We start from the raw sequence: 166,901 nt of genomic DNA on the forward strand, positions 1-166,901 counted from the left end.
GTAGCGGCCTAGCACGCCGCCCTCTCAAGGCGGTAGCGCCGGTTCGAATCCGGTCGGGGGTACTGATCCATCCTGCGGAACACCTGGGTAGCTCCCGGTGCGTCCGCGGTGACATCACCCGGCTCATGCCGGGTGGGATCGCTAGGGCCCCCGTTGTGTAGCGGCCTAGCACGCCGCCCTCTCAAGGCGGTAGCGCCGGTTCGAATCCGGTCGGGGGTACGGTGCAACCACCATGGCCTATGGTGTAATTGGCAGCACGACGGTTTCTGGTTCCGTTAGTCTTGGTTCGAGTCCAGGTAGGCCAGCTCGCAGAGCTCATCTGCAACCGCGGATCTGATCCGCAAGGCCCCCGTTGTGTAGCGGCCTAGCACGCCGCCCTCTCAAGGCGGTAGCGCCGGTTCGAATCCGGTCGGGGGTACGAACGAGGAAGCCCTTCCCTTCGGGGGAGGGCTTCCTCGCTGTTCCGCGCCGTCTGCGGACGCAACTCCGGCCCACCGCTGCGGCGTTGAAGCGGTGGGCCGGGGACGGACGGAGGGACGAGGGGATCAGCCGTTGCGGCGGAGCGCCTCGGAGAGACGGGCGGCGGCGTCGATGACCGCCTGGGCGTGCATACGGCCCGGGTGGCGCGTCAGACGCTCGATCGGGCCCGAGACCGACACGGCGGCCACGACGCGGTTCGAGGGGCCGCGTACGGGCGCGGAGACGGACGCGACGCCCGGCTCCCGCTCGCCGATCGACTGGGCCCAGCCGCGGCGCCGTACGCCCGACAGGGCCGTCGCCGTGAAGCGGGCACCCTGGAGGCCGCGGTGCAGCCGCTCGGGCTCCTCCCAGGCCATCAGGATCTGCGCCGAGGAGCCGGCCTTCATGGTCAGCGTCGAGCCGACCGGGACGGTGTCCCGCAGGCCCGAGAGTCGCTCGGCCGCCGCCACGCAGATGCGCATGTCGCCCTGGCGCCGGTAGAGCTGGGCGCTCTCGCCGGTGACGTCGCGCAGATGCGTCAGCACGGGGCCGGCGGTCGCGAGCAGGCGGTCCTCGCCGGCCGCGGCCGCGAGCTCCGAGAGGCGCGGTCCGAGGATGAACCGGCCCTGCATGTCACGCGCCACCATCCGGTGGTGTTCCAGTGCCACGGCCAGTCGGTGTGCCGTGGGTCGTGCGAGTCCCGTCGCCGCGACCAGTCCTGCGAGGGTGGCCGGACCGGACTCCAGGGCGCTCAGGACAAGGGCTGCCTTGTCGAGAACGCCTACGCCGCTAGAGTTGTCCATGCAACGATATTCGCGTCTCACTCTGTGAAACGCAAGTTCAATTTTCCGAGGACCTTGGCACTCTGGTGATGCGGCCGCACAACGGCCCGCGAAACGGGTCTCTAGTTGTGCCGGCGTAGACGTCGGCCGGAGGGAAAGCGATGGGTAGGACACTCGCGGAGAAGGTCTGGGACGACCATGTCGTCCGGCGCGCCGAGGGCGAGCCCGACCTCCTCTTCATCGATCTGCACCTGCTGCACGAGGTGACCAGCCCCCAGGCCTTCGACGGCCTGCGCCAGAACGGCCGGCAGGTGCGGCGCCTCGACCTCACCATCGCCACCGAGGACCACAACACCCCGACCCTCGACATCGACAAGCCCATCGCGGACCCCGTCTCCCGTGCCCAGCTGGAGACGCTGCGGAAGAACTGCGCCGAGTTCGGCGTCCGGCTGCACCCGCTGGGCGACGTCGAGCAGGGCGTCGTCCACGTCGTGGGACCGCAGCTGGGCCTGACCCAGCCGGGCACGACCGTGGTCTGCGGCGACTCGCACACCTCCACGCACGGCGCCTTCGGCGCGCTGGCGTTCGGCATCGGCACCAGCCAGGTCGAGCACGTGCTCGCCACCCAGACGCTGCCGCTGGCCCGCCCGAAGACCATGGCCATCACGGTCGACGGCGAGCTGCCCGAGGACGTCACCGCCAAGGACCTGATCCTCGCGATCATCGCGAAGATCGGTACCGGCGGCGGCCAGGGCTACATCCTGGAGTACCGCGGCTCCGCCATCGAGAAGCTCTCGATGGAGGCCCGGATGACCATCTGCAACATGTCGATCGAGGCCGGCGCCCGCGCGGGCATGATCGCCCCCGACGAGACCACCTTCGCCTACCTGGAGGGCCGCGCCCACGCCCCCGAGGGCGAGGACTGGGACGCCGCCGTCGCGTACTGGAAGACGCTGAAGTCCGACGAGGACGCCGTCTTCGACGCCGAGGTCGTCATCGACGCCGCCTCCCTGGCGCCGTTCGTCACCTGGGGCACCAACCCCGGCCAGGGTGCGCCGCTTTCGTCGAACGTCCCCGACCCGACTTCGTACGAAGACGCTTCGGAGCGCCTCGCCGCCGAAAAGGCCCTGGAATACATGGGGTTGACCGCCGGACAGCCGCTGCGCGACATCAAGGTCGACACCGTCTTCGTAGGCTCCTGCACCAACGGCCGCATCGAGGACCTGCGCAACGCCGCGGACCTCCTCAAGGGCCGCCAGGTCGCCGACGGCGTCCGCATGCTGGTCGTCCCCGGCTCCGTCCGGGTCGCCCTGCAGGCCCTGGAGGAGGGCCTGGACAAGGTCTTCAAGGAGGCCGGCGCCGAATGGCGGCACGCGGGCTGCTCGATGTGTCTGGGCATGAACCCCGACCAACTGGCGCCCGGTGAGCGCTCCGCGTCCACCTCCAACCGCAACTTCGAGGGCCGGCAGGGCAAGGGCGGCCGCACCCACCTGGTCTCCCCCCAGGTCGCCGCCGCCACCGCCGTCCTGGGCCACCTGGCCTCCCCGGCCGATCTGTCCGACGCCACCACCACCGCGGGGGTCTGAGGAACCATGGAAGCTTTCACCACGCACACCGGCCGGGCCGTCCCGCTGCGCCGCAGCAACGTCGACACGGACCAGATCATCCCGGCGCACTGGCTGAAGAAGGTCACCCGCGACGGCTTCGAGGACGGGCTCTTCGAGGCCTGGCGCAAGGACTCCGAGTTCGTCCTCAACCGCCCGGAGCGGCAGGGCGCCTCGGTCCTGGTCGCCGGCCCCGACTTCGGCACCGGCTCCTCCCGTGAGCACGCCGTCTGGGCGCTCCAGAACTACGGCTTCCAGGCGGTCATCTCCGCCCGCTTCGCCGACATCTTCCGCGGCAACTCGCTGAAGAACGGCCTGCTCACCGTCGTCCTGCCGCAGGAGACGGTCGACGCGCTCTGGGAGCTGACCGAGGCCGACCCGACCGCCGAGATCACGGTCGACCTGGAGCAGCGCAAGGTCCTGGCCGCCGGGATCGACGCGGACTTCGAGCTCGACGAGAACGCCCGCTGGCGTCTGCTGAACGGACTCGACGACATCAGCCTCACCCTTCAGAACGAAGCCGACATCGCGGCCTACGAGGCGGCACGACCGTCCTTCAAGCCCCGTACAATTACGGTCTGAGCAGCGCTTTTCCAAGACTGCGCCCCCCACCGCCAGGTGGGGGGCGCAGTCGCTTGTTGGGGCCCTGTCGGGCGACAACTCGCCCTAGATGGCACAATCGGTGCATGGAACGCGACAGCCAACTCGAGCTCTACGAGGCAGTCGCCGCCCGATTGAAGGAAGCGCACACAAGAGTGCGCTCACTGCAAGTCCCGGAGGGCGTAAGGATGGCGCTGTCCCGGAAGCTGCTGGTCGTGACGGCCGCGGCGAAGCACGATCTCAAGGACGCGGCAACGCGTCTGGACCGGTTGATGAAGGACCTCGACGAGGGCCGATTCCCAGAGGACGACTGACACCAGGAACTCCGCAGCGGGTCTTTTGCGTTGCGGCACTAGGGTGATTAGCCCGTTTCGTGTTTGATTTGCGGTATATACATGCCTAACGTGCGAAAAAGCTTGAACACTTTCGTTCTGGCAATGTCTCCGAAGGGGAAGACGTGAACAAGGCGCAGCTCGTAGAAGCGATTGCCGACAAGATGGGCGGTCGCCAGCAGGCCGCCGAAGCCGTCGACCACGTGCTCGACGCCATCGTGCGTGCCGTGGTCGCGGGCGACCGGGTCTCGGTCACGGGCTTCGGCTCGTTCGAGAAGGTCGACCGTCCGGCCCGCTACGCCCGCAACCCGCAGACGGGCGAGCGCGTCCGGGTCAAGAAGACCTCGGTTCCGCGCTTCCGCGCTGGTCAGGGCTTCAAGGACCTGGTCAGCGGCTCGAAGAAGCTCCCCAAGGGTGGCGAGGTCTCCGTCAAGAAGGCCCCCAAGGGCAGCCTCACCGGTGGTGCCTCCGCGACCGTGAAGAAGGCCGCGGCCAAGAAGGCCACCACCGCCAAGAAGGCCGCCGCGAAGAAGGCGACCCCGGCGAAGAAGGTCACGGCGGCCGCCGCGAAGAAGGCGACCCCGGCCAAGAAGACCACCACCACCACCGCCGCGGCGAAGAAGACCACTGCGGCGAAGAAGGCCTCGACGGCGGCCAAGAAGACCACGACCGCCGCCGCGAAGAAGACCACCACGGCCGCGGCGAAGAAGGCCGTCAAGACCACGGCCAAGAAGACCGCGCCGGCCGCGAAGAAGGCCACGGCGACGAAGGCGCCCGCGAAGAAGACCACGGCGCGCAAGACGACCGCCAAGAAGGCCGCCGCCAAGAAGTAGGACGAGCGGTACCACCCGCCGGGCCGGGCTCCCCACCAAGGAGAGCCCGGCCCGCGGCGCGTTCACGGAAGCCCTGAAGATCTACGGAAGCCCGGAAGCCCGGAAGCCCGGAAGCCGGAAGCCGGAAGCTCAGAAGCTCAGAACGTCTGGAGCGTCACCAGGGTGATCCGCAGTCCGGCCCCGGACGTCCCCGGCTCCGCCTCGATCCGCACCCGCTGCCCCGGTCGGAGCAGCCGAAGCCCGCCCGCGTCGAAGGCCTCCGCCCCGAAATCCACCGGGGTGCCGTCGTCGAGCAGCACACTTCCGCTGCGGGTCTCGGAGTCGTACGTGAACGCGGTCGCCTGCATGGACCGCAGCCTATCCGGCCGCCGGCAGCCACCGGGCGGCCGTCCGCGGGCCGAGCCCCAGCGCCCGGGCCTCCGCCAGATCCTCGCCGGTGTCCACGTCCCGGCGCACGGAATCCACCCCGGTCAGTCTGATTTCCACCGCGCCCGACGACAAATGGCGCAGTCTCGACGCGCCTCCGAATGCCGGTTCCAATTCCACGCCCGGACCCGCCGAGAGGAATGTCGTACCTATTTCGGCGGCATCCGCGAGAAATGCCCTCGGAAATGTCCGGGCGGTGTCCAGGACGCGGGCCAGCTCGGCGGTCCGCAGCGCCGGCAGATCGGCGTTGAGCGCGGCCACGCGCGCGTGCCGCCGCCGCTCCCGTATCGCACGGACCCCGTGCTCCAGCGCCGCGTTGAGCCCGGCCGCCGGGAGGTCCGGCACGATCCGCGCCCCCAGGGCCGCGAGGGCCGCCCCGGCCGCCGGATCGTCCGTGACGACCACCACATCCCGTACGCGCGCGCAGTTCAGCGCCGCCCCCACCGTGTCCTCGGCGAACGCCAGGGCGAGCCGGGGACGCAGCAGGGCGCCGGTCGCCGGGGCCAGTCTGCTCTTCGCCAGGGCAAGGGGTTTCAGCGGTAACACGAGGTGCCAGCCGTCGTTCGCGTCACTGTTCATCGTGGCCCATTCTGTCCCGCCCGCGCGGTCCGCCGGAGGCCCCGGGGCGTACCGTGTCCTCGACAGAGCAGGAGCATGGGGCGACACTTGACCCCCTGCCAGCCAGTCCCGGAGAAAGGTGTCCGAGTGCCCCGCCGCAGAATCGGCTTCTGGTACCGCCTCGCGGCGGTCATCGCCAAACCCCCCCTGGTGGTTCTGTTCAAGCGGGACTGGCGCGGTATGGAGCACATTCCGGCCGACGGCGGATTCATCACCGTGGTCAACCACAACTCCTACCTGGACCCGCTGTCCTACGCGCACTACCAGTACAACACCGGTCGCGTCCCGCGCCTTCTGGCCAAGGCGGGCCTCTTCAAGAGCCCCTTCGTCGGCATGATGCTGCGCAACACCGGCCAGATCCCCGTCTACCGCGAGACCACCAACGCGCTGGACGCCTTCCGGGCCGCCGTCGACGCCATCGAGAGCGGCGAGTGCGTCGCCTTCTATCCCGAGGGCACCCTGACCAGGGACCCCGACATGTGGCCCATGGCCGGCAAGACCGGCGCCGCCCGCGTCGCGCTGCTCACCAAGGTCCCGGTCATCCCGGTGGCCCAGTGGGGTGCCAACCTCGCGATGCCGCCGTACGCCCGGGGGAAGAAGCTCAGCCTCTTCCCCCGCAAGACGCTGACCGTCCAGGCCGGTCCGCCGGTCGACCTCTCCCGCTTCGACGGCCTGGAGCCGACACCCGAAGTGCTCCGCGAGGCCACCGAGGTCATCATGGCCGCCGTCACCGCGCTCCTGGAGGAGATCCGCGGCGAGAAGGCGCCCGCCGAACCGTACGACCACCGCAAGGCCCGCCTCGAACAGCGGCGCAAGGCCGCCGAGGGAGGCACCAAGTGACCAAGGCAGCAGTCTTCGGCAACGGATCCTGGGGCACGGCCTTCGCCATGGTGCTCGCCGACGCGGGCTGCGAGGTGAGCCTCTGGGGCCGCCGCGCGGAGCTCGCGAAGGAGATCAACGCCACTCGGGTCAACCCCGACTACCTCCCGGGCATCGAGCTCCCGCGGTCGATCACGGCCACCGCCGACCCGGCGGAGGCCGCCCACGACGCCGACTTCACGGTCCTCGTCGTCCCCTCGCAGACGCTGCGCGGCAACCTCGCCGCCTGGAAGCCGCTGCTCGCCCCCGACACCGTCCTCGTCTCCCTCATGAAGGGCGTCGAACTCGGCACGGCCGAGCGGATGAGCGAGGTCGTCATGGAGGTCGCGGACGTGCCCGCCGAGCGCGTGGCCGTTCTCACCGGGCCCAACCTGGCCAAGGAGATCGCCTCCCGGCAGCCCGCCGGAGCCGTGGTCGCCTGCGCCGACGAGTCGGTCGCGCAGCGGCTCCAGACAGCCTGTATGACCCCGTACTTCCGCCCGTACACGAGCACCGACGTCGTCGGCTGCGAGCTCGGCGGCGCGGTCAAGAACGTCATCGGACTCGCCGTCGGCATCGCCAACGGCATGGGACTCGGCGACAACTCGAAGGCCACGCTCATCACCCGGGGCCTCGCCGAGACCACCCGCCTCGGCCTCGCCATGGGCGCCGACCCGCTCACCTTCTCCGGCCTCGCCGGCCTCGGCGACCTGGTGGCCACCTGCTCCTCGCCGCTCTCCCGGAACAACACCTTCGGCACCAACCTGGGCCGCGGGATGACCCTCCAGGAGACCATCGCGGCCACCAAGCAGACCGCCGAAGGCGTCAAGTCCTGCGAGTCCGTGCTCGACCTGGCCCGCCGCCACGGCGTCGACATGCCGATCACCGAGACCGTCGTCTCGATCGTGCACGAGGGCAAGCCGCCGGTCGTCGCCCTCAAGGAGCTCATGTCGCGCAGCGCGAAGTCCGAGCGCCGCTGACACGGACGCGGAACGGCACGGCGGCGACACCCGCTGCGCCGTACGCGCGCGGCGGCAGCGGGGCGCTCAGGAGTTCGGGAACCGCAAGGTACGCTCATCGCGATATGAGCGAGAACACCCAGAGCCCCCGCAAGCCGCGCGTGGCCGTCGTCTTCGGCGGTCGCAGCTCCGAGCACGCCATCTCCGTCGTCACGGCGGGCGCCGTCCTGAGCGCCATCGACCGGGACAAGTACGACGTGCTGCCCATCGGCATCACGACGGACGGGCGCTGGGCGCTCACCGCCGACGCCCCCGAGCGCATGGCCATCGCCGACCGCGCCCTGCCGAACGTCGCCGATCTGGCCGAGTCCGAGGAGGGCGGTGTCGTCCTCTCCGTCGACCCCGCCAACCGCGAGGTCGTCCTCAGCGAGCCCGGCTCCGTCCCGCGCGCCCTCGGCGAGGTCGACGTGGTCTTCCCGATGCTGCACGGCCCGTACGGCGAGGACGGCACCCTCCAGGGCCTCCTGGAGCTCTCCGGCGTCCCCTACGTCGGCGCGGGCGTCCTCGCCTCCGCCGTCGGCCAGGACAAGGAGTACATGAAGCGGGTCTTCGTCTCCTTCGGACTGCCGGTCGGCCCGTACGAGGTCATCCGGCCGCGCGAGTGGGAGCAGAACCCGGCCGCCGCCCGCAAGAAGATCGTCGAGTTCGCCGCCGAGCACGGCTGGCCGCTCTTCGTGAAGCCGGCCCGCGGCGGTTCGTCCATGGGCATCACCAAGGTCGACGACCTCTCGGGCCTGGACGAGGCCATCGAGGAGGCCCGCCGCCACGACCCCAAGATCCTCGTCGAGTCGCTGCTCCGCGGCCGCGAGATCGAGTGCGGCGTCCTGGAGTTCGAGGACGGCCCGCGCGCCAGCGTGCCGGCCGAGATCCCGCCGGTCACCGACCACGACTTCTACGACTTCGAGGCCAAGTACATCGACTCGGCCTCCGGCATCGTGCCCGCGCCGATCGGCGACGAGGCCACCGCCGAGATCCAGCGCCTGGCCGTCGCGGCCTACGAGGCGATCTCCTGCGAGGGCCTGGTCCGCGCCGACTTCTTCCTCACCGAGGACGGCGACTTCGTCATCAACGAGGTCAACACGATGCCCGGCTTCACCCCCATCTCCATGTACCCGCGCATGTGGCAGGAGAGCGGCGTGAGCTACCCCGAGCTCGTCGACCGGCTGATCCAGGCCGCGCTGACCCGCTCCACGGGCCTGCGCTAGCCCCCTCGGGCAGCGGTCGGGAACACGCGATCCGGAGTGCGCCTAGAAGCACTCCGGATCGATCCCGCAGGGGATGGTCTTCGCCACGGAGGCGGCGAGATCCGCGAGCGGGGTGGCGTCGTGCCGGTACCGCTCGTCCATGGCCACCTCGACGTACGTCTTCCGGTACACCGACGTGAAACGGGTCCCGCCGCCCTCCGGACGCTCCAGCATCCAGTTCACGCCGTTCGCCTCGACGGCCTGGGAGTTCGGATCGCTCATCTTTTCGGGCCGGGGGACCCCGCAGCGCAGTACGATCGCACCGTCACCCCAGCCGGCGGTCAGCTCGGAGCCCGGCTCAGGATCGCTCCGCTCCAGCCCCGCCACGGTGTCGGGCAGCTCCTTCTCCAGCGCCTGGCAGAGGGCCGCCTCCGGCGCCGGGGGGCGGGGAACCGCCACGGACGCCCCGGCGTCCGTCCAGGAGCAACCGGTGGCGGCCAGCAGCAGGACGGCCGCCGTGGCGGCGGCGGGCAGGCCGAAGGGCCGGTGGGATGACATCACCGGCCAAGCGTAGACGGGGGCTACAGATGAACGACCGGGCAGGTGAGGGTGCGCGTGATGCCGTCCACTTGCTGGACCTTGGCGACCACCATGCGGCCCAGCTCGTCCACGGTGTCCGCCTGCGCGCGCACGATCACGTCGTAAGGACCGGTCACGTCTTCGGCCTGAAGCACCCCCGGGATCTTGGAGATGGTGTCGGCGACGGTCGACGCCTTGCCCACCTCGGTCTGGATGAGGATGTACGCCTGTACCACGGAACCTCCAGGGCGACCACGAGGATCTTGTGGGAGAAAGGGACGCCACGGTACCGCGTCGCCGCGGGCCACGGGGAGACCCGCGCGTCCCGGGGCACTCGCGTTGTGGCGTACGCACGACTGAAGTTGACGGTCTACTTGACGGTACCCAGCACGGTGACGGCCCGCGACCCGCGGCGCGCCCACGCGCGCCCCCGCCCGCCGGCCGGCACGAAGACACGAGGTGAGACGCGGTGAAGGGCACAGTCGGAGAGCTGGGCGAGTTCGGGCTCATCAGAGAGCTCACGTCCCGGCTCACCTCCACCCCGGCGGTACGGATCGGGCCCGGCGACGACGCCGCGGTCGTCTCCGCACCCGACCGGCGCGTGGTGGCCAGCACGGACATCCTCCTCGAAGGACGTCACTTCCGCCGCGACTGGTCGACGGCGTACGACGTCGGCCGAAAGGCCGCCGCGCAGAACCTCGCGGACATCGCCGCCATGGGCGCGGTCCCCACCGCGCTCCTCCTCGGCCTCGTCGTCCCCGCCGAACTCCCCGCCACCTGGCCCGTCGAACTCATGGACGGACTGCGCGACGAATGTCAGGTCGCGGGCGCGGCCGTCGTCGGCGGCGACGTCGTCCGGGGCGACACCATCACCATCGCCATCACCGCCCTCGGCGACCTCCGCAACCACGACCCGGTGACCCGGGGCGGGGCCCAGCCCGGCGACGTCGTCGCGTACACCGGCTGGCTCGGCTGGTCCGCCGCCGGATACGCCGTCCTCTCCCGCGGCTTCCGCTCGCCCCGCGCCTTCGTCGAGGCCCACCGCAGGCCCGAGCCGCCCTACCACGCCGGCCCCGCCGCCGCGGGACTCGGCGCCACCGCCATGTGCGACGTCAGCGACGGCCTGATCGCCGACCTCGGGCACATCGCCGAGGCCAGCAAGGTCCGCATCGACCTGCGCTCCGGGCTCATCGACATCCCCACCCAGATGAACGACATCGGCCAGGCCGTCGGCGTCGACCCCATGCAGTGGGTGCTCACCGGGGGAGAGGACCACGCCATCGTGGCCACCTTCCCGCCGGACGTGAAGCTTCCCGCCCGCTGGAAGGTCATCGGCGAGGTCCTCCACCCCTCGGCGCTGCCGCAGGTCACCGTGGACGGCGCCCCCTGGCACAGCGCGGGCGGCTGGGACCACTTCGGGGAGACGGAGTGACGGCTCGGCCCCCGGCGGCGTCCGCCGCGGTGCCCCCGCTCGTGCTCACCGTCGCCGGATCCGACTCCGGCGGCGGCGCCGGCATCCAGGCCGACCTGAAGACGATGCTCGCGCTCGGCGTCCACGGCATGAGCGTGCTCACCGCCGTCACCGCCCAGAACTCGCGGGGCGTCCAGGGCGCCTGGGAGCTGCCCGAGGAGGCCGTACGCGCCCAGTACAGGGCCGTCGTCGACGACATCGGCGTCCAGGCCGTGAAGACGGGCATGCTGGCCTCCGCCGCGCTCGTCGAGACGGTGGCGGAGCTGCTGGCCGGGACGCCCGCCCCGGTGGTCGTGGACCCCGTCGGCGTCTCCAAGCACGGGGACTCGCTGCTCGCCGCCTCGGCCCTCGAATCGGTCCGGACGAAGCTGCTTCCGGTCGCGACCGTCGCCACGCCCAACCTGGACGAGGTGGCGCAGCTCACAGGCGTCCACGTCGTGTACGAGAGCGACATGCGGGTCGCCGCCGAGGCGATCCTGGCGTACGGGGCGCGCTGGGCCCTGATCAAGGGCGGGCACCTGCCCACCGGCCAGGAGGCCGTGGACCTGCTGACGGACGGCACCGAGGAGCACTGGCTGCGCGCGCCACGGCACGACAACCGCCACACGCACGGGACGGGCTGCACGCTGGCCTCGGCCGTGGCCTCGGGGCTCGCCAAGGGCCTGGCGGTGCCGGAGGCGGTGCGGGAGGCCAAGGAGTACGTGACCGGGGCCATCGCCGCCGGATTCGCGCTGGGCTCGGGCATCGGCCCGGTCGACCACGGCTGGCGGTTCAGGGCCTAGCGGCCCCGTCGTGAAGGGATTCCGGGATTCCGGGATTACGGGGGCTTCAGGGTCTCAGGAATCCGGACGCCTGAGTCTCCGGACTCCGGACCTCCGGGCTTCCGGACTCCGGACGTCCGAAAAAAGAATCCGGGTACGGCAAGAGGCCGGTTCACCTAGGTGAACCGGCCTCTCAAGGCAACCGCAGGGGCTGCGCTACGACGGAACGTCGCGATTAGCGCGAGACCTTGCCGGCCTTGATGCACGAGGTGCAGACGTTGAGCCGCTTCGGCGTCCGACCGACCACGGCACGCACGCGCTGGATGTTCGGGTTCCAGCGACGGGACGTACGGCGGTGCGAGTGCGAAATGTTGTTGCCGAAGCCCGGCCCCTTGCCGCAGACGTCGCAGTTGGCAGCCACGGGTCACTCCAAAGACTTCAGAATTACAGTGAAATCCGGCGCACCGGAATCAGGAGTCTGAAGTGGCTTGCCGGGGGATGGCCCGGCTTGAACCGGGCAACCGAAGCAGCATACAACGCCTGCTTCGGTGGAACGAAACTACCATGGTCTCCGCGGACCTCGCCCCCGGCCCAGGTCACTGGGGGTCCCCCATGCCCGAGCGAAGCCGAGAGCTTGGGGGGAGGCCACCCCGGGTCTACCCTGCGGTGAGCTCATCGCCGAAGGAGGCCCCCTGTTGTCGCGAGCCCTTCAGCCTTTCGAGGAGCTCGTCGAGCTCGACGCCGCAGCACTCCGGACCTGGTCCGCGCGGGCGCTGGACGCCCTCGGGCGGGAGCGCGAGGAGATCGACGCGATCAACGTCTACCCGGTCGCGGACGGGGACACCGGCACCAATCTGTACCTGACGGCGGAAGCCGCGCATCAGGCCGTCGAATCCGTCTTCGCCGCCGCCGAACCCGGCGCCGCCGAGACCGTACGGGCCATGGCCCACGGAGCCCTGCTCGGCGCCCGGGGCAACTCCGGCACCATCCTCGCCCAGCTGCTGCGCGGCATGGCCGCCGTCCTCGCCGAAGGACGTGACGGTGATCACCTCGCCCGCGCCCTCGCGGAGGCCGCCGACGCGGCCCGCCGGGCCGTCGCCCGCCCCGTCGAGGGCACGATCCTCACGGTGGCCTCCGCCGCCGCGCGGGCCTGCGCCGGGGGCGGCGGACTCGCGGAGGTGGCGGGAAGCGCCTACGAGGGGGCCAGGACCGCCCTGGCGAGCACCCGGGGCCAACTGGACGTCCTCACCCGCGCCGGGGTCGTGGACGCCGGAGGGCAGGGCCTGGTGACCGTCCTCGGGGCGCTCGTGGAGACCGTGACCGGCCGGGCGCCCGACCGCCCGGAACCGGAGCCGCACGGCCTGCTCGTGCCGCTCGGGCCCGCCGCGCCCGAGCGCTGCGGCACCGAGGAAGGCCCCGCGTACGAGGTGATCTACCTCCTGGAGGCCGGGGACTCGGCCGTGGACCTGCTGCGGTCCCGCCTCGACGCGCTGGGGGACTCCCTGGTCGTCGTCGGCGGCGACGGACTGTGGAACGTCCACGTGCACGTCGACGACGCCGGAGCCGCCGTCGAGGCCGGCGTCGAGGCGGGGCGCCCCCACCGGATCCGCATCACCCACTTCGCGAGCGCCGCGGCCGAGGCGGAGACGGACGCTCTCGGGGCCAGGGCCCAGCGCGCCGTCGTCGCGGTCGTCCCCGGCGAGGGCCTGGCCGGACTGTGCGCCGAGGCGGGCGCCACCACCGTCCAGACACGCCCCGGGGAACAGCCCGCGGGCGACGAACTCGTCGACGCGATCCGCCGGGCGCACGCCCGCGAGGTCGTCCTCCTGCCCAACGACACCGAGCTCCGCCAGACGGCCGCCGCCGCGGCCGAACGGGCCAGGGCGGAGGGCATCCGCGTCGCCCTCATCCCGACCCGGGCCGCCGTCCAGGGCATCGCCGCCCTCGCCGTCCACGAACCGGACCGCCGCTTCGACGAGGACGTCGTCGCCATGACCGCCGCCGCCGGAGCCACCCGCTACGCCGAACTCGCCGTCGCCGAGCGCCAGTCCTTCACCTCGGCCGGCGTCTGCCAGGCCGGCGACGTCCTCGGCCTGATCGAGGGCGACGTCGCCGTCATCGGCCAGGACCTCACCGAGACCGCCCGCACCGTCCTCGACCGGATGCTCTCGGCGGGCGGCGAACTCGTCACCCTGATCGTCGCCGACGGCACCCCGCCCGACCTCGCCGCCGCACTCGAACGACACGTCCGCCGCGGCTACCTGGCCGTCGACACGACCACGTACCACGCGGGCGAAGGAGCCCCGCCGCTGCTCATCGGAGTGGAATGACCCGAGGGGGACCGCCCGGTTGTCGGTCCCGTGGTGTGCAATGGAACGCGTGCCCGCGCTCGACGAACCACTCAAGAAGTCCCTCGGCCCCGCCACCGCCAAGGTCATGGCCGAGGCGCTCGACCTGCACACGGTCGGTGACCTGCTCCACCACTACCCCCGCCGGTACGCCGAGCGGGGGGAACTGACCACACTCTCCGACCTGCCGCTCGACGAGCACGTCACGGTCGTCGCGCAGGTCGCCGACGCCCGTGTGCTCACCTTCAACGGCTCCAAGGGACGCGGCCAGCGCCTCGAAGTGACCATCACGGACGGCAGTGGCCGGCTCCAACTGGTCTTCTTCGGCAAGGGCGTGCACAAGCCGCACAAGGACCTGCTGCCCGGCACCCGCGCGATGTTCTCCGGCAAGGTCTCGCTCTTCAACCGCCGTCTCCAGCTCGCCCATCCCGCGTACGAACTCCTCCGCGGCGACGGCGACGAGGCCGCCGACAGCGTCGGCAGCTGGGCCGGGGCCCTCATCCCGATCTACCCGGCCACCACCAAGCTGGAGTCCTGGAAGATCGCCAAGGCCGTCGACGCCGTCCTGCCGCACGCCGAGGACGCCGTCGACCCCCTGCCGCCCGCCCTGCGCGAGGGCCGCGGCCTCGCCGAGCTGCCCGAGGCCCTGCGGAAGGTCCACCGCCCCCGCACCAAGGCGGACATCGCCGACGCCCGCGACCGGCTCAAGTGGGACGAGGCCTTCGTCCTCCAGGTCGCCCTCGCCCGCCGGCGGCACGCCGACACCCAACTCCCCGCCGTCGCCCGCCGCCCCGTCCCCGGCGCCGTCCTCGACGCCTTCGACGCCAAGCTGCCCTTCACCCTCACCGACGGCCAGCAGAAGGTCTCCCGCGAGATCTTCGACGACCTCGCCACCGAACACCCCATGCACCGCCTCCTCCAGGGCGAGGTCGGCAGCGGAAAGACCATGGTCGCGCTCCGGGCCATGCTCGCCGTCGTCGACGCCGGGGGACAGGCCGCGATGCTCGCCCCCACCGAGGTCCTCGCCCAGCAGCACCACCGCTCGGTGACCGAGATGATGGGCGAGCTCGCCGAGGGCGGCATGCTGGGCGGCGCCGAGCGGGCCACCAAGGTCGTCCTGCTCACCGGCTCCATGGGCACGGCCGCCCGCCGGCAGGCCCTCCTCGACCTCGTCACCGGCGAGGCCGGGATCGTCATCGGCACCCACGCGCTGATCGAGGACAAGGTCAAGTTCCACGACCTCGGCCTGGTCGTCGTCGACGAGCAGCACCGCTTCGGCGTCGAACAGCGCGACGCCCTCCGGGGCAAGGGCAAGCAGCCGCCCCACCTCCTCGTGATGACCGCCACGCCCATCCCGCGCACGGTCGCCATGACCGTCTTCGGCGACCTGGAGACCTCCGTCCTCGACCAGCTGCCCGCCGGCCGTTCCCCGATCGCCACCCACGTCGTCCCCGCCGCCGACAAGCCGCACTTCCTCGCGCGCGCCTGGGAGCGGGTCCGCGAGGAGGTGGAGAACGGCCACCAGGCGTACGTCGTCTGTCCCCGGATCGGCGACGAGGAGGACCAGAAGAAGAAGGCCAAGGCGTCCGCCGAGGACGAGGCCGAGAAGCGCCCGCCGCTCGCCGTCCTGGAGGTCGCCGAGAAGCTCCGTACGGGCCCCCTCGCCGGCCTGCGGATCGCCGTCCTGCACGGCCGGATGCACCCCGACGACAAGGACGACGTCATGCGGCGCTTCGCCGCCGGCGAGCTCGACGTCCTCGTCGCCACCACCGTCATCGAGGTCGGGGTCAACGTCCCCAACGCCACCGCCATGGTGATCATGGACGGCGACCGCTTCGGCGTCTCCCAGCTCCACCAGCTCCGCGGCCGCGTCGGCCGCGGATCCGCCCCCGGCCTCTGCCTCCTCGTCACCGAGATGCCCGAGGCCAGCCCCGCCCGGCAGCGCCTCGGCGCCGTCGCCGCCACCCTCGACGGCTTCGAGCTCTCCCGCATCGACCTCGAACAGCGCCGCGAGGGCGACGTCCTCGGCCAGGCCCAGTCCGGCGTCCGCTCCTCCCTGAAGGTGCTCACCGTCATCGACGACGAGGAGGTCATCGCCGCCGCCCGCGAGGAGGCCACCTCCCTCGTCCTCGCCGACCCGGACCTCACCGCCCACCCCGGCCTGCGCACCGCCCTCGAAGCCCTGCTGGACAAGGACCGGGAGGAGTACCTGGAGAAGGGCTGACCCCGGGCCGCCGGCAGTCGCCATAAGCTATTGCCAGCGCAATGACTTATGGAGAACGAGGAAACCGATGACCCGCGTGATCGCCGGCACCGCCGGTGGGCGCCGCCTGGCCGTGCCCCCCGGCACCGGCACCCGTCCCACGTCCGACCGGGCGCGTGAGGGCCTCTTCTCCACCTGGGAGGCGTTCCACGGCCTGTCAGGCGCCCGGGTCGCCGACCTGTACGCGGGCTCCGGCGCCGTCGGACTCGAAGCGCTCTCCCGGGGTGCGGTCCACGCCCTCCTCGTCGAGGCCGATCCGCGCGCCGCGAAGACGATCCGGGACAACATCCGGACACTCGGCCTGCCCGGCGCCGAGCTCCGGACCGGCAAGGCGGAGCAGATCGTGACGGGACCGGCCCCGGCCGATCCGTACGACCTGGTCTTCCTCGACCCTCCGTACGCCGTCGCGGACGACGATCTTCGCGAGATCCTCCTCACACTCCGCTCGGAAGGCTGGCTCACGGACGACGCTCTCGTCACCGTGGAGCGCAGCACCCGAGGCGGCGAGTTCGGCTGGCCGGCCGGATTCGAGCCACTGCGGGCCCGTCGTTACGGCGAGGGAACGTTTTGGTACGGTCGCGCCGCCTCTACGTGCGAAGACGCACGATGACCGGACCGGAGAGCGAGGGACCCACGTTGCGCCGCGCCGTCTGTCCGGGGTCATTCGACCCCATCACCAACGGACATCTCGACATCATCGCCCGCGCCTCCAAGCTGTACGACGTCGTACACGTCGCGGTGATGATCAACCAGTCCAAGAAGGGACTGTTCACGGTCGAGGAGCGGATCGAGCTGATCCGCGAAGTCACCGCCGACTTCGGCAACGTCGAGGTGGAGTCCTTCCACGGACTGCTCGTCGACTTCTGCAAGCAGCGGGACATCCCCGCCATCGTCAAGGGCCTGCGCGCCGTCAGCGACTTCGACTACGAGCTGCAGATGGCCCAGATGAACATCGGCCTCACGGGCGTGGAGACCCTCTTCGTCCCCACCAACCCCACGTACAGCTTCCTCTCCTCCTCGCTGGTCAAGGAGGTGGCGGCCTGGGGCGGCGACGTCTCGCACCTGGTCCCGCCGCAGGTCCTCGGCAGGCTGACCGAGCGCCTCGCGCAGAAGTGACGCGCGGCCACCGCCGCTGACGCTCCGTCATCTGGTGTCGGACGGGAGCCGACTGCCCTTACAGTCGTCCCGTCCGTCTCCATCCAGCTGTAGAGAGTGGCGAGCACCCGGTGGACGTGCAGAAGAAGCTCGACGAGATCGTCGCGACCGTGCAGGGCGCCCGCTCCATGCCGATGTCGGCATCCTGTGTGATCAACCGGGCCGAGCTGCTCGCCCTGCTCGACGAGGTACGGGACGCCCTGCCGGGCTCCCTCGCCCAGGCCCAGGAGCTCATCGGCGGCCGCGAGCAGATGGTCGAGCGGGCCCGCCAGGAGGCGGAGCGGATCATCGAGGCGGCCCACGCGGAGCGCGGCTCGATCGTCTCCGACACCCAGGTCGCCCGGGAGTCGCAGGGCGAGGCCGACCGGATCCTCGCCGAGGCCCGCCGTGAGGCGGAGGAGGTCCGCGCCGAGGCCGACGACTACGTCGACTCCAAGCTCGCGAACTTCGAGGTCGTCCTCAACAAGACCATCGGCTCCGTCGACCGGGGCCGCGAGAAGCTCCTCGGCCGGGGCCCGGGCCTCGACCAGGACGGTTACGCGGACGAGGACGCCCCCGAGTACAGCGCGGACCCGCAGACGCTGATCAGCCGGGCCGACGAGTACGTGGACGCCAAGCTCGGCGCCTTCGAGGCGGTGCTCAGCAAGACCCTGGAGGCCGTCGGGCGGGGCCGGCAGAAGCTGCACGGCCGGATCGCCACCGACGACCTCGGCGAGCACATGGCCGCGCAGGACGGCCTCGGCGGCACGGTGCACACGAGCGACGCCGACTACCTCGCCGGGCTCGCGGAGCTCGCCGACCCCCAGCCGGTCCCTGTCCCCGCACAGGCCCCCGCGCAGATCCCGGCCCAGCAGCAGCCCGACCCGTACGGCTACCAGCAGCAGCCGCAGCAGGAGCCCGCGTACGGCTACCAGCTGGGGGTACCTCCCGGGCCGCACGGCCCAGGGGGACAGCCGGACCCGTACGGCTATCCGCAGCAGCAGCCCGACCCGTACGCCTACCAGGGCCAGTACGGCTACGAGCAGCAGCACCAGCAGCACGAGTACCAGCCCCAGGCCCCGCAGCAGCAGCCGGCCGCCGCGCTCGACGAGACCAGTTTCTTCGACACGAGCATGATCGACCTGGAGCAGCTGCGCCGGTACGAACAGGGGCAGTAAGGGACGCGGGGCCCGGATTGGGCCCTGAGCGAAGCGTCCAGTATCCTGGCTCTTCGGTCGCGCCTGTTCCGCGATCCTTGCTGCCCACTTCTGGCGGCCCCCTCACGATTCGAAAGCAGGAAGAGCCCTGAGCACGCGCCTCGACCACCGCAACCCCCTCGTGTTCGACACGCACGAGCTGGGGCGGCGTCCTGGTGCCCTCCAGCGGCTCTCGCGTTCCGTAGAGGCCCCCGCGGCCCTCGGCGTCGAAGGGGTCATCGGGGTGCCCGAGGGCGCTCCGGTGGAAATCGATCTCCGTCTCGAGTCGGTCATGGAAGGGGTGCTTGTCACAGGCACCGCCCGTGCATCGGCCGAGGGGGAGTGCGTAAGGTGTCTGGAGCCCGTCGAGCTGGAGCTCGACGTGGACTTCCAGGAGATGTTCTCGTACCCCGACTCCGACGACCGGGGCCGCTCCAAGGCGGCCGCGGACGACGAAGCCGAGGAAGACGAGGACATGATCCCCCTCGAGGACGGCATGTTCGACCTCGAACCTCTGCTGCGTGATGCGGTGGTGCTCGCACTGCCGATGCAGCCGGTGTGCCGGGACGACTGTGCGGGTCTGTGCTCCGAGTGTGGAGCCAACCTGAACGAGGACCCGGACCACCACCATGATGCCGTCGACGCCCGTTGGGCGGCATTGCAGGGACTCGCCGGTTCGCTGGGAACCGATGAGAAGGACAACATGAGCGGCAAAGCCTCTGACGGGGACGTCCGAAGCGCCGCCGAGAAGCAGGAGAAGTAGCCGTGGCTGTTCCGAAGCGGAAGATGTCGCGCAGCAACACGCGCCACCGCCGGTCGCAGTGGAAGGCTGCGGTCCCCACCCTGGTTTCGTGTGAGCGTTGCCAGGAGCCGAAGCTGCAGCACATCGCGTGCCCGAGCTGCGGCACCTACAACAAGCGCCAGGTCCTCTCGGTCTGATTGGGCTGGTGAGAGGCGCAATGTCTGAGTCCCGCAAGACGGACGACAAGACGGACCATGCCTCGTCCCACACGCTTCTGGAAGGGCGGCTCGGCTATCGGCTCGAGTCCGCCCTTCTGGTGCGTGCACTGACCCACCGTTCGTTCGCGTACGAGAACGGCGGCCTGCCCACCAACGAGCGTCTCGAGTTCCTCGGGGACTCCGTGCTCGGCCTGGTGGTCACGGACACGCTGTACCGCACCCACCCCGACCTGCCCGAAGGCCAGCTGGCCAAGCTGCGGGCCGCGGTGGTCAACTCACGCGCACTTGCGGAGGTCGGTCGCGGCCTCGAACTCGGCTCCTTCATCCGGCTCGGCCGGGGCGAAGAGGGCACGGGTGGCCGGGACAAGGCGTCCATCCTCGCCGACACCCTTGAAGCGGTGATCGGCGCGGTCTATCTCGACCAGGGCCTCGACGCGGCGTCCGAGCTGGTTCACCGGCTCTTCGACCCGCTGATCGAGAAGTCCTCAAGCCTCGGTGCCGGCCTGGACTGGAAGACCAGTCTCCAGGAGCTCACCGCGGCCGAGGGCCTGGGTGTGCCGGAATACCTCGTCTCCGAAGAGGGACCGGACCACGAGAAGGTCTTCACTGCTGCCGCCCGCGTCGGTGGTGTCTCGTACGGCACCGGCACCGGCCGCAGCAAGAAGGAAGCGGAACAGCAGGCGGCGGAGTCCGCGTGGCGCGCGATTCGCGCGGCTGCGGACGAGCGCGTGGCGGCGGCCAAGGCCGCTGCCGAAGCCGGTACGGGAGAGGTCGCCGACCCCTCTCCGACCACGGACGGGGCGACGGCCTGACGGCCTTCCCCTCCACCGCTTCCCGAGAACCCCGCCCCAGGGCGGGGTTCTCGTCATTTCCCGAGGGTTTTCCCCGGCATGTACGCCGGTAGGGTTGAGGCGCAGTCGATCGACGTCGTCCGGAGGAGTCCCGTGCCCGAGCTGCCCGAAGTCGAGGTCGTACGGCGCGGACTGGAGCGCTGGGTCGCCGGACGGACCGTGACCGAGGTAGAGGTGCTGCACCCGAGGGCCGTGCGACGTCATCCCGCCGGCGGCGCGGACTTCGCGTCGCGGCTGAAGGGGCAGCGCTTCGAGGTGGCGCGGCGCCGGGGCAAGTACCTCTGGCTGCCGCTGGCCGACACCGGCACCTCCGTGCTCGGGCACCTGGGCATGAGCGGTCAGCTGCTCGTCCAGCCGGAGGACGCCGCCGACGAGAAGCACCTCCGCATCCGGATCCGCTTCGACGACGCGACGGGCACCGAGCTCCGCTTCGTCGACCAGCGCACCTTCGGCGGGCTCTCGCTCCACGACCAGACGCCCGACGGGCTGCCGGACGTCATCGCCCACATCGCCCGGGACCCACTGGACCCCGAGTTCGACGAGGCCGCCTTCCACCGCGCGCTGCGGCTGCGGCGTACGACCGTCAAGAGGGCCCTGCTCGACCAGTCGCTGATCAGCGGCGTCGGCAACATCTACGCGGACGAGGCGCTCTGGCGCTCCCGGCTGCACTACGACCGGCCCACCGCCACGCTCACCAGGCCGCGCTCGGCGGAACTCCTCGGGCACGCCCGGGACGTCATGAACGAAGCCCTCGCGGTCGGCGGCACCAGCTTCGACAGCCTGTACGTGAACGTCAACGGCGAGTCCGGCTACTTCGACCGCTCGCTCGACGCCTACGGGCGCGAGGACGAACCGTGCCGCCGCTGCGGTACGCCGATGCGCAGGCGGCCCTGGATGAACCGGTCCAGCTACTTCTGCCCGCGCTGCCAGCGCCCGCCACGCCCGAGCGCATGACGACCACGAGCGCGTGACGACCACGAGCGTGTGACGACCTCCGGGCGTGTGACGACCCCGGGCGTGTGACGACTCCGGGCGTGTGACGACTCCGAGCGCATGACGACCACGAGCGCGTGACGACCCCGGGCGTGTGACGACCACGAGCGCGTGACGACCCCGGGCGGGTGGCGACCTCCGGGCGTGTGACGACCCCGGGCGTGTGACGACCCCGGACGTGATGGTCCGGGGCGCGTGATGACCTCGGGCGGGTGACGGTCCGGGCGGTCAGCCCGTGACCGGAGCCGTGCGCCCCGCGTCGTAACTCTCGCGTGCCGCCTCGACCTGCGGCATGCGGCCCTCCACCAGCTCGATCAGGCCGATGAGCCGCTCCGCGATCTCACGGCCGAGCGGTGTGAGCCGGTAGTCGACCCGCGGCGGGTTCGTGGGCTGCGCGTCCCGGTGGACGAGACCGTCGCGCTCCAGCGCGTGGAGCGTCTGCGACAGCATCTTCTCGCTCACGCCGTCGACCCGGCGCCGCAGCTCGTTGAAGCGGAACGTCCCGTCGTACAGGGCGCCCAGGGTCAGGCTGCCCCAGCGGCCCGTCACGTGCTCCAGCGTGCCGCGCGAAGGGCAGGCCCGCGCGAAGACGTCGTAGGCGAGGTCGTCAGTCATGCCCTCTACCGTACTCGCGCACAGCGCTTACCGACAGTGCGGCGCTATCCAATTGCTTGCGCTTTCCAAAAGTTAGTGCTCTACTTCTGGTCATACCCCGCAGACCTTTCGAGGAGCTCCTTGTGACCACCCCCGTCGTCTCCATCGCCTACCACTCCGGCTACGGCCACACCGCGGTCCTGGCCGAGGCCGTCCGCGCCGGCGCCGTCGACGCGGGTGCCACCGTCCACCTGATCAACGTGGACGGGATCACCGACGCCGAGTGGGAGCTGCTCGACTCCTCCGACGCGATCGTCTTCGGCTCCCCGACCTACATGGGCACCGCGTCGGGCGCCTTCCACCAGTTCGCCGAGGCCACCTCGAAGCGCTGGTTCGCCGATGCCTGGCTGGACAAGCTCGCCGCCGGATTCACCAACTCCGGCTCCAAGAGCGGCGACAAGCTGCACACCCTGCAGTTCTTCCAGACCCTCGCCGGCCAGCACGGCATGACCTGGGTCAACCTCGGCCTGAAGCCCGGCTGGAGCAGCAGCGAGGCCTCCGAGAACGACCTCAACCGCCTCGGCTTCTTCTCCGGCGCCGGCGCCCAGACCCACACCGACCTGGGCCCCGACGGCGTCCACAAGGCGGACGTCGCCACCGCCGAGCACCTCGGCCACCGCGTCGCCGTGACCGCGCGCACCTTCGCGGCCGGCAAGGTCGCCGCCTGACCGCCGGCCCCGCGCAACGGAAAGGGCCCCGTCACCACAGTGGTGACGGGGCCCTTTCGCGTACGGGAACGGACTCAGCGGCCGAAGTCCTGGGTCCACCAGGGGCCGCCGTCACCGAAGTGCACGCCGACGCCCAGCGTCGTGAAGTCGCAGTTCAGGATGTTGGCGCGGTGGCCGTCGCTGTTCATCCAGGACTCCATCACGGCCGCCGCGTCCGCCTGGCCGCGCGCGATGTTCTCGCCGGCCAGGCCCGTGACGCCCGCCTGCTCGGCGCGCGCCCACGGGGTGTCCCCGTCCGGGTCCGTGTGGTCGAAGAAGCCGCGCTCCGCCATGTCCGCGCTGAACGCTCCGGCCAGCGCCGCGAGCTGCGCGTCCGCGCGGACCGGCGTGCAGCCCACCTTGCCGCGCTCCGCGTTGACCAGCCGGAAGACCTCCGCCTCGGCCGCCGCGCCCCGGTCGGCCGTGGAGGGAGCGGCCGTGGTCTCGACCGGCGCCTCGGTGGTCGGGGCCGGCGTCGGCCGCGGCGGGGCCGGCTTCGTCGTGGGCGCGACCGGGGCCTTCGGGGCCACGGGCTTGGAGGTGGTCGCCGCCTTGGACGGGGTGGCCTTCGGCGGGGTCGCCTTCGGGCTCGGCTTCGCGGAGGTGGAGGGGGCGGCCGAGGGGGAGGCGGACTTGCTGGCGCTCGCGCTCGGGCGGGCACTCGGGCTCTTGCCCGAACCGGAGCCGGCGGTGGTGGCCGCGCCGCTGCCCGTGCCGGCCGACCCGCCGCCGGCCGGCGTCTGGGTCGCCCCGCCCTGCGTCGTCAGCTCCGGGGCCTGCCTGGACTGGACCTGACGCTCGTCCGAGGCGGTGTTCCCGACGGTGAAGGTGTCCCCGCCGGGGAGTAGACCCGAGGCGACGGCCACGGCTCCCACCGCGACCGCCGCGGAGGCGCCGAGGAGTCCGGTGCGCACGGCCCGCCGCTTGCGGCGGTCACCCCGGTGTCGGCGGTCCGAACCGGCCGCGTAGTCTTCTGCCGCGGGCGCGGAGCCGGAGCGACGGTGGCGTCCCATGTGCTGCCTGCCTTCCTCTGCGGAGCTCCGCCGTTCCCTGCGGACCCTTGCTGGTGTGTGCCGGACTTTGCTGTTCTTTGCTGATCTTTGCTGTCGGCTTGATTCGGGCCGACGACCGAATGGCGCGCGCCCGAACGAGTGAGCCGCATTCCGACGGGACTGTACGCGATGAGAAGCCGGGGCGACGTGCTCATCGGGCAATCCGCCGGTTAGCGTGCAGCCATGAGTGACGACGTACGGATGACCGCCTGGGTGCGCGGCCGGGTACAGGGAGTGGGCTTTCGCTGGTTCACCAGGGCAAACGCACTGGAGATCGGCGGCCTCGTGGGCTTCGCCCTGAACCTCGACGACGGCCGTGTGCAGGTGGTGGCCGAGGGGCCGAGTGAGAATTGCCACCGTCTTCTCGACTGGCTCCGCACGGGCGACACGCCCGGCCGCGTGGACGGAGTCACGGAGATATGGGGCACCCCGCGCGGCGGCTACGAGAGCTTCGCGATCCGCTGACGTTCGTGCCGGTGACCCCTCCTCGGTGACCGGGAGGGGCGTCGGTGGAACACGCCGTGACGAGGGAGGGAGCGGAGAACTGCCTGGTGGTTGCCAAGAAGTGCGCGCCGTGGAAGGCTGCCCGTAAAGGATGATCGCCACGCCCCGAGGCACCGGGTCGAGAGGCACGGCTGCCAGTCGCGCGGCCGCCGACTCCCCGGGCGCCCCTTCGAACGGGGCGTGATCGTGTTGACCGTCAAACTTTTTGGTGAGACGCTGGAATCCCCGCGCACCTTAGCTGTTTGGCAGTAAGAACCGGCACGATGCACTGCCGAGCACCGCGGGTGCGAATCCCTCACGACCCACACCGCAATCGGTCGGTCACTCAGTGTGGAGGACCATCCATCATGGCAAAGGCGCTTCTCGGTTACGTCGGCGGCTCCGACCCGCGACTCCTCGCCGAGATGCGACGGCTTCAGCAGCGCGTCCAGGACCTGGAATCCGAGCTGGTACGGATCCAGTCCGAGAACGACACGCTCGCGGCTGCCGCCGCTCAGCACCAGGGAGAGTCGCTGCTCGACAGCATCGATCTCGACGTACCCCAGGCGGAGCCTGCGCTCACCTGACAACCCAGCCCCCAGGGGCCAGGTGGGAAACACTCCGTCCGGCATCGCCGACCGGGAACCCGCGTCGGCGTAGCAGGACAAGGCACAGCTGGATATGCAAGGGGCGCTTCGGCGTCCCTTCTTTCTTTCACCCGCCGTTTCCCCCACGGCCCACCCCGCGATCACCCCTCCTCACCCGGTGATCTGCCCTACACCTTCGCGAGTGAAACGCGCGAGCCCCGGTAGAGTCCCCGGGGTGCACCTCAAGGCCCTGACCCTCCGCGGATTCAAGTCGTTCGCCTCGGCCACGACCCTGCGGTTCGAACCCGGCATCACCTGTGTCGTGGGCCCCAACGGATCGGGCAAGTCCAACGTCGTGGACGCCTTGTCCTGGGTCATGGGAGAGCAGGGCGCCAAGTCGCTGCGCGGCGGCAAGATGGAGGACGTCATCTTCGCCGGCACGACCGGGCGCCCCCCGCTCGGCCGCGCCGAGGTCTCGCTGACCATCGACAACTCCGACGGCGCGCTGCCCATCGACTACGCCGAGGTCACCATCACCCGGATCATGTTCCGGGGCGGCAGCAGCGAGTACCAGATCAACGGCGACACCTGCCGGCTGCTCGACATCCAGGACCTGCTCTCCGACTCCGGCATCGGACGCGAGATGCACGTCATCGTCGGCCAGGGCCAGCTCGACTCCGTCCTGCACGCCGACCCGATGGGACGCCGCGCCTTCATCGAGGAGGCCTCCGGCGTCCTCAAGCACCGCAAGCGCAAAGAGAAGGCGCTGCGGAAGCTCGACGCGATGCAGGCCAACCTCGCGCGCGTGCAGGACCTCGCCGACGAACTCCGGCGCCAGCTCAAGCCCCTCGGCCGGCAGGCCGCCGTCGCCCGCCGGGCCGTCGTCATCCAGGCCGACCTGCGCGACGCCCGCCTCCGGCTCCTCGCCGACGACCTGGACCGGCTCCAGCGGGCGCTCACCGCCGAAGTCGCCGACGAGGCGGCCCTCCTCGCCCGCAAGGAGGCCACCGGGACCGAGCTGCGCGACGCGCTCGCCCGCGAGGCGGCACTCGAAGCCGAGGTCCAGGCCCTCGCCCCCCGCCTCGAACGCGCCCAGCAGAGCTGGTACGCCCTCTCCCAGCTCGCCGAACGCGTCCGCGGCACGATCTCCCTCGCCGACGCGCGCGTGAAGAGCGCCGCCGACGCGCCCGCCGAGGAGCGGCGCGGCCGCGACCCCGAGGACCTGGAGCGGGAGGCCGCCCGCGTCCGCGAGCAGGAGGCCGAACTCGAAGCCGCCCTGGAGGCGGCCGAGCGCGCCCTGGAGGACACCGTCGCCCACCGCGCCGAGCTCGAACGCGCGCTGACCGCGGAGGAGCGCCGTCTCAAGGACGCGGCCCGGGCCATCGCCGACCGGCGCGAGGGCCTCGCGCGCCTCCACGGCCAGGTGAACGCGGCCCGCTCGCGCGCCGCCGCCGCCCAGGCCGAGATCGACCGGCTGGCCGCCGCCCGCGACGAGGCGGCGGACCGGGCGGTCGCCGCCCAGGAGGAGTACGAGCAGCTCACGGCGGAGGTCCAGGGTCTCGACGCCGCGAACGGCGAGCACGGCGAGCGGTACGAGGCGGCCCGGCGTGCACTCGCCGAGGCGGACAGCGCGCTGAGCGCCGCCCGCGAAGCCCTCGGCTCGGCCGAGCGGAGCCGGGCCGCGACCCGCGCCCGGCACGACACCCTCGCCCTCGGTCTGCGCCGCAAGGACGGCACGGGCGCCCTGCTCTCCGCCGGCGTCACCGGACTCCTCGGCCCGGCCGCCGAACTCCTCTCCGTCTCCCCGGGATACGAGATCCCCGTGGCCGCAGCCCTCGGCGCCGCCGCCGACGCGGTCGCCGCCACCGGGCCGGCCGCCGCGGCCGAGGCCCTGCGCCTCCTCCGCAAGCAGGACGCGGGCCGTGCCTCCCTCCTCCTGACCGACGCACCGGAGCCGCCCCCCGGCGTCGACCTCGGTGCCGAGGGCTGCCCGAGCGCCGCCGACCTGGTCCACGGACCAGCCGAACTCCTCCCCTCAGTACGTCGGTTGCTGGCCGGAGTGGTCGTCGTCGACGGCCTCGACGAGGCCGAGCGGCTGGTCCGGTCCCACCCGGGGCTCACCGCCGTCACCACCGAAGGGGACCTGCTCGGCGGGCACTTCGCGCACGGCGGCTCCGCCGGCGCGCCCAGCCTCCTCGAAGTCCAGGCCTCGGTGGCCGAGGCCGCCGCCGAGCTCGACGAACTGGCCGTCCGGTGCGAGGAGTCGGCCACCGCGCAGCGCGAGGCCGAGGAGCGCCGCCGGAGCGCGGGAGCGCTCGTCGAGCAGCTGGACGCGAGCCGCCGGGCCGCCGAGCGGGAGAAGTCGGCGGTCGCCACGGAGCTGGGACGGCTCGCCGGGCAGGCCAGGGGAGCGGCGGGGGAGGCCGAGCGGACCGCGGCTGCCGTCGCGCGCGCCCAGGAGGCCCTGGAGAAGGCCGTCGCCGACGCGGAGGAGCTGGCCGAGCGGCTCCTCGTCGCCCAGGAGCCCACCGCCTTCGGGGACGGTGACGACGAGCCCGACACCTCCGTCCGCGACCGGCTCTCGATCGACGGCTCCAACGCCCGCCAGACCGAGATGGAGGCGCGGCTCCAGGTCCGTACCCACGAGGAGCGGGTCAAGGGGCTCGCCGGGCGCGCCGACTCCCTCGACCGGGCCGCCCGCGCCGAACGCGAGGCACGCGCGCGTGCGGAACAGCGCCGGACCAGGCTCCGGCACGAGCGCCGGGTCGCGGGCGCGGTCGCCGCCGGGGCCCGCGGCCTCCTCGCCCATGTGGAGGTCTCGCTCGTCCGCGCGGAGCGGGAGCGAGTGGCGGCCCAGGCGGCGAGGGCCGATCGTGAACAGGGACTCACGGTGGCCCGGGCCCGCGCCCGGGACCTCAAGGCCGAGCTGGACAAGCTGACCGACTCGGTCCACCGCGGCGAAGTGCTCGGCGCGGAGAAGCGGATGCGGATCGAGCAGCTGGAGGCGAAGGCTCTGGAGGAGTTCGGGGTGGAGGCGGCCGCGCTGGTCGCCGAGTACGGCCCCGACCAGCCCGTACCCCCGTCGCCCTCCGTGGACGGCGAAGAGCACCCGGAAGAGGCGGAGACCGCCCGGTCGTTCGTCCGTTCGGAGCAGGAGAAGCGGCTCAAGGCCGCCGAACGGGCGTACCACCAGCTCGGGAAGGTCAACCCGCTGGCTTTGGAAGAGTTCGCGGCCCTGGAGGAGCGGCACCGCTTCCTCTCCGAGCAGCTGGAGGACCTGAAGAAGACCCGGAGCGACCTCCTTCAGGTCGTGAAGGAGGTCGACGTACGGGTCGAGCAGGTCTTCACGGAGGCCTACCGGGACACGGCCCGGGAGTTCGAGGGCGTCTTCTCGCGGCTCTTCCCCGGCGGCGAGGGCCGGCTGATCCTCACCGACCCGGACAACATGCTCACCACCGGCGTCGACGTGGAGGCCCGGCCGCCGGGCAAGAAGGTCAAGAGGCTCTCGCTGCTCTCCGGCGGCGAGCGGTCGCTCACCGCCGTGGCGCTGCTGGTCTCGATCTTCAAGGCCAGGCCCAGCCCGTTCTACGTGATGGACGAGGTCGAGGCGGCGCTCGACGACACCAACCTCCAGCGGCTCATCCGGATCATGGAGGAGCTCCAGGAGTCCTCGCAGCTGATCGTGATCACGCACCAGAAGCGGACGATGGAGGTCGCGGACGCGCTGTACGGCGTGTCCATGCAGGGCGACGGCGTCTCGAAGGTGATCAGCCAGCGACTGCGCTGAGGCTCCATCTCTTCAAGTCTTGAATCTGATGTGGCCTGTCACGTTCTTAAAGTCATACGACATCGGCTATTGACTTCGAAACTTGAAGGCATAGTCTCTGCAACGTTGCTTTTACCTTCACGTGGTGAGCGGCGTGAAGTTGTGCGCCACTGGAAGGGCTTGCCCCCCACCCAGGAGTCCATGTGACCAGTACCGCGCAGGCGCCCACGCCGCCGCCGTCCGAAGGCCGAGCGGCCCATCCTGACCACCTCGGCCACGTCATCTTCATCACGGCCTCCGCCGCGATGGGCGGGTTCCTCTTCGGCTACGACAGCTCCGTCATCAACGGCGCCGTCGAGGCGATCCGGGACCGGTACGACATCGGCTCCGGCACCCTCGCCCAGGTCATCGCCATCGCCCTGATCGGCTGCGCCATCGGCGCCGCGACCGCCGGCCGGATCGCCGACCGCATCGGCCGCATCCGCTGCATGCAGATCTCCGCGGTCCTCTTCGCCGTCAGCGCCGTGGGCTCCGCGCTCCCCTTCGCCCTCTGGGACCTGGCCCTGTGGCGGGTCATCGGCGGCTTCGCCATCGGCATGGCCTCCGTCATCGGCCCCGCGTACATCGCCGAGGTCGCCCCCGCCGCCTACCGCGGCCGCCTCGGCTCCTTCCAGCAGGCCGCGATCGTCATCGGCATCGCCATCTCCCAGCTGGTCAACTACGGCATCCTCCAGCTCGCCGACGGGGACCAGCGCGGTGAGATCGGCGGCCTCGAGGCCTGGCAGTGGATGCTCGGCGTGATGGTCGTCCCCGCTCTCCTCTACGGCATGCTGTCCTTCGCCATCCCCGAGTCCCCGCGCTTCCTCATCTCCGTCGGGAAGACCGACCGGGCCAAGGAGGTCCTCGCCGAGGTCGAGGGCCACGGCGTCGACCTCGACGCGCGCGTCGCCGAGATCGACCGGGCCATGCGCAGCGAGCACAAGTCCACCTTCAAGGACCTGCTCGTCGCCGGCAGCAGGTTCAAGCTGCTGCCCATCGTCTGGGTCGGCATCGGACTCTCGATCTTCCAGCAGCTCGTCGGCATCAACGTCGCCTTCTACTACTCCGCGACGCTCTGGCAGTCGGTCGGCATCGACCCGTCCAGCTCGTTCTTCTACTCGTTCACGACGTCGATCATCAACATCATCGGCACCGTGATCGCCATGGTCCTGGTCGACCGCGTCGGCCGGAAGCCGCTCGCCCTCGTCGGCTCCGTCGGCATGGCGATCGCCCTCGCCTTCGAGGCCTGGGCCTTCTCCGCCGACCTCGTCGACGGCAAGCTCCCCGAGACCCAGGGCGTCGTGGCGCTCGTCGCCGCCCACGTCTTCGTCCTCTTCTTCGCCCTCTCCTGGGGCGTCGTGGTCTGGGTCTTCCTCGGCGAGATGTTCCCCAACCGGATCCGCGCCGCCGCCCTCGGCGTCGCCGCCTCCGCGCAGTGGATCGCCAACTGGGCCATCACCGCGAGCTTCCCGTCCCTCGCGGACTGGAACCTCTCCGGCACCTACATCATCTACACGGTCTTCGCCGTGCTCTCGATCCCCTTCGTGCTCAGGTACGTCAAGGAGACCAAGGGCAAGGCGTTGGAGGAGATGGGCTAAACCCCGCTGCCCCGCTCCTCTTCCACGGAACTGCCCCGGCCCGAGGCCCTACGCCCCGAGCCGGGGCAGTACGCCGTCGCAGAACAGCCGCAGGCTCCGCCACCCCTCCTCGACCGGCATCCCGCCGCACAGCGGATGCAGCACCAGGCTCTCCAGGCCGAGCGCCACGCACTCGTCCGGCGTCACCACCCGGTAGACCCCCTCCGCGCGCAGCTCCTCCACCGTCGTCGCCGTCGACCGCACCGCCGAGCGGATGTCCTTCGACTGCCAGGAGGCGTACGTCCGCGCCTCGTGCAGGAAGTGCTCCCCGTACTCCGCCCAGGTCCGGTCCGGATCCTCCGACAGGTGCAGCAGCGGCGTCTCCTCGGCCGGCATCATCGTCCAGCCCTCCGTGCCGTACTCGGCGCACCGCTCCTGGTAGTACGCCTCGAGCTCCGGCAGGTGCGCGCTCGGGAAGAAGGGCAGCCCGAGCCGGGCCGCCCGCCGCGCCGCCGCCCGCGACGAGCCGCCGACCAGGAGCATCGGGTGCGGCTGGGTGAGCGGTCGAGGGGTGACTCGTACCGTACGGCCCTGATAGGTGAACGGCTCCCCGGTCCACGCCGTCAGCAGGGTCTCCAGGAGCAGGTCCTGGAGCTTCCCGCGCCGGCCCCATTCGACCCCGCGCTCCCCGTACTCCTCCGGCCGGTAGCCGATCCCCGCCACCGTCACGAGGCGGCCTCCGCTCAGCAGGTCCAGGACCGCGATGTCCTCGGCCAGCCGCAGCGGGTCGTGCAGCGGCCCGATGATCGCCGAGACGGTGACCGCGATCCTCTTCGTCGCCCCGAAGACCGCGCCCGCGAAGGTGAAGGGGGAAGGCAGCCAGTTGTTCGCGACGCCGTGGTGCTCCTCGGTCTGGACCGTGTCGACCCCGTGCGCGTCGGCGTGGGCGGCCATCTCGACGGCCGCCCGGTAGCGGGCCGCGAGGGAGACGGGGGTCGCCCGCGGGTCGACGAGGTTGAACCGTACGACTGTGAAGGGCATGGGAAGTCCCCCTCCGCTCGTGGGATCCGGCGAAGGGGGACGTTATCTGACGTGGCGTCAGATGGAAACGGTCTCGCGCACCTCGGCGGGCGCCACCGGAGCCTTCTCGGGCGTCCGCGGCAGCACGGCGTACAGCACGCCCGCCACCACGATCGTCGCCGCCCAGCCCAGGCCGTTCTCACCGATCCACGAGGAGGCGAGCGGACCCGCGAACCAGTCGACCTTGGTGAACAGCAGGCCCACGAGCAGCGCCACGGCCCACGCCGCCATCGCCTGCCAGGCGAAACCGCCCCGGTACCAGTACGCGCTGGTCCGGGTGGTGTCCATCAACGCCTCCGCGTCGTACGACCGGCGGCGCAGCATGTCCACGCCGAAGACGCCGATCCACGCCGAGAACGCCACGGCGAGCAGGGTGAGGAACGAGATGAACGAACCGATGAAGCTGGTCGCCACCACCATCAGCAGGAAGCCGAAGACCAGGCTGATCACGGCGTTCACGCTGACCGCCGCCGCGCGCGACACCTTGATGCCCAGGGTCTGCGCCGTGAAGCCGGCCGAGTACATCGACATCGAGTTGATCAGCAGCATCCCGAGCAGCGCGATCACCAGGTACGGCACGGAGATCCACATCGGGAGCAGCTCGCCGATGAAGGAGACCGGGTCCTGCGCCGAAGCGAGGTCCGGCGTCGACACGGCCATGACCGCGCCCATCAGCACCATCGGCAGGACCACGATCCCGGCGCCGCCGATCGTCGAGCCGACCATCGCCTTCGAGGAGGCCGTCCGGGGCAGGTAGCGGGTGAAGTCCGGACCCGACGGGACCCAGCTGATGCCTCCCGCGGCGATGGTGCCGATGCCCGCGACCATCATCGCGGTCGAACCGGCCGGCTTGTCGAAGACCGCGGACCAGTCGGTGTTCGCCACCAGGTAGACCAGGACGAGGACCGAGAAGGCGCCGAAGAGGTACGTGGACCACTTGCTGCACACCCGCAGCGCGTTGATCCCGAGACCCGAGACCAGGAAGGTGCAGGTGACGAAGAGCAGCAGCGTCACCACGATGAGGAGCGTGTTCGACTTCACGCCGAAGAGCAGGTCGAGCACGGTCAGCACCGCGTAGGCGCCGGTCACCGCGTTGATGGTCTCCCAGCCCCAGCGGGCGACCCAGATCAGCGCGCCGGGAAAAAGGTTTCCGCGCTGGCCGAACACGGCCCGCGACAGCGCCATGCCCGGCGCGCCGCCGCGCTTCCCCGCGATCGAGATCAGGCCGACGATCCCGTACGAGAGCACGGGCGCGGCGATCGCCACGGTCAGGACCTGCCAGAAGTTCAGGCCGTTGAAGACGATCAGGCCGGCGCCCATCGTGAGCAGCAACACACTGATGTTGGCCGCGACCCACGTCGGGAAGAGCTCGCGGACCCGACCGGTCCGCTCGGCGTCGGGGACGGGTTCGAGACCGCGGGTCTCCATCGCGCCGTCGTGCGTCGCGCCTACGGCTTCGGAGGCGTCGTGGGGCATGGGGGTACTCCGTGAAGAAGGTGGGGGAGCCATCCAGGGTACGTGCTCCGACTTTGTGCCCCTCGTGGCCGATACTGGACGGGTTATGGAACTCATCCTTGCTGTAGTCATCGCTCTGGTCGTCGCGGTCGCCGTGACGAGCGGGCTCGTGATCAGCGGCCGCAAGAAGAAGCAGCTGCCGCCCGCCGAGCCGCCGTCCACCACGCCGACCATCACCGCTCCGCCCGCCGAACCGCACGTCGGCGAGGAGGCGGAGACGCCGCGGGAGGAACCACGCCGCACGGTCGAGGAGGTCGAGCTCCCGACGGCCGAGGAGGCCGTCGAGACGCCGGCCGCGGTCGAGGACCCCGTCGTCGCCGCGCCCGAGGCCCCGGAGATCGAGGTCCCGGAGCCGACCGCCGGCCGTCTCGTACGGCTCCGTGCCCGGCTCGCCCGCTCCCAGAACTCGCTCGGCAAGGGGCTCCTGACGCTCCTTTCCCGCGAGCACCTCGACGAGGACACCTGGGAGGAGATCGAGGAGACCCTCCTCACGGCGGACGTCGGCGTCGCCCCCACGCAGGAGCTCGTCGAGCGGCTGCGCGAGCGGGTCCGGGTGCTCGGCACCCGCACCCCCGACGAGCTGCGCGGCCTGCTCCGCGAGGAGCTCGTCGCCCTCCTCGGCCCGGACCTCGACCGCACGGTGAAGACCGAGAGCCCGGCCGACGTGCCGGGTGTGGTCATGGTCGTCGGCGTCAACGGCACCGGCAAGACCACCACCACCGGCAAGCTGGCCCGCGTCCTGGTCGCCGACGGCAAGTCCGTCGTCCTCGGCGCCGCCGACACCTTCCGGGCCGCCGCCGCCGACCAGCTCCAGACCTGGGGCGAGCGCGTCGGTGCCCGCACCGTGCGCGGACCCGAGGGCGGCGACCCGGCGTCGATCGCCTTCGACGCGGTCAAGGAGGGCATCGCCGAGGGTGCGGACGTCGTCCTCATCGACACCGCCGGCCGCCTCCACACCAAGACCGGCCTCATGGACGAGCTCGGCAAGGTCAAGCGCGTCGTCGAGAAACACGGCCCGCTCGACGAGATCCTCCTCGTCCTCGACGCCACCACCGGGCAGAACGGCCTCATCCAGGCGCGTGTCTTCGCCGAGGTCGTCGACATCACCGGCATCGTCCTGACCAAGCTCGACGGCACCGCCAAGGGCGGCATCGTCGTGGCCGTCCAGCGCGAGCTGGGCGTCCCGGTCAAGCTGGTCGGCCTGGGCGAGGGCCCGGACGACCTGGCGCCGTTCGAGCCGGGCGCCTTCGTCGACGCCCTGATCGGCGACTGACCGGCTCCCGCACGAGCCCCGGACGCGTGAGGGCCCCCGCCGTACTCCGGCGGGGGCCCTCACGCATGTCGGAACCTCAGAAGTGCGTCCGGTGACAGATGTACGCCAGCGTCCCGAGCAGCAACCGCGCCTCCGGCGGAGCACCCGCCGTGTCCAGCGTCGGCGGCCGCAGCCAGCGCACCGGACCGAGCCCGCCCAGGTCCGACGGGGGAGCGGTGATGTGGGCTCCGGGCCCCAGACAGTGCAGGTCCAGATCGGCGTCGTCCCAGCCCATCCGGTACAGCAGCCGCGGCAGCTCGGCCGCCGCGCCCGGCGCCACGAAGAACCGCGCCCGGCCGGTCGGGGTCGCGCACACCGGGCCCAGCGGGAGCCCCATGCGCTCCAGCCGGACCAGCGCCCGCCGGCCCGCCGGCTCCGCGACCTCGATCACGTCGAAGGCCCGGCCCACCGGAAGCATCAGCGCCGCGCCCGGGTACTGGGCCCAGGCCTTCGTCGCGTCGTCGAGACCGGCGCCCGCCGGCACCGGTTCGGCGAACGAGAGGGGGTGCGCGCCCGGAGCCGTACACGCCGGATCCCCGCAGGAGCACCGGCCGGACACGGCCCGCGCTCCGGGGACCACGTCCCAGCCCCACAGCCCTGTGTACTCGGCCACCGCTGTGCACTCCGTGGTGCGTACGCGGCGGCGCGAGCCGGACCGCATCTCACGAATTCCGCCGATCGTGAAGCCCATGCCCCCTCCAACGGGTCGAACGCGCCGGTGGTTACGACCCGGAGCGCCGTCGTCACCTTTGGTCACGGTCCGTCGCCGTTTGTGGCGTGCGGTCGTGGGAGGGGTGGTGCGGTCCGTGGCGCGCGCCTCTCCGCGCCTCCGTCCGCCGTACTCCGGTTCGTCGCATGTCAAGTGAATCGCGTCCGGCGCGTGGCGAGTTCATTCGAAGGGGTGGCGAATGGTGGCGTTTCTTGAATCGCCCTCACCGGAGGGGTGATCGTAGGATTACTTTCGGTACTCGAACCCCGGGGCTGCTCGCGCGCACGGGTATGCCGGAGGCAACCCGGTTTCCAGTTCGAAGGAGTGAGAACCCCGGACGAACGGCCCCGCGAAGCGGCATTCTGATAGGGGTTCGCATGACAGGCAATCAGGTGGATGGGGGCGTTCCAGTGGGCGGCAACGGCGCAGACGGTACGACTGCCGGCAAGCGCCCGAACGAGCAGCTGGGCTCGTGGTTCGTGCGCAGCGGCTGGTCCAAGGGCGAACTGGCACGGCAGGTGAACCGCAGGGCGCGCCAGATGGGCGCGCACCACATCTCCACGGACACCTCGCGGGTGCGCCGCTGGCTCGACGGCGAGCAGCCCCGCGAGCCCATCCCGAGGATCCTCTCCGAGCTGTTCTCCGAGCGCTTCGGCTCCGTCGTCGCCGTCGAGGACCTCGGCCTGCGCACCGCCCACCAGTCCCCGTCCGTCTCCGGCGTGGACCTGCCCTGGGCCGGACCGCAGACCGTCGCCCTGCTCAGCGAGTTCTCCCGTAGCGACCTCATGCTCGCCCGGCGCGGCTTCCTCGGCTCCTCGCTCTCGCTCGCCGCCGGTCCCGCCCTCATCGAACCGATGCAGCGCTGGCTCGTCCCCACCCCGGTCACCGACATCGAGCGCCCCGAGTCCCCGGCCGAGAACCGCCGCTCCAACCGGCTCTCCGACATCGAGCTCGACCTCCTCGAATCCACCACCGCCATGTTCCGCAAGTGGGACGCCCAGTGCGGCGGCGGACTGCGTCGCAAGGCCGTCGTCGGACAGCTCCACGAGGTCACCGACCTCCTCCAGGAGCCCCAGCCCGCCGCCACCGCCAAGCGCCTCTTCACCTGCGCCGCCGAACTGGCCGAACTGGCTGGCTGGATGAGCTACGACGTGGGCCTCCAGCCCACCGCCCAGAAGTACTTCGTGCTCGCGCTGCACGCCGCCAAGGAGGCCGGTGACAAGCCCCTCGGCTCGTACATCCTGTCCTCGATGAGCCGCCAGATGATCCACCTCGGCCGGCCCGACGACGCCCTCGAACTCATCCACCTCGCCCAGTACGGCAGTCGGGACTGCGCCACTCCCCGCACCCAGGCCATGCTGTATGCGATGGAGGCCCGCGCCTACGCCAACATGGGCCAGCCCTCCAAGTGCAAGCGGGCCGTCCGGATGGCCGAGGACACCTTCTCCGACGTCGGCCTCGACGGCGAGCCCGAGCCCGACTGGATCGGCTTCTTCTCCGAGGCCGAACTCAACGGCGAGAACTCCCACTCCTACCGCGACCTCGCCTATGTCGCCGGCCGCTCCCCGACCTACGCCTCCCTCGCCGAACCCGTCATGGAGCGGGCCGTCGAGCTCTTCGAGAAGGACCCCGACCACCAGCGGTCGTACGCGCTCAACCTCATCGGGATGGCCACCGTCCACCTCCTCAAGCGCGAGCCCGAGCAGTCCGTCGTCCTCGCCGAGAAGGCCCTCGGCGTCGCCCGGAGCATCCGCTCCGAGCGCGTCAACACCCGGCTCCGCAAGACCGTCGACCACGCCGCACGCAACTACAGCGACGTCGCCGAGGTCGTCCAGCTCACCGACCGGCTCACCCAGCTCCTGCCGGAGGCCGCCGAAGCGGTCTGACCCCGCCCAGGACGCTCTCCCAGGACCCCCCTGACCCCGGCCGCGCCGGACGTCCCGTACTGCCCGACTCGGCTCCCCCGCCGCAAGGTCACACGGACGCCCGACGCGGCCGGTTCTCGTGTTCCCACGGGCGGACGCCGGGCCGGTACCGGGCCGGTACCGGGCCGACCCCGTGCGCGTCCCGGGCAGGTCCCGCGTGGGTACGCCCTTGATCCGGCCGTTCACGGCGGCGTAACACGCCCCACCCCTTCGTCACCGTCGCGAAACATCGTGCGGCATCGACCGAAACCGCGCTGCGCGAATCTCTGGGCCATAACCGGCCACGCCCCTCGCGGCCGGCCGCTCTCTCCGGCCCCGCCCCGCACAGGCCGTACCGACGACGAGGAGACGCCGATGGCACCAGCCATCACGACCCTGGCAGCAGACGCCCCCGAGCTGTCCGCCGCCAACACCGGGTTCATGCTCATCTGCTCCGCCCTGGTCATGCTGATGACCCCGGCTCTCGCCTTCTTCTACGGAGGCATGGTCCGCGTCAAGTCCACCCTCAACATGCTGATGATGAGCTTCATCAGCCTCGGGATCGTCACGATCCTCTGGGTGCTCTACGGCTTCAGCCTCGCCTTCGGCACCGACTCCGGCTCGATCATCGGCTGGTCCTCCGAGTACGTCGGTCTCAGCGGCATCGGCGTCACCGAACTGTGGGACGGCTACACCATCCCGGTGTACGTCTTCGCCGTCTTCCAGCTGATGTTCGCCGTCCTCACGCCCGCCCTGATCAGCGGCGCCCTGGCCGACCGCGTCAAGTTCACCGCCTGGGCCCTCTTCATCACCCTTTGGGTCACCGTCGTCTACTTCCCCGTCGCCCACTGGGTCTGGGGCTCCGGCGGCTGGCTCTTCGAGATGGGCGTCATCGACTTCGCCGGCGGCACCGCCGTCCACATCAACGCCGGTGCCGCGGCCCTCGGCGTGATCCTCGTCATCGGCAAGCGCGTCGGCTTCAAGAAGGACCCGATGCGCCCGCACAGCCTCCCGCTGGTCATGTTGGGCGCCGGTCTCCTCTGGTTCGGCTGGTTCGGCTTCAACGCCGGCTCGTGGCTCGGCAACGACGACGGCGTCGGCGCCGTGATGTTCGTCAACACCCAGGTCGCCACCGCCGCCGCGATGCTCGCCTGGCTCGCGTACGAGAAGATCCGCCACGGCTCCTTCACCACCCTCGGCGCCGCCTCCGGCGCGGTCGCCGGCCTCGTCGCCATCACCCCGGCGGGCGGCGCCGTCAGCCCGCTCGGCGCGATCGCCGTCGGCGCCATCGCCGGCCTCCTCTGCGCCATGGCCGTCGGCCTCAAGTACAAGTTCGGCTACGACGACTCCCTCGACGTCATCGGCGTCCACCTCGTCGGCGGTGTCATCGGCTCCCTCCTCGTCGGCTTCTTCGCCACCGGCGGCGTCCAGTCCGAGGCCAAGGGCCTCTTCTACGGCGGCGGCCTCGACCAGCTCGGCAAGCAGGCCGTCGGAGTCTTCGCCGTCCTCGCCTACTCTCTGATCGCCTCCGCGATCCTCGCCCTGATCATCGACAAGACGATGGGGATGCGGGTCAGCGAGGACGACGAGGTCTCCGGCATCGACCAGGTCGAGCACGCCGAGACCGCGTACGACTTCAGCGGAGCCGGCGGCGGAGCGTCCTCGCGCTCCACCGCCGCCCCCGCCCCGGCCGTCACGGAGAACAAGAAGGTGGACGCATGAAGCTCATCACCGCGGTCGTCAAGCCGCACCGGCTCGACGAGATCAAGGAGGCCCTCCAGGCCTTCGGCGTCCACGGCCTCACGGTCACCGAGGCCAGCGGATACGGACGCCAGCGCGGCCACACCGAGGTCTACCGGGGCGCCGAGTACACCGTCGACCTCGTCCCCAAGATCCGTATCGAGGTCCTCGTCGAGGACGAGGACGCCGAACAGCTCATCGACGTCGTCGTGAAGGCCGCCCGAACCGGCAAGATCGGAGACGGCAAGGTGTGGAGCGTGCCGGTCGAGACCGCCGTACGGGTCCGCACCGGCGAGCGCGGTCCGGACGCACTGTAAGCACGGCCTGTCAGCACGAAGGGGAACCGCCGGGTGACGAGCATCGAAGCGAGTACACAGACCGAAGACTCGGGACCCGGCGGTTACGCGGCGGCCCGGCTGCTCCTCCTCCACGAGAAGGAGCGGTCCGGGCCGCCGCGCCGTGGCGCCCTCGCCCGGCTCACCGACGACTGGCTGGCCGGCCTCTTCGCCGCCGCCGCACCACCCCGCGGGACCGCCCTCGTCGCCGTCGGCGGCTACGGACGGGCCGAGCTCTCCCCGCGCAGCGACCTCGACCTCCTCCTGCTCCACGACGGCAGCGCCGACAAGGCCGCCGTCGCCGCCCTCGCCGACCGGATCTGGTACCCCGTCTGGGACCTCGGGCTCGCCCTCGACCACTCCGTCCGGACCCCCGCCGAGGCCCGCACCACCGCCGGCGAGGACCTCAAGGTCCAGCTCGGCCTCCTCGACGCCCGGCACGTCGCCGGAGACGCCGCCCTCGTCGCCGCCCTGCGCACCACGGTCCTCGCCGACTGGCGCAACCAGGCACCCCGGCGCCTCCCCGAGCTCGACGAACTCTGCCGCGAGCGCGCCGACCGCATGGGGGAGCTCCAGTTCCTCCTCGAACCCGACCTCAAGGAGGCGAGGGGCGGCCTGCGCGACGCCCAGGTGCTCCGCGCGGTCGCCGCCTCCTGGCTCGCCGACGCCCCCCGCGAGGGCCTCGACGCCGCCCGCCGCCGCCTCCTCGACGCCCGCGACGCCCTGCACCTCGCGACCGGCCGGGCCACCGACCGGCTCGCCCTCCAGGAGCAGGACGCGGTCGCCCAGGAGCTCGGCCTGCTCGACGCCGACACCCTGCTCCGCGAGGTGTACGAGGCCGCGCGGATCATCTCGTACGCCACCGACGTCACCTGGCGCGAGGTCAACCGCGTCCTCAAGGCCCGCTCGGCCCGGCCCCGGCTGCGGGCCCTCCTCGGCGGCCGGATGGGCGGCGGCCGGGCCGGTGGCGTGAAACCGCCGGTCGAGCGCACCCCCCTCACCGAAGGCGTCGTCGAGATGGACGGCGAGGTCGTCCTCGCGCTCACCGCCAAACCCGATCGCGACCCCGTCCTCCCCCTGCGGGCCGCCGCGGCCGCCGCCCAGTCCGGCCTGCCCATCTCCCTGCACGCCGTACGCCGCCTCGCGGCCGCCGCCAAACCCCTGCCCGTGCCCTGGCCCGCCGAGGCACGCGAGGAGCTCGTCACCCTCCTCGGCGCGGGGGAGTCGACCGTGCCGGTCTGGGAGGCGCTGGAGGCCGAAGGGATCATCACCCGCCTGCTCCCCGACTGGGAGCGCGTGCGGTGCCGCCCCCAGCGCAACCCGGTCCACACCTGGACCGTCGACCGCCACCTCGTCGAGACCGCCGTACGCGCCGCCTCCCTGACCCGCCGCGTAGGCCGCCCCGACCTCCTCCTCGTCGCCGCCCTCCTCCACGACATCGGCAAGGGCTGGCCGGGCGACCACTCCGTCGCCGGCGAGACCATCGCCCGCGACCTCGCCGCCCGCATCGGCTTCGACCGCACCGACACCGGCATCATCGCCACCGCCGTCCGCCACCACCTGCTCCTCGTCGAGACCGCCACCCGGCGCGACCTCGACGATCCCGCCACCGTCCAGTCCGTCGCCGAGGCCGTCGGCACCCTCGGCACCCTGGAGCTGCTCCACGCCCTCACCGAGGCCGACGCCCTCGCCACCGGCCCCGCCGCCTGGTCGTCCTGGCGGGCCTCCCTCGTCGCCGACCTGGTCAAACGGGTAGCCGGCGTCCTCGCGGGGGAGCACCTCCCCGATCCCGAGGCCGCGGCCCCCAGCGCCGAACAGGAACGCCTCGCCATCGAGGCCCTGCGCACCGGCGAACCCGTCCTCACCCTGCGTACCGAACCGGTCGGCGCGCAGCCGGAGGAACCCGAGCCCGTCGGCGTCGAGCTCCTCATCGCCCTCCCCGACCGGCCCGGCGTCCTTCCCGCCGTCGCCGGCGTCCTCGCGCTCCACCGGCTCACCGTCCGCGCCGCCGAGCTCCGCGCCGTCGACCTCCCCACCGCGATCGGCGCGGGCTCCGGCGCCGGAGGCGTGCTCGTACTGGACTGGCGAGTCGCCGCCGAGTACGGCTCCCTGCCCGAGGCCGCCCGCCTCCGCGCCGACCTCGTCCGGGCCCTCGAAGGCTCCCTCGACATCCCCGCACGCCTCGCCGAGCGCGAGGCGGCCTACCCGCGCCGGCGGGGCCTCACCGCCCCACCGCCCCGCGTCACCGTCGCCGCCGCCGACTCCCGCCTCGCCACCGTCATCGAGGTCCGCGCCCAGGACGCCCCCGGCCTGCTGCACCGCATCGGCCGCGCGCTGGAGGGCGCGGCGGTACGGGTCCGCAGCGCCCACGTCTCCACGCTCGGGGCCAACGCCGTCGACACCCTCTACGTGACCCGTCCGGACGGGTCCCTGCTCCCGGACGAGGAGGCCATCGACCTCGCCCGCACCCTGGAGGAGGCACTGCGCTGACCCCGTGACCGAGCCGTTCCCGCCCACCGGATCCGGTGGGCGGGGGCACATCCTCCGAGCGGCCCGATACCCTGGAGGGCAATCCGACCGCCCCCGACACCTGAGGATCCGCGACCGCCGTGTTCGATACCCTCTCCGACCGCCTTGCAGCGACCTTCAAGAACCTCCGCGGCAAGGGCCGTCTGTCCGAGGCGGACATCGACGCCACCGCGCGCGAGATCCGTATCGCGCTGCTCGAAGCGGATGTCGCCCTGCCGGTCGTCCGGTCCTTCATCAAGCAGGTCAAGGAGCGCGCCCTCGGACTCGAGGTCTCGCAGGCCCTGAACCCGGCCCAGCAGGTCATCAAGATCGTCAACGAGGAGCTCATCGCCATCCTCGGCGGCGAGACCCGGCGCCTGCGGTTCGCCAAGACCGCGCCGACCGTGATCATGCTCGCCGGCCTCCAGGGTGCCGGTAAGACCACCCTCGCCGGAAAGCTCGGCGTCTGGCTCAAGAGCCAGGGCCACTCCCCGCTGCTCGTCGCCTGCGACCTCCAGCGCCCCAACGCCGTCAACCAGCTCTCGGTCGTCGCCGACCGCGCGGGCGTGGCCTTCTACGGCCCGCAGCCGGGCAACGGCGTCGGCGACCCGGTCCAGGTCGCCAAGGACTCGATCGAGCACGCCCGCACCAAGCTCTACGACGTCGTGATCGTCGACACCGCCGGCCGCCTCGGCATCGACCAGGAGCTGATGCAGCAGGCCGCGGACATCCGCGACGCCGTCAGCCCCGACGAGGTCCTCTTCGTCGTCGACGCCATGATCGGTCAGGACGCGGTCAACACCGCGGAGGCCTTCCGCGACGGCGTCGGCTTCGACGGCGTCGTGCTCTCCAAGCTCGACGGCGACGCCCGCGGTGGTGCCGCGCTCTCCATCGCGCACGTCACCGGCAAGCAGATCATGTTCGCCTCCAACGGCGAGAAGCTCGACGACTTCGACGCGTTCCACCCGGACCGCATGGCGTCGCGCATCCTCGGCATGGGCGACATGCTCTCCCTCATCGAGAAGGCCCAGCAGACCTTCGACGAGGAAGAGGCCGCCAAGATGGCCTCGAAGCTCGCGTCGAAGAAGGGTCAGGACTTCACGCTCGACGACTTCCTGGCGCAGATGGAGCAGGTCCGCAAGATGGGCTCCATCTCCAAGCTGCTCGGCATGCTGCCCGGCATGGGCCAGATGAAGGAGCAGATCGCCAACATCGACGAGCGGGACGTCGACCGCACGGCCGCCATCATCAAGTCGATGACCCCGGGCGAGCGCCAGGACCCGACCATCATCAACGGCTCCCGCCGCGCCCGTATCGCCAAGGGCTCGGGCGTCGAGGTCAGCGCCGTGAAGGGCCTGGTCGAGCGGTTCTTCGAGGCCCGCAAGATGATGTCCCGCATGGCCCAGGGCGGCGGCATGCCGGGGATGCCCGGCATGCCCGGCATGGGTGGCGGCCCCGGCCGGCAGAAGAAGCAGGTCAAGCAGGCCAAGGGCAAGCGCAAGAGCGGCAACCCGATGAAGCGGAAGGCCGAGGAGCAGGCGGAGGCCGAGCGTCGCGAGCAGGCACAGCAGGGCGGCGCCTTCGGCCTCCCGGCCGCGGGCCAGAGCCCGAAGGACTTCGAGCTCCCGGAGGAGTTCAAGAAGTTCATGGGCTGAGGCCTGAGGCCTGAGGCCTGAGGCCTGAGGCCTGACGGCTGACAGCTGAGGCCTGAGCGCCGAGGCCGGGCCTGAAGGCCGGGCCTGAAACGCAGTCCGACGAGGGGCCCGGAGCGGTGGCAAACCGCTCCGGGCCCCTTTTCACTCTCGTTTTCACCCCTCCGGGCCGCCCGCGATGCCCGGTTCCTCCCGCTCTTCGATACTGGGGCCACTGCCGCCCCGAGGAGAGTCACGTGGCCAACCCCGTACCCCCGCGCGACCGGACCGATCAGCCCTGGCGCTCGGAAGGGGCCCCGCCGCCTCCCTCGCCGAAGCGGAAGATGCCGGGCGGCTGGGGCGGCCTCATCCTCACCGCGCTCGTCGTGTACCTGATCGCCAACATCGTGCTGTCGTTCTTCAACGAGGGCGACGGCCCGACGATCTCGTACACCGAGTTCGACAAGCAGGTCGCCGCCGGCAACGTCACCAAGATCTACTCCAAGGGCGACGCGATCCAGGGGCAGCTGAAGAACAAGCAGCCCGTCCCCGACGGCGAGGGCGACTACACCAAGTTCACCACCCAGCGTCCCGCCTTCGCCGACGACGACCTATGGGCGCAGCTCACCAAGCAGAACGTCACCGTCACCGCCGAACCGGTCGTCCAGGAGCGCAGCTTCCTCGCCAACCTCCTCATCTCGCTCGCGCCGATGCTGCTGCTCGTCGTCCTGTGGGTGGTCATCGCCCGCCGGATGCGCTCGGGCTTGGGCGGCGCGGGCGGCATGCTCGGCCGCAAGACCCCGCCCAGACCCGTCGAACTGGAGGCCGGCGCCAAGCGCACCACCTTCGCCGACGTCGCCGGCATCGACGAGGTCGAGGGCGAGCTCAACGACGTCGTCGACTTCCTCAAGAACCCGCAGGCCTACCGCGACATGGGCGCCAAGATGCCTCGCGGCGTGCTCCTCGCCGGGCCTCCGGGCACCGGCAAGACCCTGCTCGCCCGCGCCGTCGCCGGCGAGGCCGGAGTGCCGTTCTTCTCCGCCTCCGCCTCCGAGTTCATCGAGATGATCGTCGGCGTGGGCGCCTCCCGGGTACGGGAACTCTTCGCCGAGGCCCGCAAGGTCGCCCCGGCGATCATCTTCATCGACGAGATCGACACCATCGGGCGCGCCCGAGGCGGCGGCTCTGGCATGGGCGGTCACGACGAACGCGAGCAGACCCTCAACCAGATCCTCACCGAGATGGACGGCTTCACCGGCTCCGAGGGCGTCATCGTCCTCGCCGCCACGAACCGCGCCGACGTCCTCGACCCCGCCCTCACCCGGCCCGGCCGCTTCGACCGGATCGTCCACGTCAACCCGCCCGACCGGGGTGGACGCGAGGCCATCCTGAGGATCCACACCCGGGAGATCCCGCTCGCCAAGGACGTCGACCTGGAGCACGTGGCCCGGACGACCCCCGGCATGACGGGCGCCGAACTCGCCAACCTCGCCAACGAGGCCGCCCTCCTCGCGGTCAAGCGCGACCAGAAGGCCGTCACCCGGTCCGACCTCTCCGACGCCCTGGAGAAGGTCCAGCTCGGCGCCGAACGGCCCCTGGTGATGCCGGAGGAGGAGCGGCGCCGCACCGCGTACCACGAGAGCGGGCACGCCCTGCTCGGCATGCTCCAGCCGGGCGCCGACCCGGTCCGCAAGATCACCATCGTGCCGCGCGGCCGCGCCCTCGGCGTCACCCTCTCGACGCCCGACTCCGACAAGTACGCCTACACCGAGGACTACCTGCGCGGCCGGATCATCGGTGCCCTCGGCGGCATGGCGGCCGAGCAGGTCGTCTTCGGGGTCGTCACGACCGGCGCGGAGAGCGACCTGGAGCAGGTCACCAACATCGCTCGGGGCATGGCGGGACGCTGGGGCATGAGCGAGCGCGTCGGCCGCCTCACCGCCATCCCGAGCGACGCCCAGCAGGCGTACGGCCTCTCCGCCGCCCCCGCGACCCTCGACACCGTCGACGAGGAGATGCGCCGGATCGTCGACGAGTGCTACGAGAGCGCGGTACGGCAGCTGCGCGAGCACCGACCCCAGCTGGACGCCCTGGCCGCCGCCCTCCTCGCGAACGAGACCCTGGAGGAGGACGCGGCCTACCGCGCGGCCGGCATCACCCGCGACGCGGAGGAGAGCTAGGGGGTGTCCGGAAAGTCCCGGCTGGCTCGCGGCGGACACCCCCTAGGGGCTACGGCTACCGCACTCGCGCGAGCACGTACCGGAAGACGTTCGGCATCCACACCGTCCCGTCCGCCCGGACGTAGGGGGCGAGCGCCTCCTCGATCTCCTTCTCCACCTGAGAGAGCTCGGTCGCCCGCACGGCCTCGTCGAACGCGCCCGTCGACAGCAGGCCCCGCACGGCGCTCGCCCCGTCCGCGTACCCGAAGGGGCATGCCACCCGGCCAGAACCGGCCGGCCGGAGCCCCGCCCCGGCCAGCAGGCCGTCCAGGTCGGCCCGTACCGACGGCGCCCGGTCCGCGAGCCCGTCCGCGACCCGCAGCACCGGCTCCGTGGCGCAGCGCTCCGGCGGCCCCCAGCCCGCGAGGACGACGACCGCGCCCGATTGCGCCGTTCGGGTGAGCGCCGCCAGCTCGGGGAGCAGTCCGTCCGTCGCGTGGAAGGCCGTGATCACGTCGTACGGGAGGTCGCCCGCCGGCACGTCCGCCGCGTCCTCCGCGACCGGTACGTCCTCCGGGAGGCGCTCCCTGGCCAGCTCCACGCGCGCGTGGTCCCGGTCCACGCCGGCCACCCGCGCGCCCCGCGCCGCCGCCATCAGCAGGGCCAAGCCGGTGCCCGAGCCGAGGCCGAGCAGCCGGGACCGGGCACCCACGCCGACGCGGTCGTACACCGCCTCGTAGAGCGGGACGAGCATGCGTTCCTGGATCTCGGCCCAGTCACGCGCGGGGTGGTGCGGGACGAGCGTAGGTGTCATGGAAAGAGCCCCAATCCGTGCCTGGACGACAGCCCCCCGTAGTCAGGGAACTGCGCAACCCCCGCCGCGTCCAGTGCTCGCGCCGCACGGATTCACCCGGGGGAGGGCCAGTGCGCGCCCGCGTGCGCCGACCCGGTAATGTCCCTGCAACGATTCCCGCGCCTGTCCCGGGGCGTCCCGGGAGCCCCTCTGGGGGGCGTGCGCACCACAGCTACGCGCCGGGGCGTATGCGTCACTACGCACCGGCTTGACGCCCCCTGCGCGACTTCTCCGCAGATCGGCGCACTGGCCCTCGTCAGGACGCATCAACGGCAACTGACGGGTAAGTGCAAAATATTTGGGATGCCCCGGAATGGAACCCGGGGGCACATCGGCTCGTTGTACACGACGTGAGCACGACACCACCTGTTCTCGCCGCAGAGCTGGCACAGGCGTGGGCCGACATTCAGCGGCACCACCCCGAGCTGCCCGATCTTGCCGCGCCCGAGTCCCTGATCGGAGAGTCCTCGTCCGCCTGCGGCGCCGAGCTCTCCTTCGAGCGACTGCTCCACGAGGCAGTCCACGGCATCGCCGCCGCCCGAGGGGTCCGTGACACCTCCCGCGCCGGTCGCTACCACAACCGCAGATTCCTCGCGATCGCCGAGGAGATGGGGCTCGACCACCCCGAGGAGCCACACGCCAGCAGCGGCTTCTCCCTGGTCACGCTCAACCCGGAGGCGCGGCGGCGGTACCGACCCACCATCGAGCGTCTCCAGCGGGCCCTCAAGGCCCACACCGTCGCGACCGCGGCCGACACGAAGCGCTCCTTCCGGGGACCGGCCGCCCGGCACGGCTCCTCCGGCGGCGGCGTTCGCGTCAAGGCCGTCTGCGACTGCGGGCGCAACGTCCGCGTGGTGCCGTCCGTGCTGGCCCAGGCCCCGATCGTCTGCGGCGGCTGCGGCAAACCCTTCCGCATCCCGGAGACGGTGGGCGCCGCCGGCTGACCCGGCGGCGTGTGGCACAATGGACAGCTGTACTCGACAGTCGCATAGGACCCCTCTCTCCTCCGGCTGACGCGTCCATCGGGCATCCGAGTACCGCAACCCCACGTGGCATCTCAAAGTGCCCAACCACGTCAAGACCAGGAGACACCACTCCAGTGGCAGTCAAGATCAAGCTCAAGCGCCTCGGTAAGATCCGCCAGCCGCACTACCGCATCGTCGTCGCCGACTCGCGCACCCGCCGCGATGGTCGCGCGATCGAGGAGATCGGCCTCTACCACCCGACGTACAACCCGTCGCGTATCGAGGTCGACTCCGAGCGTGCGCAGTACTGGCTGTCCGTCGGCGCCCAGCCGACCGAGCCCGTCCTCGCCATCCTGAAGCTCACGGGCGACTGGCAGAAGCACAAGGGCCTTCCGGCCCCCGAGAAGGCGCTGCTCGTCCCCGCCACCAAGGAGGCCAAGCGCGCGTCGTTCGACGAGTTCGCGAAGGCCCTCGAGGGCGGCGACGACAAGGGTGAGGCCATCACCCCCAAGGCCAAGAAGGCCGACAAGAAGGCTGACGAGGCCGAGGCCGCGTCGACCGAGTCGACCGAGGCCTGAGCATGCTCGAGGAGGCTCTCGAGCACCTCGTGAAGGGCATCGTCGACAACCCCGACGATGTGCAGGTCGCCTCGCGCAACCTGCGCCGTGGCCGCGTGCTGGAGGTCCGGGTACACCCCGACGACCTCGGCAAGGTGATCGGCCGCAACGGCCGCACCGCGCGTGCGCTGCGTACCGTCGTGGGCGCCATCGGCGGCCGTGGGATCCGGGTCGACCTCGTCGACGTGGACCAGGTCCGCTGAACAAGTCGGCCGCATCGGTTGATTGATGTGCCGGCACGGGCCGGGGAGGGCTTCAGAGCCCACCCCGGCCCGTTGTCGTTTTCGTCGTACGAGCTGTGTGACAGGAGAGTGTGGAGCAGTGCAGTTGGTAGTCGCGCGGATCGGCCGCGCCCACGGCATCAAGGGCGAGGTCACCGTCGAGGTGCGGACCGACGAGCCCGAGCTCAGGCTCGGCCCCGGCGCCGTCCTGCTCACCGACCCGGCCTCCGCCGGTCCGCTGACCATCGAGTCCGGCAAGGTCCACAGCGGCAAGCTGTTGCTGCGCTTCGAGGGCGTCCGCGACCGCAACGCCGCCGAGGCCCTGCGCAACACCCTCCTCATCGCCGAGATCGACCCCGAGGAGCTGCCGGAGGAGGAGGACGAGTACTACGACCACCAGCTCATGGACCTCGACGTCGTCCTCGCCGACGGCACCGAGATCGGCCGGATCACCGAGATCTCCCACCTGCCGTCCCAGGACCTCTTCATCGTCGAGCGGCCCGACGGCACCGAGCTGATGATCCCCTTCGTCTCGGAGATCGTCACCGAGATCGACCTGGAGGAGCAGCGGGCCGTCATCGACCCGCCGCCCGGCCTCATCGACGACCGCGCCGAGATCGTCTCGTCCCGCGACGCCGAGGACGCCGAATCGGGTGAGGACGCATGAGGCTCGACGTCGTCACGATCTTCCCCGAGTACCTCGAACCCCTGAACGTCTCCCTCGTGGGCAAGGCGCGCGCCCGGGGGCAGCTCGACGTCCACGTCCACCACCTGCGTGACTGGACCTACGACCGGCACAACACGGTCGACGACACCCCGTACGGCGGCGGCCCCGGCATGGTCATGAAGACCGAGCCCTGGGGCGACGCGCTCGACGAGACGCTCGCCGACGGCTACGAGGCCGGCGCCCACGGCCCGGTCCTCGTCGTCCCGACGCCCAGCGGCCGGCCCTTCACCCAGGAACTGGCCGTCGAGCTCTCCGAGCGGCCCTGGCTGATCTTCACGCCCGCCCGGTACGAGGGCATCGACCGCCGCGTCATGGACGAGTACGCCACCCGGATGCCGGTCTACGAGGTCTCCATCGGCGACTACGTCCTCGCCGGCGGGGAAGCCGCCGTCCTCGTCGTCACCGAGGCCGTCGCCCGCCTCCTGCCCGGAGTCCTCGGCAACGCCGAGTCCCACCGCGACGACTCCTTCGCCCCCGGCGCCATGGCCAACCTCCTGGAGGGGCCCGTCTACACGAAGCCCCCCGAGTGGCGCGGCCGGGGCATCCCCGACGTCCTGCTCAGCGGCCACCACGGCAAGATCGCCCGCTGGCGCCGGGACGAGGCCTTCCGGCGTACCGTCGCCAACCGGCCCGACCTCATCGAGCGCTGCGATCCGGCCGCCTTCGACAAGAAGGACCGCGAGGTCCTCTCCATGATGGGGTGGGCGCCCGAGCCCGGTGGCCGATTTTGGCGCAGGCTCCCCGACGTGGAAGAATAGGCCGCTGCCGTCCGTCCGGCGCGCGCCCCTGCCACAGGGGGAACGACGCCCGCCAGGCACGAACGGCACTCCAGACATCCGAACGTACCGCTGATGACCTGTGGCATCAGCGAGGAAAGAGACCTCCATGGCCTCCCTGCTCGACCAGGTCAACGCGGCTTCCATCCGCTCCGACCTCCCCGCCTTCCGCGCCGGTGACACCGTGAACGTCCACGTGCGCGTCATCGAAGGCAACCGCTCCCGTATCCAGCAGTTCAAGGGCGTCGTCATCCGCCGCCAGGGCGCTGGCGTCAGCGAGTCCTTCACGGTCCGCAAGGTCTCGTTCTCCGTCGGCGTCGAGCGCACCTTCCCGGTGAACAGCCCGATCTTCGAGAAGATCGAGCTCGTCACCCGCGGTGACGTCCGTCGCGCCAAGCTCTACTACCTGCGTGAGCTGCGCGGCAAGGCTGCCAAGATCAAGGAGAAGCGCGACCGCTGAGCCCCGGCTCTTCGCTCACGCGACGCTTGAGGTCCTCGCACAGACGGGCCGGATAGGCTCTGTCCCCGATGGACACCGAAGCACAGCACACGGAGCGCGACCCCTCCACCGACACGGAGGACGGGTCGCGCTCCGTGCGCGTTTCCTGGCGGCGTACGGGACTGCTCGGCGCGGCCTGTGTGACGTTCCTCCTGCTGCTGAGCCACTTCGTGATCCAGCCGTTCCTGATCCCCAGCAGTTCGATGGAGCCGACGCTCCAGGTCGGCGACCGGATCCTCGTGAACAAGCTGGCGTACCGTTTCGGCAGCGAGCCGCGCCGGGGCGACGTCGTGGTCTTCGACGGCACCGGCTCCTTCGTGCGCGAGGACGTCGGCGGCAATCCGCTCACCGGACTCCTGCACGACGCCGCGGCCGCCCTCGGCTTCGCCGAACCGGACGAGACCGACTTCGTGAAGCGGGTCGTCGGTGTCGGCGGCGACCGGGTGGTCTGCTGCGACAAGGACGGACGGCTCACCGTCAACGGCGTCCCCGTCGAGGAGCGGTACGTGATGCTCGGCGACCGTCCGTCCGGCGTCCCCTTCGACATCGTCGTCCCCCAGGGCACGCTCTGGGTGATGGGCGACCACCGCAGTCAGTCCAGCGACTCCCGCGACCACCTCGGCAGCCCCGGCGGCGGCATGGTCCCCGTCGACAAGGTCGTCGGACGCGCCGACTGGATCGCCTGGCCCTTGGACCGCTGGTCGACGGTGCCCGCGACGGGCGCCTTCGACGCCGTGCCGGCCCCGCCGGCCGGCGGGCACGCCACGGGCCCCCGTGGGTAGCCGCGGCCGCCCGCCCGGCGGGTCCGCCCAGGGCCCCGGCCCCACACCGCTGCCGGGACGCGCCGAGCGGCGCAGGCTCGCCCGCAAGGTCAAGCGCCGCCGTCAGCGCTCAGCGATCCGCGAGATCCCGATCCTCGTCACCGTCGCCGTGCTTATCGCGCTCGTCCTCAAGACCTTCCTGGTCCAGGCGTTCGTCATCCCCTCCGGGTCCATGGAGCAGACGATCCGCATCGACGACCGGGTGCTCGTCGACAAGCTCACCCCCTGGTTCGGCTCCCGGCCCCAGCGCGGTGACGTCGTCGTCTTCAAGGACCCCGGCAACTGGCTCCAGAAGGAGGCCGCGCCGGCCGCCGAGGACCCCGTCGGCGTCAAGCAGGTCAAGCAGGCCCTGACCTTCATCGGGCTGCTGCCCTCCGCCGACGACCGCGACCTCATCAAGCGGGTCGTCGCCGTCGGCGGGGACACCGTCCGCTGCTGCGGCAAGGACGGTCGGCTCACCGTCAACGGCGTACCCCTGGACGAGCCGTACCTGCACCCCGGGAACGAGCCGTCCACGATCCCCTTCGAGGTGAAGGTCCCGGAGGGCCGGATCTTCGTCCTCGGCGACCACCGGTCGAACTCGGCCGACTCCCGCTTCCACCTCGACGAGAAGGACCACGGCACCGTCTCCGAGGAGCAGGTCGTGGGGCGTGCCGTCGTGATCGCCTGGCCCGTCGGCAACTGGCGCCGCCTGGAAGAACGGCAGACCTTCGCCGCCGTACCGGACGGGCGTGCGAGTTCCGAGCCCGCGCTCGGTCTGTCGCATAGTGTTGCCCCGCGCGATCTGAACGGATTGCCCGGGCTCCCGACCCCTGCGGAACTTCTGCTCGTTATGGGAGTGGTGGGCCTGTCCCTGTTCCGGGGCAGGCGATCGCACGGAGTGAGGAGTTGATGTGGGGGATTTGGCCGTCGGCGCACGATCCGGACACGATGAGCCCGAGAAGAGGGCCGACGAGGCCATCGGCGATGACGTGACGGGTGACGATGTGACGGATGACGAGCGGGCGCACGACGACGGCGACGGGGATGGCGAGGCGGCGGGCAGGTCGGGCGGCAGCCCGAAGAAGCCGCGTTCCTTCTGGAAGGAACTGCCGCTCCTCATCGGCATCGCCCTGGTGCTCGCGCTCCTGATCAAGACCTTCCTGGTGCAGGCGTTCTCGATTCCCTCGGAATCGATGATGAACACCCTCCAGCGCGGTGACCGGGTGCTCGTCGACAAGCTCACCCCGTGGTTCGGCTCCGAGCCGGAGCGCGGCGAGGTCGTCGTCTTCCACGACCCGGGCGGCTGGCTGGAAGGCCAGGAGACCCCCGACCCGAACGTCGTCCAGAAGTTCCTCAGCTTCATCGGCCTCATGCCCTCCGCCGAGGAGAAGGACCTCATCAAGCGGGTCATCGCGGTCGGCGGCGACACGGTCTCCTGCAAGGAGGGCGGCAAGGTCGTCCTCAACGGCGTGGCCCTGGACGAGAGCGCGTACCTCTACCCCGGCTCCGTGCCCTGCCAGGACTCCTTCGGCCCGATCAAGGTCCCCGAGGGCCGCATCTGGGTCATGGGCGACAACCGGCAGAACTCGCTGGACTCCCGTTTCCACCAGCAGCTCCCCGGCGGCGGCACCGTCGCCAACGACCAGGTCGTGGGCCGCGCCGTGGTGATCGCCTGGCCCGTCACCCGCTGGGCCACCCTCCCGGTGCCCGCAGTCTTCGACCAGCCCGCCCTCAACCAGGCCGTGGCCGCCGCACCGCTGGGAGCGGCCGGTCTGGCCGGCGCGCTTCCGCTGGTCCTGTGGCGTCGGAAGAAGCGCACGGCTGGGCATACCGCCGAGTAGTGACCCGCGGGTAGATTGCCGTCCCGGACCGTCGACAGACCTCTGGGGTGCGCATGAGCGGAAACAGAAGTGCAGCGGGCGGCCACGGCCGCCTCGGCAGCGTGCTGTCGGGGCTGGCCGTGGCCGTCGGCTGTGTGCTCTTCCTCGGGGGCTTCGTCTGGGGAGCGCTGGTCTACCAGCCGTACACCGTCCCCTCCGACTCCATGACCCCCACCATCGCCGTCGGCTCCCGGGTCCTCGCCGAACGCATCGACGGCGACGAGGTGCGGCGCGGTGACGTCGTCGTCTTCACGGACGCCCTGTGGGGCTCCTCCCCGATGGTCAAGCGGGTCGTCGCGGTCGGCGGCGACACCGTCGCCTGCTGCGGCCGGGACGGCAGGCTCACGGTCAACGGCACGGCCGTCGACGAGCCCTATCTGCGCCCCGGACCCGGCGGCGGCATTGTCGCCTCCGGGCAGGAGTTCTCCGTGACCGTGCCCGAGGGGAACCTCTTCCTGCTCGGCGACGACCGCCACACCTCGCTCGACTCCCGTTCGCACATGGAGGAGGCAGGGCAGGGATCCGTACCCCGCTCCGCGGTCGTCGGCAGGGTCGACGCCGTCGCCTGGCCCTTCGAGGGCCTCCTGCAGCCCGCGAAGGGCTTCGCCGCCCTGCCGGGCGGGGCCTCCCGACCGGGGCCCTTCACGGCTCTCCTCACGGCGATCGCGGCCGGGACCGCGCTGATCCTCGCCGGGGCCGCCTACGGACCCGTGGCGCGCCTGCTGACACGGCGCCCGGGCGGGACGGGGTCCGGGAAGCGGTCCGGGCCGGGGGCTTCCGCGGGGTCGCCCGCGGGGGAGAAGGTGGGGACATGACGGATCACGCCTCCGCCGTTCCGGCGGAACCCGCCGTGCAGGTGCAACCCGCCGTGCAGGCGGACCCCGCCGTGCGCCAGGTGGCCAGGGTCGTCCTCCTCGACCCCGACGACCGCATCCTGCTCATGCACGGATACGAACCGGACGACCCCGCCGACACCTGGTGGTTCACCCCCGGCGGCGGTCTGGAGGGCGACGAGACCCGGGCGGAGGCCGCGCTGCGCGAACTCGCCGAGGAGACCGGCATCACCGACGCCGAGCTCGGGCCCGTCCTGTGGCAGCGGTACTGCTCCTTCCCCTTCGACGGACGCCGCTGGGACCAGGACGAGTGGTACTACCTGGCCCGCATCCGCCGGACCGCGACCGAGCCCCGCCCCCAGGCCCTCACGGAGCTGGAGACCCGCAGCCTCGCGGGCCTCAGATGGTGGACCTCCGCCGAACTGTCAGCGGCCCGTGAGACGGTGTACCCGACCAGACTCGCCGAGCTGCTGCGCACGCTGCTCGACGAGGGACCTCCGAGTGCACCGGTGGTTCTCGCCCCGGAAATCGTTTAGGGGTGCGGCCGACTGGCGCACAATAGGTGGACGCACGGCTGAAGGGGAACATGCCATGAGCGCCGAGGACCTCGAGAAGTACGAGACCGAGATGGAGCTGAAGCTCTACCGGGAGTACCGCGACGTCGTCGGGTTGTTCAAATACGTGATCGAGACCGAGCGGCGCTTCTACCTCACCAACGACTACGAGATGCAGGTGCACTCGGTCCAGGGCGAGGTCTTCTTCGAGGTCAGCATGGCCGATGCCTGGGTCTGGGACATGTATCGGCCGGCCAGGTTCGTCAAGCAGGTCCGCGTGCTCACCTTCAAGGACGTGAACATCGAGGAGCTCAACAAGAGCGACCTCGAACTTCCCGGCAGCTGACTCACCCCCAGGGGTGAGCGAGTTCTCCACAGCGCCCAGGCCCTCCACAGGGCCGCACACGGTCCGGCGCACTCCGTCACAGTCGGTGACGGAGGTGGTACCGCATGAACAGGACCCAAGCCCTCGGACGGTACGGGGAAGAGCTGGCGACCCGTCGGCTCACCGCGACCGGCATGCACATCCTCGCCCGCAACTGGCGCTGCGGCCGGTCGGGAGAGATCGACATCGTCGCCCGTGACGGCGACACCCTCGTCATCTGCGAGGTCAAGACCCGACGCCACGGCGCCTATGAACATCCGATGGCCGCCGTCACCCCGACCAAGGCCGAGCGGCTCCGCCGTCTCGCCGCCTGCTGGCTCGACCGCAGCGGCACCCCCGCCCCCGCGGGCGGCGTCCGCATCGACCTCGTCGGCATCGTCCTGCCCCGCAAGGGCGCCCCCGTCCTCACCCACGCCCAGGGGGTGGCCTGATGGGATTCGCCCGTACCTGCTCCGTCGCCCTCGTCGGCGTCGAAGGCGTCGTCGTCGAGGTCCAGGCCGACCTCGAACCGGGCGTCGCCGCCTTCACCCTCGTCGGCCTCCCCGACAAGAGCCTCAGCGAGAGCCGCGACCGCGTCCGGGCCGCCGTCGTCAACTCCGGCGCCGAATGGCCCCAGAAGAAGCTCACCGTCGGCCTCAGCCCCGCGTCCGTCCCCAAGAGCGGCAGCGGCTTCGACCTGGCCGTCGCCGCCGCCGTCCTCGGCGCCGCCGAGCGGATCGACCCCCGCACCATCGCCGACCTCGTCCTCATCGGCGAACTCGGACTCGACGGCCGCGTCCGGCCCGTCCGAGGCGTCCTGCCGGCCGTCCTCGCCGCAGCCGAGGCCGGATACCGCCAGGTCGTCGTCCCCGAACAGACCGCGGGCGAGGCCGCACTCGTCCCCGGCGTCTCCGTCCTCGGCGTCCGCACCCTCCGCCAGCTGATCGCCGTCCTCACCGACGAACCCGTCCCCGACGAGGAACCCACCGAGGAGGGACGGCCCGACGCCATGCTCGCCGGACTCCTCGTCCCCGGCGCCGGCATCGGCACCGGACTCGCCGCCGACCCCGGCGCAGACCCGACCGGGGGCCCTGACCTCGCCGATGTCGCCGGGCAGCACCGCGCCCGCCACGCCCTGGAGATCGCCGCGGCCGGCAGCCACCACCTGATGCTGTCCGGCCCTCCGGGCGCCGGGAAGACCATGCTCGCCGAGCGGCTCCCCGGCATCCTCCCGCCCCTCACCCGGCAGGAGTCCCTCGAAGTCACCGCCGTCCACTCGGTCGCCGGCATCCTCCCGCCGGGCGAACCCCTCGTGCGCCGCGCCCCCTACTGCGCGCCGCACCATTCCGCCACGATGCAGTCCCTCGTCGGCGGCGGAAACGGCCTTCCCAGGCCCGGTGCCGTCTCCCTGGCACATCGCGGCATCCTTTTTCTGGACGAAGCCCCAGAGTTCTCCGGCAAGGTCCTGGACGCGCTCCGCCAGCCCCTCGAATCCGGACACGTCGTGATCGCCCGAGCCGCGGGCGTCGTCCGTCTCCCCGCCCGTTTCCTCCTCGTCCTCGCCGCCAACCCCTGCCCCTGCGGACGGCACACCCTCCAGGGCGCCGGCTGCGAATGTCCTTCCTCCCTCGTCCGCCGCTACCAGGCCCGCCTCTCCGGCCCCCTCCTCGACCGCGTCGACCTGCGCGTCGAGGCCGAACCCGTCACCCGCGCCGACCTCCTCGGACTGGGCGGCCGGGGCGAGGCAACCGCCACCGTCGCCGCCCGCGTCCACGAGGCCAGAGCCCGCGCCGCCGCCCGCCTCGCCGACACCCCCTGGAGCGTCAACAGCGAGATCCCCGGTCACGAACTCCGTACGCGTTATCTCGCCGCACCCGGTGCCCTCGCCGCCGCCGAACGCGACATCGAACGGGGACTCCTCACCGCCCGCGGCCTCGACCGCGTCCTGCGCGTCGCCTGGACCGTCGCCGACCTCGCCGGACACGACCGGCCCGACAGCGGGGACATCGCCCTCGCGCTCGAAATGCGCACCGGCATCGCCCGCGGGGTGCCCGTGGGAGCGGGGGAGCGCGCATGACCGCCACCACGGACGAGCGAATCGCCCGCGCGACCCTCACCCGGGCCGTCGAACCCGGTGACGAGCACGCCGGCCGGTGGCTCCGGCACCACGGCGCGACCGGCTTCCTCGACCGGCTCCTCCACCCCGGCGACGACCCCTTCCCCGGCACCGGAGCGAAACGCGTCGACGGCTGGCGGCGACGTGCCACCGCCGCCGAACCCGCCCGCGACCTCGACACCGTCCACCGGCTCGGCGGACGCTTCCTCATCCCCGGCGACATCGAATGGCCCCGTCAACTCGACGACCTCGGCCACGCCCGCCCGCTCGGCCTCTGGCTCCGAGGCCCCGCCGACCTGCGGACCTGGGCCCTGCGCTCCGTCGCCCTCGTCGGAGCCCGCGCCTGCACCCCCTACGGCGCCCACATCGCGGCCGAGCTCGCCACCGGCCTCGCCCGAGAGGGCTGGGTCGTCGTCTCCGGCGCCGCCTACGGCATCGACGGCGCGGCCCACCGCGGCGCCCTGGCCGCCGGCGGAGCCACCGTCGCCGTCCTCGCCTGCGGGGTCGACACCCCCTATCCCCGAGGCCACGGTGGGCTCATCGGCCGCATCGCGGAACAAGGACTCGTCGTCGGGGAACTGCCGCCGGAAAGCCACCCCACCCCCAGCCGGTTCATTCTCCGCAACCGCGTGATCGCCGCCCTCACCCGCGGCACCGTCGTCGTCGAGGCCCAGCACCGCAGCGGCTCCCTCGTCACCGCCCGCGCCGCCGCCCGCCTCGGCCGCCACACCATGGGCGTCCCCGGCCCCGTCACCAGCGCGCTCTCCGCCGGCGTCCACGAGCTGCTCCGCGGCGACGCCACCCTCGTCACCGACGCACAGGAGATCGTCGAACTCGTCGGCGACATGGGCGAACTCGCCCCTGCCCGACGCGGACCCGTCCTCCCCCGCGACCTGCTCGCGCCCGCCACCGCGCACATCCTCGAAGCCGTCCCCGCCCGCGGTCCCACGCCCACGACCGTCATCGCCCGACGAGCCGGAACCACCCCCGATGACACCCTCGTGAAGCTGTACGAACTGCACTCCCTCGGCTTCGTCGAACGGTACGAAGCGGGCTGGCAGTTGACGAACACCGCCACACAGCCGTCGAACGCGCGGCGAGGCGATACTTGACCTGGCGCATTCGGGTGACAGGGTGAATCCGATGAGCAACCGAGTTCTCTCGGCCGAATCCGAGGGGTCGACACGCGCCACGGCCCGGGTTCGAAGATGTGGCCGACGGCGTCCACCCGGACCGGCGCGATCCACCGATGTTCGCGCACCGCGACGGCGCACTCACGCTACGCTCACCAGGATTCCCTCAAGGACACCCCACAGGACACCTCCACCGACACACCCGACAGCAGAACGGCTCAAGGCAACGCATGCCCCAGCACACCTCCGGGTCTGACCGCGCTGCGGTGCCCCCAGCAGCCCGGGGCGCCGTGCGACCACCCGCACCGACCTCGCTCGACGAGCTGTGGCGCTCGTACAAGGACACCGGCGACGAGCGGCTGCGGGAGCAGCTGATCCTGCACTACTCGCCGCTGGTCAAGTACGTCGCCGGACGCGTCAGCGTGGGGCTGCCGTCCAACGTGGAACAGGCCGACTTCGTCTCCTCCGGGGTCTTCGGCCTCATCGACGCCATCGAGAAGTTCGACGTCGAGCGCGCCATCAAGTTCGAGACGTACGCGATCACCCGCATCCGCGGCGCCATGATCGACGAACTCCGCGCCCTCGACTGGATCCCGCGCTCCGTCCGCCAGAAGGCGCGCAACGTCGAACGCGCCTACGCGACCCTCGAAGCCCAGCTCCGGCGCACGCCCTCCGAGAGCGAGGTCGCCGCGGAGATGGACGTCACGCTGGAGGAACTGCACGCGGTTTTCAGCCAGTTGTCCCTGGCGAACGTGGTGGCCCTGGAGGAGCTGCTGCACGTCGGCGGAGAGGGCGGCGACCGCCTCTCACTGATGGACACCCTGGAGGACACGGCGGCGGACAACCCGGTCGAGGTCGCGGAGGGCCGCGAGCTGCGCAGGCTGCTCGCCCGGGCGATCAACACGCTCCCCGAGCGGGAGAAGACCGTCGTCACGCTCTACTACTACGAGGGCCTCACGCTGGCCGAGATCGGCCACGTCCTCGGCGTCACCGAGAGCCGCGTCAGCCAGATCCACACCAAGTCGGTCCTCCAGCTCCGCGCCAAGCTGGCCGACGTCGGACGCTGAGCCGCCCCGAGCCGGTCGTACAGTGGAGCCGTGCCCAGGATTCGAGCGGCCTCCGTGGCCGAGCACCGGACGATGCAGCGAGGCGCCCTGCTGGACGCCGCGCGTTCCCTGCTGTCCGAGGGCGGTACGGAGGCGTTGACCTTCCCCGCACTCGCCGAGCGCACGGGCTTGGCCCGGTCCTCGGTGTACGAGTACTTCCGCTCGCGCGCGGCCGTCGTCGAAGAGCTGTGCGCGGTGGACTTCCCCGTCTGGGCCGCCGAGGTCGAGACCGCCATGGCGGGCGCCGAGACGCCCGAGGGCAAGGTCGAGGCGTATGTCCGCACCCAGCTGGCCCTGGTCGGGGACCGGCGCCACCGGGCCGTCGTCGCGATCTCGGCGAGCGAGCTGGACGACGGGGCCCGCGAGAAGATCCGCGCGGCCCACGGTGGCCTCGTCGCCATGATCGTCGAAGCCCTCGCCGCCCTCGGTCAGCCCGAGCCCCGCCTGGGCGCCATGCTCCTCCAGGGCGTCGTCGACGCGGCCGTCCGCCGCATCGAGCTCGGCGCCGCGGAAGACCCGACGCAGATCGCCGAGGCGGCGGTCGCGATGGCCCTCCACGGCGTCAACGGCTCCCCGGCCTGACCGTCGCCCCTAGGGCCTGTCCGACCCTGATCCGCCGCCGACCGGCAGGAGCCGGGACGGCGCCCTTCCGACCAGGAGCAGCGGGTTCAGATACGTCCTGCCGCGGAGCAGGCCCCAGTGGAGGCAGGTCTCCGGGCAGTGCGTGCCCGGTGCGACCCGGGCGACGGGCGTACCGGCGGCGACCCGGGTGCCGGCCCTCACCAGCGGGGTCACCGGGGAGAAGGTCGTACGCAGCGGGGGAGCGCCCGTGCCCGGGAAGGTCAGGGTGAGGACCCCCCGGCCGCCCACCGGGCCCGCGAAGGAGACCGTGCCCGCCGCCGGGGCGCGCACCGGACTGCCGGCGGGCGCCGCCAGGTCGACGCCGCGGTGGCCGGGGCCGTACGGGCCCGCCGGGGGCTGCCAGCCGCGGAGGATCTCGGGCGGGGGAGGGCCCACCGGCCACAGCAGGCCGAGGGTCAGGAGCAAGGTCACGAGGTGCATGGGGAAAGGCTCCCCGGGGTGACCGGTTCACAGGGGTCGGAGACGGTTTCTGTGGACTACCCGCCGGTTGTGGACAGCGCCGTCACCCGCCGCTCCCGGGGTCCCGTACACTTCCTATGGCGACTCGGGTCACCGGGTCGACTTCGCACGCCCCGCCATAACCCTCACCGGCTGTGGCAGCGCCTTTCGGTCCCTTGTGGGCATGGCGCGTCGGGGCGTCAGGAATACAACCGAGAAACCCAAGGAGATACGGCCATGGCCGTCGTCACGATGCGGGAGCTGCTGGAGAGCGGCGTCCACTTCGGTCACCAGACCCGTCGTTGGAACCCGAAGATGCGTCGCTTCATCTTCACGGAGCGCAACGGCATCTACATCATCGACCTGCTCCAGTCGCTGTCGTACATCGACCGCGCCTACGAGTTCGTCAAGGAGACCGTCGCGCACGGCGGCTCCATCATGTTCGTCGGTACGAAGAAGCAGGCCCAGGAGGCCATCGCCGAGCAGGCGACGCGTGTCGGCATGCCGTACGTCAACCAGCGTTGGCTCGGTGGCATGCTCACCAACTTCTCCACCGTCTACAAGCGTCTGCAGCGCCTCAAGGAGCTCGAGCAGATCGACTTCGAGGACGTCGCCGCCTCGGGTCTCACCAAGAAGGAGCTCCTGGTCCTCTCGCGTGAGAAGGCCAAGCTGGAGAAGACCCTCGGTGGTATCCGCGAGATGTCCAAGGTGCCCAGCGCCGTCTGGATCGTGGACACCAAGAAGGAGCACATCGCCGTCGGCGAGGCTCGCAAGCTCAAGATCCCGGTCGTCGCGATCCTCGACACCAACTGCGACCCCGACGAGGTCGACTACAAGATCCCGGGCAACGACGACGCGATCCGCTCCGTCACCCTGCTCACCCGCGTGATCGCCGACGCCGTCGCCGAGGGCCTCATCGCCCGTTCCGGTGCCGCGACCGGTGACTCGAAGCCGGGCGAGAAGGCCGCCGGCGAGCCCCTCGCCGAGTGGGAGCGCGACCTGCTCGAGGGCGAGAAGAAGGCCGACGACGCCGAGGCCCCCGCCGCCGAGGCCCCCGCCGCCGAGGCGCCCGCTGCCGAGGCCGCTCCGGCCGAGGCCGCTGCCGAGGCCACCGAGGCTCCGGCCGCGGACGCCGAGCAGGCCTGACCCTTCAGGACCTTCGGGTGACGACGGCGGGGGCTCACGAAGCCCCCGCCGTCCACCCGTGGACCCGCCCGATCTTTCAGACTTCGAGAGAGAAACAGACTCATGGCGAACTACACCGCCGCTGACGTCAAGAAGCTCCGCGAGCTCACCGGCGCCGGCATGATGGACTGCAAGAAGGCCCTGGACGAGGCCGACGGCAACGTCGACAAGGCCGTCGAGGCGCTGCGCATCAAGGGTCAGAAGGGCGTCGCCAAGCGCGAGGGCCGCTCTGCCGAGAACGGCGCCGTGGTCTCCCTCATCGCCGACGACAACACCTCCGGTGTCCTCGTCGAGCTGAAGTGCGAGACGGACTTCGTCGCCAAGGGTGACAAGTTCCAGGCCGTCGCCAACCAGCTGGCCGCGCACGTCGCCGCCACCGCCCCGGCCGACATCGAGGCGCTGCTCGCCTCCGAGATCGAGGCCGGCAAGACCGTGCAGGCGTTCGTCGACGAGGCCAACGCCAACCTCGGCGAGAAGATCGTCCTGGACCGCTTCGCGCAGTACGCCGACGGCTTCGTCTTCGCGTACATGCACCGCACGATGCCGGACCTCCCGCCGCAGATCGGTGTCCTCGTCGAGTTCGACAAGGCCGACGCCGCCGTCGCCAAGGGCATCGCCCAGCACATCGCCGCCTTCGCGCCGAAGTACCTCACCCGTGAGGACGTTCCGGCCGAGGTCGTCGAGACCGAGCGTCGCGTCGCCGAGGAGACCACCCGCGCCGAGGGCAAGCCCGAGGCCGCGCTCCCGAAGATCGTCGAGGGTCGCGTCAACGGCTTCTTCAAGGACGCCACGCTGCTCGGCCAGCCGTACGCCCTGGACAACAAGAAGTCCGTCCAGCAGGTCCTGGACGAGGCCGGTGTCACCCTGAAGCGCTTCACGCGCATCAAGGTCGGCATCTGAGTCCGTCCGCGAACGCGACGGACACCGGACCCCGGTAGGGTCTGAGGCAGTCGTCCGCCACCGCGCAGGACGACCGCAGATCTGACGAGGAGGCCATTGCCGTACGGGATACCCGCGAGGACCCAAGGCAATGGCCTCCTTCGTATGTGCACGAGGAGATCTCCATGAACCAGGGCGCCGTACAGGGCGACGACAACAACGGCAAAAAGGCCGGCCGCTACATGCTGAAGCTGTCCGGAGAAGCCTTCTCCGGCGGTACCGGCCTGGGCGTCGACCCCAACGTCGTGCACGCCATCGCGCGTGAGATCGCGGCGGTCGTCCGCGACGGCGCGGAGATCGCGGTGGTGATCGGCGGCGGCAACTTCTTCCGTGGCGCCGAGCTCCAGCAGCGCGGCATGGACCGGGCCCGCTCCGACTACATGGGCATGCTCGGCACCGTGATGAACTGCCTCGCCCTCCAGGACTTCCTGGAGAAGGAGGGCATCGACTCGCGCGTCCAGACCGCCATCACCATGGGCCAGGTCGCCGAGCCGTACATCCCGCTGCGCGCCGTGCGCCACCTGGAGAAGGGCCGCGTGGTCATCTTCGGCGCGGGCATGGGCATGCCGTACTTCTCCACCGACACCACCGCTGCCCAGCGAGCCCTGGAGATCGACGCCGAGGCCCTGCTCATGGGCAAGAACGGTGTGGACGGCGTCTACGACTCCGACCCGAAGGCCAACCCCGGCGCGGTGAAGTTCGACGCGCTGGAGTACGGCGAGGTGCTCTCCCGCGACCTCAAGGTCGCCGACGCCACCGCCATCACCCTGTGCCGGGACAACAAGCTCCCGATCCTCGTCTTCGAACTGCTCACCGAGGGCAATATCGCTCGCGCGGTGAAGGGTGAGAAGATCGGCACGCTCGTGAGCGACCAGGGCACCCGGGCCTGACAGCCGAACCGGGAACCGCCCCGCAAGGGGATGGACAGAGCCCTGCCGGTCGTACCCACCGTGCAGGACACAAAGCGACGACACGCAGGAGCATGTGGTGATCGAAGAAATCCTCCTCGAGGCCGAGGAGAAGATGGAGAAGGCCGTCGTGGTGGCCAAGGAGGACTTCGCCGCGATCCGCACCGGCCGTGCGCACCCGGCGATGTTCAACAAGATCGTGGCGGACTACTACGGCGCCCTCACCCCCATCAACCAGCTCGCGTCGTTCTCCGTGCCGGAGCCGCGCATGGCGGTGGTGACCCCGTTCGACAAGACCGCTCTGCGCAACATCGAGCAGGCCATCCGCGACTCGGACCTGGGTGTGAACCCCAGCAACGACGGCAGCATCATCCGGGTGAACTTCCCCGAGCTGACGGAGGAGCGGCGCCGCGAGTACATCAAGGTCGCCCGCGGCAAGGCCGAGGACTCGAAGGTCTCCATCCGCGCCGTGCGCCGCAAGGCCAAGGACGCCCTCGACAAGCTGGTCAAGGACAAGGAGTCCGGCGAGGACGACGTGCGTCGCGCCGAGAAGGAGCTCGACGACTCCACCGCGAAGTACGTCGCGCAGGTGGACGAGCTGCTCAAGCACAAGGAAGCCGAGCTGCTCGAGGTCTGATGAACGACTCTTCCTGGGGGGCCCCGGGCGGCACCGACCGCCGGGGACCCGACCAGGGGCCTGCCCCGGCGGGTCCCGCATACGATCGGCATCAGGCGGCGCAGACTCGGCCCATGCCCATCGTGCCCGACGTTCCCGCCGGCGGATTCCAGGACGGTCACGGCCGGGGGGCCGCTCACCAGAGCGGTCCCCTGTTCCGTGACGAGACGCCGCACGAGCACCCGCAGGAGCCCATGTCCAGCCCCACCCCGCCTCCGCCGCCCGCGCCGACGGCGCCACGGCAGAAGAAGAGCGCGGGGCGGGACCTGGGCGCGGCCATAGGGGTCGGAGTCGGCCTCGGTGCCGTCATCATCGCCTCGCTGTTCATCTGGAAGCCGGCCTTCGTCGGAGTGATCGCGGTCGCCGTGGTCGTCGGTCTGTGGGAGCTCACCTCCCGCCTTCAGGAGCGCAAGGCCATCAAGGCTCCACTGGTGCCGCTCGCGGTCGGCGGCGCGGCGATGGTCGTCGCCGGCTACGTCAGGGGCCCCGAGGGCGCCTGGGTGGCCATGGCGCTCACGGCGCTCGCGGTACTCGTCTGGCGGATGACGGAGCCCCCCGAGGGTTACCTGAAGGACGTCACGGCGGGCGTCTTCGCCGCGTTCTACGTGCCCTTCCTGGCGACGTTCGTGGCGATGCTGCTCACTGCGGACGACGGTCCGCAGCGGGTGCTGACCTTCCTGATCCTGACGGTGGTCAGCGACACCGGGGCGTACGCGGTCGGCTGGCGCTTCGGCAAGCACAAGCTGGCTCCGAGGATCAGCCCCGGCAAGACCCGCGAGGGTCTCGTCGGCGCGCTGGCCTTCGCGATGGCGGCGGGCGCGCTGTGCATGGAGTTCATGATCGACGACGGGACCTGGTGGCAGGGCCTGATCCTCGGTCTCGCCGTGGCGGCGAGCGCGACGCTCGGCGACCTCGGCGAGTCGATGATCAAGCGCGATCTCGGCATCAAGGACATGGGCACGCTGCTCCCGGGCCATGGCGGGATCATGGACCGGCTCGACTCGTTGCTGCCGACTGCGCCGGTGGTGTGGCTGCTGCTGGCCTTGTTCGTCGGCACCGGCTGAGCACGGACCGGCTCGGCTCCCTGCTGCCGGCGGCGCCGGTGGTGTGACGGCCGCCGGCCCTCTTCGTCGGAAAGGGTTGACGGACAGCGGGTACTCTGGAAGGGCTCGTGGCGCGCGCGCCGCGGGCCCTTCCGTCGTCCTCGCCACCGCGAGGGCGCTCCAGTGAGGTCTCCTGGCTTCGGCATCGTCATGCCGCGCTTCCCGCCGACGCGGGGCTGTCCGGACCTCGTGCCGTCTGAGGAGACACCCGATCGTGGCCCGTCCCGTGCCCGGAGAACTCACTTTCATCGCCCCCAAGGGAGCCAAGAAGCCGCCGCGGCACCTGGCCGACCTGTCGCCCGCCGAGCGCAAGGAAGCCGTCGCCGCGATCGGCGAGAAGCCCTTCCGGGCCAAGCAGCTGTCGCAGCACTACTTCGCGCGGTACGCGCACGACCCCGCCCAGTGGACCGACATCCCGGCCGCCTCGCGGGAGAAGCTGGCCGGCGAGCTGCTCCCCGACCTGATGTCCGTCGTCCGGCACATCTCGTGCGACGACGACACCACCCGTAAGACCCTGTGGCGGCTGCACGACGGCACGCTCGTCGAGTCGGTGCTCATGCGCTACCCGGACCGGGTGACCATGTGCATCTCCTCGCAGGCGGGCTGCGGGATGAACTGCCCGTTCTGCGCGACCGGGCAGGCCGGGCTCGACCGGAACCTGTCGACCGCCGAGATCGTGCACCAGATCGTGGACGGCATGCGCTCCCTGCGGGACGGGGAGGTGCCCGGGGGACCGGCGCGCCTCTCGAACATCGTCTTCATGGGCATGGGCGAGCCGCTCGCCAACTACAAGCGGGTCGTCGGCGCGATCCGCCGCCTCACCGACCCCGAGCCCGACGGCCTGGGCCTCTCGCAGCGCGGGATCACCGTGTCCACGGTCGGTCTCGTGCCGGCCATGCAGCGGTTCGCCGACGAGGGCTTCAAGTGCCGCCTCGCGGTCTCGCTGCACGCCCCGGACGACGAGCTGCGCGACACCCTCGTGCCGGTGAACACCCGCTGGAAGGTGCGCGAGGTCCTCGACGCCGCCTGGGAGTACGCGGAGAAGTCGGGCCGCCGGGTCTCCATCGAGTACGCGCTCATCCGCGACATCAACGACCAGGCGTGGCGCGGCGACCTCCTCGGCCGGCTGCTCAAGAACAAGCGGGTGCACGTCAACCTCATCCCGCTGAACCCGACCCCCGGTTCGAAGTGGACGGCGTCCCGTCCGGAGGACGAGAAGGCCTTCGTCGACGCCATCGCCCGCCACGGCGTGCCGGTGACCGTCCGGGACACCCGGGGCCAGGAGATCGACGGTGCCTGTGGACAGCTGGCGGCCTCCGAGCGCTGACCTTGTACTCTGAGGTCGAACACATCTCCATATTCCGACAGGGGAGCGCCACAGCGCTGAGAGTGCGGTCACCGTAGGACCGCAGACCCTCTGAACCTTGCCCAGGTCATTCTGGGTAGGAAGTTCGGTCGTTAACTCAAGCTGTTGCGCCCTGCCCGCGGCCGGTTTCCGCCGGACGCGGGCAGGGCCGCGTCTCTTCCTGGTCACACCCAGGAGGAATCTCAGTGAGCACCACCATCTCGTCCGGCACGAAGAGAATGGCCGCCGCCGCGCTCGTCGCGGCGCTCGGCGTCACCACCCTCGCCGCCTGCGGCACGGAGGAGGTCCGCGACGCCGCGGGCAAGACCGGCGCACCCGCGCCGAAGACCGTGACCCTCGTGAGCCACGACTCGTTCAACGCCTCCAAGGAGGTGCTGGCCGAGTTCACGAAGGAGACCGGCTTCAAGGTCAAGGTCCTGAAGGCCGGCGACGCGGGCGAGGCCGTCAACAAGGAGATCCTGACCAAGGGCTCCCCGCAGGGCGACGTCTTCTTCGGCGTCGACAACACCCTGCTGTCCCGCGCCCTCGACAACGGGATCTTCGTCCCGTACGAGGCGAAGGGCGTCGACCGGATCCCGGCCACGTACCGCCTCGACAAGGAGAACCGGGTCACGCCGATCGACACCGGTGACATCTGCGTCAACTACGACAAGAAGTGGTTCGCGGACAAGAAGCTGGCGCCGCCGGTGACCTTCGACGACCTGGCGAAGCCCGCCTACAAGGACCTGCTCGTCGTCGAGAACCCCGAGCGGTCCTCCCCGGGCCTCGGCTTCCTCCTCGGTACGGCCGCGAAGTACGGCGATCGTGGGGGTGCCTCCCAGGGCGAAGCCTCTGGGGGAGGCTGGCAGGACTACTGGACGAAGCTCAAGGCCAACGGCGTGAAGACCGTCGACAGCTGGGAGCTCGCCTACAACCAGGAGTTCTCCGGCTCGGCCGGCGGCAAGCAGGCCAAGGGCGACCGGCCGCTCGTCGTCTCGTACGCCTCCAGCCCGCCGGTCGAGGTGCTCTACGGCGAGCCGCAGCCGAAGGTGGCCCCCACCGGGGTCTCCACCGGCACCTGCTTCCGGCAGATCGAGTTCGCGGGCCTGCTGAACGGGGCGAAGAACCCCGAGGGCGGCAAGGCGCTGATCGACTTCCTGATCTCGAAGAAGTTCCAGGAGGACATGCCGCTCCAGATGTTCGTCAACCCGGTGGCGAAGGACGCGGCCCTGCCGGAGCTCTTCACCAAGCACGGGGTGGTCGTCGAGCAGCCCGAGACCATGGCGCCCGAGAAGATCGCCGAGAAGCGTGACCCGTGGATCCAGCAGTGGTCGTCGCTCGTTCTGAAGTAGTCCCCGACCGCCGGGGAAGCGCGGCGCGGCTCGGCCTGATGGTCGTGCCCGTCGCCTTCTTCGCGCTCTTCTTCGCCTGGCCCGTCGTCTCGATCGTCGAGCGCGGGCTGCGGGTCGACGGGGTGTGGCAGTTCGGGCGGTTCGGCGAGGCGCTGAGCCGGCCGGAGATCCTCGACGTCCTGTGGTTCACGCTGTGGCAGGCCCTCGCCTCCACCGGTCTCACCCTGCTGATCGCCCTGCCCGGCGCGTACGTCTTCGCGCGTTTCGACTTCCGCGGCAAGGGGCTGCTGCGCGCCGTCGTGACCGTGCCCTTCGTGATGCCGACCGTCATGGTCGGTACGGCCTTCCTGGCGCTCGTCGGTCGCGGCGGGCTCCTCGACGAGCTGTGGGGCGTGCGGCTCGACACCACGGTCTGGGCGATCCTGATCGCCCATGTGTTCTTCAACTACGCCGTCGTCGTACGGACCGTCGGCGGCCTGTGGGCGCAGCTCGACCCGCGCCAGGAGGAGGCCGCGCGGGTCCTGGGCGCCGCCCGCTGGCGGGCCTGGCGGACCGTGACGCTGCCGGCGCTGGCCCCGTCCGTCGCCGCGGCCGCGCTGATGGTCTTCCTCTTCACCGCGAGCTCCTTCGCCGTCGTCCAGATCCTCGGCGGATCCACGTACTCGACCCTTGAGACGGAGATCTACCGGCAGACCGTCGTCCGCTTCGATCTGACGACGGCGGCCGTCCTCACCATGGTGCAGTTCGTCGCCGTCGGCGCCGTCCTCGCCGTGCACGCCAGGACCGTCCGCCGGCGGGAGAGCGCGCTGAGGATGGTGGCGCCCGAGGAGACGGCGCGCCGGCCCCGGGGCATCGGGCAGTGGGCGCTGTTCGCCGCCGTCCTGCTCTCCGTCGCCCTGCTGATCGTGCTGCCGCTCGGTGTGCTCGTCGAGCGGTCCTTCGCCACCTCCCAGGGATACGGGCTCGACTACTACCGGGCCCTGCAGACCACGGACCCGTCCGGCACCTTCCTCGTGCCCCTGCTCGACACGATCGGGAACTCGCTGCGGTACGCCGTCGTCGCCACCCTGATCGCCCTCGTCGTCGGCGGGCTCGCCGCCGCCGCGCTGACCAGGCGCGCCGGGCGGCTCGTACGCGGCTTCGACGGGCTGCTCATGCTGCCGCTCGGGGTGTCGGCCGTCACCGTCGGCTTCGGCTTCCTCATCACGCTCGACGAGCCGCCCTTCGACCTGCGGGCCAGCTGGATCCTCGTACCGCTCGCGCAGGCCCTGGTCGGCGTGCCCTTCGTCGTCCGGACGATGCTGCCGGTGCTGCGGGCCGTGGACGAGCGGCTGCGGGAGGCGGCGGCCGTGCTCGGCGCCTCGCCGTGGCGGGCCTGGCGGGAGGTGGACCTGCCGCTGGTGCGGCGGGCGCTGCTAGTCGCCGCCGGGTTCGCCTTCGCCGTGTCGCTCGGCGAGTTCGGCGCGACCGTTTTCATCGCGCGGCCGGACAGCCCGACGCTGACGGTGGCGGTGGCGCGGCTCCTCGGGCGGCCGGGGGAGCTCAACTACGGCCAGGCGATGGCCCTCTCGACGATTCTGATGGTGGTGTGCGCGGTGTCCCTGCTCCTGCTCGAACGGCTGCGCACCGACCGGACCTCCGGGGAGTTCTGATGCTTTCGATCGAGGACGCGACCGTACGGTTCGGGGAGCGGGCCGCGCTCGACGCCGTGGACCTGGAGGTCGCCGAGCACGAGATCGTGTGTGTGCTCGGGCCCAGCGGCAGCGGCAAGTCCACGCTGCTCCGGGCCGTCGCGGGGCTCCAGGCGCTGGACGGCGGCCGGGTGCTGCTGGCCGGCGCCGACCAGGCGGGGGTGCCGGTGCACCGGCGGGGTGTCGGCCTGATGTTCCAGGATCACCAGCTGTTCCCGCAGCGGGACGTCGGCGGGAACATCGCCTTCGGGCCGCGGATGCGAGGGGCGGGCAAGGCCGAGCAGGCGGAGCGGGTACGGGACCTGCTCGAACTCGTCGGGCTTCCCGGGGCCGAGCGGCGCTCCGTCTCGGCGCTCTCCGGCGGCGAGCAGCAGCGGGTGGCGCTGGCGCGGGCCCTGGCGCCGCGGCCCCGGCTCCTCATGCTGGACGAGCCGCTCGGGCAGCTCGACCGGGGCCTGCGGGAGCGGCTCGTCGTCGAGCTGCGGCAGCTCTTCGGGCGGCTCGGGACGACGGTCCTCGCCGTCACCCACGACCAGGGCGAGGCCTTCGCGCTCGCCGACCGGGTCGTCGTGATGCGGGACGGGCGGATCGCCCAGTCGGGTGCACCCGTCGAGGTGTGGTCACGGCCGGCCTCGGAGTTCGTGGCCCGCTTCCTGGGCTTCGACAACGTGGTGGCGGCGCGGGTGAGCGGGAGCGTCGCGGAGACCGCGTGGGGCCGGATCCCGGTGCCGGAGGGCTCGCAGCAGGGCGAGCGGCGGCTGCTCGTCCGGCCCGGCGGGGTGCGGCTCGCGGGGGAGGGGCCCCGGGACTGGACGGTCGAGTCCCGGACCTTCCGGGGCGACCGCGTCGCCGTACGGCTCCGGCCGGCGGACGGGCCCGCGCTGGAGGCTGAGTTCCCGCTGAGCCTGGCGCCGGCCGAGGGCGCCGGGGTCGCGGTGGAGTTCCGGGTGGAGGACGTGGTGGTGCTGGCGGGCGCCGGGGACACCAGCGCCGCTCCCTGATCCGGCCCGATCGGCAGGACACCCCTCAGCACGCGTGACGGCGGTGGGCGAGGGCGGCGCAGGCCCAGAGGATCGCGCCGAGGACGGCGACGGTCTGGTTGACCAGGGCCGCCCAGTCGACCGGCGGCTGGTTGCGGGACAGGAAGAACAGCAGGTGGAGGGGGCTGAGGAGGGCGGCGAAGCCCGAGGTCAGACAGAGCGCGACGACGGCCCAGGCGGCTGTCGAGAGCCATCGGACGCCCGGCCGGCGGAGCAGCGCGTACGCGAGGACGGCCGCGGTCCCGTAGAGCGCTGCCGAGGCCGTCTCGGGTCCCGTGCCGGTGCCCTTGCCGAGGAGCGCGTATCCGAACGCGGGGCCCGTGACGGCGGCCAGCGCGCCCCTGCGGCGTACAGCAGCGACCACACGAGAGCGGCGCGGCCCGCCCAGGAAGGCCACGTGGCCGTCAGTGTCTTCGGTGTCATGGCCCGGGCCTTCCGGCCCGGGACCGAGGACGCGTCCGCCCGTGGGCGGGTCCCCCTCCGCCGCGCGGCGGAGCCGGGAACATCCCGAGGGTGGCCGGGCAGGCCACGGGCGGTGCCTGTCGTGCGCCGCTCCGGTGCCGCCGGTCCCGGCCGGGCGGCTCCGGCCCGTCGGGGGTCAGCCCGTCAGGGGGAGGGCCGCCAGTTCCGCCACGATCCAGGTGAGCGGCAGGAAGACGGCGAGGAGCGCGCCCGCCCGCATCAGGGCGGCCGTCCGCAGGACCGTGGGCGGGGCGCCGAGGCGCAGGAGCGCCTCGGTGGTGTGCGCGCGGCACTGCTTGGACTCCAGTGCCGCCGTGAGGAGCGTCGCCGTCGTGCAGGCCATGACCAGGGCGGCGCCGAGCCCGGTGAGCGGTCCGAAGGCGGCCGGACCCGAGTCGGAGGCGTACAGCGCGGCCGCCGCGAGTGTCCCGGAGAGGACGGCGGAGACGACCCCGAGCGGGCGGCCGATACGGCGGGACTCGTCCATCAGGACGCGGCCCGCGAGCAGCCGGGTGGCGCCCGGCCGGACGGCCTGGAGGAGCCGGCCGCAGCCGTACGTGAGTCCCGGGCCCGCGAGGGCGAGGCCGAAGGCGGTGAGGACCCAGCCGGCGAGGACGCCCGCGGGGTTGCCGTCGAAGCGACCGGGCAGCGGGAGGCCGTCCCCCGGACCGCTGCGGCCGGCGTACGTCTCGATGGCCAGGCCGACGGCGACCAGGGCGACACCCCAGGGCAGACCGGACGGCACCGGCTTCTCGACGCCCTCCGGCTCGGCGGGAGCGGAGCGCGGGCGCAGCGCGAGGCCCGCCGCCGTGGCGGCGACGACCGGCAGGATCGCCAGCAGGGTGAGGGCGGCGGCCAGTGGCAGCGGCTGGTCGGCGGCGAGCAGCTCGGCCGCGGCCCCGTCGAAGGGCAGGCCCGTGATGTCGCCGCGCAGGTGCAGGTAGAACAGGAGCGCGACCATCGAGCCGAGCGTGCAGGCGACCGCCGTCGACGCCGCCGCGACGGCGGTGAGCCGGACCGGGCCGAGGCCGACCGCCGAGAGTCCGGGGCGCGGCCGGGTGCTGGGGTCGGTGCGGGCCACGGCCACGGCGAACTGGACCGTGGCGGCGAGCGGCAGGACGCACCACAGCAGGCGCAGGACCGAGGCCGAGGACTGGGCAGGGTGCCCGACGGCGTATCCGAGGGTGCAGAGCAGCAGGAAACCCACCCCCGCGGCCGCGGCGGCGACGAGGAGCCGCCGCGTCAGGACGAGGGGGTGGGTCCCGCGGGCTAGACGGAGAGCGAGCACGCGGTGACGCCCTCCGCCCCTGAAGCCGGGGGGACGGTGCCGACCCGGCGTCCGTCGAGGAGGGCGACCGTGCGGTCGGCGAGCGCCGCCACCTCGCCGTCGAGGGTGGCGAGGAGCACCGTGATGCCGTGCGAGCGGGCCGCGGCGGTCAGGGTGCGCAGCACCTGCGCCCCGTCGGCCCGGTGCAGCGTGGCGGTGGGCTCGTCGGCGAAGAGCACCGACGGGGTGGTGACGAGGGCGCGGGCGATCGCGATCCGCTGGCGCTGGGAGTGGGTGAGCGCGTGCGGGCGCTTGCGGGCGCAGACGCCGATGTCGAGGCGCTCCAGCCATTCGGCGGCGGCGGTCTTCGCGGCCCGGTGGGAGGCGCCGCGGAGCAGCAGGGGCAGGGCGACGTTCTCCCAGCCGGTGAGTTCGGGGACGAGGCCCGGCTCGGGGGCGATCCAGCCGAAGCGGTCACGGAGGAGCCGTTCGCGCTGGGCCTGGCCGAGGGTGTGGACGGGGCTGCTGTTGAACCAGACCTCGCCCTGCTGGGCGACGAGCTGCCCGGACAGGCAGCGCATGAGGGTGGTCTTGCCGCTGCCGCGCGGGCCGACGAGGGCGAGGATCTCGCCCTCGCGGACGCCGAGGGAGACGCCGCTGAGGGCGTCCGAACCGCCCAGGGCGCAGTGCAGGGAACGCGCCCAGAGCACGTCGTTGTCCGGTGGGGCCATCGCGTACACCTCGATGTCGGATCTGATGTGTATTCCCCCGTGTCCCCCGTACGGGGGAACGAGGAGACGGGCCTGTGGGTCACTCGGCACCGTAAGGATTCAGATCCGCTTGTACGGACAGCACGCGGCCCGGGCCGCCGCCATCCACTCGGATGGCGGCATGCCCGGGCCGTTGTCACGCCGTGAGGGCGGCGTGATGCCTGGGGGACCTGTGCTGCTCGGTCCAGGCCGCTGCTACAGCTTGGTCCACGCCTCGGTCAGCACCGACCGCAGGATGCCCTCGATCTCGTCGAAGGTGCCCTGGTCGGCGATGAGCGGCGGGGCCAGCTGGATGACCGGGTCGCCACGGTCGTCGGCCCGGCAGTACAGGCCGTTCTCGAAGAGCGCCTTGGAGAGGAAGCCGTACAGGACGCGCTCGGTCTCCTCGTCGGTGAAGGACTCCTTGGTGACCTTGTCCTTGACGAGCTCGATGCCGTAGAAGAAGCCGTTGCCGCGGACGTCGCCGACGATCGGGAGGTCGTGCAGCTTCTTCAGGGTGTCGAAGAAGTTGCCCTCCTGGTCCAGCACGTGCTGGTTCAGGCCTTCCTTGTCGAAGATGTCGAGGTTGGCGATCGCGACCGCCGACGACACCGGGTGGCCACCGAAGGTGTAGCCGTGGAGGAAGGTGTTGTCGCCCTTGTAGAACGGCTCCGCGATGCGGTCCGAGACGATGCAGGCGCCGATCGGGGAGTAGCCCGAGGTCATGCCCTTGGCGCAGGTGATCATGTCCGGCACGTAGCCGAACTTGTCACAGGCGAACATCGTGCCGAGGCGGCCGAAGGCGCAGATCGTCTCGTCGGAGACGAGGAGCACGTCGTACTGGTCGCAGATCTCGCGGACGCGCTGGAAGTAGCCGGGCGGCGGCGGGAAGCAGCCGCCGGCGTTCTGCACCGGCTCCAGGAAGACGGCCGCGACGGTCTCGGGGCCCTCGAAGAGGATCTGCTGCTCGATCTGGTCGGCGGCCCAGCGACCGAAGGCCTCCGGGTCGTCGCCGTGGATCGGGGCGCGGTAGATGTTGGTGTTCGGCACCTTGTGCGCGCCGGGGACCAGCGGCTCGAAGGGGGCCTTCAGGGCGGGGAGACCCGTGATGGACAGGGCGCCCTGGGGGGTGCCGTGATAGGCGACCGCACGCGAGATGACCTTGTACTTGGTGTGCTTGCCCTGCAGCTTGAAGTACTGCTTGGCGAGCTTCCACGCGGTCTCGACGGCCTCGCCGCCACCGGTGGTGAAGAAGACCTTGTTCAGGTCGCCCGGGGCGTAGTCGGCCAGACGCTCGGCGAGCTCCACGGCCTTGGGGTGCGCGTACGACCACACGGGGAAGAACGCGAGCTCCTGGGCCTGCTTGTACGCGACCTCGGCGAGTTCGTGGCGGCCGTGTCCGGCGTTGACGACGAACAGACCCGCGAGACCGTCGAGGTAGCGCTTGCCCTTGTCGTCGAAGATGTAGGTGCCCTCACCACGCACGATGGTGGGAACGGGCGAGTTCTCGTACGACGACATGCGGGTGAAGTGCATCCACAGGTGGTCGTAGGCGGTCTTGGAGAGGTCCTTGCTCACGGCTATCGGGTTCCCCACATATAGGTCTGCTTCTTGAGCTTGAGGTAGACGAAGCTCTCGGTGGAGCGCACGCCGGGGAGGGTGCGGATGCGCTTGTTGATCACATCCAGCAGGTGGTCGTCGTCCTCGCAGACGATTTCCACCATCAGGTCGAAGGAGCCCGCGGTCATCACCACGTACTCGCATTCGGCCATGGCCGTCAGCGCCTCCGCAACCGGATCGAGGTCACCCTCGACGTTGATACCGACCATCGCCTGGCGCCGGAATCCCACGGTGAGCGGGTCGGTGACGGCGACGATCTGCATGACGCCCTGGTCGAGCAGCTTCTGCACGCGTTGGCGCACCGCGGCTTCGGAGAGGCCGACGGCCTTGCCTATCGCCGCGTAAGGACGGCGGCCGTCCTGCTGGAGCTGTTCGATGATTGCCAGGGAGACGGCATCGATCGTCGGGGACGAACCGGTTCCGGTTCTGGAGTCTGTGCTTCGACTGGCCACGACTTCACTGTGCACCGAGATGGTCAGTCATGCAAGCCCGGAGTGATGAAATCCGTTGTGAGCGGCTCTGAATCTCACCGAATCCGAAGTTGGGGAGGGTCGGGGCTGTTGAAAGCGTCTGTCGAGCGACTAGGCTGAGGTGTCTCGCCCATCGGGACACCGCACAAGGACGTGCGAAGACAGAACGTGACAGGAGGGGTGGCAAGTGACCACCGAGCTGCGCCGGCTGCGTAACTACATCAACGGGGAGTTCCGCGACGCGGCCGACGGCCGCACCATCGAGGTGGTCAACCCGGCCACCGGCGAGGTGTACGCCACCTCCCCGCTCTCGGGCCAGGCCGACGTCGACGCCGCCATGGAGGCCGCCGCGGCCGCCTTCCCCGCCTGGCGCGACAGCACCCCGGCCGAGCGCCAGAAGGTACTCCTCAAGATCGCCGACGCCTTCGAGGAGCGCGCCGAGGACCTCATCGCCGCCGAGGTGCTGAACACCGGCAAGCCGACCGCCCTCGTCGGGAGCGAGGAGGTTCCGCCGATGGTGGACCAGATCCGCTTCTTCGCCGGCGCCGCCCGCATGCTGGAGGGCCGCTCGGCCGGCGAGTACATGGAGGGCATGACCTCCATCATCCGCCGCGAGCCCGTGGGCGTCTGTGCCCAGGTCGCGCCGTGGAACTACCCGATGATGATGGCCGTGTGGAAGTTCGCCCCGGCCCTCGCCGCGGGCAACACCGTCGTCCTCAAGCCCTCGGACACGACCCCCGCGTCGACCGTCCTGATGGCCGAGATCATCGGGCAGATCGTCCCCAAGGGCGTCTTCAACGTCATCTGCGGTGACCGCGAGACGGGCAAGGCCATGGTCGAGCACCCGACCCCGGCGATGGCCTCCATCACCGGCTCGGTCCGCGCCGGCATGCAGGTCGCCGAGTCGGCGGCCAAGGACGTCAAGCGCGTCCACCTGGAGCTGGGCGGCAAGGCCCCGGTCGTCGTCTTCGAGGACACCGACATCGAGGCGGCCGTCGGCGACATCTCCGTCGCGGGCTTCTTCAACGCCGGCCAGGACTGCACCGCCGCCACCCGCGTCCTCGTCCACGAGGCCATCCACGACGAGTTCGTCGCCGCCCTCGCCAAGGCCGCCGCCGAGACGAAGACCGGCCAGCCGGACGACGAGGACGTGCTCTACGGCCCGCTCAACAACGCCAACCAGCTGAAGCAGGTCACCGGCTTCATCGAGCGCCTCCCCGCGCACGCCAAGGTCGAGGCCGGCGGTCACCGTGTCGGCGACAAGGGCTACTTCTACGCCCCGACCGTCGTCTCCGGCCTCAGGCAGGACGACGAGATCGTCCAGAACGAGGTCTTCGGCCCGGTCATCACCGTCCAGTCCTTCACGGACGAGGCCCAGGCCCTGGAGTTCGCCAACGGCGTCGAGTACGCCCTCGCCTCCTCCGTCTGGACCAAGGACCACGCGCGCGCGATGCGCATGTCCAAGGCCCTCGACTTCGGCTGCGTGTGGATCAACACCCACATCCCGCTCGTCGCCGAGATGCCCCACGGCGGCTACAAGAAGTCCGGCTACGGCAAGGACCTCTCCGCCTACGGCTTCGAGGACTACACGCGCATCAAGCACGTGATGACCTCCCTGGGCTGATGCCCCCGGGGGCCCACCCGGAGACCCTCCGGGTCCCTCCGGGCGGATCCCCACCGGCGCCACGCACGCGGCCCCGGCATCCTGGTCGACAGGGTGTCGGGGCCGCGTGCCGTCGCTCGACGGAGCGTCCATTGCCGCAGGTGGCCAGGGGTCGGGATGCTGTCCCGGTGAGAGCGATAGCCAGGAACACCTTGTCCCGCCGGTCCCTGCTGCGCGGCATCGGCGGTGTCGGAGCGGCCGCGGCGCTCGCCGGGTGTGGCGTCCCCGCCGCCTTCGTCGACGAGCGGGACCGGGCCGGCCGCGACCTGTCCGCGCGCGACCGGACGCTCGACTTCGCCAACTGGCCGCTCTACATCGACACCGACGACGACGACACGTCCAAGCGGCCGACGCTGAACGCCTTCCGCGAGCGCACCGGGATCTCCGTCCGCTACACGGAGGAGATCAACGACAACGACGAGTTCTTCGGCAAGATCGGCCCGTCCCTGATGAACCACCAGGAGACCGGCCGCGACCTGATCGTCGTCAGCGACTGGATGGCCGCCCGCTTCGTCCGCCTCGGCTGGGTCCAGGAGATGGACCGCGCCGGCCAGCCGAACGTCGCGAAGCACCTCAACCCGCAGCTGCTCTCCCCCGCCTTCGACGCGGGCCGGCTGCACAGCGTGCCCTGGCAGTCCGGGATCACCGGCATCGCGTACAACCGCAGGAAGCTCGGCCGCGAACTGCGCTCCACGAAGGAGCTGTGGGCCGACGACCTGCGCGGCAAGGTCACCCTGCTGTCCGGGCTCGACGAGTCCATGTCCCTGCTCCTCCAGGGCAACGGCGTCGACGTGACCCGGTGGACGGCCGACGACTTCCACGCCCTGTGCGAGCAGGTCGAGGGCCTCGTCCGGAAGAAGCACATCCGCCGCTTCACCGGCAACGACTACATCAAGGACCTGTCCACCGGAGACGTGCTCGCCTGTCAGGCGTACTCCGGCGACGTCATCCAGCTCCAGGCCGACAACCCGGACATCGAGTTCGTCGTCCCCGAGGAGGGCGGCGAGCTCTGGGCCGAGTCCCTCATGATCCCCAACAAGGCCCGGCACAAGACCAACGCCGAGAAGCTGATCGACTACTACTACGAGCCCGAGGTCGCCGCCGAACTGGCCGCCTGGGTCAACTACGTCTGCCCGGTGCCGGCCGCGCAGGCCGTCCTGGCGGACTCCGGCGACGAGGAGCTGGTCGCCCTCGCCGAGGACCCGCTGATCTTCCCGGACGCCGACATGCGCGGCCGGCTCGCCATCGCCCGCGACATCCGTGCCGACGAGCGCCAGGGGTTCGCGAAGAGGTGGAACGCGATCGTCGGGCTGTGAGGGCGGAGACCCGGCGTGCGGGTCCGCGAGGGTGGCCTGCTCGCGTCGTGCGGGTCCGCGAGGGTGGCCTGCTCGCGTCGTGCGGCCCGCGCGGGGAACCTGCCCCCGTCGTGCGGTCCGTGAGGAGAACCGACCCCCGTTTTTGAACACGTTCATGATGGGCGTACGCTGCCGTCATGAGCGACTCGAACGGGCCGAGAGCCCTTCTCACGCGCATCCGCCGCTGGCTGGTCCTCTTCGTGGTCTGCCTGGTCCTGAGCGGAGTCACCGCCTTCCCGCTCGTCACCGAACTCCGCCTGCTGGACGAGGCCCTGGCATCCTGGGCGGCCCCCGTGGCCGAACTGTTCCCCGGGCTCGCCGAGTGGATCACCCGGGTGCGGGGCGGTCTTGAGGCCACCGACGCGCAGGCGCCGTACGTGCTCTACGGAACCGACTGGCTGGCCTTCGCGCACCTCGTCATCGCGGTCGCCTTCTACGGCGTCCACCGCGATCCCGTCCGCAACATCTGGGTCGTCGAGTTCGGGATGATCGCCTGCGTCGGCATCATCCCGCTCGCCCTGATCTGCGGGCCGATCCGCGGCATCCCCTTCTGGTGGTCGGTCATCGACATGTCCTTCGGCGTCTTCGGGATCCTGCCGCTGCTCGTCGTACGCCGGCTGATCAAGCGCCTGGAGGCCGCGACGGCCCCCGCCCGCGCGGTGGTGCCGTCCCTCCCGTGATCAGTCGGGGAGGCCGTACGCGGCCACCATGACCTTCAGCGCCGTCCTGTTCGTGTCCTGGCCCTTGGCATCGGTGGAGTTGACGCTGTAGACGAGGGTGCGCTCGCCGTGGCGGGTCGAGGCGATGGCCGCGTTGTAGCCCCAGCGGCCCCCCGTCTTGCCCCACACCTCGCGCCCGCCGAGCCGCTTCATCGCCAGGCCGGAGGAGAAGGCCGCCGGGGCGCCCGACTTCGCGTCCGGGACCTGGGGCAGCGTGAACATCTCCTCCAGGAGCGGCCCGCGCACCACCCGGCCCGCGAACAGGGCCCGGGTGAAACGCTCCAGGTCGGCGGTGGTCGACACGAGGTCGCCGGCCGCCCAGCCGTCCGTCACCCCCCACACGGTGACGTCCCGCAGCCCGGTCGTCCCGTCGTCGAGCCGCATCGTCTGGTAGCCGTGGTTGTGCGGACCGGCGATCCCGGGGTCCGTCCCGGGGAAGTAGCTGTCACGAAGGCGGAGCGGCCGCAGGATCCGCCGCTCGACCTGCCGCTCGTACGTGTCGCCCGTGACCCGCTCCACGATCAGACCGGCGATCGTGTAGCCGATGTTGAGGTAGTGCTGCTTCTCGCCCGGCCGGAACTCGCGCGGCTTCGCCGTCGCCGAGCGGACCATCTCCTCGGGGTCGTGGATCCGGAAGCGGTTCTCGTACCACTCCTCGACGGTCTCGCCCTGGAAGTCCGGGGCGGGGATGCCGTGCGTGTGGTTCAGGAGCTGGCGGACGGTCACCTTGCCGTACGAGCGCGGTATCAGCTTCGGGAGGTACGAGCGGGCCGACCGGTCCAGGTCGATCCGGCCCTCGGCGGCGAGCTGGAGGACGGTCGCGGCCGTGAAGACCTTCGTCACCGAACCGGCCCGGAAGCGGGCCGCCGGGTCGGCCGGCGAGCCGCTCTCCAGGTCGCGGACGCCCGAACTCCCCTGCCAGGAGCCCTCGGTGCCGCCGACCCGGACCAGCGCGGCCGTCGCGTCGGCGCGGGGGAGGCCGGCGATCGCGGCCGACATCGCCGCCTCCAGGGTCGGGTCCGAGGCCTGCTGCGCGACGGCGGGCGGGGTCCCGGCCGCCGCCGGGACGATCGCCGGTCCTGCCGCCACTCCCAGGACCAGGGCGGCGGCGAGCAGCGTGCGGGTGGTGTTCTTCATGGTCAACTCCCGTGGTGTGAGCCGTTGTTCTTGATGGCTCCATCCTGCTGACCAGGGAGGATTCGCGGATCGCCCGTACCGGCGGTCTCCTGGGGGAGGGTTTCTCGCCGACGTGGGGGAGGGCGGGGCTACCCGCCTCCCCCGGGCGGGGGAGCCGTGCCCGCCGCGACCAGGCCCGTCTCGTAGGCGCAGATCACCGCCTGGATCCGGTCGCGCAGCCCCAGCTTGGCCAGCACGTTCCCCACATGGGTCTTCACCGTGTGGTCGCTGACCACCAGCTCCGCCGCGATCTCCGCGTTCGACAGCCCGCGCGCGAGCAGCAGCAGCGTCTCCCGCTCCCGGCCGGTCAGCACGTCGAGCCGGGGGTCCGGGGCAGTCCTGCGGGGGCCGCCCGCCGTGTACTGCTCCACGAGGCGCCGGGCCACGGACGGGGCGAGCAGCGACTCGCCCGCCGCCACGACCCGGACCGCGTGCACCAGGTCGTCCCTGCGCACGTCCTTGAGGAGGAAACCGCTCGCCCCCGCGTGCAGCGCCTCGTACACGTACGCGTCGGTGTCGAAGGTCGTCAGGATCACCGTCCGGCAGCGGGACTCCGCACTGATCGTCCGGCAGGCCTCGATGCCGTCCGTCCGGGGCATCCGGATGTCGAGCAGCGCCACGTCCGGCGCGAGGCGGCGCACCGCCTCGACGGCCTCCGCCCCGTCCCCGGCCTCCGCGACCACCTCGATGTCCGGCTGCGCGTCCAGGATCATCGCGAAACCGCTGCGGACCAGCTCCTGGTCGTCGGCGACCACCACGCGGATCGTCATCTCCCCACCTCCGCCGCGGAGGGTGCGGAGCCGGCGGGCACGGGCAGCAGGACCCGCACCTCGAAGCCCCGGCCGCCGGGACCCGGGCCCATCGCCGCCGTGCCGCCGTGCGCGGCCGCCCGCTCCCGGATGCCGACGAGGCCGTGGCCGCTCGGCCCTGCCTGCGGGCCGCGCCCGTCGTCCGTGACGGTCACGCGCAACACCCCTTCCTCATGGTTCAACCGGACGTCGACCGTGCGGGCCCGCGCGTGCTTGACCACGTTGGTCAGGGCCTCCTGGACGATCCGGTAGGCGCTCGCACCGGTCGCAGGGGGAAGCGCCCGCACCCCGCCCTCGGTCGTGTAGGTGACGGCCAGGCCGCCGCTGACCCGGACCCGCTCGACCAGCCCGGGAATGCCCGCGAGGTCGGGCTGCGGCTCGCGCGGCGCGGCCGCGCTCTCGGAGCCCTCGCGCAACACCCCCAGCATCTCCCGCAGTTGGGTCATCGCGTCGCGGCCCGTCGCCGAGATCGCGTCGAAGGCCGCCTCGGCGCGCTCCGGGGCCGTCCGCACCGCCACCGGTCCCGCCTCCGCCTGCACGACCATCAGGCTGACCGCGTGCGACAGGATGTCGTGCATCTCCCGGGCGATCCTGGCCCGTTCGCGGGACGCGGCCCGCTCCGCCTCGATCCGGTGCTCCCGCTGCCGGGCGTCCTGGAGCCTGCCGAAGACATAGGCGGCGCCGAACACGAAGAGGGAGAAGGTCAGTTCCCGTACGGAGCGGGTGTTGAGCCCGACCGAGGCGGGCACCGCGACCATGAGCAGGGCCGTCGTCGTCAGCCGCTTCCAGGGCGGCGACAGCACGGCGATCGTGTAGACGCTGACGAGCCCGGTGTACGGCAGCGGCTGCCCCGGCCCGTCGAGGGCCAGCTTGTACAGCGCGCTCGCCGCCAGGATCGCGAGCAGGACGGCGAGCGGCGCGTGCCGCCGCCAGACCAGCGGCAGCACGGTCAGCGTCGTCAGTCCGTACGCGGGCCAGGTCGCCGGCTCCAGCTCGGGCCCGCGCGGCACGACGAACGGCATCGTCATCGCCGCCTGCACGAGCAGCGCGAGCCCGATGTCCACCGCCCACGGGTTCGCCGCGCCCCAGCTCCGCGCCCGCTCCCAGCCGCTCCGCACGGCCCTGGGTATGTCGCCGCGCAGGTCGCCCCGCGCGTCCCCCTGCGTGTCCCCCCGCCCGTCCATTACGGCTTGCGGCCCACCGCGCCGAACTGCGCGACCACGGAGGCCTCTTCGGAACGCCAGCGCGCGCAGGACACGATTCCCGGCTCCAGCAGGTCGAGCCCGTCGAGGAAGGAGGTGACATCGGCCCGGCTGCGGGCCGTGATCGGCGGGGTCGCGTTCTCGTTCCAGAACGCCATCGCGGCCTTGTTGCCCTCGCCGCCGAGCTCCGGCTCCAGCGTCGGATGGGTCAGGACCAGATAGCTGCCCGAGGGAAGGGCGTCCATCAGGGTCTTCACGATCGCCCGGGCCTCGCCGGTGTCCAGGACGAAATTGAGGATGCCCAGCATCAGCACCGCCACCGGACGGGAGAGGTCGAGCGTCGCGCCGGCGGCCGCCAGGATCGTCTCCGGGTCCCGCGCGTCCGCGTCCACGTACTCGGTGACCCCCTCCGGCGCGCTCGTCAGGAGTGCGCGGGCGTGGGTGAGGACGATCGGGTCGTTGTCGACGTAGACGATCCGGGAGTCGGCGGCGACCCGCTGCGCCACCTCGTGGGTGTTGTCGGCGGTCGGCAGGCCCGTACCGATGTCGAGGAACTGGCGCACCCCCGCGTCGGCGGCCAGATGGGTCACCACCCGGCCGAGGAACGCCCGGTCCGCGCGGGCCACTTCGCCGATGCTCGGGTAGAAGGCGGTGACCTGGTCGCCGACCGCGCGGTCCACCGGGTAGTTGTCCTTGCCGCCCAGCCAGTAGTTCCACACCCGGGCGTTGTGGGCGATGTCGGTGCGGATCCGGTCGTTCATGCGCGAGCCTTTCGCAGGGCGGCGGCGAGTGCGTCGACCCGGTTCGTGGTGACCGCGTCGACCCCGTTGACGATCAGCTTACGCATGGTGCGGGTGGTGTCCGCGGTCCAGGCCGACACGAGCAGCCCGTCCCGGTGCACCCGCTCGGTCAGCTCCCGACTCACCAGTCCGAAGCGGTAGTTGAGCCACCTCGGCCTTACCACGTCGAGCAGGACGGGCCGGGCCGGGGCGAGCGTCGTCCACGTCAGGGCGATCTCGGCGGACGGGTCGGCGGCCCGCACCTGGAGCATGGCGACGGCCCCGGCGCAGTAGTAGACGCGCTCCCCGGCGCCGCACTCCCGGACCGTGCCGACGATCTTCCGGACCGAGGCCTCGTTCCCGCCGGGCAGGTCCAGCATCAGCCGGTGCTCCCCCGCGGTGAGGAGCGCCTCGCGCAGGGTCGGCACACCGCCGTACGTCAGCTCGCGCACCTGCTCGTACGAGAGGCCGGACAGGGGCCGGTCGTGGCCCCAGAGCCGCTTGAGGGTGTCGTCGTGGAGGAGGACGGGCACGCCGTCCTTCGTGAGCCGGACGTCGACCTCGACCGCGTCCGCCCCCCGCTCGATCGCCGAGGCGATCGAGGGGAGCGTGTTCTCTCGGACGCGGTACGGGTCTCCGCGGTGACCAACGGCAGTGACAGGGCGCATGGCCCCATTCTCGCCGTCGTCAGCGAGCCGGCCAGCCGTCCGTGTACGTGTCGATCTCGGCGGCGATCGCGGCCTTGCCGGCCGGGTCGAGGAAGGAGGCCTCCACCGCGTTCTTCGCGAGGTCGGCGATCCCGCGCTTGTCGAGGCCGAGGAGCCGGGCGGCGACCGCGTACTCGTTGTTGAGGTCCGTGCCGAACATCGGAGGGTCGTCGCTGTTGATCGTGACGAGGACGCCGGCCTCCACCATCTGCCGGATCGGGTGCTCGTCGAGCGTGGCGACAGCCCGCGTGGCGATGTTGGAGGTCGGGCAGACCTCCAGGGCGATGCGGTGCTCGGCCAGGTACGCGAGGAGCGCCGGGTCCTGGACCGAACTGGTGCCGTGGCCGATGCGCTCGGCGCCCAGGTCGTTGATCGCGTCCCAGACCGTCTCCGGGCCGGTCGTCTCGCCCGCGTGCGGGACGGAGTGCAGACCGGCGGCGCGCGCCAGGTCGAAGTACGGCTTGAACTGCGGGCGCGGGACCCCGATCTCGGGGCCGCCGAGGCCGAAGGAGACCAGGCCCTCGGGGCGGATCCCGTCGGTCGTGGCGAGCCGCGCGGTCTCCTCGGCGGAGACGAGTCCGGCCTCGCCGGGGATGTCGAAGCACCAGCGCAGGATCGTGCCGAACTCGGCCTCGGCCGCCTTGCGGGCGTCCTCGATCGCCGCCATGAAGGCGCGCTCCTCGATGCCGCGGCGGGTGGAGGAGTACGGGGTGATGGTGAGCTCGGCGTAGCGGATGTTCTGCCGGGCCATGTCCCGGGCGACCTCGAAGGTCAGCAGCCGGACGTCCTCCGGGGTGCGGACCAGGTCGACGACCGACAGGTAGACGTCGATGAAGTGCGCGAAGTCCGTGAACGTGAAGTAGTCGGCGAGGGCCTCGGGGTCCGTGGGGACCTTGGAGTCAGGGTGCCGGGCGGCGAGCTCGGCGACGATCCGGGGCGAGGCGGACCCGACGTGGTGGACGTGCAGCTCGGCCTTCGGGAGGCCGGCGATGAAGGCATGGAGGTCGGTCATCGGATCATCGTAGGCCGGGCGGTTCCCTCCCAGGGGTGAGGTCGTAGCATGGCGTGACCACGATGGGGGAGGCCCATGTCTGACAACCGAGACCAGCCGCGGGGCGGGTACGACCCGGCGGACCCGTGGGCTCCGCCGAACCGCGACGGCGTGGAGCTGAGCAAGCCCGTGTCGCCGTCGACCCCGCCGGTGCACGACCAGATGACGGTCACGTCCATGCCGGCCGTGAACGACGTCCCGCCGCCGCCGGTCGCCCCGGGCGGCCCGGCGGCCACGCCCGGCTACGGCTACCCGGCGGCCACCCCGCCGGCCGGTGCCTACGGGTACCCGTCCGCCGCGAGCACCCCGGCCGCCACTCCGGTCCCGCCGGCCACGGCGGGGTACGCCGCGTACCCCTCCTACGGCGCGGGTTACGGCAGCCAGCCGCCCGGCTGGCAGCAGCCGGCCAACGGCATGGGCATCGCCTCGATGGTGCTCGGCATCATCGCGGTGGCCGGCTTCTGCATGTACGGCCTCGGTGTCGTCCTCGGCATCCTGGCGCTGATCTTCGGCATCATCGGCATGAAGAAGGCCGGCCGGGGAGAGGCGACCAACCGGGGCATGGCGCTCGCGGGCGTCATCCTCGGCTCGATCGGCATCGTGGTGAGCGGTGTCTTCCTGGGCTTCGTCATCTGGGCGATCGCCGAGGGCGGCGCCGCCTCCTCGGACGGGGACCCGTACAACAGCCTGGTGGTCGAGAGCACGCGCTAGGGCCTGTCCGGCGGATCATGGCCGGGGCCACGGCGTCTGGCACGGCACGTCGCCGCGTTGCCGAAACGCCCGAATAGCTCCGCTATGAGGGCGCTCCGGCGCCTTGCGACGCACCGCACCAGACGCCGTGGCCTATCCGACCCTGATCCGCCGGACAGGCCCTGGCGGGCCTGTCCGGACACGCCCTGGCGTCACCGGCACACGCGACAGGGCCCCGCACCTCACGAGGTGCGGGGCCCCCTTCACGTCCGGCCTCATCCGCCCCGCAGCCGCTCCCGGGCCTCCATCAGGGCGAAGCCCAGGAGGTTCAGGCCGCGCCAGCGGGCCGGGTCGTGGGCGCCGGGGTCGTCGGCCGCCAGGCCGATGCCCCAGACCCGGTCCACCGGGCTCGCCTCCACGAGGACGCGGGTGCCCGTGCCGAGCAGGTACGCCCGCAGGGCCTCGTGTGAGGAGAACTTGTGGACGCTGCCCTCGACGACGATGCCGAAGCGCTCCCGCTCCCACACCGTCTCGTCGAAGCCCCGGACCAGCCGGCCGGCCTTCTTCGCCTCCGCCGGGGTGCCGGCGGCAAGCGCCGCGCGCTCGGCCTCGGCGTCGCCGAAGAGGCGCGCCTTGGCCGCCATCATCCAGTGCTCGGCGGTCGCGTACCGCACGCCGTCGACCACGAAGGGCGCGGGCCACCACTGGCTCAGGCAGCTCGCCGAGAGCCGCCCGTCGGGGTGCGGGCGATGGCCCCAGAAATGCAGCCATTTGACGCGCTCACCGTCGTTGACCTGCTGCGTCAGCTCGTCGATCTTGTTCATGCACGCGAGTCTGGCATTCGCCACGGACACTCCGTACGGAGATTTTCCGGCCACCTCGACACATGGTCGACCGATTCCGTTGCGTAACCAAAAGGCAACAACGGAATCACTTGTTGGGGTGGCGGTCGCATGTCAGGATCGGCACTCAATTCGAGCTGGGACAACGGAGAGCGTCATGGGCAACCGCTTCCAGGTGACGGACCGCTTCGCGGACGGCGCACAGTACATCGGCGGACGGCTCCGGGCCGGAACCTCCGACCGGGAACACACGATCATCAACCCCGCGACCGGGGAGGGCGTCTACACCTACCGCCTCGCCTCCGTCGCCGACGTCGACGAGGCCGTCGCCGCCGCCAAGGCCGCCTTCCCCGGCTGGTCGGGCGCCACCCCGGGCGAGCGCTCCGACGCCCTCCACCGCTTCGCCGGCGTCCTCGCCGACTGGGCCGAGGACATCGCACGGGTCGAGTCGCTCCAGGCGGGCAAGCCGCTCCGGCTCACCACCGAGTTCGACGTACCGGGCACCATCGACAACACCGCCTTCTTCGCCGGCGCGGCCCGCCACCTCCAGGGCCAGGCCGCCGCCGAGTACAGCGGCGACCACACCTCGTACATCCGCCGCGAGGCGATCGGCGTCATCGGCTCCATCGCCCCCTGGAACTACCCGCTCCAGATGGCCGCCTGGAAGATCCTCCCGGCGATCGCCGCCGGCAACACGATCGTCCTGAAGCCCGCCGAGATCACCCCGCTGACCTCGCTGATGTTCGCGCAGGCCGCGACCGAGGCCGGCATCCCCGACGGCGTCATCAACATCGTCAGCGGCTCCGGGCGGGTCGTCGGCGAGCACCTCGTCGGCCACCCCGACGTCGTCATGACCTCCTTCACCGGCTCCACCCCGGTCGGCAAGCGCGTCGCCGAGGTCGCCACCGCGACCGTGAAGCGGCTCCACCTCGAACTCGGCGGCAAGGCCCCCTTCGTCGTCTTCGACGACGCCGACCTGGAGGCCGCCGCCAACGGCGCCGTCGCCGCCTCCCTCATCAACACCGGCCAGGACTGCACCGCCGCCACGCGCGCCTACGTCCAGCGCCCCCTCTTCGACGCCTTCGTCGCCCGCGTCGCCGAGCTCATGGAGTCCGTCCGCGTCGGCGACCCCTTCGACTCCGCCACCGACCTCGGCCCGCTGGTCAGCCACGCCCAGCGCGACAGCGTCGCCGGCTTCGTCGAGCGCGCCCGCGGCTACGCCACCGTCGTCGCCGGCGGCGAAGCGCCGGGGGGTGACCTGAAGGACGGCGCGTACTATCGTCCGACCCTGATCACCGGCGCCGCGCAGGACAGCGAGGTCGTGCAGTCGGAGATCTTCGGACCGGTCCTGGTGGCCCTGCCCTTCGACAGCGACGACGAGGGCATCCGGCTCGCCAACGACACCCCGTACGGCCTCGCCGCCTCCGCCTGGAGCCGTGACGTCTTCCGGGCGAACCGCGCCACGCGGGAGCTCCGGGCGGGCTGCGTCTGGGTCAACGACCACATCCCGATCATCAGCGAGATGCCGCACGGCGGCACCAAGGCGTCGGGATACGGAAAGGACATGTCGGTGTACTCCTTCGAGGAGTACACGCAGGTCAAGCACGTGATGTTCGACAACACCGCGGTCGCCGCGAAGGACTGGCACCGCACGATCTTCGGGGACCGATAGCCAGATTGCCGCCCGACCAGCGGCCCACCCCTCCCGAAAGGGCACAGCGCATGGAGCAGTACGAGCCCGAAAGCCTGTCCGCCGCGCAGCTGGCGGCTATGCGGCGCAGCATGACGAGCGGCCGGGGCGCCCTCAGCCGCCGTTCGATGCTGCGCGCGGGCGGCGTCGGCGCGCTCACGGTCGGCGGTCTCGCCGGCCTGAGCGCCTGTGGCATCCCGCCGGCCAAGCGGGAGGGACAAGGTCCCGCCTCCACCGACGTCTCGGCCAAGGAGAAGAGCCTCGCCTTCTCCAACTGGACCGAGTACATGGACATCAGCGAGGACGAGAAGACGCGTCCCACGCTGGAGGCGTTCACGAAACGCACCGGGATCAAGGTCAAGTACACCGAGGACATCAACGACAACGTCGAGTTCTTCGGCAAGATCAAGCCGCAGCTCGCGGCCGGCCAGGACACCGGCCGCGACCTGATCTGCGTCACCGACTGGCTGGCCGCCCGGATGATCCGCCTCGGCTGGGCGCAGAAGCTCGACCCCTCGAACCTGCCCAACGCCTACGCGAACCTCTCCGCCCAGTTCCGGCGCCCCGACTGGGACCCGGGCCGCGCCTACTCGTACCCGTGGACGGGCATCTCGACCGTCATCGCGTACAACTCCAAGGCGACCGGCGGCAAGAAGGTCGACTCGGTCACCCAGCTGCTCGACGACCCGTCCCTCAAGGGCCGGGTCGGCTTCCTCACCGAGATGCGCGACACCGTCGGCATGACCCTGCTCGACATGGGCAAGGACCCGGGGAAGTTCACCGACGCCGAGTACGACGAGGCGATAGGCCGGCTCCAGAAGGGCGTCGACAAGAAGCAGATACGCCGCTTCACCGGCAACGACTACACCTCCGACCTGGACAAGGGCGACCTCGCGGCCTGCCTGGCCTGGGCCGGTGACATCATCCAGCTCCAGGCGGACAACCCGGACATCAAGTTCGCCATCCCGTCCGCCGGATACATCACCTCCAGCGACAACCTGCTCGTCCCCGCCCAGGCGAAGCACAAGACCAACGCCGAGAAGCTCATCGACCACTACTACGAGCTGCCCGTCGCCGCGCAGCTCGCCGCGTACATCAACTACGTCTGCCCCGTCGACGGGGTGAAGGACGAGCTCGCCAAGATCGACCCCGAGCTCGCGAACAACACGCTGATCCTCCCGGACAAGGCCATGGCCAAGAAGTCGCGCGCCTTCCGCTCGCTCACCAGCGCGGAGGAGACGGCGTACGAGGAGAAGTTCGCCAAGCTCATCGGCGCCTGAGCCCGACGTTGTCCACCTCTCTCACTCCCCTGGGACAGCAACCCATGACTGACAAGACTGCTCACACTGGAAAGAACACGGGCGGCGGCGACGTCCGTCTCACCGGGATCAGCAAGGCGTACGGCTCCTTCAACGCCGTCCACCCGCTCGACCTGACCGTCCCGCAGGGCTCCTTCTTCGCCCTGCTCGGCGCCTCCGGCTGCGGAAAGACCACCACGCTGCGCATGATCGCCGGCCTGGAGGACCCCACCACCGGCACCATCCACCTCGGCGACACGGACGTCACGGACCTCCCGCCCTACAAGCGGCCGGTCAACACCGTCTTCCAGTCCTACGCGCTCTTCCCGCACATGGACATCTCCGAGAACATCGCCTTCGGTCTGCGCCGGCGCGGCATCAAGTCCGTGAAGAAGCAGGTCGACGACATGCTGGAGCTCGTCCAGCTCGGCGACAAGGCCCGCCACAAGCCGCACCAGCTCTCCGGCGGCCAGCAGCAGCGCGTCGCCGTGGCCCGCGCGCTCATCAACCACCCGCAGGTCCTCCTCCTCGACGAGCCGCTCGGTGCGCTCGACCTCAAGCTGCGCCGCCAGATGCAGCTGGAGCTCAAGCGGATCCAGACCGAGGTCGGCATCACCTTCGTCCACGTCACCCACGACCAGGAGGAGGCCATGACCATGGCCGACCAGGTCGCGGTGATGAACGGCGGCCGCGTCGAGCAGCTCGGCGCCCCCGCCGACCTGTACGAGAACCCGCAGACGACCTTCGTCGCCAACTTCCTCGGCACCTCGAACCTCATCGAGGCCGAGGTCCTGGAGACCGGCGGCTCCGACGTGCTCGTCACGGCCGGCGGCGGCAAGCTCCGGGTGCCCGGCGACCGCTGTACCTCCGCCGTCCGCCAGGGCGGCAAGGTGCTCGTCGGCGTCCGGCCCGAGAAGATCTCGCTCGCGCACGCCGACGACGCGGGCTCGATAGCCGACGGCCGCAACCGCGTCACCGGCCGGATCGCCGACTCCTCCTTCATCGGCGTCTCCACGCAGTACGTGGTGAACAGCCCGGCGGGCGCGGAGCTCCAGGTCTACGAGCAGAACATCGAACGCGACACGCGGCTGGTCCCCGGTGCCGAGGTGGTCCTGCACTGGAACCCGGCGCACACCTTCGGGCTCGACGCCGCCCAGGACATCGACGCGGGCGTGGAGACGGTGGAGGACGCCGGATGAGCACCACCACCCTGACGAAGAAGGAGGGTGCCGCGCCGGTCGAGGAACCGGTGCTGCGCAAGCCCTCCGCCCGCAAGCGGCTCGTCCCGTACTGGCTGCTGCTGCCCGGCATCATCTGGCTGCTCGTCTTCTTCGCGCTGCCGCTGGTCTACCAGGCGTCGACCTCGGTCCAGACCGGCTCCCTGGAGCAGGGCTTCCAGGTCACCTGGCACTTCCAGACCTACTGGGACGCCTTCACCGAGTACTGGCCGCAGTTCGTCCGCTCCCTGCTGTACGCCGGGACCGCGACCCTGCTCTGCCTGCTGCTCGGCTACCCGCTGGCGTACCTGATCGCCTTCAAGGCGGGCCGCTGGCGCAACCTGCTCCTGGTCCTCGTCATCGCCCCGTTCTTCACCAGCTTCCTCATCCGGACGCTCGCGTGGAAGACGATCCTGGCGGACGACAGCCTGGTCGTCGACGTGCTGAACGCGCTGCACGTCCTCGACGTGACGAGCTGGCTCGGGTGGACCGAGGGCGAGCGCGTGCTCGCCACGCCGATGGCGGTGGTGTGCGGTCTCACGTACAACTTCCTGCCGTTCATGATCCTGCCCCTCTACACCTCCCTGGAGCGGATCGACGGCCGGCTGCACGAGGCCGCGCAGGACCTCTACGCCTCCCCGGCGACGACCTTCCGCAAGGTGACCTTCCCGCTGTCGATGCCCGGCGTCGTCTCCGGCACCCTGCTCACCTTCATCCCGGCGAGCGGCGACTACGTCAACGCCGAACTGCTCGGCTCGACCGACACCAAGATGGTCGGCAACGTCATCCAGTCGCAGTTCCTGCGGGTCCTCGACTACCCGACGGCCGCCGCGCTCTCCTTCATCCTCATGGCGATCGTGCTGGTCATGGTCACCGTCTACATCCGCCGAGCGGGCACGGAGGACCTGGTCTGATGCGTTGGCTCCGGAAGAACCTCGTCGTCATCGCGGGCCTGCTCACGCTCGCGTACATGATCCTGCCGAACATCGTCGTGATGGTGTTCTCGTTCAACAAGCCGAACGGCCGCTTCAACTACTCCTGGCAGCGCTTCTCGCTGGACGCCTGGAAGGACCCCTGCGGCGTCGCCGACATGTGCGAGTCGCTCTCCCTCTCGCTCCAGCTCGCCGCCTGGTCCACCGTCGGCGCGCTCGTCCTCGGCACGATGATCGCCTTCGCGCTGGTCCGCTACCGCTTCCGGGCGCGCGGCGCGATCAACTCGCTCATCTTCCTGCCGATGGCGATGCCCGAGGTCGTCATGGCCGCCTCGCTGCTCACGCTCTTCCTCAACATGGGGATCGAGCTGGGCTTCTGGACGGTCCTGATCGCCCACATCATGTTCTGCCTGTCGTTCGTCGTGACGGCGGTCAAGGCCCGGGTCATGTCCATGGACCCGCGCCTGGAGGAGGCCGCGCGCGACCTCTACGCGGGCCCCGTGCAGACCTTCCTGCGCGTGACCCTGCCGATCGCCGCGCCCGGCATCGCCGCCGGCGCGCTGCTGGCCTTCGCGCTGTCGTTCGACGACTTCATCATCACCAACTTCAACGCGGGCTCCACCGTCACCTTCCCCATGTTCGTCTGGGGCTCGGCGCAGCGTGGAACCCCCGTTCAGATCAACGTCATCGGCACCGCGATGTTCGTCCTCGCGGTACTGATGGTGGTAGCCGGGCAAATCATTACGAACCGGCGCAAGAAAACAGCAACGGCCTGAGCCGAAAGGCAGCTCAGGCACCGAAGGAGTTGGAAACCATGGCCCCAGTTGCCATGCGTCTCGCTGCACAATCTCTCTCCGACGCCCAGCCCGTCCCCTTCTGGCTGGAAGACCCCGGCAAGCCCGGAGCCCTGCCCGCCCTCACCGGCACCGAGAAGTGCGACCTCCTCGTCGTCGGCGGCGGCTACAGCGGACTGTGGACCGCGCTCCTCGCCAAGGAGCGCGAGCCCTCCAGGGATGTCGTACTGATCGAAGGCCGCGAGGTGGGCTGGGCCGCCTCGGGCCGCAACGGAGGCTTCTGCGCCGCCTCCCTCACCCACGGCTTCGGCAACGGACTCGCCCGCTGGCCGGGCGAGCTGCCCAGGCTGGAGGAGCTCGGCGAGCGGAACCTCGACGGGATCGAGGAGGCGGTCGCCCGCTACTCCCTGGACTGCGACTTCGAGCGCACCGGCGAGATCGACGTGGCCACCGAGCCGTACCAGGTCGAGGAACTCCACGAGATGTACGAGGAGATCGACCGGCTCGGCCTCGCCGACGGCCTCGAACTCCTCGACCGGGACGCCGTCCGGGCCGAGGTCGACTCGCCGACCTTCCTCGCCGGCCTCTGGGACCGCCGCGGCGTCGCCATGCTCAACCCGGCCAAGCTGGCCTGGGGCCTGAAGCGGGCCTGCCTCGACCTGGGCGTCCGGATCTTCGAGAACACCCCCGGTCTGGAGCTGGTCTCCGTGGGCGCCGGCATGGGCGTGCGCACGCCGTACGGCCGGGTCCTCGCCCGCCGGGTCGCGCTCGGCACCAACGTCTTCCCGTCGCTGGTCAAGCGGGTCCGGCACTACACCGTCCCGGTGTACGACTACGCCCTCATGACCGAGCCGCTCAGCCCCGAGCAGCTCGCCTCCGTCGGCTGGAAGAACCGGCAGGGCCTCGGCGACTCCGCCAACCAGTTCCACTACTTCCGGATCACGGCCGACAACCGCATCCTGTGGGGCGGCTACGACGCGATCTACCCCTTCGGCGGGAAGCTCGACGCCGAGAGGGACCAGCGCCCGGAGACCTACCTGAAGCTGGCCGAGCACTTCTTCCGCTGCTTCCCGCAACTGGAGGGCCTGCGCTTCAGCCACGCCTGGGGCGGCGCGATCGACACCTGCTCGCGCTTCTCGGCCTTCTTCGGTACGGCGTACAAGGGCAAGGTCGCGTACGCGGCTGGCTTCACCGGCCTCGGTGTCGGCGCGACCCGCTTCGGCGGGGACGTCATGCTCGACCTGCTCGCGGGCGAGCGCACCGAGCGCACCGAGCTGGACATGGTCCGTTCGAAGCCGCTGCCCTTCCCGCCGGAGCCGATCGCCTGGGCCGGCATCGGCATCACCAAGTGGGCGATGGCCCGCGCCGACGAGAACGGCGGCCGGCGCAACCTGTGGCTGAAGACGATGGACCGGATGGGTCTGGGCTTCGACAGCTAGAACCTGCCTGTACGGGGCGGGGTCACGGCGTCCGCCGTGGCCCCGCCGCGCCGTTCCCGCCCGCCTGCGCCAGCTCGCCCTCGCCCTCGGTGTCGATGTGCGGCAGGATCCGGTCCAGCCAGCGCGGGGTCCACCAGGCCCACTTCCCGAGCAGGGTCATCACCGCGGGCACGAGCAGCAGTCGCGCGACCGTCGCGTCGATGAGCACGCTCGCGGCCAGACCGAGCCCCATCATCTTGATCACGATGCTGTCGTTGAGGACGAAGGCCGCGAAGACGCTGACCATGATGAGCGCCGCGCAGGTGATCACCCGCGCGGTGATCTCCAGGGCGTGCGCCACGCTCCCCTTCGCGTCGCCGGTGTGCAGCCACGCCTCGTGGACCCGGGACAGCAGGAAGATCTCGTAGTCCATGCTCAGGCCGAAGACGATGGCGAACATCATCATCGGCACGTAGCTCTCGATGGGCACGTCGCCGTTGACCCCGAGCGCCGGTCCGCCCCAGCCCCACTGGAAGACGGCGACGACGACGCCGTACGAGGCGGCGATGGACAGCAGGTTGAGCACCGCCGCCTTGAGCGCCACGAGCGGGCCGCGGAAGACGATCAGGATGACGAGGAACGCGAGCGTGACGACCACGGCGATGATGAGCAGCAGCCGCCCGGAGACGATCTCCAGGAAGTCGACCTGCGCGGCGGTGGTGCCCGTGACGTAGGTGGCCGCGGTGGTGCCCTCGACCGCCTGCGGGAGGACGTCGTCGCCCAGGTGCTCCGTCAGCGACGTCGTGGACTGGTCCTGCGGGGCGGCGACCGAGTAGGCCGTGGCGATCAGGACGTCGCCGTCCGAGGTCGGGGTGAGCGGGGTGATCAGGGCGGCGTCGGGGACGCCGGTGAGCGCCTTCTGCGCCTGGCTCGCCAGGGCGGAGCGGTCGGCCGCGGGGACCGAGGTCTGGTCGATCACCAGCGTCAGCGGCCCGTTGGAGCCGGGGCCGAAGGCCGAGGACATCAGGTCGAAGGCGCGCCGGTCCGTGAAGGACTCCGGGTCCGCGCCGTCGCCGATGTGGCCGAGCTGGATGGAGAACAGAGGGATGGCGAGGACGGCCAGGATGGCGACGCCCGCGCTCAGGAACCACCAGGGACGGCGCTCCACGCGGAGCGCGTAACGGTGCCAGGTGCCGTGCACCTCACCGGTCTGCGCCGCGCCGGGCGCGCCGGGCGCGTCGGCGGGCGTCGGGTCCGTCTCGGCGACGGGGGTGCCGATGTGCAGCCGGTCGATGCGGCGGCCGATGAGGCCGAGCATCGCCGGGACGAGCGTGAGGGCTCCGGCGACGGCCGTGACCACGGTGGACGTCGCCGCCAGACCGAGCAGGCCGATGAAGCTCAGCCCGGAGACCCACAGCCCGGAGAGGGCGATGATGACGGTGCAGCCCGAGACGAGGACGGCCCGGCCGCTGGTCGCGGTGGCGAGGCCGGCCGCCGTGACCGGGTCATGGCCGTTCATCAGCAGCTGCCGGTGCCGGGTGATCAGGAAGAGCGCGTAGTCGATGCCGACGCCGATGCCGATCATCGTGGCCAGGGTCGGCGAGACGGTCGCGAAGGTCCAGACGGAGGCGAGGAGACCGAGCACCGAGAGGCCGCAGAGGGCCGCCACCAGGGCGGTGACCAGGGGCAGTACGGCGGCGATCAGGCTGCCGAAGCCGATGATCAGGACGATGATCGCGACCCCGAAGCCGATCGCCTCGCTGACCCGGTCGTCCGCCTCGGGCCGGGCCAGCTCGCCCAGCGAACCGCCGTACTCGACCTCGACCCCGGCGGCGCGCAGGGGCTCCACCGCGCTGTCCACCCCGGTCAGGTAGTCGTCGCCGAGGGTGCCGGGCTGGACGTCGAAGCGGACGGTGATGTACGCGGTCTTGCCGTCCGTGGACAGCGGGCCGACGTTCGGGGTGCCCGGGGGAGGGGAGGGCGGCGTGCTGCCGGGCGCCGGGAGCGGGTCCGTGGCGTTCAGGACGTGCGGAAGCTTCTTCAGCGAGGCGACCGCGGACGAGATCTGGTCACTGACGTCCGTCAGAGGCTTGGCGCCGTCGTAGAGCACCACCTGGGCGCTGTAGCCGCCGGCGGCTGGCTCGTGCGCGCGCAGCACGTTCAGTCCGTCCTGGGACTGGGTGCCGGGCAGTGCGTAGTTGTCCGAGTACTCGCCGCCGTACGCGTGGTTCAGCCCGATCAGGGCACCCAGAGCCAGCACCCAGGCGACCAGCACGATGACGAAGTGCCGCGCCGACCACTCGCCCATCCGCCGCAGCAGCCCCTTGCCGGAGCGCCGGTCACCCGGCGCGGTACCACCCGGTGCGGCACCACCCGGCTGGGTGCCACCCGACGACTGCGGAAACGGCATGGCTACTCCCGTGGCGAGGGCGGTGCGACTGGGCAGGACGGAGGCCCATCCGAACACGCAGGGGCGGGCGACCGGGGGAGTCGGCCCATCCGGCCCGCCGCTGTCCACCCGATCGGACGCCCGCGGCGCGCCACGTGATCCGGATCACTCTCAATCGGTTGCCCGAAGTCGCGTAAGAGAAGGCGCCGACCCCGCTCTCTCCTGGTGGACACCGTGTCCACGCGGAAGGAGACCGTTGTGACGACTGGTACGGGGGCCACTGGCGCCAGGAGTGCGGTGGAGTGGCTGGCATCGGTGGCGCCGGATCCCGACGCCTGCCGGTGGGAGTGGGAGCGCAACCCCCACGGGGTCGCGCTGCTGCCCGCCGGCCGGCGCTGGGACGTCCTGATCCTGCCGGGGGAGCTCGGCTATCCCACCCTCGACGTGCTGAGCCGTCTGGTGGGCCGGCCGGGACCGGTCCTCGCCGACTTCGGCGACGCCCGGATCGGCTTCTTCGTCCCGCCGGGCACCGCCGCCCGCTGGCTCGGCACCGGCGTGCGCAGCGCGGGCGCCGGCACCTGGATCGTCGTCCCGTACCCGGGGCGGGCGACCGGAGGCGTCCGCTGGCTCGTGGCGCCGGACGGGGCGGGCACCCTCAACGACACCTCGCTCCTGGAGCTGGCGATGCACGAGGCGGCGGGTCAACTGGCCAGGGGCGAAGGGGGATCGCCGGGGGTCTGACGCGAGGCGGGGCGGGGGTCCGGCGCGAGTCGGACCGGGGTCTCACGCGAGGCGGGGCCGGGGTCCGGCGCGATCCGGGACCGAGGGAAGACGCAAGCCGGGATCGGAGGCCGACGCGAGGCGGGGCCGGGGTCCGGGGCTGAGGGAAGACGCAAGCCGGGATCGGGGTCCGGCGCGAGGCGGGACCGGTGTCGGCGCGAGTTCCGTACGAGACAGAGGTCTTGACCACTTGATTGGTCTGGACCATGCTGTGGCGCGCTCGCTGCACCTCGATTCCCCCACTCCCGGAGGCAGTTGTGGACCGCACCAGACCCCTCACCCTGCTGTTGGCGGGCGCACTCGCCGCCGGCGGGCTCCTGGCACTCACCCCCGCGGCGGCCGTGGCCGCCGACGCCGAACTCGCCCGCAACGGCGGCTTCGAGGCCGGCCTCGACGGCTGGACCTGCACGGCGGGCAGCGGCGCCGCCGTCTCGTCGCCCGTCCACGGCGGGACGAAGGCGCTCCAGGCCACCCCGGCCGGCAGCGACAACGCCAAGTGCTCCCAGACCGTCACCGTCAAGCCCAACTCCTCGTACGAACTGAGCGGCTGGGTCCGCGGCAGCTACGTCTACCTCGGCGCCGCAGGCACCGGCACCACCGACGTCTCCACCTGGACCGGCTCCGCCCCCGACTGGCAGCGGCTCTCGACCAGGTTCACGACGGGCGCCTCGACCACCTCGGTGACGATCTACACCCACGGCTGGTACGGCACCCCCGCCTACCAGGCCGACGACCTCTCCCTCTTCGGCCCCGGCGGTGACCCGGTCCAGCTCCCGGCCACCCCCGCCGGTCTCGCGGCAGGCTCCCCGACCTCCACCTCCGTGCCGCTGACCTGGTCCGCGGTCTCCGGTGCCACCTCGTACCACGTCTACCGGGGCGCGACGAAGGTCCAGACGGTCACCGGCACCTCGGTCACCGTCACCGGGCTCACGCCCTCCACCGCGTACACCTTCCAGGTCAGCGCGGTGAACAGCGCGGGCGAGTCCGCGAAGTCGACGGCCGTGAGCGCGACGACGACCAGCGGCGGGGGCGGCAACCCGGGCCTGCCCGCGCACGCCCTCGTCGGCTACCTCCACGCCAGCTTCGCCAACGGCTCCGGCTACACCCGCATGGCCGACGTCCCCGACTCCTGGGACGTCATCAACCTCGCCTTCGGCGAACCGACCTCCGTGACCTCCGGCGACATCCGCTTCGGCCTCTGCCCCGCCACCGAATGCCCGAACGTCGAGTCCGTCGCGGACTTCAAGGCGGCGATCAAGGCCAAGCAGGCCGCGGGCAAGAAGGTCCTCATCTCCATCGGCGGCCAGAACGGCCAGGTCCAGCTCTCCACCACCGCCGCCCGCGACACGTTCGTCTCCTCCGTCTCGAAGATCATCGACGAGTACGGCCTCGACGGCCTCGACATCGACTTCGAGGGCCACTCCCTCTCGCTCCAGACCGGCGACACCGACTTCCGGAACCCGACCAGCCCGGTCATCGTCAACCTGATCCAGGCGGTCAAGACCCTCAAGGCCAAGTACGGCGCCGGCTTCGTCCTGACGATGGCCCCGGAGACCTTCTTCGTCCAGCTCGGCTACCAGTACTACGGCTCCGGCCCCTGGGGCGGCCAGGACCCCCGCGCGGGCGCCTACCTCCCGGTCATCCACGCCCTGCGCGACGACCTCACCCTGCTCCACGTCCAGGACTACAACTCGGGCTCCATCATGGGCCTCGACAACCAGTACCACTCGATGGGCGGCGCCGACTTCCACATCGCCATGACCGACATGCTGCTCACCGGCTTCCCGGTCGCGGGCAACAGCGAGCGCTTCTTCCCGGCCCTCCGCCCCGAGCAGGTCGCCATCGGCCTCCCGGCCTCCACCCAGGCGGGCAACGGCCACACCAGCCCGGCCGAGGTGAACAAGGCCCTGGACTGCCTGACGAAGAAGACCAACTGCGGCTCGTACCAGACCCACGGCACCTGGCCCGCCCTGCGCGGCCTGATGACCTGGTCGATCAACTGGGACCGGTACAACCAGTGGCAGTTCTCGCAGAACTTCGACGCGTACAACTGGAGCTGACGGTCGGCCAGGCACCGCATGGAACGGCCGGGCCGGGACCCGCGAGGCCCCGACCCGGCCGTTTCGGCGAGCACGGCCCGCATCCCCTCAGGCAGGACCACCCCGCCGCGCGGCGTACACCGGCCAGCGCAGCAGCGGGAGACAGAGGGCGACGCTCGCCAGCACGTCCAGGGGCCAGTGGAAGCCGCGCAGGACCAGGCCGGTGCCCGTGATCGCCGTCAGCAGGGCCGCGACGGGGATCAGCCGGTTCGAGACGAGGAAGGCGGTGCCGAAGTACGCGACCATCGCGGTCGCCGTGTGACCCGAGGGGTAGTAGCCGGCGGCCCAGGGCTCCAGGGGGCCGGGGCGGGCCGTCCACTCCTTCAACGGAATCACCAGGAGCGGTACGAGAGCCATGGCCGATCCCGCGAACAGGGCGGCGGGCCATCGGCCGCGCCACACCGCGTACGCCATCGCGCAGGCGAGGACCGGCAGGGCGACCGTCATGTTGCCGAGGTCGGAGGCGAGTTCGCTCAGCGAGCGGGGGACCGCGTCCACCAGCGAGCGGGACACCCGCTCGTCGAGCCTGGCCAAGGGGCCGTGGACGAGCACCTGCCAGGTCACGACGACGAGGGCGACGAGCGCCGAGAAGAGAGCCGGCCGCCCTGGAACAGGGGGGGTGGTTCCAGGGCGGCCGAGGGGATCGGGCTGCCGCGCGCCCCGGGGGGTTTGGGGCGGGCGGCCATCCGATCGGTGAGGAGTCCCGGAGCACGAAGCTCCAGCGGTGTGCGCCGAGGCGCGGTGTGGGCGGGGCTGGGGAGGCTCCGCCCGGGGTGTTTCTCTCATCTGCAGAAACCGTACGTCAGAGAAGAGGGGGCCGACAGCAGGAACGGCATCCCGCCATCGGCCCCCCACAGAGTCTTCACACCGTGTGTGAGAACCGGGCCCGCCGGACCCGCGGCACCGGCTCCGGGCCCAGATCCGGGCTCAGATCCGGGCTCAGATCTGGGCGAACGCGCTCTCGATGACGTCGAGGCCCTCGTTCAGGAGGTCCTCGCCGATGACCAGCGGCGGCAGGAAACGCAGGACGTTGCCGTAGGTGCCACAGGTCAGGACCAGCACGCCCTCGGCGTGGCAGGCCTTCGCCAGCGCGCCCGCGGCCTCCGCGAACGGCTCCTTGGTCGCCGGGTCCTTGACGAGCTCAATGGCGATCATGGCGCCGCGGCCACGGATGTCGCCGATGATCGGGAACTTCTCCTGCATGGCGGTGAGGCGGCCCTTCATGACCTCCTCGATGCGCTTCGCCTTGCCGTTGAGGTCGAGCTCCTTCATCGTCTCGATGGAGCCGAGCGCACCGGCGCAGGCGACCGGGTTGCCACCGTAGGTGCCGCCCAGACCGCCGCCGTGGACGGAGTCCATGATCTCGGCGCGGCCGGTGACGGCGGCGAGCGGCAGACCGCCCGCGATGCCCTTGGCGGTGGTGATGAGGTCCGGGACGATGCCCTCGTCCTCACACGCGAACCACTGGCCCGTGCGGCAGAAGCCGGCCTGGATCTCGTCGGCGACGAAGACGATGCCGTTGTCGTTGGCGAACTTCACGATCGCCGGCAGGAAGCCCTTGGCCGGTTCGATGAAGCCACCCTCGCCGAGGACCGGCTCGATGACGATCGCGGCGACGTTCTCGGCGCCGATCTGCTTGGTGATGTTGTCGATCGCCTGGGCGGCGGCCTCGGGGCCGCAGTTCTCGGCACCGGTCGGCCAGCGGTAGCCGTAGGCCACCGGCACGCGGTAGAGCTCGGGGGCGAACGGACCGAAGCCCTGCTTGTACGGCATGTTCTTCGCCGTCATGCCCATGGTGAGGTTCGTACGGCCGTGGTAGCCGTGGTCGAAGACGACGACGGCCTGGCGCTTGGTGTACGAGCGGGCGATCTTCACCGCGTTCTCGACGGCCTCGGCGCCCGAGTTGAACAGCGCGGACTTCTTGGCGTGGTCGCCCGGGGTCAGCTCGGCGAGCGCCTCGCAGACCTCCACGTAACCCTCGTACGGCGTCACCATGAAGCAGGTGTGCGTGAAGTCCTGGAGCTGCGCGGAGGCGCGGCGGACGACGGCCTCGGCGGAGGCGCCGACGGAGGTCACGGCGATGCCGGAGCCGAAGTCGATCAGGCGGTTGCCGTCGACGTCCTCGATGATGCCGCCGCCGGCCCGCTTGGTGAAGACGGGCAGAGTCGAGCCGACGCCACCGGCGACCGTGTCGAGCCGACGGGCCTGAAGCTCCAGCGACTTCGGACCGGGGATGGCGGTGACGACGCGCCGCTCCTGCGGGACAGCGTTCATGCGGGGCTCCTGGGGGTGTTCTGGACGCACTTGCGGGTTTCCTCCGCAGGCTAGGCGCGGGGGAGGGGGTGGGGCATGCGCCGATCGGGAGTGGTCGCGGGTGTGTCGTTGTCCGGGATGGACATGGCGACTCCGCTTCCACCCCCAAGGGTGCGGGCTGACGCCGCCCGGCGGCGATCGGCCGTACGGGTGGGCGAAACCCCTCCGGGGCGCTTCCGGCCCACTAGATTGACGAGGGCACAGAGGCGGCGACCTGGCTGGTCAGGGGGCAGGGGTACATGGAGACCGACGGCACGTACGAGTCACGCGACACCAGGGGAGGCGCGGTACCCCGCCCGGCGGGCCCACCTCCCGACTCCGCACCTGCCGCGGCTTCGGCGCACCCACGGGTCCCTCCGACGCCCCCGACGCCCCCGGCCTACGAGGTCCGGCCCGCCACCCCCGGCAGCGTTCCGCCTCCGCCTCCGCCGAACGTCCCGCCCCCGCCGGCCCGGGCTCCCGAGGTGACCGGAGCGGCCGGCTTCCCGCCCGTCGTCGCCTGGCTGGACGCCCCGCGCCCCAAGGCCGGCCTCGGCATCTGGCGGCTCCGGCACGTCCCGCCGGCCGAGGCGCCCACGCGGCTCGCGCCGGTCACCTTCGTCGGGATGCTGATCCCCGCGGCCGTCGGCCTGGTCATCTGGTCGGCCTGGCGGAGCAACACCCTTCCGTACGCGGACCTCCTCCTGCGGACCCTCACCCCGAACGACTGGTGGTACGCCCTCACCACCTCGCCGAAGGACTGGGAAGGTGTCGCGGCGCATAGCGTCTTCGACGGCGCTCTCTTCCTCGCTCTCGTGTGGGGCGTCGGCGCCCTCGGCTCCTGGGGCAAGGTCACGCGCCACTACCTGGACCGGTGCCGCCCGCCCGTGCGCGCGGCGCTCGCCGGGGCGGGAGCTCTGATCGTCCTGGCGTTCGTGTTCTCCGAGACCCTCGGCCTCGGATGGCCCCCGCTGCCCGTCGTCGACCCGGTGGCCTGCCTCGCCGCCCTCGTGACGGGCGGCTGGGACGTCCCCAGTTCGCCGATCTTCGTCTACCCCATGCGCCTGCTCGTCACGGCTGCGGTCGTCTGGCCGTTCGCCCGGGTCGGCGAATGGCCGGGCCTCTTCCGGCAGTGGCGCGCCCGCTCAGCCTCCGGTGCCGCTCCGGCCCCCGCCGCCTCGACAGGTCCCGAGATCCCCCCCTCCCAGTGGCCCGAGCTCAGGGGCGCCGGCGAGCACGCCGCCGCCGACCTGCTCGCCGGGGAGCTGGCCGCCGGCCGGATGAACGACGTCGACTGCGCACGCGTGCGCCGCGGCTGGCGGAGGAGCGACCGGGACGCCGAACGCCGCACCGCCCTCGTCGAGGCGCTCCTCCGCAAGGGCGCCGCAGCGGGCGCACACCCCTCGGGCGATCGCGACCTGCCGAGCCGTGCGGCCGACCACGACCTGCTCCTGAGCCAGGTCCGCCTCGGGCGCTGGGCGGCCGCCGAGCGCACCCCGCGCGCCTACCACGGCGCAGGCCTCGCGCTCGACCCCGGCCTCCTGGGCACCTCCCTCCTCGCCGTCGGCCCCTCCGGAGCGGGCAAGACCCGCGCGCTCGTCGCACCCGTCGTCGAGTCGCTCACGCTCCAGGCGCTCACCGGAGCGGTCGCCGTCGTCGCCGTCGGCACGGCCGGGGCCCCGCTCGGACCCGACGGGGCGTACGACGTCGTCATCCGTCTCGGAGACCCCTCTTCCCGCTACGACCTCGACCTGTACGCGGGCGCCACCGACCCGGACGAGGCCGCAGGCTTCCTCGCCGAAGGTCTCGTCGGCGACATGGAGGGTGTGGAGACCCGACGCGCGGCCACGGTGCTCGCCCAGCTCATCGGTCCGTACAGGGCCGCGTACGGGCGCTTCCCGACCGTCCCGGTCCTGCGGGAGCTGCTCGAAGCCCGCCCCGAGGTCCTGGAGGCGCTTCTCGACCTGCTCCCGGCCGACGGAGCGCAGACGATGCGCCGGGAGCTGGAGTCCCGGATCCGTCAGGTCGGTACCGCGACCGACGTGGGGCCCGTGCTCGCCGACCGGCTCACCGCTCTCGACCGCCCCGCCTTCGCCGAGTTCTTCGGCGGCGGCCGCGACGTGCGGCCCTTCTCCCTCCGGTCCGTCGCCCAGCACCCGATGCGGGTCCGGATCAGCCTTCCGGACGGAGGGCACGAGGAAGCGGGCCGCCTGCTCAACCGGCTGCTGCTCGCGCAGTTCCAGCAGGTGACCCGGGACCGCGCCGGGAGCGGGCACTTCGCCTGCCTGGTGCTCGACGACGCGGCGGGCGCGCTCACACCGGGGACCGTGCGGGCCTTGCAGCGACTGCGCCCGCAGAACGCGGGTGTCGTGCTGGCCCTCCGTACCCTCGCGGAGGTCCCCGAGGCGCTGCACGGTCCGCTCCTCGCCGGCGTCGGCTGCCGGATGGCCTTTGCCGGGCTCCCCACCTGGGACGGCCGGGCCTTCGCCGAGGCCTGGGGCACCGAACGGGTGGAGACGACCGAGGTGGCCCACCACACCGTCTTCGCCGACCAGCCGATGACCCGGGCGTTCCACGCCCTGCGCAAGCTGGTGACCGGCAAGGCCGTGACGACGGAAGCCGTCACCGTCCGGGAAGTGGAGCGGCAACGGTGGTCCGCGTCCGATCTCGCGCATGCCGTCCCGCCCGGCCACGCCGTCCTCTCCCTCACCCATGTGCGCGGCGAGCACACCCCGCCGCTCCTCGTCGAGCTCCGCGGCTGAGCGGGGGACTTTCGGCCCTGGCACAATCGGGGGCGCCGCTCGGCTGAGCGGCGCCCCCCTCGCCCAAAGGTCCGACGGTCCCCAATGCCGCCCACCCTCGCCTCGCTCGTGCAGCACTCCGCCCTCAAGCTGATCGTCCGCGCGGGTGAGGACCGCCTCGACACCCCCGTCCGCTGGGCCCACGTCAGCGAGCTGGCCGACCCCGTCCCCTACATGGAGGGCGGCGAGCTCCTCCTCACCACCGCGCTCACGCTGGACGCCGAGGACCTGGAGGCGATGCGGCGCTATGTGCGGCGGCTGCTCGGGGCGGGGGTCGTCGGGCTCGGCTTCGCCGTCGGCGTGAACTACGAGGAGATCCCGCCGGCCCTGCTCGAAGCGGCCCGCGAGGAGCACCTGCCGCTCCTGGAGGTGCCGCGCAGGACCCCGTTCCTCGCGATCAGCAAGGCGGTCTCGGCGGCCATCTCCGCCGACCAGTACCGCGCCGTCACCGCCGGCTTCGAGGCCCAGCGCGAACTGACCCGCGCCGCGCTCGCCGAGGGCCCCGAGGCCGTCGTCACCCGGCTCGCCGCACACGTCGACGGCTGGGCCGCGCTGTACGACACCTCCGGCACGGTCGTCGCCGTCTCACCCGAGTGGGCCACCCGCCGGGCCGCCCGGCTCACCCCCGACGTGGAGCGGCTCCGCGACCGCCCGGCGCCCGCGAGCGCCGTCGTCGGCGGTACGGACGACCGCGTCGAGCTCCAGTCCCTCGGGAGCGGACGGCGCGTGCGCGGCGCGCTCGCCGTCGGCACCGGCGCGCCCCTCGGGACGGCCGAGCGGTACGCGGTGCACTCGGCCATCGCCCTGCTCACCCTCACCACGGAGCGGTCCCGCTCGCTCCAGGCGGCCGAACAGCGGCTCGGCGCCGCGGTGCTGAAGCTGATGCTCGCCGGCCAGCCGGACCACGCGCGCGCGGTGGCCGGCGAGGTGTACGGCGGGCTGCTCGACGCCCCCTTCCGGCTGCTCGTCGCCGAGCCCGCCGGGGGCGAGCAGGCGGCCGAGGCCCCGCTGCCGGCCCTCGCCGAGACCCTGGAGACGGCCGCCGCCCGGGCGGGCGAGGCGGTGCTCACGGTCCCGGAGAGAGAGGGGCGGCTCGTCGTCCTCGCCGGGGACGGGGGCGCCGTCGTCACGGCCTGCCACGCGTACGCGGAGCGGGAGGCGGAGGAGACCGGCCTCGTCGTGGGCCTCTCCGCCCCGGCCGGCCCGGTCGCCGCGGCGACCGCCTACAAGCAGGCCGAACAGGCCCTCGCGGTGGCCCGGCGCCGGGGCCGCGCGCTCGTCGAGCACGAGGAGCTGGCCGCCGGTTCGGTCCTGCCGCTCCTCGCCGACGACGCCGTCCGCGCCTTCGCCGACGGCATGCTCCGCGCGCTGCGGGAGCACGACGCGACCGGGCGCGGCGACCTCGTGGCCTCGCTGCGCGCCTGGCTCTCCCGGCACGGCCAGTGGGACGCGGCAGCCGCCGACCTGGGCGTCCACCGGCACACCCTGCGCTACCGGATGAGGCGCGTCGAGGAGATCCTGGGCCGCTCGCTGGACGACGCGGACGTACGGATGGAGCTGTGGCTGGCCCTGAAGGCGACGGGCGAGGACACGGCCTGAGCCCGGCGGCCGACGCGCGCGCTCGCGGTCGGTGAGCCGCACGCGTCAGCTCGGCGGTGCTCCGCACGCATCGGCTGGGCGGTGCCCCGGCGCACGCACGCTGTGCGGGTGCGCGGTGGCCGCCGCACACGCCGCGAACGCGGGCCGACGCGCGCCCTCACGGGCGGTGCCCCGCACGCACTTCGCGCGCCGGGGCTGCCGCGCACGCCGAGGGCGGTGACCGACACGCCCCTCGCGGGCGGTGACCAGGCGACTATTCGCCCGTGCTGCCCCCGCAGCCCCCCACGCCCCCGTCGCCCTGCTGCGTACGGCCCCGCCGGTGGCTTGCGCGCGCCAGTTCGCCGCCCAGCAGGGTCACCTTCGCCACCGCGCGGACCCAGGGCGGGCCGCCCCGTGACGCCCACACGACACAGACGCACCCTCCGACGGCGAGCACCAGCACGCCGATCAGGACCATCAGGATCATGTCGTCCTCCCCCATTCGCTGACGTCGGAGTCATCCTCCCACCCCCACGCGGAGGCCCCTTCACCACTTCACCCGCCCATATTTCGGGATCCCTGCCCGAATCCGGGCAGTTTTCTTGGTCAACCCCCCTCGAGCTGCCTACTCTCCTGCTCATGACAAGCCCCGCCGTCGATCCGGCCCCCGAGACGCAGCAGGCCACCACCTCCGGGGCCACCACCCCCGGCAAGGCCGGCACCCGCACCGCCGCCCCCGCCGCCCGCCGGATCACCGGCGCCGTGTGGGCCGCGCTCGGCATCGTGTACGTCGTGTGGGGCTCCACCTACCTCGGCATCCGGATCGTCGTCGAGACGATGCCGCCGTTCCTCTCCGCCGGCGTCCGCTTCGTCACCGCCGGACTGCTCCTCGCCGGGATCATCGCCTGGCGCCAGGGCCCCGCCGCCTTCAAGGTCACCCGCCGGCAGCTCGGCTCCGCCGTCCTCATCGGTCTGCTCCTGATACTCGGCGGCAACGGCCTCGTCGTCCTCGCCGAGACCTCCATCCCCTCCGGCCTGACCGCCCTGCTCATCTCCGTCGTCCCGGCCTGGGTCGTGCTCCTCAAGGCCGCCACCGGTCAGAGGCCGACGGTCGGCGGACTCGCCGGAGTCGCCCTCGGCCTCGTCGGGCTCGCCGTGCTCACGCTGCCCGGGCTCAGCGGTGAGGTGAAGGTCGGCGGGGTGGTCCTCGTCGTCGTCGCGACACTCCTGTGGTCCGTGGGCTCGTTCTCGTCCGCCCGTCTCCCCATGCCCGCCAACCCCTTCACGGCCAGCGCGTACGAGATGATCGCGGGCGGTCTCGGCGGCCTCTCCGTCGCCTTCGTCCGGGGCGAGCAGCACGGCCTCGACGTGACCGCGGTCTCGGGCCGCTCCTGGGCCGCCCTCGCGTACCTGATCGTCTTCGGCTCCCTGATCGCCTTCACCGCGTACGCGTGGCTGCTCCAGGCCGCACCGCTCTCGCTGGTCGCCACCTACGCGTACGTGAACCCGGTCGTCGCCGTCGCCCTCGGCGCCCTCGTCCTCGGCGAGGCCCTGTCCTGGCCCATCGTCCTCGGCGGCGCGATCGTCGTCGGCGGCGTCTGTCTCATCGTCTCGACCGAGCGGCGCACCTGACGCCGGCGGGGCCGGGCGCAGGTCCAAGCGCATGGCCGGGCGCAAGGCCAAGCGCATGGCCGGGCGGCGGGTCGCCGACGGGACGAGGGCGGGCCTGCCACAGGCCGCAGGGCCCGTTCGGCCAAAGCGGACAGAGGTTCACGCCCACCACTCCACACCGGACAAACGCCCCTCCGCCCTCCCGGCCCTACCGTGTCATGAGAGCGATCGCTCGCACCCCCGATACGGAAAGGGCCGGGACGCAATGACGACCACCCACGCCTTCTGGCTCGCCGGCCGCGAGGCCACCGGCGAGGCCACCTTCGACGTCACGAACTCCTTCGACGGACGTCTGGTCGGCAAGGTCAGCGTGCCCACCGAGGCCCAGGTCGAGGAGGCCGTCGCCGCCGCGCACGCCGTCGTCGACGAGTTCGCCGCGACCCCGGCGCACGTCCGCGCCGCCGCCCTCGACCACGTGTCGAAGCGGCTCGCCGAGCGCACCGAGGAGATCGCCCTCCTGATCTCCGCCGAGAACGGCAAGCCCATCAAGTGGGCCCGCGGCGAGGTCGGCCGTGCCGTCTCCGTCTTCCGTTTCGCCGCCGAGGAGGCCCGCCGCTGGAACGCCGGCGAGGCCCAGCGCCTGGACACCGAGGCCGGCGGCGCGGGCCGCCTCGCCCTGACCCGCCGTATCCCCAAGGGCGTCGTCCTCGGCATCGCGCCGTTCAACTTCCCGCTGAACCTCAGCGCCCACAAGGTCGCCCCGGCCATCGCTGTCGGCGCCCCCATCATCCTCAAGCCGGCTCCGTCGACCCCGATCTCCTCCCTGATCCTGGGCGAGATCCTGGCCGAGACCGAGCTGCCGGCCGGCTCCTGGTCGATCCTGACCGTGCCGAACGACCGCATGCCCGCCCTGGTCAAGGACGAGCGCCTCCCGGTCATCTCCTTCACCGGCTCGGACAAGGTGGGCTACGCGATCCAGGAGTCGGTGCCGCACAAGCACTGCACCCTGGAGCTCGGCGGCAACGCCGCGGCCGTCGTCCTCCCCGACTGGTCCTCCGAGGCCGACCTGGACTGGGCGGCGAGCCGTATCGCCACCTTCTCCAACTACCAGGGCGGCCAGTCCTGCATCTCCGTGCAGCGCGTCATCGCCGACGCCTCGGTCTACGACCGCCTGGTGCCGAAGATCGTCGCCGCCGTCGAGGCCCAGGTCACCGGTGACCCGTCCGACGCCGCCACCGACGTCGGCCCGCTGGTCGACGAGGCCGCCGCGCAGCGCGTCGAGTCCTGGGTCGACGAGGCCGTCGCGGCCGGCGCCAAGCTCCTCACCGGCGGCAAGCGCGAGGGCGCCACCTACGCCCCGACCGTCCTCGCCGAGCTCCCGGCCGGCGTCACCCTGGCCCGCGCCGAGGTCTTCGGCCCGGTCCTCACGATCGCCAAGGTCGACGGCGAGGCCGAGGCCTTCGCCGCGGTCAACGACTCCGACTTCGGCCTCCAGGCGGGCGTCTTCACGCGCGACCTGCAGACCGCCTTCCGCGCCCACCGCGCGCTGGAGGTCGGCGGCGTGATCGTCGGCGACGTCCCGTCCTACCGCGCCGACCAGATGCCGTACGGCGGCGCCAAGCGCTCCGGCGTCGGCCGCGAGGGCGTCAAGTTCGCGATGGACGACTACACGTACGAGCGCGTCCTGGTCCTGACGGGCCTCGCGCTCTAGTTCACATACGACCGTCTTCGTACGACCGTCTTCGTACGGACGTCTTCGTACGGACGTCTTCGTACGGACGTCTTCGTACGACCGCGAGACCAGGCGGCCCGAACCCACTGTGCGGGGGTTTGGGCCGCCTCTCGCCTTTCCGGACCCGGGAAAATCGGGTACGACGGACAGGGAAGCCCCGAGCAGGAGGTGTCCATGTCCGCACCCGCCAAGCAGCCGCCCAAGGTCACCGAGCGCGAGGCCCGGCAGACCGCCGAGGCCGCGCGCGAGCAGGACTGGCACAAGCCGAGCTTCGCCAAGGAGCTCTTCCTCGGCCGCTTCCGACTCGACCTCGTCCACCCCCATCCGCTCCCCGCCGACGAGGACGTCCGGCGCGGGGAGGCCTTCCTCGCGATCCTCAGGACCTTCTGCGAGACCCGGATCGACAGCGCCCGCATCGAGCGCGAGGCCCGGATCCCCGACGAGACGATCACGGGCCTCAAGGAGATCGGCGCGCTCGGGATGAAGATCGACCCGAAGTACGGCGGGCTCGGCCTCACCCAGCTGTACTACAACCGCGCCCTCGCCCTTGTCGGCTCCGCGAGCCCCGCCGTCGGCGCCCTGCTGTCCGCGCATCAGTCGATCGGCGTACCGCAGCCGCTGAAACTCTTCGGCACCCAGGAGCAGAAGGACGCCTTCCTGCCCCGCCTCGCCCGTACGGACCTCTCCGCCTTCCTCCTCACCGAGCCCGACGTCGGCTCCGACCCGGCCCGCCTCGCCACCACGGCCGTGCCCGAGGGCGACGACTACGTCCTCGACGGCGTGAAGCTCTGGACCACGAACGGCGTCGTCGCCGACCTCCTCGTCGTCATGGCCCGGGTGCCGGCCTCCGAGGGCCACAAGGGCGGCATCACCGCCTTCGTCGTCGAGGCCGACTCGCCCGGCATCACCGTCGAGCACCGCAACTCCTTCATGGGGCTGCGCGGCCTGGAGAACGGCCTCACCCGCTTCCACGGCGTCCGCGTCCCGGCCGGACACCGCATCGGCCCCGAGGGCAGCGGTCTCAAGATCGCCCTCACCACCCTCAACACCGGCCGTCTCTCACTGCCCGCCTCCTGCGCGGGTGCCGGCAAGTGGTGCCTGAAGATCGCCCGCGAGTGGTCGGGCGTCCGAGAGCAGTGGGGCAGGCCCGTCGCGCGCCACGAGGCCGTCGCGACCAAGATCTCCTTCATCGCGGCCACCACCTTCGCCCTGGAGGCCGTCGTCGACCTCGCCTCGCAGATGGCCGACGAGGACCGCAACGACATCCGGATCGAGGCGGCCCTCGCCAAGCTGTACGGCTCCGAGATGGCCTGGCTGATCGCCGACGAACTGGTCCAGATCCGCGGCGGCCGCGGCTACGAGACCGCCGACTCCCTCGCCGCCCGCGGAGAGCGCGCGGTCCCCGCCGAGCAGGTCCTGCGCGACCTGCGGATCAACCGGATCTTCGAGGGCTCGACCGAGATCATGCACCTGCTGATCGCCCGCGAGGCCGTCGACGCCCACCTCTCCGTCGCCGGGGACCTCATCGACCCCGACACCTCCCTCGCCGACAAGGCGAGGGCCGGGGCGCGGGCCGGCGGCTTCTACGCCCGCTGGCTGCCCGGACTCGTCGCCGGGCCGGGACAGCTGCCCGGGGCGTACGGGGAGTTCGGCGACCTCGCCGGCCACCTCCGGTACGTCGAGCGGACCTCCCGCAAGCTCGCCCGCTCGACCTTCTACGCGATGTCCCGCTGGCAGGGCCGCATGGAGCTCAAGCAGGCCTTCCTGGGGCGGATCGTCGACATCGGCGCGGAGCTGTTCGCGATGAGCGCCGCCTGTGTACGGGCCGAACTCCTCCGCACCACCACGGACCACGGCCGCGAGGCCCACCAGCTGGCGGACGCCTTCTGCCGGCAGGCCCGCCTGCGGATCGAGGAGCTCTTCGGCCGTCTCTGGTCCAACACGGACGACCTCGACCGCAAGGTCGTCGACGGCGTCCTCTCCGGCGCGTACGCGTGGCTGGAGGCCGGCATCGTCGACCCGAGCGGCGAGGGCCCCTGGATCGCGGACGCCACCCCCGGCCCCTCCACCGAGCCCGACCTCCACCGGCGACTCCCGTAACCGCCGAAGCCCACAGCGCGACCGCCACACGACCACAGCGCGACCGCCACACGACCACAGCGGGTCCGCCACGGTCCGCCTTGCGTCCGCCACGGTCCGCCTTGCGTCCGCCGCGCGTCCGCAGCCGGTCCGCCTTGCGTCCGCCGCGCGACCATTGCGCGTCCGCCGCGCGACCACTGCGCGTCCGCCCCCGTCCATCGCGCGACCCCCACGCGCGTCCACGTGCCGGACCGTGGCACGACGGCGCCGCAGGTCACGGCAGGATGGTCGCCGTGACCGTCATCGACATCCCCGGCTCCAAGTCCGTCACGGCCCGCGCGCTCTTCCTCGCCGCAGCCGCCGAGGGCACCACGACCCTCCTCAGGCCGCTCGTCTCCGACGACACCGAGGGCTTCGCGGAGGGCCTCACCGCCCTCGGCTACGCCGTCCGCCGCGAGCCCGGCGCCTGGCACATCGAGGGCCGCCCCGAAGGCCCCGGCGCGGACACCGCCGAGGTCTACTGCCGCGACGGCGCCACCACCGCCCGCTTCCTGCCCACCCTCGTCGCCGCAGGCCGCGGCACGTACCGCTTCGACGCCTCGGCCCAGATGCGCCGCCGCCCCCTCGGCCCCCTCAGCACCGCGCTGCGCGAGCTCGGCGTCGACCTCCGGCACGACGGGAAGGAGGGTCACCACCCCCTCGCCGTCCACGCCTCCGGCGTGAAGGGCGGCGCGCTCACCCTCGACGCCGGCCAGTCGTCCCAGTACCTGACGGCCCTGCTCATGCTGGGCCCGCTCACCGCCGATGGCCTCGACATCACGGTCACCGACCTGGTCTCGGAGCCGTACGTCGAGATCACCCTCGCGATGATGCGCGCCTTCGGCGCCGACGTGCGCCAGGAAGGCCGTACCTACCGGGTCGCCCCCACCGGCTACCGCGCGAGGACGTACGGCATCGAGCCCGACGCCTCCACCGCCAGCTACTTCTTCGCCGCCGCCGCCCTCGAACCCGGCCGCTCCGTCACCGTCCCCGGCCTCGGCACCGGCGCCCTCCAGGGCGACCTCGCCTTCGTCGAGGTCCTGCGACGCATGGGCGCCGAGGTCGAGATCACCGAGTCGGGCACCACCGTCCGCTCCACCGGCGGCCTGCGCGGACTCACCGTCAACATGCGGGACATCTCCGACACCATGCCGACCCTCGCCGCCCTCGCGCCCTTCGCCGACGGCCCGGTCCGCATCGAGGACGTCGCCAACACCCGGGTCAAGGAGTGCGACCGCCTCGACGCCTGCGCCGAGAACCTGCGCCGCCTCGGCATCACGGTCCGCACCGGCCCCGACTGGATCGAGATCCACCCCGGCACCCCGGCCGGGCCCGTCGAGATCGCCACCCACGGCGACCACCGGATCGTCATGTCCTTCGCCGTCACCGCCCTGCGCACCCCCGGGATCACCTTCGACGACCCCGGCTGTGTGAAGAAGACCTTCCCCGACTTCCACCGGGTCTTCGACACGTTTGTCCACAGTTAGTCCGCACCCCGTGAAGTCCGCACAGCGTTTGGCGCAAGAATGGGGGGCATGAGCGACCGCCCCTCTCCTCTCGCCGATCCCCATATCGCCTTCGACGTGTCCGAAGGACGCCGGGACATCGTCGTCCTCGGCTCGACCGGGTCCATCGGCACCCAGGCCATCGACCTGGTGCTGCGCAACCCCGACCGCTTCCGGGTCACCGCCCTGGCCGCCTCCGGCGGCCGGGTCGGACTCCTCGCGGAGCAGGCGTACCGGCTGAAGGTCGCCGCGGTCGCGGTCGCCCGTGAGGAGGTGCTGCCCGAGCTGCGCGAGGCGCTGAAGGCGCTGTACGGCTCCGAGCCGCTCCCCGAGCTCCTGGCGGGCCCGGAGGCGGCCACCCAGCTGGCCGCCTCCCCGTGCCACACCGTGCTCAACGGCATCACCGGCTCCATCGGCCTCGCGCCCACGCTCGCCGCGCTCGAAGCGGGCCGCACCCTCGCCCTCGCCAACAAGGAGTCGCTGATCGTCGGCGGCCCGCTGGTCAAGGCGCTCGCCAAGCCGGGGCAGATCATCCCGGTCGACTCCGAGCACGCGGCGCTCTTCCAGGCGCTCGCCGCCGGCACCCGGGCCGACGTCCGCAAGCTGGTCGTCACCGCCTCCGGCGGCCCCTTCCGCGGCCGTACGCGCGAGCAGCTCGCCCACGTGACCCGCGAGGACGCGCTGGCCCATCCGACCTGGGCCATGGGCCCGGTGATCACGGTCAACAGCGCGACCCTGGTGAACAAGGGCCTGGAGGTCATCGAGGCGCACCTCCTGTACGACATCCCCTTCGACCGCATCGAGGTCGTCGTGCACCCCCAGTCCTACGTTCACTCGATGGTCGAGTTCACGGACGGTTCCACGCTCGCCCAGGCGACCCCGCCCGACATGGGCGGCCCCATCGCCATCGGCATCGGCTGGCCGGAGCGCGTCCCGGACGCGGCCCCCGCCTTCGACTGGACCAAGGCCTCCACCTGGGAGTTCTTCCCGCTCGACACGGAGGCCTTCCCCTCGGTCGGCCTCGCCAGGCACGTCGGCGAAGTGGGCGGCACGGCCCCCGCGGTCTTCAACGCGGCGAACGAGGAGTGCGTCGAGGCGTTTCTCGCCGGACGCCTGCCGTTCAACGGAATCACGGATACGGTCACAGCGGTCGTCGCGGAGCACGGCGTTCCCGGTACGGGAACCTCCCTCACCGTCCCGGACGTCCTGGAAGCGGAGACCTGGGCACGGGCCCGGGCCCGTGAGCTGGCGGCGAAGGCAACGGCGGAGGCGCGCGCATGACCGAAGTGCTCCTGTACATCCTCGGCATCGTGCTGTTCGCGCTGGGACTGCTCGTCTCCATCGCGTGGCACGAGCTGGGCCACCTCTCCACCGCCAAGCTCTTCGGCATCCGCGTGCCGCAGTACATGGTCGGCTTCGGCCCCACGATCTGGTCGAAGAAGCGGGGCGAGACCGAGTACGGCATCAAGGCCGTCCCGGCCGGCGGCTACATCCGCATGATCGGCATGTTCCCGCCCGGCGAGGACGGCAAGATCGAGGCCCGCTCCACCTCGCCCTGGCGCTCCATGATCGAGGACGCCCGCGAGGCCTCGTACGAGGAACTGAAGCCCGGCGACGAGACCCGGCTCTTCTACACGCGCAAGCCGTGGAAGCGCGTGATCGTGATGTTCGCCGGACCGTTCATGAACCTGGTCCTGGCGGCGGCGCTCTTCTTCGGCTCGATGATGACGCTGGGCATCGAGGGCCAGACGACCAAGGTCGCCGGTGTCCAGAAGTGCGTCATCAAGCAGAGCGAGAACCGCGAGAAGTGCCGGGAGGGCGACCCCGTCTCGCCGGCGTTCAAGGCGGGCCTGAAGGAAGGCGACAAGATCGTCGCCTTCAACGGCGCCCCGGTGGGGGACTGGGACACGCTCTCGGACCGCATCCGCGACACCGTCGGTACGGCGACGATCACCGTCGAGCGGGGCGGTCAGCGCGTCGAACTGCACCCGACGCTCGTCTCCAACAAGGTGCCGATGAAGGACGAGGACGGCCAGGTCGTCCAGCCGCTCAGGTACATCGACGCCGGTTACCTCGGCTTCGCCTCGAAGACCGAGGTGGGCGCCCTCACCTTCGGCGAGACCACCGAACGGATGTCCGACCTGCTGGAGAACGGCGTCGAGTCGGTCGTCGCACTCCCCGGCAAGATCCCCGGACTCTGGGACGCCACCTTCGGCGACGGGGAGCGCGCCGCGGACTCCCCCGTGGGTGTGGTCGGCGCCGCCCGGCTCACCGGCGAGCTCATGAACGTCGACGCTCCGCCGGAGCGGATCCTCGTCATGTTCATGAACCTCCTGGTCTTCTTCAACGTCTCGTTGTTCCTGTTCAACATGCTTCCGCTGCTGCCGCTCGACGGCGGTCACATCGCTGGCGCCCTGTGGGAGTCCGTACGCCGTCACACGGCCCGGATCTTCAAGCGCCCCGACCCGGGCCCCTTCGACGTGGCCAAGCTGATGCCCGCCGCGTACGTGGTGGCAGGCGTCTTCGTCTGTTTCACGCTGCTCGTCCTCGCCGCCGACATCGTCAACCCGGTGCGGCTGACGTAGTTCCGGACACAGCTCCCGGGGGTCCCGACCCGCTGGTGTCGGGGCCCCCACCCCCGGGGCGGTAACCTCGGAGACCTGAGCCCGCCGACGCACAACCTTGAGGTTGCACAAAAGATGACCGCGATTTCTCTCGGTATCCCGACCGTCCCGACCCGGCTCGCCGAGCGGCGCAAGAGCCGCCAGATCCAGGTCGGCAGCGTGGCCGTCGGCGGTGACGCCCCCGTCTCCGTGCAGTCGATGACGACGACCCGCACCTCCGACATCGGCGCCACGCTCCAGCAGATCGCCGAGCTGACCGCCTCCGGCTGCCAGATCGTGCGCGTGGCCTGCCCGACGCAGGACGACGCCGACGCGCTCGCCACGATCGCCCGGAAGTCGTCGATCCCGGTCATCGCCGACATCCACTTCCAGCCGAAGTACGTCTTCGCCGCGATCGACGCGGGCTGCGCGGCCGTCCGCGTCAACCCGGGCAACATCAAGCAGTTCGACGACAAGGTCAAGGAGATCGCGAAGGCGGCCGGCGACGCCGGCACCCCGATCCGCATCGGCGTCAACGCCGGTTCGCTCGACGCGCGGCTCCTGAAGAAGTACGGCAAGGCCACTCCCGAGGCGCTCGTCGAGTCCGCCCTCTGGGAGGCCTCCCTCTTCGAGGAGCACGGCTTCCGCGACATCAAGATCTCGGTCAAGCACAACGACCCGGTCGTGATGGTCGAGGCCTACCGTCAGCTCGCCGCCCAGTCCGACTACCCGCTGCACCTCGGCGTCACCGAGGCGGGCCCGGCCTTCCAGGGCACCATCAAGTCGGCCGTCGCCTTCGGCGCGCTGCTCTCCCAGGGCATCGGCGACACCATCCGCGTCTCGCTCTCCGCGCCGCCGGTCGAGGAGATCAAGGTCGGCATCCAGATCCTGGAGTCGCTGAACCTGCGCCAGCGCCGCCTGGAGATCGTCTCCTGCCCGTCCTGCGGCCGCGCCCAGGTCGACGTCTACAAGCTCGCCGAGGAGGTCACCGCCGGCCTCGACGGCATGACCGTCCCGCTGCGCGTCGCCGTCATGGGCTGCGTCGTCAACGGCCCGGGTGAGGCCCGCGAGGCCGACCTCGGCGTCGCCTCCGGCAACGGCAAGGGCCAGATCTTCGTGAAGGGCGAGGTCATCAAGACCGTCCCCGAGTCGAAGATCGTCGAGACCCTCATCGAAGAGGCGCTCAAGATCGCCGAGCAGATGGAGAAGGACGGCGTCGCCAGCGGCGAGCCGTCGGTCGCCATCGGCGCCTGAGACCGAGGTCGCCGTCGCCTGACAGCACGGTCTCCGTCGGCTTCCGACGTCACCGGCCCCGTCCGACGCCACCGTCGCCGCGGGTGTCCGGAATCGCTCGTACACGAACCCCTCCGCCCCACCGGGCCGAGGGGTTTCGTGTGCTGTGACGGGCCCCGTCACAGCACACGGGGGTAAAGTGCGGAGACCAGCAGATCCGTACCGTGAGGCCCCCTCGTGCTGACAGAGACCACCACCCGGGTCCTCGAACCCGCCGACCTCGGCGCCGCCCTGGCCGTCCTGGAGAGCGCCCCCGTCGAGAACGCCTTCGTGACCGCCCGCGTCCAGGTCGCGGGGCTCGACCCCTGGCGGCTCGGCGGCGAGATGTGGGGCTGGTACACCGAGGGCCGGCTGCGCTCGCTCTGCTACTCCGGCGCCAACCTGGTCCCCATCTGCGCCACGCCCGAAGCCGTCCGCGCCTTCGCCGACCGGGCCCGCAGGATCGGCCGCCGCTGCTCCTCGATCGTCGGCCCCGCCGAGCCCACCGGTGAGCTGTGGAGGCTCCTGGAGCCCAGCTGGGGCCCGGCCAGGGACGTCCGCGCCCGCCAGCCGCTGATGATCGCCGAGCAGCCCTCCACCACCGTCGCCCCCGATCCGCTGGTCCGCCGCGTCCGCAAGAACGAGATGGACGCGATCATGCCCGCCTGCGTGGCCATGTTCACGGAGGAGGTCGGCATCTCCCCGCTCGCCAACGACGGCGGACTGCTCTACCAGGCCCGGGTCGCCGAGCTCGTCGGCGCGGGCCGCTCCTTCGCCCGGATCGAGGACGGCAAGGTCGTCTTCAAGGCGGAGATCGGCGCCGCGACCCGCCAGGCCTGCCAGATCCAGGGCGTCTGGGTCGCCCCCGAGCACCGCGGCAAGGGCCTGTCGGAGACCGGCATGGCCGCCGTCCTCCAGTACGCCCTCGCCGACGTCGCCCCCGTGGTCAGCCTGTACGTCAACGACTACAACACCCCCGCCCGGGCCTCGTACCGCCGCGTCGGCTTCCGTGAGACCGGTGCCTTCATGAGCGTGCTGTTCTGAGGCCCCGGCCGCTTGTAGGGTGCGCCGCATGGATGACGCAGAGGTCATGATCGGACCGGTCAATCTCGCCGCCAAGGTGGACGAGGCACTCGCCGTGCAGGCGGTCGCCTTCGGCCTGGACCAGGACGAGGTCGCCGTACGCCGCCACATCGTGCTGCGCCACCTCATGAGCCCCGGCGCCCGCTCCTACGGCGCCACCACGCCCTCCGGGCGGCTCGTCGGCTTCGTGTACGGCATGCCCAACGACCGTACGCACTGGTGGTCCACCGTCGTGGAGCCGTACCTGCGCGCCACGGGCACCGCCGACTGGCTCGACGGCTCGTTCGTCATCACCGAACTCCACGTCCACCCCGCCTACCAGGGGCGCGGCGTGGGCCGCGGACTGATCACCACGATCACCGACGAGGCCGACGAGCAGCGCTCGATCCTCTCCGCCATCGACACCGAGTCCCCGGCCCGAGGCCTCTACCGCGCCCTCGGGTACGACGACCTCGCCCGCCAGGTGCACTTCCCGAGCGCCGCCCGCCCGTACGCCGTCATGGGCGCCCCGCTGCCCCTCCCGCGACGGAACTGATTTCCCCGGTCCGGGGCCACCCGGCTAACCTCGGGGCCATCACCCTCCCCCGAGCTCTCGGCTGCGCTCGAGCAGGGGGGACCCACATCCGGCAGGAGTACGAGAACCATGGCCAACGCACCGGTCCAGCGCATGTCGAAGTTGATGGCGAAGACGCTGCGCGACGACCCGGCGGACGCCGAGGTCCTCAGCCACAAGCTCCTCGTGCGGGCCGGATACGTCCGCCGCACCGCCGCCGGCATCTGGAGCTGGCTGCCCCTCGGCCTGAAGGTCCTCGCCAACGTCGAGCGTGTGGTCCGCGAGGAGATGGACGCGATCGGCGCGCAGGAGGTCCTGCTGCCCGCGCTGCTGCCCCGCGAGCCCTACGAGGCGACCGGCCGCTGGGAGGAGTACGGCGCCGAGCTCTTCCGTCTGCAGGACCGCAAGGGTGCCGACTACCTCCTCGGCCCGACGCACGAGGAGATCTTCACCCTCCTGGTGAAGGACCAGTGCTCGTCCTACAAGGACCTGCCGGTGATCCTCTACCAGATCCAGAACAAGTACCGCGACGAGGCCCGCCCGCGCGCCGGCGTCCTGCGCGGCCGCGAGTTCCTCATGAAGGACTCGTACTCCTTCGACACGGAGGACGAGGGCCTCGCCCAGTCCTACGCGCTGCACCGCCAGGCCTACCAGCGGATCTTCGAGCGCCTCGGCCTCGACTACCGGATCGTCGCCGCGACCGCCGGCGCGATGGGCGGCTCGAAGTCCGAGGAGTTCCTCGCTCCCGCCGGGGCCGGCGAGGACACCTTCGCCGACTGCCCGAACTGCGACTTCGCCGCGAACACCGAGGCGGTGTACCAGGCGGTGAAGCCGGTCGACGCCGCCGAGGTCCCCGCCGCCGAGGAGATCCCGACCCCCGACACCCCCACCATCGAGACGCTCGCCGCCTCGCTGGGCGTCCCGGCCTCCGCCACGCTCAAGAACCTCCTGGTGAAGGTCGACGGCGAGATCGTCGCCATCGGCGTCCCCGGCGACCGCGAGGTCGACATGGACAAGGTCGAGGAGCACTTCGGCCCGACGGCCACGGTCGAGCTGGTGACGGAGGAGGACTTCGCCCAGCGCGCCGACCTCGTCCGCGGCTACGTCGGCCCGCAGGGCCTGGAGAAGGTCACGTACATCGCCGACCCGCGCGTCGCGCCGGGCACGGCGTGGATCACGGGCGCCAACAAGGACGGGATGCACGCGAAGAACGTCGTCGCGGGCCGTGACTTCGAGGTCGAGGAGTACGTCGACGTCGTCGTCGTCCAGGAGGGCGACGCGTGCCCCAAGTGCGGCACCGGCCTGAAGCTGGACCGCGCCATCGAGATCGGCCACATCTTCCAGCTGGGCCGCAAGTACGCCGACGCCCTCAAGCTCGACGTCCTCGGCCAGAACGGCAAGCCGGTCCGCGTGACCATGGGCTCGTACGGCATCGGCGTCACCCGCGCCGTGGCCGCGCTCGCCGAGCAGACCGCCGACGAGAAGGGCCTGTGCTGGGCCGCCGAGGTCGCCCCGGCCGACGTCCACGTCGTCGCCGCCGGCAAGGCCCTCCAGACCGAGCTGGCCCTGGAGGTCTCCGACAAGCTGGCCGCCGCCGGTCTGCGCGTCCTGACCGACGACCGCGCGGGCGTCTCCCCGGGCGTCAAGTTCACCGACGCGGAGCTCATCGGCGTTCCGAAGATCCTGGTCGCGGGCCGCCGCTCCGGCGAGGGCGTCGTGGAGCTGAAGGACCGCCGCACGGGTGAGCGCGAGGAGCTCACGGTCGACGAGGCGATCGCGCGCCTGACCGCCTGACCGTGGGGCGCATGACCGCATGACCGCATGACCGCATGACATGACGGAGGGGCGGGGCCCGGGGCCCCGCCCCTTTCGTGCACATCGCCCGGGGGCGCGCTGAGCGGCACCGCGCCCGCCCGTGACGGACTCAGGTCGCGTCCTCGCGCGGTGCCGGATCCACCGACGGGCCCGTCAGGTCCTCGATCGCGTCCATCGCGTCCGCCCGGCCGCTGAGATACGCCTCGCTCAGCGGCGGCGGTGGCGGCAGCGCCGCCGGCTGCCCGCCCGCTTCGCCGCCCGCCTCCGCACCGACCTCGTCGGGCGCCCCGGCCGTCGGCGTCGCGCGCTCCAGGAACCTCAGGAGCTCCACCGGGATCGGCAGGACCAGCGTCGAGTTCTTCTCCGCCGACACCGCCATCACGGTCTGCAACAGTCGGAGCTGCAGCGCCGCCGGCTGCTCCGACATCACCTCGGCGGCCTCCGCCAGCTTCCGCGACGCCTGGAGCTCCGCGTCCGCGTTGATCACCCGCGCCCGCCGCTCCCGGTCCGCCTCCGCCTGCCGGGCCATCGAGCGCTTCATCGTCTCCGGCAGCGACACGTCCTTGATCTCGACCCGGTCGATGGCGACGCCCCAGCCCATCGCCGGGCTGTCGAGCATCAACTCCAGGCCCTGGTTGAGCTTCTCCCGGTTGGACAGCAGATCGTCCAGGTCGCTCTTGCCGATGATCGACCGCAGCGAGGTCTGCGCCATCTGCGAGACGGCGAACTTGTAGTCCTCTACCCGCACCAGCGCGTCCGCCGCGTCGACCACCTTGAAGTACACGACCGCGTCCACCCGCACCGTGACGTTGTCCCGGGTGATGCCCTCCTGCGCGGGCACCGGCATCGTGACGATCTGCATGTTGACCTTGTGGAGGCGGTCGATGACCGGCACGATCATCGTGAAGCCGGGCGAGCGGATCTGCTCGCGCAGCCGGCCGAAGCGGAAGACGACCCCGCGCTCGTACTGCTTGACGACCCGCGCCGCTGCGCCCGCGTACACCGCGGCCGCAGCGGCCGTGGCGGCCGCCGCCATCAGCAGCTCTTCGATCATCGCGGCCCCCTGGAGTCGAGCCGACCGAACGCCGAGAACCGGCGAACGTTACAAAAAGGGTATTCCCCTACAGCCAGCTCGCGAACTCCATGAGCAGCTCGCCGTCCTGCCGCCGCCCCGCCGTGAGCGCCCGCGTCCCCGACTCGACCGCGCGGAACAGCGTCCAGCCGCGCAGGCGGTCCCGGTCCATGTCCAGCGAGTCCGCCAGCTTGTTCACCCGCCGCCGGGCCGTCGAGGCCCCGGCCGAGGCGCCCACCAGGTCCTCGACCCGGTCGCGGACGAGCCGGGCCAGGTCGTAGGCGCGCTCGCCGACGAGCGGCTCGGGTCCGACGGCGAGCCAGGGGGCGCGGTCGCCGCCCAGCACCTTGCCCTGGCGGAAGCAGCCGTGCAGCAGCAGCGACTCGTCCCCGGCGGCCACCAGCTCCTCACGGGCGGCGAGCGCCGCCGCCGTCAGCTCGCCGGCCGCCGGGTCCGCGCGGTACGGCTCCATCGCCGCGGCCTGCCGCTCCGTCCGCTCGGCCACCGACTCGAAGCCGTGTCCGGCCGGCGGCTCCACCCACAGCTTCCGTACGGTCCCGGCGGCCTCCAGGAGCGCCTTGGCCTCCGGCAGGGAGCGCAGCGACACCTCGGGGTGCAGCCGTTCGAGGACGAGTCCGCCGTCCGCGGTCTCGTCGAGCAGCCGGACGGCGCCCCAGCCGTTCCAGTGCGCGAGCGCGTCCCGCTCCAGCTCGGGCCGGGCGAAGGGCGGCGCGATCTTCAGCGCGGCGGGGGAGTCGTCGGGGCGCCGGACGAGGAGGACCAGACTGCTCCGCCCGCCCGGGGCCATCACCCGCTCGGCGTCGAGGGACGCGTGGTCGAGCACGGTCCGCGTGTGTTCCGGCAGCGGCCCGAGCCACTCGGTCGCGGCGGTGTCCCCGTACGTCTCACCGAGCGCCCGTACGAGTCGCTGCGGCGGTTCGAAAGCCATGCGTGCTTTGTCCTTCTGACGTTCGGTCTGACGGTCCGTCCGACGATCGGCCGGCCCGGTCGGGGCCGGACTCACACCCGCTCGGCGAGCCCAGGAAAGGTTACGTCGCTGCCGCGCCAGCGGACGGCACGGACCGCCGCCTCCCGCAGCGCGGCGGCCGCCTCGCTGCGCAGCGGGCCCCGGCCGGCCCGCACGAGGTCGGAGTACACCCCGGCCACCCGGTCCTCCAGGACGGCCGCCAGCCGCACCGCGCCCGCCGTGTCGGCGACCGTGAACGGCAGCTCGTACGCGGCCGCGGCGGCCACCGGCGTACCGCCGAGGTCGCGCACGGTGCGGCGCAGCGCGTCCCGGCGGGCCCGGTGGGCTTCGAAGGCGGCGGTGGCCTCGGCCCTGCGCGTCGTGCCGATCCGGCCGCCGACGACCCCGTAGCCGTACACCGCCGCGTGTTCGGCTGCCAGGGCCGCCTGGGCGGCGTCGAGGGCGCTCATGCCGGTGCTCCTTCGGTCAGCAGGTAGGCGTGGGCGGCGCCCGCCGCCGCCACGGACGCGAGCAGTCGCGCGTACTCGGGCGGGGCGGTGACCAGGGCGACCGTGTGCCGGTCGGAGGCCTCGCGCTCGGCCGCCGCGAGTTCCTTCAGTGCCGCGCGAGGATCGGCCGCCACCCGTACGGGCGGCGGCTTCGGCCCGGAGGAGGCCGTGGCGGACGCGGTGGTGGAGGCGGTGGCGGAGGCCGACGGGGAGGGCGTCGCCGAGGGGGAGGCGGCGACCGGGGTCACCGTCGTCCCGCCCTCGCCCAGGGCATTCGTGTGCGCCGCCACCGAGCGCCGCAGCGGCGTCAGCCGGGGCGCGAGGGCGGGATGCGCGGCGAGCACCGCGTCGTAACGTTCCAGCAGGCCCCGCGCGGCGGTCACCGAGCGGAGCCGCAGCGCCGCCTCGGCGCGCGCCACCCGTTCGGCCTCCAGCTGGGCGGCGCTCGGTTTCCGCGTGCCGCCGTCGCCGTCGGCGGAGGAGCTGCAGCCCACGAGGGCCGCAGCGCCCGCCGCCGCGCCCGCCCTGAGGAGTGCGCGCCTGCCCGTCGTCGTCACGCTCTCTCCCTCGTCCGTCGTGCGTCGTCGAAGATCGTCGAGATCACCGCAGGCGAGCGTACCCGCGGGCCCCGGGGCGGTGGACGGCAACACCCTCCGGGACCGGATACCCTTTGGTCTGACACGCGACGAAACCCACAACAGCACACGCGGCCGAGGAGTCACCCGGATGAGCACCACCCAGAGCGACAGGCTGCGCGGACTCATTGAGCCGCTCGTCCACGCGAAGGACCTGGATCTGGAAGAGATCGAGGTGTCCCGGGCCGGCCGTCGTGGACTGCTGCGCGTGGTCGTCGATTCGGAAGAGGGCGTCGAGCTGGACGCCTGCGCCGAGCTGAGCCGTGAGATCTCCGAGAAGCTCGACGAGACCGAAGTGATGGGCGAGGGCGAGTACGTCCTCGAAGTCAGCTCCCCCGGCGCCGACCGCCCCCTGACCGAGCACCGCCACTACGTGCGGGCCACCGGCCGGCTGGCCAAGCTCCAGCTCGCCGCGGGCGAGGAGTTCGTCGCCCGGATCCTCGCCGTCGACGAGAACGGCCTCGACCTCGAAGTGCCGGGTGTGAAGGGGCGCAAGCCCACCGCCCGCCGGGTCGAGTTCGCCGACATCGCCAAGGCGCGTGTCGAGATCGAGTTCAACCGCAAGGACAAGAAGGAAGAGGAGGCGTAGCCGTGGACATCGACGTGAAGCTGCTCAAGGGCTTGGCGAATGAGAAGGAGATCTCCTTCGACCTGCTGGTCGAGGCGATCGAGTCGGCCCTCCTCATCGCCTACCACCGCACCCCCGACGCCCGCCGCCACGCGCGCGTGGAGCTGAACCGGCAGACCGGTCACGTGACGGTGTGGGCGAAGGAAGACCCCTCCGAGCTGGAGGAGGGCCAGGAGCCCAAGGACTTCGACGACACCCCGTCGGACTTCGGCCGGATCGCGGCGAGCACCGCCCGCCAGGTGATCCAGCAGCGGCTGCGGGACGCCGAGAACGACGTGACCTTCGGCGAGTACGCGCGCCGCGAGGGCGACGTCGTCGCCGGTGTGGTGCAGCAGGGCAAGGACCCGAAGAACGTCCTGGTCCGGCTGGACGACAAGCTGGAGGCCATCCTCCCGGTGCAGGAGCAGGTGCCGGGCGAGGACTACTCGCACGGTCTGCGGCTGCGTACGTACGTCGTCCGGGTGGCCCGCGGTGTCCGCGGTCCGTCCGTCACCCTCTCGCGCACGCACCCCAATCTGGTGAAGAAGCTCTTCGCCCTGGAGGTGCCGGAGATCGCCGACGGCTCCGTCGAGATCTCGGCCATCGCCCGTGAGGCGGGTCACCGCACCAAGATCGCCGTGCGTGCCACACGTTCGGGCCTGAACGCCAAGGGCGCCTGCATCGGCCCGATGGGCAGCCGCGTCCGCAACGTGATGGCGGAGCTGCTCGGCGAGAAGATCGACATCGTCGACTGGTCGGACGACCCGGCCGAGATGGTGGCGAACGCGCTCTCCCCGGCGCGGGTCTCCAAGGTCGAGGTCGTCGACCTGGCCGCCCGGTCCGCCCGTGTGACGGTGCCCGACTACCAGCTGTCGCTGGCGATCGGCAAGGAGGGGCAGAACGCCCGTCTGGCCGCGCGCCTCACCGGCTGGCGGATCGACATCCGTCCGGACACCGAGCCGGCCGGTCCGCAGGACTGAGACCGTTTTTGGCCAACAGCTGTTCGATTCTTGCCCTGAACGGGTGAGGTCGGTACGGGGAGGTAGACTTAATCGTGTCTGGCCGGACGCAAGCCCGCGTATGCCCTGAACGAACCTGTGTGGGATGTCGGGAGCGAGCGGCCAAAGGCGATCTGCTGCGGATCGTGGTGAATAAGGACGAGTGTGTTCCGGATCATCGCGGTACGCTGCCCGGCCGGGGTGCGTACCTGCACCCCGCCGTGGTCTGTCTCGACCTGGCGGTCCGCCGCCGAGCGTTCCCGAGGGCCTTCAAGGCCCAGGGCCCGCTCGACACCGCGGGACTCCGCCACCACGTCGAGCAAACGGCACCGCAGTGATGAAGAAGTACGGCACGGATCACCGTGCGGTCAGGTACCTCGCGAGTTGGAAGTAGGTCGAGATTGCGATGAGCACTCGATGAGTACGCGATGAGTACGCCCATGAAGTAGCGACGGTCCGGCGGTAACCGGACCTAAAAGGAGCGAAGTGGCTAAGGTCCGGGTATACGAACTCGCCAAGGAGTTCGGCGTAGAGAGCAAGGTCGTCATGGCCAAGCTCCAAGAACTCGGTGAATTCGTCCGATCTGCGTCCTCGACGATCGAGGCGCCGGTCGTGCGCAAGTTGACTGACGCGCTGCAGGGTCCCGGTGGCAACGCCGGCAAGACCGCAGCGAAGCCTGGCGCGCCCCGCAAGGCGACGCCTTCCCCCGCCGCACCGGCTCCGGCCGCCGCGGCACGTCCCGCTGCCCCCAAGCCCGGCGCCCCGGCCCCCAAGCCGGCCCCCGCCGCGCCTGCGGCGCCGGCTCCGGTCACCCCGGCCGCGCCCGCGAGCAGCACCCCCTCTCCGGCTCCGGCCGCCTCGGGCCCCCGCCCGGGCCCGAAGCCCGCGCCCAAGCCGGTCACGCCGGCTCCGGCCGCGCCCGAGTTCACCGCGCCTCCGTCGGCCCCCGCCGCCGGTCCGCGCCCCGGTGGCGCCGCCCAGGGACCCCGTCCCACCGGCGACCGTCCCGCCCGTCCCGGCCAGGGCGCCCCGCGTCCGCAGGGCCAGGGCCAGGGCGCCCCGCGTCCGCAGGGCCAGGGTGCCCCGCGTCCGGGCGGTGCCCGTCCGGCCGGTCCGCGTCCGGGCAACAACCCCTTCACCTCGGGTGGCTCCACCGGCATGGCGCGCCCGCAGGCGCCCCGTCCCGGCGGCGGCGCCCCGCGTCCGCAGGGCGGCCCCGGCGCCGTTCCGGGCGCTCCGCGTCCGCAGGGTGGCCCCGGTGGCGCCCCGCGTCCGCAGGGTCAGGGCGGCGCGCGTCCCACCCCCGGTGGCATGCCGCGTCCGCAGGCTCCCCGTCCGGGCGGCGCGCCCGGCGGTAACCGTCCGAACCCGGGCATGATGCCGCAGCGTCCCGCTGCCGGCCCGCGCCCCGGTCCTGGCGGCCGTGGTCCCGGTGGCCCCGGCGGCCGTCCGGGTGGTCCCGGCGGTGGCGGCGGCGGTCGTCCCGGCTTCGCCGGTCGTCCGGCCGGTCCCGGCGGTGGCGGCGGCGGCTTCGCCGGCCGTCCCGGTGGTCCCGGTGGTGGCGGCGGCGGTCGTCCGGGTGGTCCCGGCGGCGGTGGCGGCGGCTTCGGCGGTCGTCCCGGTGGCTTCGGTGGCCGTCCCGGCGGTCCGGGTGGACGTGGTGGCACGCAGGGCGCCTTCGGTCGCCCCGGCGGTCCCGCGCGTCGTGGTCGCAAGTCGAAGCGGCAGAGGCGCCAGGAGTACGAGGCCATGCAGGCCCCGTCCGTGGGCGGCGTGATGCTGCCTCGCGGTGGCGGCGAGGTCATTCGCCTGTCCCGCGGTGCCTCCCTCACCGACTTCGCCGAGAAGATCGGCGCCAACCCGGCGTCGCTCGTCGCGGTGATGATGAACCTCGGTGAGATGGTCACGGCCACGCAGTCCGTCTCCGACGACACGCTGACGATGCTCGGCGAGGAGATGAACTACCAGGTCCAGATCGTCTCCCCGGAGGAGGAGGACCGCGAGCTCCTCGAGTCCTTCGACATCGAGTTCGGCGAGGACGAGGGCGGCGAAGAGGCTCTGGTCTCCCGTCCGCCGGTCGTCACCGTCATGGGTCACGTCGACCACGGTAAGACCCGACTGCTCGACGCGATCCGCAAGACGAACGTCGTCGCGGGCGAGGCCGGTGGCATCACCCAGCACATCGGTGCCTACCAGGTGGGCACCGAGGTCAACGGCGAAGAGCGTCGCATCACCTTCATCGACACCCCGGGTCACGAGGCGTTCACCGCCATGCGTGCCCGTGGTGCGAAGTCGACCGACATCGCGATCCTCGTGGTCGCGGCCAACGACGGCGTCATGCCGCAGACGATCGAGGCGCTCAACCACGCCAAGGCCGCCGGCGTCCCGATCGTCGTCGCGGTCAACAAGATCGACGTCGAGGGTGCCGACCCGACCAAGGTCCGCGGTCAGCTGACCGAGTTCGGTCTGGTGGCCGAGGAGTACGGCGGCGACACGATGTTCGTCGACATCTCCGCCAAGCAGGGTCTGCACATCGACTCCCTGCTGGAGGCCGTCGTCCTCACCGCCGACGCCTCGCTCGACCTGCGGGCCAACCCGAACCAGGACGCGCAGGGTATTGCGATCGAGTCCCACCTCGACCGTGGTCGTGGTGCCGTCTCCACCGTCCTCGTCCAGCGCGGAACGCTGCGCATCGGCGACACCGTGGTGGTCGGCGACGCGTACGGCCGCGTCCGGGCGATGCTCGACGACAAGGGCAACAACGTCGAGGAGGCGACCCCGTCGACTCCCGTCCTGGTGCTCGGTCTCACCAACGTGCCGGGTGCCGGCGACAACCTCCTGGTTGTCGACGAGGACCGTACGGCCCGTCAGATCGCCGAGAAGCGCGCTGCGCGTGAGCGCAACGCCGCCTTCGCCAAGCGCGTCCGCCGGGTGTCTCTCGAGGACCTCGACAAGGTGCTCAAGGCCGGTCTCGTCCAGGAACTCAACCTCATCATCAAGGGCGACGCGTCCGGTGCGGTCGAGGCCCTCGAGGCTTCGCTGCTCCAGCTCGACGTCGGCGAAGAGGTCGACATCCGCGTCCTGCACCGTGGTGTGGGTGCGGTCACGGAGTCGGACATCGACCTGGCCATGGGCTCCGACGCCATCGTCATCGGCTACAACGTCCGTGCGGCCGGCCGTGCCGCGCAGATGGCGGAGCGCGAGGGCGTCGACGTCCGGTACTACTCGGTGATCTACCAGGCCATCGAGGAGATCGAGGCGGCCCTGAAGGGTCTCCTCAAGCCGGAGTACGAAGAGGTCGAGCTGGGTACGGCGGAGATCCGTGAGGTCTTCCGCTCGTCCAAGCTGGGCAACATTGCCGGTGTTCTCATCCGCTCCGGCGAGGTCAAGCGCAACACCAAGGCGCGCCTCGTCCGCGACGGCAAGGTCATCGCCGAGGACCTCACGATCCACGGTCTGCGCCGCTTCAAGGACGACGTCACCGAGATCCGCGAAGGCTTCGAGGGTGGTATCAACCTCGGAAACTTCAACGACATCAAGATCGACGACGTCATCGCGACGTACGAGATGCGCGAGAAGCCCCGCGCCTGATCGCGTTCGATCGCAGCAGTGAGCCGGGGCCGGTCGGTGGAAGTTATTCCGTCGATCGGCCCCGGCCGTTGCGTGTACGGTTCTGGTGTCCCTGCCGAGCGACGGCCCGGCAGGCCACCGAACCCGAACCGGCGGGACATCCGGCACCGCATGTACGTGGGGACTCTGTCCTTCGATCTGCTCCTCGGCGACGTCCACTCGCTGAAGGAGAAACGCTCCGTGGTCCGCCCCATCGTCGCCGAGCTCCAGCGCAAGTTCTCCGTGAGCGCGGCCGAGGTGGGCGACCAGGACCTCCACCGCAGGGCCCGGCTGGGCGTCGCGCTGGTGTCCGGGGACCCGGGTTTCGTATCGGACGTGCTCGACCGCTGTGAGCGGCTCGTCGCCGCGCGTCCCGAGGTGGAGCTGCTGTCGGTGCGACGCAGGCTCCACACTGATGAAGACTGATTTGAGCAAGGCAAAGAAGGAGAAGGACCAGTGGCCGACAACGCGCGGGCGAAGAAGCTGGCAGACCTCATCCGGGAGGTGGTCGCCGAGAAGCTGCAGCGTGGCGTCAAGGACCCCCGCCTGGGCACGCACGTGACCATCACGGACACCCGCGTCACCGGCGACCTGCGGGAGGCCACGGTCTTCTACACGGTCTACGGCGACGACGAGGAGCGGGCGAGCGCCGCGGCCGGCCTGGAGAGCGCCAAGGGCGTCCTCCGTTCGGCCGTCGGCCGGGCGGCGGGGACGAAGTTCACCCCCACCCTGACGTTCATCGCAGACGCCCTCCCGGAGAACGCCAAGACGATCGAGGACCTCCTCGACAAGGCGCGGGCCTCGGACGCCCAGGTGCGGGAGGCGTCCTCGGGCGCCACCTTCGCGGGCGACGCCGACCCCTACAAGAAGCCGGGCGAGGACGAAGCCGCCGAATGAGCAACGCAGCAAAGACGCCCGACGGCCTGGTCATCGTCGACAAGCCGTCGGGCTTCACCTCGCATGACGTCGTGGCCAAGATGCGCGGGATCGCCAAGACCCGCCGGGTCGGCCACGCGGGCACGCTCGACCCCATGGCCACGGGCGTCCTCGTCCTCGGTGTGGAGCGGGCGACCAAGCTCCTCGGTCACCTCGCGCTGACCGAGAAGGAGTACCTGGGCACCATCCGCCTGGGCCAGACCACGATCACCGACGACGCCGAGGGCGAGATCACGGCGTCGGTCGACGCTTCGAAGGTCACCCGGGAGCAGATCGACGCGGGCGTGGCCGAGCTGACCGGCGCCATCATGCAGGTGCCGTCGAAGGTCTCCGCGATCAAGATCGACGGCAAGCGGTCGTACGCACGGGTCCGCGGCGGCGAGGAGTTCGAGATCCCGGCCCGTCCGGTCACCGTCTCCTCCTTCCAGGTGTACGACGTCCGCGAGGCGACGGCCTGGGGGTCCCCCCAGGACGAAGGCTCTGGGGGAGGCACCCCCGTCGTCGACCTGGTCGTCTCGGTCGTCTGCTCCTCCGGTACGTACATCCGGGCGCTCGCCCGGGACCTCGGAGCGGGGCTCGGCGTGGGCGGCCATCTGACCGCGCTGCGCCGCACCCGGGTCGGCCCGTACAAGCTCGACGCGGCCCGGACGCTCGACCAGCTCCAGGAGGAGCTGACGGTCATGCCGGTCGCCGACGCGGCCACGGCGGCGTTCCCGCGCTGGGACGTCGACGAGAAGCGGGCCAAGCTGCTCCTGAACGGTGTCCGGCTGGAGATGCCGGAGTACCCGGCGGGTCCCGTCGCGGTCTTCGGACCCGAGGGGACGCTGCTCGCGCTGGTCGAGGCCCAGCGGGGGAAGGCCAAGAGCCTCGCCGTCTTCGGCTGAGGCCGGACCCGGAGCCGAAACCGGACCCGAAACCGGACCCGGAGCCGAGACCGGAGCCGGAGTCGGGATCGGGGCCGCGGCCCAGGGCTGCGGACCGGGGTCCCTCGGGACCCGACCGGACCGTCGCTTGTAGGGCGGACACGCACGCGTGTCCGCCCTACACGTGTCTTCCGCGAGATTTCACCCCTTCGGGGAGGCGCTCGGAGTGAAACGGGGGAGCGTCGGGGGGCGCGTTTCCCTACTGGGTTCTCCCGGTGATCACTGTCGACCTACCGTCGACACCATGGGACGCGGGGACGTGGCGACGCTGGTCGAAATCTGTGATCCGGCAGGCCGGCCGCGCGGTACGGGATTCCTCGCCGATCATCACGGCACGGTCGTGACCAGCCACGAAGCGGTCGAGGGGCTCGCCCGCGTCGTCCTGCACGCCCCGGGCGACCTGACCTGGCTCGCCGAGGCCGAGGCCGTCACCGCCCTGCCGGAGAGCGGCCTCGCGCTCGTCAGGACCGAAGGGCTCGGTGTCCGCCCCGTCGCGCTCGCGACCCGCCCCGAGATCGAACCCGGCACCTACGTCCGGATCGCCGCCCACGGCTGGCGCGAGGCCCGGGTCCTCGGCCCCGCCGCCGTCACCTACGCCGCAGCCGACCGCTTCCACGTCCTCGCCGACGCCCTCGAACTCGCCATCGGCACCGAGGGCGCCGAGGCGCTCCGCCGCGGCGGCCGGGCCGCGGGCGGCCCCGTCCTCGACACGGCCACCGGCACCGTCGTCGCCGTCCTCGGCACCGCCCTGCACGGAAAGCGCCCGGCCGCCGGATACGCGGTGCCGCTCCGGCCCGACGGCCCGCTCGCCGCCCTCCTGCGGCGCAACGCGGCCACCGTCCCCGCCTACGGACCGGACCTCAACCTCGCCGGGATCCTGGAGCTCACCGCCACCTCCACCGGCCCCGCGAGGGAACCCGACCCCTGGCCCGAGCCCGTCGAACGCCCCGAGTGTGCCCGGGAGTTCGCCCGCTTCACGGCCGGGGAGGCGCTCGTCCTCGCGGTCGTCGGCGCCCCGGGCTCCGGCCGCACCACCGCCCTCGCCGCGCTCTGCGCCCGCCGCGCCCAGGGCCCCGCACCCGCCCCCACGGTCCGGCTGCGGGGCGCCGACCTGCGCGCCGAGGACCACTCGCTCGCCGACGCCGTCGGCCGCGCCCTGCGCCAGGCGGGCCGGATCGTCGCCGCCTCCGGGGCGCTCGGCGACACCGCGACCGCGACCCCCGAGCGGGCCGCCGCCCTCGCCAGGGACGCCGGCCGGCCCCTCCTCGTCGTCCTCGACGGCCCCGAGGAGATGCCGCCGCTCCTCGCCCACCGCCTGGCCGACTGGACCGAGGCCACCGAGCAGTGGCTGCGGGCCCACGGGGCCCAACTGGTCACCGCCTGCCGCCCCGAGCACTGGGACCTGGCCGGCGCGCTCTACGGCCCCGCCGCCGTGCACCGGCCGGCGACGGGGAACGGGGACGGACTGCCCGCCGCCCTCGTGCTCGGCCCGTACACCGAGTCGGAAGCGCGGACCGTCCGGCAGGGGTACGGCCTCGGGGAGACCGACCTCGCCGAGGCGGACGCCCGCCATCCGCTCGCCCTGCGACTGCTCGCAGAGGTCCGGGCGGCGCTCCCGGACGAGGTCCCGGGGCGGCCCGGCCGGGAGGAGATCTTCCAGGCCCATGTGGACCTGATGTGCCTGCGCGTCGCCGTCCGGGTCGCCGCGGCCTCCCGGCCCCTGCTCCGGGGCACCGCCGTGCGGCTGATCGCCGCCCGGGTCGCCGGACAGGTCCACGAGGCCGCCCGTCGCTGCCTCGGCCCCGGCCACGGTGTCCTCGACCGGGCCTCCTTCGAGGAACTGTTCCCCTGGCGGGAGGGCTGGGCCTCGGCCGTCCTCACCGAAGGCCTCCTCGTCCCCGCGGGCTCCGGTTACCGCTTCGCCCACGAGGAGCTCGCCGACTGGCTCCAGGCCGCCCACCTCGACCTGGACACGGCCCTCCACGCCCTGATCCACAGCCACGGCGAACAGCAGCCGGCACCGGTCCGGGACGAGGCCACGGGGACGGAGACGTCCGGGAGCGCTGCGGCCACCGAGGGGTCGCGTACGGCCCAGGGGCGCGGTGCCGACGGCGAGGGGCCCGGGGCGCCCCGGGGGCGCGGTTCCGTGCGGGGACGCGACTTTGCCGCGGGGACCGGCCCCGGCGCTGCGCGTGGTTCCGTCACGGGGCGCGATCGTGACCCCGGGCACGGTTCGGCCCCGGTCCCCGGCTTCGCTCCGGACTCCGGTCCCCCCGCGAGGACCGGCCCCGACCTCGGGCGCGGCTCTGATCAAGGCCCATGGGCCGGGTCCGCTCCTTGGGCTGGGTCCGCTCCTCGGTCCGGTGGCGCATCGGCGCGTCGTTCCGATCTCCCCGCCGGGGCGGACTCCCCGGCGGGGGTCCGGGACGAGGAGCTCGTATCTCCGGCTGGTCAGCCCGGGGTGGTGCCCGGCGCCCGCCCGTCCGACGGCGACCCCGTCCGCCCGGCGCCGGGGACCGGACGGCACCGGGCGAGCCCCGCCCCCGCCGCCCCGGTCCCCGGCGGGGGCTCACCCGCACCCGCCGAGGTCCCCCGGCAGCGGACCCCCGCCCCGGCCGAGGTCGCGGCCGATCGCCTTCCCGTCCCCCGGCACCGCATCGGGCCCGTCCTCCAGGCGCTGCTGCGGCTCCATCGCGAGCAAGGCCCCGGCGCGCTCGCCCCGCGCCTCGCCGCGCTCGTGGAGTCGCTCGACCGGTTCGCCGACGGGGGGCCCGCGTACGCCGACGCCGGCTGGTGGGCGGTCCGGCTCCTCGGGGAGAGCGTGCGCCGGGTGGGTGACCCCCGGCCTTACCTGCCCATCCTCCGGCTCCTCGCCGACCGCATCGGCGGCCGTCCCGCGCCCCGTCCCGTCTTCGCCGCCTTCGGTGCCGCCTTCTGGCAGGGGCTCCCGCTCGGCGAGGACGAGCGGATCGACCTGCTGCGGCGGCTCGTGCCGGCCGATCCGCCGCCCGCCGGGACGCCGGACGGCGACGGCCCCGGCGACCGGTGCCTCGACACCGTCGCCGGGCTGCTCGTCGCCGACCCGCGGGGCGTCCAGCCGCTGCTGTGCCGCTGGTTCGGCGACGAACGCCCGCTGCTCGCCGCCCCGCACACGACGGTCGCCACCGCCGCCCAGGCCCTCCTGCACACCCACCGCGGACTCGCCGTCGACGACCTCTGCGAGGCGCTCGTCTCCACCGCCCACCCACTTGCCGACGGGCTGCTCGCCGCCCTCGCCAAGGACGAGCCCTCCGCGCTCTGCCGGGCCGTCGACCGCTGGGCCCACGACGACGGCCGCCCCGAGCGCCGGGTCGCCGCCGCCGCGTACGGCCGGCTGGTCGCCGGCCGCCTCACGGCCCCCGCCGACCGCGAACTCCTCCGCTACGCCGCCCTCGCCCTGCTCGCCCGCCCCGCCGACCAGGCCCTCCACGGCCCCGCCCTCGGCCTGCTCGTCCGCGACCCGCACACCCGGGCCCGCCACCTGCCCCGCGCCATCGCCGAGCCCCTGGTGCCCGCCGACGCCCTCGCCGAGGCCCTCGCGACCCACCCGGGACCGGTCCTCACCGCCTTCAGGTCCCGGCTGCACGGCACGGGGGAGGAGGCCGCCGCCGCCCTGCGCGCCCTCGCGGAGATCGACACGCCCGCCCTCACCCGGCGCGTCGCCGCCCTCGTCCGCGACTACGTCGCCCGCCTCCCCGAGGGCGCCGCGCACGTCGCCCGCTACGTGGACCGGCGCTTCGAGGACGGTCCGGCCGGCCGCGCCGTCCTCTTCCCGCTGGTCTCGGGACTGATCCGGGGCCGCCCCGCCGTCGTCCGCCGCGCCCTCGCCCCGGTGCTCGCCGCCCCCGGCACGGGCGCCTCCCGGCACCTGCGGGCCGAGCTGCTCGACGTACTCCTGGAGCACGAGCGGTACGAGGCCGAGGCGGGCGAGCTCTCCGTCCTGGACGCCCTCCTGAGGGCTGCCGCCGAGGGCGCCGGGGAGCGCAGCGTGCCCCGCACGCGGGAGCTCGTCCACCGGGTCGCCGCCCTGTACACCCGCACCCCCGAGGGCGCGGGACGGCTCGACCGGGCCCTGGCCGGGCTCGTCCACGAAAGTCCCGGCTTCACCGCGCTGCTCGTCGCCTGGACCGTCGCCGTACCGGGGGAGTGGGCCCCGCTGCTCGGTCCCGAGACCCTCCGCGCGCTGCGGAGCCCCGGCACTTCCATGCCGATGCGTACCGACGGGCGTGGGCATGGCAGTCTTAGACCTGCGTAATCGGCGAACAGGGCGAACAGGCGGACGAGGAGCGGTCACAGTGCAGCGCTGGCGTGGCTTGGAGGACATCCCCCAGGACTGGGGGCGCAGCGTCGTCACCATCGGCTCCTACGACGGGGTGCACCGCGGGCACCAGCTGATCATCGGGCGTGCCGTCGAGCGCGCCCGGGAACTCGGCGTCCCTTCGGTCGTGGTCACCTTCGACCCGCACCCCTCCGAGGTCGTGAGGCCCGGCAGCCACCCGCCGCTGCTCGCCCCGCACCACCGGCGCGCCGAGCTGATCGCGGGCCTCGGCGTGGACGCGGTGCTCGTGCTGCCCTTCACCGCCGAGTTCTCCCAGCTCTCCCCGGCGGACTTCATCGTGAAGGTGCTCGTCGACAAGCTGCACGCCAAGGCGGTCATCGAGGGCCCCAACTTCCGCTTCGGGCACCGGGCCGCGGGGAACGTCGCGTTCCTCTCCGAGCTCGGCGAGACCTACGACTACGAGGTCGAGGTCATCGACCTGTTCGTCAGCGGCTCGGCCGGCGGCGGCCAGCCCTTCTCCTCCACTCTCACCCGCCGGCTCGTCGCCGAGGGCGACATGGCGGGAGCGTCCGAGATCCTCGGCCGCCCGCACCGCGTCGAGGGCATCGTCGTCCGCGGTGCGCAGCGCGGCCGCGAGCTGGGCTTCCCGACGGCCAACGTCGAGACCCTGCCGCACACGGCGATCCCGGCGGACGGCGTCTACGCCGGCTGGCTGACCGCCGACGGCGAGCGCATGCCGGCGGCGATCTCCGTCGGCACGAACCCGCAGTTCGACGGCACGGAGCGGACGGTCGAGGCCTACGCGATCGACCGCGAGGGGCTCGACCTGTACGGGCTCCACGTGGCCGTGGACTTCCTGGAGTACGTGCGCGGCATGCTCAAGTTCGACACCCTCGACGACCTGCTCCTGGCGATGGCGGCGGACGTGAAGCGCTGCCGCGAGCTGACGGAGACGTACGACCGGGAGAACCCGGCCCCGTAGCGGCCCGCCCGGGCCGGGGCAGCCCGGCCCCAGAGCGGGTCGCCCCCGCGGCGGGCTCAGCTCGTCGTTCCCCCCGTCACCCAGTGGCACGCCACCGCGCGCGACCCGCCGCCGTCCAGGACGGGCAGGTTCTCGCCCCGGCAGAGGTCCGCGACCGCGGCCGCCTCGCCCGAGGCGAGGATCTGGCAGCGGGCGTGGAAGCGGCAGCCCGACGGGATGCGGGACGGGTCCGGCGGCTCGCCGGTCAGCACGACCGGAGCGCCCTCCGACTCGGGCAGCACCGACAACAGCGCCCGCGTGTACGGGTGCTGGGGAGCCGTCAGTACGGACTCCACGGGGCCCGTCTCCACGACCCGGCCCAGGTACATCACCGCCACCCGGTCCGCGATGTTCCACGCGAGCCCCAGGTCGTGCGTCACCACCAGCGCCGAGAGTCCCAGTTCGTCCCGCAGGCGCAGCAGCAGCGCCAGGATCTCGCCCCGTACGGACGCGTCCAGCGAGGCCACCGGCTCGTCGGCGACGATCAGTTCGGGTTCCAGGACGAGCGCGCCCGCGATAACCACACGCTGCCGCTGACCGCCGGACAGCTCGTGCGGATAGCGCAGGAAGAAGCGCTCCGGCGGCCGGAGCCCGGCCCGCGCGAGGGCCCCGGCGACCGCCGCCCGCTCGTCCCCCGCGTACCCGTGGATCCGCAGCCCCTCCGCCACCGCGTCGTACACCGTGTGGCGGGGGTTCAGCGAACCGCTGGGGTCCTGGAGGACCAGCTGCGCCCGCTTCCGGTAGGCCTTGAGGGCCCCGGAGGAGTACGCGAGCGGCCTCCCGTCGAAGGAGACCGTGCCCGAGGTGGGCCGTACCAGGCCCAGGAGCGAGCGGGCCAGCGTCGTCTTGCCGCACCCCGACTCGCCGACGAGCGCGACGATCTCGCCGGCGCCGATGTCGAGGTCCACGCCGTCCACCGCCCGCGCGGGCGGCGCGCCCCGCCGCCCGGGGAAGGTGACGTGCAGCCCGCGCGCCGAGAGCAGCGACCTCGTGGACGTCTTCGTGGTCACGGCCGTGTCCGTACTCATGACGTGCTCCCTGGCGTACGCGAACCCACATGGACGCACGCGGCCCGATGGCCCGCGCCCGCCTCCCGGAGTTCCTGGTCGAGCTCCGTGCAGGCGTCCACGGCCACCGCGCAGCGCGGATGGAAGGCGCAGCCGCCCGGCAGGTCCGCCGGGTCCGGCGGGTCGCCCGGCAGACCGCGCGGCGCCCGCCGGGACGCGAGGTCCCCGATCCGGGGGAACGCCGAGGACAGCGCCCGCCCGTAGGGGTGCGCGGCGGCCTCGTACACGGCCCGCGCCGGGCCCTCCTCGACGACCCGCCCCGCGTACATCACGGCCAGCCGGTCGCAGGTGTCGGCCAGGACGGCCAGGTCGTGGCTGATCATCAGGAGGCTGATGGACTCCTCGGCGACGAGCCGCTCGATCAGCCGCAGGATCTGCGCCTGGATCATCACGTCGAGCGCGGTCGTCGGCTCGTCGGCGACGATCAGCCGAGGGTCGCACGCGAGCGCCATCGCGATCATCACGCGCTGCCGCTGACCGCCGGACAGTTCGTGCGGGTAGGCCGCCGCGCGGGCGGCGGGCAGTCCGACGTGTTCGAGCAGCTCGCCGACGCGCCGCCGGGCCGCCGCCGGGGTCGACCTGCCGTGCACGAGCAGCGGCTCGGCGATCTGGTCCCCGATCCGGTGCACCGCGTTGAGCGAGTGCATCGCGCCCTGGAAGACGATCGACGCGCCCGCCCAGCGCACGGCCCGCAGCCGCCCCCACGACATGGAGAGGACGTCCTCCCCGTCCAGCAGGACCTCGCCCTCGATCCGTGCCGAGGCCGGGAGGAGCCGCAGCAGCGCGAGCGCGAGCGTCGACTTGCCGCAGCCCGACTCGCCCGCCACGCCCAGCTTGCTGCCCGCCTCCAGGGTCAGGTCGACCCCGCGTACGGCGGGCACGGCGGCGGCCCCGGAGCCGTACGTGACCCGTAGGTCCTTGATCTCCAGCAGGCTTCGAGCGCTCAACGCCCCACCCCCAGCTTCGGGTTGAGAACGGCCTCGACGGCCCGGCCGCAGAGGGTGAAGGCGAGCGCGACCAGCGCGATCGCCAGGCCGGGCGGGGCCAGGTACCACCAGTGGCCGGAGGAGACCGCGCCCGCCTCCCGGGCGTCCTGGAGCATCCCGCCCCAGGAGACCACCGTCGGGTCGCCGAGCCCGAGGAAGGCGAGGGTCGCCTCGGTGAGGATGGCCGTCGAGATGCAGAGCGTGGTCTGCGCGAGCACCAGCGGCATCACGTTCGGCAGGACGTGCCGGCTCATGACGTGCCCGTGGCCGCCGCCGAGCGCGGTAGCGCGTTCGATGTACGGGCGGGACTCGACCGCGATCGTCTGAGCCCGCACGAGCCGGGCCGTCGTCGGCCAGGAGGTCACGCCGATCGCCAGGACCACCGTCCACATCGACCGGGACATGACGGTCGCCAGCACGATCGCGAGGACCAGCGTCGGCATCACCAGGAACCAGTCCGTGATCCGCATGACGACCGTCGAGAACCAGCCGCCGTAATGCCCGGCGATGATGCCCACGACGGTGCCGATGGCGACCGAGAGGGCCGCCGCGAGCAGTCCCACGAGCAGTGAGATCCGGGCTCCCCAGATCAGCAGCCCGAGCAGCGAGCGCCCGAACTGGTCGGTGCCGAGCGGGAATTCGGCGCTCGGCGACTCCAGCGCCGTGCCGGGTGCCTCCGTCACCGACTGGACGTCCGCGCCGACGGTCAGCGGGGCGGTGGCGGCGAGCAGCGCGATGAGGGCGAGCGCGGCGAGGCCGTACAGCCCGGCGCGATGGGTGCGGTACTGCTTCCAGAAGCGGGCCACCGAGGCCCGGCGGCGCTGCCACACCAGCGAGGTCGCGGTGGTGGATGTCTTCGCGGCCTTCGTCCCGCCGACCGCCTCGGTCGTCTCCGTCGTCTCGGTCGTCTTGGTCGTCTCGGTCTTCTTCTCGGTCTTCTTCGCGGTCGTCATCGGCCCACCCGGGGGTCGAGCAGCGGATAGAGCAGGTCGGCGATCAGGTTCATGAGGATCATCGCGCCGGCGAAGACCACGAACAGACCCTGGACGAGCGGCAGGTCGGGCACACTGAGCGCCTGGTAGAAGAGGCCGCCGAGCCCCGGCCAGGAGAAGACCGTCTCCACCAGGATCGAACCGGCCGCCACATGGCCCAGGTTGATGAAGATCATGGTGACGGTGGGGAGCAGCGCGTTCGGCACGGCGTGCCGGCGCCGTACGACGTCGTCGCGCAGCCCCTTCGCCCGGGCCGTCGTCAGGTAGTCGCCGCCCATCTCGTCGAGGAGCGAGGAGCGCATCACGAGCAGGGTCTGCGCGTAGCCGACGGCCACGAGCGTCACGACGGGCAGGACCAGGTGGTGGGCGACGTCGAGGACGTACCCGAAGCCGGTCTCTCCTGTGCCCGACTCCATGCCGCCGGTCGGGAAGAGCCCGGGGATCGGTCCCATGCCGACCGAGAACACGATGATGAGCAGCAGCCCGAGCCAGAAGGACGGCACCGACCACAGGGTCAGCGCGATCCCGGTGTTCAGCTTGTCGCCGAGACCGCCGTGGCGCCAGGCCGAGCGGGTGCCGAGCCAGAGTCCGAGAGCCGAGTAGATCACCACGGCGACGCCGGTGAGCAGCAGTGTCGCGGGGAGCTTCTCGGCGATCAGGTCCCCGACGGGCGCGCGGAACTGGAACGAGGTGCCGAGGTCGCCGCTCAACGCCTTGGCGCAGTAGTCGGTGAACTGCTGCCAGAGCGGCAGATCGAGGCCGAACTGGCGGCGCAGCGTGGCAAGTTGCTCTGCCGTGGTGGGCACGCCGTGAGTCATCGCCTTCACCGGGTCACCGGGGATGATCCGGAAGAGGAAGAAACTGGTGACCAGGACGGCGAGGAGCGAGACGAGTGCGCCGCCCAGCTTCCCCGCAGCGTGGCGGAGATAGCCGAGGGAGGAACCGGTGCGGGACGCGCCGTCCGTGGCGCGGGCCTGATCGGCCCGCGCCACGTCGGCGGGGGTGCTTGCCGTCGTCACGGACTACTCGCGGTCGTCGGCGGTGGTGCGGCGGCGCCGGGCGGTCCAGACGCCCACTCCGACGAGGATGATCGCGGCGGCGCCGATGCCGATGATCAGCCCGGCGGACGAACTGTCGTCCGAGTCGCCGGACGAGGCGGCGGAGGCGGTGGGCACGGCGGACCACCAGCTCCAGTAGCCGTCCTGCCCCCACAGGTTGCCGGCGGCCTCCGGCATGGTCGTGATGGACTTGATCTGGTCCGTGCGGTACGCCTCCAGGGCGTTCGGGTAGGCCATGATGTTCATGTACCCCGTGTCGTACAGCCGGGACTGCATCCGCTTGACCAGATCCGCCCGCTTGGCGGCGTCGTACTCCACCGCCTGCTGCGCGTAGAGCGTGTCGAACTCCTTGTCGCAGATGAAGTTGTCGGTGGCGCCGCTGTCCTTCGGCGTCGCCGGGAGCGTGCCGCAGGTGTGGATCGACAGGACGTAGTCCGGGTCCGGGTTGACCGACCAGCCGTCGAAGGCCAGGTCGTAGTCGCCCTTGACCCACGGGTCGGAGACGCTGTCCAGACACTCGACCTTCAGCCCGATCCCGAGCTTGCCCCACCACTCCTGGAGGTACTTCCCGATCGCCTTGTCGTTCGGGTCGGTGGCGTGGCACAGGATGCGGAAGTCCAGCGCCTTGCCGTCCTTGCCGACGCGCTTGCCCTCGGCGTTCTTCCGGTACCCGGCGGCGTCCAGGACCTTCTCCGCCCCGGCCGGGTCGTACGCCCGCTTCTGCGCGGTCTCCGGCGTCCAGAAGTACGAGCCGAAGCGCGGCGGGATGTACCCCTCGCCCTCGACGGCGTGTCCCTGGAAGACCTTGTCGACGATGGTCGTCCGGTCGACCGCGAGGAAGAGCGCCTTGCGTACCGCCGGGTCGAGCAGTGCCTTGTGGCCGTTGCCGAAGGTCTTGCCGTCCTGGGAGCGGGCGCCCGGGTTGGTGGCGATGGCGAAGAAGCGCCGGCCGGGAGCGTCGTTCACCTTGATGTTCTTCTGCGACTTCAGCGCATCCGCCTGGGCGGGCGTCAGGTTCGGTACGAAGGACACCTCGCCCTTCTGGAGCGCGGCGACGGCGGCGTCACCGTCCTTGTAGTACTTGAATACCAGCTCGTCGAACTTGGGTGCGCCCCGCCAGAACGTCTTGTTCGGCTTCAGCTTGATGTATTGGTCGACCTTGAAGTCGGTGATGACGAAGGGGCCGTTGCCGACGATCGGGAACTGCTGGTCGTTGTTGAACTTCGAGAAGTCGCCGACCTTCTCCCAGACGTGCTTCGGGACGATCGGCACGTCGAGCGCCGTCATCGTCGCCTGCGGCTTCTTGAGCTCGATGACGAGCGTCCGTGGGTCGGTGGCGGTGACCTTCTTGAAGTTGGCCGTGAAGCTGCCGTTCGCCGTGGCGGCGTTCGGGTCGGTCATCATCTTGTTGAAGGTCCAGGCCGCGTCCTCGGCGGTGGCCGGCTTCCCGTCGGACCACTTCGAGTCCTCGCGGATCGTGTACGTCCACGTCAGCTTGTCCGCCGAGGGCGTCCACGCGGTCGCCAGGCCGGGGATCGTCCGGGCGTCCTTGGCATCGTAGTTGGTGAGGTACTCGTAGGCCAGACGGTGGATGCTGGTCGAGGTGAGCTTCTGGGCGAGGAACGGGCTCAGCGAGTCGATGCTCTGCGAGACGGCCACCGTGAGGGTGGCTCCGCCGCTCTTCGCGTCGGCGGTGGCCTGCGCGACGGGGGCGGCCGGTGAGGCCTGTGCGGCCTGGGGGACGGCCGAGAGCGCGGTGGCGGCGACCCCCGTGGCGAGAAGCAGCCGGAGGAGTCTTCGGGGGGCGGCCGGACGGGAGGGGACCTTCGTGACCATGACCATAGGACGTGACCTCGTGTCGTGGATCTTGGGGGCGCCAACTGGTGAAGCGAAGGTCTATCAGCGGCGGCCGACCGCGTCAACGATGCGTCAAACCCCTTGTGGACTGCGGGAATGCCAAGAGGCTCCGTATCGGACGACCGATACGGAGCCTCATTGGTCTAAGCCTGTGACGCCTTACTGCTGAGGGGCTGGCGGAGCCTGCGGGGGGCCCTGGGGGTCGGCCTGCGGGGGCAGCGGCTGCCCCGCCTGGGGCTGCGCCGGATCCTGCGGAGGCTGCTGCTGCCAGGCCTGCGGCACACCCGGCTGGCCCGGCTGTCCGGGCTGCTGCGGATACGGCTGCGGGGCCTGGGCGGGGTACGGCTGACCGGGCGCGTACTGCCCGGGCGCGTACTGCCCCGGCAGCGGCTGACCCGGCTGGGGGTACGCCGGCTGGGGGTACGGCTGTCCGGGCTGCTGGCCCTGCGGCGGGTACGGCTGTCCGGGCTGCGGGGCCTGGGGCGCGTACGCCTGCCCCGGCGAAGGCTGACCGGGGGCGTACTGCCCCGGCAGGGGCTGACCCGGCGCGGCCTGGCCCGGCATCGGCTGTCCGGGGGCGTACTGCCCCGGCACCGGCTGCGCCGGCGGGAACTGACCGGGCGGGAACTGGCCGGGCGGAACCTGACCGGGCGGAACCTGACCGGGCATCGGCTGACCCGCTCCGTACTGCTCGGGCGCGTACTGCCCCGGCGCGTACTGGTCGGGCATCGCCTGGCCCGGCATCGGCGGGGCCATGTGCGGCGGCAGCCCGCCCTGGCCGTCGCCGGTCCACAGCCCCTGCGCCTGCTGGGCACGGGAGAAGTCCTCGGCCACCATCGCCGACAGGTGGAAGTACGCCTCACGGGTCTTCGGCCGCATCATGTCGAGGTCCACCTCGGCACCGGCCGACAGGTGTTCGTCGAAGGGCACGACCACGACGCCGCGGCAGCGGGTCTGGAAGTGCTGCACGATGTCCTCGACCTTGATCATCTTTCCGGTCTCGCGGACCCCCGAGATGACGGTGATCGAGCGCTGCACCAGGTCCGCGTAACCGTGTGCGGAGAGCCAGTCCAGCGTCGTCGACGCGCTGGAGGCGCCGTCCACGGAGGGCGTGGAGATGATGATCAGCTGATCGGCGAGGTCGAGCACGCCCCGCATCGCGCTGTACAGCAGACCCGTGCCCGAGTCCGTGAGGATGATCGGGTACTGCTTGCCGAGGACGTCGATCGCGCGCCGGTAGTCCTCGTCGTTGAACGTCGTGGAGACGGCCGGGTCCACGTCGTTGGCGAGGATCTCCAGACCGGAGGGCGCCTGCGAGGTGAAGCGGCGGATGTCCATGTACGAGTTCAGGTACGGGATCGCCTGCACCAGGTCGCGGATGGTCGCCCCGGTCTCGCGCCGCACACGGCGGCCGAGGGTGCCGGCGTCCGGGTTGGCGTCGATCGCCAGGATCTTGTCCTGCCGCTCGGTCGCCAGGGTCGCGCCCAGCGCGGTCGTCGTCGTGGTCTTGCCGACACCGCCCTTGAGGGAGATGACCGCGATCCGGTAGCACGAGAGGACGGGCGTCCGGATCAGCTCCAGCTTCCGCTGCCGCTCCGCCTCCTCCTTCTTGCCGCCGAGCTTGAAGCGGGCCGCGCCGCCGGGGTTGCGGCTCGACTTCGCCTTCTGCTTGTTGTTCCGCAGGAGTCGGTCGGAGGACAGCTCCACCGCCGCGTTGTAGCCGAGCGGGGCGCCCGGTACGGACCTCTCGCGCTGATCGTGTGTCACGGGCGAGGGCCAGGCGGCCCCGGTCCGCGGGTCGACGGGCGGCTGGTTCTCGTGCGGCGGTACGGCCCCGGGGTGCGGGTAGCCGTACCCGTCGGCGGCCTGCGGCTGGGGCTGTGCCTGCGGCGGCACACCCGCGGGGCCGCCGGGCTGCTGTCCCCCCGGGCCCTGCGGCACGGGAGGTGCCCCCAGCGGGTAGCCGTAGCCACCCTGCGGGGCCTGCGGGGGAGTGCCGGGGTGCGGGAAGCCGTAGCCGCCCTGCGGGGCCTGCGGGGGTACGGCGCCGGGCTGCGGATATCCGTACGCGCCCGGGGCCTGCGGCGGTACGGGGGCGGGGGCGCCGGGCGCCGGGGTGCCGGGCGCCGCCGGGGCGGGCGGGCCCGCGGTGGGCGGCAGCGGCGCGGCCTGGGGCACCGGCTGGGGAACCGGCTGGGCACCGGGAACCGGCTGCGCGGGCCACTGCTGCGCGGGCGCGGGCGCGGCCGGCTGGAACGACGGAGGCAATGGCGGCAGACCGGCTCCGCCCTGCGGCGCGGCGGGCGGATAGGCGCCGGGCGCGGCGTCGGTCTGGGGTACGGCTCCGGGGAAGGCTCCCGGAGCGCCGTCGGGCTGCGGAGCGGCACCCGGGAACGGCGCCGGAGCGGCGTCGACCTGCGGAGCGGCACCAGGGAGCGGCCCCGGAGCCGCGGCGGCGAAGTCCGGCTGCGCGGCCTCGGGGAGGGGCGCCGGAGTGGCGTCGGCGGGAGAGCCGGTGCCCGGGAAGGCTCCCGGAGCGGTGGAGTCGCCGGCCTCGGAGTCCCCGGCCGGTGCGACGACGACGTCGTGCTCCGTACCGCCGTCCTGGTCGGCAGCGGCGTCGGCGTCGGCCTTGCCACCGGCCTCGCCACCGGCCTCGACATCCGCCACGGGAGCAGACGGGGTGTCCGCCACCCCAGTGTCAATGTCACCGTCGGCGCCGGCGTCGACGCCTGCCTCGGACGCGGCCGTCACCACGGCCTCCGAGTTCGTCGCCTCCGCGTCGGCCGCTGTCGTACCGGCGGAGGCATCGCCCTCGACGGCTCCCGGCGTCTCGGCACCGTCGATGCCGGAAGCCTCCCCGTCGGCGGCCTCGTTCCGCGCGGCCTTCGCCGCGGCCGAGCGTTCGGCCATCTCGCGCTTGAGTGCGCCGGGGGAGAAGCGCATGGTCGCGCCGCTCTCCACATCGCCCCCGCCGAACGGCACACCGGCGGCCGGGGTCGACGCCGAAGCGGGCACCTCGGACGAGGCCGAGGCCGAGGCCGCGGGAATCGGAAGCGGCGCGGGGACGGGCGCGGGCGCGGGGGCGGGAACGGGCAGCGGCGCGGGCGGCGTCACGGCGGCGGGCATCTCCGGCGCGCCCATACCGGACACCACGGGAGCGACCGGCACCGCCGGCGTCACCGGAGTGACCGGCACCCCAGGGGTCATAGGGGCCACAGGATTCACCGGAGCAACAGGATTCACCGGCGGAACCGGCACCGGCGCCGCCGGCGGCTGCGCGCCCCAGCCGGGCTCGAAGCCGCTCCCCGCCGGAAGCCCGGGCACCGCGACCGGTGCCCCGCTCGGAGGCGGGGGAGTGGCACCGCCCGCCGCACCGCCCGACGCGTTCTGCGTGTACCAGGCGGGCGGGGTGTAGTCGATGGTGAACTCACCCGTCATCTCGGCGGGATCCGCGTCGGACTGATCGTCGGCGGGCGGATTCCAACCCCCGTGGATCTCGTCGCGATCGCCGTTCACTTTGCCTCCTGGTGTGGTCGAGCACCCTTGTGCCGTTGTGGGCGGGGCTCTTCCAGCCTAATCGGCGCGGCATCGCGCGGGCAGGCCCGGCAGCCGCTCCGCGACCGCCTCACCGACCGGGTCAAGCCCCCAAGTGACCCGGTCGCGCCGCAGAGTGAGAACCCCGACCGTTCAAAACGTTGCAAAAACGGACGTACTTGAACGACTTCGTGCCGCTCAGTCCATTCTGCGCGCGCCGCCCAACAATCCGGTCTCGGCATCCGTCGCCTGCGTCATCACGAACTGCCGGTCGCCGGGGGTGCACCAGAGGGTCACCCCGTCCGCGAGCGTCGACAGCGCCTCGTACTCGTGGCGGGGGAGGCCCATGATGCGGCCGATCTGGACGGCCTCGTCCGGGGAGACCCGCTGGACGCCGACCAGCGAGGACTTCTCCAGGAGGCGGGGCGCGACCGGGCTCAGATACGGGAGCAGGGTCACGACCGACTGCCAGGGCGCCGACACGACACGGCCGCGCGGCGGACGCATGCCGCAGTCGCGCACGACGACCACCGGACTGCCCGCCGAGGCGCCCTGCGGCGGCACCCGGCCCACGTCGTGCAGCGAGACGCACGGCTGCCCGCCGCCCGCCGCCTGCGCGAGCGGGGTCCACGCCGGCGCGCGGCCGGTCTCGACGGCCACCCGCGCGCCCGTGGCGGCCGCGCGCAGCGCGAGCACCTGGGCGGTCCACAGACCGCCGATGAGCGTGACGTCGTACGGGACGGGCCGGTTGATGCCGAGCACGGCCGGCCGGCTCTCGGCGTCCACGCCGATCACCACGCCGTCGTCACCGACAGGCAGGGCCAGCGCGTCGAGCAGGTCGACGGGTACGGAGTGCCGGTCGCGACGCGGCCCGACGAGCCCGAAACCGAAGCGGGGCTTCGTGTCCCGCCCCGGGCGCCCGGCGGCGCGGGAGGAGCGGGAGCCACGGCGGGAGGGCGAGGCGCCGGACGGCGCACCGGAACCCGACGGCGTACCGAAGGAGTGGGACATCAGCGCGCACCTCCCAGCGGCAGCGTCGCGAGCATGCCCGGCCCCTGTTCCCGGTCGAGCCGCACCAGGCCCGTCCGTACACCGCGCGCCGCGCGCTCCAGCTCGTGCCGTGCGGCGACGAGTTCCTCGTCGCTGCGCCCGGTGATCCGTACGTGTCCGGTCACCGTCACCTCCTGCCGGTCCCCGCCGCTCAGCGTCAGGCTGAACGTCGTCGCGAGCGCGGGCAGCGAGGTCAGCAGGGCCACGAGCTGCGGCATCGAGGCGCCCGCGCTGCCGCCGGGACCGCCCAACTGGGGCCAGCGCCCCACCCAGTACGTCGTGTGCCGCCGGTCGTCGACCCGCCAGGTCCGCGCGGTCTCCTGCGTCCGCCGGGCCTGCGCCTGCCCACGGCCCGCCTGCGCGATGGCCATCGGGCTCGCGCAGGTCGAGGTCGCGAGCGCCGAGGTCAGCTCCTGCTCGGTCAGCACGCTCGCCCGGAAACCGGCGCCCGCGAGACGGCTCGCCAGCTGGTCGGCCGCCCGCACCACGCACTTCTGGGCACCCGTCATGCCGCCACCGCGGGCGTCGACCGCCTCCGGACACAGCTCGGGGTCCAGCTTGAGCGCGATCCAGGTGATCCGGACCGCGGGCGAACCCGTCTGCGCCTGGAGCGGCCCGTAGTTGCGCGCGGCCATCGACTGCGCCGGCAGATGCGGCGCGGGGGCGGGCTGCGTGTGCTGGACGATCTGCGCCGACTCCAGCCGGATGCCGTCCACGCTCAGGACGTCCCGCACGAGCCCGACGGGCAGCGGCCGGGCCCCGCGGTCCGGCCGCAGCGCCGTGCCGTCCGACTCGACCCGCAGCACGGCGGTCAGGAAGGTGCCGTCGCCGATCATCCCGACCGGCCGGCGGTCGCGATCGCTGTACGCGTACGTCCGCAGCGCCGGGTCGCACTCCACGACCGGGGCGAGCCCGGGCTCCGTGCCCTCCGGCACGGTGAAGGAGGCCGCCCGGCGCGAACGGGCGCGCAGCGCGAGGAAGGTGCCGAGCCACTCGGGCAGGGAGCGGCGATGTCGGCGTACGAGCGCGAGCAGGACGAGCACGAGGGCGACCACGCCCGCGGGCACCAGCATCAGCTGGTCCACGACCCAGGCGACGGCGAGCAACGCCGCCGCCACCTCTATCAGTACGAGTTGTTGCAATCGGAACGAACCGAAGTGTCCGGGACGTGCCTGGAGCCTCGGTGAGACCGAGGAAACGGATCCCGTGGAAGGGGGTGCGGAAGTGGTGGCCGCGCCGGGCCGCGTCCGCGTGGCGGAAGCCATGATGGAGAATCCCCTCAATTCGTCCCGATCGCCCTGGCCCGCCAGGGCTTTGGCGGCCGGATCACCCTACCCGCCCCACGAACCCCACGGGACAGCAGGCATAGTAGGGGGCCGGTCCGAAGGCCGGGGCCCGGGTGTCACCTCCCCCGGAATCCGAGCGAAGACTGCGCCTGACGAGAATGGGGACTCATGGCATCGCGCCGGGACGAGCTGAACGCGTACACCTTTGCGAAGAAGCGCACGGTGGCGGCATTCCTCCAACCCTCGCCCTCCGGCACGGAGGAGGGGGCGCCGAGGCCGCTGCGCGCGATCGTCCCCGGCCTCATCGTCGCCGCGCTGGTCGTCGCGGGATTCGGCGCCTGGGGCATGTTCAGCCCGCGGGCACCCAAGGGCTGGGACGTCCCCGGCACCCGCGTGATCGTCGGCAAGCAGTCGACGACCCGGTACGTCGTCCTGGAGACCGGCAAGGGCAAGGACGCGAAGGCGCTGCTCCACCCCGTCCTCAACCTCGCCTCCGCCCGTCTCCTGCTCAACCCCGACCAGTTCCAGGTCGTCCAGGTCGACGACAAGAAGCTCGACCAGGACAAGCAGCGCGGCCCGATCCTCGGTATCCCGTACGCCCCCGACCGGTTGCCGACCGCGGACGACGCGGGCGCGGAGAAGCGCTGGGCCGTCTGCGAACAGCCCGGCGGCGGCAAGGGCGCCAGCGTGCAGAAGGCGACCTTCCTCTTCGCCCAGCGCGACCTCCGGCGCACCGAGGGCGCGAACAAGCTCGACGACGGAGAGATCCTCTACGTCAAGGGCCAGAAGGGCGCCGCCCAGTTCATCGTCGACCACACCGGCACCAAGTACCCGGTGAAGGCCGACCGGCCCGGACTGCTCTCCGCCCTCGTCGGCCTCAGCAAGGGCCTCGTCAAGGAGCCGCAGCCCGTCACCGACGACTGGCTCGCCACCCTGAAGACCGGCGACGCGGTCGACTTCCCGCACCTCGAGGGCGAGATCGGCGCCCCCACCGAGATCCCCGGCAGCACCCTCACCGGGACCGAGAACCGGATCGGCCTGGTGCTCCGCGCCCAGACCGGCTCCGGACTCCAGGACTACGTCGTGCTGCCCGGCCGCGTCCAGCCCGTCTCCGCGTTCACCGCCTGGCTCCTCATCAACTCCCCGCAGACCGGCTCGCTCGACATGGACGGCGAGCCGACCACCGTCGACGCCTCCTCCTTCGTCCCGAACCCGAAGGTCTTCAACGGGGACGTGCGCTGGCCGCAGCGGAAGTCCGAGACGGTCAACTCCACGACCGGCGACGCCGCCCGCGACACCGTCTGCAGCGTCCTCACCGACGTCGACGAGAAGGGCCGGACCACCCTCACCACCTGGGCCGGCCCCAAGTACCCCGCCGAGATCACGGCCGGCGGCACCAGCACCTACGTCACCCCGGGCAGCGGACTGCTCTACACCCAGGTCCAGGGCCAGGGCCAGCAGAAGACGCCCGACGGCTCCCTCTTCCTCGTCACCGACACCGGACTGCGCTATGCCGTCCAGGCCAACGGCGACAGCGACTCCGCCCGCTCCGAGATCGGGGCCGGTGACCAGGAGAAGCAGACCGACGGACGCCCGGAACCCTCCGAGGCCCAGAAGCGTCTCGGCTACGAGAAGGTCATGCCGGTGCCCGTCCCGATCGAATGGTCGGAGTTCCTGTCCAAGGGCCCGCGACTCGACACCAACAGCGCGCGTCAGCCGCAGGGTTCCTAGGGGGTGGCACCGGTGACGACGACGTACCGCACGGCGGCCGCCCTGCTGACCGCCGCCACCCTGACGGGCCTGCTCGCGGCGCCCGCGGCGGCGACCACGGCCCCGGGGCCGAAGTCCCCGCGTCCCGACGCCTGGGCGCTCGACGGCAGCGGCGAGTGCACCTTCCCCATGAAGAAGCAGATCGAGGGCACCCCCTGGCCGCTCCAGCGCGTCCTCCTCGACGAGCTCTGGCAGCACACCAAGGGAAAGGGCGTCAGGGTCGCCGTCATCGACACCGGGGTCGACAACGTCAACCCCCAGCTGCTGAAGGCCGTCGACGCCAAGGCGGGCAAGGACTTCCTCAAGCCCGACAAGAACAACCCCGGCTTCGGCGACGAGAAGCGCGGCAAGACCGACGGCACCGTCGACGAGGTCGGCCACGGCACCAAGGTCGCCGGCATCATCGCGGCCCGCCCCGGCGACGGCACCGGCTTCGTCGGCCTCGCACCCGAGGCGACGATCATCCCGATCCGGCAGAACGACGAGAAGAACAGCGGCACGTCCGACACGATGGCCAAGGCGATCGACTGGGCCGTCGCCAAGGGCGCGCACGTCATCAACATCTCGCAGGACACGACCAAGACCCTCGACGCGGACTCGCCCATGGCGGTCTCGATCGCCAAGGCGATCCAGAAGAAGATCGTGGTCGTCGCCTCCGCCGGGAACGACGGCATGGACGGCAAACTCAAGAACACCTACCCGGCCGCCTTCCCCGGGGTCCTCGCCGTCGCCTCCTCCGACCGGAACAACGAACGGGCCGCCTTCTCCCAGCCCGGCACCTTCGTGGGCGTGGCGGCTCCCGGCGTCGACATGGTCTCCACCGTCCCCGGCGGCGGCCAGTGCGTCGACAACGGTACGAGCTTCTCGGCCCCGTACGTCACCGGCGTCGCCGCCCTGCTGCGCGCCAGGTACCCGGACTGGTCCGCCGCCCAGATCGTCACCCGGATCGAGCAGACCGCCACGCGATCCATCAACGGCCGTGACAACTACGTCGGTTGGGGCGTGGTCGACCCGGTCAAGGCGCTCGCCGACGCGCCGTCAGGGACGCCGCCCTCCACACCCACGGCCGATCCGGCGCCGCCGAAACCGCCGGCACCCGAACCGGCCCGTCTGGCGCTGTCGGAGACTCCCCAGGAGCGCTCCGAACGGCTCGCCACCTATGCGTTGGGGATCGGCGGTGTGCTGGTGGCCGTGGTCGCCGGAACAGCCGTCGTGATCCGCGACAGCCGCCGCAGGAGAGGGGCCAGGTGAACTGCGTAACGACCAAGTATCCGGTCCCCCCTTTGCAGTTGGAACTGCCGCCGTCAATGGCTAAAGTGACCGTCGGGGGCACGGCAGTGCGAACCCAGCACGGGGGCGGCATCAGAAGATTCCCGTCCGCATCACGAGCGGAAGGCCCGACGGCCCGGCCGTCGACGCCACCGAAGGAAGAAGGGGCAAGATGTCGAAAGACCTGAACGTAACCAGTGCCGAACAGGTTCGGCTCGCAGGCCGGATCCAGGACTTCTCCGACGAGCTCCAGTCCCGCATCACCAACCTCAACGGCGTGGTCGACCGCGTCCAGGCGGGCTGGCAGGGCGCTGCGAGCAAGGAGTACGACCGCGTTCAGAACGACCTGAACCAGCGGCTGCGCAGCATGCGCCAGGAGCTCTCCAAGCTCGAAGAGATGATGCGCATGAGCGCCGACGGGTTCTCGCGCGAGGAGGAGGACCGTCTGCGGTCCTTCCGCACCATGGACGCCAGCGGTGGCGCCGGCGGCGGCGGCAACCAGAGCGCCATCCTCGGCGTCTGAGCCATCCGGCTCGACCAGTCCTCCGCGCCACTCTCAATCCAGGAGTCAACACCATGACCACTGCGGTCAATTACGACACCGTGACGCAGGCGGCGGCCGACACCCGCCTGACCTCCACCACCCTCACCCAGAAGCTGGACGACCTCATGGCCGAGGTCAACCGCGTCGCCAACAACTGGGAGGGTGAGGCCAAGATCGCGTACCGCGAGACGCAGGACCGCCTGACCCGCGACATGGCCGGCATGAACCAGGACCTGGCGCGCATCGCCCAGCTCCTCGACGAGTCGGTCGCCGGCTACCAGGACACCGACAAGGGCAACGCCGCCCGGTTCCGTATGTGACATCCGGCGTAAGCGCGTGAGGGGGTGGCCCGTGGGAACGGGCCACCCCCTCACGCGTACCGCCCGCTAGCGCAGGTCGAACTCGCCGTCCCGCGCGCCGAGGACGAACGCGTCCCACTCGGCCTTCGTGTAGCGCAGCACCGTCTCCTTGTCGAGCGACGAACGCATCGCCACCGCCCCCTCGGGCAGCCGCGCGATCTCCACCCGCTCCTCGTCGGGGCTGGTCCCCGGAGCGCCCTCCCACTCGACACCCGAGATGTCGAGCGCGTACAACTCGTCCTTCTGCCGCTGCTTCTCGGCGGCGAGGGACTCGTCGGTCGTGGTGGCGTGTGCGTCGGTCATCGGCGCTTTCCCTTCGCGGTGGTACGACGGTCCCTTCCACAGTAGTGGGACCGTCGTACCCGAGCGGAGGGAATCACTCAGTGCTGCTCCGGCAGCCAGCCCAGCTGCACCAGCGGCGTCCCCCGCTTGCGCGAGACGAACGTGCCCCGGCCCGGCGGCATCGGCCGCGCCCGGACGTTGCTGAGGATGTCGCCCTCCTGCGGATCGCCGGAGAGGATCACGCCCTGCGCGCCCAGCTCCCGGACGCGCTGCATGAACGGCTCGTACATCGCCCGCGAGGCACCAGCCTGGCTGCGCGCCACGATGAACCGGATGCCGACGTCCCGCGCGAACGGCAGGTTCTCGACGAGAACCGCCAGCGGATTGCCCGAGTTGGTGGCCACCAGCTCGAAGTCGTCGATCAGCACGAACAGTTGCGGACCCGTCCACCAGCTCCGGTCGCGCAGCTGCTGCGGCGTGATGTCCGGCTTGGGCGCCCGCTTCGTCATCACCGTGTTGATGGCGTCCATGTGCATCTGCATGGCCGAGGCCATCGGCGCGTACTCCAGGAGATGCGAGGGCGCGACCGCCTCCAGCATCGTCCGCCGGTAGTCGCCCACCACGATCCGCGCCTGCTCCGGCGTGTACCGCTCGCACAGCTGCTTGGCGATCAGTCGCAGCAGCCCCGTCTTGCCGGACTCGCTCTCACCGAAGATCAGGAAGAACGGATCCGACTCGAAGTCGACGAACACCGGCTCCAGGTTCGTCTCGTCGATGCCGATCGCGATGCCGTGCTGCGGGTACTCGAAGCCCTTCGGCAGCTGCTCCGCCGGCAGCCTGCGCGGCAGGAGCCGCACCGCAGGGGCAGGCGCCCCGGTCCAGCTCGCCCGCACGGACTGCACGAACGCCGACGTGCCCTCCGCCAGGTCGGCCGCCGAGCTCGATCCGTCGATGCGCGGCAGCGCGCCCATGAAGTGCAGCTTCTCCGCGACCTGGCCGCGTCCCGGCACTCCGGTCGGCACGTTGGCCGCGACCTTGCGGTCGAACTCGGAGTCCATGACGTCGCCGAGCCGCAGTTCGAGCCGGCCCAGCATCTGGTCCTTGAGGGCCGCCCGCACCTCCATGTACCGGGCGGCGGTGATCACGACGTGGATGCCGTAGCCCAGACCGCGCGCCGCGATGTCGGAGACGAACGGCTCCAGCGTGTCGTAGTCGTTGCGGAAGGTGCCCCAGCCGTCCACGACCAGGAAGACGTCGCCCCAGGCCTCGCCCGGGAGTTCGCCCGCGGCGCGCTTGCGCCGGTAGGTCGCGATCGAGTCGATGGAGTGCGCACGGAAGAACTCCTCCCGCCGGTTGAGCACCCCCAGCACCTCCGCGACCGTCCGGCGCACCCGCTCCGGGTCCAGACGCGAGGCCACCCCGCCGACATGCGGCAGATCGGCCAGCGACACCAGACCGCCGCCACCGAAGTCCAGGCAGTAGAACTGCACTTCGGCCGGGGTGTGGGTCAGCGCGAACGACGAGACGAGCGTCCGCATCAGCGTCGACTTGCCGGACTGCGGACCGCCGACCACCATCATGTGACCGGCCGCGCCCGAGAAGTCCCGGTACAGCACCTCACGCCGCTGCTCGAACGGCTTGTCGATGAGCCCGAGCGGCACCGTGAGCCCGCCCTGGCGCGTGTACTCCGTCGCCGTCAGCCCCCGGTCCGCCGTCTGCGCGAGCCCCGGCAGCAACTGGTCCAGCGAAGGCGCCTGGTCGAGCGGCGGCAGCCACACCTGGTGCGCGGGCACGCCCTGACCCTCCAGCCGCCGCACGATCACGTCGAGGACCGTGTCCGCGAGCGCGTCGTCCTCCTCGGAGCGCCGCTCCGTGAGATACGCGGGGTCGGGCGCCGCGTACACCACGGGCACCGGAGCAGCGGTGAACAGCGCGGGGCGCCGCTCCACCGGCAGGTGCCCGATCTCCAGGCGCGGCCCGCCCGGGCGGTGCGTCCCCGAGACGTACGCCGCCTTGAAACGGGTCATCTCGTCCGTACCGAACTTCAGATAGCCCGAACCGGGCACCGAGGGCAGGTGGTAGGCGTCCGGCACGCCGATCGCCGTCCGCGACTCCGCGGCCGAGAAGGTCCGCAGACCGATCCGGTACGAGAGGTACGTGTCGAGGCCCCGCAGCTTGCCCTCCTCCAGGCGCTGCGAGGCGAGGAGCAGATGCACGCCCAGCGAACGGCCGATGCGGCCGATCTGGATGAACATGTCGATGAAGTCGGGCTTCGCGGTGAGGAGTTCGGAGAACTCGTCGATCACCAGGACGAGCGAGGCCAGCGGCTCCAGCGGAGCACCCGCGGCCCGCGCCTTCTCGTAGTCGTGGATGTTGGCGTAGTTGCCGGCCGAGCGCAGCAGCTCCTGCCGCCGCTGCAGCTCGCCGCGGATCGCGTCGCCCATGCGGTCGACCAGCGTCAGGTCGTCCGACAGGTTGGTGATGACCGCCGCCACGTGCGGCATCTGCGACATGCCCGCGAAGGTGGCACCGCCCTTGAAGTCCGCGAGGACGAAGTTCAGCGTCTCCGAGGAGTGCGTCACCGCGAGACCCAGCACCAGCGTCCGCAGCAGCTCCGACTTGCCGGAACCCGTCGCACCCACGCACAGACCGTGCGGGCCCATGCCCTCCTGCGCGGCCTCCTTGAGGTCCAGCATGACGGGCTGGCCGTCCTCGCCGACACCGATCGGCACACGCAGCCGCTCGGCGACCGTCCGAGGCCGCCACGTCCGCGCCACGTCCACCGACTCGGCGTCCCCGAGGTTCAGCAGATCCGTGAAGTCCAGATTGGCGAGCAGCGGCTCGTCGTCGTCCCCACCACCCATCCGCAGCGGTGCCAGCTGCCGGGCCAGCGCCTCGGCGGCAGGCAGCGAGATGCCGTCCGGCAGCCCCTCGTACGCGAAGCCGCCGCCGAACTCCAGGCTCAGCCGCCCCGGCCGCACGACCACCGACAGACCACCGCGCGGCTCGTCGAGCTCGCCCGAGACGACCTCCACGATCGTCACGCCCTGGAGGCCCTCGGCCGCCGCGAGCAGCGAGTTCGGCGGCACCATCCCGCCGTCCAGGACCACGACCACGTGCGGCTGGTCCAGGACCGGCTGGTTGTCCCGCGAGAAGCGCGGCCGGCCGTCGAGCTTCGAGCGGACCAGGTTCTCCAGCTCGCCGAGGTCGTCACCGAACAGCCGCTTCGTACCGGCCCCGTCGACCTGCCCGGGCACCTGCGTGTGCGGCAGCCACTTCGTCCAGTCCCACCGCTCCTGCGAGGTCCGCGCCGCGACGACCGCGAGCATCAGGTCGTCGGGGGAGTGCAGCGTCACCAGCTGCGCCACGAGGGCGCGCGCCGCCGCCTGCGCCGACTCGGGCTCGCCCGAGACCGTCACGTGGTAGAAGGCCCGCATCGAGACCGCCATCGGCAGCCCGTCCAACGTGCCGTGCACCGCGAGGAACTGCTGCATCGCACCCGCACACAGCGGCTCCAGCTCGTCCACCGGAGCCGTGTCCGGCGCCACGAGCGCGGTCGCCAACTGCTGTGCCCCGAGCCCGATCCGCGCCTGCCCGAAGTCATGGTCGCCGACCCGGCGCTCCCAGACCCGCGAGCCCTCGGCCACCACCGACCACAACTGCTCGGGGGAGGGGTGCAGATACAGCTGCGCGTCCCGCTGCTTGCGTGCCGTGCGCCGGACCGTTCGCCGTGTCTGGGCGAGGTATTTGAGGTAGTCGCGGCGGACATCGGCCATTTGCCCCTGCGTACCGCGACGGAATCTGACGAACTGCGCGACGGCCATCGCGACCGTCGACGCCAGCATCAGAACGCCCATGATCCGCATGATCGGAGACGGCGTCATGAAGAAGAAGACCACCGAGGAACCCATGCCGAGCATCGGCAGGAGCTGCATCAGCGCCGACTCCTGCTGACCCCGCGGGAGTTCCGGAGGAGACTCCAGGACCAGTTCCTCACCGGGCACTTCCGGCGGAAGCGCCCTCGGTGGGCGTTTGACGACGATCTGGCTCACCGGCGCATCAATCCCTCGTAGGAGGCGGGCTCGTGGCGGGAGCTTCCGCGCCGACACCCCCGACGGCGGCCGGGCGCGCGGACTTCCCCCATGGGACGGCGATCCTACTTGCAGCCCCCACCGGCCGTCCCCGGTAGGGTGGCGCGCGCATCGTGCGCAACCGCGAATCAGGGGGTCCACACACGTGAGTACGACCGCAGCGACCGGCTTCTGCCGCGTCACCGTCGTGGCGCCGGACAGCCGCATCGACGTCGCGCTCCCGGAGGATATCGCCGTCGCCGACGTCTATCCGGAGATCCTGCGGCTCACCGGGCAGACGCAATCGGCGGGCACCCCGACCGGCTACCACCTCGTCCGCCGCGACGGTTCCGTCCTCGACGGCGCCCGCACCCTCGCCGGCCAGCAGGTCCTCGACGGCGAGGTGCTCTCCCTGCGCCCCTTCGCGCAGTCCCTGCCGCCCGCCGTCTACGACGACGTCTCCGACGCCGTCGCCTCCGCCGTCACCCGCGACCGGCACCTGTGGGGCGACGAGCTGCTGCGCGGCGCCGGGCTCATCGGCGGCGTCCTGCTCCTCGTGCTCATGGGCTTCGTGCTCTGGTTCGCGGACCCGGTCCGCCACGACATGCACAGCCTCCCCGGAATCATCGCGGGCGCCGCCGGCCTGCTCCTCACCTCCTTCGCGGGCGTCCGCGCCCGGGTCTACGGAGACCGGGCGACCGCCGTCGCGCTGGGCCTCGGCGCCCTGCCGCTGCTGCTCATCGCGGGCTCCGGCATCATCGGCCCCGACGAGGGCGCGGGCCCCGGCCGCCTCCAGTTCCTGCTGGGCTGCGTCACCGTCCTCGTCGCCTCGGTGGCCCTCGTGGCCCTCACCCCCAGCGGAGACGCGCCCTTCGTCGCCGCGACCTTCCTCGCGACCGTCGGCACCCTCGCCACCTTCGTGATGATCCTCACCGAGAGCTCCGCGACCGAGACCGCGGCGGTCTGCGCCCCCGTGGCCATCGGCATGGTCGCCTTCCTGCCCGGCCTCTCGGCCCGCTTCGCCCGGCTCCCGATCGGCTACGCCGCACCCCGCAGCGCCGCCGACGACGAGTTCCTCGGCGAGCTGGGGGCACCTCCCGGGCCGCAGGGCCCAGGGGGACACCAGGCCGGCGACGACGCCCAGCCCGTCGACGGCGAGCGCATCGCCCTCCAGGCCCGCCGCGGCCACGAGATGCTCCTCGGCCTGGTCGGCGGCTGCGCCGCCGTCGTCGTCGGCTCCGCCGCCGTCCTCGGCTTCGCCGGAAACCTCTGGGGCCAGCTCCTCGCCCTCGCCTCCGGCCTGGCGATGCTGCTCCGCGCCCGCCTCTTCCGCTACACCTCGCAGGTCGCCTGCGTCCTGGTCGCCGGCATCGCCGCCATCGCGCTGCTCGTCCTCGGCCTCTCGCTCAACCCGCCGCTCGACCTGGTCAAGGACCTCCTCATGTACGGGGACCGCGGCGGCCTCGACATCCGTACGATCTGGCTCACCGCCTCCGTCGCCGCCGGCGCCGCGCTGATCACGGCCATCGGCCTGATCATCCCGAAGAAGGGCCTCTCGCCCTTCTGGGGCCGCCTCCTCGACCTGGCCGAGGGCTTCGTCCTGCTCTCCCTCGTCCCCCTCTGCCTCGCCGTCCTCGACATCTTCATGTCGGTCCGCTCCCTCACCAGCAAATAAGGGGCCGTCGCGGGGCCCGCTCCGGCGAACTGGTACGCTGTGTGACGGCCGTTTGTGTACGCGCTCCCGGAAAGCCCCCGACATGCTCGGGAAGCCTCTGGAAGCTGCGCCCATCGGACCTTCGCTCGCCGAGTCACAGAAGCTTCCCCTGAGACCTAGACCAGGGGCACTCGCGGGCGCACGAACACCTAAGAGGAGACCAGCGTGGCTCTCGACGCCGCTGTCAAGAAGCAGATCATGTCCGAGTTCGGCCAGAAGGAGGGCGACACCGGCTCTCCCGAGGTCCAGGTCGCCATGCTCTCCCGTCGCATCTCGGACCTGACCGAGCACCTCAAGCAGCACAAGCACGACCACCACTCCCGTCGTGGTCTGCTGATCCTGGTCGGCCAGCGCCGCCGCCTGCTGCAGTACCTGGCCAAGAAGGACATCCAGCGCTTCCGTGCCCTGGTCGACCGCCTCGGCATCCGCCGCGGTGCGGCCGGCGGCGCCAAGTAAGGACGCCGTGAAGGGAGCGGTTCCCACTTTCAGGGGGCCGCTCCCTTTGCTGTACGTGCACAAAGTGCACACAGGCACTTAGTCTGGTCGCACAACCCCATACGACGGACGAAGCGAGGGAGCCGCCGGCTCGCCGCCGGTCCTCGGTAGTGGCCCCCGGAACATGCCGGGTGCTTCGATCGAAGACCGGCCCGCACCCAAGGCGCGTCTCTCCGCCCCCGTCGACACCGTCCCCGGCCACACGGGCCCCGGACGCAAAGACGAACACGTAGGAGAAACCACTAGTGGAGAACGAGACCCACTACGCCGAGGCCGTCATCGACAACGGCACCTTCGGTACCCGCACCATCCGCTTCGAGACGGGCCGTCTCGCCAAGCAGGCCGCCGGCTCCGCCGTCGCCTACCTGGACGACGACACGATGGTCCTCTCCGCGACCACCGCCTCGAAGAAGCCCAAGGACCAGCTCGACTTCTTCCCCCTCACGGTGGACGTCGAGGAGCGGCAGTACGCGGCCGGCAAGATCCCCGGCTCCTTCTTCCGCCGGGAGGGCCGCCCCTCCGAGGACGCGATCCTCACCTGCCGCCTGATCGACCGGCCGCTGCGCCCCTCCTTCAAGAAGGGCCTGCGCAACGAGATCCAGATCGTCGAGACGATCATGGCGCTCAACCCCGACCACCTGTACGACGTGGTCGCGATCAACGCCGCCTCGGCTTCCACGATCCTGGCGGGCCTGCCCTTCTCCGGCCCGATCGGCGCCACCCGCGTCGCCCTGATCAAGGGCCAGTGGGTCGCGTTCCCGACGCACACCGAGCTCGAGGACGCCGTCTTCGACATGGTCGTCGCCGGTCGCGTCCTGGAGGACGGCGACGTCGCGATCATGATGGTCGAGGCCGAGGCCACCGAGAAGACCATCGAGCTCGTCAAGGGCGGCGCCGAGGCGCCGACCGAGGAGCTCGTCGCCGCCGGTCTCGAGGCCGCGAAGCCCTTCATCAAGGTTCTCTGCAAGGCCCAGTCGGACCTCGCCGCCAAGGCTGCCAAGCCCACCGGCGAGTTCCCGGTCTTCCTCGACTACCAGGACGACGTCCTGGAGGCGCTCTCCGCCGCGGTCAAGGGCGAGCTCGCCCAGGCGCTCACCATCGCCGGCAAGCAGGAGCGCGAGACCGAGCTCGACCGCATCAAGGAGCTCGCCGCCGACAAGCTCCTCCCGGCCTTCGAGGGCCGCGAGAAGGAGATCGCCGGTGCGTACCGCGCGCTGACCAAGAAGCTGGTCCGCGAGCGCATCATCAAGGACAAGGTCCGCATCGACGGCCGCGGGCTCACGGACATCCGTACCCTCGCCGCCGAGGTCGAGGCCATCCCGCGCGTGCACGGCTCGGCGCTGTTCGAGCGTGGCGAGACCCAGATCCTGGGCGTCACCACCCTCAACATGCTCCGTATGGAGCAGCAGCTGGACACCCTCTCCCCGGTGACCCGCAAGCGCTACATGCACAACTACAACTTCCCGCCGTACTCCGTCGGCGAGACCGGCCGCGTGGGCTCGCCCAAGCGCCGCGAGATCGGCCACGGCGCGCTCGCCGAGCGCGCCATCGTGCCGGTCCTCCCGACCCGCGAGGAGTTCCCCTACGCGATCCGTCAGGTGTCCGAGGCCCTCGGCTCCAACGGCTCGACGTCCATGGGCTCGGTCTGCGCCTCCACCATGTCGCTGCTGAACGCCGGTGTGCCGCTCAAGGCCCCCGTCGCCGGTATCGCCATGGGCCTGATCTCCGAGGAGATCGACGGCAAGACGCACTACGTCGCCCTCACGGACATCCTCGGCGCCGAGGACGCGTTCGGCGACATGGACTTCAAGGTCGCCGGTACGAAGACCTTCGTCACCGCTCTCCAGCTCGACACCAAGCTCGACGGCATCCCCGCCTCGGTCCTGGCCGCCGCGCTGAAGCAGGCCCGTGACGCGCGTCTGCACATCCTCGACGTGATGAACGAGGCGATCGACGTTCCGGACGAGATGTCCCCGAACGCGCCGCGCATCATCACCGTCAAGATCCCGGTGGACAAGATCGGTGAGGTCATCGGCCCCAAGGGCAAGATGATCAACCAGATCCAGGAGGACACCGGCGCCGACATCACGATCGAGGACGACGGCACCATCTACATCGGTGCCGCCCAGGGCTCGCAGGCCGAGGCCGCCCGCGCCACGATCAACGGCATCGCCAACCCGACCATGCCGGAGGTCGGCGAGCGCTACCTGGGTACGGTCGTCAAGACCACCACCTTCGGTGCCTTCGTCTCCCTGCTCCCGGGCAAGGACGGCCTCCTGCACATCTCGCAGATCCGCAAGCTCGCCGGTGGCAAGCGCGTGGAGAACGTCGAGGACGTGCTGGCGATCGGCTCCAAGGTCCAGGTCGAGATCGCCGAGATCGACCAGCGCGGCAAGCTCTCCCTGATCCCCGTGATCGCGGACGAGGACGCTGCCGACGCGAAGGACGACACCGACCAGTGACGTCCCGTAGTTCCGTGACGACGGCCCGCCCCTCTTCGGAGGGGCGGGCCGTCGCCCGTACCCAAACGCTTCTCCCGGGCAAGGACGGCATCGGCACGGTCCGCCGCACGACCCTCCCCGGCGGCCTCCGGATCGTCACCGAGACCCTGCCCTCGGTGCGCTCCGCCACCTTCGGCATCTGGGCCCACGTCGGCTCGCGTGACGAGACGCCGAGCCTCAACGGGGCCACCCACTACCTGGAGCACCTCCTCTTCAAGGGCACCCACAAGCGGTCCGCCCTCGACATCTCCGCCGCGATCGACGCGGTCGGCGGCGAGATGAACGCCTTCACGGCGAAGGAGTACACCTGCTACTACGCCCGGGTCCTCGACACCGACCTGCCCCTGGCGATCGATGTCGTCTGCGACATGCTCACCGGCGCGCTCGTCCTCGAAGAGGACGTGGACGCCGAGCGGGGAGTCATCCTCGAAGAGATCGCGATGACCGAGGACGACCCCGGCGACGTCGTGCACGACCTGTTCGCGCAGACGATGTTCGGCGACACCCCCCTGGGCCGCCCGGTCCTCGGCACCGTCGACACCGTCAACGCCCTCACCCGCGGCCAGATCGCCCGCTTCTACAAGAAGCACTACGACCCCACCCACCTGGTCGTCGCCGCCGCGGGCAACGTCGACCACGCCACGGTGGTGCGCCAGGTCCGCCGCGCCTTCGAGAAGGCCGGCGCCCTGACCCGTACCGACGCCGTCCCCGTCGCCCCCCGCGACGGCCACCGCGTCATCCGCACCGCGGGCCGCGTCGAGCACCTGAACCGCAGGACCGAGCAGGCCCACGTGGTCCTCGGCATGCCGGGCCTGGCCCGCAACGACGAGCGCCGCTGGGCCCTCGGCGTGCTGAACACCGCCCTCGGCGGCGGCATGTCCTCCCGCCTCTTCCAGGAGGTCCGCGAGAAGCGCGGCCTGGCCTACAGCGTGTACTCGTACACCTCGGGCTTCGCCGACTGCGGCCTCTTCGGGGTGTACGCGGGCTGCCGGCCCGGCCAGGTCCACGACGTCCTGAAGATCTGCCGCGACGAGCTCCACAAGGTCGCGAGCGAGGGCCTCACCGACGAGGAGATCGTCCGTGCCGTCGGCCAGCTCTCCGGCTCGACCGTCCTCGGCCTGGAGGACACCGGTGCCCTCATGAACCGCATCGGCAAGAGCGAGCTCTGCTGGGGCACCCAGATGTCGGTCGACGACATGCTCACCCGGATCGCCGCGGTCACCCCGGACGACGTCCGGGCCGTCGCCCGCGATGTACTGGACCAGCGGCCCTCCCTGTCGGTGATAGGACCGCTGAAGGACAAGCAGGCGGACCGTCTCCACCAAGCGGTCTCCTGACCCCGAGCCCTTTAAGGAAAAAGAGCAATGAGCAAGCTGCGCGTGGCGGTCCTCGGAGCCCAGGGCCGCATCGGCTCCGAGGCGGTCAGGGCCGTCGAGGCCGCCGAGGACATGGAACTGGTCGCGGCCCTCGGCCGTGGCGACAAGCTGGAGACGCTCACCGAGACGGGCGCCCAGGTCGTCGTCGAGCTGACCACCCCCGGCTCGGTGATGGACAACCTCGACTTCTGCGTGAACAACGGCATCCACGCGGTCGTCGGCACCACCGGCTGGACCGAGGAGCGCCTCGCGCAGCTGCGGACCTGGCTCGCGGCCTCCCCGGAGACCGGCGTCCTCATCGCGCCGAACTTCTCCATCGGCGCGGTCCTCACCATGAAGTTCGCCCAGATCGCCGCCCCGTACTTCGAGTCGGTCGAGGTCGTCGAGCTGCACCACCCGCACAAGGTGGACGCCCCCTCCGGCACCGCCACCCGTACGGCTCAGCTCATCGCCGCGGCCCGCGCCGAGGCCGGCCTCGGCGCCCAGCCGGACTCCACCGCGACGGGCCTCGAAGGGGCCCGGGGTGCCGACGTCGACGGCGTCCGCGTCCACTCCGTACGGCTGTCGGGCCTCCTCGCCCACCAGGAGGTCCTGCTCGGCGGCGAGGGCGAGACCCTCACCGTCCGCCATGACTCCCTGCACCACTCCAGCTTCATGCCGGGCATCCTCCTGGGCGCCCGCCGTGTCACCACCGCTCCGGGCCTCACCTTCGGCCTGGAGCACTTCCTGGACCTGGGCTGACGGCCATGGGCGGAAAGATCACGTACGTCTTCCTCGCCACCGTCCTCGTCCTCGTCTTCGGCGTGGTCGCGATGGAGGGCGTACTGCTCCTCCTGACGGGCGAGCCCGCGGCCATGGGCATGGGCGCGGTGGCGTTCCTGCTGCCGGCCGTGGGCGGCTGGTTCCTCTGGAAGAACACCAGCTTCGCGCGCCGGGCCAACCGCCTGGCCGCGGAGCTGGAGGCGGAGGGCGGCCTGCCCGTCGACGACCTGAAGCGCACCGAGGGCGGCCGGATCGACCGGGACTCGGCCGACGAGGTCTTCGCCCGGCGCAAGGCCGAGGCGGAGGACTCCCCGGAGGACTGGCGCTGCTGGTTCCGGCTCGCGGTCGCCTACCACGACGCCCGCGACACCCCCAGGGCCCGCAAGGCGATGCTGCGGGCCATCGCCCTCCACGAGGGACGTGCGGTCAGCGCGTAGCCGCCGGGACGACGCCGTACTCGGCGTGCCAGGCCTCGACCGTGTCGGCCGCGCGGTCGAAGGCCTCGATCCGGGAGAGGAAGTCGGCATTGTGGTCGGTGAGCAGCAGCAGCTGCTCACCACCCTGCCGGCCGAGCACCAGGGCCTGGCCCTGCACCGTGCGGGGGAGGCCCAGCCAGCGCACCGGCTGCTGCACGGTCCGCACCGAGGTCACCTTCGCCCACGGCACGGTGGACGTCCTGAAGAAGCCCACGCGCCGCAGCCCGGCGCGGCTCACCCACGTGCCCACGCGGAGCATCCGCAGGGCGGCGAGGATGACGAGCACGGCGATCCCGAGCGTGACACCGGCGGCGGCGAAGCCCCCGGCGGCGACGATGATCACGGCCGCGAGCAGCACGAACGAGGCGAGCAGCAGCGCGAGCGCCGCGGCTCCGACCCGCCACGACCCCGGACGGTACGGACGGCGCCACTGGTCGTGGTCGTCGAACGGCAGGGCGACGTGGTCGGTCGTGTCAAAAGCACGGTCGGCCGTCAGGAAGGGCAGGGGCACGACAGGTCCTCACTCACAAGCACGCTCGAAGGGGCGGTGCCCGGTGAGGCTACCTCAGCGGTTGTCGGAGGCTTCGGACTGCTGCTGACGAGTGGCGGCGTCCCCCGACTGGAGGGAGGGCATACCGAAGATCAGCGATCCGGCGAGCCCCGCGACCACGGTCAGCCCGAGCAGCGTACGCCCCACGATCTGCGAGGCGCTGAGGCGCTCACGGGGTGGCGGAGTGACGTTACTGCGGAAGTGGTCGGCCTCCGCGACGAACGCGAACGGTACGGCCTCTCGCCGGCGGAACATCAGGGCCACTCTCCTCGGTAGTCGACGTGCTTCACAGAGACAGACGACAGAACCGACGGTTTGGTGCCCTATTTCACCAAAGCGGCCGAATCTCATCCTTCGGTAGGACGTCGTTAGAGTGGGCGCTGCAACAGCCGACTGGAAGGACCGCTGGTGACCGACACCCCCACCGAGAACGTGAAGATCGACTTCCGGAGCGACGTCACCGTTGATCTGGTCAAGAGCGCGGCGACCGACTCCGACGTCCTCTGGGCCGCACGTGTGTCCACGGCGGGGGAGCAGTCCCTCGAAGAGCTCCAGAAGGACCCGGAGCGCTCGAAGGGCCTGATCAACTACCTGATGCGGGACCGCCACGGCAGCCCCTTCGAGCACAACTCGATGACCTTCTTCATCAGCGCCCCGATCTTCGTGTTCCGCGAGTTCATGCGGCACCGCGTCGGATGGTCGTACAACGAGGAATCGGGCCGCTACAGGGAGCTCCAGCCGGTCTTCTACGTCCCCGACACCTCCCGCAAGCTGGTCCAGGAGGGCCGCCCCGGGAAGTACGTCTTCGTCGAGGGCACCCAGGAACAGCACGACGTGGTCAGCCGCACGATGGAGGAGTCGTACCGGACGGCCTACGCGACCTACCAGGAGATGCTGGCCGCCGGCGTCGCCCGCGAGGTCGCCCGCTCGGTCCTCCCCGTCGGCCTCTTCTCCTCGATGTACGCCACGTGCAACGCGCGCTCGCTCATGCACTTCCTGGGCCTGCGCACCCAGCACGAGCTGGCCGCGGTCCCGTCCTTCCCGCAGCGGGAGATCGAGATGGTCGGCGAGAAGATGGAGGAGCACTGGGCCCGGCTGATGCCGCTGACCCACGCCGCCTTCAACAAGAACGGCCGTGTGGCCCCGTAGAGCACACATGTCCGAGCCACTCGCGCGAAGTGTCCGTATTGCGACGTTTCGAGAAGTTCATCTAGGCTGATCAAACGGACCCGGCACTGCCTGAACCCCCGAGCAGGCAGTGCCGGGCTCCTCTTCTTCCTGTCCCCCTCAGGGACACCCGGCGCTGAGCAGCGAGTAGCGTGTTACCCATGGCTCCGATCTCCACTCCGCAGACCCCCTTCGGGCGGGTCCTCACCGCCATGGTCACGCCCTTCACGGCTGACGGCGCACTCGACCTCGACGGTGCCCAGCGACTGGCCACCCATCTGGTGGACGCAGGCAACGACGGCCTCGTCATCAACGGCACCACCGGCGAGTCCCCCACCACCAGCGACGCGGAGAAATCGGAGCTGGTACGAGCGGTACTGGAGGCGGTCGGCGACCGCGCCCACATCGTCGCCGGCATCGGCACCAACGACACCCACCACTCGCTCGAACTCGCCCGCACCGCCGAGCGCGACGGCGCCCACGGCCTGCTCGCCGTGACGCCGTACTACAACAAGCCCTCGCAGGAGGGTCTCTACCGGCACTTCTCGGCCATCGCCGACGCCACCGAGCTCCCGGTCATGCTCTACGACATCCCCGGCCGCAGCGGCGTCCCGATCGACACCGAGACCCTCGTCCGCCTCGCCGAGCACCCCCGCATCGTCGCCAACAAGGACGCCAAGGGCGACCTCGGCCGCGCCAGCTGGGCCATCGCCCGCTCCGGCCTCGCCTGGTACTCCGGCGACGACATGCTCAACCTGCCGCTGCTCTCGGTGGGCGCCTGCGGCTTCGTCTCGGTCGTCGGCCACATCGTCACCCCGGACCTCCGCGCCCTCCTCGAAGCTCACCTGAGCGGCGAACCCCAGAAGGCCACCGAGATCCACCAGCGACTCCTGCCGATCTACACCGGCATGTTCCGCACCCAGGGCGTCATGACCACCAAGGCCGCCCTCGCCCTCCAGGGCCTCCCGGCCGGCCCGCTGCGCCTCCCGCTCGTGGAGCTCTCCGCCCAGGAGACCGAGCAGCTCAAGGTCGACCTGGCCGCCGGCGGGGTAGAACTCTGACAACGGACTTCACAACTGAACACTGACAACAGCAAGTGCACGAATGTCATGCGCGCCACGTGCCCGAACGGCACGTGGCGCGTGTGGTGAGGAGAGTCTTTTGAGTCATCCGCATCCTGAACTCGGCGCGCCGCCGAAGCTCCCGAAGGGCGCCCTGCGCGTCACCCCGCTCGGCGGGCTCGGCGAGATCGGCCGGAACATGACGGTCTTCGAGTTCGACGGCCGTCTGCTCATCGTCGACTGTGGCGTCCTCTTCCCCGAAGAGGAGCAGCCGGGCGTCGACCTGATCCTGCCCGACTTCAGCATCATCCGGGACCGTCTCGACGACGTCGAAGGCATCGTGCTCACGCACGGCCACGAGGACCACATCGGCGCCGTCCCCTACCTGCTCCGGCTCAAGCCGGACATCCCGCTGATCGGCTCCAAGCTGACGCTGGCGCTGATCGAGGCCAAGCTCCAGGAGCACCGCATCCGCCCCTACACCCTTGAGGTGAAGGAAGGCGACCGCGAGATCCTGGGCTCGTTCGACTGCGAGTTCATCGCGGTCAACCACTCCATCCCGGACGCCCTCGCGGTGGCCATCCGCACCCCCGCGGGCATGGCCGTCGCCACCGGCGACTTCAAGATGGACCAGCTCCCGCTGGACGGCCGCCTCACCGACCTGCACGCGTTCGCGCGTCTGAGCGAGGAGGGCATCGACCTCCTCCTCTCGGACTCGACCAACGCCGAGGTCCCGGGCTTCGTCCCGCCGGAGAAGGACATCTCCAACGTCCTGCGGAACGTCTTCGCGAACGCCCAGAAGCGCATCATCGTGGCCAGCTTCGCCAGCCACGTGCACCGCATCCAGCAGATCCTCGACGCCGCCCACGAGTACGGCCGCCGGGTCGCCTTCGTCGGCCGCTCGATGGTCCGCAACATGGGCATCGCCCGCGACCTGGGCTACCTCCGCGTCCCGGCCGGCCTGGTCGTCGACGTGAAGACCCTCGACGACCTCCCGGACGACGAGGTGGTGCTGGTCTGCACGGGCTCGCAGGGCGAGCCCATGGCGGCCCTGTCCCGCATGGCCAACCGTGACCACCAGATCCGGATCGTCCCCGGCGACACGGTCATCCTGGCCTCGTCCCTCATCCCGGGCAACGAGAACGCGGTCTACCGCGTGATCAACGGCCTGACCCGCTGGGGCGCCAACGTCGTCCACAAGGGCAACGCCAAGGTCCACGTCTCGGGCCACGCCTCGGCCGGCGAGCTGCTGTACTTCTACAACATCTGCCGCCCGAAGAACCTCATGCCGGTCCACGGCGAATGGCGCCACCTGCGCGCCAACGCCGAGCTCGGCGCGATGACGGGTATCCCCAAGGACCACATCGTCATCGCCGAGGACGGCGTCGTCGTCGACCTGATCGACGGCAAGGCCAAGATCGTCGGCAAGGTCCAGGCCGGGTACGTGTACGTGGACGGCCTCTCGGTCGGCGACGTCACCGAGGCCCACCTCAAGGACCGCCGGATCCTCGGCGACGAGGGCATCATCTCGGTCTTCGTGGTCGTGGACTCCTCGACCGGCAAGATCGTGAGCGGCCCGAACATCCACGCCCGCGGTTCCGGCATCGAGGACTCCGCCTTCGACGCCGTGATCCCCAAGGTCGACCAGGCCCTGAACCGGTCGGCCCAGGACGGCGTCGTGGAGCCCCACCAGCTCCAGCAGCTGATCCGCCGCACGGTCGGCAAGTGGGTCTCCGACACCTACCGTCGGCGCCCGATGATCCTCCCGGTCGTCGTCGAGGTCTGACTCTGACCTGCGCCACACCGGAGCGGGGCCCCTCGATTTGCATCGGGGCGCCCCGCTCCAGTACGTTTACGGCTCCGCTAGATCGGGAAGCCCCGGCGCCGTCGTGCGCCAGAACGGCTGAACGGGAGGCGGAAATACCGACTCAGAACTTCTGATAAAGTCGGAACCGCCGAAAGGCCCCCGGAGTGAAAACAAAAGGGACCGGAAAGCACCGAGGAAATCGGATGGAAAACATCTGATAAGCTTCGGAACGAAGGAAAAGCCCGGAGGAAAGCCCGCGAGGGTGAGTACAAAGGAAGCGTCCGCACCTTGAGAACTCAACAGCGTGCCAAAAATCAACGCCAGATTAGTTGAT

General features: G+C 71.7%; 147 protein-coding genes, 3 tRNA genes and 1 pseudogene. 105 read left to right on the top strand and 46 right to left on the bottom strand.

Annotation, left to right across the window (positions count from 1 at the left end; all coding sequences use genetic code 11):
* The first annotated feature begins 146 nt into the window (after window positions 1–146).
* The 3 genes from IE124_RS25790 to IE124_RS25800 all read left to right on the top strand — a co-directional run bounded on the left by IE124_RS25790 (window position 147) and on the right by IE124_RS25800 (window position 418).
* Window positions 147–219 (top strand) — tRNA-Glu (locus IE124_RS25790).
* Window positions 220–233: 14 nt separating this feature from the next.
* A tRNA-Gln gene (locus IE124_RS25795) sits at window positions 234–305 on the top strand.
* Window positions 306–345: 40 nt separating this feature from the next.
* Window positions 346–418: transfer RNA gene (locus tag IE124_RS25800), tRNA-Glu, on the top strand.
* A gap of 127 nt (window positions 419–545) precedes the next feature.
* Here the strand turns inward: IE124_RS25800 and ndgR are convergent.
* Window positions 546–1,262 carry an IclR family transcriptional regulator NdgR gene (ndgR, locus tag IE124_RS25805; protein ID WP_017235973.1) on the bottom strand — a complete coding sequence of 239 codons (717 nt, stop codon included), beginning with the start codon at window positions 1,260–1,262 and terminating at the stop codon, window positions 546–548.
* A gap of 140 nt (window positions 1,263–1,402) precedes the next feature.
* Here ndgR and leuC point away from each other — a divergent pair, with 140 nt between their 5' ends.
* The 4 genes from leuC to IE124_RS25825 all read left to right on the top strand — a co-directional run bounded on the left by leuC (window position 1,403) and on the right by IE124_RS25825 (window position 4,610).
* Window positions 1,403–2,827: a 3-isopropylmalate dehydratase large subunit gene (leuC, locus tag IE124_RS25810; protein WP_189510841.1), complete on the top strand. Its 1,425-nt coding sequence runs from the start codon at window positions 1,403–1,405 to the stop codon at window positions 2,825–2,827.
* Between the two features lie 6 nt (window positions 2,828–2,833).
* Window positions 2,834–3,427 (top strand): 3-isopropylmalate dehydratase small subunit, encoded by a 594-nt coding sequence (gene leuD / locus IE124_RS25815; protein ID WP_189510844.1) that lies wholly within the window; start codon window positions 2,834–2,836, stop codon window positions 3,425–3,427.
* Between the two features lie 104 nt (window positions 3,428–3,531).
* The gene (locus IE124_RS25820) at window positions 3,532–3,759 is read left to right on the top strand and encodes an SCO5555 family protein (RefSeq protein ID WP_015036430.1); all 228 of its coding nucleotides are present in this window, start codon (window positions 3,532–3,534) and stop codon (window positions 3,757–3,759) included.
* 143 nt (window positions 3,760–3,902) lie between these two features.
* The gene (locus IE124_RS25825; protein ID WP_189510847.1) at window positions 3,903–4,610 is read left to right on the top strand and encodes an HU family DNA-binding protein; all 708 of its coding nucleotides are present in this window, start codon (window positions 3,903–3,905) and stop codon (window positions 4,608–4,610) included.
* Window positions 4,611–4,747: 137 nt separating this feature from the next.
* Here the strand turns inward: IE124_RS25825 and IE124_RS25830 are convergent, their stop codons facing one another.
* A complete protein-coding gene (locus IE124_RS25830; RefSeq protein WP_024755919.1) occupies window positions 4,748–4,957 on the bottom strand; it encodes a hypothetical protein in 210 nt (69 codons plus the stop codon).
* Window positions 4,958–4,967: 10 nt separating this feature from the next.
* The gene (gene cofC, locus IE124_RS25835) at window positions 4,968–5,615 is read right to left on the bottom strand and encodes a 2-phospho-L-lactate guanylyltransferase (RefSeq protein WP_189510850.1); all 648 of its coding nucleotides are present in this window, start codon (window positions 5,613–5,615) and stop codon (window positions 4,968–4,970) included.
* Window positions 5,616–5,741: 126 nt separating this feature from the next.
* On the opposite strand from cofC, the gene IE124_RS25840 reads away from it, so the two are divergent.
* From IE124_RS25840 to IE124_RS25850, 3 genes are all read left to right on the top strand, one after another.
* Window positions 5,742–6,494, top strand: a complete 753-nt coding sequence (locus tag IE124_RS25840; protein ID WP_189510853.1) for a lysophospholipid acyltransferase family protein — start codon at window positions 5,742–5,744, stop codon at window positions 6,492–6,494.
* Window positions 6,491–7,492 carry an NAD(P)H-dependent glycerol-3-phosphate dehydrogenase gene (locus tag IE124_RS25845; protein ID WP_189510856.1) on the top strand — a complete coding sequence of 334 codons (1,002 nt, stop codon included), beginning with the start codon at window positions 6,491–6,493 and terminating at the stop codon, window positions 7,490–7,492. The genes IE124_RS25840 and IE124_RS25845 overlap by 4 nt, the downstream gene beginning before the upstream one ends.
* 104 nt (window positions 7,493–7,596) lie before the next feature.
* A complete protein-coding gene (locus IE124_RS25850) occupies window positions 7,597–8,736 on the top strand; it encodes a D-alanine--D-alanine ligase family protein (protein ID WP_189510859.1) in 1,140 nt (379 codons plus the stop codon).
* A gap of 42 nt (window positions 8,737–8,778) precedes the next feature.
* Here IE124_RS25850 and IE124_RS25855 read toward each other — a convergent pair whose 3' ends face one another.
* Both IE124_RS25855 and IE124_RS25860 read right to left on the bottom strand, forming a co-directional pair.
* Window positions 8,779–9,273 (bottom strand): DUF3515 domain-containing protein, encoded by a 495-nt coding sequence (locus tag IE124_RS25855; protein WP_189511083.1) that lies wholly within the window; start codon window positions 9,271–9,273, stop codon window positions 8,779–8,781.
* A gap of 23 nt (window positions 9,274–9,296) precedes the next feature.
* Window positions 9,297–9,530: an Lrp/AsnC family transcriptional regulator gene (locus tag IE124_RS25860; RefSeq protein ID WP_015036438.1), complete on the bottom strand. Its 234-nt coding sequence runs from the start codon at window positions 9,528–9,530 to the stop codon at window positions 9,297–9,299.
* 233 nt (window positions 9,531–9,763) lie between these two features.
* On the opposite strand from IE124_RS25860, the gene IE124_RS25865 reads away from it, so the two are divergent.
* Together IE124_RS25865 and thiD are read left to right on the top strand one after the other, a co-directional pair.
* A complete protein-coding gene (locus tag IE124_RS25865) occupies window positions 9,764–10,726 on the top strand; it encodes a thiamine-phosphate kinase (protein WP_055641144.1) in 963 nt (320 codons plus the stop codon).
* A gap of 29 nt (window positions 10,727–10,755) precedes the next feature.
* Window positions 10,756–11,547, top strand: coding sequence for a bifunctional hydroxymethylpyrimidine kinase/phosphomethylpyrimidine kinase (gene thiD, locus IE124_RS25870; RefSeq protein ID WP_189511085.1), 792 nt, complete (start codon window positions 10,756–10,758; stop codon window positions 11,545–11,547).
* A gap of 214 nt (window positions 11,548–11,761) precedes the next feature.
* On the opposite strand, the gene rpmB is transcribed toward thiD, so the two are convergent.
* Window positions 11,762–11,947: a 50S ribosomal protein L28 gene (gene rpmB, locus IE124_RS25875; protein ID WP_003957616.1), complete on the bottom strand. Its 186-nt coding sequence runs from the start codon at window positions 11,945–11,947 to the stop codon at window positions 11,762–11,764.
* Window positions 11,948–12,221: 274 nt separating this feature from the next.
* Here rpmB and IE124_RS25880 point away from each other — a divergent pair, with 274 nt between their 5' ends.
* The 9 genes from IE124_RS25880 (at window position 12,222) to mutM (ending at window position 21,232) form a co-directional block, all read left to right on the top strand.
* On the top strand, window positions 12,222–13,856 hold the full coding sequence (locus tag IE124_RS25880) for a DAK2 domain-containing protein (protein WP_189510863.1): 1,635 nt from the start codon (window positions 12,222–12,224) through the stop codon (window positions 13,854–13,856).
* A 40-nt stretch (window positions 13,857–13,896) separates the two neighbouring features.
* The gene (gene recG / locus IE124_RS25885) at window positions 13,897–16,098 is read left to right on the top strand and encodes an ATP-dependent DNA helicase RecG (protein WP_189510866.1); all 2,202 of its coding nucleotides are present in this window, start codon (window positions 13,897–13,899) and stop codon (window positions 16,096–16,098) included.
* Between the two features lie 67 nt (window positions 16,099–16,165).
* Window positions 16,166–16,747, top strand: coding sequence for a 16S rRNA (guanine(966)-N(2))-methyltransferase RsmD (gene rsmD, locus IE124_RS25890; protein WP_189510869.1), 582 nt, complete (start codon window positions 16,166–16,168; stop codon window positions 16,745–16,747).
* 26 nt (window positions 16,748–16,773) lie between these two features.
* Window positions 16,774–17,253 carry a pantetheine-phosphate adenylyltransferase gene (gene coaD / locus IE124_RS25895; RefSeq protein WP_189511087.1) on the top strand — a complete coding sequence of 160 codons (480 nt, stop codon included), beginning with the start codon at window positions 16,774–16,776 and terminating at the stop codon, window positions 17,251–17,253.
* Window positions 17,254–17,363: 110 nt separating this feature from the next.
* A complete protein-coding gene (locus IE124_RS25900; protein WP_189510872.1) occupies window positions 17,364–18,449 on the top strand; it encodes a F0F1 ATP synthase subunit B in 1,086 nt (361 codons plus the stop codon).
* Between the two features lie 127 nt (window positions 18,450–18,576).
* Window positions 18,577–19,230, top strand: a complete 654-nt coding sequence (locus tag IE124_RS25905) for a YceD family protein (RefSeq protein WP_189511089.1) — start codon at window positions 18,577–18,579, stop codon at window positions 19,228–19,230.
* 2 nt (window positions 19,231–19,232) lie between these two features.
* Window positions 19,233–19,406: a 50S ribosomal protein L32 gene (gene rpmF / locus IE124_RS25910; protein ID WP_015036448.1), complete on the top strand. Its 174-nt coding sequence runs from the start codon at window positions 19,233–19,235 to the stop codon at window positions 19,404–19,406.
* Between the two features lie 20 nt (window positions 19,407–19,426).
* Window positions 19,427–20,239, top strand: a complete 813-nt coding sequence (gene rnc / locus IE124_RS25915; RefSeq protein WP_189510875.1) for a ribonuclease III — start codon at window positions 19,427–19,429, stop codon at window positions 20,237–20,239.
* A gap of 132 nt (window positions 20,240–20,371) precedes the next feature.
* A complete protein-coding gene (mutM, locus tag IE124_RS25920; RefSeq protein ID WP_189510877.1) occupies window positions 20,372–21,232 on the top strand; it encodes a bifunctional DNA-formamidopyrimidine glycosylase/DNA-(apurinic or apyrimidinic site) lyase in 861 nt (286 codons plus the stop codon).
* A gap of 267 nt (window positions 21,233–21,499) precedes the next feature.
* Here mutM and IE124_RS25925 read toward each other — a convergent pair whose 3' ends face one another.
* A complete protein-coding gene (locus IE124_RS25925; RefSeq protein WP_189510880.1) occupies window positions 21,500–21,886 on the bottom strand; it encodes a winged helix-turn-helix transcriptional regulator in 387 nt (128 codons plus the stop codon).
* A gap of 122 nt (window positions 21,887–22,008) precedes the next feature.
* Between IE124_RS25925 and IE124_RS25930 the strand changes: the two genes are divergently transcribed.
* Entirely contained in the window at window positions 22,009–22,593 is a 585-nt protein-coding gene (locus IE124_RS25930; RefSeq protein WP_189510883.1) for a flavodoxin family protein, read from the top strand.
* A 74-nt stretch (window positions 22,594–22,667) separates the two neighbouring features.
* On the opposite strand, the gene IE124_RS25935 is transcribed toward IE124_RS25930, so the two are convergent.
* Window positions 22,668–23,645 (bottom strand): CAP domain-containing protein, encoded by a 978-nt coding sequence (locus IE124_RS25935; RefSeq protein ID WP_189510886.1) that lies wholly within the window; start codon window positions 23,643–23,645, stop codon window positions 22,668–22,670.
* A gap of 222 nt (window positions 23,646–23,867) precedes the next feature.
* Here IE124_RS25935 and IE124_RS25940 point away from each other — a divergent pair, with 222 nt between their 5' ends.
* The 4 genes from IE124_RS25940 (at window position 23,868) to IE124_RS25955 (ending at window position 30,157) form a co-directional block, all read left to right on the top strand.
* Window positions 23,868–24,149: an acylphosphatase gene (locus IE124_RS25940; RefSeq protein ID WP_189510888.1), complete on the top strand. Its 282-nt coding sequence runs from the start codon at window positions 23,868–23,870 to the stop codon at window positions 24,147–24,149.
* 386 nt (window positions 24,150–24,535) lie between these two features.
* Window positions 24,536–24,754 carry a hypothetical protein gene (locus IE124_RS25945; RefSeq protein WP_055641131.1) on the top strand — a complete coding sequence of 73 codons (219 nt, stop codon included), beginning with the start codon at window positions 24,536–24,538 and terminating at the stop codon, window positions 24,752–24,754.
* Window positions 24,755–24,989: 235 nt separating this feature from the next.
* On the top strand, window positions 24,990–28,541 hold the full coding sequence (smc, locus tag IE124_RS25950; RefSeq protein WP_189510890.1) for a chromosome segregation protein SMC: 3,552 nt from the start codon (window positions 24,990–24,992) through the stop codon (window positions 28,539–28,541).
* Window positions 28,542–28,723: 182 nt separating this feature from the next.
* Entirely contained in the window at window positions 28,724–30,157 is a 1,434-nt protein-coding gene (locus tag IE124_RS25955) for a sugar porter family MFS transporter (RefSeq protein WP_189510892.1), read from the top strand.
* Between the two features lie 48 nt (window positions 30,158–30,205).
* Here IE124_RS25955 and IE124_RS25960 read toward each other — a convergent pair whose 3' ends face one another.
* Complete coding sequence (locus IE124_RS25960; RefSeq protein ID WP_189510894.1) at window positions 30,206–31,177, bottom strand: LLM class flavin-dependent oxidoreductase; 972 nt, start codon at window positions 31,175–31,177, stop codon at window positions 30,206–30,208.
* Between the two features lie 57 nt (window positions 31,178–31,234).
* Window positions 31,235–32,692, bottom strand: a complete 1,458-nt coding sequence (locus IE124_RS25965; RefSeq protein WP_189510896.1) for a cytosine permease — start codon at window positions 32,690–32,692, stop codon at window positions 31,235–31,237.
* An 85-nt stretch (window positions 32,693–32,777) separates the two neighbouring features.
* Between IE124_RS25965 and ftsY the strand changes: the two genes are divergently transcribed.
* Window positions 32,778–34,004, top strand: coding sequence for a signal recognition particle-docking protein FtsY (ftsY, locus tag IE124_RS25970; protein WP_189510898.1), 1,227 nt, complete (start codon window positions 32,778–32,780; stop codon window positions 34,002–34,004).
* 76 nt (window positions 34,005–34,080) lie between these two features.
* Here ftsY and IE124_RS25975 read toward each other — a convergent pair whose 3' ends face one another.
* On the bottom strand, window positions 34,081–34,734 hold the full coding sequence (locus tag IE124_RS25975; RefSeq protein WP_189510900.1) for a bifunctional DNA primase/polymerase: 654 nt from the start codon (window positions 34,732–34,734) through the stop codon (window positions 34,081–34,083).
* 428 nt (window positions 34,735–35,162) lie between these two features.
* Between IE124_RS25975 and nsdA the strand changes: the two genes are divergently transcribed.
* The 6 genes from nsdA to ftsH all read left to right on the top strand — a co-directional run bounded on the left by nsdA (window position 35,163) and on the right by ftsH (window position 45,050).
* A complete protein-coding gene (gene nsdA, locus IE124_RS25980) occupies window positions 35,163–36,638 on the top strand; it encodes a transcriptional repressor NsdA (protein ID WP_189511091.1) in 1,476 nt (491 codons plus the stop codon).
* Between the two features lie 393 nt (window positions 36,639–37,031).
* Complete coding sequence (locus IE124_RS25985) at window positions 37,032–38,378, top strand: ammonium transporter (RefSeq protein ID WP_189510902.1); 1,347 nt, start codon at window positions 37,032–37,034, stop codon at window positions 38,376–38,378.
* The gene (locus IE124_RS25990; protein ID WP_015036464.1) at window positions 38,375–38,713 is read left to right on the top strand and encodes a P-II family nitrogen regulator; all 339 of its coding nucleotides are present in this window, start codon (window positions 38,375–38,377) and stop codon (window positions 38,711–38,713) included. Before IE124_RS25985 ends, IE124_RS25990 begins: the two co-directional genes overlap by 4 nt.
* A 33-nt stretch (window positions 38,714–38,746) precedes the next feature.
* A complete protein-coding gene (locus tag IE124_RS25995) occupies window positions 38,747–41,221 on the top strand; it encodes a [protein-PII] uridylyltransferase (RefSeq protein ID WP_189510904.1) in 2,475 nt (824 codons plus the stop codon).
* Window positions 41,222–41,340: 119 nt separating this feature from the next.
* Window positions 41,341–42,894, top strand: a complete 1,554-nt coding sequence (ffh, locus tag IE124_RS26000; RefSeq protein ID WP_189510906.1) for a signal recognition particle protein — start codon at window positions 41,341–41,343, stop codon at window positions 42,892–42,894.
* A gap of 233 nt (window positions 42,895–43,127) precedes the next feature.
* Entirely contained in the window at window positions 43,128–45,050 is a 1,923-nt protein-coding gene (ftsH, locus tag IE124_RS26005; protein WP_189510908.1) for an ATP-dependent zinc metalloprotease FtsH, read from the top strand.
* A gap of 55 nt (window positions 45,051–45,105) precedes the next feature.
* Here the strand turns inward: ftsH and IE124_RS26010 are convergent, their stop codons facing one another.
* Entirely contained in the window at window positions 45,106–45,843 is a 738-nt protein-coding gene (locus IE124_RS26010; RefSeq protein ID WP_189510910.1) for a methyltransferase domain-containing protein, read from the bottom strand.
* 389 nt (window positions 45,844–46,232) lie between these two features.
* Between IE124_RS26010 and IE124_RS26015 the strand changes: the two genes are divergently transcribed.
* From IE124_RS26015 to IE124_RS26095, 17 genes are all read left to right on the top strand, one after another.
* Window positions 46,233–46,826: a hypothetical protein gene (locus tag IE124_RS26015; RefSeq protein WP_030551033.1), complete on the top strand. Its 594-nt coding sequence runs from the start codon at window positions 46,233–46,235 to the stop codon at window positions 46,824–46,826.
* A gap of 155 nt (window positions 46,827–46,981) precedes the next feature.
* Window positions 46,982–47,425, top strand: coding sequence for a 30S ribosomal protein S16 (gene rpsP / locus IE124_RS26020; RefSeq protein WP_030325634.1), 444 nt, complete (start codon window positions 46,982–46,984; stop codon window positions 47,423–47,425).
* Window positions 47,426–47,427: 2 nt separating this feature from the next.
* Entirely contained in the window at window positions 47,428–47,667 is a 240-nt protein-coding gene (locus IE124_RS26025; RefSeq protein ID WP_005311361.1) for an RNA-binding protein, read from the top strand.
* 118 nt (window positions 47,668–47,785) lie between these two features.
* Window positions 47,786–48,352 (top strand): ribosome maturation factor RimM, encoded by a 567-nt coding sequence (gene rimM / locus IE124_RS26030; protein WP_189510912.1) that lies wholly within the window; start codon window positions 47,786–47,788, stop codon window positions 48,350–48,352.
* Window positions 48,349–49,170: a tRNA (guanosine(37)-N1)-methyltransferase TrmD gene (gene trmD / locus IE124_RS26035; RefSeq protein WP_057950514.1), complete on the top strand. Its 822-nt coding sequence runs from the start codon at window positions 48,349–48,351 to the stop codon at window positions 49,168–49,170. The genes rimM and trmD overlap by 4 nt, the downstream gene beginning before the upstream one ends.
* Window positions 49,171–49,297: 127 nt before the next feature.
* Window positions 49,298–49,648 (top strand): 50S ribosomal protein L19, encoded by a 351-nt coding sequence (gene rplS / locus IE124_RS26040; RefSeq protein ID WP_189510914.1) that lies wholly within the window; start codon window positions 49,298–49,300, stop codon window positions 49,646–49,648.
* Window positions 49,649–49,716: 68 nt separating this feature from the next.
* Complete coding sequence (gene lepB, locus IE124_RS26045; RefSeq protein WP_189510916.1) at window positions 49,717–50,469, top strand: signal peptidase I; 753 nt, start codon at window positions 49,717–49,719, stop codon at window positions 50,467–50,469.
* On the top strand, window positions 50,462–51,400 hold the full coding sequence (lepB, locus tag IE124_RS26050; protein ID WP_189510918.1) for a signal peptidase I: 939 nt from the start codon (window positions 50,462–50,464) through the stop codon (window positions 51,398–51,400). The genes lepB (IE124_RS26045) and lepB (IE124_RS26050) overlap by 8 nt, the downstream gene beginning before the upstream one ends.
* 10 nt (window positions 51,401–51,410) lie before the next feature.
* Window positions 51,411–52,331 carry a signal peptidase I gene (gene lepB / locus IE124_RS26055; RefSeq protein ID WP_189511093.1) on the top strand — a complete coding sequence of 307 codons (921 nt, stop codon included), beginning with the start codon at window positions 51,411–51,413 and terminating at the stop codon, window positions 52,329–52,331.
* 53 nt (window positions 52,332–52,384) lie between these two features.
* Window positions 52,385–53,185, top strand: a complete 801-nt coding sequence (lepB, locus tag IE124_RS26060) for a signal peptidase I (RefSeq protein WP_189510920.1) — start codon at window positions 52,385–52,387, stop codon at window positions 53,183–53,185.
* Window positions 53,182–53,739, top strand: coding sequence for an NUDIX hydrolase (locus tag IE124_RS26065; protein ID WP_229832877.1), 558 nt, complete (start codon window positions 53,182–53,184; stop codon window positions 53,737–53,739). The genes lepB (IE124_RS26060) and IE124_RS26065 overlap by 4 nt, the downstream gene beginning before the upstream one ends.
* A 55-nt stretch (window positions 53,740–53,794) precedes the next feature.
* The gene (locus IE124_RS26070; protein WP_005311352.1) at window positions 53,795–54,103 is read left to right on the top strand and encodes a DUF2469 domain-containing protein; all 309 of its coding nucleotides are present in this window, start codon (window positions 53,795–53,797) and stop codon (window positions 54,101–54,103) included.
* A 104-nt stretch (window positions 54,104–54,207) separates the two neighbouring features.
* Window positions 54,208–54,573, top strand: a complete 366-nt coding sequence (locus IE124_RS26075; protein WP_189510922.1) for a YraN family protein — start codon at window positions 54,208–54,210, stop codon at window positions 54,571–54,573.
* Complete coding sequence (locus IE124_RS26080) at window positions 54,573–56,198, top strand: YifB family Mg chelatase-like AAA ATPase (RefSeq protein WP_189510924.1); 1,626 nt, start codon at window positions 54,573–54,575, stop codon at window positions 56,196–56,198. The genes IE124_RS26075 and IE124_RS26080 overlap by 1 nt, the downstream gene beginning before the upstream one ends.
* A complete protein-coding gene (gene dprA / locus IE124_RS26085; protein ID WP_189510926.1) occupies window positions 56,195–57,349 on the top strand; it encodes a DNA-processing protein DprA in 1,155 nt (384 codons plus the stop codon). The genes IE124_RS26080 and dprA overlap by 4 nt, the downstream gene beginning before the upstream one ends.
* A gap of 251 nt (window positions 57,350–57,600) precedes the next feature.
* Window positions 57,601–58,437: an RNA polymerase sigma factor WhiG gene (gene whiG / locus IE124_RS26090; RefSeq protein ID WP_189510928.1), complete on the top strand. Its 837-nt coding sequence runs from the start codon at window positions 57,601–57,603 to the stop codon at window positions 58,435–58,437.
* Between the two features lie 72 nt (window positions 58,438–58,509).
* Complete coding sequence (locus IE124_RS26095; RefSeq protein WP_150274316.1) at window positions 58,510–59,058, top strand: TetR/AcrR family transcriptional regulator; 549 nt, start codon at window positions 58,510–58,512, stop codon at window positions 59,056–59,058.
* A gap of 9 nt (window positions 59,059–59,067) precedes the next feature.
* Here IE124_RS26095 and IE124_RS26100 read toward each other — a convergent pair whose 3' ends face one another.
* Complete coding sequence (locus IE124_RS26100; RefSeq protein ID WP_189510930.1) at window positions 59,068–59,538, bottom strand: murein hydrolase activator EnvC family protein; 471 nt, start codon at window positions 59,536–59,538, stop codon at window positions 59,068–59,070.
* A gap of 255 nt (window positions 59,539–59,793) precedes the next feature.
* Here IE124_RS26100 and rpsB point away from each other — a divergent pair, with 255 nt between their 5' ends.
* The 9 genes from rpsB (at window position 59,794) to IE124_RS26145 (ending at window position 69,756) form a co-directional block, all read left to right on the top strand.
* Window positions 59,794–60,702: a 30S ribosomal protein S2 gene (gene rpsB / locus IE124_RS26105; RefSeq protein WP_189510932.1), complete on the top strand. Its 909-nt coding sequence runs from the start codon at window positions 59,794–59,796 to the stop codon at window positions 60,700–60,702.
* Between the two features lie 102 nt (window positions 60,703–60,804).
* Window positions 60,805–61,641: a translation elongation factor Ts gene (gene tsf, locus IE124_RS26110; RefSeq protein ID WP_189510933.1), complete on the top strand. Its 837-nt coding sequence runs from the start codon at window positions 60,805–60,807 to the stop codon at window positions 61,639–61,641.
* Between the two features lie 164 nt (window positions 61,642–61,805).
* Window positions 61,806–62,570, top strand: a complete 765-nt coding sequence (gene pyrH / locus IE124_RS26115; RefSeq protein ID WP_055646001.1) for a UMP kinase — start codon at window positions 61,806–61,808, stop codon at window positions 62,568–62,570.
* A 97-nt stretch (window positions 62,571–62,667) separates the two neighbouring features.
* Entirely contained in the window at window positions 62,668–63,225 is a 558-nt protein-coding gene (frr, locus tag IE124_RS26120) for a ribosome recycling factor (RefSeq protein WP_150265645.1), read from the top strand.
* Window positions 63,225–64,328 carry a phosphatidate cytidylyltransferase gene (locus IE124_RS26125; protein WP_189510935.1) on the top strand — a complete coding sequence of 368 codons (1,104 nt, stop codon included), beginning with the start codon at window positions 63,225–63,227 and terminating at the stop codon, window positions 64,326–64,328. Before frr ends, IE124_RS26125 begins: the two co-directional genes overlap by 1 nt.
* Before the next feature lie 253 nt (window positions 64,329–64,581).
* Window positions 64,582–65,694 (top strand): dual-specificity RNA methyltransferase RlmN, encoded by a 1,113-nt coding sequence (gene rlmN, locus IE124_RS26130; RefSeq protein ID WP_055641103.1) that lies wholly within the window; start codon window positions 64,582–64,584, stop codon window positions 65,692–65,694.
* 257 nt (window positions 65,695–65,951) lie between these two features.
* Entirely contained in the window at window positions 65,952–67,064 is a 1,113-nt protein-coding gene (locus IE124_RS26135) for a thiamine ABC transporter substrate-binding protein (RefSeq protein ID WP_189511097.1), read from the top strand.
* A gap of 38 nt (window positions 67,065–67,102) precedes the next feature.
* Complete coding sequence (locus tag IE124_RS26140; RefSeq protein ID WP_189511100.1) at window positions 67,103–68,716, top strand: ABC transporter permease; 1,614 nt, start codon at window positions 67,103–67,105, stop codon at window positions 68,714–68,716.
* On the top strand, window positions 68,716–69,756 hold the full coding sequence (locus IE124_RS26145; RefSeq protein WP_189510937.1) for an ABC transporter ATP-binding protein: 1,041 nt from the start codon (window positions 68,716–68,718) through the stop codon (window positions 69,754–69,756). The genes IE124_RS26140 and IE124_RS26145 overlap by 1 nt, the downstream gene beginning before the upstream one ends.
* Before the next feature lie 25 nt (window positions 69,757–69,781).
* Here IE124_RS26145 and IE124_RS26150 read toward each other — a convergent pair whose 3' ends face one another.
* The 5 genes from IE124_RS26150 to IE124_RS26170 form a co-directional block, all read right to left on the bottom strand.
* Entirely contained in the window at window positions 69,782–70,159 is a 378-nt protein-coding gene (locus tag IE124_RS26150) for a hypothetical protein (RefSeq protein ID WP_189510939.1), read from the bottom strand.
* A gap of 234 nt (window positions 70,160–70,393) precedes the next feature.
* Window positions 70,394–71,545: a hypothetical protein gene (locus tag IE124_RS26155; protein ID WP_189510941.1), complete on the bottom strand. Its 1,152-nt coding sequence runs from the start codon at window positions 71,543–71,545 to the stop codon at window positions 70,394–70,396.
* A complete protein-coding gene (locus IE124_RS26160) occupies window positions 71,527–72,255 on the bottom strand; it encodes an ABC transporter ATP-binding protein (protein WP_189510950.1) in 729 nt (242 codons plus the stop codon). Before IE124_RS26160 ends, IE124_RS26155 begins: the two co-directional genes overlap by 19 nt.
* A 234-nt stretch (window positions 72,256–72,489) precedes the next feature.
* Window positions 72,490–73,869, bottom strand: a complete 1,380-nt coding sequence (locus IE124_RS26165; protein ID WP_189510952.1) for an aspartate aminotransferase family protein — start codon at window positions 73,867–73,869, stop codon at window positions 72,490–72,492.
* On the bottom strand, window positions 73,854–74,360 hold the full coding sequence (locus IE124_RS26170; RefSeq protein WP_189510954.1) for an Lrp/AsnC family transcriptional regulator: 507 nt from the start codon (window positions 74,358–74,360) through the stop codon (window positions 73,854–73,856). Before IE124_RS26170 ends, IE124_RS26165 begins: the two co-directional genes overlap by 16 nt.
* Window positions 74,361–74,550: 190 nt before the next feature.
* On the opposite strand from IE124_RS26170, the gene IE124_RS26175 reads away from it, so the two are divergent.
* The 3 genes from IE124_RS26175 to IE124_RS26185 all read left to right on the top strand — a co-directional run bounded on the left by IE124_RS26175 (window position 74,551) and on the right by IE124_RS26185 (window position 78,061).
* Window positions 74,551–75,987, top strand: coding sequence for a gamma-aminobutyraldehyde dehydrogenase (locus IE124_RS26175; protein ID WP_189510956.1), 1,437 nt, complete (start codon window positions 74,551–74,553; stop codon window positions 75,985–75,987).
* A 191-nt stretch (window positions 75,988–76,178) separates the two neighbouring features.
* Window positions 76,179–77,342, top strand: coding sequence for a polyamine ABC transporter substrate-binding protein (locus tag IE124_RS26180; RefSeq protein WP_189511102.1), 1,164 nt, complete (start codon window positions 76,179–76,181; stop codon window positions 77,340–77,342).
* A 176-nt stretch (window positions 77,343–77,518) separates the two neighbouring features.
* Complete coding sequence (locus IE124_RS26185; RefSeq protein ID WP_189510958.1) at window positions 77,519–78,061, top strand: hypothetical protein; 543 nt, start codon at window positions 77,519–77,521, stop codon at window positions 78,059–78,061.
* Here the strand turns inward: IE124_RS26185 and IE124_RS26190 are convergent, their stop codons facing one another.
* The 6 genes and pseudogenes from IE124_RS26190 to IE124_RS26215 all read right to left on the bottom strand — a co-directional run bounded on the left by IE124_RS26190 (window position 78,062) and on the right by IE124_RS26215 (window position 83,785).
* Window positions 78,062–79,237 carry a serine hydrolase domain-containing protein gene (locus IE124_RS26190; protein WP_189510960.1) on the bottom strand — a complete coding sequence of 392 codons (1,176 nt, stop codon included), beginning with the start codon at window positions 79,235–79,237 and terminating at the stop codon, window positions 78,062–78,064.
* A 99-nt stretch (window positions 79,238–79,336) separates the two neighbouring features.
* Window positions 79,337–80,046, bottom strand: a pseudogene (locus tag IE124_RS26195) (response regulator transcription factor); the annotation flags it as partial.
* Entirely contained in the window at window positions 80,043–81,269 is a 1,227-nt protein-coding gene (locus IE124_RS26200; RefSeq protein ID WP_189510964.1) for a sensor histidine kinase, read from the bottom strand. The gene IE124_RS26200 and the pseudogene IE124_RS26195, both read right to left, overlap by 4 nt.
* Window positions 81,269–82,048, bottom strand: coding sequence for an SAM-dependent methyltransferase (locus tag IE124_RS26205; RefSeq protein ID WP_189510966.1), 780 nt, complete (start codon window positions 82,046–82,048; stop codon window positions 81,269–81,271). Before IE124_RS26205 ends, IE124_RS26200 begins: the two co-directional genes overlap by 1 nt.
* On the bottom strand, window positions 82,045–82,734 hold the full coding sequence (locus IE124_RS26210) for a glycerophosphodiester phosphodiesterase (RefSeq protein ID WP_189510968.1): 690 nt from the start codon (window positions 82,732–82,734) through the stop codon (window positions 82,045–82,047). Before IE124_RS26210 ends, IE124_RS26205 begins: the two co-directional genes overlap by 4 nt.
* Before the next feature lie 19 nt (window positions 82,735–82,753).
* Window positions 82,754–83,785 (bottom strand): adenosine deaminase, encoded by a 1,032-nt coding sequence (locus tag IE124_RS26215; protein ID WP_189510971.1) that lies wholly within the window; start codon window positions 83,783–83,785, stop codon window positions 82,754–82,756.
* Between the two features lie 75 nt (window positions 83,786–83,860).
* Between IE124_RS26215 and IE124_RS26220 the strand changes: the two genes are divergently transcribed.
* Window positions 83,861–84,535, top strand: a complete 675-nt coding sequence (locus IE124_RS26220) for a DUF4190 domain-containing protein (RefSeq protein WP_189510973.1) — start codon at window positions 83,861–83,863, stop codon at window positions 84,533–84,535.
* Window positions 84,536–84,789: 254 nt separating this feature from the next.
* Here IE124_RS26220 and ybiA read toward each other — a convergent pair whose 3' ends face one another.
* The gene (ybiA, locus tag IE124_RS26225; RefSeq protein WP_189510975.1) at window positions 84,790–85,338 is read right to left on the bottom strand and encodes a riboflavin biosynthesis intermediates N-glycosidase; all 549 of its coding nucleotides are present in this window, start codon (window positions 85,336–85,338) and stop codon (window positions 84,790–84,792) included.
* Window positions 85,339–85,513: 175 nt separating this feature from the next.
* Here ybiA and IE124_RS26230 point away from each other — a divergent pair, with 175 nt between their 5' ends.
* Genes IE124_RS26230 through IE124_RS26255 form a run of 6 tightly spaced genes read left to right on the top strand, consistent with a single transcriptional unit; the run spans window position 85,514 to window position 92,726 of the window.
* Entirely contained in the window at window positions 85,514–87,028 is a 1,515-nt protein-coding gene (locus tag IE124_RS26230) for a gamma-aminobutyraldehyde dehydrogenase (RefSeq protein ID WP_189510977.1), read from the top strand.
* Window positions 87,029–87,078: 50 nt separating this feature from the next.
* Window positions 87,079–88,326, top strand: coding sequence for an ABC transporter substrate-binding protein (locus IE124_RS26235; protein ID WP_189510979.1), 1,248 nt, complete (start codon window positions 87,079–87,081; stop codon window positions 88,324–88,326).
* A gap of 44 nt (window positions 88,327–88,370) precedes the next feature.
* The gene (locus IE124_RS26240) at window positions 88,371–89,543 is read left to right on the top strand and encodes an ABC transporter ATP-binding protein (RefSeq protein WP_189510981.1); all 1,173 of its coding nucleotides are present in this window, start codon (window positions 88,371–88,373) and stop codon (window positions 89,541–89,543) included.
* Window positions 89,540–90,475: an ABC transporter permease gene (locus IE124_RS26245; RefSeq protein ID WP_189510983.1), complete on the top strand. Its 936-nt coding sequence runs from the start codon at window positions 89,540–89,542 to the stop codon at window positions 90,473–90,475. Before IE124_RS26240 ends, IE124_RS26245 begins: the two co-directional genes overlap by 4 nt.
* Complete coding sequence (locus tag IE124_RS26250; RefSeq protein WP_150265602.1) at window positions 90,475–91,269, top strand: ABC transporter permease; 795 nt, start codon at window positions 90,475–90,477, stop codon at window positions 91,267–91,269. Before IE124_RS26245 ends, IE124_RS26250 begins: the two co-directional genes overlap by 1 nt.
* 38 nt (window positions 91,270–91,307) lie before the next feature.
* Window positions 91,308–92,726 carry an NAD(P)/FAD-dependent oxidoreductase gene (locus IE124_RS26255; protein ID WP_189510985.1) on the top strand — a complete coding sequence of 473 codons (1,419 nt, stop codon included), beginning with the start codon at window positions 91,308–91,310 and terminating at the stop codon, window positions 92,724–92,726.
* 22 nt (window positions 92,727–92,748) lie between these two features.
* Here IE124_RS26255 and IE124_RS26260 read toward each other — a convergent pair whose 3' ends face one another.
* Window positions 92,749–95,013, bottom strand: a complete 2,265-nt coding sequence (locus IE124_RS26260; protein WP_229832890.1) for an MMPL family transporter — start codon at window positions 95,011–95,013, stop codon at window positions 92,749–92,751.
* Window positions 95,014–95,352: 339 nt separating this feature from the next.
* Here IE124_RS26260 and IE124_RS26265 point away from each other — a divergent pair, with 339 nt between their 5' ends.
* The gene (locus IE124_RS26265) at window positions 95,353–95,835 is read left to right on the top strand and encodes a bifunctional DNA primase/polymerase (RefSeq protein WP_189510990.1); all 483 of its coding nucleotides are present in this window, start codon (window positions 95,353–95,355) and stop codon (window positions 95,833–95,835) included.
* 296 nt (window positions 95,836–96,131) lie between these two features.
* The gene (locus tag IE124_RS26270) at window positions 96,132–97,934 is read left to right on the top strand and encodes a chitinase (RefSeq protein ID WP_189510992.1); all 1,803 of its coding nucleotides are present in this window, start codon (window positions 96,132–96,134) and stop codon (window positions 97,932–97,934) included.
* Between the two features lie 87 nt (window positions 97,935–98,021).
* Here the strand turns inward: IE124_RS26270 and IE124_RS26275 are convergent, their stop codons facing one another.
* Window positions 98,022–98,759 (bottom strand): phosphatase PAP2 family protein, encoded by a 738-nt coding sequence (locus tag IE124_RS26275; protein ID WP_229832879.1) that lies wholly within the window; start codon window positions 98,757–98,759, stop codon window positions 98,022–98,024.
* 153 nt (window positions 98,760–98,912) lie between these two features.
* On the bottom strand, window positions 98,913–100,247 hold the full coding sequence (gabT, locus tag IE124_RS26280) for a 4-aminobutyrate--2-oxoglutarate transaminase (protein WP_189510996.1): 1,335 nt from the start codon (window positions 100,245–100,247) through the stop codon (window positions 98,913–98,915).
* Window positions 100,248–100,750: 503 nt separating this feature from the next.
* On the opposite strand from gabT, the gene IE124_RS26285 reads away from it, so the two are divergent.
* Window positions 100,751–103,027 carry a type IV secretory system conjugative DNA transfer family protein gene (locus IE124_RS26285; protein WP_417851959.1) on the top strand — a complete coding sequence of 759 codons (2,277 nt, stop codon included), beginning with the start codon at window positions 100,751–100,753 and terminating at the stop codon, window positions 103,025–103,027.
* 84 nt (window positions 103,028–103,111) lie between these two features.
* Complete coding sequence (locus IE124_RS26290) at window positions 103,112–104,665, top strand: PucR family transcriptional regulator (RefSeq protein WP_189511000.1); 1,554 nt, start codon at window positions 103,112–103,114, stop codon at window positions 104,663–104,665.
* A 253-nt stretch (window positions 104,666–104,918) separates the two neighbouring features.
* On the opposite strand, the gene IE124_RS26295 is transcribed toward IE124_RS26290, so the two are convergent.
* The gene (locus IE124_RS26295; protein WP_189511002.1) at window positions 104,919–105,131 is read right to left on the bottom strand and encodes a hypothetical protein; all 213 of its coding nucleotides are present in this window, start codon (window positions 105,129–105,131) and stop codon (window positions 104,919–104,921) included.
* A 152-nt stretch (window positions 105,132–105,283) separates the two neighbouring features.
* Here IE124_RS26295 and IE124_RS26300 point away from each other — a divergent pair, with 152 nt between their 5' ends.
* The 10 genes from IE124_RS26300 (at window position 105,284) to IE124_RS26345 (ending at window position 118,915) form a co-directional block, all read left to right on the top strand.
* Complete coding sequence (locus tag IE124_RS26300; RefSeq protein WP_229832880.1) at window positions 105,284–106,276, top strand: EamA family transporter; 993 nt, start codon at window positions 105,284–105,286, stop codon at window positions 106,274–106,276.
* Between the two features lie 244 nt (window positions 106,277–106,520).
* A complete protein-coding gene (locus tag IE124_RS26305) occupies window positions 106,521–107,966 on the top strand; it encodes an aldehyde dehydrogenase family protein (protein WP_055641071.1) in 1,446 nt (481 codons plus the stop codon).
* A 195-nt stretch (window positions 107,967–108,161) separates the two neighbouring features.
* A complete protein-coding gene (locus tag IE124_RS26310; protein ID WP_189511004.1) occupies window positions 108,162–110,087 on the top strand; it encodes an acyl-CoA dehydrogenase family protein in 1,926 nt (641 codons plus the stop codon).
* Between the two features lie 272 nt (window positions 110,088–110,359).
* Window positions 110,360–111,592 (top strand): 3-phosphoshikimate 1-carboxyvinyltransferase, encoded by a 1,233-nt coding sequence (gene aroA / locus IE124_RS26315; RefSeq protein ID WP_189511007.1) that lies wholly within the window; start codon window positions 110,360–110,362, stop codon window positions 111,590–111,592.
* A gap of 48 nt (window positions 111,593–111,640) precedes the next feature.
* Window positions 111,641–112,891, top strand: a complete 1,251-nt coding sequence (gene dxr / locus IE124_RS26320; protein WP_189511009.1) for a 1-deoxy-D-xylulose-5-phosphate reductoisomerase — start codon at window positions 111,641–111,643, stop codon at window positions 112,889–112,891.
* Window positions 112,888–114,195 (top strand): M50 family metallopeptidase, encoded by a 1,308-nt coding sequence (locus IE124_RS26325; protein ID WP_189511011.1) that lies wholly within the window; start codon window positions 112,888–112,890, stop codon window positions 114,193–114,195. The genes dxr and IE124_RS26325 overlap by 4 nt, the downstream gene beginning before the upstream one ends.
* Before the next feature lie 114 nt (window positions 114,196–114,309).
* A complete protein-coding gene (gene ispG / locus IE124_RS26330) occupies window positions 114,310–115,467 on the top strand; it encodes a flavodoxin-dependent (E)-4-hydroxy-3-methylbut-2-enyl-diphosphate synthase (RefSeq protein WP_189511013.1) in 1,158 nt (385 codons plus the stop codon).
* Between the two features lie 216 nt (window positions 115,468–115,683).
* Window positions 115,684–116,529 carry a GNAT family N-acetyltransferase gene (locus tag IE124_RS26335; protein ID WP_189511015.1) on the top strand — a complete coding sequence of 282 codons (846 nt, stop codon included), beginning with the start codon at window positions 115,684–115,686 and terminating at the stop codon, window positions 116,527–116,529.
* A gap of 28 nt (window positions 116,530–116,557) precedes the next feature.
* Window positions 116,558–117,103, top strand: a complete 546-nt coding sequence (locus IE124_RS26340; RefSeq protein WP_189511017.1) for a GNAT family N-acetyltransferase — start codon at window positions 116,558–116,560, stop codon at window positions 117,101–117,103.
* Window positions 117,104–117,211: 108 nt separating this feature from the next.
* On the top strand, window positions 117,212–118,915 hold the full coding sequence (locus tag IE124_RS26345) for a proline--tRNA ligase (RefSeq protein ID WP_189511019.1): 1,704 nt from the start codon (window positions 117,212–117,214) through the stop codon (window positions 118,913–118,915).
* A 130-nt stretch (window positions 118,916–119,045) separates the two neighbouring features.
* On the opposite strand, the gene IE124_RS26350 is transcribed toward IE124_RS26345, so the two are convergent.
* From IE124_RS26350 to IE124_RS26365, 4 genes are all read right to left on the bottom strand, one after another.
* Complete coding sequence (locus IE124_RS26350) at window positions 119,046–119,990, bottom strand: slipin family protein (RefSeq protein ID WP_189511021.1); 945 nt, start codon at window positions 119,988–119,990, stop codon at window positions 119,046–119,048.
* Window positions 119,991–120,057: 67 nt separating this feature from the next.
* The gene (locus IE124_RS26355) at window positions 120,058–120,957 is read right to left on the bottom strand and encodes an aminoglycoside phosphotransferase family protein (protein WP_189511023.1); all 900 of its coding nucleotides are present in this window, start codon (window positions 120,955–120,957) and stop codon (window positions 120,058–120,060) included.
* 71 nt (window positions 120,958–121,028) lie between these two features.
* Entirely contained in the window at window positions 121,029–121,445 is a 417-nt protein-coding gene (locus tag IE124_RS26360) for a ferritin-like domain-containing protein (protein WP_189511025.1), read from the bottom strand.
* Window positions 121,442–122,041, bottom strand: coding sequence for a hypothetical protein (locus IE124_RS26365; RefSeq protein WP_189511028.1), 600 nt, complete (start codon window positions 122,039–122,041; stop codon window positions 121,442–121,444). The genes IE124_RS26360 and IE124_RS26365 overlap by 4 nt, the downstream gene beginning before the upstream one ends.
* Before the next feature lie 169 nt (window positions 122,042–122,210).
* Between IE124_RS26365 and rimP the strand changes: the two genes are divergently transcribed.
* From rimP to IE124_RS26410, 9 genes are all read left to right on the top strand, one after another.
* Window positions 122,211–122,708 (top strand): ribosome maturation factor RimP, encoded by a 498-nt coding sequence (gene rimP, locus IE124_RS26370; RefSeq protein WP_189511029.1) that lies wholly within the window; start codon window positions 122,211–122,213, stop codon window positions 122,706–122,708.
* A gap of 2 nt (window positions 122,709–122,710) precedes the next feature.
* On the top strand, window positions 122,711–123,706 hold the full coding sequence (gene nusA, locus IE124_RS26375) for a transcription termination factor NusA (RefSeq protein WP_189511032.1): 996 nt from the start codon (window positions 122,711–122,713) through the stop codon (window positions 123,704–123,706).
* A 74-nt stretch (window positions 123,707–123,780) separates the two neighbouring features.
* A complete protein-coding gene (locus IE124_RS26380) occupies window positions 123,781–124,062 on the top strand; it encodes a YlxR family protein (protein ID WP_189511034.1) in 282 nt (93 codons plus the stop codon).
* Window positions 124,063–124,210: 148 nt separating this feature from the next.
* Window positions 124,211–127,315: a translation initiation factor IF-2 gene (gene infB / locus IE124_RS26385; protein ID WP_189511036.1), complete on the top strand. Its 3,105-nt coding sequence runs from the start codon at window positions 124,211–124,213 to the stop codon at window positions 127,313–127,315.
* Window positions 127,316–127,465: 150 nt separating this feature from the next.
* Window positions 127,466–127,759: a DUF503 domain-containing protein gene (locus tag IE124_RS26390; RefSeq protein WP_019889861.1), complete on the top strand. Its 294-nt coding sequence runs from the start codon at window positions 127,466–127,468 to the stop codon at window positions 127,757–127,759.
* A 30-nt stretch (window positions 127,760–127,789) separates the two neighbouring features.
* Window positions 127,790–128,230: a 30S ribosome-binding factor RbfA gene (gene rbfA, locus IE124_RS26395; protein ID WP_055641055.1), complete on the top strand. Its 441-nt coding sequence runs from the start codon at window positions 127,790–127,792 to the stop codon at window positions 128,228–128,230.
* Window positions 128,227–129,153 (top strand): tRNA pseudouridine(55) synthase TruB, encoded by a 927-nt coding sequence (truB, locus tag IE124_RS26400; protein ID WP_189511038.1) that lies wholly within the window; start codon window positions 128,227–128,229, stop codon window positions 129,151–129,153. The genes rbfA and truB overlap by 4 nt, the downstream gene beginning before the upstream one ends.
* Window positions 129,154–129,436: 283 nt before the next feature.
* A complete protein-coding gene (locus IE124_RS26405) occupies window positions 129,437–133,486 on the top strand; it encodes a serine protease (protein WP_189511040.1) in 4,050 nt (1,349 codons plus the stop codon).
* 40 nt (window positions 133,487–133,526) lie between these two features.
* Window positions 133,527–134,492 (top strand): bifunctional riboflavin kinase/FAD synthetase, encoded by a 966-nt coding sequence (locus IE124_RS26410; protein WP_189511042.1) that lies wholly within the window; start codon window positions 133,527–133,529, stop codon window positions 134,490–134,492.
* A 56-nt stretch (window positions 134,493–134,548) separates the two neighbouring features.
* Here IE124_RS26410 and IE124_RS26415 read toward each other — a convergent pair whose 3' ends face one another.
* The 8 genes from IE124_RS26415 to eccE form a co-directional block, all read right to left on the bottom strand.
* Window positions 134,549–135,559 (bottom strand): ABC transporter ATP-binding protein, encoded by a 1,011-nt coding sequence (locus IE124_RS26415; RefSeq protein ID WP_189511044.1) that lies wholly within the window; start codon window positions 135,557–135,559, stop codon window positions 134,549–134,551.
* A complete protein-coding gene (locus IE124_RS26420) occupies window positions 135,556–136,545 on the bottom strand; it encodes an ABC transporter ATP-binding protein (protein ID WP_189511046.1) in 990 nt (329 codons plus the stop codon). Before IE124_RS26420 ends, IE124_RS26415 begins: the two co-directional genes overlap by 4 nt.
* Window positions 136,542–137,537: an ABC transporter permease gene (locus IE124_RS26425; RefSeq protein WP_189511048.1), complete on the bottom strand. Its 996-nt coding sequence runs from the start codon at window positions 137,535–137,537 to the stop codon at window positions 136,542–136,544. The genes IE124_RS26420 and IE124_RS26425 overlap by 4 nt, the downstream gene beginning before the upstream one ends.
* Complete coding sequence (locus IE124_RS26430) at window positions 137,534–138,595, bottom strand: ABC transporter permease (protein WP_189511050.1); 1,062 nt, start codon at window positions 138,593–138,595, stop codon at window positions 137,534–137,536. The genes IE124_RS26425 and IE124_RS26430 overlap by 4 nt, the downstream gene beginning before the upstream one ends.
* A gap of 3 nt (window positions 138,596–138,598) precedes the next feature.
* On the bottom strand, window positions 138,599–140,470 hold the full coding sequence (locus IE124_RS26435; RefSeq protein WP_189511052.1) for an ABC transporter substrate-binding protein: 1,872 nt from the start codon (window positions 140,468–140,470) through the stop codon (window positions 138,599–138,601).
* Between the two features lie 180 nt (window positions 140,471–140,650).
* On the bottom strand, window positions 140,651–144,010 hold the full coding sequence (locus IE124_RS26440; protein ID WP_189511054.1) for an SCO5717 family growth-regulating ATPase: 3,360 nt from the start codon (window positions 144,008–144,010) through the stop codon (window positions 140,651–140,653).
* 216 nt (window positions 144,011–144,226) lie between these two features.
* Window positions 144,227–145,039, bottom strand: coding sequence for a hypothetical protein (locus IE124_RS26445; RefSeq protein WP_189511057.1), 813 nt, complete (start codon window positions 145,037–145,039; stop codon window positions 144,227–144,229).
* Window positions 145,039–146,343, bottom strand: coding sequence for a type VII secretion protein EccE (gene eccE, locus IE124_RS26450; RefSeq protein WP_189511058.1), 1,305 nt, complete (start codon window positions 146,341–146,343; stop codon window positions 145,039–145,041). Before eccE ends, IE124_RS26445 begins: the two co-directional genes overlap by 1 nt.
* Before the next feature lie 189 nt (window positions 146,344–146,532).
* Here eccE and eccB point away from each other — a divergent pair, with 189 nt between their 5' ends.
* From eccB to IE124_RS26470, 4 genes are all read left to right on the top strand, one after another.
* Window positions 146,533–148,095 (top strand): type VII secretion protein EccB, encoded by a 1,563-nt coding sequence (gene eccB / locus IE124_RS26455; protein WP_189511060.1) that lies wholly within the window; start codon window positions 146,533–146,535, stop codon window positions 148,093–148,095.
* 12 nt (window positions 148,096–148,107) lie between these two features.
* Window positions 148,108–149,385: a type VII secretion-associated serine protease mycosin gene (mycP, locus tag IE124_RS26460; protein WP_189511062.1), complete on the top strand. Its 1,278-nt coding sequence runs from the start codon at window positions 148,108–148,110 to the stop codon at window positions 149,383–149,385.
* A gap of 190 nt (window positions 149,386–149,575) precedes the next feature.
* Window positions 149,576–149,926 (top strand): WXG100 family type VII secretion target, encoded by a 351-nt coding sequence (locus tag IE124_RS26465; protein WP_055641042.1) that lies wholly within the window; start codon window positions 149,576–149,578, stop codon window positions 149,924–149,926.
* A gap of 53 nt (window positions 149,927–149,979) precedes the next feature.
* Window positions 149,980–150,267 (top strand): WXG100 family type VII secretion target, encoded by a 288-nt coding sequence (locus IE124_RS26470; protein ID WP_055641041.1) that lies wholly within the window; start codon window positions 149,980–149,982, stop codon window positions 150,265–150,267.
* A gap of 66 nt (window positions 150,268–150,333) precedes the next feature.
* On the opposite strand, the gene IE124_RS26475 is transcribed toward IE124_RS26470, so the two are convergent.
* Both IE124_RS26475 and eccCa read right to left on the bottom strand, forming a co-directional pair.
* Entirely contained in the window at window positions 150,334–150,609 is a 276-nt protein-coding gene (locus IE124_RS26475; protein WP_150265520.1) for a DUF397 domain-containing protein, read from the bottom strand.
* Between the two features lie 77 nt (window positions 150,610–150,686).
* A complete protein-coding gene (gene eccCa, locus IE124_RS26480; protein ID WP_189511064.1) occupies window positions 150,687–154,640 on the bottom strand; it encodes a type VII secretion protein EccCa in 3,954 nt (1,317 codons plus the stop codon).
* 184 nt (window positions 154,641–154,824) lie between these two features.
* On the opposite strand from eccCa, the gene eccD reads away from it, so the two are divergent.
* The 6 genes from eccD (at window position 154,825) to IE124_RS26510 (ending at window position 161,943) form a co-directional block, all read left to right on the top strand.
* Window positions 154,825–156,333, top strand: coding sequence for a type VII secretion integral membrane protein EccD (eccD, locus tag IE124_RS26485; protein WP_189511066.1), 1,509 nt, complete (start codon window positions 154,825–154,827; stop codon window positions 156,331–156,333).
* A gap of 204 nt (window positions 156,334–156,537) precedes the next feature.
* Complete coding sequence (gene rpsO, locus IE124_RS26490; RefSeq protein ID WP_150265515.1) at window positions 156,538–156,828, top strand: 30S ribosomal protein S15; 291 nt, start codon at window positions 156,538–156,540, stop codon at window positions 156,826–156,828.
* A gap of 284 nt (window positions 156,829–157,112) precedes the next feature.
* Window positions 157,113–159,329, top strand: a complete 2,217-nt coding sequence (locus tag IE124_RS26495) for a polyribonucleotide nucleotidyltransferase (RefSeq protein ID WP_189511068.1) — start codon at window positions 157,113–157,115, stop codon at window positions 159,327–159,329.
* Window positions 159,326–160,705, top strand: a complete 1,380-nt coding sequence (locus IE124_RS26500; protein WP_189511070.1) for a M16 family metallopeptidase — start codon at window positions 159,326–159,328, stop codon at window positions 160,703–160,705. Before IE124_RS26495 ends, IE124_RS26500 begins: the two co-directional genes overlap by 4 nt.
* A gap of 27 nt (window positions 160,706–160,732) precedes the next feature.
* Window positions 160,733–161,485, top strand: a complete 753-nt coding sequence (gene dapB / locus IE124_RS26505) for a 4-hydroxy-tetrahydrodipicolinate reductase (RefSeq protein ID WP_189511072.1) — start codon at window positions 160,733–160,735, stop codon at window positions 161,483–161,485.
* Between the two features lie 5 nt (window positions 161,486–161,490).
* Entirely contained in the window at window positions 161,491–161,943 is a 453-nt protein-coding gene (locus IE124_RS26510; protein ID WP_189511073.1) for a hypothetical protein, read from the top strand.
* Here IE124_RS26510 and IE124_RS26515 read toward each other — a convergent pair.
* Together IE124_RS26515 and IE124_RS26520 are read right to left on the bottom strand one after the other, a co-directional pair.
* Window positions 161,933–162,493, bottom strand: a complete 561-nt coding sequence (locus tag IE124_RS26515; RefSeq protein WP_189511075.1) for an SCO5741 family PH domain-containing membrane protein — start codon at window positions 162,491–162,493, stop codon at window positions 161,933–161,935. The two genes, IE124_RS26510 and IE124_RS26515, sit on opposite strands and share 11 nt — an antisense overlap.
* A gap of 54 nt (window positions 162,494–162,547) precedes the next feature.
* Complete coding sequence (locus IE124_RS26520; RefSeq protein WP_189511077.1) at window positions 162,548–162,787, bottom strand: hypothetical protein; 240 nt, start codon at window positions 162,785–162,787, stop codon at window positions 162,548–162,550.
* A gap of 153 nt (window positions 162,788–162,940) precedes the next feature.
* Here IE124_RS26520 and thyX point away from each other — a divergent pair, with 153 nt between their 5' ends.
* From thyX to IE124_RS26535, 3 genes are all read left to right on the top strand, one after another.
* The gene (gene thyX, locus IE124_RS26525) at window positions 162,941–163,681 is read left to right on the top strand and encodes an FAD-dependent thymidylate synthase (RefSeq protein WP_055641032.1); all 741 of its coding nucleotides are present in this window, start codon (window positions 162,941–162,943) and stop codon (window positions 163,679–163,681) included.
* 179 nt (window positions 163,682–163,860) lie between these two features.
* Window positions 163,861–164,760, top strand: a complete 900-nt coding sequence (gene dapA, locus IE124_RS26530; RefSeq protein WP_189511079.1) for a 4-hydroxy-tetrahydrodipicolinate synthase — start codon at window positions 163,861–163,863, stop codon at window positions 164,758–164,760.
* Between the two features lie 100 nt (window positions 164,761–164,860).
* The gene (locus IE124_RS26535) at window positions 164,861–166,546 is read left to right on the top strand and encodes a ribonuclease J (protein ID WP_189511081.1); all 1,686 of its coding nucleotides are present in this window, start codon (window positions 164,861–164,863) and stop codon (window positions 166,544–166,546) included.
* 66 nt (window positions 166,547–166,612) lie between these two features.
* On the opposite strand, the gene IE124_RS35085 is transcribed toward IE124_RS26535, so the two are convergent.
* Window positions 166,613–166,901 (bottom strand): hypothetical protein (locus tag IE124_RS35085; protein WP_229832884.1); only part of this gene is annotated, 289 nt, incomplete at its 5' end.

It is taken from the genome of Streptomyces narbonensis (assembly GCF_014649015.1).
Classification (GTDB): domain Bacteria; phylum Actinomycetota; class Actinomycetes; order Streptomycetales; family Streptomycetaceae; genus Streptomyces; species Streptomyces narbonensis.

Coding starts and splice junctions, on each gene's coding strand:
- ndgR (WP_017235973.1), bottom strand. CDS start 1,262: ATGGACAACTCTAGCGGCGTAGGCGTTCTCGACAAGGCAGCCCTTGTC.
- leuC (WP_189510841.1), top strand. CDS start 1,403: ATGGGTAGGACACTCGCGGAGAAGGTCTGGGACGACCATGTCGTCCGG.
- leuD (WP_189510844.1), top strand. CDS start 2,834: ATGGAAGCTTTCACCACGCACACCGGCCGGGCCGTCCCGCTGCGCCGC.
- IE124_RS25820 (WP_015036430.1), top strand. CDS start 3,532: ATGGAACGCGACAGCCAACTCGAGCTCTACGAGGCAGTCGCCGCCCGA.
- IE124_RS25830 (WP_024755919.1), bottom strand. CDS start 4,957: ATGCAGGCGACCGCGTTCACGTACGACTCCGAGACCCGCAGCGGAAGT.
- cofC (WP_189510850.1), bottom strand. CDS start 5,615: ATGAACAGTGACGCGAACGACGGCTGGCACCTCGTGTTACCGCTGAAA.
- IE124_RS25850 (WP_189510859.1), top strand. CDS start 7,597: ATGAGCGAGAACACCCAGAGCCCCCGCAAGCCGCGCGTGGCCGTCGTC.
- IE124_RS25855 (WP_189511083.1), bottom strand. CDS start 9,273: ATGTCATCCCACCGGCCCTTCGGCCTGCCCGCCGCCGCCACGGCGGCC.
- recG (WP_189510866.1), top strand. CDS start 13,897: ATGGAACGCGTGCCCGCGCTCGACGAACCACTCAAGAAGTCCCTCGGC.
- rsmD (WP_189510869.1), top strand. CDS start 16,166: ATGACCCGCGTGATCGCCGGCACCGCCGGTGGGCGCCGCCTGGCCGTG.
- rnc (WP_189510875.1), top strand. CDS start 19,427: ATGTCTGAGTCCCGCAAGACGGACGACAAGACGGACCATGCCTCGTCC.
- IE124_RS25925 (WP_189510880.1), bottom strand. CDS start 21,886: ATGACTGACGACCTCGCCTACGACGTCTTCGCGCGGGCCTGCCCTTCG.
- IE124_RS25935 (WP_189510886.1), bottom strand. CDS start 23,645: ATGGGACGCCACCGTCGCTCCGGCTCCGCGCCCGCGGCAGAAGACTAC.
- IE124_RS25940 (WP_189510888.1), top strand. CDS start 23,868: ATGAGTGACGACGTACGGATGACCGCCTGGGTGCGCGGCCGGGTACAG.
- IE124_RS25945 (WP_055641131.1), top strand. CDS start 24,536: ATGGCAAAGGCGCTTCTCGGTTACGTCGGCGGCTCCGACCCGCGACTC.
- IE124_RS25960 (WP_189510894.1), bottom strand. CDS start 31,177: ATGCCCTTCACAGTCGTACGGTTCAACCTCGTCGACCCGCGGGCGACC.
- IE124_RS25965 (WP_189510896.1), bottom strand. CDS start 32,692: ATGCCCCACGACGCCTCCGAAGCCGTAGGCGCGACGCACGACGGCGCG.
- ftsY (WP_189510898.1), top strand. CDS start 32,778: ATGGAACTCATCCTTGCTGTAGTCATCGCTCTGGTCGTCGCGGTCGCC.
- IE124_RS25975 (WP_189510900.1), bottom strand. CDS start 34,734: ATGGGCTTCACGATCGGCGGAATTCGTGAGATGCGGTCCGGCTCGCGC.
- IE124_RS25985 (WP_189510902.1), top strand. CDS start 37,032: ATGGCACCAGCCATCACGACCCTGGCAGCAGACGCCCCCGAGCTGTCC.
- IE124_RS25990 (WP_015036464.1), top strand. CDS start 38,375: ATGAAGCTCATCACCGCGGTCGTCAAGCCGCACCGGCTCGACGAGATC.
- IE124_RS26010 (WP_189510910.1), bottom strand. CDS start 45,843: ATGACACCTACGCTCGTCCCGCACCACCCCGCGCGTGACTGGGCCGAG.
- IE124_RS26025 (WP_005311361.1), top strand. CDS start 47,428: ATGCTCGAGGAGGCTCTCGAGCACCTCGTGAAGGGCATCGTCGACAAC.
- trmD (WP_057950514.1), top strand. CDS start 48,349: ATGAGGCTCGACGTCGTCACGATCTTCCCCGAGTACCTCGAACCCCTG.
- rplS (WP_189510914.1), top strand. CDS start 49,298: ATGGCCTCCCTGCTCGACCAGGTCAACGCGGCTTCCATCCGCTCCGAC.
- lepB (WP_189510916.1), top strand. CDS start 49,717: ATGGACACCGAAGCACAGCACACGGAGCGCGACCCCTCCACCGACACG.
- lepB (WP_189510920.1), top strand. CDS start 52,385: ATGAGCGGAAACAGAAGTGCAGCGGGCGGCCACGGCCGCCTCGGCAGC.
- IE124_RS26065 (WP_229832877.1), top strand. CDS start 53,182: ATGACGGATCACGCCTCCGCCGTTCCGGCGGAACCCGCCGTGCAGGTG.
- IE124_RS26070 (WP_005311352.1), top strand. CDS start 53,795: ATGAGCGCCGAGGACCTCGAGAAGTACGAGACCGAGATGGAGCTGAAG.
- IE124_RS26075 (WP_189510922.1), top strand. CDS start 54,208: ATGAACAGGACCCAAGCCCTCGGACGGTACGGGGAAGAGCTGGCGACC.
- IE124_RS26080 (WP_189510924.1), top strand. CDS start 54,573: ATGGGATTCGCCCGTACCTGCTCCGTCGCCCTCGTCGGCGTCGAAGGC.
- dprA (WP_189510926.1), top strand. CDS start 56,195: ATGACCGCCACCACGGACGAGCGAATCGCCCGCGCGACCCTCACCCGG.
- whiG (WP_189510928.1), top strand. CDS start 57,601: ATGCCCCAGCACACCTCCGGGTCTGACCGCGCTGCGGTGCCCCCAGCA.
- IE124_RS26095 (WP_150274316.1), top strand. CDS start 58,510: ATGCAGCGAGGCGCCCTGCTGGACGCCGCGCGTTCCCTGCTGTCCGAG.
- IE124_RS26100 (WP_189510930.1), bottom strand. CDS start 59,538: ATGCACCTCGTGACCTTGCTCCTGACCCTCGGCCTGCTGTGGCCGGTG.
- rpsB (WP_189510932.1), top strand. CDS start 59,794: ATGGCCGTCGTCACGATGCGGGAGCTGCTGGAGAGCGGCGTCCACTTC.
- tsf (WP_189510933.1), top strand. CDS start 60,805: ATGGCGAACTACACCGCCGCTGACGTCAAGAAGCTCCGCGAGCTCACC.
- pyrH (WP_055646001.1), top strand. CDS start 61,806: ATGAACCAGGGCGCCGTACAGGGCGACGACAACAACGGCAAAAAGGCC.
- IE124_RS26125 (WP_189510935.1), top strand. CDS start 63,225: ATGAACGACTCTTCCTGGGGGGCCCCGGGCGGCACCGACCGCCGGGGA.
- IE124_RS26135 (WP_189511097.1), top strand. CDS start 65,952: ATGGCCGCCGCCGCGCTCGTCGCGGCGCTCGGCGTCACCACCCTCGCC.
- IE124_RS26140 (WP_189511100.1), top strand. CDS start 67,103: ATGGTCGTGCCCGTCGCCTTCTTCGCGCTCTTCTTCGCCTGGCCCGTC.
- IE124_RS26145 (WP_189510937.1), top strand. CDS start 68,716: ATGCTTTCGATCGAGGACGCGACCGTACGGTTCGGGGAGCGGGCCGCG.
- IE124_RS26160 (WP_189510950.1), bottom strand. CDS start 72,255: ATGGCCCCACCGGACAACGACGTGCTCTGGGCGCGTTCCCTGCACTGC.
- IE124_RS26185 (WP_189510958.1), top strand. CDS start 77,519: ATGAGCGACTCGAACGGGCCGAGAGCCCTTCTCACGCGCATCCGCCGC.
- IE124_RS26190 (WP_189510960.1), bottom strand. CDS start 79,237: ATGAAGAACACCACCCGCACGCTGCTCGCCGCCGCCCTGGTCCTGGGA.
- IE124_RS26200 (WP_189510964.1), bottom strand. CDS start 81,269: ATGGACGGGCGGGGGGACACGCAGGGGGACGCGCGGGGCGACCTGCGC.
- IE124_RS26205 (WP_189510966.1), bottom strand. CDS start 82,048: ATGAACGACCGGATCCGCACCGACATCGCCCACAACGCCCGGGTGTGG.
- IE124_RS26210 (WP_189510968.1), bottom strand. CDS start 82,734: ATGCGCCCTGTCACTGCCGTTGGTCACCGCGGAGACCCGTACCGCGTC.
- IE124_RS26215 (WP_189510971.1), bottom strand. CDS start 83,785: ATGACCGACCTCCATGCCTTCATCGCCGGCCTCCCGAAGGCCGAGCTG.
- IE124_RS26220 (WP_189510973.1), top strand. CDS start 83,861: ATGTCTGACAACCGAGACCAGCCGCGGGGCGGGTACGACCCGGCGGAC.
- ybiA (WP_189510975.1), bottom strand. CDS start 85,338: ATGAACAAGATCGACGAGCTGACGCAGCAGGTCAACGACGGTGAGCGC.
- IE124_RS26230 (WP_189510977.1), top strand. CDS start 85,514: ATGGGCAACCGCTTCCAGGTGACGGACCGCTTCGCGGACGGCGCACAG.
- IE124_RS26235 (WP_189510979.1), top strand. CDS start 87,079: ATGGAGCAGTACGAGCCCGAAAGCCTGTCCGCCGCGCAGCTGGCGGCT.
- IE124_RS26240 (WP_189510981.1), top strand. CDS start 88,371: ATGACTGACAAGACTGCTCACACTGGAAAGAACACGGGCGGCGGCGAC.
- IE124_RS26245 (WP_189510983.1), top strand. CDS start 89,540: ATGAGCACCACCACCCTGACGAAGAAGGAGGGTGCCGCGCCGGTCGAG.
- IE124_RS26250 (WP_150265602.1), top strand. CDS start 90,475: ATGCGTTGGCTCCGGAAGAACCTCGTCGTCATCGCGGGCCTGCTCACG.
- IE124_RS26255 (WP_189510985.1), top strand. CDS start 91,308: ATGGCCCCAGTTGCCATGCGTCTCGCTGCACAATCTCTCTCCGACGCC.
- IE124_RS26260 (WP_229832890.1), bottom strand. CDS start 95,013: ATGGGCGAGTGGTCGGCGCGGCACTTCGTCATCGTGCTGGTCGCCTGG.
- IE124_RS26275 (WP_229832879.1), bottom strand. CDS start 98,759: ATGAGAGAAACACCCCGGGCGGAGCCTCCCCAGCCCCGCCCACACCGC.
- gabT (WP_189510996.1), bottom strand. CDS start 100,247: ATGAACGCTGTCCCGCAGGAGCGGCGCGTCGTCACCGCCATCCCCGGT.
- IE124_RS26290 (WP_189511000.1), top strand. CDS start 103,112: ATGCCGCCCACCCTCGCCTCGCTCGTGCAGCACTCCGCCCTCAAGCTG.
- IE124_RS26295 (WP_189511002.1), bottom strand. CDS start 105,131: ATGATCCTGATGGTCCTGATCGGCGTGCTGGTGCTCGCCGTCGGAGGG.
- IE124_RS26300 (WP_229832880.1), top strand. CDS start 105,284: ATGACAAGCCCCGCCGTCGATCCGGCCCCCGAGACGCAGCAGGCCACC.
- IE124_RS26305 (WP_055641071.1), top strand. CDS start 106,521: ATGACGACCACCCACGCCTTCTGGCTCGCCGGCCGCGAGGCCACCGGC.
- IE124_RS26310 (WP_189511004.1), top strand. CDS start 108,162: ATGTCCGCACCCGCCAAGCAGCCGCCCAAGGTCACCGAGCGCGAGGCC.
- dxr (WP_189511009.1), top strand. CDS start 111,641: ATGAGCGACCGCCCCTCTCCTCTCGCCGATCCCCATATCGCCTTCGAC.
- IE124_RS26325 (WP_189511011.1), top strand. CDS start 112,888: ATGACCGAAGTGCTCCTGTACATCCTCGGCATCGTGCTGTTCGCGCTG.
- ispG (WP_189511013.1), top strand. CDS start 114,310: ATGACCGCGATTTCTCTCGGTATCCCGACCGTCCCGACCCGGCTCGCC.
- IE124_RS26340 (WP_189511017.1), top strand. CDS start 116,558: ATGGATGACGCAGAGGTCATGATCGGACCGGTCAATCTCGCCGCCAAG.
- IE124_RS26345 (WP_189511019.1), top strand. CDS start 117,212: ATGGCCAACGCACCGGTCCAGCGCATGTCGAAGTTGATGGCGAAGACG.
- IE124_RS26350 (WP_189511021.1), bottom strand. CDS start 119,990: ATGATCGAAGAGCTGCTGATGGCGGCGGCCGCCACGGCCGCTGCGGCC.
- IE124_RS26355 (WP_189511023.1), bottom strand. CDS start 120,957: ATGGCTTTCGAACCGCCGCAGCGACTCGTACGGGCGCTCGGTGAGACG.
- IE124_RS26360 (WP_189511025.1), bottom strand. CDS start 121,445: ATGAGCGCCCTCGACGCCGCCCAGGCGGCCCTGGCAGCCGAACACGCG.
- rimP (WP_189511029.1), top strand. CDS start 122,211: ATGAGCACCACCCAGAGCGACAGGCTGCGCGGACTCATTGAGCCGCTC.
- IE124_RS26390 (WP_019889861.1), top strand. CDS start 127,466: ATGTACGTGGGGACTCTGTCCTTCGATCTGCTCCTCGGCGACGTCCAC.
- truB (WP_189511038.1), top strand. CDS start 128,227: ATGAGCAACGCAGCAAAGACGCCCGACGGCCTGGTCATCGTCGACAAG.
- IE124_RS26405 (WP_189511040.1), top strand. CDS start 129,437: ATGGGACGCGGGGACGTGGCGACGCTGGTCGAAATCTGTGATCCGGCA.
- IE124_RS26415 (WP_189511044.1), bottom strand. CDS start 135,559: ATGAGTACGGACACGGCCGTGACCACGAAGACGTCCACGAGGTCGCTG.
- IE124_RS26425 (WP_189511048.1), bottom strand. CDS start 137,537: ATGACGACCGCGAAGAAGACCGAGAAGAAGACCGAGACGACCAAGACG.
- IE124_RS26435 (WP_189511052.1), bottom strand. CDS start 140,470: ATGGTCACGAAGGTCCCCTCCCGTCCGGCCGCCCCCCGAAGACTCCTC.
- IE124_RS26445 (WP_189511057.1), bottom strand. CDS start 145,039: ATGTCCCACTCCTTCGGTACGCCGTCGGGTTCCGGTGCGCCGTCCGGC.
- eccE (WP_189511058.1), bottom strand. CDS start 146,343: ATGGCTTCCGCCACGCGGACGCGGCCCGGCGCGGCCACCACTTCCGCA.
- eccB (WP_189511060.1), top strand. CDS start 146,533: ATGGCATCGCGCCGGGACGAGCTGAACGCGTACACCTTTGCGAAGAAG.
- IE124_RS26465 (WP_055641042.1), top strand. CDS start 149,576: ATGTCGAAAGACCTGAACGTAACCAGTGCCGAACAGGTTCGGCTCGCA.
- IE124_RS26470 (WP_055641041.1), top strand. CDS start 149,980: ATGACCACTGCGGTCAATTACGACACCGTGACGCAGGCGGCGGCCGAC.
- IE124_RS26475 (WP_150265520.1), bottom strand. CDS start 150,609: ATGACCGACGCACACGCCACCACGACCGACGAGTCCCTCGCCGCCGAG.
- dapB (WP_189511072.1), top strand. CDS start 160,733: ATGAGCAAGCTGCGCGTGGCGGTCCTCGGAGCCCAGGGCCGCATCGGC.
- IE124_RS26510 (WP_189511073.1), top strand. CDS start 161,491: ATGGGCGGAAAGATCACGTACGTCTTCCTCGCCACCGTCCTCGTCCTC.
- IE124_RS26520 (WP_189511077.1), bottom strand. CDS start 162,787: ATGTTCCGCCGGCGAGAGGCCGTACCGTTCGCGTTCGTCGCGGAGGCC.
- dapA (WP_189511079.1), top strand. CDS start 163,861: ATGGCTCCGATCTCCACTCCGCAGACCCCCTTCGGGCGGGTCCTCACC.